This window comes from Reichenbachiella ulvae (genome assembly GCF_025833875.1).
GTDB lineage: Bacteria > Bacteroidota > Bacteroidia > Cytophagales > Cyclobacteriaceae > Reichenbachiella > Reichenbachiella ulvae.
The window spans coordinates 4,094,673-4,325,358 of the sequence record NZ_JAOYOD010000001.1 but is presented as its reverse complement, the minus strand read 5'-3'; the positions used below and the strand labels follow the sequence as shown (position 1 = coordinate 4,325,358).

At 41.4% G+C, this 230,686-nt stretch carries 207 protein-coding genes and 1 pseudogene (2 of these 208 only partly in view); 100 read left to right on the top strand and 108 right to left on the bottom strand.

Going from position 1 to position 230,686, the window contains the following annotated elements; translation table 11 throughout:
• From N7U62_RS17610 to sdaAA, 4 genes are all read left to right on the top strand, one after another.
• A protein-coding gene (locus tag N7U62_RS17610; protein WP_264139375.1) for a type II toxin-antitoxin system Y4mF family antitoxin crosses the window boundary here: on the top strand, nt 1-82 show its final stretch. 128 nt of this gene lie to the left of the window's left edge; 82 of the gene's 210 nt are visible here — the last part of the coding sequence; its start codon lies beyond the left edge, outside the window; it ends in the stop codon at nt 80-82.
• On the top strand, nt 79-426 hold the full coding sequence (locus tag N7U62_RS17605) for a HipA N-terminal domain-containing protein (RefSeq protein ID WP_264139374.1): 348 nt from the start codon (nt 79-81) through the stop codon (nt 424-426). Before N7U62_RS17610 ends, N7U62_RS17605 begins: the two co-directional genes overlap by 4 nt.
• A complete protein-coding gene (locus N7U62_RS17600; RefSeq protein WP_264139373.1) occupies nt 416-1,360 on the top strand; it encodes a HipA domain-containing protein in 945 nt (314 codons plus the stop codon). Before N7U62_RS17605 ends, N7U62_RS17600 begins: the two co-directional genes overlap by 11 nt.
• Nucleotides 1,361-1,491: 131 nt before the next feature.
• Complete coding sequence (sdaAA, locus tag N7U62_RS17595) at nt 1,492-2,400, top strand: L-serine ammonia-lyase, iron-sulfur-dependent, subunit alpha (protein ID WP_264139372.1); 909 nt, start codon at nt 1,492-1,494, stop codon at nt 2,398-2,400.
• Here the strand turns inward: sdaAA and N7U62_RS17590 are convergent.
• Together N7U62_RS17590 and pheS are read right to left on the bottom strand one after the other, a co-directional pair.
• Nucleotides 2,397-2,759: an endonuclease domain-containing protein gene (locus N7U62_RS17590; RefSeq protein ID WP_264139371.1), complete on the bottom strand. Its 363-nt coding sequence runs from the start codon at nt 2,757-2,759 to the stop codon at nt 2,397-2,399. The two genes, sdaAA and N7U62_RS17590, sit on opposite strands and share 4 nt — an antisense overlap.
• A gap of 45 nt (nt 2,760-2,804) precedes the next feature.
• Entirely contained in the window at nt 2,805-3,830 is a 1,026-nt protein-coding gene (pheS, locus tag N7U62_RS17585; RefSeq protein ID WP_264139370.1) for a phenylalanine--tRNA ligase subunit alpha, read from the bottom strand.
• A gap of 181 nt (nt 3,831-4,011) precedes the next feature.
• Here pheS and dinB point away from each other — a divergent pair, with 181 nt between their 5' ends.
• On the top strand, nt 4,012-5,229 hold the full coding sequence (gene dinB / locus N7U62_RS17580) for a DNA polymerase IV (RefSeq protein WP_264139369.1): 1,218 nt from the start codon (nt 4,012-4,014) through the stop codon (nt 5,227-5,229).
• Here dinB and N7U62_RS17575 read toward each other — a convergent pair.
• Both N7U62_RS17575 and N7U62_RS17570 read right to left on the bottom strand, forming a co-directional pair.
• Nucleotides 5,226-5,522, bottom strand: coding sequence for a type II toxin-antitoxin system RelE/ParE family toxin (locus tag N7U62_RS17575; RefSeq protein WP_264139368.1), 297 nt, complete (start codon nt 5,520-5,522; stop codon nt 5,226-5,228). The two genes, dinB and N7U62_RS17575, sit on opposite strands and share 4 nt — an antisense overlap.
• Nucleotides 5,519-5,767, bottom strand: a complete 249-nt coding sequence (locus N7U62_RS17570) for a hypothetical protein (RefSeq protein WP_264139367.1) — start codon at nt 5,765-5,767, stop codon at nt 5,519-5,521. Before N7U62_RS17570 ends, N7U62_RS17575 begins: the two co-directional genes overlap by 4 nt.
• Nucleotides 5,768-5,827: 60 nt before the next feature.
• Here N7U62_RS17570 and N7U62_RS17565 point away from each other — a divergent pair, with 60 nt between their 5' ends.
• On the top strand, nt 5,828-8,842 hold the full coding sequence (locus tag N7U62_RS17565; protein ID WP_264139366.1) for a DNA polymerase III subunit alpha: 3,015 nt from the start codon (nt 5,828-5,830) through the stop codon (nt 8,840-8,842).
• Here the strand turns inward: N7U62_RS17565 and N7U62_RS17560 are convergent.
• The 25 genes from N7U62_RS17560 to N7U62_RS17440 all read right to left on the bottom strand — a co-directional run bounded on the left by N7U62_RS17560 (nt 8,806) and on the right by N7U62_RS17440 (nt 34,837).
• Nucleotides 8,806-10,185: an undecaprenyl-phosphate glucose phosphotransferase gene (locus tag N7U62_RS17560; protein WP_264139365.1), complete on the bottom strand. Its 1,380-nt coding sequence runs from the start codon at nt 10,183-10,185 to the stop codon at nt 8,806-8,808. The genes N7U62_RS17565 and N7U62_RS17560 overlap by 37 nt on opposite strands.
• A 47-nt stretch (nt 10,186-10,232) precedes the next feature.
• On the bottom strand, nt 10,233-11,165 hold the full coding sequence (gene fcl / locus N7U62_RS17555; RefSeq protein WP_264139364.1) for a GDP-L-fucose synthase: 933 nt from the start codon (nt 11,163-11,165) through the stop codon (nt 10,233-10,235).
• Nucleotide 11,166: 1 nt separating this feature from the next.
• Nucleotides 11,167-12,279, bottom strand: a complete 1,113-nt coding sequence (gene gmd / locus N7U62_RS17550; RefSeq protein WP_264139363.1) for a GDP-mannose 4,6-dehydratase — start codon at nt 12,277-12,279, stop codon at nt 11,167-11,169.
• 29 nt (nt 12,280-12,308) lie between these two features.
• The gene (locus N7U62_RS17545; protein WP_264139362.1) at nt 12,309-13,532 is read right to left on the bottom strand and encodes a WcaI family glycosyltransferase; all 1,224 of its coding nucleotides are present in this window, start codon (nt 13,530-13,532) and stop codon (nt 12,309-12,311) included.
• Nucleotides 13,529-14,605, bottom strand: coding sequence for a glycosyltransferase family 4 protein (locus tag N7U62_RS17540; RefSeq protein WP_264139361.1), 1,077 nt, complete (start codon nt 14,603-14,605; stop codon nt 13,529-13,531). The genes N7U62_RS17545 and N7U62_RS17540 overlap by 4 nt, the downstream gene beginning before the upstream one ends.
• A gap of 78 nt (nt 14,606-14,683) precedes the next feature.
• Nucleotides 14,684-15,511, bottom strand: a complete 828-nt coding sequence (locus tag N7U62_RS17535) for a glycosyltransferase family 2 protein (protein WP_264139360.1) — start codon at nt 15,509-15,511, stop codon at nt 14,684-14,686.
• Entirely contained in the window at nt 15,480-16,169 is a 690-nt protein-coding gene (locus tag N7U62_RS17530; protein ID WP_264139359.1) for a hypothetical protein, read from the bottom strand. The genes N7U62_RS17535 and N7U62_RS17530 overlap by 32 nt, the downstream gene beginning before the upstream one ends.
• Nucleotides 16,170-16,208: 39 nt before the next feature.
• Nucleotides 16,209-16,718, bottom strand: coding sequence for a serine acetyltransferase (locus N7U62_RS17525; protein WP_264139357.1), 510 nt, complete (start codon nt 16,716-16,718; stop codon nt 16,209-16,211).
• Between the two features lie 14 nt (nt 16,719-16,732).
• Complete coding sequence (locus N7U62_RS17520; protein ID WP_264139356.1) at nt 16,733-17,959, bottom strand: O-antigen ligase family protein; 1,227 nt, start codon at nt 17,957-17,959, stop codon at nt 16,733-16,735.
• On the bottom strand, nt 17,949-19,007 hold the full coding sequence (locus N7U62_RS17515) for a polysaccharide pyruvyl transferase family protein (protein WP_264139355.1): 1,059 nt from the start codon (nt 19,005-19,007) through the stop codon (nt 17,949-17,951). The genes N7U62_RS17520 and N7U62_RS17515 overlap by 11 nt, the downstream gene beginning before the upstream one ends.
• Nucleotides 19,008-19,011: 4 nt before the next feature.
• Complete coding sequence (locus tag N7U62_RS17510; protein WP_264139354.1) at nt 19,012-20,349, bottom strand: flippase; 1,338 nt, start codon at nt 20,347-20,349, stop codon at nt 19,012-19,014.
• On the bottom strand, nt 20,346-21,545 hold the full coding sequence (locus N7U62_RS17505) for a glycosyltransferase (RefSeq protein WP_264139353.1): 1,200 nt from the start codon (nt 21,543-21,545) through the stop codon (nt 20,346-20,348). The genes N7U62_RS17510 and N7U62_RS17505 overlap by 4 nt, the downstream gene beginning before the upstream one ends.
• A gap of 3 nt (nt 21,546-21,548) precedes the next feature.
• Complete coding sequence (locus N7U62_RS17500) at nt 21,549-22,436, bottom strand: sulfotransferase family protein (protein ID WP_264139352.1); 888 nt, start codon at nt 22,434-22,436, stop codon at nt 21,549-21,551.
• Nucleotides 22,433-23,521, bottom strand: coding sequence for a Wzz/FepE/Etk N-terminal domain-containing protein (locus N7U62_RS17495; protein WP_264139351.1), 1,089 nt, complete (start codon nt 23,519-23,521; stop codon nt 22,433-22,435). The genes N7U62_RS17500 and N7U62_RS17495 overlap by 4 nt, the downstream gene beginning before the upstream one ends.
• Nucleotide 23,522: 1 nt before the next feature.
• Complete coding sequence (locus N7U62_RS17490; RefSeq protein WP_264139349.1) at nt 23,523-26,000, bottom strand: SLBB domain-containing protein; 2,478 nt, start codon at nt 25,998-26,000, stop codon at nt 23,523-23,525.
• A 63-nt stretch (nt 26,001-26,063) separates the two neighbouring features.
• On the bottom strand, nt 26,064-26,834 hold the full coding sequence (gene cysQ / locus N7U62_RS17485) for a 3'(2'),5'-bisphosphate nucleotidase CysQ (RefSeq protein ID WP_264139348.1): 771 nt from the start codon (nt 26,832-26,834) through the stop codon (nt 26,064-26,066).
• 18 nt (nt 26,835-26,852) lie between these two features.
• On the bottom strand, nt 26,853-28,139 hold the full coding sequence (locus N7U62_RS17480; protein WP_264139347.1) for a sulfate adenylyltransferase subunit 1: 1,287 nt from the start codon (nt 28,137-28,139) through the stop codon (nt 26,853-26,855).
• An 18-nt stretch (nt 28,140-28,157) separates the two neighbouring features.
• On the bottom strand, nt 28,158-29,063 hold the full coding sequence (gene cysD, locus N7U62_RS17475) for a sulfate adenylyltransferase subunit CysD (RefSeq protein ID WP_264139346.1): 906 nt from the start codon (nt 29,061-29,063) through the stop codon (nt 28,158-28,160).
• 1 nt (nt 29,064) lies between these two features.
• Nucleotides 29,065-29,658, bottom strand: coding sequence for an adenylyl-sulfate kinase (gene cysC / locus N7U62_RS17470; RefSeq protein ID WP_264139345.1), 594 nt, complete (start codon nt 29,656-29,658; stop codon nt 29,065-29,067).
• Between the two features lie 14 nt (nt 29,659-29,672).
• Nucleotides 29,673-30,095: a DUF2061 domain-containing protein gene (locus N7U62_RS17465; protein ID WP_264139344.1), complete on the bottom strand. Its 423-nt coding sequence runs from the start codon at nt 30,093-30,095 to the stop codon at nt 29,673-29,675.
• A 117-nt stretch (nt 30,096-30,212) separates the two neighbouring features.
• Nucleotides 30,213-31,460, bottom strand: coding sequence for a nucleotide sugar dehydrogenase (locus N7U62_RS17460; RefSeq protein WP_264139343.1), 1,248 nt, complete (start codon nt 31,458-31,460; stop codon nt 30,213-30,215).
• A gap of 1 nt (nt 31,461) precedes the next feature.
• Nucleotides 31,462-32,403 (bottom strand): UDP-glucuronic acid decarboxylase family protein, encoded by a 942-nt coding sequence (locus tag N7U62_RS17455; RefSeq protein WP_264139342.1) that lies wholly within the window; start codon nt 32,401-32,403, stop codon nt 31,462-31,464.
• Nucleotides 32,396-32,959, bottom strand: coding sequence for a dTDP-4-dehydrorhamnose 3,5-epimerase (gene rfbC / locus N7U62_RS17450; protein ID WP_264139341.1), 564 nt, complete (start codon nt 32,957-32,959; stop codon nt 32,396-32,398). The genes N7U62_RS17455 and rfbC overlap by 8 nt, the downstream gene beginning before the upstream one ends.
• A 1-nt stretch (nt 32,960) precedes the next feature.
• Nucleotides 32,961-33,821, bottom strand: coding sequence for a glucose-1-phosphate thymidylyltransferase RfbA (gene rfbA, locus N7U62_RS17445; RefSeq protein WP_264139340.1), 861 nt, complete (start codon nt 33,819-33,821; stop codon nt 32,961-32,963).
• A 5-nt stretch (nt 33,822-33,826) separates the two neighbouring features.
• On the bottom strand, nt 33,827-34,837 hold the full coding sequence (locus tag N7U62_RS17440) for an NAD-dependent epimerase/dehydratase family protein (protein ID WP_264139339.1): 1,011 nt from the start codon (nt 34,835-34,837) through the stop codon (nt 33,827-33,829).
• 110 nt (nt 34,838-34,947) lie between these two features.
• On the opposite strand from N7U62_RS17440, the gene N7U62_RS17435 reads away from it, so the two are divergent.
• From N7U62_RS17435 to ccsA (N7U62_RS17415), 5 genes are read left to right on the top strand one after another with little or no spacing between them, the layout of a single operon-like run.
• On the top strand, nt 34,948-35,613 hold the full coding sequence (locus N7U62_RS17435; RefSeq protein ID WP_264139338.1) for a heme exporter protein CcmB: 666 nt from the start codon (nt 34,948-34,950) through the stop codon (nt 35,611-35,613).
• 10 nt (nt 35,614-35,623) lie between these two features.
• A complete protein-coding gene (ccsA, locus tag N7U62_RS17430; RefSeq protein WP_404818039.1) occupies nt 35,624-36,283 on the top strand; it encodes a cytochrome c biogenesis protein CcsA in 660 nt (219 codons plus the stop codon).
• Nucleotides 36,284-36,547: a CcmD family protein gene (locus tag N7U62_RS17425; RefSeq protein ID WP_264139336.1), complete on the top strand. Its 264-nt coding sequence runs from the start codon at nt 36,284-36,286 to the stop codon at nt 36,545-36,547.
• Complete coding sequence (locus N7U62_RS17420; RefSeq protein ID WP_264139335.1) at nt 36,544-36,957, top strand: cytochrome c maturation protein CcmE domain-containing protein; 414 nt, start codon at nt 36,544-36,546, stop codon at nt 36,955-36,957. The genes N7U62_RS17425 and N7U62_RS17420 overlap by 4 nt, the downstream gene beginning before the upstream one ends.
• Before the next feature lie 12 nt (nt 36,958-36,969).
• Entirely contained in the window at nt 36,970-39,498 is a 2,529-nt protein-coding gene (gene ccsA, locus N7U62_RS17415) for a cytochrome c biogenesis protein CcsA (protein WP_264139334.1), read from the top strand.
• On the opposite strand, the gene N7U62_RS17410 is transcribed toward ccsA (N7U62_RS17415), so the two are convergent.
• Together N7U62_RS17410 and N7U62_RS17405 are read right to left on the bottom strand one after the other, a co-directional pair.
• The gene (locus N7U62_RS17410) at nt 39,493-39,936 is read right to left on the bottom strand and encodes a hypothetical protein (RefSeq protein ID WP_264139332.1); all 444 of its coding nucleotides are present in this window, start codon (nt 39,934-39,936) and stop codon (nt 39,493-39,495) included. The genes ccsA (N7U62_RS17415) and N7U62_RS17410 overlap by 6 nt on opposite strands.
• Before the next feature lie 34 nt (nt 39,937-39,970).
• Nucleotides 39,971-41,080, bottom strand: coding sequence for a glycoside hydrolase family 3 protein (locus N7U62_RS17405; protein WP_264139331.1), 1,110 nt, complete (start codon nt 41,078-41,080; stop codon nt 39,971-39,973).
• Between the two features lie 124 nt (nt 41,081-41,204).
• Here N7U62_RS17405 and dxs point away from each other — a divergent pair, with 124 nt between their 5' ends.
• From dxs to N7U62_RS17385, 4 genes are all read left to right on the top strand, one after another.
• Nucleotides 41,205-43,121: a 1-deoxy-D-xylulose-5-phosphate synthase gene (gene dxs, locus N7U62_RS17400; protein ID WP_264139330.1), complete on the top strand. Its 1,917-nt coding sequence runs from the start codon at nt 41,205-41,207 to the stop codon at nt 43,119-43,121.
• A gap of 3 nt (nt 43,122-43,124) precedes the next feature.
• The gene (locus N7U62_RS17395; RefSeq protein WP_264139329.1) at nt 43,125-43,889 is read left to right on the top strand and encodes an alpha/beta fold hydrolase; all 765 of its coding nucleotides are present in this window, start codon (nt 43,125-43,127) and stop codon (nt 43,887-43,889) included.
• A gap of 46 nt (nt 43,890-43,935) precedes the next feature.
• Nucleotides 43,936-45,414, top strand: a complete 1,479-nt coding sequence (locus N7U62_RS17390; RefSeq protein WP_264139328.1) for an MltF family protein — start codon at nt 43,936-43,938, stop codon at nt 45,412-45,414.
• A 120-nt stretch (nt 45,415-45,534) separates the two neighbouring features.
• Complete coding sequence (locus N7U62_RS17385; RefSeq protein WP_264139327.1) at nt 45,535-45,978, top strand: tellurite resistance TerB family protein; 444 nt, start codon at nt 45,535-45,537, stop codon at nt 45,976-45,978.
• Here the strand turns inward: N7U62_RS17385 and N7U62_RS17380 are convergent.
• Complete coding sequence (locus tag N7U62_RS17380; RefSeq protein WP_264139326.1) at nt 45,975-46,223, bottom strand: hypothetical protein; 249 nt, start codon at nt 46,221-46,223, stop codon at nt 45,975-45,977. The genes N7U62_RS17385 and N7U62_RS17380 overlap by 4 nt on opposite strands.
• Nucleotides 46,224-46,353: 130 nt before the next feature.
• Between N7U62_RS17380 and N7U62_RS17375 the strand changes: the two genes are divergently transcribed.
• On the top strand, nt 46,354-47,271 hold the full coding sequence (locus tag N7U62_RS17375) for an MBL fold metallo-hydrolase (RefSeq protein ID WP_264139325.1): 918 nt from the start codon (nt 46,354-46,356) through the stop codon (nt 47,269-47,271).
• Between the two features lie 2 nt (nt 47,272-47,273).
• Nucleotides 47,274-47,999 carry a 3'-5' exonuclease gene (locus N7U62_RS17370; RefSeq protein ID WP_264139324.1) on the top strand — a complete coding sequence of 242 codons (726 nt, stop codon included), beginning with the start codon at nt 47,274-47,276 and terminating at the stop codon, nt 47,997-47,999.
• On the opposite strand, the gene N7U62_RS17365 is transcribed toward N7U62_RS17370, so the two are convergent.
• A complete protein-coding gene (locus tag N7U62_RS17365) occupies nt 47,996-48,442 on the bottom strand; it encodes a DUF2147 domain-containing protein (RefSeq protein WP_264139323.1) in 447 nt (148 codons plus the stop codon). The genes N7U62_RS17370 and N7U62_RS17365 overlap by 4 nt on opposite strands.
• Nucleotides 48,443-48,535: 93 nt before the next feature.
• On the opposite strand from N7U62_RS17365, the gene rnr reads away from it, so the two are divergent.
• From rnr to N7U62_RS17350, 3 genes are read left to right on the top strand one after another with little or no spacing between them, the layout of a single operon-like run.
• Nucleotides 48,536-50,773: a ribonuclease R gene (gene rnr, locus N7U62_RS17360; protein WP_264139322.1), complete on the top strand. Its 2,238-nt coding sequence runs from the start codon at nt 48,536-48,538 to the stop codon at nt 50,771-50,773.
• Nucleotides 50,774-50,802: 29 nt separating this feature from the next.
• The gene (locus N7U62_RS17355) at nt 50,803-51,780 is read left to right on the top strand and encodes a polyprenyl synthetase family protein (protein WP_264139321.1); all 978 of its coding nucleotides are present in this window, start codon (nt 50,803-50,805) and stop codon (nt 51,778-51,780) included.
• Nucleotides 51,781-51,818: 38 nt separating this feature from the next.
• Nucleotides 51,819-52,442 carry a rhomboid family intramembrane serine protease gene (locus N7U62_RS17350; protein WP_264139320.1) on the top strand — a complete coding sequence of 208 codons (624 nt, stop codon included), beginning with the start codon at nt 51,819-51,821 and terminating at the stop codon, nt 52,440-52,442.
• A gap of 4 nt (nt 52,443-52,446) precedes the next feature.
• Here N7U62_RS17350 and N7U62_RS17345 read toward each other — a convergent pair whose 3' ends face one another.
• From N7U62_RS17345 to N7U62_RS17335, 3 genes are all read right to left on the bottom strand, one after another.
• Complete coding sequence (locus N7U62_RS17345; protein WP_264139319.1) at nt 52,447-53,298, bottom strand: DUF1571 domain-containing protein; 852 nt, start codon at nt 53,296-53,298, stop codon at nt 52,447-52,449.
• 100 nt (nt 53,299-53,398) lie between these two features.
• Nucleotides 53,399-54,772, bottom strand: a complete 1,374-nt coding sequence (locus N7U62_RS17340) for an MFS transporter (protein ID WP_264139318.1) — start codon at nt 54,770-54,772, stop codon at nt 53,399-53,401.
• 46 nt (nt 54,773-54,818) lie between these two features.
• Complete coding sequence (locus N7U62_RS17335; protein WP_264139317.1) at nt 54,819-55,271, bottom strand: MarR family winged helix-turn-helix transcriptional regulator; 453 nt, start codon at nt 55,269-55,271, stop codon at nt 54,819-54,821.
• Between the two features lie 115 nt (nt 55,272-55,386).
• Here N7U62_RS17335 and N7U62_RS17330 point away from each other — a divergent pair, with 115 nt between their 5' ends.
• Nucleotides 55,387-56,073 (top strand): DUF2461 domain-containing protein, encoded by a 687-nt coding sequence (locus N7U62_RS17330; protein WP_264139316.1) that lies wholly within the window; start codon nt 55,387-55,389, stop codon nt 56,071-56,073.
• On the opposite strand, the gene N7U62_RS17325 is transcribed toward N7U62_RS17330, so the two are convergent.
• Together N7U62_RS17325 and N7U62_RS17320 are read right to left on the bottom strand one after the other, a co-directional pair.
• A complete protein-coding gene (locus N7U62_RS17325) occupies nt 56,070-57,185 on the bottom strand; it encodes a DEAD/DEAH box helicase (RefSeq protein WP_264139315.1) in 1,116 nt (371 codons plus the stop codon). The two genes, N7U62_RS17330 and N7U62_RS17325, sit on opposite strands and share 4 nt — an antisense overlap.
• Before the next feature lie 161 nt (nt 57,186-57,346).
• Entirely contained in the window at nt 57,347-57,880 is a 534-nt protein-coding gene (locus tag N7U62_RS17320; protein ID WP_264139314.1) for a TetR/AcrR family transcriptional regulator, read from the bottom strand.
• Nucleotides 57,881-57,992: 112 nt separating this feature from the next.
• Between N7U62_RS17320 and yiaA the strand changes: the two genes are divergently transcribed.
• Nucleotides 57,993-58,376, top strand: a complete 384-nt coding sequence (gene yiaA / locus N7U62_RS17315; RefSeq protein WP_264139313.1) for an inner membrane protein YiaA — start codon at nt 57,993-57,995, stop codon at nt 58,374-58,376.
• A 403-nt stretch (nt 58,377-58,779) separates the two neighbouring features.
• Here yiaA and N7U62_RS17310 read toward each other — a convergent pair whose 3' ends face one another.
• The 3 genes from N7U62_RS17310 to N7U62_RS17300 all read right to left on the bottom strand — a co-directional run bounded on the left by N7U62_RS17310 (nt 58,780) and on the right by N7U62_RS17300 (nt 60,304).
• A complete protein-coding gene (locus N7U62_RS17310) occupies nt 58,780-59,310 on the bottom strand; it encodes a hypothetical protein (protein WP_264139312.1) in 531 nt (176 codons plus the stop codon).
• 68 nt (nt 59,311-59,378) lie between these two features.
• Nucleotides 59,379-59,624, bottom strand: coding sequence for a hypothetical protein (locus N7U62_RS17305; protein ID WP_264139311.1), 246 nt, complete (start codon nt 59,622-59,624; stop codon nt 59,379-59,381).
• Complete coding sequence (locus N7U62_RS17300) at nt 59,624-60,304, bottom strand: hypothetical protein (RefSeq protein ID WP_264139310.1); 681 nt, start codon at nt 60,302-60,304, stop codon at nt 59,624-59,626. The genes N7U62_RS17305 and N7U62_RS17300 overlap by 1 nt, the downstream gene beginning before the upstream one ends.
• A gap of 140 nt (nt 60,305-60,444) precedes the next feature.
• Between N7U62_RS17300 and N7U62_RS17295 the strand changes: the two genes are divergently transcribed.
• From N7U62_RS17295 to N7U62_RS17285, 3 genes are all read left to right on the top strand, one after another.
• Nucleotides 60,445-60,888 (top strand): DUF1801 domain-containing protein, encoded by a 444-nt coding sequence (locus N7U62_RS17295; protein WP_264139309.1) that lies wholly within the window; start codon nt 60,445-60,447, stop codon nt 60,886-60,888.
• Nucleotides 60,889-61,091: 203 nt separating this feature from the next.
• Entirely contained in the window at nt 61,092-63,467 is a 2,376-nt protein-coding gene (locus N7U62_RS17290; protein ID WP_264139308.1) for a TonB-dependent receptor, read from the top strand.
• Between the two features lie 5 nt (nt 63,468-63,472).
• Complete coding sequence (locus N7U62_RS17285; protein WP_264139307.1) at nt 63,473-64,396, top strand: DUF4249 domain-containing protein; 924 nt, start codon at nt 63,473-63,475, stop codon at nt 64,394-64,396.
• A 99-nt stretch (nt 64,397-64,495) separates the two neighbouring features.
• Here N7U62_RS17285 and N7U62_RS17280 read toward each other — a convergent pair whose 3' ends face one another.
• From N7U62_RS17280 to N7U62_RS17265, 4 genes are all read right to left on the bottom strand, one after another.
• Nucleotides 64,496-67,558, bottom strand: a complete 3,063-nt coding sequence (locus N7U62_RS17280) for an AsmA family protein (protein WP_264139306.1) — start codon at nt 67,556-67,558, stop codon at nt 64,496-64,498.
• Between the two features lie 40 nt (nt 67,559-67,598).
• Nucleotides 67,599-69,980, bottom strand: coding sequence for a penicillin-binding protein 1C (pbpC, locus tag N7U62_RS17275; RefSeq protein ID WP_264139305.1), 2,382 nt, complete (start codon nt 69,978-69,980; stop codon nt 67,599-67,601).
• Between the two features lie 208 nt (nt 69,981-70,188).
• Nucleotides 70,189-71,118 carry a YARHG domain-containing protein gene (locus N7U62_RS17270; protein ID WP_264139304.1) on the bottom strand — a complete coding sequence of 310 codons (930 nt, stop codon included), beginning with the start codon at nt 71,116-71,118 and terminating at the stop codon, nt 70,189-70,191.
• A gap of 35 nt (nt 71,119-71,153) precedes the next feature.
• A complete protein-coding gene (locus N7U62_RS17265) occupies nt 71,154-76,673 on the bottom strand; it encodes an alpha-2-macroglobulin family protein (protein ID WP_264139303.1) in 5,520 nt (1,839 codons plus the stop codon).
• A gap of 166 nt (nt 76,674-76,839) precedes the next feature.
• On the opposite strand from N7U62_RS17265, the gene N7U62_RS17260 reads away from it, so the two are divergent.
• From N7U62_RS17260 to eat, 4 genes are all read left to right on the top strand, one after another.
• A complete protein-coding gene (locus N7U62_RS17260) occupies nt 76,840-77,103 on the top strand; it encodes a hypothetical protein (protein WP_264139302.1) in 264 nt (87 codons plus the stop codon).
• A 139-nt stretch (nt 77,104-77,242) separates the two neighbouring features.
• Nucleotides 77,243-78,613: an ethanolamine ammonia-lyase subunit EutB gene (locus tag N7U62_RS17255; RefSeq protein WP_264139301.1), complete on the top strand. Its 1,371-nt coding sequence runs from the start codon at nt 77,243-77,245 to the stop codon at nt 78,611-78,613.
• Nucleotides 78,610-79,404: an ethanolamine ammonia-lyase subunit EutC gene (eutC, locus tag N7U62_RS17250; protein ID WP_264139300.1), complete on the top strand. Its 795-nt coding sequence runs from the start codon at nt 78,610-78,612 to the stop codon at nt 79,402-79,404. The genes N7U62_RS17255 and eutC overlap by 4 nt, the downstream gene beginning before the upstream one ends.
• 139 nt (nt 79,405-79,543) lie before the next feature.
• Nucleotides 79,544-80,863, top strand: coding sequence for an ethanolamine permease (gene eat / locus N7U62_RS17245; RefSeq protein WP_264139299.1), 1,320 nt, complete (start codon nt 79,544-79,546; stop codon nt 80,861-80,863).
• A 268-nt stretch (nt 80,864-81,131) separates the two neighbouring features.
• Here eat and N7U62_RS17240 read toward each other — a convergent pair whose 3' ends face one another.
• Complete coding sequence (locus tag N7U62_RS17240) at nt 81,132-81,683, bottom strand: redoxin domain-containing protein (RefSeq protein ID WP_264139298.1); 552 nt, start codon at nt 81,681-81,683, stop codon at nt 81,132-81,134.
• Nucleotides 81,684-81,788: 105 nt separating this feature from the next.
• On the opposite strand from N7U62_RS17240, the gene N7U62_RS17235 reads away from it, so the two are divergent.
• On the top strand, nt 81,789-82,001 hold the full coding sequence (locus tag N7U62_RS17235; protein ID WP_264139297.1) for a hypothetical protein: 213 nt from the start codon (nt 81,789-81,791) through the stop codon (nt 81,999-82,001).
• On the top strand, nt 81,998-82,189 hold the full coding sequence (locus tag N7U62_RS17230; RefSeq protein ID WP_264139296.1) for a hypothetical protein: 192 nt from the start codon (nt 81,998-82,000) through the stop codon (nt 82,187-82,189). Before N7U62_RS17235 ends, N7U62_RS17230 begins: the two co-directional genes overlap by 4 nt.
• A gap of 429 nt (nt 82,190-82,618) precedes the next feature.
• Here the strand turns inward: N7U62_RS17230 and N7U62_RS17225 are convergent, their stop codons facing one another.
• The 3 genes from N7U62_RS17225 to N7U62_RS17215 all read right to left on the bottom strand — a co-directional run bounded on the left by N7U62_RS17225 (nt 82,619) and on the right by N7U62_RS17215 (nt 84,349).
• Nucleotides 82,619-82,897 (bottom strand): Txe/YoeB family addiction module toxin, encoded by a 279-nt coding sequence (locus N7U62_RS17225; protein WP_264139295.1) that lies wholly within the window; start codon nt 82,895-82,897, stop codon nt 82,619-82,621.
• The gene (locus N7U62_RS17220) at nt 82,894-83,145 is read right to left on the bottom strand and encodes a type II toxin-antitoxin system Phd/YefM family antitoxin (RefSeq protein ID WP_264139294.1); all 252 of its coding nucleotides are present in this window, start codon (nt 83,143-83,145) and stop codon (nt 82,894-82,896) included. Before N7U62_RS17220 ends, N7U62_RS17225 begins: the two co-directional genes overlap by 4 nt.
• A 103-nt stretch (nt 83,146-83,248) precedes the next feature.
• Nucleotides 83,249-84,349 carry a TRAP transporter substrate-binding protein gene (locus N7U62_RS17215; RefSeq protein ID WP_264139293.1) on the bottom strand — a complete coding sequence of 367 codons (1,101 nt, stop codon included), beginning with the start codon at nt 84,347-84,349 and terminating at the stop codon, nt 83,249-83,251.
• Nucleotides 84,350-84,801: 452 nt separating this feature from the next.
• On the opposite strand from N7U62_RS17215, the gene N7U62_RS17210 reads away from it, so the two are divergent.
• On the top strand, nt 84,802-86,202 hold the full coding sequence (locus N7U62_RS17210; protein WP_264139292.1) for a glycoside hydrolase family 30 beta sandwich domain-containing protein: 1,401 nt from the start codon (nt 84,802-84,804) through the stop codon (nt 86,200-86,202).
• 64 nt (nt 86,203-86,266) lie between these two features.
• Here N7U62_RS17210 and N7U62_RS17205 read toward each other — a convergent pair whose 3' ends face one another.
• The 3 genes from N7U62_RS17205 to N7U62_RS17195 form a co-directional block, all read right to left on the bottom strand.
• Nucleotides 86,267-89,404, bottom strand: coding sequence for an MBG domain-containing protein (locus N7U62_RS17205; RefSeq protein ID WP_264139291.1), 3,138 nt, complete (start codon nt 89,402-89,404; stop codon nt 86,267-86,269).
• 29 nt (nt 89,405-89,433) lie between these two features.
• On the bottom strand, nt 89,434-90,624 hold the full coding sequence (locus N7U62_RS17200) for a right-handed parallel beta-helix repeat-containing protein (protein ID WP_264139290.1): 1,191 nt from the start codon (nt 90,622-90,624) through the stop codon (nt 89,434-89,436).
• Nucleotides 90,625-90,727: 103 nt separating this feature from the next.
• On the bottom strand, nt 90,728-92,275 hold the full coding sequence (locus N7U62_RS17195) for a helix-turn-helix transcriptional regulator (RefSeq protein WP_264139289.1): 1,548 nt from the start codon (nt 92,273-92,275) through the stop codon (nt 90,728-90,730).
• A gap of 354 nt (nt 92,276-92,629) precedes the next feature.
• Here N7U62_RS17195 and clpB point away from each other — a divergent pair, with 354 nt between their 5' ends.
• On the top strand, nt 92,630-95,245 hold the full coding sequence (gene clpB / locus N7U62_RS17190; RefSeq protein ID WP_264139288.1) for an ATP-dependent chaperone ClpB: 2,616 nt from the start codon (nt 92,630-92,632) through the stop codon (nt 95,243-95,245).
• Nucleotides 95,246-95,313: 68 nt separating this feature from the next.
• Here clpB and N7U62_RS17185 read toward each other — a convergent pair whose 3' ends face one another.
• Entirely contained in the window at nt 95,314-96,405 is a 1,092-nt protein-coding gene (locus tag N7U62_RS17185; protein WP_264139287.1) for an MFS transporter, read from the bottom strand.
• Between the two features lie 117 nt (nt 96,406-96,522).
• Here N7U62_RS17185 and N7U62_RS17180 point away from each other — a divergent pair, with 117 nt between their 5' ends.
• The 6 genes from N7U62_RS17180 to N7U62_RS17155 all read left to right on the top strand — a co-directional run bounded on the left by N7U62_RS17180 (nt 96,523) and on the right by N7U62_RS17155 (nt 105,129).
• Nucleotides 96,523-97,080, top strand: coding sequence for an RNA polymerase sigma factor (locus N7U62_RS17180; protein WP_264139286.1), 558 nt, complete (start codon nt 96,523-96,525; stop codon nt 97,078-97,080).
• Nucleotides 97,077-97,874, top strand: a complete 798-nt coding sequence (locus N7U62_RS17175; protein ID WP_264139285.1) for an anti-sigma factor — start codon at nt 97,077-97,079, stop codon at nt 97,872-97,874. Before N7U62_RS17180 ends, N7U62_RS17175 begins: the two co-directional genes overlap by 4 nt.
• Nucleotides 97,875-98,139: 265 nt before the next feature.
• Complete coding sequence (gene cmk, locus N7U62_RS17170; RefSeq protein WP_264139284.1) at nt 98,140-98,832, top strand: (d)CMP kinase; 693 nt, start codon at nt 98,140-98,142, stop codon at nt 98,830-98,832.
• Nucleotides 98,833-98,888: 56 nt separating this feature from the next.
• Nucleotides 98,889-99,221, top strand: a complete 333-nt coding sequence (locus N7U62_RS17165) for a 7(1) septoil knot domain-containing protein (RefSeq protein ID WP_264139283.1) — start codon at nt 98,889-98,891, stop codon at nt 99,219-99,221.
• Nucleotides 99,218-100,051: a 50S ribosomal protein L11 methyltransferase gene (gene prmA / locus N7U62_RS17160; protein WP_264139282.1), complete on the top strand. Its 834-nt coding sequence runs from the start codon at nt 99,218-99,220 to the stop codon at nt 100,049-100,051. The genes N7U62_RS17165 and prmA overlap by 4 nt, the downstream gene beginning before the upstream one ends.
• A 62-nt stretch (nt 100,052-100,113) precedes the next feature.
• Nucleotides 100,114-105,129, top strand: a complete 5,016-nt coding sequence (locus N7U62_RS17155) for a hypothetical protein (RefSeq protein WP_264139281.1) — start codon at nt 100,114-100,116, stop codon at nt 105,127-105,129.
• Nucleotides 105,130-105,151: 22 nt separating this feature from the next.
• On the opposite strand, the gene N7U62_RS17150 is transcribed toward N7U62_RS17155, so the two are convergent.
• The 4 genes from N7U62_RS17150 to N7U62_RS17135 form a co-directional block, all read right to left on the bottom strand.
• Nucleotides 105,152-105,370 (bottom strand): YgaP family membrane protein, encoded by a 219-nt coding sequence (locus N7U62_RS17150; RefSeq protein ID WP_264139280.1) that lies wholly within the window; start codon nt 105,368-105,370, stop codon nt 105,152-105,154.
• Between the two features lie 95 nt (nt 105,371-105,465).
• Nucleotides 105,466-106,023: an EF-hand domain-containing protein gene (locus N7U62_RS17145; protein WP_264139279.1), complete on the bottom strand. Its 558-nt coding sequence runs from the start codon at nt 106,021-106,023 to the stop codon at nt 105,466-105,468.
• 10 nt (nt 106,024-106,033) lie between these two features.
• Complete coding sequence (locus N7U62_RS17140; protein ID WP_264139278.1) at nt 106,034-106,627, bottom strand: peroxiredoxin-like family protein; 594 nt, start codon at nt 106,625-106,627, stop codon at nt 106,034-106,036.
• Nucleotides 106,628-106,695: 68 nt separating this feature from the next.
• Nucleotides 106,696-107,835: a hypothetical protein gene (locus tag N7U62_RS17135; RefSeq protein ID WP_264139277.1), complete on the bottom strand. Its 1,140-nt coding sequence runs from the start codon at nt 107,833-107,835 to the stop codon at nt 106,696-106,698.
• Nucleotides 107,836-107,919: 84 nt separating this feature from the next.
• On the opposite strand from N7U62_RS17135, the gene N7U62_RS17130 reads away from it, so the two are divergent.
• The 4 genes from N7U62_RS17130 to N7U62_RS17115 all read left to right on the top strand — a co-directional run bounded on the left by N7U62_RS17130 (nt 107,920) and on the right by N7U62_RS17115 (nt 115,509).
• Nucleotides 107,920-108,492: a DNA-3-methyladenine glycosylase I gene (locus N7U62_RS17130; protein WP_264139276.1), complete on the top strand. Its 573-nt coding sequence runs from the start codon at nt 107,920-107,922 to the stop codon at nt 108,490-108,492.
• A gap of 353 nt (nt 108,493-108,845) precedes the next feature.
• Nucleotides 108,846-110,936 carry a polyphosphate kinase 1 gene (gene ppk1, locus N7U62_RS17125; RefSeq protein WP_264139275.1) on the top strand — a complete coding sequence of 697 codons (2,091 nt, stop codon included), beginning with the start codon at nt 108,846-108,848 and terminating at the stop codon, nt 110,934-110,936.
• A gap of 84 nt (nt 110,937-111,020) precedes the next feature.
• Nucleotides 111,021-111,434, top strand: coding sequence for a hypothetical protein (locus tag N7U62_RS17120; RefSeq protein ID WP_264139274.1), 414 nt, complete (start codon nt 111,021-111,023; stop codon nt 111,432-111,434).
• The gene (locus N7U62_RS17115; RefSeq protein WP_264139273.1) at nt 111,427-115,509 is read left to right on the top strand and encodes a T9SS type A sorting domain-containing protein; all 4,083 of its coding nucleotides are present in this window, start codon (nt 111,427-111,429) and stop codon (nt 115,507-115,509) included. Before N7U62_RS17120 ends, N7U62_RS17115 begins: the two co-directional genes overlap by 8 nt.
• Before the next feature lie 44 nt (nt 115,510-115,553).
• On the opposite strand, the gene N7U62_RS17110 is transcribed toward N7U62_RS17115, so the two are convergent.
• A complete protein-coding gene (locus N7U62_RS17110; protein ID WP_264139271.1) occupies nt 115,554-116,525 on the bottom strand; it encodes a phosphate/phosphite/phosphonate ABC transporter substrate-binding protein in 972 nt (323 codons plus the stop codon).
• 145 nt (nt 116,526-116,670) lie between these two features.
• On the opposite strand from N7U62_RS17110, the gene N7U62_RS17105 reads away from it, so the two are divergent.
• The 3 genes from N7U62_RS17105 (at nt 116,671) to N7U62_RS17095 (ending at nt 120,529) form a co-directional block, all read left to right on the top strand.
• Nucleotides 116,671-118,095: a hypothetical protein gene (locus N7U62_RS17105; RefSeq protein ID WP_264139270.1), complete on the top strand. Its 1,425-nt coding sequence runs from the start codon at nt 116,671-116,673 to the stop codon at nt 118,093-118,095.
• 18 nt (nt 118,096-118,113) lie between these two features.
• The gene (locus N7U62_RS17100) at nt 118,114-118,989 is read left to right on the top strand and encodes a patatin-like phospholipase family protein (protein WP_264139269.1); all 876 of its coding nucleotides are present in this window, start codon (nt 118,114-118,116) and stop codon (nt 118,987-118,989) included.
• A 118-nt stretch (nt 118,990-119,107) separates the two neighbouring features.
• Nucleotides 119,108-120,529, top strand: coding sequence for a M48 family metalloprotease (locus N7U62_RS17095; RefSeq protein ID WP_264139268.1), 1,422 nt, complete (start codon nt 119,108-119,110; stop codon nt 120,527-120,529).
• Here the strand turns inward: N7U62_RS17095 and N7U62_RS17090 are convergent.
• The 3 genes from N7U62_RS17090 to N7U62_RS17080 all read right to left on the bottom strand — a co-directional run bounded on the left by N7U62_RS17090 (nt 120,526) and on the right by N7U62_RS17080 (nt 125,296).
• Complete coding sequence (locus N7U62_RS17090) at nt 120,526-123,060, bottom strand: GDSL-type esterase/lipase family protein (protein ID WP_264139267.1); 2,535 nt, start codon at nt 123,058-123,060, stop codon at nt 120,526-120,528. The two genes, N7U62_RS17095 and N7U62_RS17090, sit on opposite strands and share 4 nt — an antisense overlap.
• Nucleotides 123,061-123,215: 155 nt before the next feature.
• A complete protein-coding gene (locus N7U62_RS17085; RefSeq protein ID WP_264139266.1) occupies nt 123,216-124,064 on the bottom strand; it encodes a hypothetical protein in 849 nt (282 codons plus the stop codon).
• Nucleotides 124,065-124,066: 2 nt separating this feature from the next.
• Nucleotides 124,067-125,296, bottom strand: coding sequence for a BamA/TamA family outer membrane protein (locus N7U62_RS17080; RefSeq protein ID WP_264139265.1), 1,230 nt, complete (start codon nt 125,294-125,296; stop codon nt 124,067-124,069).
• A 179-nt stretch (nt 125,297-125,475) separates the two neighbouring features.
• Between N7U62_RS17080 and N7U62_RS17075 the strand changes: the two genes are divergently transcribed.
• Together N7U62_RS17075 and N7U62_RS17070 are read left to right on the top strand one after the other, a co-directional pair.
• Nucleotides 125,476-126,096: an outer membrane beta-barrel protein gene (locus N7U62_RS17075; protein ID WP_264139264.1), complete on the top strand. Its 621-nt coding sequence runs from the start codon at nt 125,476-125,478 to the stop codon at nt 126,094-126,096.
• A 2-nt stretch (nt 126,097-126,098) separates the two neighbouring features.
• Entirely contained in the window at nt 126,099-128,060 is a 1,962-nt protein-coding gene (locus tag N7U62_RS17070; RefSeq protein ID WP_264139263.1) for a ShlB/FhaC/HecB family protein, read from the top strand.
• Between the two features lie 45 nt (nt 128,061-128,105).
• Here the strand turns inward: N7U62_RS17070 and N7U62_RS17065 are convergent, their stop codons facing one another.
• The 7 genes from N7U62_RS17065 to N7U62_RS17035 all read right to left on the bottom strand — a co-directional run bounded on the left by N7U62_RS17065 (nt 128,106) and on the right by N7U62_RS17035 (nt 135,014).
• Nucleotides 128,106-129,653 carry a TonB family protein gene (locus tag N7U62_RS17065; RefSeq protein WP_264139262.1) on the bottom strand — a complete coding sequence of 516 codons (1,548 nt, stop codon included), beginning with the start codon at nt 129,651-129,653 and terminating at the stop codon, nt 128,106-128,108.
• Entirely contained in the window at nt 129,643-130,017 is a 375-nt protein-coding gene (locus N7U62_RS17060; protein WP_264139261.1) for a BlaI/MecI/CopY family transcriptional regulator, read from the bottom strand. The genes N7U62_RS17065 and N7U62_RS17060 overlap by 11 nt, the downstream gene beginning before the upstream one ends.
• A 330-nt stretch (nt 130,018-130,347) precedes the next feature.
• Nucleotides 130,348-130,959 carry an NADH:ubiquinone reductase (Na(+)-transporting) subunit E gene (gene nqrE / locus N7U62_RS17055; RefSeq protein ID WP_264139260.1) on the bottom strand — a complete coding sequence of 204 codons (612 nt, stop codon included), beginning with the start codon at nt 130,957-130,959 and terminating at the stop codon, nt 130,348-130,350.
• A gap of 5 nt (nt 130,960-130,964) precedes the next feature.
• Entirely contained in the window at nt 130,965-131,642 is a 678-nt protein-coding gene (locus tag N7U62_RS17050; RefSeq protein ID WP_264139259.1) for an NADH:ubiquinone reductase (Na(+)-transporting) subunit D, read from the bottom strand.
• A 42-nt stretch (nt 131,643-131,684) separates the two neighbouring features.
• Entirely contained in the window at nt 131,685-132,473 is a 789-nt protein-coding gene (gene nqrC, locus N7U62_RS17045) for an NADH:ubiquinone reductase (Na(+)-transporting) subunit C (RefSeq protein WP_264139258.1), read from the bottom strand.
• On the bottom strand, nt 132,460-133,650 hold the full coding sequence (locus N7U62_RS17040) for an NADH:ubiquinone reductase (Na(+)-transporting) subunit B (protein WP_264139257.1): 1,191 nt from the start codon (nt 133,648-133,650) through the stop codon (nt 132,460-132,462). The genes nqrC and N7U62_RS17040 overlap by 14 nt, the downstream gene beginning before the upstream one ends.
• Nucleotides 133,651-133,658: 8 nt before the next feature.
• The gene (locus N7U62_RS17035; RefSeq protein WP_264139256.1) at nt 133,659-135,014 is read right to left on the bottom strand and encodes a Na(+)-translocating NADH-quinone reductase subunit A; all 1,356 of its coding nucleotides are present in this window, start codon (nt 135,012-135,014) and stop codon (nt 133,659-133,661) included.
• Nucleotides 135,015-135,179: 165 nt separating this feature from the next.
• Here N7U62_RS17035 and N7U62_RS17030 point away from each other — a divergent pair, with 165 nt between their 5' ends.
• The 4 genes from N7U62_RS17030 to N7U62_RS17015 are packed head-to-tail and all read left to right on the top strand — an operon-like array spanning nt 135,180 to nt 137,818.
• On the top strand, nt 135,180-135,869 hold the full coding sequence (locus tag N7U62_RS17030) for a hypothetical protein (RefSeq protein WP_264139255.1): 690 nt from the start codon (nt 135,180-135,182) through the stop codon (nt 135,867-135,869).
• A gap of 36 nt (nt 135,870-135,905) precedes the next feature.
• Nucleotides 135,906-136,535 carry a hypothetical protein gene (locus N7U62_RS17025; protein WP_264139254.1) on the top strand — a complete coding sequence of 210 codons (630 nt, stop codon included), beginning with the start codon at nt 135,906-135,908 and terminating at the stop codon, nt 136,533-136,535.
• A 1-nt stretch (nt 136,536) separates the two neighbouring features.
• Nucleotides 136,537-137,172 carry a hypothetical protein gene (locus N7U62_RS17020; RefSeq protein WP_264139253.1) on the top strand — a complete coding sequence of 212 codons (636 nt, stop codon included), beginning with the start codon at nt 136,537-136,539 and terminating at the stop codon, nt 137,170-137,172.
• Nucleotides 137,165-137,818, top strand: coding sequence for a hypothetical protein (locus N7U62_RS17015; RefSeq protein WP_264139252.1), 654 nt, complete (start codon nt 137,165-137,167; stop codon nt 137,816-137,818). Before N7U62_RS17020 ends, N7U62_RS17015 begins: the two co-directional genes overlap by 8 nt.
• On the opposite strand, the gene N7U62_RS17010 is transcribed toward N7U62_RS17015, so the two are convergent.
• Nucleotides 137,815-138,708 (bottom strand): 4-hydroxy-3-methylbut-2-enyl diphosphate reductase, encoded by an 894-nt coding sequence (locus N7U62_RS17010; protein ID WP_264139251.1) that lies wholly within the window; start codon nt 138,706-138,708, stop codon nt 137,815-137,817. The genes N7U62_RS17015 and N7U62_RS17010 overlap by 4 nt on opposite strands.
• Nucleotides 138,709-138,856: 148 nt before the next feature.
• On the bottom strand, nt 138,857-139,612 hold the full coding sequence (tpiA, locus tag N7U62_RS17005) for a triose-phosphate isomerase (protein WP_264139250.1): 756 nt from the start codon (nt 139,610-139,612) through the stop codon (nt 138,857-138,859).
• A gap of 180 nt (nt 139,613-139,792) precedes the next feature.
• On the opposite strand from tpiA, the gene N7U62_RS17000 reads away from it, so the two are divergent.
• From N7U62_RS17000 to N7U62_RS16970, 7 genes are all read left to right on the top strand, one after another.
• Nucleotides 139,793-141,583 (top strand): glycoside hydrolase family 15 protein, encoded by a 1,791-nt coding sequence (locus N7U62_RS17000; protein ID WP_264139249.1) that lies wholly within the window; start codon nt 139,793-139,795, stop codon nt 141,581-141,583.
• Nucleotides 141,583-141,960: a RidA family protein gene (locus tag N7U62_RS16995; protein WP_264139247.1), complete on the top strand. Its 378-nt coding sequence runs from the start codon at nt 141,583-141,585 to the stop codon at nt 141,958-141,960. Before N7U62_RS17000 ends, N7U62_RS16995 begins: the two co-directional genes overlap by 1 nt.
• A gap of 75 nt (nt 141,961-142,035) precedes the next feature.
• Complete coding sequence (locus tag N7U62_RS16990) at nt 142,036-142,257, top strand: hypothetical protein (RefSeq protein WP_264139246.1); 222 nt, start codon at nt 142,036-142,038, stop codon at nt 142,255-142,257.
• Nucleotides 142,254-142,679: a PIN domain-containing protein gene (locus N7U62_RS16985; RefSeq protein ID WP_264139245.1), complete on the top strand. Its 426-nt coding sequence runs from the start codon at nt 142,254-142,256 to the stop codon at nt 142,677-142,679. The genes N7U62_RS16990 and N7U62_RS16985 overlap by 4 nt, the downstream gene beginning before the upstream one ends.
• 74 nt (nt 142,680-142,753) lie before the next feature.
• A complete protein-coding gene (locus N7U62_RS16980) occupies nt 142,754-143,815 on the top strand; it encodes a VOC family protein (protein WP_264139244.1) in 1,062 nt (353 codons plus the stop codon).
• Between the two features lie 42 nt (nt 143,816-143,857).
• Nucleotides 143,858-145,741: a DUF4153 domain-containing protein gene (locus tag N7U62_RS16975; RefSeq protein WP_264139243.1), complete on the top strand. Its 1,884-nt coding sequence runs from the start codon at nt 143,858-143,860 to the stop codon at nt 145,739-145,741.
• Nucleotides 145,742-145,814: 73 nt separating this feature from the next.
• Nucleotides 145,815-147,551, top strand: a complete 1,737-nt coding sequence (locus tag N7U62_RS16970; protein WP_264139242.1) for a WG repeat-containing protein — start codon at nt 145,815-145,817, stop codon at nt 147,549-147,551.
• On the opposite strand, the gene N7U62_RS16965 is transcribed toward N7U62_RS16970, so the two are convergent.
• The 4 genes from N7U62_RS16965 to uvrA all read right to left on the bottom strand — a co-directional run bounded on the left by N7U62_RS16965 (nt 147,548) and on the right by uvrA (nt 155,672).
• Nucleotides 147,548-148,885 carry a sensor histidine kinase gene (locus tag N7U62_RS16965; RefSeq protein ID WP_264139240.1) on the bottom strand — a complete coding sequence of 446 codons (1,338 nt, stop codon included), beginning with the start codon at nt 148,883-148,885 and terminating at the stop codon, nt 147,548-147,550. The two genes, N7U62_RS16970 and N7U62_RS16965, sit on opposite strands and share 4 nt — an antisense overlap.
• Nucleotides 148,886-148,999: 114 nt before the next feature.
• Nucleotides 149,000-151,192: a bifunctional alpha,alpha-trehalose-phosphate synthase (UDP-forming)/trehalose-phosphatase gene (locus N7U62_RS16960; protein WP_264139239.1), complete on the bottom strand. Its 2,193-nt coding sequence runs from the start codon at nt 151,190-151,192 to the stop codon at nt 149,000-149,002.
• Between the two features lie 79 nt (nt 151,193-151,271).
• On the bottom strand, nt 151,272-152,447 hold the full coding sequence (locus tag N7U62_RS16955; RefSeq protein WP_264139238.1) for an exo-beta-N-acetylmuramidase NamZ family protein: 1,176 nt from the start codon (nt 152,445-152,447) through the stop codon (nt 151,272-151,274).
• A gap of 432 nt (nt 152,448-152,879) precedes the next feature.
• The gene (gene uvrA / locus N7U62_RS16950) at nt 152,880-155,672 is read right to left on the bottom strand and encodes an excinuclease ABC subunit UvrA (RefSeq protein ID WP_264139237.1); all 2,793 of its coding nucleotides are present in this window, start codon (nt 155,670-155,672) and stop codon (nt 152,880-152,882) included.
• Nucleotides 155,673-155,900: 228 nt separating this feature from the next.
• Here uvrA and N7U62_RS16945 point away from each other — a divergent pair, with 228 nt between their 5' ends.
• From N7U62_RS16945 to N7U62_RS16930, 4 genes are all read left to right on the top strand, one after another.
• Nucleotides 155,901-156,671 (top strand): acyl-CoA desaturase, encoded by a 771-nt coding sequence (locus N7U62_RS16945; RefSeq protein WP_264139236.1) that lies wholly within the window; start codon nt 155,901-155,903, stop codon nt 156,669-156,671.
• Between the two features lie 123 nt (nt 156,672-156,794).
• A complete protein-coding gene (locus tag N7U62_RS16940; protein ID WP_264139235.1) occupies nt 156,795-158,255 on the top strand; it encodes an aminopeptidase P family protein in 1,461 nt (486 codons plus the stop codon).
• A gap of 422 nt (nt 158,256-158,677) precedes the next feature.
• Entirely contained in the window at nt 158,678-158,929 is a 252-nt protein-coding gene (locus N7U62_RS16935; RefSeq protein WP_264139234.1) for a hypothetical protein, read from the top strand.
• A 9-nt stretch (nt 158,930-158,938) separates the two neighbouring features.
• Nucleotides 158,939-159,757 carry a polysaccharide lyase gene (locus N7U62_RS16930; protein ID WP_264139233.1) on the top strand — a complete coding sequence of 273 codons (819 nt, stop codon included), beginning with the start codon at nt 158,939-158,941 and terminating at the stop codon, nt 159,755-159,757.
• 2 nt (nt 159,758-159,759) lie between these two features.
• Here the strand turns inward: N7U62_RS16930 and N7U62_RS16925 are convergent, their stop codons facing one another.
• From N7U62_RS16925 to N7U62_RS16915, 3 genes are read right to left on the bottom strand one after another with little or no spacing between them, the layout of a single operon-like run.
• Nucleotides 159,760-160,080 (bottom strand): Rieske (2Fe-2S) protein, encoded by a 321-nt coding sequence (locus N7U62_RS16925; RefSeq protein WP_264139231.1) that lies wholly within the window; start codon nt 160,078-160,080, stop codon nt 159,760-159,762.
• Nucleotides 160,077-160,751 (bottom strand): ABC transporter ATP-binding protein, encoded by a 675-nt coding sequence (locus N7U62_RS16920; RefSeq protein ID WP_264139230.1) that lies wholly within the window; start codon nt 160,749-160,751, stop codon nt 160,077-160,079. The genes N7U62_RS16925 and N7U62_RS16920 overlap by 4 nt, the downstream gene beginning before the upstream one ends.
• Complete coding sequence (locus tag N7U62_RS16915; RefSeq protein WP_264139229.1) at nt 160,738-161,652, bottom strand: hypothetical protein; 915 nt, start codon at nt 161,650-161,652, stop codon at nt 160,738-160,740. Before N7U62_RS16915 ends, N7U62_RS16920 begins: the two co-directional genes overlap by 14 nt.
• Before the next feature lie 103 nt (nt 161,653-161,755).
• Between N7U62_RS16915 and N7U62_RS16910 the strand changes: the two genes are divergently transcribed.
• Nucleotides 161,756-162,901 carry an aminotransferase class V-fold PLP-dependent enzyme gene (locus tag N7U62_RS16910; protein ID WP_264139228.1) on the top strand — a complete coding sequence of 382 codons (1,146 nt, stop codon included), beginning with the start codon at nt 161,756-161,758 and terminating at the stop codon, nt 162,899-162,901.
• Here N7U62_RS16910 and N7U62_RS16905 read toward each other — a convergent pair.
• Nucleotides 162,898-163,182: a DUF427 domain-containing protein gene (locus tag N7U62_RS16905; protein WP_264139227.1), complete on the bottom strand. Its 285-nt coding sequence runs from the start codon at nt 163,180-163,182 to the stop codon at nt 162,898-162,900. The two genes, N7U62_RS16910 and N7U62_RS16905, sit on opposite strands and share 4 nt — an antisense overlap.
• Nucleotides 163,183-163,430: 248 nt before the next feature.
• Between N7U62_RS16905 and N7U62_RS16900 the strand changes: the two genes are divergently transcribed.
• From N7U62_RS16900 to N7U62_RS16880, 5 genes are all read left to right on the top strand, one after another.
• On the top strand, nt 163,431-164,030 hold the full coding sequence (locus N7U62_RS16900) for an RNA polymerase sigma factor (protein WP_264140444.1): 600 nt from the start codon (nt 163,431-163,433) through the stop codon (nt 164,028-164,030).
• Complete coding sequence (locus tag N7U62_RS16895) at nt 164,005-164,247, top strand: hypothetical protein (RefSeq protein ID WP_264139226.1); 243 nt, start codon at nt 164,005-164,007, stop codon at nt 164,245-164,247. The genes N7U62_RS16900 and N7U62_RS16895 overlap by 26 nt, the downstream gene beginning before the upstream one ends.
• Nucleotides 164,248-164,310: 63 nt before the next feature.
• The gene (gene nth / locus N7U62_RS16890; protein WP_264139225.1) at nt 164,311-164,967 is read left to right on the top strand and encodes an endonuclease III; all 657 of its coding nucleotides are present in this window, start codon (nt 164,311-164,313) and stop codon (nt 164,965-164,967) included.
• A 76-nt stretch (nt 164,968-165,043) separates the two neighbouring features.
• Nucleotides 165,044-165,325 carry a hypothetical protein gene (locus N7U62_RS16885; protein WP_264139223.1) on the top strand — a complete coding sequence of 94 codons (282 nt, stop codon included), beginning with the start codon at nt 165,044-165,046 and terminating at the stop codon, nt 165,323-165,325.
• A gap of 68 nt (nt 165,326-165,393) precedes the next feature.
• Entirely contained in the window at nt 165,394-166,932 is a 1,539-nt protein-coding gene (locus N7U62_RS16880; RefSeq protein ID WP_264139222.1) for a YifB family Mg chelatase-like AAA ATPase, read from the top strand.
• Nucleotides 166,933-166,947: 15 nt separating this feature from the next.
• On the opposite strand, the gene N7U62_RS16875 is transcribed toward N7U62_RS16880, so the two are convergent.
• Nucleotides 166,948-167,976: an isoaspartyl peptidase/L-asparaginase family protein gene (locus N7U62_RS16875; protein ID WP_264139220.1), complete on the bottom strand. Its 1,029-nt coding sequence runs from the start codon at nt 167,974-167,976 to the stop codon at nt 166,948-166,950.
• A 155-nt stretch (nt 167,977-168,131) separates the two neighbouring features.
• Here N7U62_RS16875 and N7U62_RS16870 point away from each other — a divergent pair, with 155 nt between their 5' ends.
• Genes N7U62_RS16870 through N7U62_RS16860 form a run of 3 tightly spaced genes read left to right on the top strand, consistent with a single transcriptional unit; the run spans nt 168,132 to nt 169,904 of the window.
• Nucleotides 168,132-168,518: a TraR/DksA family transcriptional regulator gene (locus N7U62_RS16870; RefSeq protein WP_264139219.1), complete on the top strand. Its 387-nt coding sequence runs from the start codon at nt 168,132-168,134 to the stop codon at nt 168,516-168,518.
• Nucleotides 168,519-169,079: an SMC-Scp complex subunit ScpB gene (gene scpB, locus N7U62_RS16865; protein ID WP_264139218.1), complete on the top strand. Its 561-nt coding sequence runs from the start codon at nt 168,519-168,521 to the stop codon at nt 169,077-169,079.
• A 60-nt stretch (nt 169,080-169,139) separates the two neighbouring features.
• Entirely contained in the window at nt 169,140-169,904 is a 765-nt protein-coding gene (locus N7U62_RS16860) for a pseudouridine synthase (protein WP_264139216.1), read from the top strand.
• On the opposite strand, the gene N7U62_RS16855 is transcribed toward N7U62_RS16860, so the two are convergent.
• The 5 genes from N7U62_RS16855 to N7U62_RS16835 form a co-directional block, all read right to left on the bottom strand.
• Nucleotides 169,905-170,564: a phosphatidylserine decarboxylase family protein gene (locus N7U62_RS16855; RefSeq protein ID WP_264139215.1), complete on the bottom strand. Its 660-nt coding sequence runs from the start codon at nt 170,562-170,564 to the stop codon at nt 169,905-169,907.
• Nucleotides 170,565-170,588: 24 nt separating this feature from the next.
• On the bottom strand, nt 170,589-171,863 hold the full coding sequence (locus N7U62_RS16850; RefSeq protein WP_264139214.1) for a Glu/Leu/Phe/Val family dehydrogenase: 1,275 nt from the start codon (nt 171,861-171,863) through the stop codon (nt 170,589-170,591).
• A gap of 79 nt (nt 171,864-171,942) precedes the next feature.
• A complete protein-coding gene (locus N7U62_RS16845; RefSeq protein WP_264139213.1) occupies nt 171,943-172,785 on the bottom strand; it encodes a phosphatidate cytidylyltransferase in 843 nt (280 codons plus the stop codon).
• A complete protein-coding gene (locus N7U62_RS16840; RefSeq protein WP_264139212.1) occupies nt 172,766-172,972 on the bottom strand; it encodes a putative signal transducing protein in 207 nt (68 codons plus the stop codon). The genes N7U62_RS16845 and N7U62_RS16840 overlap by 20 nt, the downstream gene beginning before the upstream one ends.
• Entirely contained in the window at nt 172,947-173,882 is a 936-nt protein-coding gene (locus N7U62_RS16835; RefSeq protein ID WP_264139211.1) for a CPBP family intramembrane glutamic endopeptidase, read from the bottom strand. The genes N7U62_RS16840 and N7U62_RS16835 overlap by 26 nt, the downstream gene beginning before the upstream one ends.
• 172 nt (nt 173,883-174,054) lie before the next feature.
• On the opposite strand from N7U62_RS16835, the gene dusB reads away from it, so the two are divergent.
• Genes dusB through N7U62_RS16820 form a run of 3 tightly spaced genes read left to right on the top strand, consistent with a single transcriptional unit; the run spans nt 174,055 to nt 176,776 of the window.
• Nucleotides 174,055-175,053: a tRNA dihydrouridine synthase DusB gene (gene dusB, locus N7U62_RS16830; RefSeq protein WP_264139210.1), complete on the top strand. Its 999-nt coding sequence runs from the start codon at nt 174,055-174,057 to the stop codon at nt 175,051-175,053.
• Between the two features lie 14 nt (nt 175,054-175,067).
• The gene (locus N7U62_RS16825) at nt 175,068-175,940 is read left to right on the top strand and encodes a DMT family transporter (RefSeq protein ID WP_264139209.1); all 873 of its coding nucleotides are present in this window, start codon (nt 175,068-175,070) and stop codon (nt 175,938-175,940) included.
• A 2-nt stretch (nt 175,941-175,942) separates the two neighbouring features.
• Nucleotides 175,943-176,776 (top strand): alpha/beta hydrolase, encoded by an 834-nt coding sequence (locus N7U62_RS16820; RefSeq protein WP_264139207.1) that lies wholly within the window; start codon nt 175,943-175,945, stop codon nt 176,774-176,776.
• Here the strand turns inward: N7U62_RS16820 and N7U62_RS16815 are convergent.
• The 6 genes from N7U62_RS16815 to N7U62_RS16790 all read right to left on the bottom strand — a co-directional run bounded on the left by N7U62_RS16815 (nt 176,773) and on the right by N7U62_RS16790 (nt 181,474).
• On the bottom strand, nt 176,773-177,096 hold the full coding sequence (locus N7U62_RS16815; RefSeq protein ID WP_264140443.1) for a nucleotide pyrophosphohydrolase: 324 nt from the start codon (nt 177,094-177,096) through the stop codon (nt 176,773-176,775). The two genes, N7U62_RS16820 and N7U62_RS16815, sit on opposite strands and share 4 nt — an antisense overlap.
• Nucleotides 177,096-177,548, bottom strand: coding sequence for a D-aminoacyl-tRNA deacylase (dtd, locus tag N7U62_RS16810; protein ID WP_264139206.1), 453 nt, complete (start codon nt 177,546-177,548; stop codon nt 177,096-177,098). Before dtd ends, N7U62_RS16815 begins: the two co-directional genes overlap by 1 nt.
• Nucleotides 177,520-178,227 carry an NAD-dependent epimerase/dehydratase family protein gene (locus N7U62_RS16805; RefSeq protein WP_264139205.1) on the bottom strand — a complete coding sequence of 236 codons (708 nt, stop codon included), beginning with the start codon at nt 178,225-178,227 and terminating at the stop codon, nt 177,520-177,522. Before N7U62_RS16805 ends, dtd begins: the two co-directional genes overlap by 29 nt.
• A gap of 156 nt (nt 178,228-178,383) precedes the next feature.
• On the bottom strand, nt 178,384-178,641 hold the full coding sequence (atpC, locus tag N7U62_RS16800) for an ATP synthase F1 subunit epsilon (protein ID WP_264139204.1): 258 nt from the start codon (nt 178,639-178,641) through the stop codon (nt 178,384-178,386).
• Between the two features lie 6 nt (nt 178,642-178,647).
• The gene (gene atpD / locus N7U62_RS16795; protein ID WP_264139203.1) at nt 178,648-180,153 is read right to left on the bottom strand and encodes a F0F1 ATP synthase subunit beta; all 1,506 of its coding nucleotides are present in this window, start codon (nt 180,151-180,153) and stop codon (nt 178,648-178,650) included.
• A gap of 103 nt (nt 180,154-180,256) precedes the next feature.
• Nucleotides 180,257-181,474, bottom strand: coding sequence for a sensor histidine kinase (locus tag N7U62_RS16790; RefSeq protein WP_264139202.1), 1,218 nt, complete (start codon nt 181,472-181,474; stop codon nt 180,257-180,259).
• A 74-nt stretch (nt 181,475-181,548) separates the two neighbouring features.
• On the opposite strand from N7U62_RS16790, the gene N7U62_RS16785 reads away from it, so the two are divergent.
• From N7U62_RS16785 to N7U62_RS16770, 4 genes are all read left to right on the top strand, one after another.
• Nucleotides 181,549-183,816: a patatin-like phospholipase family protein gene (locus tag N7U62_RS16785; protein ID WP_264139201.1), complete on the top strand. Its 2,268-nt coding sequence runs from the start codon at nt 181,549-181,551 to the stop codon at nt 183,814-183,816.
• 62 nt (nt 183,817-183,878) lie between these two features.
• Entirely contained in the window at nt 183,879-184,571 is a 693-nt protein-coding gene (locus tag N7U62_RS16780; RefSeq protein WP_264139199.1) for an OmpA family protein, read from the top strand.
• 96 nt (nt 184,572-184,667) lie between these two features.
• Complete coding sequence (locus N7U62_RS16775; RefSeq protein WP_264139198.1) at nt 184,668-186,773, top strand: OmpA family protein; 2,106 nt, start codon at nt 184,668-184,670, stop codon at nt 186,771-186,773.
• A gap of 57 nt (nt 186,774-186,830) precedes the next feature.
• Nucleotides 186,831-187,766: a hydrogen peroxide-inducible genes activator gene (locus tag N7U62_RS16770; RefSeq protein WP_264139197.1), complete on the top strand. Its 936-nt coding sequence runs from the start codon at nt 186,831-186,833 to the stop codon at nt 187,764-187,766.
• Here N7U62_RS16770 and N7U62_RS16765 read toward each other — a convergent pair.
• Nucleotides 187,763-188,179, bottom strand: coding sequence for a hypothetical protein (locus N7U62_RS16765; RefSeq protein WP_264139196.1), 417 nt, complete (start codon nt 188,177-188,179; stop codon nt 187,763-187,765). The genes N7U62_RS16770 and N7U62_RS16765 overlap by 4 nt on opposite strands.
• Nucleotides 188,180-188,243: 64 nt before the next feature.
• Nucleotides 188,244-188,834 carry a sigma-70 family RNA polymerase sigma factor gene (locus tag N7U62_RS16760; RefSeq protein ID WP_264139195.1) on the bottom strand — a complete coding sequence of 197 codons (591 nt, stop codon included), beginning with the start codon at nt 188,832-188,834 and terminating at the stop codon, nt 188,244-188,246.
• Nucleotides 188,835-189,128: 294 nt separating this feature from the next.
• Between N7U62_RS16760 and gldJ the strand changes: the two genes are divergently transcribed.
• Nucleotides 189,129-190,352, top strand: coding sequence for a gliding motility lipoprotein GldJ (gene gldJ / locus N7U62_RS16755; protein WP_264139194.1), 1,224 nt, complete (start codon nt 189,129-189,131; stop codon nt 190,350-190,352).
• A 53-nt stretch (nt 190,353-190,405) separates the two neighbouring features.
• Here the strand turns inward: gldJ and N7U62_RS16750 are convergent, their stop codons facing one another.
• Nucleotides 190,406-191,101 (bottom strand): ComF family protein, encoded by a 696-nt coding sequence (locus N7U62_RS16750; RefSeq protein WP_264139193.1) that lies wholly within the window; start codon nt 191,099-191,101, stop codon nt 190,406-190,408.
• 79 nt (nt 191,102-191,180) lie between these two features.
• On the opposite strand from N7U62_RS16750, the gene N7U62_RS16745 reads away from it, so the two are divergent.
• The 13 genes from N7U62_RS16745 (at nt 191,181) to N7U62_RS16685 (ending at nt 207,921) form a co-directional block, all read left to right on the top strand.
• Nucleotides 191,181-191,537, top strand: coding sequence for a hypothetical protein (locus N7U62_RS16745; protein WP_264139192.1), 357 nt, complete (start codon nt 191,181-191,183; stop codon nt 191,535-191,537).
• 2 nt (nt 191,538-191,539) lie between these two features.
• A complete protein-coding gene (locus N7U62_RS16740; RefSeq protein WP_264139191.1) occupies nt 191,540-192,451 on the top strand; it encodes a hypothetical protein in 912 nt (303 codons plus the stop codon).
• Nucleotides 192,452-192,678: 227 nt separating this feature from the next.
• Nucleotides 192,679-195,732 (top strand): coiled-coil domain-containing protein, encoded by a 3,054-nt coding sequence (locus N7U62_RS16735; protein ID WP_264139190.1) that lies wholly within the window; start codon nt 192,679-192,681, stop codon nt 195,730-195,732.
• A 30-nt stretch (nt 195,733-195,762) separates the two neighbouring features.
• Nucleotides 195,763-196,164, top strand: coding sequence for an ATP-binding protein (locus tag N7U62_RS16730; RefSeq protein ID WP_264139189.1), 402 nt, complete (start codon nt 195,763-195,765; stop codon nt 196,162-196,164).
• Complete coding sequence (ybeY, locus tag N7U62_RS16725) at nt 196,164-196,592, top strand: rRNA maturation RNase YbeY (protein WP_264139188.1); 429 nt, start codon at nt 196,164-196,166, stop codon at nt 196,590-196,592. The genes N7U62_RS16730 and ybeY overlap by 1 nt, the downstream gene beginning before the upstream one ends.
• Nucleotides 196,593-196,693: 101 nt before the next feature.
• On the top strand, nt 196,694-198,556 hold the full coding sequence (gene mnmG, locus N7U62_RS16720) for a tRNA uridine-5-carboxymethylaminomethyl(34) synthesis enzyme MnmG (protein ID WP_264139187.1): 1,863 nt from the start codon (nt 196,694-196,696) through the stop codon (nt 198,554-198,556).
• Nucleotides 198,557-198,559: 3 nt separating this feature from the next.
• Nucleotides 198,560-199,441, top strand: coding sequence for a class I SAM-dependent methyltransferase (locus tag N7U62_RS16715; RefSeq protein ID WP_264139185.1), 882 nt, complete (start codon nt 198,560-198,562; stop codon nt 199,439-199,441).
• On the top strand, nt 199,438-201,180 hold the full coding sequence (locus N7U62_RS16710) for an Ig-like domain-containing domain (protein ID WP_264139184.1): 1,743 nt from the start codon (nt 199,438-199,440) through the stop codon (nt 201,178-201,180). The genes N7U62_RS16715 and N7U62_RS16710 overlap by 4 nt, the downstream gene beginning before the upstream one ends.
• Before the next feature lie 383 nt (nt 201,181-201,563).
• The gene (locus tag N7U62_RS16705) at nt 201,564-203,375 is read left to right on the top strand and encodes a tetratricopeptide repeat protein (RefSeq protein ID WP_264139183.1); all 1,812 of its coding nucleotides are present in this window, start codon (nt 201,564-201,566) and stop codon (nt 203,373-203,375) included.
• A gap of 79 nt (nt 203,376-203,454) precedes the next feature.
• Nucleotides 203,455-203,919, top strand: a complete 465-nt coding sequence (locus tag N7U62_RS16700) for a MarR family winged helix-turn-helix transcriptional regulator (RefSeq protein WP_264139182.1) — start codon at nt 203,455-203,457, stop codon at nt 203,917-203,919.
• Nucleotides 203,912-206,314: a 3-hydroxyacyl-CoA dehydrogenase/enoyl-CoA hydratase family protein gene (locus N7U62_RS16695; RefSeq protein ID WP_264139181.1), complete on the top strand. Its 2,403-nt coding sequence runs from the start codon at nt 203,912-203,914 to the stop codon at nt 206,312-206,314. Before N7U62_RS16700 ends, N7U62_RS16695 begins: the two co-directional genes overlap by 8 nt.
• 53 nt (nt 206,315-206,367) lie before the next feature.
• Nucleotides 206,368-206,742, top strand: a complete 375-nt coding sequence (locus N7U62_RS16690; protein ID WP_264139180.1) for a four helix bundle protein — start codon at nt 206,368-206,370, stop codon at nt 206,740-206,742.
• Between the two features lie 3 nt (nt 206,743-206,745).
• A complete protein-coding gene (locus tag N7U62_RS16685) occupies nt 206,746-207,921 on the top strand; it encodes an acetyl-CoA C-acyltransferase (protein ID WP_264139179.1) in 1,176 nt (391 codons plus the stop codon).
• Nucleotides 207,922-207,973: 52 nt separating this feature from the next.
• Here N7U62_RS16685 and N7U62_RS16680 read toward each other — a convergent pair whose 3' ends face one another.
• The 4 genes and pseudogenes from N7U62_RS16680 to N7U62_RS16670 form a co-directional block, all read right to left on the bottom strand.
• The gene (locus N7U62_RS16680; protein ID WP_264139178.1) at nt 207,974-209,890 is read right to left on the bottom strand and encodes a DUF3858 domain-containing protein; all 1,917 of its coding nucleotides are present in this window, start codon (nt 209,888-209,890) and stop codon (nt 207,974-207,976) included.
• Between the two features lie 4 nt (nt 209,891-209,894).
• Entirely contained in the window at nt 209,895-211,109 is a 1,215-nt protein-coding gene (locus tag N7U62_RS16675; RefSeq protein ID WP_507173547.1) for a DUF3858 domain-containing protein, read from the bottom strand.
• A 171-nt stretch (nt 211,110-211,280) separates the two neighbouring features.
• Nucleotides 211,281-211,580, bottom strand: a pseudogene (locus N7U62_RS23345) (DUF3857 domain-containing protein); the annotation flags it as partial.
• A 48-nt stretch (nt 211,581-211,628) separates the two neighbouring features.
• Nucleotides 211,629-211,916, bottom strand: coding sequence for a hypothetical protein (locus tag N7U62_RS16670; RefSeq protein ID WP_264139177.1), 288 nt, complete (start codon nt 211,914-211,916; stop codon nt 211,629-211,631).
• A 113-nt stretch (nt 211,917-212,029) separates the two neighbouring features.
• On the opposite strand from N7U62_RS16670, the gene N7U62_RS16665 reads away from it, so the two are divergent.
• Together N7U62_RS16665 and N7U62_RS16660 are read left to right on the top strand one after the other, a co-directional pair.
• The gene (locus N7U62_RS16665) at nt 212,030-212,503 is read left to right on the top strand and encodes a hypothetical protein (protein WP_264139176.1); all 474 of its coding nucleotides are present in this window, start codon (nt 212,030-212,032) and stop codon (nt 212,501-212,503) included.
• A 21-nt stretch (nt 212,504-212,524) separates the two neighbouring features.
• The gene (locus N7U62_RS16660; protein ID WP_264139175.1) at nt 212,525-212,932 is read left to right on the top strand and encodes a MaoC family dehydratase; all 408 of its coding nucleotides are present in this window, start codon (nt 212,525-212,527) and stop codon (nt 212,930-212,932) included.
• 36 nt (nt 212,933-212,968) lie between these two features.
• Here N7U62_RS16660 and N7U62_RS16655 read toward each other — a convergent pair whose 3' ends face one another.
• Together N7U62_RS16655 and mfd are read right to left on the bottom strand one after the other, a co-directional pair.
• Nucleotides 212,969-214,144, bottom strand: a complete 1,176-nt coding sequence (locus tag N7U62_RS16655; RefSeq protein ID WP_264139174.1) for a hypothetical protein — start codon at nt 214,142-214,144, stop codon at nt 212,969-212,971.
• Between the two features lie 39 nt (nt 214,145-214,183).
• Entirely contained in the window at nt 214,184-217,540 is a 3,357-nt protein-coding gene (gene mfd, locus N7U62_RS16650) for a transcription-repair coupling factor (RefSeq protein ID WP_264139173.1), read from the bottom strand.
• 409 nt (nt 217,541-217,949) lie between these two features.
• Between mfd and N7U62_RS16645 the strand changes: the two genes are divergently transcribed.
• Nucleotides 217,950-218,711 carry a S1/P1 nuclease gene (locus tag N7U62_RS16645; RefSeq protein ID WP_264139172.1) on the top strand — a complete coding sequence of 254 codons (762 nt, stop codon included), beginning with the start codon at nt 217,950-217,952 and terminating at the stop codon, nt 218,709-218,711.
• 75 nt (nt 218,712-218,786) lie between these two features.
• On the opposite strand, the gene N7U62_RS16640 is transcribed toward N7U62_RS16645, so the two are convergent.
• The 4 genes from N7U62_RS16640 to N7U62_RS16625 form a co-directional block, all read right to left on the bottom strand.
• On the bottom strand, nt 218,787-220,358 hold the full coding sequence (locus N7U62_RS16640; protein WP_264139171.1) for an amidase: 1,572 nt from the start codon (nt 220,356-220,358) through the stop codon (nt 218,787-218,789).
• Nucleotides 220,359-220,483: 125 nt separating this feature from the next.
• Complete coding sequence (locus N7U62_RS16635; protein WP_264139169.1) at nt 220,484-221,428, bottom strand: pyridoxal-phosphate dependent enzyme; 945 nt, start codon at nt 221,426-221,428, stop codon at nt 220,484-220,486.
• A 29-nt stretch (nt 221,429-221,457) separates the two neighbouring features.
• Entirely contained in the window at nt 221,458-222,372 is a 915-nt protein-coding gene (locus N7U62_RS16630) for a glycerophosphodiester phosphodiesterase (RefSeq protein WP_264139168.1), read from the bottom strand.
• A gap of 106 nt (nt 222,373-222,478) precedes the next feature.
• Complete coding sequence (locus N7U62_RS16625; protein ID WP_264139166.1) at nt 222,479-223,240, bottom strand: exodeoxyribonuclease III; 762 nt, start codon at nt 223,238-223,240, stop codon at nt 222,479-222,481.
• 169 nt (nt 223,241-223,409) lie between these two features.
• On the opposite strand from N7U62_RS16625, the gene N7U62_RS16620 reads away from it, so the two are divergent.
• Nucleotides 223,410-223,985 (top strand): hypothetical protein, encoded by a 576-nt coding sequence (locus N7U62_RS16620; RefSeq protein WP_264139165.1) that lies wholly within the window; start codon nt 223,410-223,412, stop codon nt 223,983-223,985.
• Nucleotides 223,986-224,215: 230 nt separating this feature from the next.
• On the opposite strand, the gene N7U62_RS16615 is transcribed toward N7U62_RS16620, so the two are convergent.
• The 5 genes from N7U62_RS16615 to N7U62_RS16595 are packed head-to-tail and all read right to left on the bottom strand — an operon-like array spanning nt 224,216 to nt 229,270.
• Nucleotides 224,216-224,599 carry a hypothetical protein gene (locus tag N7U62_RS16615; RefSeq protein ID WP_264139163.1) on the bottom strand — a complete coding sequence of 128 codons (384 nt, stop codon included), beginning with the start codon at nt 224,597-224,599 and terminating at the stop codon, nt 224,216-224,218.
• 60 nt (nt 224,600-224,659) lie between these two features.
• Nucleotides 224,660-225,901, bottom strand: coding sequence for a peptidase MATCAP family protein (locus N7U62_RS16610; RefSeq protein WP_264139162.1), 1,242 nt, complete (start codon nt 225,899-225,901; stop codon nt 224,660-224,662).
• 49 nt (nt 225,902-225,950) lie between these two features.
• The gene (locus N7U62_RS16605) at nt 225,951-226,769 is read right to left on the bottom strand and encodes an SDR family oxidoreductase (RefSeq protein ID WP_264139161.1); all 819 of its coding nucleotides are present in this window, start codon (nt 226,767-226,769) and stop codon (nt 225,951-225,953) included.
• 4 nt (nt 226,770-226,773) lie between these two features.
• Nucleotides 226,774-227,664 carry an ROK family protein gene (locus tag N7U62_RS16600; RefSeq protein ID WP_264139160.1) on the bottom strand — a complete coding sequence of 297 codons (891 nt, stop codon included), beginning with the start codon at nt 227,662-227,664 and terminating at the stop codon, nt 226,774-226,776.
• A 1-nt stretch (nt 227,665) separates the two neighbouring features.
• Complete coding sequence (locus N7U62_RS16595) at nt 227,666-229,270, bottom strand: glycerol-3-phosphate dehydrogenase/oxidase (protein WP_264139159.1); 1,605 nt, start codon at nt 229,268-229,270, stop codon at nt 227,666-227,668.
• 184 nt (nt 229,271-229,454) lie between these two features.
• Here N7U62_RS16595 and N7U62_RS16590 point away from each other — a divergent pair, with 184 nt between their 5' ends.
• From N7U62_RS16590 to N7U62_RS16580, 3 genes are all read left to right on the top strand, one after another.
• Nucleotides 229,455-229,871, top strand: coding sequence for an SRPBCC domain-containing protein (locus N7U62_RS16590; protein ID WP_264139157.1), 417 nt, complete (start codon nt 229,455-229,457; stop codon nt 229,869-229,871).
• Between the two features lie 119 nt (nt 229,872-229,990).
• Nucleotides 229,991-230,617, top strand: a complete 627-nt coding sequence (locus N7U62_RS16585) for a hypothetical protein (protein ID WP_264139156.1) — start codon at nt 229,991-229,993, stop codon at nt 230,615-230,617.
• Nucleotides 230,618-230,672: 55 nt separating this feature from the next.
• A protein-coding gene (locus N7U62_RS16580; protein ID WP_264139155.1) for a bifunctional alpha/beta hydrolase/OsmC family protein crosses the window boundary here: on the top strand, nt 230,673-230,686 show its 5' end (the start). 1,192 nt of this gene lie beyond the right edge of the window; 14 of the gene's 1,206 nt are visible here — the first part of the coding sequence; it begins with the start codon at nt 230,673-230,675; its stop codon lies off the right edge, out of view.

Genomic DNA, 230,686 nt, shown 5'->3' with positions numbered 1-230,686 from the left:
GAATATGGACAAGGTCAATCTGGTCCTGAGCATGTTCGGGCATGAGCTGGCTCCTGTGGATAGCAAACAGATAGCTGAATGAGACAGGCCAAGGTTTACTATCAGGAAGCTCTGGCAGGGCTGTTGACAGAGACGGACGAAGGGGAATATGTTTTCCTCTATGAGCCGCAGTATGTGCAGGATCATCCGGATGATTTCATCACTTTTACCATGCCTGTGTCTGAGAAGCCATATACAGAAAAGAGGCTATTCCCATTCTTCGAGGGGCTGATCCCGGAGGGCTGGTTGTTGGATATTGCCTCCGAAAACTGGAGGATCAACAAAAACGATCGCATGGGCTTGTTGCTGGCTTGCTGTCGCAACTGCATCGGTGCGGTGAGTGTCGTGCCTTATCCAGAACATCAAACAGAAGGAGATGGAGCATAGCTGTCTATATTGTTACGAGCCAGTGGAGGAAGGTATGGATTTTCATCCGAGCTGCTCGAAGAAATTTTTCGGTACCAGTAGCCCTCCTAAAATCGAATATTCTTTCAATCAAATCGATGAGCTGGCCAAAAAGGTAGTGGAGCGCAGTGTTGCCGTGCCAGGTGTGCAGCCTAAGCTGTCCATGTCACTGGTTCGTGCCACCAAAGACCAATCGGATGAAAGACTGACCATCGTCGGAGCATTGGGTGGACATTATATCTTCAAGCCTCCCTCGGATCGCTATCCCGAGATGCCGGAAAACGAACACGTGACCCTGCGGATGGCGGAGGCTTTCGGGATACGCACGGTGCCTTCATCACTGATACGGATGGCCTCTGGTGAGAGGGCATTTATCACCCAACGTGTGGATCGTAACGAACTCGGAGAGAAAACCCACATGCTGGATATGTTTCAGATCACGGAGGCATTTGACAAATACAAAAGCTCTATGGAGCGAGTGGGTAAGGCGCTGAGCAGCTACTCCAGCAACACTTTGCTGGACAAGACCTATTATTTTGATCTGGCGCTGTTCTGCTTCCTAACTGGCAACAATGACATGCACCTCAAGAATTTTTCCATGATCAAGGGGCCATCAGGCTGGGTGCTGTCCCCCGCTTACGACTTGCTCAATGTAGCCATCGTACTGCCCGAAGATACCGAGGAGCTGGCCTTGACCCTGGGAGGCAAAAAAAGAAAGCTGGAACGAAAGCACTTTGAGGGATTCGGTCAGGATCTGGGATTGACACCAAAGCAGATAACTGGCGCCTTTCGCCGCATGACGAAAAACCGCGCGAAAGCAGAGGCATGGCTCGATCGATCTTTCCTCTCCGAAGAAATGAAAACAGCCTATCATGAGCTGATGGAGAGAAGGTATCAGCAGTTGGGGTTGGTATAAGCACCGTCAGAAAGGCTAAGCCTTAGTATTATAAGGCCACAAATGCTGAATGACCTAATAGGTCAAATGTGGCATGTCTTGCATTTCCCTCAATCCTATCTAACTTTACCTAACAACAAAACCCAAAAAAGATGTGTTTCCTATTCGATAGTTTCGAAGGATGGAAGACCTATGGCCAAACTCATGATATGAAGCTCCACGAAGTGGTGCTCGACTATGAGATGGACCAAAAAGGGGCTTCTGAATCCGATATATGGTCCGGTCTGGAAAAAGCCTATCAGGTGATGAAAGACGCCGTGAAAACCGGCACGACCGAAGACATGAAGTCTCGTTCAGGCATGATCGACAATGGTGCCAAAAAGGTAGCCCAGTCTGATATCACCGTCCTCTCTCCAGAATTTAAACAGCTTATCTATAGTGCACTTGGTGCCAAAGAAGTCAACTCTTGTATGGGTCGAGTCGTAGCAGCTCCCACAGCAGGTGCTTCCGGCATATTACCGGGCGTATTGACTACTTTGCAATCCATACATCAGATAGAAGACCAAAAAATCTATGAGGCCCTTTTGATTGGGGCCGGTGTGGCATTGATACTGGAGCAAAAAGCTTCATTGGCTGGAGCTGTCGGTGGCTGCCAGGCCGAGACGGGTAGTGCAGCGGCTATGGCCTCTGCCGGTATCGTCCATTGTCTTGGAGGCAGTGTCGATCAGATTTTCAATGCGGTGGGAATCACCCTTCAGTGCATGCTGGGACTCGTGTGCGATCCTGTCGCTGGCCTAGTAGAAGTCCCCTGTGTCGTCCGCAACGCCAGCGCAGCAGCTATCGCCAACTCCTCTGCCCAAATCGCATTGTCACATGTCACCAGTGTGATACCAGTAGACGAATGCGCAGAAGCCATGGGAGAAGTAGGCCAAAGCATGGAGTCTCGCTACAAAGAAACCGCACAAGGAGGACTAGCTGCCACCAAAACAGGACAGGCCCTGGCTAAAAAAATATTGATACAGGATATTGAGATTTTACCCCAAACCCCTGAAGGGGCTTAGGCACAGTCTTCTATTTGAGTCAAAACCACATGAAGCTTGTTTTGTACTAACTCATTTCTAAAGCGAAGAACCCAAAGTCCTAATGATTTTAGGTGTTCTTCCCTTTCAATATCATTCTCTTTAACAGAATCCAAATCATGGATACTTCCATCCAACTCTATGACAAGCTTGATTGAATGACAATAGAAATCCACAATGTAATTAGCAATTGGATGCTGCCTTCTAAATTTGAGTCCTTTGAGCTTCTTTTTCCTCAAATAATCCCAAAGCAATGATTCAGCAGCAGTCATATGTTTTCTGAGTTCCTTTGCCCGTTCAAAAATGATCGGACTGGCACCAAAAAACATAGAATCATCCATAGAGAAGAAATATTTCTCCCCCCCGTGGGGGAGATTAAGAGGGGGCTAGAACGTCCCTTTAAACTGACTCAAGAATCTCACGTCATTTTCTGAGAAAAGGCGCAGGTCATTGATCTGATACTTTAGCATCGTAATCCTTTCGATACCCATTCCGAAAGCAAAACCTGTATATTCTTCAGGATCGATCCCACAATTTTTCAGCACATTAGGATCTACCATCCCGCAACCACCGATCTCTACCCAGTTGGTGTATTTACAGACATTGCAGCCTTTGCCATTACAGATAAAACAGCTGATGTCGATCTCCGCGCTAGGCTCGGTAAATGGGAAGTAAGAAGGACGGAAACGAATTTTGGTCTCCGGACCGAAAAGCTGCTTCACAAAGTGATAAACAGTATCCTTTAGATCTTTGAATCCTACATTCTTATCCACATAGAGTCCCTCTACCTGATGGAAAAAACAGTGGGCACGAGCAGAAATCGCCTCATTACGATAGACTCTACCCGGCATGATCGAACGAAACGGCGGCTTTTGCCCCTCCATCAATCTGATCTGAACATTAGAGGTGTGCGTACGCAGTACCTTGTCTGGATTTTTCTCTATAAAGAAAGTATCCTGCATCTCTCTCGCGGGGTGATTTTCCGGGAAATTCAACGCAGTAAAATTGTAAAAATCTTCTTCTATCTCAGGTCCACTCGCCACATTGAAACCCATGCGCTCGAAGATCTCTATGATCTTGTTCGTAGTGATACTCAATGGATGGATCGAACCCGTCTCGCCCGGCACGTTGGGCAGGGTCATATCTATACCCGCATCGGAGGCACTCGTAGATTGGTCATCCAGCGAATCAGCCAATGCCTGAAATTTCTCCTGCGCCAGGTTCTTCAATTCATTCAATGCCTGACCAAAAGCCTTTTTCTGATCATTCGGTACATTTCTAAATTCATTAAAGAGCTCTGTCACGACACTCTTCTTGCTAATGAATTTCATTCTGAACTGCTCCAAATCATCTGCTGCTTTTGCTTCAGCAGCTTCGATCATGGCTTTGTATTCCTCTACTTTATCAAACATATCTATCGAATTGAATGTGCGAAGTTACCATTGACCTGATAAAAATGGAACTTTTGGAGCATAAATGGAACCAAGGCCACCAACTACACAAATGTCTCCCAATGACAAGAATCAAAATTGATCAAATCAGAAAACTAACTTTATTAGTTTTTACTAATTTATATAGTATTTTTGTCTTCACATGGAATTCAAAAAGTCTATAGTACACATGGATTTGGACACTTTTTTTGTGTCTTGTGAACGGAATCTCGACAGCCGTCTCAACAATAAACCTGTGCTCATAGGTGGCACTTCTTCCAGAGGTGTAGTAGCCTCCTGTAGCTACGAAGCGCGTAGGTTTGGCATCCACTCCGCCATGCCGATGAAGACAGCCATGCAGCTCTGCCCCGAAGCAGTCGTGATCAAAGGCAATGCGATGACCTACAGCAAAAAGTCAAAAGAAGTCACCGAGATCATCAGGCAGAGTGTGCCTCTTTTCGAAAAATCCTCTATCGACGAGTTCTATCTCGACCTGTCAGGCATGGATCAGTTCTTTGGCTGTATGAAAATCGCCAGCGAGCTGCGAGCCAAAATCATGCACGATACCGGCCTGCCCATATCCTTTGGCCTCTCTGAAAATAAAACCGTCTCCAAAGTCGCCACTGGAGAAGCCAAACCCAACAACCAAATACAAATCCCCTATGGTCAGGAAAAGACTTTTTTAGCTCCCTTGTCTATCAAGAAGATTCCCATGATCGGAGACAAAACTTATCACTCTCTTCGTCAGTTGGGTATTCGTTATGTGAAAAATTTGCAAGAGATGCCTCTCGACCTGGTAGAACACGCTTTTGGACAAAACGGCATTAAAATGTGGGAAAAGGCACAGGGAATTGATAAAAGCCCCGTGGTGCCCTATCAGGAAAGAAAATCCATCTCGACCGAACGAACCTTTGGCAAGGACACTACTGATGTGTACAAACTTAAAAGCATCATGCTGGCCATGGCCGAAAACCTGGCCTTTCAGCTTAGAAGAGGGCAAAAGCTGACATCTTGTATCACAGTGAAGCTTCGCTACTCCGACTTCAACACGCATACACTGCAATCCAAGATTCCCTTTAGCTCGGCAGATCATATCCTGATCCCAAAGGTCATGGAGTTATTCGACCGACTGTACAACAAAAGACTGTTGATCCGTCTGGTAGGTGTTCGCTTCAGCCATCTCGTAGAGGGCAACTATCAAATCAACCTTTTCGAAGACACGGAGGAGATGATTCAATTGTATCAGGCACTAGATACGATCCGAAACAAACACGGGGACCGAACGATCATGCGGGCCGCGGGATTCGATGCTAAAACCATCAGCAGATTCAACCCATTCACCGGTGAGCCGCCTCCCTTGCTACCCAACCGCCATCGTTAATTAATACTTGGCTTTCTACTCGTATGATATACCTCTAAAATAACTACTTTATGTGTTTGAATATGATAAACCACTCGATAGCTCCACCTGAAAAACCGCCTGATATTTCCTGAGTTATCGGGATAGTACTCATCTATTTGGTACATATATGGATTGGAAGATAATTGTTTGGTGGCCTTTATTATTTCTTGGCGAACTTTTCTCGCATTTTGAGGAGAATCCTCACTTATCAACGAGCAATAATAATCCAGCGATTTTTTAGCTCTAATTGTCCATTCTACAGTTTTACTCACAGATCCTTTTCAAGCTCTTCAATAGAGAGGGTTTTACCTTCCTTAGATTCAGCAATGGCTTGATCTATATCTTTTTTGTAAGCCTTCTGATCCAAAGCTCGACCATCAGAAGTATATGCCACCACCTTGCCTTCCTGATCTAAAAGTTCAGAGGCATATTCTTTTAGCTTCAACAGTACATTCATATCATCAATTTCAGAGATGTAATGATGCAGTCCAGATTTAAGTTCAGCGATGCTATTCATAGATCTACCTTTTTGTAAAAATAACGATTTAAAACTAATAAGGATTTAATACCTACTGCCATGTTCCTCAACACGCATTCCTTTTTCAGTTTGAGATATGGAGTCATGTCCCCCAAAGCTTTACTCCAGGAAGCCAAAAGCAAAGGAATAATGTCCTTTGCTCTCACCGACATCAATAGTACTTCGGGATGCCTGACCTTCATTCGTCTCGCCCAGGATTTAGGCATTCGTCCTATCATCGGCATGGATGTCCGAAACGGCATTAAGCAGCAATTCGTTCTCCTAGCCAAAAACAACAGCGGCTTCCGTGAAATCAACGACTATGTCTCTCCTTTCTTTCATCAGAAAAAGGAATTTCCATGCATTGCTCCCAAACTAGAAAATGTTTTTGTGATCTACCCCTTTCATACCCAAAGACCCTATAGACTCCAAGACAATGAATACATCGGAATAAAACCCCGTGACTTACTGAAAATTCCTTTTTCTCGATCCAAAGAGTTAACACATCGGATGGTCATGTTACCAGCCGGCAGCTTCAGATACCAGCTCGACTTCAACATCCACCGACTCCTCCGTGCAATCGACAACAACACCCTGCTAAGCAAACTACCCAAAGAGGAGCAAGCCGACCTAAGCGATCAATTGCTAACTCCCGCTGAACTACTAGAGATCTATCAAGACTATCCTGAACTGATAGAAAACACCCGACAGATATTGGAAAACTGCCAGATTCATTTCGATTTTGGTACTGACCAACCACACAAAAATCTACAAAACTATACGAGCTGCGAAGAGGAAGACTACCAGCTGGTGCGTCGTTTATGCCTGGAAGGAATGCCTTATCGCTACAAGAAACCCACCATCAAAATCTACCGCCGGCTCGCACTAGAACTCGACATCATCCAAAAGAAAAGCTTTCTTTCCTACTTTCTGGTCAACTGGGACATTCTCAAGTACGCCCGCAGCAAAGGCTATTTCTATGTCGGACGTGGCAGTGGTGCCAATAGCATCGTTGCATATCTACTGCGCATCACAGACGTAGATCCTATCGAACTAGACCTATACTTCGAGCGTTTCATTAACCTCTACCGAACCAATCCTCCAGATTTTGACATTGATTTTTCGTGGAAGGACCGAGATAACGTGACCCAATATATTTTCGAAAAATTCGGCCAGGACCGTGTATGCCTACTTGCCACCTACAACACCTTCAAGTACAAAGCAGTGATTCGAGAACTGGGCAAAGTATTTGGCTTCCCGCCACGAGAAATGGAAAAAATATCAGGAGAGAATCCAGACATCTCGGACGTCAACGTTCGTTTGATTCTCAAATACGCCTACAAAATGGACGAGATACCAAGCCACCTCAGCGTCCATGCCAGCGGCATCATTATCTCCGAGGCACCCATTCACAACTATACCGCGACCTGCCTGCCTCCAAAAGGCTTCCCTATTACACATTTTGATATGGTAGTAGCTGAAGACATCGGGCTTTACAAATTCGACATCCTAAGTCAACGTGGTTTAGAAAAAATCAAGGATAGCCTTACGATCATTGCCAATAATCATCCAGAACTTCCCCCTATCGATATACACGACATGCCGCAATTTTTTGAAGATGAAAAAATCAAAGAGTTACTCCGAAATGGAAAAACCATTGGCTGCTTCTATGTCGAGTCACCTGCCATGCGCATGCTCTTAACTAAACTGCGCGCTGATAACTATCTAGGACTGGTAGCCGCCAGCTCTGTGATCCGTCCAGGAGTAGCCAAATCAGGTATGATGCGAGAATACATCCTACGCTACCGTATTCCTGAAAAAAGAAAAGAAGCACATCCGGTACTAGCTGACCTCATGAGAGACACTTTTGGAGTCATGGTTTATCAGGAAGACGTAATCAAAGTTGCACATTATTTCGGCGGTCTTAGTCTGGGAGAAGCCGACCTCCTGCGACGTGGCATGTCGGGAAAATTCCGTTCCCGCTCTGAATTTAAGAAAGTAAAAGAGAAATTCTTCGAAAACTGTGACAAGATGGGACGAGCCAAAGAGCTAACCAAAGATGTTTGGCGGCAAATCGAGAGTTTTGCAGGCTATGCCTTTGCCAAAGGACACTCCGCCTCCTACGCCATCGAAAGTTACCAGAGCCTATACCTCAAAGCCCACTACCCACTCGAGTACATGGTCGCCACCATCAACAATGGGGGAGGGTTCTACAGCCGAGAACTATATATTCATGAGGCGCGAATGCGAGGGGCCAAAATCGAAGCTCCATGTATCAATCGATCCCAACGAGAAACCATCATCAAAGGAAACACCATATGGCTTGGTTTTCATGTTATCCATGATCTGGATTATAAATCAATCACTGCAATTCTAAATTGTCGAGAAGAACTAGGAGCTATCCCCAGTCTTGAAGTGCTGATCGATGATGGCATGCTCGGAATCGAACAAGTTAAAATACTCATTCGCATCAACGCATTTCGCAGCATCGAGCCCAACAAAAAGAAACTACTATGGAAATGCTACTTCCTTCTACAAAAACAGAAAAACCGACCCGTTTATATCTATCCTATTTTTCCACCCAGGAACAAAAACTTAGAACTACCCACTCTCTATTATGACACCAGAGAAGACTCCTTCGACGAATTAGAAATTCTGCATTTCCCACTTAGAAGTCCATTTGAACTCATCAAGGAAAGGCCCAGGCACCCCATCATCTATGCCAATGAAATGGAACAACATAAAAATGAAACCGTCACCATGCTCGGTTATTTCACGACCAGAAAAAGAACCAAAACCAGCAAAGACCAAACTATGTATTTCGGAACCTTCATAGACGAAAAGGGGCAGTTCATAGATACCGTTCACTTCCCCCCTGAGGCAAAAGCCTACCCCTTCAGCGGAAAAGCAGTCTACGAACTCACAGGAAAAATCATTGAAGAATTTGACTTTTTAAGTCTGGAAATCACAAAAATGACCAGAAGTCACTATGTGAATATGGAAGATGAGGAAAAGAAGCAGGCAGCACGAATACTCAATCAATATGCATTCTCTCTATCAAAAACAATAGAATAAACTGTCAAGACAATGATCTTGACATCAAACCAAAGACTCCAGTTCTTTACATAAAAGCGATCCAATTTTACCCGACCATACATCTCACTAAAGCGGGCAGTTTCTCCTCTATAACCCTTTGCCTGTGCCAATCCAGTTACTCCTGGCTTTACCGCATGGCGCTGGATAAATCGATCAATCTTCGGTTTAAACTCTTCGTTCAATTTGATAGGGTGGGGTCTTGGACCTACCACAGACATGTTACCCAAAAACACATTGATGAACTGTGGCAATTCATCTAAACTAGTTTTTCTTAAAATTGCTCCAATTTTTGTGATACGGGTATCGTTTTTAGTGGCCTGTTTGGTATCTGATTCTTTGTTCACCACCATAGACCTAAACTTCCAGCAAGGAAAAAACTGATTTCCTCTACCATGTCTATTTTGAATGAAGAAAACTGGCCCTGGAGACTCTAGTTTAATCAGCAGACCTATCAATGGCACCAACCATGAAAGAATAAAAATCATTACCAAGGATGAGAACACAATGTCAAAAGCTCTTTTGAGCACACGATTGTACATTCTATCCAAAGGGATATTACCTACATCTAAAACAGGAATATTACCATAACGCTGAATCTGTAGATTCTTATTAGAAACCTTACTGAAATCAGAAAGCAATTTGATCTTAATCAAATTGTTCTCTGCAAAGTCCACAAGTTTCTTAACATCCTCGTCATATAACTTCGGTAAACAGCAAAAAATAACGTCTATACCATTTGACTTACTATAGGATTCGACATCATCTATTCCCCCAGTTACAGAAGGGTGATCGGTCTTATGATCAAAAAACCCTTTAAATATATACCCCATTTCAGGGTTTTGAAGAAAATGTCTTTTTAAGCTCCTACCAATCGGTCCATAACCCACGATAGCTACATTCCTAACATTGTAGCCCTTGGTTCTATAAAAGCGAAGGATATTGATGAAACCAACCCTCCATCCAACGACAAAGACAGAAAATATCAGGTAAGTATAAAATAAGTGCTCTCGTGAATAAAAGTAGGCTCGGGTAGAGGCCCACATAGCAAAGACAACTGCTAAGTTGATCGTAAGACCAAGAAGGATTTGAGAGATATAATCAACGACACTCTTTTCTCTCTCAACCTTGTCCAATTTGGTCACAAAGAAGATAACCACCCATGCGACATTCAGAAAAGCAAACAAAAAGGGATACCTATCACCCTCAAACCAAAATGTATTGAATCTTATAAAATTGGCTACAATAAAGCCTATATTCAAAAACAAAAGGTCTATGAAAAGGAAAATGGCCGGAAAGAATTTTGAAATCCTCTTCTTTTGCATGGAGTCAATAAGCTAGCTAGAAAGCGAAGATAGGGAAAAAAACTGTCTTATTTCCAATCACTTTTATCAACCTCAGCATATACCTTTTCAATTCCATCTTTCAACGAAATCTTTGCTGACCACCCTAAAGCATTAATTCTTTCACTACTCATCAGTTTTTTCGGTGTTCCATCAGGTTTGTCAGTATTAAAAATTAAGTCTCCCTCATAACCAACAACCTCCTTAACTGTCAGTGCTAAATCCTTTATAGTCAAATCTGAACCAAAACCTATATTGATCGTCTGACCATCAGAATAATTCTCCATCAGAAAGAAACAAGCCTCTGCTAAGTCATCCACATGCAAAAACTCTCTCATCGGAGACCCTGTACCCCATATCTCAACTTGAGCTGTATTATTTACTTTAGCCGTATGAAACTTTCGAATTAAAGCAGGCAGTACATGAGAATTATTTAAATCGTAATTGTCATTTGGACCATACAAATTAGTAGGCATCCCAGAGATAAAATCAACTCCATACTGGTCTCTATAGGTTTCACAAAGCTTAATACCTGCAATCTTGGCAATTGCATAGGGCTCATTTGTTTGCTCTAATGGACCAGTTAACAGACTATCCTCATGTATCGGTTGATCGGCCATTTTTGGATATATGCATGAACTTCCTAAGAATAAAAGTTTCTTAACCATATGCTGATAAGCAGCGTGAATCACGTTGGCTTCAATCATAAGATTATCATAAAGAAACTCTCCTCTATAAATATTGTTTGCATGTATTCCGCCAACCTTTGCTGCAGCTAAGAATACGTATTCAGGATTTTCCTCTGAAAAAAATTCATCGACTGCCGCCTGATTCTTCAAATCAAGCTCTTTAGATGTCCTATAAATCACATTCGTAAACCCCTTTGCTTCAAGGTTTCTAACAATAGCAGAGCCAACCATTCCTCGATGGCCGGCCACATAAATTTTCGATTCCTTATCCATTTTACTCTGCCTGCTTCAAGATCTCGTGACCACCTTCCAGCAAATATTTATCCTTCTCGAAGAGCTTAAGATCTGACTCCATCATTTCAGTTACCAAAGCCTCCAAATCATATTCTGGCTTCCAACCCAATTTAGTGTTTGCTTTGGTGGGATCTCCAATAAGCAAATCTACCTCGGTCGGTCTAAAATACTTTGGATCAATTTTGACAACCTCCTGTCCAATTTTAAATGAGTATTCTGGATTAGCTGATGATTTCACTTTCGCCACTTCATTGACTCCTTCTCCAGTAAACTCTAGTTCAACACCTACATGTGAAAATGCCATTTTAATAAAATCGCGAATTGTTGTGGTCACTCCAGTTGCCAAAACAAAATCTTCAGGCTTATCCTGCTGAAGCATCAACCACATACCACGTACATAGTCTTTTGCATGGCCCCAATCACGCTTAGAATCCAAATTCCCCATATACACGCATTCCTGAAGACCTAACGCCATCTTAGAAACTGCTCGCGTAATTTTACGGGTTACAAAGGTTTCCCCTCTCAAAGGAGACTCATGATTGAATAAAATCCCATTACAAGCATACATATTGTATGCTTCTCTATAATTGACTGTGATCCAATACCCATACATTTTCGCTACAGCATATGGTGACCTTGGATAAAAAGGAGTCGTTTCTTTTTGCGGCACTTCCTGCACCAAACCATACAACTCTGAAGTGGAAGCCTGGTAAATTCTGGTCTTCTCAGTTAACCCTAAAAGCCGTACAGCCTCAAGCAATCTCAAAGTACCAATACCATCAACATTAGCAACATACTCCGGCGTATCAAAGCTAACACGAACGTGAGACATGGCCCCAAGATTATAAATTTCATCCGGTTGAATTTCTTGGATCAATCGAGTCAAATTCATAGAATCCGTCAAATCACCATAATGAAGAAACATTTTCGTTCCATCCTTATGTGGGTCTTGGTATAGATGGTCTATTCTATCTGTATTAAATATAGAAGATCTTCTTTTTATCCCGTGAACCTCATATCCTTTTTCCAACAACAACTCCGCTAAATAAGCGCCGTCCTGACCTGTGATTCCTGTAACTAATGCTTTCTTCATTTTTATTCGTTTTCAAATGGGCCACAAATTTAATTGATTAAATCAATAATAGGCGACAAACATTTATCAATTGCTAAGTTATTCTCTGCCCATATCCTTGCCTCAATTTTCATTTGTTCATACATTTTACAATTTTCCAATAGATACCTAATACCATTTTCCATTTGCTTTGGGTCATCAGGATCCACCAACAATGCAGAATTACTTGCTTTCATTAATGTATAAAGACCCGTTCCTTTTTCTGCCGTAATGATACAAGCGCATCCAGCAGACATTATATTTGTTAACTTGCTTGGCAAAAAAGAATCGGCACCTGCACTCTTTTGAACAACAAGTTGAATATGAGAACTCTGTAGCATGTCATTCAAATTAGCCTTAGGCACAAGGTCTGATATTACAAGGTTACTTAATCCCATTAACTTTGCCTTTTCTTTTAATGTCTCTAAGTAAAGCCCTGCGCCCAAAATAACAAAAACAATATCACTATCCTCTTCCAAAAACTTAGCCGCTTCCAAAACAATATCCAGTCCCTGCTTTTCACCTACATTTCCAGAGTAAACTATTAATTTCTTGAAGTGCTCAACTTGAATATAATCATGCAGCCACTTAGAATTTCCAGGAATGATTTCATCCAGATCTGACCAATTTGGAACCAACAAAACCTCTCTTGATATATTCTTTCGGTCTATCTTTTCCTTCATCCCCACACTTATTGTACTGACATGATCTGCTGACTTCAAAATTGTCCTTTCAATAATTCTCAGAAACCTGCAAAGCCAATTTGGTAGAAGCCCTAATTCTTCTGCTGCATCAACCTGAAGATCCTGCACATGAAAACAAACAGGTACTCTCAAAATTTTTCCCAATACTAAGGGTAGAACGCCAATAAAAAAAGGTGGATTAACAACAAGAAAAAGAGATGATTTTTTGATATTTCTAAGATTCAAAAGTAAGGCTATCGAACTAGAAAACAGAAAACTAATTTCAGAAAAAATCTTCTTAAATGCCCTTGGTGATTCAGGGATATATACTTTACTCCTAACATCAATTAAATCTCCTTTTGTTTTCTTTGAATAAAATGCATTTTCAAAGCCTTCATACTTTTTCCAATATGGATAAAATGGCACGTTTGAAAATGAATTGACTCTTAAATTCTTAGACAAAAAGAAGTCAATCATTTCTCCATTATATTTACCTATTCCGGTTATTTCTTCTGGAGAATAATATGAATATAAAGTTATTTTCTGATTCACGAAGTTTCAAGTGTTTTTAAAACTTTAATGATATCGTCTCCAAATCTAGACACCCTGTATTTTTTTCGTGTCGAAGCATAATTTTTTATACCAACAGTTTTTAATATATCAGGGGTCCTTTCCAGTGTTGATAAAATTTCAACAATTTCATCAGTTGACCTGGCATTAATAATAGATCCGTTTAACTTATCTTCAACTATATCTGGGATTCCGCCTTGTTTGGTTGTAATAATATAATTCCCTGCAACCATACCTTCAATAATACTAATTGGTTGACCTTCTGTTTCGTAAAAAGTTGGTAAAATTGATACATTAGACCATTGGAGTTGTAGAATCTTCTCGAGCCCCGTAACTGAACCCAAATATGAAATATTTGTCTCTTTTATAAGCGTTTCTATTCTATCTTTTGCACTTGACTCAATAGAACCTGCCAATCTGAATTCAATCCTTTTGTCTCTAAGAGCTTCAAAAGATTTAATAACCTCAATGATTCCCTTACCAATCATTAAATTGCTTAAATAAAGAACTCTCGGGCGGTCATATTTTTTCTCATCAATCTCGATTTCATAGACATCATCCGATGCAAAATTAGAAATCTCAAATATATCCGTCTCCTCAATGACCCCACTTAAATTAGCTCTCAAGCTCGATGAAAGCACAATTCCTCGATCCGCCATTCCCAATATGAAAGCTATGAACTTCCTCTTGAAACCTTTCAACCGGCTTCTGGTTTGAATTAAACCGCCACCATGAATATGAACTACTATTTTTTTTTTGAGGATTTTAGCAATTATGATAAAAGGAGCATACTTAACGACTCCGAAAAAAGATTGTCCAGGAGTTATATATACAATTTCATAGAAGTTTATCTTCCAAAATTGAAGCCACCCTTTGAACAATGATGCCAATTGTACAAAATTGAGGGCTCCTTTTTTAGAAGACAAAATGTTATGACTTGTATCTAATTTACAAACATCATGATTTTGGGCAATCAAATAATTATTTAGCACCTGATTGGCCAAGGATTCTCCTGTAACTGGTTCTGGAAATGGGCCAATTAATAGTATTTTCATTGATTTAGTTATACCAGTTTAAATTAGAATAGGAACACAACATTAATAGATTGACACAATAAAAATCATCAAAACAAATTATTCATTAAGAATTTTTCTGAGCGCTTTTGTTCCAGAGTCACCCAAAAATCTGCTTAAAATGTATAAACACTTAGTCCTAAACATATAAAGTCTAAGCTTAAGGTTATTTACATTTTGTTCGTGTTTTTTAAGAATGCTCCTCACCTCTTCCAAACTTTTAATTCTAGATTTATAATCATGACTAATACCTCCCTCCTGAATTATCACTTGGGAATTCACACCAGAAAAAACAATTGACTCTTTTTTTAAGAGTACTCTAAGTATGAATTCATAGTCACTTGATATTTTATAACTTATATCATAAGTTCCATACTCTTTAAATAAACATGCCTTATGTAGCATTCCCGGATGAGGAATCTTCATTATACCCTTAAAAAAATCATCTCTAATAGCATTCCAGCTGTTTGCCTGAACCCAAACTTCACGATCAGATAAATCATGAAAAGCTGTCTTACCATAAATAAAATCTGCATCATTGTTTTCCGAAAGAATGTTCAAATTTTTTATAGAATTCTCATCCATTAAGCGGTCATCAGCCCCCAAAAAAGCAACCCAATCAGTTTCTACATGATCAAGCGCTTTATTCCAAGCATCATAAATACCTCTATCTTCCTCTGATATCCATTTTTCAACAACATCTTCGAATTCTTTAATGATATTAATAGTATTATCATCTGACATCCCATCAATGATAATAAGCCTAAAATTTTTGTCAGTTTGATAGCGAAAGCTTGTCAGACAAGCACGCAAAGTTCTCCCGGCATTATATGTAGCTACAATAAACGTGATCATATTATTTTTTAGTAAATGCTTTATATAAAGCATTGGCTCTTTCTAAAAGAAATTCATACTTTTTTGAATAAATCTCATCAATAACACGCTGTTTTAATTTTTGTCTTCCTTCCGAAGGTCTCGCAACCTCCTTTTCAGACAGCTTACTAAAATTCTTAACGCTAATCTCCTCAATTTGTGTAAAAATTTCTTCGTTATCAACTTCTCTACCAAGGTCCTTTTTAATAATATCTCCTTGAGTTATTATTAGATCATCAACAATTAATCTTGGGTTATTTATCAATTTCTCAAATTCAATAACATGTAGTCTCTCCTTATAATTAATCAAAGTATCGTAAAACCTAATATAGTCCTTTAAACCGTACCTGACACTCACATTATTTCGAATAACATAAGATGAAATAGCATCAACTGGTTTACGTATTAATAAATAGCAACTTATGTTGTTTTTTAAACCACATATGATTTGACAAGGGTTATGCAAATGATGTGCTATATGCACTTTATTTTTTAAAAATTCTTCGACAACAACAACAGAATATGTATTTGCCGATCTAGGAAAACCTTCAATTACTATCCTTGTTAACTTTCCAAACTCAAGACCATTTTCTTTTAAAAAAAGCTTTCTAAATAAAAAATATATCTCAGGCTTATTATAAGTCCATAACTTTAATTCGTATAAAAACTCCATATCTATGCAATTTACATATTGAAACCTGTACCTAATGCCTCAAAAACGAGGATTTATTGGTTTCAATGTGATTGGATTGCCAAACACCTTGAAACCACTAGGGACACTCTTTAAAACTAACGTTCCTGCACCTATTATCGAATTATGACCAATTTCAATTGGACCCAAAATTATAACATGGGCACCAATTTGCACATTATCACCAATCTCAGGAGCCAATGAGCCTTCATTTTCAACCATATCTATTGTGCCTATTGTTGTATGCTGTCTAATCGTCACATTCCTACCTATTTTGGTCTTAGCGTTTATAACCACACCATGACCATGGAAAATCACAAAATCCTTACCAATTATTGTTTTAAGAGGAATGTCAAAACCCATTAACCAATTAAATAATAAAACATGTAGTATTGGAATAACAAAAAAAAAGAGCATTGCGAACCTATTTGCTCTAATCAGACTCGTTAGCCTAAACGAAATCATAAAAATAATCCCCTTCCAATTCTTTGCTTCCCAATTTTTTTTAAAATCCTGAAAAATATATTTCATGCTCAAATTGATTTTTATAACGCAATACAACGTTTTGTGGAATTTGGACCTGCAAACCCGAAATCTCCCGATTTAATCCACCAAGACATATACAATATGAATAAAGGCTGAAAATATAAGGGTTGAGAAAAAAACAATGTTAATACTAGAGGGGTAAACTCAACGAGTTTTTGAAGAGTCCTTTTATTACAAGAAATAACTCCACTCAAATATATAATTACAAGCCCAGACCATAAGGGAATACCAAATTGATAAATTGATGCCAATAAGTTAGTAGGAGGGGTATTCTTAACATCGTTTAAGTACCCAGAGCCTAAAAATGGTCTATCCATGATTATGGACCAGGCATTGTCTTGTGCATCCGCTCTATAATCATAGCTAGCTCCTGAAGATTTATCAATCAAACCAACATGTGGTGCAAATAGAGCTCCCAATAATAACAAAACTGCAAATATGGAAATGTAAATTCCTGTAGAAAACCGTATCTTCCAGTCCTTTTTATCCAAATACAAATGACCAATCATAAATATAGCAGTCGCAAGGCCAGCAGTTGAAAAGGTAATTAGTACACCAAATAATAAGACCCATTTTAAAATCTTTCTTTTTGTATTGAACAAATAGTCTACCTGTAAGAAGCAATAAAAAAACATTATTTGGGCTATTCCCCCCTCACGATAAATTCCTAATAACCTTGGAATAAAAACGCTTCCTGCATTATAAGCTCCCCCATAAAGTATTGTGAATGGGAAATACACCTTAGCATCAATATAGTAATCATAATTTATCCCAAAAAGAAAGTATAACTTTGAGCTGAATGCAAAAATTATTAGTGTCAAAACATAGGAAATTATTAAAATGACGTCCAGCAATATGATCAATTTGAACGCAATTGCGATCCTCTTTGAAGTAAATGGAATTAGCAGAAATAAAAACACAGGAATTAAGAAAGTTAATACAGACTTCATAATCCCAGTTGAAGACTCTGGATTTTTAAAAATAGAAATTATACCTCCGATAATAAAAACTAATAATAAACCTACAATAAAAAAATGCAACTTAGATTCAACTTTGTTCAATTTAAAATTGATCAGAATAGCTGAAAAAATAAAAATTGAAGCCAAAGCAGCATTAAAATACATCTCTGCAATAAATGTACCTCTCAGGAACAATATTCCGACAAAAAGTAAAATGCCCTCAACTATATAAGCTTTTGGAGCCATCATTTTTGCATCAATACTCATCACATATTTTATCAATCAAATCAAAGTTTCTATTTGCTTCAATTTTCAATCTCTCTATTTCTTTCCAGTCAAACGAATTGTGTACCCGCTTAACAAACCATTTTGGAAAAAGAAACAGTTTAACAAACATTATTATCGCACTAGTTTTACTTTTATTCCAATCTGCAAAACCGGTATTAACCATTTCTAATTGAGAAATTGTCTTAGGTTTTGCACCAATTGAAACAAACGGCACATTAAACGTCAACCCAGTTATTCCAAGATGCAATTTATGAGACACTATCAAGTCTAGGGACCTTATACTGTTTAAAAAGAGCCATGGGTTATCGTATTTTATATTTCTAGATTCGTTCTTGGAAAGATATTCTCCTTTAAATTCATCTGATCGATGTAATTTCACAAAGTATAGATCAATATTACCCAAAAACTTAGAAACAAATTTTAGAACATTAATCAGGCTTTTCTTATTGGTATGCAAATTAATTCCTATTCGAACCTTTCCACTTTCCCTATTTGACAATTCTGAGTTAAAAGAAGCTACTTTAGAGGTTGTCCACAAAATATCAGGAACAAATTCCACTGATTTTATTGTGTTTTTGAATATTTTTAGATCATTTTCAAGTCTTATGCTTCCACCCTTAAACACTTCACTACTAAAAAAATCCTGCCTTCCATAACGCATCTTACCCTCATATAATTTATGACCATCACCTCCAATCGAGATACAATACACATCACAACCCTTACTCAAACATTCATTTTTCAATTGAATAATTTCTTCTTCATGCTCAATCTCTATTGGGTTCAAATTTGAGTTTTCTCCAAATGACAAAAAAGCCCCCCCACCTATTAAGCAAACCGATGCTCTACTTATTAGATCTGTGACAGAAAAAGTTGACTCTATTTGTAATTCTTTGGCAAGTTCATAATCCAATCCATAAACTATTGGTTTAAATCCCTTTGATTTAATATAATTTGCAATGACGATCGCCATCAATTCATCACCATAATTTCCATATTTATAAGATCCATAAATTGCGATATTCATAACATTAAATTTTAGAGTCAAAAATAATTTTCCTTACTGTCATCAAAATAGGTTTAACAGCAATGACATTTAAAAAGGCTCGAGACTGAACAATGAAAACTTCTCTTGTTCCTTTTCTCAAACCAGCCAATAACCAATTTGAAATACACAAAGATAGGATTGTTGACCATGCGGCACCAATTACACCCAGCCATGGAATCATATATAAATTCAAAAGAATATTTAACACGGCACCAGCCAAATTAAAAGTCATTTTTATCCTTTGTTGTCCCTTAAGTATCATCCATTTAGTTTGAACCAACCCCATGAAACCAAATAAACACGCCCAAATGTGTAAAATCAAAACTGATCCAGATTTTTGATATTCAAATCCATATAAAAACAAAACAACCTCTTCACCAAAAAAGGTAATAGGGAGGGCCAAACAGAGAGAAATTGCCAAAATTACATCAAATAACTGTTGAAATCTTGTTTGAAATAATTTGACATTTGACCTGCTTTTTATTATTGATGGATAAACTGAAGAAATAATTGCCATAGGTATAAAATACCAAAGCTCAGAAAGCCTAGCAGCAACAGCATAATTTCCTAAGTCGCTTTGCGAAACAAAATATTTCAACATTATTTGATCTATTTTCATATAAATTATTGTAGACAAGCCTGATATTAATAAAGGCCAAGAGTCTAGCACTAAGCTTTTGGCATAATGCAAATTTATTTTCAAATAGATTTTTGGCTTATCATATAAAACTAAGTAAGAAGTAATCAAAACGATAGCTTGTAATAACAAACCAATTATTGTTGTCAAAGCAAAATAGAAAAGACCCATTTTCAATATGACACCAACTAATTTTAAAGCAGATACAGAAACTTGAAAAGTCACTCTTGCCAGTACTGAATATCCTGCAGCAACTTTCGACTTAAAATAGCAATCAAATACTTCGAAAGACTGAAATAGCAATCTAACCGATGTTAAAATAACGAGCCATTTTAAGGTTTTCTCACTACCCAAGAAGTAAAAATTTAAACAAGTCAAAGCAAAAAAAACGCAACCAGAAATAAAAATAGTGGTAAAGGATGTACTTACAACATTTGATATTTGAGGACTGCCTTTTGAAACAAGTTCCTTAACCACAATGTCCATTAATCCTAATCGACTAAGAGGGAGAAGAATAGCGACAATACTATTTGCATATTCTAATAATCCGAACTCTTCTGGACCTAAATACCTAATTACATATACACTTGTGATAAAAGAAACTGAAAAGGAAAAAACTTTTTCAACAAATAGAAATCCTGTATTCCAGAAAATTTTTTTTGAACCAAAACTTTTATCGTTCATTCTTGTTTCGCCAACAATCCATTAAACAATTCTAGATAAGCTTTAGCTTGTTGATTCAAGTCAAACTTTTCAATTGCTTTTCTCCTAGCATTTTCAGAAAAGTCAATTTTCGAAGCGTTCTCAATCATCCATATGACACCTTTTCCCAACGCTATGTAGTCTTTAGGATCAATTAATAATCCGTTGCTACCGTCATCTATAATATCACTAACTCCCCCTACATCGAAAGAAATAGCAGGACACCCACAGGCAAAAGCCTCAACTAAAGTATTCGGAAGATTATCTATCATAGTCGGCAATACTAACAGATTAGATAAAGAAAAAATATCTTTCATTTTTTCTTGGTTTTCAACTTTCCCGAAATATACAACTCTCACATTTTCAATAGAGTCCAGAACTGTGGGACCCGGATGACCTGCTACTGCTACTACAATTTTATTGTCTCTTTCAATGGAAATGCTCCTTAAGGCCTTAACAAAGAAATCAAACCCTTTCCTTTGATCATTTATATTTTCACCAACATAGAGAATTATGTAATCATCTTTACTTAAGCCATATTTAATTCGCAATTCCTTTTTTTCAAAAGGAACAAAGAATTTTGTATCAACACCATTTGCAATGGTCATCACTTGTTGATCTTTTAAAAGAATACTTCCTCCAGCACATGTTGAAAGCCATTTAGATGGAGATACAAAGACCACATTTTTGAGCTTTTTATAGACGTCAAACTTTCTTTTCCAAACCCATTTATCTATTATAAAAGAAGATCTATATTCTGGCGCCTCAGATTCCAATACATAATGTCTTGCGTCTGAAAAAGCCCACATATCATGCATTGTCCAAATTATTGGTTTTTGAATTTCAAGCAATTCTTCGATAGAGAGAAATGCATTATGAAACCAATGAAGATGTACAACATCTGGGTTTTCCTTCCTAATTTCATTGATCACACCATTAGTAAAGAAAGATATGTTCCTATCAGTCATATTTATCATTCGGAGAGGAACATGTTCTAGTTTAGATTTAATCGCAGTGCTTCTATTTCTGCATTCTATTACAGACTTATCATCTGACTTTTTTTCACCAACTAACATTGTAGCCTCAAGTCCAAGATCGGCATATTCCCTATGAAACCTATATGCCGCCAATGCAGCTCCTCCACTAATATCTCTAGTACTAACTGTTAATATTTTCACTTGTCAACTATACCAATTTGAAAGATCCCTATTTATTAGGGACTCTAATTTATGAATATCTTCCTTATACTTTTGACGCAATTTGAAATAGTCCTTATCTTTCAATATATTTCTGGAAAGGTTTCTTTTCAATAGCCTTTTTTTAACGATCCTCCTGAAATTAGACGGAATCACCAATTTAATTACATTTTTTAAACCACTTCTCTTCAACAAAAATTTTTGTAAAAGCATACTTTTTGGCGCTCCGGAAACATTATGCATTTGGGGAGATGAAACTTTGAAAGAAGCGTCAACACCAATAAAATTTAACAATTCTTCAATTATTCGATCAATGTTATTAAAATCTTCGTATAGAAAAATTTTAACATTTCTAAAATTTTCAAGATAGTATTTTACTTGTTCATAGTATAAGCCTACCTTGAAGTAATGATAACCCCATGACCAGTTATCCCTAATCCTCTGCTCCTCTGAATTCAATGCATCAGCAAATGATAAGTTTTCTGTCAAATCACGAACATGATGTGAGTAATTTGAAAAAGCACGCCTTGCCGGGTCCCTAAGGACAATTATTATTTTCGCCTCCTCTCCTATATATTTAAGAATATTATTTACACTGGTTTTATAATAGTATAGATAATCTGTTGAAAGATCGCCGCACTTAACATTTTCAGGCACACCTGCAAATAACTTTCGGTATTCTTCTAAATTTCTAACGCCAGCATTAGTAAATTTTTCCGCACCCATCCCCTTATAATCTCTGCTCATTCCCGAAAAAAATCTGCATTCCTTAATTTCAGGTATAAAAATATCAGGATGGCCTTTTAAATAATTAAACAAGGCAGTAGTTCCCGCCTTTGCACTACCTACAATAATAAAGTCTGGGCGATTCATTTTATTTTAGACAAATAAAGCTTCTTAGCGATGCAAATTGAAACTGATGAAAAAGAACCCAAAACAAAAAATACCACCAGAACAAAAACCCTTTTTGGTTTACTTTTTTCCGCCGGAATTCTAACAGGATCTAAAACTGTAAATACTGGTGTCTCTTCTTTCAATTTTATTTTTGCCTGTTCTACCTGTGACGCCAACCCTTTATATACCTCAAAAGCCAAGTTGTATTCATTTTCAACTCTTTTTAGCTGAATCTGCGCAGTAGCAGAAGAAACATTCATATTTCTATCCATCAGTCTAGCTAATCGAAATTGAACGGATTCGAAATTTTTCTTCGCCTCTTCGAAAGTCTTAACTACAAAAGCCAAATTTTCCTTTGCCTTATCCGTCTTGTATTTGATTACCGACTTGGTTACCTCACGTTCTATTTTCCTAGTGACTTGAGCCGCAGCAAAAGCATCTGGCATTTCTACCATGATATTAATCAACCCCGTCTCATCACTGATGTTTATTGATATTCTTTCCTTAAACCCTTCCACTAGTTTTCTCTGTTTTTTACTCAACCTATAAAACTCTTGATCATAAAATATATGAGAATTACTCTCACTAGTTTTACCCGAATAGATTATTCCTAGAAGGCCAATACTATATTTCTTTGCATAACTCAATAGTGAAGACTTCGCATGCTTTTCAAAATAATCGAATGAGGAAGTGCGTAAATCTTGACTTTCAAAGTAAATAGTATCACTCATCACATCGAGAATAAAGGGCAAGCTATTTACAATTTCTGGATAAATCTGAGGGGATAGTACTGCACCACCAGTTGGCATTCTACCTAAATCGATTCCTGCTAAACCCGCCAAGCTTCCCAAACCACCTAAATTTTGAGATCCATTATCAGCAACTTCTGGCAAAAGTCTAGTCGATGCTTCGTACTCGACAGGACTTGTAAAAGCGATCACCAAACCTAAGACAATAAAAATTCCTGTGACTTTAGCAATGAACAAACGCCCAGACCAAATGGTCTTGACCAATTCTACCAAGTCGATTTCATCCTCCTGTATGATCTTCTTTTCAACAGTCATTTTATCTAGCAATCTGAGTTACAACCAAAGCTAATGTGGCAACACTAGAAGCCAAAGCCACCCAGGCCTGCGCAGACATAGGCTGTTTCTCTGGTTTTTGAGGTATCACAATTTCTGATCCAGGTTCTATTTTTGGATAATTCTTAAACCATAAAAAATGCTTAGTTTGTGCTGCAGACCCATTGGCATAAATAACATAGGATTTAGCCTTTTTGGCTTGCTGGTCAAAGCCACCGGCAGCTGACACATATTTTTTCAAACCACCGTTTTCAAAGTACCTTACATTCGACGGGTACAAAACGCTACCTCTTACTCTAACTGTTTGAAGCTGTCTAGGGATACTGATAATATCTCCCTCTCGCATAATCAAATCTGATTCTGAACCAGGGTTTTTCAAAATTTCTTCTAATTCAATTCCAATTGCTTCTTGCTGTTTAAAAACAGAAGATTCATTAGAAAACAAAGTATCTCGTTTAAAAATTTCGGTTAGACTTTCTTTTCTGATCTTAGCAGCATCATTAGCATACCCCGGATCTTCCAAATTTTTCTTATAATATTCAGACCTTCTTATTAGTGTTGCACCCTTGACGTAAGCATATTTTGTTGCACCGCCAGCACGCTCTAATATATCTGATATTCTCTCCTCTTTTTGATCTAAAACATATTTCCCTGGAAACTGAACTTCCCCTTCGATTTCCACTGTCTCTTGTTCCTGATAAAACGGGCTTTTTCGAATAACTACTAAATCAAATGGGGATAATCTAAATTTTGAATCTCGTTCGGACAAATCTAAACTTTCACTTATTGGAAAATTATACAAGTCCGCAGTGCTAACTGCATCTTTCACACTATCAGGATTAATCCTTCTCGCCACCTCTACTATTGACTTAGCGGCTGATTCCTTAAATCCTCCAGCTAAAAAAATCAAATCCTCGACAGTCATACCTTCGACATAGGCAAAGTCTCCAGGTTTCTGAACTTCGCCCTGTATGACCAAATTATACCTCTCTCTTAAATCGTATATAGACTGAAGCCTAATGACATCATTGCTTTGAAGCACCACGCTTTCCTCGCCATTCAAAACTTTGGTAGGACTAAAAGAGATATTAGAAAGTGAAAAGTCAGAATTTTGTCTAATAATTACTCCTCGATCCATGAAGGTGTCTCCTCGAACGCCATCCGCTAATTTTATCAAATGCAACAACGTCATCCCCTCTTGCAATTGGTACTCACCAGGATTCAAAACCGGCCCTTCTATCGTGACTCTATCAACAAACTCGTTTGTGATTTTACCTACCTCGATTTCATCACCATTCAACATTTCAAAGGCCTGAGCTGAATCTAACTCTATTGTTTTGATGGTCTTGAAGTTTCCATCTATGCGGCGTACGCTTATTGAACCCTGATAAGCCTGATTGGTCAATCCTCCAGAATAAAGTAATAAATCTTCAAAGCTCTCTCCATCCAATAGTTCATAATAAGCAGGCCTCTTCACCTCACCATCAAACTTCACTCTCCCCACATATGGCCTCACTATCACTACATCCTGATCTTGAAGCGTAATATTTTCTCCAGTTCCTCGAATCATAAAAGCATATGAATCCAAAGTCGAAACCAATTCTCGATTTCTAAATATTTCAATCTTTCTTAAAGAACCATCTTCACTTGGTCCTCCAGCGCTATACAAAGCATTGAAGGCAGTACCAAAAGAGGACAAATTATAGGTGCCAGGCTTTTGCACCTCTCCTATCACATGTACTTTAATGGAGCGTGTTTGGCCTAAAGAAATATCAGCATTAGAACTTCTCCCAATGGTAGCATAAATTCTCTTCAACCTCGAAATAATTTTAGTCTCCGCTTTTTCAATTGTAAGTCCACGGACATATATAGGGCCTAAATTAGGTATCCTTATGGCACCTTCAGGGCTCACCATCAATTGATAGGTTTGCTCTGATGCCCCCCAAATGTCTATGATAATTTCATCTCCAGCTCCTATTACATAATTAGTCGGAGTGGGCATATTAATTCCAGTCTCAAAAGACAAATCACTATTTCGAAAAAAGGAATGTCCGAAAATGGGTAGACCGTTTATTTCAGGAGTCTTTTTTTCAGTTCCCAATTCTTTAAAAGGATCAAAGCCAGCTCCACCTTGATTGTCTGCCTCTCTCAATCGGTCTTCAGAAGAAACAACAGCCCCCCCTTTCGAAGTAGATTTCAACTGATTCATTCTAGATTTAAGCTTCTGAATCTGTAACTCACTCATCCCTCGAGATTTCGCCATCAACATCAATTGATCTTCTGAGTAACCACTTGACTCTACCTTATCAACAAACTTCTGAATTTGGGCATCTGATAAATCATCAACATTGATAGAGCTAATGTTTTGGACACTAAGTTCCTGTTGAGCAGAAGCTACTCCAGCCCACAACAGTAAAAATGACAATGCAAGGAATAAACCTTTACACATTTGCTTTCTCATAGAAACATGAAATTTTGCGCAAGATAATTAAAATTAGACAGGCGGAAGTCTTACTCCTGATAATTAAACTACTTTAGAAGAAACCAAAAAATGGGGGTTCAATAAATCCTCTTTATTGTAATTAACAGCCTCAGTTTGATCTTTAATTGTCACTTTTCCACCAGCAGCTTCCACTACTGCTTGAGCCGCTGCAGTGTCCCATTCCATGGTAGGAGCAAACCTTGGGTACAAATCCGCAGTACCCTCAGCAACAGCCAGTAATTTCAAAGAACTCCCCATACTTACGATTTCAGGAGCATTCAGTGAATCCATAAACTTTTGGGTATCATCATTCAAATGAGAACGAGAAGCAACTACTTTCAAGCCCTCTTGCTTCAAATCAATTGTATTAACACGAATTGATTCTGTTTTCCCATTCGCCTCTTTATAAGCACCTTCTCCCTGAACAGCAAAATAAAGCTGTTCTTTCACAGGAACTTGAACAACTCCTAAAATTGACTTGCCTTCATGAATCAAAGCAATATTTACAGTAAACTCCCCATTCCTTTTGATAAATTCTTTTGTTCCATCCAAAGGGTCTATCATCCAAAAATAATCCCAGTCTTTTCTTTCCTCAAAAGGAATTGAGGCCCCCTCTTCACTGAGAATTGGCAAATTGCTTTGCTCCAATTCAGCAACAATAGCATTATGAGACGCCTTATCAGCTAATGTTAAAGGCGAATCATCTGCTTTAGCCTCAATAGAAAAATCACCACTTTCGTAGATTTCTAAAATAGCAACTGCAGCCTTTTTGGCTGCAGTTTTTGCAATATCTAATAATGGATTTAATTCCATGTTTCTTTTAATATTCGATTAAACAATCATTCCCGCAGCAACCGTTTCATTGGTGCCTTCATCTACAAGAATCAAACTTCCTGTAATTCGATTCTTTCTATATGGATCTGTCAACAATGGTTTCGTAGTTCTTATTAAGACTTTACATATATCATTCATTTGAATATCTTTATCCTCCTCATTTCTATGAAGGCTACTGATGTCCAATTTATATCTAATGTCTTTGATCATTGCCTTTGCATCAGATGTCGTATGACGAAGAATATATTTCGCTCTTGGTCTCGGACCCTGATTATTTAACCAACACAACATGGCTTCAATATCTTGCTTTGGTTCAGGCTTGTTGTTAGTTCGAACAATCATATCTCCTCTTCCAATATCAATATCATCTTCCAATTGCATGGAAATAGACATGGGCGCAAAAGCCTCTGCAATCTCACCATCAATTGAGTCAATTGATTTTATTTTAGAACTGAAACCAGAAGGTAGTACTGTCACTTCATCTCCTGGTTTGAAAACACCACTTGCGATTCTTCCTGCATAGCCACGATAATCATGGTATTTATCATTTTTTGGACGAATTACTGTCTGAACAGGAAAACGACAATCGATGTGATTATGATCACTTCCGATATGAAGATTTTCTAATGTGTATAAAAGGGTAGAACCTTCATACCAGTCCATATTTTCACTTCTATTCACCACATTATCACCATTCAAAGCACTAATTGGAATAAATCGAACATCCTTAACATCCAATTTAGAAGCAAAAGCTTCATATTCCTCTTTGATCTCTTCAAACCTTTTTTCACTGTATTCAGCCAAATCCATCTTGTTTACACAAACAATCACATGTGGAATCTGCAACAATGAAGCAATAATAGAGTGTCTTCGGGTCTGCTCAATTACACCGTTTCTAGCGTCAACCAAAATCAATGCACAATTGGCGGTCGAAGCTCCAGTAACCATATTTCTTGTGTATTGAATATGTCCAGGAGTATCAGCAATAATAAATTTTCTCTTTGGAGTGGCAAAATATCTGTAAGCTACATCAATAGTGATTCCCTGCTCTCTTTCATCTTTCAATCCATCCGTTAAAAGAGCTAAGTCCGTATGTTCAAGACCTTTTCTTTCACTCGACTTAGCTACCTGATCCAATTGATCCTGAAAAATGGATTTAGAATCAAATAACAATCGTCCAATCAATGTACTCTTTCCATCATCCACGCTACCTGCAGTTGTGAAACGCAGTAGTTCCATGTCTAGGTAGCCTTTATTATCATGTGGTTTTATTTCATTTGTCATAGTATATCAAATTGGCCGTTAAAAATATCCTTGTTTCTTTCTGTCTTCCATTGAGGTCTCCGATCTCTTATCGTCCTCTCTGTTGCCTCGTTCCGTTTGTCTAGCAGAAGCTACCTCATCAACAATCTTCTCTAATGTATCTGCATCAGACTCATCGCCTCCTGTAATCGTAATATCACCCAGCGTTCTAAAACGAATCTTCTTGGTTACAATTTCCTCTTTTTCATCAATCTGAATGAACTCAGAAACCGGCAGCCAGGTACCATTTCTTCTTACTACTTGTCTCTCGTGGGCAAAGTACAAAGAAGGAAGAGCAATGTTCTCAGATAAAATGTATTGCCATACATCCATCTCAGTCCAATTACTCAATGGGAAAACCCTAAAATGTTCGCCTTGCTGGCATCTACCATTAAAGATATTCCACAATTCTGGTCTCTGGTTTTTAGGGTCCCACTGACCAAATTCATCTCTATGAGAGAAAAAACGTTCCTTGGCTCTTGCTTTTTCTTCATCTCGTCTCGCTCCTCCTATACAAGCATCAAAACCATGTGTCTCGATGGTATCCAAAAGTGTGACTGTCTGGATAGCATTTCTACTTGCATTCTTGCCTTTTTCCTCAGTCGCTGCTCCAGAATCAATTGATTCCTGAACCGATCCAACGATCAATTTTACTCCTAATTCTTCCACATAATTGTTGCGGAACTCCATTGTCTCTGGGAAATTATGCCCAGTATCAACGTGTACAAAAGGAAACGGAACCTTTGCTGGAAAAAAGGCCTTTTTGGCCAAGTGTGCAACACAAATAGAATCTTTACCACCTGAAAATAGTAAAGCAGGGTTTTCGAATTGAGCAAAGACCTCTCTTAGGATATAGATGGCTTCTGCTTCAAGTTCCTTAATGTGCGTTAGATTATAATTGCTCATTTCAAGATTTGATTTTTTCTTTGATTAAATCATATATTTTTTGTACCCCCTCTTCAATACTCATTTGATGGGTAGGGATATTAATATTAGCATTCGTGGGTTCCTCAAATGGAGAATCAATACCTGTAAAATTTTTAATTTCACCTCTTCTCGCCTTTGCATATAGGCCCTTTACATCTCTTTTTTCGCATTCCTCAATCGGACAATTAACGAATACCTCAGTATAATTCTCTTCGCCTATCAGAGCTTTTACTTTTTGCCTTTCTTCTTCAAAAGGAGTAATAAATGCGGTCATTACCACCGTGCCTGCATCTACAAACAATTTAGAAACCTCAGCTATTCGTCGAATGTTTTCTTTTCGACTATCGTCCGAAAAATCCAAATCACTGTTCAACCCAGAACGAATGTTATCGCCATCTAAAATATAGGTATTGATTCCTTCAGTAAACAACTTTTCTTCAAGCGCGCTGGCTAAAGTGGACTTACCAGAACCTGATAAACCCACAAACCAAATTAACTGAGGTTTAAATCCAAGCTTTTTGACTCGATCCTCAAGTTTTATCGCGTGACTATGTGGAATAATATTTTCAGTCATTTTATATCTTCAATTTATTTAGGCCTGTTTTCCAACCCCATATTTATTCTATACCAAGCTTCCTCATGACCATAATAAAAAATCAATTTCAAAATTGATTCAATTAATGCTATCCATGTTGCCTTCTCTAAAGCATTTTCATGACCATCAAATAATAACATGGCCAAAGTGAAAGTCGTCCCTGAGGCTACTAATCTCCAAGTGATGGCCTTGAGAACATGTCTCAGTTTATGATTAAGCCTAGTACTAACCTTGAACCAAAGTCGCTCATGCAAATAGTACAGAAGAATCTTTATTGTCGTTTCCGCAACTGCCAACCATGAGGCTTTCACTAATTCAGCTTTTCCAAAAAAACCTAATGTCAATGAAAAGGTTGTCGCTGAAGCAATTATTCTCCATGTAATACTCTTCGCAATGTGCCGAACCCTGCTATCCATTTAGTCTATAGTATTTTGAAGATTTAAGTCAGAACTAGACTAAAATCATTATCATGCATGGGTTAATTGCGCCGCAAACTTAGCAACATTAATTAAAATCCTAAAACTGAGGACTTATTAAAGTGTGCCTGTTACAAACTCCTTTGGCAGAACACCTTTCACATCGTATATAAGACTTTTTTCTGATTGAGCTTTCCAATCAACGTTATCAAAGTCCCTATGTGCCACGGCAAGAATTTGAGCACTGTAATTATCATTGATGCTATTTACCAAATCTAAGTCATACTCGAACTTCACCTCCTCAGAATCTGCCATTGGATCATAAACATCGACATGAAGGTTGTACTCCTTCAATTCCTTTATGATATCAATTACCCTCGTGTTTCTCACATCTGGGCAATTCTCTTTAAATGTGATTCCATAGACCAGCACCTTCGCTCCTACTAATTCCTTACCATTGGCAGCCATCAATTTGATAACCTCTTGGGCAACAAACTTGCCCATGTTACTATTGATGCGACGGCCAGCCAAAATCACTTCTGGTAAATAACCTACACTTTCTGCTTTATGGGTCAGGTAATATGGGTCCACCCCAATGCAATGCCCTCCAACCAAGCCTGGTTTAAAGGGAAGAAAATTCCACTTGGTAGCCGCAGCTTCCAAAACTTCATGGGTATCAATATTAAGTCTATTGAATATCAAAGACAGCTCGTTAACGAATGCAATATTAATATCACGTTGAGCATTCTCAATTACCTTAGCCGCTTCCGCCACTTTAATTGAAGAAGCTTTATAGGTACCCGCAGTTATGAATGAAGCATAAAAATCATCAATCTTATTTGCCACCTCAGCAGTACTGCCGCTTGTCACTTTGAGTATCTCTTTTACCCCGCGTTCCTTATCACCTGGGTTTATTCGTTCTGGTGAATATCCGATATAAAAGTCATAGTTAAACTCTAATCCAGACTCCTTTTCAAGGATAGGCAAACAAACTTCCTCTGTACAACCTGGGTACACCGTTGACTCATATACTACGATATCCCCACACTTCAAATAGGTGCCAACTAAATGAGAAGCCTTTTCAATCAGAGACAGATCGGGGTTATTATTGCCATCAATGGGAGTAGGAACAGTGACGATGTAAAAGTTAACATCACTGAGATCTTCAGGCGAATCAGTAAAACGCACCGTCGAAGCAATTAGGAACTCAGACCGAACCTCATCCGTTCTGTCATATCCTTGCTTCAATTCTTCAATACGTTTGGTATTGATATCAAAACCTATAACCGAATACTTCTCAGCTGCGGCAATAGCTAAGGGCAACCCTACATAACCTAACCCAATGATGCCAACCTTCAATTCCATTCTACTTTACTTTTTCCTTGAAATATTCAAGAGTTGGCTTCAAACCTTCACTTCTCGAAAATTGGGGCTCCCAACCTAAAATTTCCTTTGCCTTGGTAATATTCGGTTGACGCTGTTTAGGATCATCCTTCGGAAGTGGCTTGTAAATAATTCTCGACTTACTACCTGTCAATTTCAATATCTCTTCAGCAAACTGATTAATTGTGATTTCGCTTGGGTTCCCTATATTTACAGGGTCTGGACAATCACTCAACAATAATCGATAGATACCTTCAACCAAGTCATCTACATAGCAGAAAGAACGAGTCTGAGAACCATCACCGAAAGCCGTCAAATCTTCTCCTCTTAATGCCTGTCCGATGAATGCAGGAAGTACTCTACCATCGTCCAATCGCATTCTTGGACCATAGGTATTGAATATTCTTACGATTCTGGTCTCTACACCATGGAAAGTATGATATGCCATAGTCATTGCCTCCTGAAAACGCTTCGCCTCGTCATAAACACCACGTGGGCCCACGGGGTTCACATTTCCCCAATACTCTTCTGTTTGAGGATGTACTAAAGGATCCCCATAAACCTCAGAAGTTGAAGCAATCAACATTCTTGCGTTTTTTGCTTTGGCTAATCCTAACAAATTATGAGTTCCTAAAGAGCCTACTTTTAAAGTTTGAATTGGCATTTTCAGATAGTCTATGGGACTGGCAGGAGAGGCAAAATGCATAATGTAATCCAACTCTCCAGGAACATGAACAAACTTTGAGACGTCGTGGTTGTAATATTCGAAATCTTCACGATGAAAAAGGTGCTGAATATTATCCAATGAACCAGTAATCAAATTGTCCATTGCGATAACATGACATCCTTCCTTCAAAAATCTGTCACAAAGGTGAGAACCTAAAAATCCCGCTCCTCCGGTTATTAATACTCTTTTTTTAGCCATTGTATTTAAATTGGAAAGTTCTATTAGTCATTTTTTCATATACCTTATCCTTATCGGATAAAATGATTTGATCCGGCTCCATCTGCCAATCTATATTCAAACTGGGATCATTATACATTACGCCATTTTCATGACCTGGAGAATAAAAATCGTCTATGGCATAAAATATTTCTGCTGTTTCTGACAATACTAAGAAACCATGAGCAAAACCCTTCGGTACAAATAGTTGATTTTTTTTCTCCTCCGATATAATTTCTGAATGGTACATTCCATAACTGGGAGAGTCCGGTCGCAAATCTACAATTACATCTTGAATAATCCCTTGTGTTACTGCAACTAGCTTGGTTTGACAGGCTGGATCTTCTTGATAATGCAAGCCTCGCAATACGCCCTTGGTCGATTTTGAACTATTGAATTGGACTGGCTGAAAATGTATTCCCGTTTCTCCTTCAAATTTTTTAGCATTAAACCACTCGAAAAAGTAGCCGCGATTATCATGAAAAAGTTTAGGCTGAATTGCAAATGCTCCTTTTAACTTCGTTTCTATTACCTCCATCCTATTTTAGCAAATTCATTAAATATTCCCCATAGCCACTCTTTACCAAAGGTTTAGCGAGATTCTCAAGAAGTGTTTCATCAATAAAACCCATTTTATAGGCTATTTCTTCAATACATCCAATCTTCAATCCTTGTCTCTCCTCTATCACCTGAACAAAGGATCCTGCTTGCATCAAAGAGGCAAAAGTCCCTGTATCTAGCCAGGCAGTTCCCCGATCGAGTATTTCCACATTGAGCTCTCCCATCTCCAGATAAGCATTGTTGACCGTTGTGATTTCAAGCTCTCCTCTTGCACTCGGTTTAATATTTTCACTGATTTCAACCACACGGTTATCATAAAAATATAATCCTGGCACAGCAAAATGAGATTTCGGTTTTTCAGGTTTCTCAACTATCGAAATGGCCTTTTTATCCTCGTCGAACTCTACTACTCCATACCTTTCAGGATCATTCACATGATAGGCAAAAACAAGTCCTCCCTCAATATCACTTGCCGATTGAAGTTTCTTTGATAGTCCTGAAGCGTAAAAAATATTATCTCCTAAAACTAAAGCCACTTTATCGTTCCCGATGAACTCTTTTCCTATCAAAAATGCTTGTGCCAAGCCTTCCGGTTTTTCCTGAACAGCATATTGAAAATTACAACCCAAATGCTCTCCATCCCCTAATAGCTCCTGAAAAAGAGGTAAATCTCTAGGAGTGGAAATGATAAGAATTTCTCTAATCCCTGCCAACATCAAAGTAGACAGAGGGTAATAAATCATGGGTTTATCATAAACAGGTAAGATCTGTTTACTGACGGCATAAGTCAAAGGGTGTAGTCGGGTTCCTGATCCACCGGCTAAAATGATTCCTTTCATAAAGTTTAGTTTGGTTTGATATTGTAATAATCTATGTACCAATCAATGAATTTTTCGATTCCTTCTCTGATTGGCGTTGTTGGTCTATATTTTATTCTTTTTACTAATTCATCTAAGTCTGGTTTTGACTCGGATATATCCCCCAACTGCATCGGCAAATAATTATATTTACCCTTCTTACCTAACCTCTTTTCAATTAGCTGAATGTATTCTATCAAATCGATAACCTCGTCGTTCCCTACATTGAAAATTTGAAAGGGCGCAAAACTGGCAACTGGCGAATTTATCTCTTGCTCACTTTGCATTTCGGGTACCTCGTCAAGAAGTCTAAATACACTTTCGCAAACATCATCGACATAAGTAAAGGATCGTTTCATCTTGCCATGGTTATAAACATCCATGCTCTCCCCCTCCAATATGGCCTTAGTAAATTTAAATAAGGCCATATCTGGCCTACCAAATGGACCATAAACGGAAAAGAACCTAAGACCCGTCACTGGAATGTCAAACAAGGCAGAATAAGAATGGGCAATCAGTTCATTTGATCGCTTCGTAGCAGCATATAAGGAAATAGGGTGATCAACTGCATCGCCAGTCGAAAAAGGAATTTTTTTATTGGCTCCATACACCGATGCAGAGGAAGCATAAAGAAAATGTTTTACCTTATGTTTTTTACTCAATTCTATCAACCTCACAAATCCTGCAATATTGGAATGCACATAGTCATCTGGATGTTCCAGCGAATGTCTCACTCCCGCTTGCGCCGCTAAGTTAATGACATAGTCAATATTGAATTCCTCGAATAATTCAGACAAAGACTCGTCTACTAAATCCTTCTTAATAAATGTAAAAGAAGGCAGACCTTTTAAAATTTCAATTCTGGCGTTTTTTAAATCAACATCGTAATAGTCATTGACATTGTCCAAACCGATTACCTTAAGCCCTTCTGAACAGAGCTTTTTTGAAAGGTGAAATCCTATAAATCCAGCTGCGCCGGTGACTAAAACTGTTTGCATTTATTTGGCCTGAAATAAATAATCACAATGCTAATCCGATTGTAGCGCAATCCAAAGCTTTCAAAAGGCTAAGTGAAAAATATACCTCTTGATACATTAAATTTGTTACCATGATCCATGAAATTAAAGCCTTGCTATGGAAGGACATCGTGCTCGAGTGGAGGCATAAATATGCCATCAATGGCATCTTGCTCTATACCTTTTCCACCATTTTCATCTGTTATCTATCCTTTGAGGTGCTGCATGCCAGACTGGATCAGTTCAGCTGGAATGCACTTTATTGGATCATCATACTTTTTACCTCGATAAGTGCGATCTCTAAAAGCTTCGTCCAGGAAAAGGAATCCAGGCAGCTCTATTATTTCAATCTGGTTCGGCCCGAGAGCATTATTATTTCCAAAATTATTTACAATGCAGTACTTCTTGTGGCTCTTTCTTTGTTGGCTTTCGCTACATTCTCTTTGGTTTTGGGAAATCCTGTGCAAGACCCTGGATATTTCGTTATAGTCATTTTAACCGGAACGATTGGTTTCTCTACTACTCTGACACTGATGTCGGGGATAGCAGCAAAAGCTGATAATAATGGAATGTTGATGGCTATTCTTTCTTTCCCAGTGATCATCCCTGTACTGCTGATGATTATAAAACTATCTCGAAACGCAATAGACGGAATTGCACGCAGCGAAAGTCTCAGTGAGTTGTTAACTTTGCTGGCAATTGATATTATCGTGGGGACTTTGGCCTATTTGCTGTTTCCCTACCTATGGAGAAGCTAATATGTTTTCGATTCAAAAATCTTGGTGGAAAATTCTCGGAGTGGTACTGACCGCCTATGCCTTAATTGGTGGCTTATTGATGGAAGTGCCTCGCCTTGCCATTCTTAACGAAACCATCAGAAATCTTTACTACCATGTAACCATGTGGTTTGGGATGATGATTTTGTTACTGGGATCATTGATTTATGCCATTCTCTATCTTTCAACTCAAAATGAAAAATATGACATCAGAGCGGAAGCATATGCCAAAGCTGGCTGCCTTTTCGGCGTATTGGGGATAATAACGGGTATGGTTTGGGCCACTTATACCTGGGGAGAACCCTGGTCAGGAGACCCAAAGCAAAACGGATCTGCGATCGCCTTGTTGATCTATTTCGCTTATTTCATCCTTAGAAACTCATTCGAAGACCCGCAGCAAAGAGGTAGAATCTCTTCGGTATACAACATCTTCGCCTTCTCCGCGATGATACCTTTACTCTTCATATTGCCAAGGTTGACCGACTCGATGCATCCCGGAAGTGGCGGTAATCCAGGATTTAACTATTACGATCTAGACAGCAAATTGAGAATGGTATTTTATCCAGCGATCATCGGTTGGACACTATTGGGTGTATGGCTGGCTTCCATCAAAATTAGAATTCAAGAATTAAGACTCCTAAAGGATCTATAAATGAAAAAACTTCTGTTCCTCGTCCTGTTGCTATGCAGCACCAGCCTTTTTGCTCAAGAAGAAAAATATCAACTGAGCGAAGATGATTACCAAAATGAAAGTGTCGAAATGGCAGACACCATGCGACAAAGCGGTAAAATCTACGTGGTAGTTGCAGTGGTTATCACCATCTTTGCAGGACTCGTATTTTATCTCGTCCGCTTGGATAAAAAGGTGAGTCGATTGGAACAAGATATTGAAGCTCAAGGCAAGGAGAAAGCATGAAAAAATCGCATATTTTTGGAATCGTAGTTATCGCTGTGGCCATCATGGTGATCATTTCTACGGCAGGTGATGCCAGTACCTATGTAGGCTTTGCTGAAGCCAAATCCATGGCAGAAGAAGGCGACAACACGAAAATTCATGTAGTAGGGCAATTGAAAAAGAATCCTCAAGGCGAAATCATGGGTATCGAAACAGCTCCGAACCAATTGGCGTTTTCCTTTTTGCTAGTCGATAACAACAACATTGAACAACGTGTCTACTTTAACGAACCAATGCCTACGGATTTCCTCCGCTCTGAGCAAGTAGTAGTAGTAGGCAATTACCAAAATGGAAACTTTCTGGCATCAAAGATTCTGATGAAATGTCCTTCTAAATATCAAGAAGAGACAATTGAAGTTTCTGACGTATAACCCAATATACACATGCATTATTTCATAGGAACACTAGGTCATTTTCTAATAATAACGGCCTTTGTTTCGGCGCTCGCAGCAGCTTACGGATATTTTCAATCGGTAAACAGCCAGGACCTTGAGGACAAAGAATATTGGAAAAAACTGGCTCGATGGAACTTCATAGGTCACGGAGTAGCAGCGATAGGAGTAGTCGCCTGTCTTTACATCATCATCAATCAGGGATATTTCGAATATCACTATGCCTACAGTCATAGTTCGAAAGTTCTGCCATTTTATTATCAGGTTTCTGCCTTTTGGGAGGGGCAAGAAGGTTCATTCTTGCTTTGGATCTTCTGGGATGTACTGTTAGGTTTTGTATTGATCAAAACCAACAAATATTGGGAAGCTCCTGTCATGGCCATTTTTGCCGTGGTTCAAGCTTTCTTACTTTCTATGATATTAGGAGTGGTCCTATTCAATATCAAAATCGGGAGTTCTCCATTCATTCTTTTGAGAGATGCCATGGATGCCCCGATCTTCCAAAGCAACCCTGATTTTGTTCCTGAAGATGGCTCTGGACTGAACCCATTGCTCCAGAATTACTGGATGGTCATTCACCCACCTACTTTATTCCTGGGTTTTGCTACTACGCTGATCCCTTTCGCTTATTGTATCGCCGGACTATGGTTAGGAAGATTCAAAGAATGGATCAGGCCTGCTTTGCCATGGTCTTTGTTTTCTGCAGTGGTATTGGGTGTTGGCATCCTAATGGGCGGATATTGGGCCTATGAAACACTAAACTTTGGTGGATACTGGAATTGGGACCCGGTAGAAAATGCAGTATATGTTCCCTGGCTGGTTTTAATTGCTGCCATACACACCATGATTGCCTTCAAAAAAAGTACTACAGCTTTGAAGTTATCCATTATCCTGGCAACTGCAGCGTTCCTTTTGATTGTCTATTCTACATTTTTGACTCGAAGCGGAATCTTAGGAGACTCTTCTGTGCACTCTTTTACTGATTTAGGGTTATCAGGTCAGTTGTTGATTTATTTACTGGCCTTTTTAGTAGGGACAATCATTTTAATCATCAAGTCCTGGAAACACCTAGCCAGCGACGAAAAAGAGGTGTCGACTTATTCCAGAGAATTCTGGATATTCATGGGAGCTACCGTACTTTGCCTGATGGGATTTCAGGTGATCATACCCACCTCGATCCCTGTCTGGAATGCCATCTTGGAGCTAGTAGGAATAGAATCCAACATGGCTCCCCCTGTAGATCAAGTCGAATACTATACCCAATACCAAATGTGGGGCGGTGTATTGATCGCTTTATTATCCGGAACAGGGCAATTCTTTTGGTGGAACAAAATGGACAAGAGCAAGTTGAAAGATGCTCTGCTGATTCCATTAGTTCTCACGCTTATACTTACTGGTGCTGCTATTATCTGGCTGGAAGTTCAAAATATCACATACATATTGATTCTAACCACTGGAATCTATTCTATTGTCGCCAATGGAAAAATTTTGCTCGATAGATGGAAAACGAATATTAACCTATCTGGAGGAGCCATCGCCCATATTGGAATCGCCATGATGCTGCTTGGAATTCTATTTTCATCCGGCTATTCCAAAATTGTTTCCCTAAACAAAACAGGACTAGTTTGGAGCAAAGAGTTTCCGGATGAGGTGAACCAGAAGAATCTTTTGCTCTTCCAAAATGAAAATCGTCAAATGGGAGAGTATTCTCTGAACTACAAAGGAACCCGAAAACGTGTGGAAGGATATGACGGTTATATCAACATCCATGACTTACGACAGATCAGTGAAACGGAAGCTGTAGCAATTATAGATATCACCAAAGAAAGTAAAACACTCTATCAAAGGGGCGATACGCTAACTCTGGTAACTCCAGAAACGAGCTATTTTGAAATTGCCTATCAGAAAGGAGACCAAAGCTTCAATCTCTATCCAACGGTCCAGATCAATGAAAAAATGAATATGACGGTTTTCTCTCCTGATATTAAGAGGAAGGCCGGGTTTGATCTTTATACTCATGTGAGAACTTTCCCCGATCCTGATCAAGAAACGCAATGGAGCGAAATGGAAGAAATCACCACTCAGCTGAATGCTGATTTTTTTGTCAATGACTTTGTGGCTCGCCTGGAAAATGTGGAGCGCGTATTAGATATCAATGGTGTAAATCTAGGAGAAAATGACGTGGCTGTGAAAGCTACCATACGAATTCAGGGAAGTGATCGAGACTATATAGCTGAGCCTTATTATATCATCCAAAACAATCAGGCAGGCCTTCTTGCAGATGTGGTAGAAGATTTAGGAGTGAAGATGACTCTTATTCAAATAGACCCAAGAAGCAACTCGTTCACTCTTGGTGTAAATGAAACACAAAAAGATTGGGTGATATTAGAGGCGGTAGAAAAACCCATGATCAATGTACTTTGGATTGGCACCCTGATCATGGTTATTGGTTTTATTATTGCGATTAGCAGACGCTATTCAGAGTTTGTGAAAATGAAATCGAAGGGCCAGGAATTATAATTTTTCCATGCCTATCTCTATATCACAGCCCTGCTCGTTAGGGAATTGCTCATTAGTCAGCTCAATGGTCATAGCATCAAAACTCGAATCGATCACAGGAATCGTATAGCAGTCCTGATTTGCAGGACAAAGTTTCAATTTACCAGGATCAATTTCATAGGTTCCTCCTTCAATAAAACTTAAGTTAAGAACCGCCACGCTCAGGCTGTAAAATCCGTCAGTTCTGAGATTTAGGGTCACACATGAAGTAGTAGAACTCGTTCTGGGACAATTGATTACGCCATTATTATCCTCAATCGAGCACTGTGATCTAATCACACCGTCCTCTAAAGCGATATAATTGCCTATTTGTGCCCGACTCGCATCGTCATCATTACCACATGAGTTGAAGAGAGTTATTAAAGCAATAGCGAAAAGTACGTTTTTGATATTTTTCATTTGTTCCGAGTTGGTTAAAAGATGGGTAAAGTTATTATAAATTGGCCTTTAGTCTCATGATCCGATCATAGGATTCTTTGATTCTTTGCGCACTTATTACACCCGTATCGACCAGATTCTTTATAGCCGTATGCACATCGGTCGCCGTTTTCTTTTGGTTGTCTGGCACATTGCCAGCAAACATGATCACATCCACCCCTGCCTGAATGGCTAGTCTGATGGATTCTTCAAACCCAAAGTTCTTTGAAATGGCATGCATTTGCATGTCGTCAGAGAAAACCACGCCATCGTATTTCAAAAATTTTCTGAGTACCTGATCGATCACCACGGGCGACAATGTAGCCGGGAGTCCGTCAGGGTCCAGGTGTTTGTTCACTATGTGCGCACTCATGATCGCATCGACCATTCCAGAATCCATCATCGCACGATAGGGCATCAGTTCACCAAACTCCCAGTAGTTGGTAACATCCGCAACTCCCAGATGCGAATCTGCATGTGAACTCCCATGCCCGGGAAAGTGCTTCAATACTGTCAAAATCTGATACTCTCGATGCGTTTTCACTACTTGAGATGCGTGCTTAGCCACTACCAGGGGATCATCTGAGTAGCTTCTTCCCAACTTGGCAATCACCGGATTTTCTTTGTAAACAGCCACATCTACATCTGGTGCGTAGTTGAGATTAAATCCTAGATCATTTAACGTAGATGCTGTCCTTTCAGCATAAAAAGCCGTTGAATCCAAATTGTCTATCTCTCCCAGATACCCAGCCTTTTTGGTTTCTGGGAAGCCATATTTTGGTTTGAGGCGATTCACTAAGCCCCCTTCTTCATCGATACTTACAAACAAAGGAATTTCAGCTTGTGCCTTTAGCATACTGATTCCTCTTTTTAGCTGATCGGCAGGGCTATTCCGGTTTACATTTTTCTCGAAGTAGATGACACCCCCTACTTTTCCCTCTCTGATCTCTTTCAAGATCAAATCATCCTCACGCATATAACTTTGGTCTCCGATGCCCGTCATAATCATCTGACCAATCATGATATCCAAACTGACCGAATCATTAAGGGTCAAAGAATCTGTCTGTGCAAAAGAATTGAGCGAACAAAATATCGATAAAACAAAAAGTAAATGCTTGTATGTCATGTGTGAAAAGTTGAGAGCGTAAATTAAATAAGTTATTCTGTTTATTTTTGCTGTCCCAAAACCAAAACCCTCAAAAACAAGCCCAATTTTGGAGCTTTAATTAGATAACCTTACATTTATCGTCATGCAAATAGAGCCGGGTAAACTGTTAGCGGGTATTCAATCACCCGATGACATGAAAGAATTAGATGCTGTCCAGTTGGTACAGTTGTCCAAAGAGCTGAGACAGTACATCATTGATATCGTCTCGGTCTATGGCGGGCATTTCGGTGCTAGTTTGGGAGTGGTGGAGTTAACTGTAGCTTTGCATCATGTCTTTAACACACCAGTGGATCAACTGATCTGGGACGTGGGGCATCAGGCTTATGGACACAAAATCCTTACCGGCCGCAGAGAAAACTTTCATACCAACCGAGTGTATGGAGGTATCTCGGGATTCCCAAAAAGAAAAGAAAGTGAATATGATGCATTTGGAGTAGGACACTCGTCTACCTCTATCTCTGCTGCATTGGGGATGGCAGAAGCTTCATACTACAAAAAAGAAGAGGACAAACACCACATCGCGGTAATCGGTGATGGCGCTATGACAGGTGGAATGGCTTTTGAGGCCATGAACCATGCAGGGGTTTCTAATTCCAATCTCCTGATCATCCTCAACGACAATTGCATGTCTATTGATCCAAATGTAGGGGCGTTGAGAGATTATTTGACGGACATTACTACCTCTCATACCTACAACAAGCTAAGAGATGAGGCCTGGAAGGTTTTGGGTAAAATCAGCAAGTTCGGACCTAATGCTCAAGAAATTGCCGCTAATTTCGAAAGCAGTGTCAAGTCCTTCCTGCTGAAACAAAGTAATCTTTTCGAATCACTCAATTTAAGATATTTCGGACCTATCGATGGTCATGACGTCAACCATATGGTTAGCGTATTGAATGACCTGAAAAAAATCAAAGGACCAAAAATCCTTCATGTACTCACGAAAAAAGGAAAGGGCTATTCGCTTGCCGAAAAAGACCAAACCAAATGGCATGCTCCAGGGACATTTGATAAAATGACCGGAGAGATCTTCAAAAAAGTATATGAAACTCCACAGCCTCCAAAATATCAAGAGGTCTTTGGACATACGATCGTGGAGCTGGCGGAGCAGAATGACAAAATCATGGGAGTAACCCCAGCTATGCCATCTGGCTCTTCGCTGAACATCATGATGAAGGCCATGCCAGATAGATCTTTTGATGTTGGGATAGCTGAGCAGCACGCAGTGACTTTCTCTGCAGGACTAGCGACCCAGGGACTAGTGCCATTCTGCAATATCTACTCGACCTTCATGCAGCGTGCATACGACCAGGTAATCCACGATGTAGCTATTCAAAATCTCCATGTGGTTTTCTGTCTGGATCGAGCCGGTTTTGCAGGAGCGGACGGGCCTACGCATCATGGCTGCTACGATATCGCATACTTCCGTTGCATCCCAAATATGGTGGTTTCGGCCCCAATGAACGAAAAGGAACTGCGAGACCTCATGTACACTGCGCAGCTGCCTGAGAATGCCAGACCATTTTCGATTCGCTACCCACGAGGTAATGGTGTGATGCCTGAATGGAAAACTCCTTTCGAAAAAATCGAAATAGGCAAAGGTCGAAAAATCAAAGACGGTGATGATTTGGCCTATTTAACTTTGGGTCATGTGGGCAACTATGCAATTGAGGCATGTGAAAGACTAGCGTCTGAAAACATCTCTGCAGCTCACTATGACATGCGTTTTGTTAAGCCTCTCGACGAGGAGCTGCTACACGAGGTATTCAAAAATCACAAATACGTAATTACGGTTGAAGACGGCTCGCTGCAAGGTGGATTTGGTTCTGCATTATTGGAGTTCATGGCTGATCACGGCTATCACTCCAAGGTGGTTCGCTTAGGTATTCCTGACGAAATCATCGAGCACGGTTCTCAACTGGAATTGCAGAGAGAATGTGGTTTCGACCCAGAAGGGCTATACCAAAGTGCCAAAAAAATCTTAGAACCTGTATCTGTATAACTTATGAATCTCAAAATCTCAGGATCAGGAAAAACAATTGTTTTCCTCCATGGATATTGTGAATCACTTGAAATCTGGACAGAATTTGCTAATGAACTATCTAAAAACCATCAAGTTGTCTTAATTGACCTACCCGGACACGGTCAGTCAGAAATTTTAGCTGGGGACTTTAGCATAGAGGACGTGGCTCGTGCGATTCATGAGCAATTAGATATCGAAGGAATTGAAGAGTACTTCGTTATTGGACACTCACTTGGAGGCTATGTTGCCCTTGCACTGGCCGAATTGTTTCCGGACAGCTTAACTGGTTTTGGGCTGTTTTCATCCAGCATCTATGCGGATGATGAAGAAAAGAAAAAGGTCCGAGACAAAGTAAAAAGCTATGTCGAAGAATATGGAGTAGAAAGTTTCATGGAGACTTTCATAGCTGGCCTTTTTGCTTCAGAAAACAGAAAATGCCTCAAAGAAGAAATAGATGAACTCAAGCAAAGAGCCATAAAAACCCCTGCCGCTGGTGTGACTGGATATGCCATGGCTATGAAAAACAGGCCTGATCGCGAACATGTCCTGAACAACTTTGAAAAGCCGGTTTTCATCATTGCTGGAGAGAAAGACCTAGCCGTCAGATTAGACGTATCGCTGCAGATGATCGAAAAGATCAACAATGGAGATTCCATTGTTTTGAAAGGAGCCGGACACAATGGCTTCATGGAAAATAAAAAGGAAAGCTTAGAATTTATCAAATCATTTATAAATCAGTACCTTTAGAGGCTTGAGCTAAGTATAACTCAATTTTCAACTCTAGTACTGATCTATGAACTGCAGCATTTTCAGACTTCTGTTTTTATTACCCGTATTTTGGTTTAGCTGTCAGAGCCCCTCTAATCAAACCAATGATTTAGAAATTCAATCCGTTGATGAAGATGAAGAAGGAATGGCCTTTGACCTTGACGAGATCAAAAAAAGAGGGTATCTGGTTGCCATCGTAGAAAACAGCCCAAGTGGCATGTTTTTGTATCGCGGCGAACCCATGGGCTATGAATACGAACTCATGTCCCTTTTTGCCAAAGAAATAGGAGTAGAACTTAAAATCAATGTGACACGGGATATTGCAGAGAGCTTCAGCAAACTCCAAAATGGGGAGGGAGATATCATCGCCCGAAACCTGACGATCACCTCTGATAGAAAAAAACAAATCGCTTTCTCTGAACCCCTTCATCTCGTACGTCAGATGCTCGTCCAGCGTAAACCAGAAAACTGGAGACAAATGAAACTCCACGAAATAGAAAGGGAGCTGATTAGGAACCCGGTAGAGCTAAAAGGGAAAACCATTCATGTAAGACCGAATTCTTCCTACATACCTCGACTTAAAAGTCTGTCTAATGAGATAGGTGGAGAAATAAAATTAGAAATTGAAGCTGAAGATGTAGAAACAGAATCGATAATAGAAATGGTGGCCGACGGAAGCATCGAATACACGGTTGCCGACGAAGACATCGCGCAGGTCAACGCCCGCTACCATCCAATATTGGATGTGGAAACGGCCGTCAGTTTTCCACAAGAAATCGGTTGGGGACTTAGAAAAAACTCTCCCAAGCTCCTAGAAGCTGCTAACAATTGGCTTTCTAAAATGAAAAAGACGAATGAATACTATGCACTCTACGACAAGTACTTTCGCAATTATCGCAAGAGCAAAGCCATCATCAGCAGCGCATACTATACCATTGATGGTGAAACACTCTCTCCCTATGACAGCCTGATCAAACACTATGCTGAGAAGCTTAATTGGGATTGGCGATTGTTGGCTGCCCAAATTTCGAAAGAATCACGCTTCGACCCCAAAGCTACCTCATGGATTGGAGCCCGAGGATTGATGCAAGTGATGCCTCGAACAGGTGAAGAATATGGGGCGTCTAATCTATACGACCCACGACAAAACTTAAAGGCAGGAACAGAACATCTCGTGTGGTTAGAGAAAAAATGGGAACACATTCCAGATTCAGTCGAACAAATAAAATTTATACTTGGGTCATATAATGTAGGGGATGGGCACGTGAGAGACGCGGTAAAACTGACGAAAAAATATGGTGGTGACACTTTGGTCTGGGATGATAATGTGGCGAAGTATTTAAAATTAAAGTCTAAGAAGAAATATTTTGAAGATCCGATCGTATCCTTTGGGTATTGCCGTGGGACAGAACCAGTAGAATACGTGCAAGACATTTTTTATCGCTATGATCGATATCTGCAGATGAATGCCCCGGGAGATAGTCTGGCGTATGCTTCAAATTAGGAGGAAAACAACTGCTATGATATTGATTTTGATTAATTTAACATCGACCGACTCATAAACTATTGAATAAATCCACCAACCTCTGAAAGGAAAGGTTCAGACTTACAAGCCATAACCTAAATGGACAAGCAGATCCAGCAACTGTACAAAGAATACACACACTACCGTAGGATTCTGATTCCTGAGGATCAGTTTGTTTATTTGACCAAACTGTATCCTGCCATACTGGTTTGCATGAGTGATGGCGTACTGGACAAAGAGGAGTGGGACGGAATCGTAATGGCAACACGAGGCTTGGCTGCAGAGTTTGTCAAATCACCCAATGATGACCGTGACATGATTGCTTTATCATTCAGAACGGAAATTCGTTATCTGATAGACAACGTGGAAAAATGGAGAAAAAAATTCCTGAATGCACTAGAAAACAGCCTGAAGGATAAACCCATCGATCAAGAGTTTGTTTTAGAAACCATGTACCTTTTTGCCAATATAGCAGGCGGTATATCTGATGAAGAAGAAGAATCCATCAAGTCATTGGCTCATCGACTGGGGATTCCTGCTTAACGCCACTTCGGCAATTTGATCTGATCCAGATAAAACCTCAATCGACTGGAGCCATAATCCAAAGGCACGATCTTGGTGATCTGCACATCCTTGTGGTTGATGAAGACCTCAAAGTAATTGCCATTTAAGAGAAACAAATTAATCTTATATTGATAGTATCGAATGTCAGCCACAAAATTGGCGTTCTCATATAAGTGCTGAATTTTTTCTTCTAAAGAAAGATTCATGAATTTAACTTTAGCCATCTCATATCATTTAGGTTAGGATAATTTACTAAAAAAGACACAAAGCTGTTTTCTGAAAAGTGAAAAAAATGCCTATTTAGATTTAATCAGCTAACTACAATCCTTAAATTGACAACCAGACATGACAAAAATGAACAACATTCAGATCATAGATTTAAAATTCAAAGGACTTGAACATGCCATCGCCTCGTACCTTATCCCCAGTGAAGAAGGCCCTATTTTGATTGAAACTGGCCCACACTCCACCTTCAGAGTACTAAGGGAAGCCATCGAAAACCAGGGCTATAATGCTTCAGAAATAAAGCATGTTCTTTTGACTCATATTCATCTCGATCATGCGGGGGCGGCCTGGGCGTTTGCTGAACAAGGCGCGAATATTTATGTCCATCCCTTTGGAGCTGGACATATAGCGGAACCTGGTAAGTTAATGGCCTCTGCCAAACAAATCTATCAAGACCAAATGGATAGCCTATGGGGTCAGATGAACCCTATTCCAAAGGATCAAATCGTAGAAGTTGGACACGAGGAAGTCTTGACGATTGGTGGGGTAAAAATCAAAAGCCTACATACTCCTGGACACGCCAAACACCACATTGCGTGGCAGTTGCTTTCCGGACAGGCTGGAATAGAAGACAGTATCTTCACGGGTGATGTCGCTGGAGTCAAAATCGGAAATGGTCCTGTTCAGCCTCCCTGTCCACCACCTGACATTAACATTGAAGATTGGCTAGAGTCTATCAAGATACTAAGAGACACAGGTGCCAAACGCTTCTACCTGACACATTATGATAAAGTGGAGGCCATCGATGAACATCTAAACGAACTTGAAAAAATGCTAAAAAGCTGGTCTGACTTTGTCTATGACAATTGGAAGGAAGGATTAAGCAATGAAGCCATTGTTCCATTGTTCCAGACTTTCACCATGAACCAACTAAAAGCTGCAGGTCTCACCAAAATAGAAATTGACCAGTACGAAGCAGCCAATCCCTCATGGATGAGTGTAGCTGGATTGGTACGCTACTGGAAGAAAAAATCACAAAATCAATAAGCATGAAAAAAATAGCCAACCATCAAAACCTCATTTTTCTCGATATCGAAACGGTTTCAGAATCCGATTCTTTTGGCAATCTCGACGATCGATTCCAGGAACTTTGGATCAAAAAAGCTGACATCCTGAACCGAGGGGAAGAATACGACCCTGAAGAATTCTACTTTGATCGAGCGGGTATCTATGCTGAATTCGGAAGGATCATCTGCATCTCGGTAGGCATTCTTTACTATGACGAGGATGAACAACCGAACCTTCGTGTTAAGGCTCTTTATTCTGACAATGAGGAAGAGTTATTGAACTCATTCATCGAGTTGTTTGAGAAAAAAGATGGAAGCAAAATCCAGCTCTGTGCCCACAATGGCAAAGAATTTGACTTTCCTTATCTCTCTAGGAGAATGCTGATAAATGGCATCAAGCTGCCAGATTATCTGGACCTGTCAGGCAAAAAGCCCTGGGAAATCCAACATCTCGATACATTACAAATGTGGCGATTTGGAGATTGGAAAAGTTTCACCTCTCTGGACCTCTTGACCAAGGTTTTTGACATCCCATCACCCAAAAGCGACATCAATGGAAGTGACGTGAACCGTGTCTACTACGAGGAAAATGATCTGGAAAGAATCGCACAATACTGCAATCAAGACGTAGTAGCTACGGTGCAAGTGTATATGAAAATGAAGGGATTAGGATTAATCGAAAAAGAAAATATAACTTTGCTTGACTAAAAATTATAAACCAACCTTATTCCGTGAGCGCCGTTATGGTTCATGTAATAGGCATTGAGGTTATCGAGTCTCTGCAAATACTTCTTCTCCTTCACAGACCCGATAATGGAAAGGGTAGTACCGCCAGCAATCAAGGGTATTCCAACATATAAAACCCCCAGCGTACCCCAAACTGCCTCATCGTCTTCTGTATACCAGGTTCCATTGATGTCTTTCTGCCAATCAGAACCGGCAATTAATGCGACACCTACGGTGGTGGCCAAAATGCCTCCTCCTAGCAAAGTAAATCCCGTCCTCTTTAGTTTGCTGTATTGTGCCACCTTTCGCAAGGTGTGCTCTTTCATGGGATCTTTTGGTTCTCGATAGTTCTCATTGAACTGAGCCAAAAGTGGTTGACTCAAAAGAACTGCAAACAATAATGTGAGAATAAGAGACTTGGTCATAACAGGTCGTTTAACTCAAAAATAGAAACAATCATTTAAACAGACATTCCATTAATTAATTAAACATTCTATAACCAACTGATTAGATTTACAATGAATTTAGATACAACAGCCCATATGGCTAAAAATAAAAAAAGAAAATCTTCCAAATCTGGAAAAACCCCAAGTTTACTTTCCATCAGACAAAGCGTAAAAGAACTCTTCGAAAACAATGAAGGAGTTAGCTTTTCTGTTAAAAAAATATTCGCCCAAACCGGGATTAGAGATAAACACGGAAAAAAAGAGTGCATGTCCTTTTTGTTCGAGCTAGAGCATGAGGGCTACCTCAAGCAGCTCCGCAATGGTCATTTTGTGACTGCTGACTCGACCGAGTCGTCAAACAAAGACGCCTTGATCGGGAAAGTCGATCATGTAAACAAACGCTTTGCCTATGTGATCATAGAGGGCGCAGAGGATGAGCAAGATATTTTTGTCAAAACCGATGACCTGCAAAATGCCATCGATGGAGACAAGGTAGAAGTCAAACTAAAACGCGGAGCTAGACACGGTTCCAAGCCAGAAGGACGAGTCGTTCGCATTGTCGAAAGGGCAAGAAACGAGTTTGTCGGAAAAATCGAGGTGCTACCTAAATATTCTTTCGTAGTACCTGACAATAAGAAAATCCATGTAGACATTTTCGTCTATCCAGAAAAAAAGGGAGAAGCCAAAACCAACGATAAAGTACTGGTTAAAATCAAAGAATGGCACGGTGGCAAAGCCAAAAACCCTGTAGGACAAGTCACAAAAGTCCTCGGACAAGCGGGCGAAAATGAGGCGGAGATTCATTCGATCATGGCCGAATTTGATCTCCCTTTCGAGTTTCCCAAGCATGTGGAAAAAGCAGCAGAAGCCATCCCAACAGAAATCACCAAAGACGAAATCAAGAAACGTCGGGACATGCGTGAGATCACAACCTTCACCATCGACCCGGAGGATGCAAAGGATTTTGATGATGCGATATCGGTTCAGCCACTGAAAAATGGTAACTATGAAATCGGGATTCATATTGCCGATGTTTCGCACTATGTGGAGCCAGATAGCATTCTCGATCAGGAAGCCATCAATCGAGCCACCTCCGTTTATCTGGTGGATCGAACCATCCCTATGCTTCCCGAAAAACTATCCAATGGTGTCTGTTCGCTTAGACCCCATGAAGAAAAACTGACCTTCTCGGCAGTTTTTGAAATGGACGAAAACGCCAATATCAAAAAACAATGGTTTGGTCGTACAGTGACCTATTCGGACCGAAGGTTTACTTATGAAGAGGCGCAAGAAAGAATTGAATCAGGTGAAGGAGATTTTCAGGAAGAAATCAATTTCCTCAATGGCCTGGCGAAAAAACTGAAAAAGCGACGTTTCCAAAATGGCGCGATCAACTTTGAGACTACTGAAGTCAAATTTAAGCTGGACGAAAATGGCAAGCCTCTAGGGATCATTCCAAAAGTGAGAAAAGACGCACATAAGCTGGTGGAAGAGTTCATGCTGCTGGCCAACAAGCATGTCGCAGAATATGTCTTTAAACTGAATGGAGGTAAAGACACCTTTGTCTACAGAACCCACGACAATCCTAACCCTGAGAAACTGGAGAGCTTTACCAAGTTCGCAGTGAAATTCGGTCACAGGGTACTCGGCATCAACTCGGATGTTTCAGGAGCCCTCAACAAGCTAATGGACGAAATCCAGGGCAAACCAGAGCAAAACGTACTGGAATCTCTGGCCATCAGATCCATGTCAAAAGCAGTCTACATCACCGATCCCAAAGGGCATTTCGGATTGGCTTTTGACCATTACACGCATTTTACCTCGCCGATTCGGAGATATCCGGATGTGATGGTACATCGACTGCTCCAACACTATCTGCTCAAGAAAAAATCTCCGAAAGTAGATGAATATACAGAATTGTGTAGACATTCGTCAGAAAGGGAAAAACGAGCGGCTGATGCAGAAAGAGCTTCGATTAAGTTCAAACAAGTAGAATTCATGCAATCCGTGGAGGACAAGGCTTTTGCTGGGGTCATCTCGGGTGTCACCGAGTTTGGCATTTTTGTGGAGATCACAGAGACCAAATGCGAAGGTATGGTTCGTGCCTCATCGATGACGGACGACTTCTACGAGTTCGACGAAAAGAACTATTGCATGATTGGCAAACGCAATAAAAGAGTATTTACTTTGGGGGATCAAGTGACGGTAGTCGTAGTAGACACCGATATAGATCGACGCACCATTGATCTGGAATTCGTAGACGATCAAGCAGAAAAAAGCATGAAACAAGATGCTTTTGACTTTTCCTGATCCGAATCACCATGTAGTAGAATACAGAGATGACTGAAGATATAAAAGCTTTTCAGGCCCGACTGAATGAGGCCATTGGACAAATCAATTTTGATAGGCAGCCCAAAGAATTATATGAGCCATTGGCCTATACCTTAGAACTAGGTGGCAAAAGAATGAGACCCATTTTGGCCATCATGGCTTATCTAATCAAAAAGAAAGATTGGGAAAAAATCATCACTCCAGCTTTGTCCATCGAGCTGTTCCACAACTTTACCCTGATCCATGACGACATCATGGATGAGGCTCCCTTGCGCAGGGGTAAAGAGACAGTCTACAAAAAATGGAACAAGGACATCGCGATCCTATCTGGGGATGCACTGATGATCATGGCTTATGATCTACTGCTAGAGGCAGAGTACGAAGACATCCGCTATATCCTCCGCCTATTCAATCGCTGTGCGATAGAAGTGTGTGAAGGGCAGCAGTTAGACATGAATTTCGAAGACCTGCCTACCGTCAGCGAGGAGGAATACATCAATATGATCAAGCTGAAGACGGCCGTATTGCTCGGCTTTTCACTTGAGTTGGGTGGCTTGCTATCAGGCATGACTCAGAAAGAAGCCAAACACCTTCGCGAATTTGGTGTCAATATCGGGATTGGATTTCAATTGAAAGATGACATTCTGGATGTGTATGGAGATGCGGCAAAATTTGGTAAGCAAGTAGGCGGTGACATCATTGCCAATAAAAAGACTTTCTTGCTCCTAAAGGCTATAGAAAAGGCGGATGGAGCCACTTTTGAAGAACTCAACACATGGTTGGCTAAAGACGATTTTGACCCGAAAGAAAAAGTAGCTGCAGTAAAGGAGATCTATGCCAAACTGGACATTCAAACCATCGCCGAACAAAAAATGAATCACTACTTCGATTTAGGATTCCAACAATTGTACGGGCTGGATCAAAAGGGCTTGAATTTAGCTCCGCTCAAAGCTTTCACACAGGCGTTGATAGAAAGAGATCATTGATTCTTAAAATCCAACATTAAAACAAACAACAACTATACATGTCATTAACTCTGGTATTGATCATCATTACGGTAGTCATTAGTTACGCTGCCTTTCAAAATCCAAACCTAAAATACAAGCTCATGTTCAATCCTGTGCATGTAGCAGATCAGGGGCAGTGGTTCCGGTTGATCAGCTCTGGATTTGTGCATTCCAATTGGGTACACCTGGGTTTCAACATGTTTACTTTCTACTTCTTTGGTGAACTGGTAGAGCGAGTTTTTATTGCGATTAAAGGACCTGTCGGAAGCGTGTACTTCATAGTTTTTTATTTAATGGCAATTGTGATTTCTGAACTACCGTCACTTTTCAAACACCGACACAATGTGCATTACAACTCTTTAGGCGCATCAGGTGGAGTGGCTGCTATGGTTTTCTGTAGTATACTTTTCTTTCCTACCAGCCCCATTTGTCTTTATGGATTTGTATGTATTCCGGGCTTTATTTTGGGGACTGGCTATGTCATATACTCCTATATGAAAGGCAAAGACATGTCTGACAATGTCAATCACAACGCTCACCTGATCGGAGCACTTTTTGGGATTGTATTTACCATCATCATGAGACCTACGGTACTTATGGATTTTGTAAGCCAAATCTCCAATTACAGCATTTTCAACTGATTGATCAGTTGAAGTTATAACCGCTGTAAGTGTCCAAAAATTCCTGATCAGAAAACTCAGGGTTCAGCTTCACCTTCTTGAATTCGTATTTCTCGAAAAGGCCCGCTTCATCATAAATTTCGATTTTCAAAGGAATCCTTCTATCCACATCGATGTACAGGGCCATTCTGGCCGAATAGTCTGTGGGTAGTCTTAAAATGTCTCCACTTTTCAAGTCATCGAGATAAAGCTCCTTGTTCTTTTCTCTGATCATGTATTCGCTCAGGCGATATTTCTTGGCAATACTAGCCACGGTCTCTCCTCCTGATACGGCATAGTTGACATACTTGAACGAAGGATTGTTCATAACGATCAGGTCGCAAGTTCTTCCATCTACCAGAGCCAAACCCTTATAATCCACCAATTCATTGATATTGTTTTTGTACTTATAGAACAGATGCTCTACTACAGAGATCACCCCATCATAGCCTGCATCCAGCAGGGTGTAGTGCTGGTTTCTTCGCATCATCTCTCCCTTAGGGTCCAATTTAAGATTCATATATGGAAAGCCATTGGGATTCACCAAAGCTTTCAGATAATCATCCGGGTGAGGATATAGCACCTCCAGGCCATTGTTTGGCGATAGCTCACGATAGTAGATTTTGATGGGCTTCTTCTGCATTTTGATGAATGCAGTGTTCTCATACATTTTGCCATTGATGCGTTCGTGTCTTACAAACTCGTAGGACATGCTGCGGATTTCCTGGGTGGATTTAAAAACCTCCTTAACCTTTTCTGTGACTGATAGTTTACTACCACCATCAAATGAAGTCAATACGATGCAGGCCAATAGCGCTGCTACAATTTTCGATTTCATTACGTTTTAGGGTCTTGAATGTAAAATGCTACTTTAGGATAGGTCGTTCTGCTAGTGAGACAATCCTGAACGAACTTACCCCCAAAGACTTCACTATCAATTATTCAACTCTCAATTTTTCCTGTGGATTGTTGGCCCAGATAGAAGCGATCGTGAGTCCGGCAAACAACACCAGACAGATCCACTCGGCTCCCTCATAAGAATCGAAATAGGCCAATGACTCACTGAACAATATGGGACCTACTGCACTACCCACCACTACAAAAGTGATCGCTCGACCTGATATTTCTCCTAAATGAGATCGACCAAAAAACCTCGGCCAGGTGACCGACAGAATCACACTATACAAGCCCATCATCACACCATTGCCTAATATGATACTATGAAGTCCGAGCCTCATTTCATATCCAAAAATCACTAGCTGAAACAATCGATCCAGGGGCTCGAGATAAATAAAACCTAACAAGGCCAGACAGGCGCTACCCCCCATGACATAAAGTAGGTTCTTCAGCTTGATATGATCACTCAAACTACTGACAGATAGCGTGACCGCTATAGCTATCATAGAGGACGGCAAAAAGATGGAAACTGCAGTTTCGCGATCATAACCCGAATGCTCAAACAAAGAAACGATGTTAAATGTAACCCCAGTCCAATACAAGGCTTGCATGGCAAGCATCATCGAAAAGACCCAAAAACCTACCGTCTTTTGCGCCTCTGTCAAAGTAAAATCCTTGACCACTGGGAACAGATTCTTTTTGGCTCGTTTTTTACTTTCCACAAATCCACCATCTGGTTTCAATCCACTATTTTCAGGATCATCTCGGAAGAAAAAGATAATGTAAAGAGGAAAACCCAGGCCGGTGATTACCGCCAAAACCAACCAGGCACCATTCCAGTCGAATCGCTGAATCAAGTGCTCAAAAAACACTGGGGCAGAAGCAAAGGTCAGCGATGTGACCACATTGCTAAAACCCATGGCGAACCCACGTCGCTTTTCGAACCACTTCATCATCATATTTCTAGAGACCAAAGTGAGGGCACCCTGACCAGAAAAACGTAAAGCAAAGAAGCCGAAACACATGATGACAAAATTCAGCATTACACTATTGCCATCCGCTCCAAAAAAGGATTGAATATGATTGACTTGACTCAGATATACTAGGACCATTCCCAAACCTACAGTCGCAATCAATGCAACAGGACGAGCGCCATGTATGTCATATTTCTTACCCACCCAGGTGAGCATCGAAGCACTGAGGATCGTACCACACATATAGGCAAAGCTGAGCTGAGAACGAGACATGCTCATGACCTCTATCAAACTATCCGTAAAGGTCGACACACCCATCGTCTGGCCTGGGATACTCATTGAGATCCCTATGGTACCACTGATGATTATCATCCAGCCATAAAAAAATGGCCATTTCTTTGGATGAAATGGCCAATTACCCAATTTCTTGTGATTGATCATTAAGTTGAGATTATATGATAAGCTTTGATGTCAGGCATATGAGTACCTATTCCTGTGAACGAGATTGATCCAAAAGGTTGCTTAAATGCAGAGCATCTTTTTCGCTCAGATGAAAATTCTCCTCAAATACCTTGTCCATTTTACGGCTCATATCTTCAAGGATTTCAGCTCCCTCCTCGGTCAATTTGATGTCCATGCTTCGGCGGTTCATCTCATTGAGACAGCGCTCGATGTAGCCCATTTTGACCAGCTTGTCAATCAAACGAGTCACGTCTGGCCCCTTATCCAGCATCACTTTCTTGATATCGCCAGGACAGCTGGGGTCTGGGGACTTACCTTTGACGATGCGCAGCACATTGTAGTGTTGGGGCAGGAGATTGTACTCCTTGAGAATATCCTTGTTGAGATCTCGAAACCAATTGGCAGTAAACATCAAGTTGACCAGCGCCATGTGGCGGTCATCCTTGAAATTAGTTTTTATTTCTTCACTTATCTTCATAACTAACTTGTTGCAACAAATATACGCATCACAGGAAATTTAGTTTAATTTATATCTTCGTGCCACTAAAAACCGTATTAGTTGTCATATCTATCTTTCATACAATTCTTATTTCATGTCCCAAATTTTACTCGAACCCGCCTTTCATTTTTTAACCCAACTTCGAGACAACAACAACCGCGAATGGTTCAACGAAAATAAATCCACCTATCAATCCGTACAGAAGGGAGTCATCCAGTTCGCAGAATCATTGCATGAAGGCATCAGCCAGCAAGATGAAATAGAAACACTCAACGGTAAAAAAAGCCTGCATCGCATCTATAGAGACGTACGATTCTCAAAAGACAAAACCCCTTACAGCACTCATTTTGGTGGAAGTTTTAGGAGAGCTACTGCCCTAAGGAGAGGTGGCTACTACTACCACCTCGAACCCGGCAATACTTTCGTGATTGGAGGGTTTTGGGGACCCAGTGCGCAGGATCTGCTGCAGATCAGGAAGCAAATCCAGCAATATCCTGATCCCCTGCGGGATATTCTGGATAGTAAAGCATTCAAACAGCACTTTGGTAGTCTTCAAGGTCAGCAACTCAAAACCAAGCCCAAGGGATTCGAAGCGGATGATCCATCGGTCGACCTGCTTCGCTACAAGCAGTTCTTGATCCAGCATTCATTCAGCGACCAGGAGGTAATGGCCGATGACTTTGATCAAAAAGTGGTTGAATACTTCGGGCATATGCGACCCTTCTTTGACTACATGAGCGAAATCCTAACTACTGACCTCAATGGTGAGCCTATTGTTTAATCCTTAATTCGCTGCATTCTAATCTTGAGTTCCTTTTCCAGGAAGCGGATGTTCTTTTGCTCTCTGTCCTCTATCAGGCACAGCGATAAGCCTTGCTTGCCCGCACGGCCTGTTCGGCCTGCTCTGTGAATGAAGTACTCCAGATCTTGCGGAATCTGATAATGGACGACATAGGAAAGATCTCTCACATCTATGCCTCTAGCAGCCACATCAGTTGCCACCAGGATTTGAATGCTCTCGTTCTTAAAGGCTCTTAGCACCTTATCTCTTTCCTTCTGCTTCATGTCGCCCTCTAGCGCATCCGACTTGATGTTTTTTGATAAGAGTTGCTTCGCCAGCGTCTGTGCAGCCTTTTTGGTATTGCAGAATATCAAACCTCTGTTGTCTTTCTGAGAATTGAGAAACGATAGCAGAACCTGAAGCTTTTGCTGGGCATCACAGATCACATATTTGTGTTCGATACTTTCATTGACCAGACTCTTCTTCTTGAATATGACCTTCTGTGCATTGCGAGATAGGTAAGTATGAATGATCTGCTGCACACCACTTGACATAGTCGCCGAAAACAACCAGATCTGCTTTTCCTTAGGCGTCTGATCCAGAATCTCATTCAATTCTTTTTTGAATCCCATGCTCAGCATCTCGTCGGCCTCATCCAGAATCACCGTCTTGACATCCTTTAGGCTCAATGCTTCCTTGTGTAACAAGTCCACCAGGCGACCCGGAGTGGCCACCACGATATGCGTGGGTCTTCTCAGGCGATTGATTTGTTCGTCTATTTGCGCCCCTCCAAAAACTGATTCGATGAAAATCTTGTCTGTGTATTTCGTGAATTTGAACAATTGCTTGGCTATCTGCTGACACAGCTCTCGAGTAGGTGCCAGGATCAACCCCTGGATCTTGTCCAGCTTAGGATCGATATTCGATAATAGAGGCAAGCCAAAAGCCGCCGTTTTGCCTGTCCCTGTCTGGGCCTGTCCGATGAAATCGGTCTCCATCTGCATCAGGATGGGAATGGTCTCCTCCTGTATTTCGGTTGGAGTGTGTATGTCTAATTCTTTGAGACCTTTGATCAGATCTTTGGATATGCCTAGTTGTGAAAATGTCGCCACGTGCTGTGAGTTAAATGTGATTCAGAAAAAGATCAAGAACTGCTGCTGACGCCAAGTCAACCCATTCATTGCTCTACTATTTCCGGAGCAAAGATAGAGCGAACAAACGGGATTCGATGAGGGTATGGACAGATCAATCAACTAAGGGTCACTGTCAAGAGCTATTTCTTATGAGTAAGGTAGCTATGCAGCAGCACCAGTACGTCCTGTGGATCCTGCTCCGACTGGTCAAATTGGATGTAGTAAAAATCCCTAATGGCCTTAAAAAGCGCCCATTCTTCATCCGAATCCTTATCCACCTTCTTGTACTTCGTCCACAGATCGTAGGTTTTGGCCTCTGTATGTACCCTGGCCTCCTCCGAGCATTTCTGATACCTCTCCAGCGATTTGTGAATCAGAAGCTGGCGCTGAAAAGCCAGGACTTCCTTGTGCACCATGATTTCCTCAGAAAAAAGCTGCTTGAAATCCGTATAGTCCTTCATCAATTCTCCAAAGCGGACATAGTTTTCGACATGTTTGGACAGCAAAACTTCTTCGAACTGGTGGAGATCCCCAAAGTAATAGTAGAAGCTGGATCGACTGAGCCCAACCAGATGGGAAAGCTTCTCTACATTAAGCGCATCAGGGCCTATTTGGCTAAAAAGCGCATAACCCTGATCAATCCATTTGCCTTTATTTTCACTGATTTTCTCCATGCTACAGGTCGACGAGACAGGTCTACTGTACAGTACTGTACAAACAAAAGCTAGCCTCGTACTCGTTAAAACTGCCAATCTAAAAAATGATTGTTAATTAAAACTTAGAATCATGAATCAAAAACCTTCAAACGCATTTGTGGCAGCTGCCTGGGTGGCACTGCTGACAGGAATGGTCGGATACCTGGTAGGGCTATTCAGAGCCGAAATGGTACTCAACGAAAAAGGATATTATTTCACCGTGCTGATGTTTGGCCTATTCGCCGTAGTGTCACTCCAAAAGGCGGTAAGAGACAAGCTAGAACAAATACCCGTGACGGATATCTACTATGGCATCTGTTGGTTTGGGACGATCCTCTCCATCTCCCTACTGGTAATCGGACTATGGAATGCTGACATATTACCAAGCGAAAAAGGCTTCTATGCATTCGCCTTTATATTATCCATGTTTGGAGCGGTAACAGTCCAAAAGAATACACGAGATGCAATGAAATAATGTCTAAGAGCCTGCCAGTCATTGGCGGGCTCATCCTATATCCAACCATTCCCTCAACATAAAGTAAAAGCCCCTCAACGTTGAGGGATAGCAAAAACATGTTAAGGACTAAGAAATTTATGTTAAGGGAGTCCTAATGAGTGTTGAGGAGTCACAATTTTTTGTTGAAGGGATCAAAATACAAGAGCGGGGACCTTCCCAGAAAGTTAAGGGCAAAAAAATAGCCGGTAAAAACCAGCTGCTGTGAGGCGTCCTGTTAGTAAAACCTCGTTCGCGACTGTCTGCTCTCTACTTGGCCACAGCCGCTGTGACTTTGACAATGGTCTTGCCATTGCTTTCTGTTACAAATGAACGCAAAAGTCGGCGATAGGTTATCGCCTCTATGTTATGAAATGATTAAGAATTAGCTTCTATCGGTCAGCGCCTTTAGCCAATCGATAAGTGATAAGGTTTCTTTCTCCGGCTCCTCCGCATCAGAGATAAAGGAAAACGCAGTGAGTACCTGCCCATCCTTGAATAGCACATTGATCTCACGTTTATACTCTTCGGTGCTGTCCCGATCAGACGAAGCATAGCCCCCTAGGTGCTCGGATGTACTGACTACCTGCATGACCTGATCAAAGGGATAAGTCTGATCTGTCTTCCCCTTTCGAATTCTGAACCTTCGCTTGGGCACCTCCAGAAACAGTTGCTTCACATCTTTTCGCCTCCGCTCCATCTCAAAGATGTAAACCGCGACAGCCAAAATCGTAATGATCCCCATGGTATATGACTGGGCAAAGACAACGAACAAAGCAGAAATAACCGCTAGCGAGAAAATTATAAAAATGAAAATAGCGTGTACGCAACCGTTGGTTCGGTTGTAGTGGCGGATCATTAAGAAAGAATCTCCCTGGTAGATCCGGTATCCATGCCGATCAAGGAAGTCATTCATCTCCACAAATTATTAATTTTTAGAGATTTAGCCTAAATAATAAGAGAGATTGATCCTTATAAAGGGGATTATCGCAGCTTCGATTCCCAATCTCTGGCGATTCGTTGAGATTTGATCATGGACATGTTGTCTTCTAGCACGTCGTTCATAGGGCCTCTGGAGGTAAAATGGTATTGGCCACAATCATCGCAGAGGTACACATTTTGCGGTCCTGATCCTGGCTGATGATGAAACCGAATCCAGTTTTCGATCAGGGCTTGTTCTGCTTCGTGCTGCGAGTCGAAGCAACGCTTGCCAGTGACACAACCCGCCATTATTTTTTTCCTTTTCGCTTAGTCGGGCCATAGGTCTCTTCCATGGTGAAGAGACTTCTCTTGAAAATATCCCAGAGTAGATTCAGTCGATAGTGATATTCGTACTGATTGCCTTTGATATCATTCTGCAATTCCATTTTGCGAAATTTGCTGAGCAGTTTCAAATAGATCTCCTCACCCAGACGGGTACGCTTGGTGAAACCTAGCGGCATCAGACCCATCATCACACTAGGAGACCCGTTCAGCATTTCGATGTTGTGATCCTCGATCAATCCATGGCTTTCCAGTCGCTCGACCATCTCATCAATGAAAGATCCCAAAAGACTTTGATGCTCCAATACCTGGTTTTTGAATTTGATACGAGAGGTATAAAACAATACTGACTCCAGAGTGGCCAGCATCCCTTCGATACCGAGCGCTCGATTGTTCCATCTCACTTCATTTTTAGTCATCAGGGAATTGAGCGACAGCTCGATGAACACTTTGATGTCTTCGTTGCTAAGGTCCGTGGATCGAATCAGGTGAGACAGTACCGGTATCCAAAAGTAGGTAGGTTTAGAAGTCATCACGACTTCTATTTTGTTATTAAGCTCATCGTCCAGATAGAAGGAATTGGTGAAACATAATATCCCAAATTCTTCCATGGAGAGCATCTCCGCATGTTCGAGTTCCTTAGCCATTCTTAAGATCAAAAGTGTTAAAGCAAGGCAAATGTAATACAGATCCTGTGGTCCACTAGCCAGTTGATGAATCTAAGGCTAATTTCAATTAAAGTCACGGATAATCGGGATAAATTGGCGTTTCATCTAACAATCTACCCATGCAAAGCAAAGCCGAAACCGTAGAAGCCTATCTGGAAGAATTAGCTGAAGATAGAAGAAATCAGATCTCTCAAGTCAGAGAAGTAATTCTGCAACATCTGCCCAAAGGGATGGAAGAAAACATGAACTGGGGCATGATCAGCTACGAAATACCGCTATCGGTCTTTCCCAATACCTACAACAAAAAACCTCTGATGTATGCAGCTTTGGCTTCCCAAAAGAACCATATGGCTGTTTACCTCAGCGGTATATACTGTGACCCACAGCTTCAAAAGGAGTTTGAAGAAGCATACCGAGCCAGTGGAAAGAAAATGGATATAGGCAAAAGCTGTGTGCGATTCAAAAAAGTAGATGACCTGCCCCTCGATGTGATTGGAAAGGCCATATCTGCACTTACGCTAGAGCAGTTCATCTCTTTACAAAAAGAGAAAAGAACAAAATAAGACTCCCAACATCTTATTTGTAAGGGTATTGGTTTATTCGTTTGTCATCTCTGTGAATGAAAAAATAAAAAAGATAAACAGGTATGCATGCAACCTTTTTTACTCAACCTACATATTATAAGAGACTTGTAGCGTGAAAATCTGAAAGTCTAAAGACTCAAAATACCCATTATTAACTTAATAACGATAAACATTCACTTGTAATGAAACACCTTCTATTTGCCCTAATCAGCGTATTATGGGCATATTCGAGTCTCGCTCAAGACCATACGATCAGCGGGTACGTCAAAGATGCCAGCAATGGCGAAACTCTGATCGGCGCTACTGTGGTGATCAAAGACAGCAACAAAGGAGTCATCACCAATGTTTATGGATTTTATTCCATCACTCTACCAGCAGGAAACTACGATGTAGAATACAGATACATTGGTTTTGACAATATGCAGAGATCCATCGACATCAGTTCGGGAGACCAAAGAGTAGATGTAGAGCTCAGTGCCTCAGGTCAAGAATTGGAAGAAGTTGTGATCAGCGCCGAATCCGATGATGCCAACGTCACTGATCTACAAATGAGTAGCAACAAACTCGACATAGAAACCATCACCAAGATTCCATCATTTTTAGGTGAAGCAGATGTACTTCGCAGTTTGCAGCTCGTACCCGGGGTAAGTACCGTGGGTGAAGGTGCTTCTGGATTCAACGTGCGTGGTGGTAGCGTAGGACAAAACATGGTACTACTAGACGAGGCTCCAGTGTATAATTCATCTCACTTGTTGGGGTTCTTCAGTGTTTTCAATCCTGATGCAGTCAAAGATGTCAACCTAATCAAAGGCGGAATCCCTGCCAGATATGGGGGCCGAATCGCTTCTGTATTGGATATCAGAATGAAGGAAGGTAACAACAAGAGTTTTCATGGACAGGGAGGGATCGGAACGATTTTTAGTCGTCTGGCAGTAGAAGGCCCACTGGTCAAGGATAAAGCTTCCTTTATCATCGCGGGCCGTAGATCCTATATCGACGTACTGGCCAAGCCTTTCACAGATGTTTTTGATGGAGGTGCTCAGCTCAACTTCTACGACTTGACGATGAAGGCCAACTACAATATCAACGAAAACAACCGTGTCTATGTCTCGGGCTATCTCGGTAGAGACGTCTTCATGTTCGACAAGGAGCAAGGGTTCGACTGGGGTAACAATACAGCGACCGTTCGTTGGAATCACATTTTTGGGGATAAGCTTTTCTCGAACTTCACTTTCTTCTTTAGCGACTATGATTATGCCCTTTCGTTTGGTGAAGACGCTGACGACAGGTTCCAATGGAGATCTAATATCAGAACCTACGATTTCAAACCAGAGTTCACCTACTTCATCAATCCTAACAATGAATTGGCCTTTGGTGGGGAAGTGGCGCTTCAACAGTTCGAGCCTGCCAATGCTACGGTATCCAGCAGCGGGGATGATTTAGATCTAAGCCTGGATGATAAATACGGCATAGAAACAGCTGTTTACCTTTCCAACAATCAAAAGATAGGCAGTCAGCTCCAGGTAGAATATGGGGTTCGCTATTCCAGTTTTTCTTTGATTGGTCCTGGCAAAGCTTACTACTATGGTGAGGCAGAAGCCGGAGAGAGAAAGCCTCTGGAAGAAACTCGTGAATTTGATCAGGGAGAGATCATCGATACCTACGACAACTTCGAACCACGACTCTCAGCCAATTATGTAATCAACTCACAAAACAGTATCAAGGCCAGTTACAACAAAACGGCCCAATATATCCACCTCATATCCAATACGACTGCCTCTAACCCATTAGACGTTTGGACGCCCAGCAGCAACAATATCAAGCCACAAATCGGTCATCAGGTAGCCGTCGGATGGTTCAGAAACTTTGGCGCCAGCAATGATGTAGAGTTTTCGGTTGAGACCTACTATCGCAAAACTTTCAACCAAATCGACTACATCGATGGTGCAGAGTTGCTGATCAACGAAGAACTGGAAGGAGACCTACTAAGTGGAGATGGCAGGGCCTATGGACTGGAGTTTTTGGTCAAAAAGAATACAGGTAGACTCAGTGGATGGGTCAGTTATACGCTGGCACGCACAGAACTGCAAGTGGACGGAATCAATCAGGGCGAATGGTATCCTACCCGCTACGATCAGGCGCACAACTTCAAGCTGGCCGCCTTTTATGACTTGAATAAAAGAGTTACTCTTTCGGGTAATTTCACCTTCCTGTCAGGTACACCTACCACCTACCCCAATTCGAAATATGTGATTCAGGATACATTTGTGATCCCTCACAACAATGAAAACCAAAGAAACAATGTGCGTATCCCAAACTATCATAGATTGGATCTGTCAGCCACCATCGAACTGGGTGCCCTGACTGAGCAGAAAAAGTTTCATCATGATATCGTAATCTCTGTGTACAATGCCTATGCGAGAAAGAATCCATTCTCCATCTATTTTACTCAAGCCGATGTAGCTGAGGGTGATACCCAAAATGTACAGACCCAGGCGAGACAAGTGTCCATCGTGGGTACTGTGATTCCATCTATTTCTTACAACTTTAGCTTCTAATCGACATGTCAGTTTATATCAAATATTCACTCATCATTTTAAGCGCATTTTTGTTCTCATGCGATGACCTGATCTCAGTAGATGTGGAAGAAAAAGATCCACTCGTTGTGATCGATGCCTTCATAGATAACACCAGCAATGAGCAAAAGATCACTGTGGCAAGAAGCCAGCCTTACTTCGACGAAACACGAATCATTGGCATAGAAGATGCCACAGTCGAGGTACTCTATGGCAGCCCAGCTAACACAGTCGTCTTCAATCACGCAGGGGAGGGTGTTTATACCATCCCCGCAGGTTTTGGCTCGGTTGGGGATAGCTTCGAACTAAGAGTAACAGTGGATGGAGAAACTTACCATTCCTTCTCATCCATGAATCCCGTGCCACCAGTAGATAGTGTCACATTTCGATATGATGAATTCGACCTCTTTGGAGAGAACGAAATTTTTTATGTTGGTGCTTTTTGGGCCAAAGATCTGGAAGGAGAGGGCAACACCTATTGGATCAAATCCTACAAAAACGGTGAGTTTCAAAACAAACTAGATATGATCAATCTTGCCTATGATGCAGGATTCAGCGCAGGTAGCGAGGTAGATGGCCTCAATTTTATCGTACCCATCAGAGAGAATGTGAATGACTATGATGGCGAGGACGATGAGTTCGTCAGTCCTTTCGAAGATGGAGATTCGCTTTATGTCGAGATCCATGCGATTAACCCTGAGGTTTTCGATTTCCTCACTTTAGCGGTCAGCAATACCAACTTGCCTAGTGGCTTTGGTGCTCTATTCGCTTCTCCACTGAGCAATACCTATGGCAACATTAGTCCGGTAGATCCAAACTCTGAAGAGGTCGTCCTGGGTTGTTTCAGTGTCTCGGCTGTTTCTGCTGGAGGAAAACGACTGAATGTCGATGAGGTTCCTAAAGAAGAATAATCCAAGTTGAAAAATTTTTATAGCCATGCAGTCTCTGTTCCTTATCATTAGGGCAGAGACTTTTTTGTTTTTAAGCCACTATTGAATCAGCGGGTGCGATCAATCCAACATCTCCTTATACTTCTCGATATTAAAACCGAGTAGGACATCTACTTGTTTGTATCGGGTTTGAAGAAGCTTTTCCTGCCATTGATAATCCTTCTTTTTCAAGGATTCGATCTTGAGTTTACTCTCCCGTGTCCGGGCACCCAAATAATAGTGGAGCCCTTTGACCTGAGCGTCTTCTTCCTGCATTCTGGCCTTTTTCTTTTTCTCTGATTTCAGCAAATCACTGACACTGACTTTGAGATTGAAACCAAAATCTATTTCCTGATTGTGATAACCCATAAATTCAATATTGGTCAGGTTGGTGGCAAATACAGTGTTGGGCACCAATATTTCGTCGTTGTGAAAGAGCATGTCTATCTGATCATTCACCACGAAAATCGTATCTGTGGCCTCTGCTTTCAGAAACTTCAGCGATTCGGTCACAGGGCGAAACTGGATGAGGCGCCCTTGATCCAAACTCAGCTGAACACGACCAATCATATCATTCTTTCGATACAATAGGTTTTCGTCATAGTGCAGGATCAACATCCCATCGACTTGTACCTTTCCATAGACATTTTCTTTGGTGACGATACTGCCTTCGTGCTGAGGCAAAGCAGCCACTACCTGAGTTGCATCGATATTTCTGGCTTGTAGTTTCGCAGTGCTCACTACATGAATCGTGTCATTTTGCTCTAACAAACCTCTGAGATTGAATTGGCCTCCGAACAAATCAAAATTCAGATAATTCAATCTCATGTTGTTCTCAAACAGTACGAAATCAGATTTTAGATTTTTCGCAATAATATCATGGTGACTCACTCTCGGTGCAGATATCTTGATCTCGATGTCCTTATAATAAAAACTCGACTTTTCATTTTTGAGTTTGGCACTGTCTTTTGGAGGTCTAAAGGTCGTATAATACTCACGCATCTGATTGACCTGAACGGGATCCAGCCTCATGTCCAGCTTTCCATCTATCACCGGTGCATCCAAAATCGATTCTACATCCCAGCTAGACCTAACCTCTCCCAACTCGAAATCAAAATCCAGATGCGTCAATTTCAATTTATCATCTTGGTAGTTGGCCTTTAGGGCTACATTCCTGAATTCATGATTTTTAAAAATAAACTCATCCATACTAACCTGAGCAGTTACACTCATGTTATCCGGAATCGAGCTGGCTCCTTTGCCCTTTTTCGATTCTTTTTTGGAAAACAATTCACTAGTGAGCAAGGTGTCTAGATTGACATGGTGCAGATCAGCAGTTAGGCGAATGTCATTTTTGATTGGTTTTCCATTCTTGAATTTGCTACTCCCTGATACTCTGATATCGCCACGATCAAAGAAAAAATGAAATCTATCGACCAAAATAGAATCGCTGTTGAGCTGAATTCCCATATTCACTTTTTCTATAGCAATACCATCTAAAGCCAGTTTTCTGGAGGTCAGTTTTAAGCCAAAGTCGAGTCGCTTAGGAAAGAAACTAAAATCGATACCCGAATTTTCGGTACCTTCCGAAGACTGAATTTGTGCTCTCTTAAAAAGAAACTTATCTACATTCACATACAGATTAGCTCTGGAGCGACGGATAGAACTCGAGTCCAGCAGTGGCATGAAATTGTACAAGCCTCCGTTCAAAGCAAAAGGGGATTGATTAATCAAGCCCTTAAAGTTTTCCAATAAAATGTTTTCGTCCTGAATAGATATCGACCCATCCAAATGATGGGTTTCCAGACCCAAAGAAGGTATATCTCCCGAAACATCCAAAAACTCAACATTCCCTTTGAATTCGCGATAAGCCTTACTGGTCAAATCGTCTCGGTTGGATAGTTTACCTTCCAGATCCAGATTGACTTTTATTTTTCCGGCCAGTTGTCCAACTTTTGGGAGGTCAAACAAATTGTTTAGTTCCTCCAAACTCAACTCTGACTCTAAGTCCAAATCGATATAAGGATCCTTAAAGTTTGCCATACTTCCACTCAGCCTTACAAAACTTTCTTTTACCCTAGCAAAGCCTTCCTTGATAATAAGAAAACTCGATTCTGGTGTTGCTTCCTTTCCATTAGAATAGATGCCGTTCAGATACACATCCTGGATCTTGTAAGGAATCCCTTCCTTTTCGAAATCGGCATGGGTCAGCATAAAGTCCAAATCAACATTAGGAAAATGGGTCGGGTCAATAAACCCGGTGGACCGCATCCTAAAACTCAGGTGTGCATCGGGGCTGGTTTGTTTGAAAGGAAAATCTTTGAGTTGGGGAATCAAGGCCAGATAGTTATTAAGATCTGCCTCTGCACCTTCCAGATTCATATCCAGGATATTACCATCCCCAGTAGGTTTCAATACGCCATTCACTTTGACATTCGCCTTGTCCAATTTCAAGGTCCCTTCAAACAAATTGCGCTTGTCCAGTTGACCAATACGAAAGGCTGCGTCATCTGTCGAAACTGGTATTCCCCTTGCTACTGGTTTTCCCTTATTGATCATACGCTGCAGCATACCACTAGCGCTCCCTTCAAAGGAGATCAGATCATTGGTTGATATCATTTGAAAATGACCCTCATCAATGGAGATCTCAAGGTCATTCTTTTTATAATCATTCGTCACTCTGATCTCTACATCCCTTAGATCTATCTGCGGGATATGATAGTCGAAAGTTTTGCTGGCCTGATCGGGGTGTTTCTTGCCACGAATCATATACTTCTGAGCCAAAGAATCCACATAGGAATGGAAAAACGCCCGCTCGACCAGCACCTCAGAAAAGATAAAATTGTCGTTGATCAGGTCCCTCGGATTGATGCGGAGAAACATCTCATCTATGGCCAAAACCGTGTGACCATTCTCTATGATCCACAAGGAATCTATAAATACAGTTGAAGAGGGGAAGTTGCGAATACTCGAAACATGAATGTCATTGAAATTGATTTCCGACTCTAAAACATCATTGACAATGGCTTCAATCTCAGCTTTGATTCGTTCATGAAAGAAATAACGGACCGTCAGTTCAAGAGCTACGGCCAACAGAACCAAAGCAAGAAAAATGAATGATATGATTTTTATTGTCTTCTTCACCAGTACCGAAGGTAAAAATATTCTTAGTTATTTGTAGTACCTATTCCCTGATCACCTCAAAATTTAAATTAAGTTCAAAACCATCCTCATCGACAACATGTAACTGATGCTGACCTGCGAAAGTAGAAATACCCAATTGATGAGGAGCAGTTGTCACTTCCAGATACTCGCCATCCAGGTGCCAGTATAGCTTCTCCTTTCTGTCTTCATGGGCGATTTCGAAAACTGCCTTTCCCCGCGTTCCATCTATTTCTCTTGGGATGAAAACACGAGATCGATTCTTAGGATAGATAAAAGACATCTTCTTCCCTGATAGTGCTTCATCGCAGCTTGGTAAGAAAGGAGGTAAAGATTGGTAATCCGAATGATATCGGCGGTAATACCAGGCCTGCACCGGAGGCAAAACAAACCAGGATTCATGCAGCATCTGATTAACTGGGTAGCAAGAGCTATTTACACGAAAACTACGCGTACTATCCAGATGAACCGTACGGTGATAAGTACAAATCTCTGACTGACTCACCGAAACAGGCAAACTCATCAATTGGCTTTCGCCGCAATAGTCACCAGCTCTCTGTCCACTTTGGTGACAGATGCTAAACTCTGCCGTCTCTGAGGTGGGCACTATTAACTCCAGTTTACCATCCAGCACGGAAAACACATCGAACATCAAAGGGGCTGCAGCCTGCACACCGACTAAACCCGGACGGCCTTCTCCATCGGCATTGCCTACCCACACACCCACTGCATACTTACCATTGAGGCCGATGGCCCAGGCATCTCTAAATCCAAAACTGGTTCCTGTCTTCCAGGCGATCTGACTGTGACGCTGCGACCATGGGTAGTCTGTATAATCCTGCGGACGGCTGAGCTGAGTCATAGCCTGCAGCGTAGACCAAATGGCAGAAATACTCAATGGTTCCCCATCTACCGACAGTACTTCAGCAGGCTGGCTAGCCTCATAGGTGATCTGACGATAGTCGCTTCTATCATAGCTTCGGGTCACAGGTCGGTCCAGTCCATTTTGATAAACCGCAAATAAGTTCACATACATATTGGTCAGCTCCCAGAGACTGGATTCCGATCCACCCAGTATCAGCGATAGTCCGTAATGATCCGCCCCCTGCTTCAAACTGTTCATGCCTAAGGATTGAAGTTTGGCATGGAAGGCTTCATATCCATAGTCCATCAGGATATTAACAAAGGGCAGGTTGAGAGATCGTCGCAGTGCTTCATCGGCAGCCACCGCACCTCGATAGGTCTTGTCAAAGTTTTTGGGAGAGAAGCCCTGATGGATCAGGGGATAATCTTTGGTCAACTGCTGAGGGGCAATCACTCCCTGATCGATAGCCGCAGCATAGAGAAATGGCTTGAGCAAGCTACCTGTACTACGCATCGCAGGGATCACATCTACATCTTCCCCATGCAGATCACCTGCATCAGTATTGCCCACATAGGCCTTTACTTTTGCGTTTTCCAGATCTACTACCAATACCGCGGCATTGTGTATGTAATTGGACTTCATCCTCCTGCTATGGGCGTTGGCTTTTTGAACTACGATGCGTTGGAGCCTTTCATCCAGAGCGACTACATTTCGCTCACCAGCATGACCTTCCGCCATCACTCTTGTCAATAAATGGGGAGCCAATCTCGGTAAGTCTCTCGGCTGTCCCGGCAGGTCTTCCTCAAGTGCCAAACGATAGGTCATAGAATCCAAAACCCCTCGATCCAGCAGTTTGCCCAAAAGGAAGGCGCGTTTTTTGGCTAGTAAAGTCTCATTCTTACCCGGTCTTACCAGCGACGGACTATTCGGCAATACCGCCAGGGCTGCTGTTTCTCCCCATGACAGTTCGTGCGGCGACCTGCCAAAGTAACGCCATGCCGCAGCTTCCAGTCCTACCACATTGCCCCCAAAGGGCGCATGCCCGGCATACATATCCAGAATTTCTGATTTGCTGTAGAGTAGTTCCAGTTTCAAGACCAACCAGGTTTCCCAAAGCTTTTCCCATAGGGTACGTGGTGGATTGTTTCTGGACAATCGTATGACCTGCATACTCAGCGTACTGCCTCCTCGCACGATTCTTCCCTCTTCCCAATTAGTCAATAGTGCCTTAAATACCGAAACAGGATTGACACCAAAATGATAAGGAAAATACTCATCTTCAAACATTCGGATTGCCACAGCAAACCTAGCTGGAACGCTGTCCTGTTTGGGAAATCGCCACTGCCCATCCTCAGCAATCATTGCACCCAGTAGGTGCCCGTCCCTGGTTTCCAGCGTAGTAGCATAGGGAGTCTCAAAAACAGGAGAAGGCAAAGGAGCCAATAAAACCGCCCCACAGACCAAAAGCCCTAGCAAAAGAATCTTTTGGTAGGGCTTTCGCGACTTGAGATAATTCCAGGTTTTATTTACTGAAATCATCCCTTCATGTTTTTTGGATCCTGTCTGGAGTCAGATTGGTAAAATAATTTTTATTCATTGCAGGTTATTGATGAAAAGAAATAACTAGTAGCACACAAAGTTCCCCTTGTTTTCCTCTACTTATTCAGAAGAAATAAATTCGCTTATTGGTCCTAAGCTAACTAGATCATACTCAAATACGAATATTGTTAATTGTCCTCAAAACAACTCATGGAGCATAATACAATATGAACTGCTTCTTTGGCTCATACCATTGCATCAATTCATGCCTAATTTCAGGTTCTCCAAAGAGGATCAGTTGACCGTCGAATGAATCAAAATATGAAGTATATTCAACCATTGAAATATTGAGGTTTTTTCTTTCAATGTACCATTCTGCCATTTTGATAGCGGTTTCCCTATCGATACCAGCGTAATCATTTCGACTACTTAATTCTGGCGAACTATAATTTAGCGCGATAGTAAAAGTGACCCATGGATGTCTCCCTTCGTAGGAGAAAATGTCGTCAGAATTTATTCCTAGATATGGGTTTTTTTGAGAATTACTCCAAATTATTTCCCCTTTTCTGCTCCAAGTAGAACTAACAAAAATATCATTGTCAACAGCTTGAATATGAGTTTTGATAGTATCTTGATTACCTATTCCATCTATATTTCCAATTGTAAACATGGTGGTATCTGCTGGTCTTCCCTCGAACTGATCTATAGTCTGAAACATCTTTGCCAGAAATTGCTTAGTCCACCCATCTGCGGATAACTCAGAACTTTCATATTGGCTCAGTACTGCATCGTCAATCTTAATTTCTTTTCGCTCTAATTCTCTTCTTTTTTCTTTTTCCAATTCTACTATGTTTTGGATGTTTTGCTTATCCAAATCAGATAGCAAAGAATCAACATTGTCATACTTGGGTTCATACCAGTCAAAACCCGAAAAATATTTAACAAGGTCGTCCGATTTAAACCTGTACCCCTTTCTGGCAAAAATTTCATTTCTGATTATTCTCAGGTCATCCAATGATTTTTCATTGAGATCTTCAATAGCAATCAATTCAGTTTTTATGGAGTTATTTTCCTTCTTTTCAAAACCACAGGAAATGATCAAAACCAAAACTGCTAGATATATCAGTTTATTTATCATAAATAATTTATTACACAGAAAAAATTGGCATACTGTCATTCCAAAGTCACCCACTTCCCGGCCGTATTCGCATAGATATCGTTATCGTACATGGCTTCTACTACGGCAGCTGGCATGTAGTATTTACCCTTGTAGGCAGCATTCAACTTTACCTCGAAGGTTTTCTTCTCATTGGCTTTTAGATCAAAATAGATCATCACGCGATCATCCCTGATATCCGAATACTCGGGTACATCATAGCTTGTGCTCTGTGATTCGCCTCCGATTCGATCATTCAGGATTTCCCATCCGGATGGGAAAATGTGAGTCAATGCCAACTCTTCGTAATCTCCCTTCAAGCCAGTATTGTGTACCGTCATCAAGACGGAGAAATCCGTGCTTTGCGCTATGTCCGCTGGATCAAGCGTAGAACCATCTCGAGCGACATATTTCACCTTAAAGGATAAGTTTCTGGCTCTGGCTTCTTCATTTCCTTCGATTGGAATCCCTCCGCGTATCAATCGCACATAGATTGGGGCATTTCCTGAGTTGCTTACGGACAACGGAACCTTCTTGTCAACATCCTTTAGCACCACAGTCGTGATGTAATTTCCCGTTTGATAATCGGCATTAGCTCCACCTTCCTTGACCTGAAAGCTCACATTTTTGGTGTCGACCCCTTTTGTATAGGCCTGAATTCCGATCAAACAGAAGGCGGTTGTCTGCGTACTCATCCATTGGTTTTTCTGCCCCATCTTCTCTGCCAATCGCTGCAGCACAGGGAAGGCTTTTTCTTTCTGATCCAAATAAGCCAAGGTCTCCAAAATCATGGCCTCATCTCTGGTTCCAGATCCATAAGTATAGGACAGCTCTCGATAATCCTCTACGGTTGTACTCAGGTCTGCCACCAGTTCGTTGGCCACATCGTCGTATCCAGCCACTGCATAAGTGAGTGCCAGTCGCCATTTGGCAGAGTTGGAAAGCGGAGTAGTTTCCTTCAGTCGGTTCATCGCTCCCATGGCCTTTTCTCCAGCCAGCGCCAGTCCATACAGGCGATAAGCCTGAACCAGATCGCTTCTTGTTCGTCCTCCGCGAGACCATTGGCGCGCTTGATTCTTTTGGTATTTGATCCAGGAACTCAACATGTTTTCCGGAACAGCATAACCTGCCTTTTTGGCCTCAACCAAAAAGTGTCCTGCATAGTTACTGCCCCAATCGCTCTCCATCGCCTGACCTGGCCAGTAGCTAAACCCGCCATTGATGGTCTGGAAAGTTCTAAGTCGATCGATGGCCGCTTTGATATTTCGTTCTATTTCGGATTTGGTGTTTTCGCTTAAACTCGTAATCTCTCCCAGATAGAGCTGAGCAAAAACCGATGAAGTAGTCTGCTCGATACAGCCATGAGGATAACGGATCAGGTACTTCAGTCGCTGCTCCAGGTTGATCGGAGGCAGAGAAGAAATTTCCAATTTGGCCTCATTAGTCCCGATCATCCCCAAAGGATCGTAAGTCAATTGTATGCTCTCATTGGCGGACAGGAATTTGTCCTGCACATCTACCATCATAGGATTAGCCGGACGCAGATTCATTTCTACATCATATTTGGCCTCATGATTGCCAGCCTTCGCTTTTACTTCCACCTTGGCAATCCCAATGTTTCTCCCAGCCTTGGCCTTGAAATAGTGAACCATTTCGCTATTTCCATTCATGCTGATATTTTGTGTCGCACTACCTAGTATACTCAGGCCTGCATCGCTACTCACACTTAGATTGACCGTTTTTACGTTCGGATCATTGACGAATATCGTTACAGGAATGCTGATTTCTTCATCAGGCCCAACTACTCGCGGCAAAGTGGCCAGTACCATTACAGGCTGCTTCACGGCTGTGGTTTCCTCTGCAGAACCAAAAGCTCCTTCGTATCCAGCCACCACCATGGTACGGACACTACCGACATATTGGGGCATCTTGATTTTGTGCTTGGCTGTCTTCCCGCTTTCGAGGAAGAAAGGCCCCAAGTATTTCACCACAGGTTTGAATCGATTGGCCTTTAGTTTTTTCTTGGCCTCTTCGTCCATTTCACCCCCTCCACCGATGGCCAACAGTCTCTCTATCTTGCCACCATAGGCACCGACCACATCGTCATAGACATCCCAGGTTTTCACTCCTAGCGACTCTCTTGCATAGAAACTTCCCCATGGATTCGGAGTCTGGAAGCGGGTAAGGTCCAAAAGCCCTTCTTCTACCATCGCTAATGTATAAGCCATTTTTCTGCCCTCTTGCTCTGATACCTCGACAGTAAATTCCTGTTCAGGGCTAAGCTCTTTTGGCATCTTGATCTCTGGATGCAAAACTGTCGTAGGATCGGTCACCTGAATCGACTGAATGCCATACAAACGAATCGGTAAATCATTGGCCGTTTGCGCATGAGGTTGGATCATCATGATGTTGGCGTATACATTGGGTGCCATGTCGCTAGTCGCCTCGAAGGAAATCGTGGTAGATTCCTCCTCCGATTCTACCCAAAAAGATTGAATGATTTTATCTCCTGTTTCTAGACTCGTTAGAATTCTGGATCCTTTGCTGCTCGGTATGTTGATTTTGATTTCGTCCCCTACCTGGTATTCTTCTTTTTCGAGTTCAAAGCTCAGCATATTCACGCCACCCATGTCGCCACGTTTGCCTTTGCCTGCCCAACCCGGCCAGTCCATATAGATCACCTTACCCACACTGTGCCCTGAAACGGGATCAGTTACGCGAAGAAAATATCGACCCCAGCTTGGGTGATTCACTCTTAGTTTCCAGGTGGCCTTACCACCATTGCTATCCACTCGATCAGTCTGAATCGGACTGCTATAGGATCTACTGACATATCCGGCCTGATTGGCACTTTGATCCCACCACCATCTCCATTCTAGTTTGTAGAGTTCTACTTCCAGGTCACTGCGAGACAATGCCTTTCCATCTGCACTGACGGTTGCAATCTGAATCGTATGATCTTCATCTGTCAACAGCATGCCTCGCTTATCCCCCTCGGGAGCCTGAATACCCACAAATGAAGCATAGGGGTAGAAGGGAATCGAAGTTTTGTCAATACTGAAGTTACCTCCTTCTTCGTACACTTTTCCATCAAAAACTGCTCGCAAAGCACCCGGGGCGTTTTCCTGCGTTTCAATAGGCACGTTGACACTGGCATGACCATTTTGATCGAGTCGACCAGAAAAAATCTGCTCTGTACTGGAATAGAAATCCTTTGAATTATCATCAAAGGTATAATTAGGGTAATCCTCAAAAGTCGTTTTCACCGGATAGAGCGTCATATCATATTCAGCTTTCAGGCCATTGGCGACAGCTCCATGCAGCCATTTGACGTCTAGCGAACCTGATACACTGCCCTGCGCAGCGGTGATTCTGTCTTGCTTGAAATCCAGCTCTATCTTCAAACGATTGGGCTTGACTGTCTCGATTTTAAGTTTCTTGGTGAAAGAAGCTCCACCTGCTTTAACGACCGCTTGCCAGTTGCCAGTGGGCGCATCTGGAGAAGTGTTGAGGGCAAAATGATATAAGCCTTCTACAGATTCTGATTTGACTACCTTTTTTACTCGCTGGCCCATCGGGTTGTTTAGCTCCAGCACCACCGGATAGTTCTCAGGCAGACGATGCTGTGGATCGTCCAGCATGAATGAAAGATAAATATCATCGCCCGGTCTCCATACCCCTCTCTCCCCATAGATATAACCTTTGATCCCTTCTTTGATCTCCTGGCCAGTCGTATTAAAATTGCTGAGGGACAATGATTCACCATCGCTCAATTTCAAATAAGCATATTGCTCCCCCTTCTTAGCCATCAACAAAAAGGGATTCCCTTTTATCTGAATCTTTGCTTCGCCCTTGCTATTGGCAATACCAGAACCAACCACCTGATGTTGATAGTCATATACGGCAAAGTTGACATCCGCCATGGCCTTAGCGTCTACCAGGTTACTGGCAAAGACATGTAAGTCACCTTTGTCTGCACGCTTAGCTATCAACCCAATGTCGGAAGCAAAAACCATTTTTTTGGCCTTGTCACGATACATGTAGTAGCTGATGTGGCAGGGGTTTTCTCTTTCTCTCCAGTCGTAATCCGAATTGTAATAATATTGGTAAGAGTCCCAGTTGCTTTCTTCCTCCTCTTCTTCCCAGTTTTCGTTAAGGCTCAGCTCTTCAATTTCTTCGTCTCCATTAGAGCAAAAGTAGATAGAATGCTGTGGCCTGAAACTCATTTGAACCTCGTACATCGCTCCGGGATCCACTTCTATGATACTGGCCAAATCCAGCGTATAGCGATTCCAAACATTCAGGTCTGTGACGCCTTGCCCTCTCAGATCCACTACTTTTTTGATCACTGGGCGGCCTACTCGGCTTAACTCCGAGTGGCCCTGCAGGTTGTTGACTTGAAGATGTTGAAAAACATTTTCGCTGAAGACCTGCACGACCATCACATCCACAGCCTTAAGACCTACGGCTTCAAAGGGTAAGATCAGTCCTTCGGAATTTGGAATAATCACCCCATCATTCGCTACGATTCTTACATCTGGTTTGGACTGGGATAGCCTGAAAGAAGCTTCATAATCCGCTTTCAAGGTAAAGCCCGCCACATTCTTGATTTTACTAAATACTTTCAAATTGACCTGCCCTTGCAAATTGCTGGTTGGGTACAGTTTCAACTCATTTTTGTCAATTACATAGCGCGGTTCACTTCTATTCAAAGTCACAAAACCGCTCAAATTTTGTTTGGCGAGCAAGGGGTCCGAAAAAATAACTGATATGTATTTGTCTGTGCCACGATTGACCTTGACATTGGTGATCTTGAAGTCATCCAATGCAGGAATAACATAATCCTCGTCATCTTCTTCATCCACTCCTATGGCTTCCCCTTTCCAGCTAATTTGTACTTCAGATTCTTTTTTTCCTCGGCTGATCTGTTCGATACTAAAATTAGAAACCTTCTTTTCCAACTGATGTGTCCAGCTGATATCCAGCGCCTTTCCATTCTGCTGAGCGCTCAAGATTTTTTCTATGCTCTGGGCATCTGCCACATCTGCTGTTTGAATACTTCCCTCCAGCTTTACCCTGGTCAGGTCAGTGATATCATAGGGAGATAGTCCTTTAAACTCAACATCAAAATTTTGAAGTAGAGTCTTGAAGCTGAACTTGAATTCCTTTCTATCAGAGGGAGTTTCTAATATCTCTCCAATTTTAAAAACCGCCTGATAAGACTGGGACTGTGGCAATTTACCTTCAGGCTGAAAAACAACGGTGCGATCATCTTCCCACTTAGCTTCACCTTTGATATTAGGGTCAAACTTGATCAAATCACTAGCAGTATCTCCAGGTTTAATCCCCTCGACACTTTTGGACAACTTGATCACAATAGGGGCTGAAGAACTGATCAGTCCCGAACTGTACTCCGAGATATAATCTACAAAGAGACTCTTCGGACTATCAAACTTATTGGTTTCATTGGAAGCATTCTTGTCTCCACAGGCATAAATGAGCAAAAGGAGAGAAAACAGGCAGGAAATTTTTTTCATCTTATTGTTCTAGTCGGTTAAAAGAATGATGAAGATAATAAAAGATTGAAGGCATTCCGATCAAAGGACGAAATCTGCCAAAGAATTTTTTGAGAATAATAAATTTCAAGAGAGAAACGTTTTGATTTTATTGAAATGATTATTTAACTAAAACTTTATTACGATTATGAAAAAGACTTACGTAACGGCACTAATTGCCCTTTTTGGAACTTTTCTTATCACTTCATGTAACCTGGATGATAAAATAGAAGATGCCATAACCGAATGTACTGATACAACTCTTTGCGATAAGACTTATGAAGCATGTAGCAACGGGGTGGAAACTTGGTACACTTATAATGGACAAAGATATGATTGTGCTGGACCTGCTGATTGTATTGATGCTGCTGCTGATGTGATAGCTGCAGTTGAGGCAGACTGTCCACAATAAAAAGTATTGCGTGTAAAAAAAGGGAGCTCGAATGGAGCTCCCTTTTTTTTGCTTTTTTGACCATGCTGAGTTAATCAATCCATTGCTTTTCAGTGAATTATTGTTCATTTTCATGCTTTCGTCATAAAGCGAGCCCCACATGAAATACCAAAGCAGCGTCGGAAATTTCTCCTACTCCTTTCCTGATCTTAAGACGGTGCTGGCCAAGGCGACCCCTGAAAAGTCTGGTGATGTGATGGCTGGGTTGGCTGCTAAGAATGAAAAGGAAAGGATAGCGGCTAGGTTGGCACTGGCCGATATTCCACTGAAGCAATTTCTGGAAGAGCAGTTGATCCCATACGAGGAGGACGATATCACGAGATTGGCTTTTGATCATCATGATCCAAAAGCTTTTCAGTTAATCAGCCATCATACCGTGGGGAGCTTTCGGGATTGGCTACTGGCCTATGAGACCGATGGCGCTCTGCTCAAGAGAATAAGCCCGGGACTTTTGCCAGAAATGGTCGCAGCTGTGAGTAAAATTATGTCCAATCAGGACCTCATATTGGTCGCCTCCAAGATTCGCAATGTCAGCCGCTTTCGAAATACCCTGGGCCTGGATGGGCATTTTTCTACTCGGCTCCAACCCAACAATCCTACCGATGACCCGAAAGGCATCATGGCCAGCACGATTGACGGACTGATGTACGGGGTAGGTGATGCGGTGATCGGAATCAACCCCGTCTCCGATCATGCACAAAGCACCAGAAATCTGTTGGAAATGCTGGACGAGCTGCGCAAGAGATTTGACATCCCGACCCAAACCTGTGTGCTATCTCATGTCACTACTACGCTGCAGTTGATCAATGAGGGAGCTCCTGTTGACCTCATTTTTCAATCCATAGGCGGCACCCAAAAAACCAATGAGAGCTTCGGCGTTACAAAGGAAATATTAGATGAATCCTATGATGCCGGACTATCGCTGAAAAGAGGAACAGTAGGCAAGAATCTGATGTATTTCGAAACCGGTCAGGGCAGTGCACACTCGGCCAATGCCCATCATGGCGTGGATCAGCAGACTTGTGAGGTTCGCTCTTATGCCCTGGCGCGAATATATGACCCTCTTTTGGTGAATACGGTGGTGGGATTTATCGGTCCGGAATATCTCTACAATGGCAAGCAGATCATTCGTGCTGGACTGGAGGATCATTTCTGCGGCAAGCTGATGGGACTGCCGATGGGCTGTGACATCTGCTACACCAACCACAGCCAGGCCGATCAGGATGATATGGACAATTTGCTCTCGCTGCTGGGATTGGCTGGTTGCAACTTTATCATGGGGGTGCCGGGGGCGGATGATGTGATGCTCCATTACCAAAGCACCTCTTTTCATGACCAGTTGTATATCCGTCAGGTGCTTGGATTGAAATATGCCCCTGAGTTTGAATCCTGGTTGCAAAAAATGAATTTGGTAGATGATCAAGGGCAAATGCTCGAAGGGAAGCATCGACATAAACTTTTGTACCTATGAGCAACGGAGATGCCTGGGAAAAATATCGGAATTTCACCAATGCACGAATCGCATTGGGTCGAACGGGAGGAAGCCTGACGACTTCAGAGATGCTTTCCTTTCGAATGGATCATGCGCTGGCGAGGGATGCGGTTTGGTCTGAAGTCGATTGGGAGTCTATGCAATCAGTTTTGACTCCTCTCAATCAACCCATGCATCTTTTGAAAAGTCAAGCTGGAAATCGTCAGCAATACATCCAGCGACCAGACCTTGGGAGACTTTTGCATCCCGATTCGCAAAGTAGTCTAAAAGAACAATCGATCACGGAAACGGAAGTAGCCATTGTCATTAGTGATGGACTTTCTGCTATGGCGATTGAGTCACATGTTCTCCCTTTTCTTTCTGCTTTGTTGCCTTTACTTTCGTCCTTTCGATTGGCGCCTCTGATGCTCGTGGAGAATGGAAGGGTGGCCATTGGGGATCCTATCGGTGAGCTATGCAAATGTCAGATTACCGTGGTATTGGTAGGTGAAAGACCGGGCTTGAGTTCTCCGGATAGTTTGGGTGCTTATCTGACTTTTGACCCTAAAACGGGTAATACAGACGAAAAAAGAAATTGCATCTCAAATATTCGGGCAGAAGGCTTGTCCTACGACTATGCCGCACAAAAGCTGGCTTTTTTGATCTCCGAAGCATTGAGAAGAAAAATATCTGGCGTGAATCTGAAAGACACATTCGACGACCAATTACTAGACTCTGATTTTGCGAAAGATGTAAAGAGCAATAAAATAAGACATATCCAAAAGCCTTAAGAAGCTGTCAAACTGAGGCCCTCGAAGCTTTGCTGCTAAATGCAGACAGACATTTCGAAGACCTCAATGTGACAATTCTGGGATGTTTTAGGCTTTTGAATTTGTCAATGGAAACCCTATTAACCATTAACTACTCGCAATGAGTGAAAATAAGAATGAACTAAAAAAGACCCTCGGGCCCTTGATGCTTTGGGGGCTGGGTGTGGGCTATGTGATTTCGGGTATGTACTTTGGCTGGAACCTGGGACTGGCCGAAGGAGGAACTTTGGGGCTAGCTGTGGCGACCTTCTTCATCATCGTGATGTATGTAACCTTTACCTTCAGCTATACCGAAATGGCCTGTGCGATTCCAAAAGCGGGAGGGGCTTTTGACTATGCGCGTATGGGATTGGGTAAGCATTGGGGATATTTGGCAGGAATGGCGCAGAGCATCGAGTTCATCTTTGCCCCGCCAGCGATAGCAGCGGCCATTGGTGCCTATCTCAATATGTTTTTGCCGGAGGTTGATGTGATGACCATCGCCATCGTCTCTTATCTGGTTTTTACAGGATTGAATATTTGGGGGGTAAAATCAGCGGCCTACTTCGAGCTCTTCGTTACTGTTCTGGCCGTGGTGGAGTTGCTGATATTTTCAGGGGTTAGTTTTACGGCATTTGAAGTGGAGAACCTCACTCGAAATGCCTTACCCAACGGCTGGGGAGGGGCTTTTGCTGCCATTCCTTTTGCGATCTGGTTTTTTCTGGCGATCGAGGGAGTCGCCAATGTAGCGGAGGAGGCCAAGAATCCGCAGAAGGATATATTGAAGGGTTTTGGTTCGGCTATTTTTACACTAGTGGTGCTTTGTATTCTGACTTTTACTGCGGCTGTAGGTGTAGCGGGATGGGAGGCAGTCGTTTACCCTGAACCTGGAGCGGAGGCTTCTGATTCTCCTTTGCCTCTTGCACTGGCCCAAATCGTAGGAGAAAACAATATACTCTATCATCTGCTGATCACCATTGGGCTGTTTGGTTTGATAGCATCCTTCCATGGTATTATTCTGGCGGCTGGTCGTTCTACGCTGGAGCTGGGAAGAGAGCGCTATATTTCCCCCTGGGTAGGCAAAGTCCATCCCAAAACCCAGACCCCTGTCAATGCCCTCATCGCCAATATGCTGATCGGCATCATCGCCCTCCTCACGGGTAAAACGGGAGAGATCATTACCATCGCCTGCTTTGGTGCGCTGACCCTCTACATTGTGTCTATGGTGGCCTTTTTCGCCTTGAGGAAGAAGCGTGCGGATTTAGAAAGACCCTTCCGCGTACCTATGTTTCCATACTTTCCGGCCATCGCGCTAGTAATCGCTGTTGTGGCCATGATCGCCATGAGCATTTACAATGTGCAGTTGATGTTCATCTATTGGGGGATAGTGGCTGTGGGTTATGTGAGTTTTAGGTGGTATCATAGAAATGCTGCCGATTAAAAAACACGTCACTTCGACGATAGGAGAAGTCTCATTCGGTCTAGTAGGCCGATTGAGATATCTCGCTTTGCTTACCAATGACGTGTTTGTATTACTTGTGTTTCTTGACCTTAGGACCGCCTTAGATCTCTCCTTCCGTCGAGATGACACAACTGTTTTAGCATTTCAATTCCGGCTACCTATACATCCCATCAGTTTTCGTCATTCCCTTTTGTGCGGTTGGATACCAAATGTTAGGTCTCGATATGACGATGTTTTTTAACGGTGTTTAAGCAAGCACCTGATTGGCAAACTTCTCTATTTCCTCTACTTTGATGTGATCTCGAATATGCTGGCCATAGTTGGCAACTACAATTTTTTGATCTTCATCTATGAAAAAGTCTGCGGGGATGAGATTCATACTGGCTTTGGCACTTTTTCCTCCTTCGATTTTTCCTCCTTCTTTCAAAGCGGAAATCGAACCTTGGCGGGTAAAGGTCTTTATCATTTTACCTAAGGATTTTTCCACGCCATAGATTGAGTAAACTTCAAAGCTTTGATCGCCGATCACGGGGAGTCCATCTAATTTGTTGTGAAATGGGCTGGCTTTGATCTCTTCGGCAGTGCTGTCCAGGAAGAAAATCATATGCAGGCCTTTGGCTTCCCATTCCTCTTTGTGCTTCATGAGCTCTCTGATTCGGAGATTGCAAAAGGGGCAGGAAACATCTCGGAAGAAGCTGAGAAGTACTTTCTTTCCGGCGTAGCTTTTTAATTCTACAGGATTGCCATGGATATCAGAGGTGGAGAAAGATGGGGCCTGCTGGCCAGCGCTTAGTTTCATAGGATTCTGTTTTAGTTAAAGCGAATGACTCTTGCTCATTCGGGACAATCAACAGCAGTCAGATGAAAATGGTTCATTGCATCTTGCTTTTTCTTATCTTTGGGTATGGATCTTCAGACCTCAAAAATAGAACTAGCAAAACTCATCCTTAACTTGGATAACCCATCTATTCTTGAAAAGATTAGAAACTTGGTTTTGACAGAACAAGGTAGTTTTACGCTTACCGATGTTGAGAAAGAGGAAATTCAAATCGCCATTAACCAGCTAAATAAGGGGAATAGAGCTTCTTTTGAATCTTTCATTGAAAAAGTAAAATGAAGAAACACAAGGTTTATCTCTCCCCAGTAGTAGAGTTTAAACTTGAGGTGTTGATTAAGTATCTTTCAGACGAATGGGGCGAGCAAACTAAGCAGAATTTTCTTTCAGAACTTCAGTCGTCAGTAGCCAAAATAGAAAGCTTCCCATACTCCTGTCCAGAATCCTCAGCAGATGATCGACGAAATTAGAAAGATGCGATAATTATTTACCGTCGATTTTTGAGGTAGCTAATTAGAAAGGTAGCCACTAATCCTAGTAAAATCCATGCTATTAAGATTGAGTTTACTTGTCCATCTCTGTAGTCGTACAAAAATTCAAAATAATCGGTTTTTATATTTCTGATTAATTCAATAGTTAGGCTAAATCCGGCTAATGAAAGGAAAAAGCAGCAGGCAAGAATAAACAGGATTTGTTTCCATGATTCTCTTTTGAGCAATACAAATATTGCCAATAGCACCAATTGAATAAATGCAAATGGCAGGCCTGCAATTTGGCCGCCATGCGCATAGGCGGTCCAGATATAGCCAAATCTTAGACAGTAGATTATTGATATAAATGTGGCTAATAATAGAATGAAGGATTTCATATTTGATTTTGGTGATGCAGGAGTTAATTGATCATTTATCCCCATAATGTGAATATGCACTAAGTACATGTACAATTACTTTTTTCTCTTCAATAGCATAGACGAGACGATGTTTTTGATTGATTCGCCTTGAATATAGTCCTGCCAGGTTGTGTTTTAATAATTCGGGCTGTCCAGTTCCAGTTCTTGGATGTTCTGTAAGTTCGATTAAGAGTTTTTGGATCTTCTTGAGCGTAGCTTGATCACCTGATTTTTTGTGTTTCTCGATATCTTCTAATGCTGTTTTCGAAAATTCGAGCACATAAATCATAGACCAAGTAATTGATTGATTTCTTCAGGACTGTTGACTTTTTTAGATTTCCCTTGGTTGATTTCAGAAATGCTGTTTCTTATTTTTTCAACCATTTCAGCATTAAAGTACAAATCATCCTTGGTGACAGGAGTGAGAATATAGGCTTTGTCCTTGCCGCGTTGCACGATTACCTGTTCGCCTTGATCCACCTTTTCAAAATACTCTTTCTGATTTTGTCTGAATTCTCTGCTGCTGATCACTAACATAATTGCGTACCATTTTGGTACAAAAATAAACCTAATTATTGATAAGTATCTCTTTTACAGGTTAAAACAAGTCTAGCGTCTAATTACTAAGTACTTAAAACTATTATCTTCCCTCACTCACACGACTCCACAGCTCCGCTTTCTTCCTGAAATCCAAAAAGTGCTCGTAGATCTTTTTGCTTTGGGGATCTGTGTCGGTCAGTTCGGTGATGACCTCCTGACCTATGCGTCGCATGCCGTCCAATACTTCCGCTGGGAAGGTGCGAATGTCCACCCCTTCGTCCAGCATTTTCTGCAGGTAGATGGCATTTTTCGCTTCGAATTCTAGCAGCATCCATTGGTTTAGTTTCAGGCAAGCCGTTTTTAGGATTTCTTGAATGTCCAGAGGTAGTTCCAGGAACTTGTCTTTGTTCATCATCATCTCCAGAACCGTGCCCGGCTCGTGCCAACCGGGGAAATAGTAATGTTTCGCGACTCGATGAAAGCCCATTTTGTAGTCGTGATAGGGGCCGATCCATTCTGTTGCATCGATGACGCCACGTTCTAGATTGGTGAAGAGTTCGCCACCAGCCACGAGCACCGCATTACCACCTGCTTTCTTGATCATCTTTCCGCCCAGGCCAGGCATACGAATTTTCAGACCTTCGTAATCCGACAGGTTGTTGATTTCTTTGTTGTACCAGCCGCCAGCTTGCTGCCCGGTGTTACCGCCAGGGAGAGGAAGGAGATTGAAAGGTGCATAGATTTCTTCCCAGAGCTGCAGACCTCCGGCATTCAGAATCCAGGTGTTCATCTGCTGAGCAGTCACTCCAAAGGGTACGGATGAAAAGAGGGTAGCAGCGGGTAATTTCCCCGCCCAATAGTAGCCGGAACCGCTGGCCATCTCTACGGCACCATGACTAACTGCATCGAAGCACTCGAGTGATGGAATCAGTTCGCCTCCACCATAGACTTCTATCTTGAGTCGACCGCCGCTCATCTCCTTCACCCATTGGGCGAGCAGCTTGCAGCCTTCACCCAATACAGGGAAATTTGGAGGCCAGGTGGTCACCATTTTCCACTGATAGTTCTTGTTGAAATTGATATTGGGAGTATCTACAGCAGATTTTTTGCTTTCTCCACAGGAGGCTAAGGTGCCCGTTACCCCTGCTGCCAGTGCTAAACTTCCTGCCTTGATGAACTTTCTTCTATTCTGATCTGACATAGCATGCTTCGTTAGATCGTCGAAGATAAGTAATTCAGCGAATAACCCCACCCAATCATAAGATGCCCATTTTTTAACTCACGATGGTGATTTTTTGGTTTGAGACACTCGTTTTTTACTGGATGGTGGTCATTTTCCAGCGAATGATGCACATTTTCTGACTGACGGCATACATTTTTTGGTCAGCGATGGTCATTTTCCGCCGGGGGAGGGTCATTTTCTATCTGATGACGTTCATTTTCCAGTTATCGATGTGCATTTTCCAGTCGATGGTGGGCATATTCCATTTTGGGGTAAGCATTTTTTGACTGGGGAGGTGTTGATATGTAAATGGCCATGAATCATTTCCACTAATGAAGTAGGAATGAGTAAAATTGAAGAGGACGTGAAGTAACCCTTTGACTCAAAGGGAAATAAAGACGAGCTACTTTTGATCTCTTGAAACTAAGACTATGAAAGACAAATTACTAAAGAAGGGAAGGGTAACCTTGATGCTTGCATCTTTGCTGTTGCTAGGAGCGTGTGGTGGTGACGATGAAGTCAGCAAACCGGACGACAACACAGGGACACCAATTGAAACACCCGAGGAAACGGTAGAGATTAGTATTGACCCCTCGAATCAACACCAGGAGATGATCGGTTTCGGTGGGGCACTGACCTGGTACTGTGACCGTATTACCAGCAGCAGTAAGAAAAACGAAATCATCGATCTGATGGTCAATGATCTCGGAATGGATATGGTGAGGCTCAAAAACTGGTATTATCCTGTGGACTATCCAAATAACAAAGTACCCGACCAGATGGAGACCAGCTGGTTCATCAATCACTTTACAGCTACGGACGAACTCTACGATTTGGTGAAAGCAGCTAATCCGGATGTGAAGGTGCTACTGAGTTCATGGGGCCCACCCTCTGCACTCAAGAGTAATGGTTCCTTGAATCGTGGGACACTCAAGCAAGAAGCAGGTGAATTTATGTATGATGCCTTTGCTGAATATACGATCGACATGTTGGACAACATTTCATTTATGCCTGACTACCTCAGCATTCAAAATGAACCTACCTGGCTGGCGGATTGGGAGACCTGCGAATGGGCACCATCAGAAACCTCCAGCCTTCCGGGTTATGATGTAGCATTCGAGGAGGTATCCAAACTGCTGGATGCACGAGATTCAAAACCCATCATGCTGGGTCCAGAGTCTGCAAACTTGTCGTCAGGTGCCTTTGACGACTTTGCTGAGGTTCTCTCCAATCATCCGAGCTTAGGCGCCTATGGCTTTCACCCCTACAACTTCAACAATAGCAGTTCGATCAGTGACATGCAATCTACGCTGGCCAGTCTGGGCACGAATTTTAGCGATAAGCCTAAGATCATGACAGAGTATGACGGTCTCGATTGGATCAAAACGGCACAATTCATCAACATCAACGTTAGGGAAGGAAATGTTTCGGCCTACCTCTATTGGACCCTGATGTGGGCAGAAGATTCTGACCTGGCCATGTTTCAGGTTCAGAGTAATGGCAATTATACCTTGACGCCATTTTATCACTTGATGAAGCATTATGCCAAATATGTAGATGGGGGATACAAACGAATCGAAGTGGATATGGACGAAACATTGGATCAGGTTGCCTTCCTGAATCCAGAGGGAACTGCGATTACTTTGGTTGTGGTTAATGCAAATACTAGCGCAGTGAACCGCGATTTGGAGATCACAGGAAATGAAATAGCCACAGCTGAGATGTATTACAGTCTGGAAGACGAACATTTTGTCTCGGTTGATGTGGATCTAACTCAAGAGCTGGAATTCAAAGGTGAATCGATCAGCACATTGGTTTTGACTCTGAAATAAAACAAGGGACTCGGACATAGTCGCGAGTCCCTATTCTAGCTAACTTAAACTGTATTGTTGTAGATTAAGGTTTTACCAATTTGAAAGAGTGAGAGTCATTCTTTGATTGTATTTTGACAAAATAGATTCCCGATTTCAATGATCTGATGTCATACTTTTCCTGAGCTTGATCAAAATAAGCCACTTGTTTTCCCTGAAGGTCAATGATGGATAGCGCTGCCTTCGCTTCTAATCCTCGGATATAAAATTGATCCAAACAAGGGTTAGGGTAAATAGTCAAAGTGGTTTCTGGATTATCTGCACTCAGAATATTGCTTGGTTTGACGGTGAGTGTACCATTCACCAGAGTCAACTCATAGTTATCCCCCGAGCCGCCGGTTAAAAAGATCTCATAGGTTCCTTCGTCCGAATCCAAACTAGCTGTGGTGTGGACCGATGGAGGAATAATTGCAGTTTCATCTTCATCATTTACAAATCCAGCATAGGATAAAGTCAGCTCAGGATTATCAAAGCCTGCCATTTTCGTTTGATCGTCTGCCGTGATGGTCAACTGAGCTTTTCTGACTTCCAATTCAGCATCTTCGGTTACAATTTCGTAGTTGTTGTCTGAACCAGCAATCACCTCTATCACATAGGCTCCAACCGGACTCAGTTCGTTGGCTACAGTTTCTGTTGATGGAGCGGAATCTAGTACCTCTAGTCCCTCCTCGTTCACAAAGCCTTCATAAGTGATCGATAATTCTGGATTTGAGTCCCCATAAGTTTTAGAGAGATCATCTGCAGACACGAGCAGTTCTGTTTTGACCACTTCCAATTCACCATTGATTGCCACAACGTCATAATGATCGTCCGTTCCAACGATCACATTAATTGTATAGGAACCCACTTCACTTAGTTCGTTACAGTTTGTATTAGCTATTGGTGGTACAACAAGGTTGCTGACTGTTTCGCCATCAACAAAACCACTATAGTTAAGGCCTAGTTCAGGATTTGTATCTCCATATTTTTTTGAAATAGGATCTGCAAAAACAAAAAGAACCTTCTTTTGAACTGCAATACTAGAGATCACTTTGGTAGATAGAAACTCGTCGCTGCTGGCCTGATGAGCAGTGATTTGACAAGGTCCCGTACCTACCACACTGGCCACCCCATCTGTGATGCTAATGATGGATTCATCCGAACTGGCGTAGGTGATTAATCCCGTTGAATTACTACTTGCCTGCAAAGCAAAATCTTCATCTCCATAGGTGATGTCTCCCAAATCCATTATCAAAGTGGGCAATGGTTTTTGCAAGACATTTGCGACTACATTGATGACAAAAACGGATTCATCAGCATCCTCATTTTCTATAATTATTGAAGAAGAAAATAGTCCCGCCACCGTACTGATGAAGGAAATGCTGAAACTGTCCATGCCCAATGCAGCCACTTCGGCGGGAACTTCACTCACTGAAAAATGTTGGTCTGAACTGAGGATCGAAGAAATTGCCAATATATCAGTCCCAGAGTTTTCAATGGTAAAACTGCGCGTTACAGTTTCACCCACAAGGATTTCGCCTAAGTCAATTTTTGTTTCCTGATGGTTAGATATTTCTGTTCCTGAATTATCCAAACCATCGAAGACTGAAATTTCAACATCCGGTATCAAAATGATGGATGATTCTTCCAGAACTTCTATTTCTCTAGTATAAGAGGCTTCACACCCCACCCCATCGCTTATGGACAGCGTGGATGTGTATGTTCCGATTGCGCTAAAAGTGTATGTGTTATTACCGACGGTTTGGTCGTCCACATGGCCATCACCGTCGAAATCCCAAACCCAGGAGGCCGATGGATTGGCGTAGAAAGTATCTACTTCATAAGAAGTTGGTTCGCCAAGATATACCGGATCAGCACTGAACACGACAATGGGTTTTTTCTTGATATTGAAAGTAGCCCCTGTGCTGTCCTTACAAATCTGCCCTTGTTTGACGACCAGACTCATGCTGTACTCACCGGAGTTTTCAAAAATCATCGATAAGATAGAACTGCTTTCATCCACTAGTTCAGCCCCATCAAGATACCAGGTGTAGGAAGCATCCTCTTGAAGATTACTACTGATATCAGTGAAGGTCACTTCCTCGCCTTCACAAGCCAAATCGATTTCAAAATTAGCGACGGGGTGAATACAGTCATCTTCGACCTCAAACTCCCGGATTTCGGTAAAGCCCCATTGACCTTCTGCATTTTGCGCTCTCACGCCGAAGGTATTGGTGCCTAGTGGTAGATCCTCCTCAGGGTCTATGATCAAATTTTCTATATTTATTTCTGCCGCTGGATCTAAGGTCAGCGCTATACCATCACCGAGACCTGCGTCTTGGTTAATAAAATACTCCAGGCGTGCTATGTTGCTTGTTGTGCTTGCGATTACTTCTGGTTTCACATAGATGGTCCGGCGTTCATTGAGTCCCCATGTACCGTTGGTATTTTGAGCACGGATATAAATCTGATGGTAACCAGTGGACAAAGATTGGGGAATCAACTCATCTATTTCCAGCGTTTGGCCAGCCGAAATGGTGATTCCCGTTGCTTGACCTACGCCAGGATCTTCATCGAAGAAATATTCCAAAACCGCAATGTCTGCAATGGGATCAGCACCGGCTGCTTCAGCCGTGACATAAAATGCTCGGCTCTCAGGTAAGCCCCATATATCATCTGCATTTTGAGTTCTGATAAAAATCGAATGAAAGCCCGCGGATAAAGCAGAAGCATCAATGATCTCATTGGAAAGTTCGACTGCATCTGCAGAAGAAATAGTGATAGGCGTGGCTGCCCCTACACCAGGATCATGATCTATGTAGTACTCCATGGCCGTGATATCAGATGGCGTAGGTTCGGCGATTGCCACTGATGGCACAAAGAATGTTCGCCTCTCGGCAAAGCCCCAATATCCATTTTCATTTTTTGCGCGAACACTCAGGACATGAAATCCTTGACTTAACCCTTGGGTCAATGATTCGGATAGGTCAATATCGATTGACGAACTTATGGTCATCCCAATAGCGCTACCCACACCCGGATCTTCGTCAAAGAAGTATTCTACTTCCGTGATATTCTGACCAATAGCGTTTTGACATAAGAACAGCACTACTAATAGAAATACGAAAGCTGTTTTTCTGGGAACACAGTTTTGATCTGAGCTCCTTGATCGGAATCTTCTCATCTTTTTCATAAGCTAAAGTTGAGAGGTGATTAGTTGCTTTTGACCTTAATGTGAACGGGTAGATCATCACCCGGATTGATCACTGTAGAAGTGTTCAGGATTTGAATGACGGGTACTTCGGAAGTTTTTAAAAAGAAATTCACGTCAGCAATAGGATACGACCCGCCCGTGATGCCTATGTCCGTACCATCGCTACCTCCATTGAGTACTTCCGCGGCCTGCGGAGTGAAATCGTAATCCTCAGACCAGGTATCAAGTAACTGAGAATTGACAAACTCAGGATCAATACCGGATATGTTACCCGAACCGGAATTTCCGGCTCCCCCCCCAGCAGGTGGCATCACATCGTCTCCTGTGGAGTAGACCAGATTGTTCGTAAAAACATTTCGCTCAAATTCGCCTGAAGTGGAGTTGCCTCCATTGGCTATACTAGGAGTCATTCCATAGAAGATATTGTTTGCGACGATGCAGTCTTGTAGTTCTGTGACAAAGGCCGCATCACCACCCATAGAAGCGATGAAATTATTGTTGATGATGGTTGTATTGCTTCCCTCGGCATTGATGTAGATGCCTTCGTACATGATGTTATTGGCAATGATGTTGCTACCCGGTGTGCCATTAAAGAGACCAATACCCAGATAAATAATGTTGTTTCTAAAGATGGCATTGGTCAGGTGTTCTACAATTCTAATAGAGTAGCCATTCGGAGCTTGGCCGGTAATTTGACAACCAATAATCTCTAGTCCATCGATCGGGGAATAAGTAGCGGTTTGATAACTCTCGATAAAATTGAACTGACAGTTTTCTATCAAAATATCTTCCAACAGATATTCTGCTCCTGTGTTCGACCCGATATAAATGTTGGCGATCCAGAGACCTTTGATGATGGTACCATCCGCATCGCTGGTATTATCTGCATTGTTGGTCAATACGATGTTTCCCATTTTGGACATCAGTGGGATGTCCTTGTCTACATTAAAGCCGATACCCATCAGGGTGATTTGTTTGTTAATGGTAGCTCCACCATAGGTCACAGGGCTGGGTTGTACCTGTATGATGTCTCCATCTTCGGCAGCATCTACAGCTTCCTGTATGTTCGGAAATACAAAGTCGCCTGTAGGGGCGTTGTGGTTATTGTCTGCGATTAGAACGTTCTGCGCTTGCGAACGAATGACTACAATTGATAAAATTAAAAACAGGGAAATTTTCAGTGAATTCATGATTAGTGATTTTTGGTTTTACATCTCAATTTTGAGACTCCAAAAAACTCATGATTCCGTGATATTTTTCTCACCCACCCCGGGTAGTTCTTTCAAAAGGGCCCTAATTAATGTTTGAAAGCACCTCTCTCGCTTCTAGTCTGGTAGATACTCCGAGTTTGTTGTAGATGTTTTTAAGATGGTATTTAACTGTATTGACACTGAGGTGTACCTCCTCTGCTATCTCTGAATTGGTCTTATTGGTGATAGCCACTTGCAGCACCTGAATTTCTCTTTCAGTAAGTGTGTTGGGTAGTTCGCTTTCCAGTTTTTTTGAATCAAGTGTTACCTCCTCCAATTTGATATTGGACATGATATTTCCGATTCTAAGACGCAAGCCATCGATTTCTTCATGAAGGAGTGATTGTTGAAGCTGGTGAGAGGTATGTCTCTGTCGAAGAACGACTACTAAGAAAATGCAGATGATCCCAGCTAGTACCGATATCACCAGGAGTCCTGTGGTTTGCTGAGTCTGCTTGTCGATGATCAGCTTGTTTTCTCTGTTTTCTGCGCCGAGCCTTTCTATTTCCCATTCTCGCTGTTCCTTTCTGAAGAGCTGTTCCATTTCTGTGGTACGCTCCGCTATTTTTTGATCAAGAAACACTTCCTTGTTTTTAAGTAACTGCTGCTGTTCGGCGAAAGCTCTTTTCCATTGACCAGTGGCTTCATAATATTGCGAGCTGATTTCGTAGTACGTAATCGCTAAGTCAACATTCTTGTCGATGGCGGTTCTCAATTCTGTCAGCTTATCAAGGTAAAGTTTGGCATTTGGATAGTCTTTGGTAGATAAATAGTAAGTGGCATTTCCAAAATAAACATAGACATCTAAAGCGGTAGGAGAATTTTTAGTCATGGCAGCTTCCGCTTTTTTATAGTAATAGAAGGAGCTGTCGAGCAGGTCTTTTTCGGCAAAATTCTGACCAAGGACTACAAAAATCTGGGAGGATAAATCTGCATTGTTCAATTCTGCTGCGATTGGCAATGATTTTTTTGCAGTTAAGATCGCACTGTCGAATTCCTCTAATAATTGATAGATCCCGGATAAATTGATCAGGGAGTTGAGTTGCTTACTCCTCATCTCATTGGCCTCATAGATCTCCAATGATTGATGAAGCACCTCCTTGGCCATATCATATCTTTTGGTTCTTCGATAGATGAGAGCCTGATTATTCAAGACCATGGCTAGGTAAACGTGCTGTTCCAATTGCTTATACAGCAGTGTTGCCTGTTCGTATTTATCCAACGCTTCATCCAGATTGCCAATAATCAGGTATACAGATCCCAGATTTAAAAGTGCTCTTGCTCTACCTGTGATATCATTGTTTTCTTGTGCGTATGACTCAGATTTCTTAAAATAATGGATGGCACTGTCAAATTGGTTCTGGAAGTCAAAGGCCAGCCCTATGGCATTCAAACCTCTTGCAATCAATGCGGGATTATTCAATTGCTTTGCTAGTTCATTGCCTTGATCAGCATGGTGCATAGCCGAATCAAAATTGTATTCTGCCCATTGCCGGTTGATTTCGAAATGATAGAGTGCTCTTAGGCTATCATTCTGTTCTGTAGAGAGTTCTAGATGCAGGGAGTCCAAAATCGCTTTGTTTTGGGCCATAGAACTAAAGGTGAGAAAAATAAGGATACAATAAACAGGGAAGCGCATTGAGATTGGATTTTAACCTGATCAAATTTTTGCCAAATAATGATCTGGTAGGTGGTTAAAGCTTGGTTTGAGTTTTTTACAAATTTAAGATATCAAATTCAATCAACTAATGAAAAGGCAAATTGGAGGATTCTTATTCTTAAAAATTACTGTAACTGAAGTATACTGTCACCTTGACTTGCTTTTCTTGTTTCATCGTTCATTATCGGACAATGTGGCTGGATTATTATTATAAAATCAAATGGAATGAGAATTGATCAAGGAGATTTGAATCCCGTATAATCGGGTAACCCAAATAGTTAAGATATGAATTTCAATCAATATACAGTCAAATCACAGGAGGCCATCAACAAGGCCGGAGAGATCGTGATCGGTATGGGTCAGCAGGCCATCGAGCCCGCGCACATCCTGAAGGCGATTGTGGAAACAGACGAAAATGTCATTGGCTTCATTTTGAAGAAATTGGGGCTGGCCAAAGAGCAGCTTACCACGCGCATCGAGGATGCCGTGAATAGCTACGCCAAGGTCTCTGGCCAGCAACCGTACCTGTCCAATGAATCAGCCGCAGCTTTGCAAAAGGCTGAGTCGATTGCCAAAAAGCAAAAGGACGAGTTCATAGCCATCGAACACATCCTGATGGGCATACTCGCCGGAAAGGACAAAGCGGCTGGATTGCTGAAGGAAATAGGCTTTAATCAGAAAGATCTAGAGGCGGCCGTAAAAGAATTGAGAGGAGGAAACAACGTGAATAGTCAAAACGCAGAATCAAATTACCAGTCTTTGGAGCGCTACTCCAAAAATCTGAATCAGCTGGCCAAGGATGGCAAGATTGATCCGGTGATTGGTAGAGACGAGGAGATTCGTCGGGTGCTACAGATCCTGTCTCGTAGGACCAAAAATAACCCGATGCTGATCGGGGAGCCTGGTGTGGGTAAAACTGCCATCGTGGAAGGTATGGCGCAGCGTATTGTCGACGGAGATGTGCCAGAGAATTTGAAGTCAAAGACTTTGATCTCGCTGGACATGGGTATGCTGGTAGCAGGAGCCAAGTACAAAGGTGAATTCGAGGAGCGATTGAAGGCCGTGATCAAAGAGGTGCAAGACAGTGCCGGAGAGATCATTCTTTTCATCGATGAGATTCACACTCTGGTGGGTGCGGGTGCTGGAGAAGGCGCCATGGATGCGGCCAACTTGCTGAAGCCTGCTTTGGCGAGAGGCGAGCTACATGCAATCGGTGCTACGACACTGAAGGAATATCAGAAGTACATCGAGAAGGACAAGGCGCTAGAACGTCGATTCCAGACGGTGATTGTAGATGAGCCGGACGTGCAGGATGCGATTTCCATCCTACGGGGTATCAAGGACAAATATGAGGTGCACCACGGCGTGCGCATCAAAGACGATGCGGTAATCGCTGCGGCGGAGCTGTCCAGCCGATACATTTCGGATCGTCACTTGCCGGATAAGGCGATTGACCTGATGGACGAGGCAGCTGCCAAGCTGAGGATCGAGATTGACTCTATGCCAGAAGAGCTGGATGAGCTCAATCGTAAGATCATGCAGTTGGAGATAGAACGGGCGGCAATCAAAAGAGAGAAAAACAAGGATAGAGAAAAAGCGATCTCTCGTGAGATATCTGACTTGTCTGTGAGACGCGATGACCTGAAAGCCAAATGGCAAAATGAAAAAGCGGTCATTACAGGCATCCAGACAGAGAAGGAAAACATTGAACGCTTCAAAACTGAAGCAGAGCAGGCTGAGCGTGCGGGTGACTTTGGTAAGGTAGCGGAGATCCGATATGGTAAGATTCAGGAGGCAGAGAAAAAGCTGGAAGAGCTGAAAGTGAAGCTGACTGAGATGCAAGCCGAAAGCACACTCTTGAAAGAAGAAGTAGGAGCAGAAGACATTGCGGAGGTAGTAGCCAAATGGACCGGTATTCCCGTCCAGAAGATGCTCCAAAGCGATAGAGAAAAGTTGCTGCATTTAGAAGATGAGTTGAGTAAACGTGTGGCTGGCCAGGAAGAAGCTATTGAGAGCATCTCTGATGCGGTGCGCAGAAGTCGTGCAGGATTGCACGATCCGCAACGTCCGATTGGATCTTTCATCTTTCTGGGTACTACCGGAGTAGGTAAAACGGAGCTGGCGAAAGCTTTGGCCGATTACCTATTCAATGACGAGAATGCCATGGTGCGTATCGATATGTCGGAGTACCAGGAACGTCATGCGGTGAGCCGCTTGATCGGAGCACCTCCCGGATATGTGGGCTATGATGAGGGCGGTCAATTGACCGAGGCAGTGAGGAGAAAGCCCTATTCTGTGGTGCTGCTCGACGAGATCGAGAAGGCGCACCCGGATGCTTTCAACGTACTGCTCCAAGTGCTGGACGATGGGCGATTGACGGATAACAAAGGTCGTGTGGCAAACTTCAAAAACACGATCATCATCATGACAACCAACATCGGTTCGCATTTGATTCAGGAGAATTTTGCGCAGATGGACTTTGACAATGAGGACGAAATCATAGACAAGACCAAGCGTGAAGTATTTGAGTTGATGAAGCAGTCGGTGCGACCTGAGTTCCTCAATCGAGTGGACGAGACGATCATGTTCCGACCACTGGACAAAGCGAACATCAGAAAGATCGTCGATATCCAGTTCAGACAGATCAAGAAACGTCTGGCTGAGAATGGGGTGAAGATTGAAGCTTCTGCACAGGTGCTGGACAAGCTGGGTCAGCTGGGTTACGATCCGCAGTTTGGTGCCAGACCGCTCAAGCGTGTGATCCAAAAGCAGATCCTCAACGAGTTGTCCAAGCAGATTCTTGCAGGCAAGATTGATAACGAGGCGGTCATAGGAGTCACGCTCAATGATCAGAATAATATCGAGTTTATTAACCTCGATGAAGTCGAAATAGAAAAATAAGTCAAGTCGAAATATCCTAAGCCAGTTCGAGAGAGCTGGCTTTTATTTTTGTGTTGCTATACCATAAATCAATGAAGTGCTACTTCAAAAACACCTGTCAATAACTCTGAGGCTCCAATAAAAATCCCAATACCATAGGTGATATGCTTGGCAGATAAGTTGGCAATGGCAAATGGAATCCCTACCAAATTGATCAAACCAAAACCTCCAGCGACTACTACACCCGCAATAAGAGTGAAGTAAAGATTAGAGGTTATAACCATACTCACACTACCTACTGCTAGTAGCAAAAAGCTAATGATAATAACCTTCTTCAGGTTCATGGTTGCCACCTTGCTACTCATACTAAAAGCGAATATGGCTGCAAAGGCCAAAAGACCAAGCGAGAAATACCCTGCAATATTTTCATGATCTGGAAAGGTAAAACCAATGTACTCTGGAAAATACTCCACCAAAACGGCCTTTCCAGCTCCCAAAAATATACCAACACCAATAATGGCTACATAGGTCGAAAAGGTGACGGGTTTGTTAGGGCTAGCCACGGATTCTCTTTTAAAATCTTCAACATTCGATGATGAAATTTTGTGAAACAAATAGCCACTTCCTGAAATCAATAAACCACCGACAACAAAAGTAAGGGTGTCTCCAAAGAATCGAACCAATGAAACCACCACAGGCTCCAGTGCATAAATCAACTCTGTCACCAAAAAAAGGAATCCCACTACAATTGGAAGCTTTTTAGCGGGGGCGAAAGCTTCAATCATAGAGTAAGCTGGGCTGATAAATAAGTTCATGGAGATCAACCAGAGCAATATCATGTAGGGTAAAAATGTCTTGAGCTGACTCGCTGGTCCAGCCCCGATGATGGATGCCACGATCATAAAAATCATAGCCGTAGCACCTATACCAACTGTGAAAATGACAAAAGATTTTCCTTTTGTTCTCAAAAAATAATCTGCAGTCAAACCTGCAATAGGGGGGATAATAACTAAAACAATGGCTTTGGAAATGACCAGAAATGAGGAAAGGTCGGTAAAGCTAAAATTCTCTAGTAATACAGGCTGATATTCGTGGTAGGCAATCCAACTAATGACAAGCGCCACGTTGAGTGCCGCTAAGCTTAAGATTTCAGGCCATTTTACTTTGTTTGAAGTTTCCATAAGTTATTAATTTTTTCTCTCACAACAACTTACGAGATAATGTAGTAACATGGATTTCTAAACTTGTGATTTATTTAAAATTTATATCTTTGACCGCACTTGAATCTATAATTCTAATTGTCCAAGCCAAATAAAGATTTCATCGCAGAAGAGCAGCTCATAGCCTTGCTGAAAAGCAAAGACAGTAAAGGTATCTCCTATCTTTACGACAAATATTCGGCGGCTCTTTATGGTACGGCATACCGAATCGTCCAAAATCAATCTTTTGCCGAGGAGGTCATGCAAGATGCCTTGATGAATATATGGAACAAAATAGATTCATATGACCCAAAAAAAGCACGGTTATTTACCTGGATGTTGAATATCGTCAGAAATAAGGCGATTGATAAAGTACGATCTGCAGAAGTTAGAAGAGAAAATAAATCCGATTCTATCAATGATGTCGTATCTATTCTCGACAAGGCCGGAGAGTACGAGCAGAATACGGACGCCATAGGGCTTCAGGAGATTGTCAACACCCTAAACGAGGACCAAAAATTTGTTTTAGAGATGATCTATTACAAAGGATATACCCATGCTGAATTGTCAAAAGAATTTGAGATTCCGCTAGGTACAGTCAAGACCAGGCTGAGGAGTGCGATTAATTTATTAAGGGATAGAATGAACGTCAATTGAAATCGAAAAGCAACATATCGCAAGGAGATCTAGAGCTATATGCTCTGGGGATGCTTTCTGAGGAAGAAAGGATGGCTATAGAGCAGGCCCTTTCTGATCCAGAGATAAAAGCGGAGCTAGATGCCATCGAAGAGGGTCTGGAAGCATTTGCTTTTGCTAATCAAATGGCGCCTCCCGCCGATTTGAAAGACAAATTTATGTCTCAATTGGAGGAGGAAGAAGAAAAACCGGTGATCCCTCTTCAACCCAAGGTAGAGAAAGCTAATTCCAACAGATATTGGCTGGCTGCCGCGGTTTCATTGGCGGTTATCTCCAGTGCACTTGCGCTTTTGTTTTTCAACAAATGGCAATCCACCGAAAATCAACTGGCCATTGCCATGCAGGAAAATTCTGTATTGGCTGAAAACAGTCAGTTTACCAATCAAAAGCTATCCGCGGCTGAAAACTCTTTGGCACTCATGTCTAATCCAGAGTTCGAAATGATTCAGCTCAAGGGGGTAGAAGGTTCGCCAGAATTACTATCTACGGTTCTCTGGAATCCTGACACAAAAGAAACATTCCTCAACATCGGGAACCTAAAATCCCTGGACGAAAACCTACAGTACCAGCTTTGGAGCATTCAGGATGGACAACCAGTGGATGCGGGTGTTTTTGATCTGGATAGCTCCGACTACCTGATCAAAATGAAAAATAATGAAGTGCCCCAAGCTTTTGCTATCACGATTGAACCAAGAGGAGGCAGCGAAGTGCCAACGCTGGATCAAATGGTCGTCATCGGAACCATCCAATCTTAATCTGACGAACCCTATAATTTTTCGTCGACCAAAAGTTTCAGAATTTCTATATTTGTTCGACGCTTAAACCAAAGAAAATTGAAATATAGCAGACGTATTTTTTCGTTGATCTTATTGCTGGGGCTCATCAGTTTTGGCTCCTGCAAGTCTTTCCAGTACCCCAAGGAAAGGAAGGCGCGCAAAATAAAAAAAGGCAAACCTATTCCTTGTCCAGTCAAAGACTGTTAAATTATAGTTGAATTTATTTCACTAAAAATCCCGACAAATGAAAAAAATTATAATCGCCATTGATGGATATTCAGCCTGTGGCAAAAGTTCCACGGCCAAAGCTGTAGCTTCTAAACTCAATTATCGCTATGTCGACACGGGTGCCATGTATCGTGCTGTGACTCTTTATTTTTTAGAAAACTACGTGGACCAAACCAACCCAAAGGCGGTAGCTAAGGCCCTTTCCAATATTGAAATCACTTTTCATCACAACGAAAAAACAGGTAAAAGTGACACTTACCTGAACGGACTCAATGTAGAGGATAAAATCCGTGAAATGGAGATTTCGCAAAATGTAAGCGAGGTGAGTGCCATCAAAGCGGTAAGAGAAGCCATGGTCGAGCAACAGCAGAAAATGGGCAAGTCCAAGGCATTGGTGATGGATGGAAGAGACATTGGTTCAGTTGTATTTCCAAATGCTGAACTCAAAGTCTTCATGACTGCTGACTTTGATGTGAGGGCAGAAAGAAGACAAAAAGAACTTTTTGATAAGGATCAGTTGGTAGATCTGGAGGAGGTAAAAGAAAACCTCAAGAAAAGAGATAAAATAGATACAACCAGAGAGGAGAGTCCTTTGATCCGACCTGAGGATAGTGAAGAAGTAGATACCACCCATATGTTTTTCGAAGAGCAAGTCGATCAGATCGTGCGACTAGCTGGCACGAAAATGCTAAAAGCAGAGGCGGTCTAAGATTTTTATCCTCTTCTGATCAAGGACAACTATCTTCGCCAAAAGAATCATTAGATATGATCAACATTTTTTGCTTTATTCTATTGCTTTTGCCCTTCGCTGAGGATTCGCAACATGACCCTTGCGATATCTATGGTAAAGTGTACTATGAAACCCGCGATCCTAATCGTGCGCATTTTCGGGTATATATAGAGGATTCCGAATCCTTTGCTGACGTGATTGTGTACGAGGAACAAAATCAGCTCTATGCCGATCGTCCGGGTCACTGGGCTACTGTAGACAAACCAGGGTTTGCCGATGTATTTATCTACATCGAAAAGAATAGAAACATGGCTGATTTCAGCATTTATTATACCGAAACAGAATCCTTTGCGGGATGTAATCGATGACATTTATTCAACTTACCATCAACTGCGCACCTGAGTATCAAGAGATATTTCTAGCAGAACTTGCCGAAATTGGTTTTGACACTTTCGAAGAAAAAGAAGAAGAACTGGAAGCCTATATTGCTAGTGAGCTCTTTCAAGAAACTGCTGTAAGAGAGGTGGTTCAAAGATACAAGGAGCTGACTCAGGCCAAATATTCCTATCAGGAAATAGAAAAGGAAAACTGGAATGAAGAGTGGGAAAAAAATTATCATCCCATAGAGGTGGAAGGTAAATGCCGAGTAAGAGCGACTTTTCATGAGGCTAAACCGGAATTCAAATACGAGATAGTCATCATCCCTAAAATGTCTTTTGGTACAGGTCATCATGCCACAACCTACAATATGCTGTCCCTCGAAATGGAAAACGATTTTCAGGGTAAATCAGTATTGGATGTAGGCACTGGGACCGGTGTATTGGCCATCATGGCACATAAGCTGGGCGCAACACATATTGAAGCAACAGATGTAGATGACTGGTGCATAGAAAACAGTACGGAGAATTTTGGGCTGAATGACATGGTAGATGTGCCTACACATCAAGGTGTCATTGACGAGATCAAACTGAATCAAGGTCAATACAACGTGGTTCTGGCCAATATCAATAAAAATGTCCTGTTAGTTGAAATCCCAAGTTACGCTAAGCTGCTCCCCGCCGGAGGCGAATTGTATTTGAGTGGGTTTTATGAATCCGATATCCATGATATCACCGAAAAGGCAAAAGAGCACAATCTTTCACTAGACAAATCAGTTATTAAGGACAATTGGGCTGCACTAAAATTGACCAAATACTAATATTCGTTTAGAATATCGTAGCACCTTACTTATCTTTAGCAGTTCATACAGAAACGTTTTGAATGTTCAAAAACAGGTGTTTATTTCTCGTTCTGCTATGTACCCTAGGCACGCATCTGGCGGCAGCCCAATACTTTGGCTTTGCCCCACAGCCAGATAGCTTTGCTGTAGATGTGGTACGAAATCTCCGCGCACTCCAAAGTGAACAGACGGACAAAATTGCCTATGATTTTCAGAACATCTGGGACAGCAAAATCACTGATGATCAAAAAACCTCGCTGATTGCCATCTGTACCAAAATGGATGATCGTCGCTTATCAACTAGGCCATACTATACCTTGTTTTTTAGTTTGATTACTCATGCTCACGAGCAAGAAGGTCTGACCAATGATCAGTTTTCTGAAGTACTCAACATCTGCCATCATGCAGTTGACCTTTACGAGAAAAATGAGATCATTACTCTCTACAAAAACATGGCTTACTTTTTCGCAGAGGGCACGCTATATCACTCTCATTACAACAAGCTTAAAAGTAAAGGAGGCACATTTACCATTGCTCTAAAAGAAGAAGCTGCAGCACCCAGCAATCCACTGACCGAAGAGGTCGTGGAAGAAGATGAGCCTGAAGAAGAATTTATTGTCGAAGATGAACCACTCCCAAATGTGGATGAAGCTGCAAATGACAGTTGGGCATCTGATGATTGGGGAAGTGACGACAGCTGGGATACAGCGGACGATTGGGGTGCGGATGATGGCTGGGGAAACGACAGCTGGGGCGGCAATGACGATTCGACCTGGGACAGTGTGGATGACGGTGGGTTTATTGAGGACGAACCAGAACAAAAAGAAACCTATGAAAGAAAGCTTTATGCTTTCGAAAAACCGGATCTAGTGGCGCTGGCTCAATCCAATGACATAGATCCGATTGTTGGAGGGCCAGTCATCGAAGTTACGGGCATGGAATTTAAAATCGCCACTCCCTATGACACACTCACCATCAAAAATGTAAAAGGTAGTTTTTTGATCAAGGATCAAAAATTCGTAGGAACCAGTGGTGAGATCGACTGGCCAGATGATCTTCAAGGTACCGATGGCGCTGTAGTTAAACTCAATGGCTTTTCTTTTGACACAAACAAGCCTGCCATCAAAACAGCAAGAGCTGAAATGACCTATCCTCAGATGTTTGACAATCCTGTGCCAGGTGTTTTTTACTTCAAAAGTGGAAAAAGAAGAAAAACGGATGAGAAAATGTATCCCGTATTTACTTCGAATAAAGCAGATATTGAGTTAAAGCTTCCTGGAGACAACATCAAGTATGTAGGAGGATTTGCCATGAAAGGAGCTCGTAAATATGGAAGATCTATCTCCAAGGATCTGTCCACCCTGACTGTGACTGCCCCGGAAGACCGTAGTTTTACAAGTAGATCCTATGAGTACGAATTTCAAGATTCATTGATCACCGCCAATCGGTCCTCCATTGTGCTATATCACCAATCTGATTCTATTTATCATCCGGCAGTGGGAGTCAATTATGATGCAGCCATTTCGAAATTGACCCTGCTAAAAGATCCAGGAGGATATAAACATACTTACTATTATTCGTCCTTCTTCAAAATGGAATTCCAAACGGACATGATTCAGTGGAACCTGGACTCTTCCTATCTGGACCTAAAGATTCTCAATGCTGCTAACCGTGTACCTGCTCTTTTCGAATCAGAGGATTACTTCAACGAAATACGATACAAAAAAATGACCGGTTTATTTGGTTTCCACCCCATCATGCTGGTCGTCCAATATTCGCGTAAGATCCAGGATTCGAAATTCAATGTTCTGGAGCTGGTAGATGCCTACCAAATCAAATTGGAATTGGCTGATGCAGCTGCAGTGTTTCTAGAGCAAAACCAATATATCACCTATGACAAGGAATCGGGTCAGATCACCGTACTCCGAAAGGCCTATCACTACCAAATGTCATACAATAAGTTGAAAGACTATGACAGCTTCTTGATCAGCTCAGTTTCGCCTTCCAAAGGATCGAATGCCACGCTACATTTTGATGAGGGAGTAATGGACGTAAGAGGCGTTCGCCGAGTCAACATCACTCCAGATACAGAGGTATACATCGAACCGGATAGCAGTCTTTTGTCTTTGACCAAAAACAAAGGGATGAAGTTCAACGGTATGGTCAATGCGGGTACCTATCGTTACCATGGTAAAGAAACCAGCTTTAACTATGATGCCTATCTGGTAGAGATGCCCCACATCGATTCGATCAATATTCAGGTTGATTTTCATGAAAAGAACAACTCGCAAAAAGAAGAGCTAAGTAACCACTTGGAATTGACCTCTGGTACGCTCTATATCAACCATCCAAAAAATAAGGCGGGATTAAGGAAGTACAGTCAATACCCCTACTTTGTATCCGACTCTGAGGCCATCGTATATTTCGACAAAAAGGACATTCTGAATGGGGCATACGACCGATCTATTTATTTCATTGTACCTCCATTCGAAATGGATAGTAGTAATCTAGGTGAAGTAAGCGCCATTGGTTTCGAAGGTGATTTCTATTCAGGAGGGTTCTTTCCGACCTTCAAGGAGACCCTTAGAATCATGCCCGATAAATCTCTGGGGTTTGAACACCAAATCCCCGAAGAAGGATACCAATTGTATCAGGGTGAAGGAAAGCTCTATGGATCCATCACTCTCAATTCGGGAGGTTTAAGAGCATCAGGCCGAATCGATTTTAGAACTACTACTGTCTATTCTGACGAATTCATTTTTTACATGGATTCTGTTTCTGCAGTAGGTCAAGATGGGCTCATTCGAGAAGGTCAGGTAGAAGAAGCCAGCTATCCTGAAGCTAAACTCACAAATTTTAAAATGCTATGGCGACCCAGAAAGGACAGTATGTATGTCGAAAATACGGCCGCTCCATTTGAGTTTTACAATGCCACAGCCACACTCGATGGTAAGGCCAACATTACCCTTAATGGGGTATATGGTTCGGGTGAAATGCTAACCAGAGGGTCGAAGACCGAATCTGAAGAATTTCAGTTTAGTCAATATGAATACTTCGGGCAGCATTCAGATTTCGAGATTTTAACAGATAATCCCGAAAAGCCTGCGATGGCTGGTAGTGATCTCGACGTTCATTTCGATTTGGTAAAAAACATTGCCAACGTGCACCCAGAGGTGCAAGGTGTAGCTGCGATCAGCTTTCCCTACGCGCAGATGAAAACTTCCATACCTGATGCTGTTTGGTATCTGGACTCTGCTAAAGTAGTCATGTCGAAACCTGACTATATCGATATCGATCACTCCTATTTTTACACTACCCGAGAAGAATTGGATTCACTTGCCTTTAGTGCTACAGAAGCTATCTATCATATGGATAGCTATGATCTCAACATCAAAGGGATTCCATTCATTAGAGTAGCAGATGCCGAGATCATTCCGGACAACAACGAAACAACCATCCTGGAAAATGCGGTTTTGCAACCCTTCAACAACGCCAAACTGAAAATCGATACACTCAATGGTTATCACAATCTCTTCGATGGGAACTTAACCGTGATCTCAAGAAATAAATTTACTGGTAGCGCTACTTACGAATTGGTAAACACCGCTAAGGACACCTTTGCCATTGAATTCGCGAGTTTCGACTTGAAGGAGCTGAAACGACCAGATGGAAAAATTAAAACCATGACAGTTTCAGGTGGTACCATTACTGATGGTGAAAACATCCGAATCTCCCCCGGTTTCTATTTCAAAGGTGATGTGACCATGTATGCAGATCAAAAATCTTTGGCCAAAAAGGGTTTTGTGAGTCTGGATATGGAAAGTCAGGGCCGATATGATTATTGGATCAGCTACGAAACGCCCGGAGACACAGCAGATGTCGAGCTGAAAATAGAGGACTCCAGAACAGAGCAAGGTGAAGATGTAACTGCGGGTCTATTAATAGATGAAACTACTTCGGATATCTATATGGCCATCGGAAGGCCCAGAAACAATTTGGAAGACGAATATTTCTTTCCGGCCAAAGGTATTCTGTCCTATGACCTGGATAAGAAAGAATTCAAAATTCAGCAAGCCAATAGAAGAAGCCTGAAAGGTTTTTCAGGTAAATCCTTCGTCTATAACGATCGAACAGGTCAGTTAAATTTTGATGGAAAACTAGATTTGATCAGAAATAGGGACAAATTCAATTTGACCACTTCGATAGTTGGGGAAGGTTTACCGGACTCCAGCACCTATGAAATGAATGCCATGATAGGAATTCATATGGATCTGCACAAGGAGTTGATTGCCACGATGACATCTGATATCCTGGATATGATTGAGCGTCTGGGGCCTCATGCTGCACACAACAACGATGAATCATTGATGATCAAGTTAGCCAATATAGTCGGAGATCAAGCAGCTCTCAATTATGAAGAAAAATTGCTCAACGACTATACACCACTGTATAGTGCCAGTCATAGTCTTTTGAAAACACTGCTGATTTCTGATATTGATCTCAAATGGTCTTCTGACTATCACGCTTGGTACAATACGTCTATGATTGGTTTGTCGAACATTCAAGATGTGGACCTCAATGCAGCGACTGAAGGTTTTATGGAAATCACTAAAGATGAGGAAGGGGAGGACGTAGTACAGCTTTTCTTCCAGTTTTCGCCATCTACCTGGTATTACTTCAGCTACAAAGGGGGTCGACTATTGCTATATTCCGCCAATGAGGAATTCAACAATCTAGTGGCTGAACACTCCACTGTGGCTAAGATAGGATTTGGCGAATACACGACCGTATTGGGAGATGAATTTGAGGTAACAGACTTTATAGATGGTTTCCGAAGAAAATATTATAACATAGACGATCAATACAATTTGTCCTTCCCTGATGGAGCACATCTGGAAGTACAGGAGGAAGAGAGCTATGAAACCATCGAAGACGAAACCGAGGACCTAAATACCTTCGAAGAAGAACACGCCGATACCTTTGATGAAATAATAGAAGAAGACACGCCTCCGAATGAGGAAGAAAAAGACGATGAGGAAGAAGATGACGGATTCTGATAAGAATCCGTTTTCTCCTATCTTATTTTGATAGCTTTTCCCTTTTTGAACAAGTACTGATACCAAATGGTAGATACAAAGGGCAAACACTCACCAGACTAGTCAGAATAAAAATCACTGACAGACCAATCAGAATGGTAGCCCAAATACCTGAGATAACTCCAAAGTAGTACAAGATGCCCAGCACCAATGCCACGACAATTCGAATGACCCTATCCAGGGTTCCCATGTTAGATTTCATTGTTTTGAGATTTAAGTGAACAATGATTCAATCTAGCAGGATTTCGAACCGATAAAAGTGATAATTGTTACACAAAGAAGGCCAGAAAGATGATCTTAATCATCTTCCGGCTCCCATGAACCAAATAGCCAATTTCCCAAAGCTTCTTGCTTGTTGCTTCGGAAGAATTGATCCACTGAGCGAACTAACTCATCATGAGAGATTTTCCCATCTTTGTTATCATCCAAGGCACGAAAAGCCTTCGGTGCAAAACGAACTTCTATTCTAAGACCTATAAAAAGATCTATGTATTCATTTTGAGAAATGTAACCATCATCGTTCAAATCAAAGAGTTTGAACAAGGTAGAGGTGAAATTCAACACATACTTTTTGTATGTTTCTATGTTGCTAGGATCTAACAGGGAAGACATGAATTTGAGCCACTGATCCAGAGTACCATGGTCTCCTTCCACAAAGGGAAGCAAATGACCCCAGATCGATGTGGTCATTCCCATCACCGTATCGTAGGCCTCTGTATCCATATCAAAATCTCTAACGATACAGAGATTTTCACCTATGGCTTCAAAGTCTTCTTTTTCTATAGTACCACTGCGATCAAAGTCTAGAATGTTGAAAAAATGTGTTTGCTTCTCAATTTGTAATGGACTTAACATAATTGCTTGATTAAAGATTTTTAAGAATCTTACTTACTGTAGCACGCTTTTTATAATCGGGATCATAAAAAGCAAATAAAATGCTACCGTCGGAATTAATAATATATGTAGCGGGTACAGGTAGATAAGTACCATTGTCTCCATTAGTCTGGGCTACATCGAGACCGTTTCTTTTGTATTTTTTGACCAAAGCATCTTCCATTTTATAAGCCACCCCAAAAGATTTCATGATTTGTAAATCCTTATCGTGGATGATTTTGAATGAAGCATCGGTTTGATTGACCGTCTCTTCTATATACTCTGGTTGTTCTGGGGTCACTGCTACCACAGCTCCTCCTCTTTCGCTGATAAATTTTAAGGAATCCTGCATTTCAGAGAGTTGCTTGTTGCAATAGGGACACCAATAACCTCTGTAAAACATGAGAACGACAGGCCCTTTTTCTAATTGCTCCGAAAGCATAAAATCATTCCCAAATTGATCTACTCCTGTGAAGTTCGGGACTTGATCTCCAACACTAAATGTCGACTCATCTGCCTGTGCATAAAGCACATACTGACAGAGGTTCAACAGGATAAACAAACCAAATGGAACAATTTTTTTCATTAATAAATAACTGATTGAATACTAAGATACACTGAATCACCAGAATAAACGAACTGAAATCAAATAGTTCATTTTACTCTTAATATATCTTTCATATGAAAGATGAAGTTTTGAAGGGCTTCCTCCCATGTCAAATCCGCATCCCATTTGAGACCCACATACACATCTTTGGTGAAGACATGCTGCACATAATATTTGCTAACTACAGCATCTACAGGAAGGGGATAGGTATATGATCCCCCAAGCCCAGCCTTAAGTGTAACATAGTCCGTCTCTCCCGTATTGGTCTCATACCCTAAGGATTCACGAATCATTTTTCCTGTGCCATCTATTCGCATTAGAGCAAATTGGTGTCCGTCGTTGTAGATGGCCTTTGCAGTCACTTCGTCTGTCAATTTATACTTTAGGGGACTGTAAGTCTCCATGATCTGTTCCAGTTTTCGATTTTTTCGATCCACTTCACGATTGTATTTTGCCACCTCAGATAGGTAAGCCTGGTCTACAGAAGAGCTGTCCTCTACCATCAGCTTTTTGAATCGGGGTACTACTAGGGTCTCCACCTTCAAATCCATGGCATAAGTCGGAATGCGTCTACCACCAATGATATTAGTAGAATTAAAAAACTCTGGAAACTCTGGGATCAAATAGTTAGACATCTCCATCTCTGCCCTGACTACATCTTTGTTCATCTCGATCAGCAAATCCATGAGATTATAGCCTTCTATTTTCCATGCGTTTTGACCTTGCGAAACGAAGCTTGATTCATCATTGAACGAAGTGACCGTAATCCTGTAATAATTGGTGGTACCACTATCCAATTCCACTCTTTTTTGATCCAAGAGAATCAAATATTTGATCTCTCTTTCGGCCATCTCAGTATAAAAGATTTCATTTTGGCGCACATTGGCAAATACATCATCCAGATAGTAATAGGCAATCGCATCAATTTTCATTTGTCGAAAATACTTATGCGCAAACTCAGAAAGTTCCTTCCAATTGGAACGCAACCTTGGATCCTCCTCCGATCTCGGGGTGGAGACCAGCACAGCAGTTTTGGTAGAAAGTAAGTATTTAGGAAGATTGTCGTGATAAACTAGCTCCTTGAACTGCATAGCGTCTGCACCTACCATCTGAGCCTCAACCTGGCCATAGCTGCTTAAGAGCAGACCAAGGGTCATGAATAAAAAGAAGTGAAATTTTTGTTTCATCAGCAGGCCAAAGAGAATGATTTTCTTTCGAAATTGAAACTTAGATCTATTGAAATTAAAGTACCAGAGATAAACACTCTACAAATGTGTAAAAAAAGATGCGGCTGGGCGGAGAACTCTTTTGAGGCTTATGAAAAATACCACGATGAGGAATGGGGAGTCCCTGTACACGATGACAAAACGCACTTCGAATTTCTCATCTTAGAAGGTGCACAGGCGGGTCTCAGCTGGAGTACAATTATTAAGAAAAGGGAAGGGTACCGTCAGGCCTTCGCTGATTTCGATGTAGAAAAGGTAGCTAAATTCTCAGAAGAGAAGATTCAAGAACTCATTCAATACGAAGGAATCGTCAGAAACAAACTGAAAATAAGGAGTGCCGTCACCAATGCACGATGCTTTCTTGAGATACAAAAGGAATTTGGGTCCTTCGACAACTATATATGGGGCTTTGTAAATCATAAGGTAATCGTAGGACATTGGAAATCTATGAGCGAAGTGCCTGCAACTACCGCCGAATCAGATGCTCTGAGCAAAGATCTAAAAAAGCGGGGGTTCAAATTTGTCGGTAGTACGATCATCTATGCCCATATGCAAGCGACTGGTCTGGTCAACGATCATTCGATAGATTGCTTTCGCTATACCGAACTTTTAAAGTGATCTTTTAAAGGATTTGTAGATTCTTCTTTAACTTCGCCTTAGAAATAAAACTAGAGCATTATGTTAAATCCAGCGGTTACAGACGGAGTAAACCTTTTTGTCAACATTTTTATTTGCATTGTTGCCTTCGGTGCAGCAGTTTCTTTCATCGATTTTAAAAAGACGCAAGAAGAAGAATAATCATACCTTGATTAAAAGAACTTGTAACCCCTAGATCATTCTCAGGGGTTTTTTTGATGCATACATCTGGATTTATGTTTTTTGGCCAGATGATGAAATGATAATCACCCTTCTTTCAAATTCAATTGGCTTTTGGATAAATTCACACCTACACTAAAAAAGCCAAAGTCCAATTGGAAAACCAAAGCACCGACACTACCAACAATACAGAAAATATCTATTACGATAGGGACCTGAGTTGGCTCACTTTCAACTATAGGGTGCTCAAAGAAGCCCAAAGCCCGGACGTTCCCCTGTTCGAGCGGCTTAAGTTTTTAGCCATATATTCTTCCAATCAAGATGAGTTTTTTCGTGTGAGAGTAGCCAACCTTCGTAGCTACATCAAACTCGATAAAAAGAAAATCAACAAGGCGCTGGACTATGATCCAAAAGATCTTTTAAAAGATATCCACCTTCGGGTTCAAGAGCACCTGAAAGAGTTTACCGAGACACTTCGCTATAAAGTATTGCTCGAATTAGAAAAAAATGGTGTGTTCATATTGTCACCTGAGCAACTCAATGATGACCAAAAGTCAGCCTGTCTTTATTATTTCAAGACCAAAGTGCTCTCATTTCTTCAGCCTTATATTTTTGGGATTTCAAGCCGAGATGCCTTTCTAAACAATCGGGAGCTTTATTTTGCCCTCCGCATTCAAAACAAATTTTCTGGCAACATTGATTTTGCTTGTTTGAATATCCCCTCAAATAGGCTCTCCAGGTTTTTTCAACTCCCGTCTCCTAACGTCCAATTTCATTATATCTTTTTGGATGACATTATTCGAATGAATCTGGATTTCATTTTTCCTGATTATGATATACTGGAATGCCAAAGCATCAAGATGAACAAAGATGCTGATTTGAATATTGAAGATGAGTTTAGCGGAGATCTGGTCGAAAAAATTCAACGACAAATAGAAAAGAGAAACCTGGGGGTCCCTTCTAGATTTCTCTATGACAGAAACATGTCCAAAGATCTACTGGAATATCTGAAGTCAGCCTTTGATTTGATGGACGAGGATCTGGTATCTGGTGCACATTATCATAGTCTTTTTGACTTCTTTCAGTTACCCAATCCAATAGGAAGAAGCATAGAGTTTGAACCTTTAAAACCTCTTCGCAATCGAAAGATTGACCGTCACCGTTCTATCTTTTCGGCCATCGATGAGGAGGATCATATGCTGCATTTTCCTTACCACAGCTATAACTACATCCTGCAGTTTTTTAATCAAGCTGCCATCGATCCTCACGTGAGTGAAATCAAAGTTACCTTCTACCGTATGGCTTCCGATTCTTTTATTGGAAATGCCCTAATGAGTGCCGCCAGAAATGAGAAGAAGGTGACGGTATTTATGGAACTGAAGGCACGATTTGATGAAGAAAATAACCTACGCTGGGCAGAAAGAATGCAAAAAGCTGGTGTTAAAATCATCTACAGCATCCCAGGATTGAAGGTTCATGCCAAGGTAGCCCTAGTCAAAAAGAAGACTGAAACGGGGATGATCAAAAATTATTGCTTCTTCGGGACAGGCAACTTGAATGAAAAAACAGCCTCTATCTATGCAGATCATGGCCTTTTGACCTGTGATAAGGATATGGGAGAAGAACTTGATGACCTGTTCAAATTTCTGTACAAAAGAAAAGAGCCAGGAAAATTCAATTCTCTGCTTGTCTCCCAATTCAATATTATTGATGGTTTTGTGGCACGAATAGATCGGGAGATCGCTCATGCAAAAAATGGAAACGAGGCTCGAATCATTGTCAAACTCAACAACCTGGAGGAACGTGGCATGATCGATAAGCTGTATGAAGCGAGTCGAGCAGGCGTAAAAATTGATATGATCATCCGGAGTGTTTGCTGTTTAGTCCCAGGAGTGCCTGGTATGAGTGAGAACATTCGAATCCGTAGAATCGTGGGTCGATTCTTGGAGCATAGCCGCATCGTTTGGTTCCAAAATAACGGTGACGATGAATTGTATATGGGCTCAGCTGACTGGATGAAGCGTAACTTAAAAAGTCGTATCGAAGTGAAATTTCCTATTAGAAATGAGGAACTTAAAAACCAGGTGAAAGAACTACTAAAGATTCAGTTGAAGGACAATACCAAAGCCGTCATGCTGGACCAGGATATTAACAACATCCCCATCAAAAAAGTAAAAGGTCAGCGATTGTACAATGCCCAGATTGATGCTTATGAAATCATCAAAAGATGGGAAGAAATGAGCTAGGCACTTTCCGCGACATCCTTTCGTTCTAAAAATGTATTATCATTGAGGTCGGAAGTCAATTCCAAACAACTTTAACACCAAACTATGAAGCAATTCCAATATACCATTTGGTCGATAGTGGTACTATGCCTAATTGTCTCATGCAAAAACCAAAAGCCACCAAGCCAGAAAGAAACTACCTTACAAAGCTCTATTGAAGCAATACTAGGGGTAAGCTATCAGGAATTTTACAATCAGGACAGTACTTTTTTACTCTGTAGTACCACAATAACATCACCTCGTCCAGTCGTTACCAAATTTGTTGTTTGTCAAACCGATAAACAGGAAATTATTTTTCAATCATCTGTAAAGGATGGTTTTGTCAAGTGGTATTCTGATTCGAAGTTGCTGATCAAGGACCAGCCTGGCATAGAAATGAAGGAACCTACCAATCACACCTACCTCATCGATTTAAGCACAAAAAGAAAAACTGCCTACAACCCAAAAAACAATGAATAAACATTTACTACTTATTGGTTTTAGCCTTTTCACTCTGAGCATTGCTGTCTACTTTTTGAATCAGTCCTGTGGAGTAATGCAAGAAAATTCGAATCCATCTCTAACTGGACAGGAGATATGGAACAACGAATATGAGGCCAAGAAGAAAAAACATCAGGACCCAAATTTTAAAAAGGCTGACAAGCCCAATAAATATTTAGCCCTGAAACAAGCCCTGAAAACAAGGGAAGGTGAGAGTGGACCTGGTTACAAAATGAACTACTTGCAAAGTGAGTTAAATAAGACTCAAATGAACAAGCAGGTATTTGCTGCCAGAACAAAAGCCGCCCCCTATGATTTCGATGAGAGAGGGCCCGGAAACGTACCGGGAAGAACACGGGCCTTTGTAATTGACCCTGATGACCCGAATCATTGGATTGCGGGAGCAGTCGGAGGGGGAATATGGATCAGTGAAAATGCTGGTGAATCATGGAGAAGTGCCTCCACTGGAATGACCAATCTAGCCATATCCAGTATGGCTTTTGCAGCTTCCAATCCCAATATAATTTATGCCGGAACAGGTGAAGGATGGGGTGCCTCTGGAGGAATGATCAAAGGCAATGGAATCTATAAATCCATTGATAGAGGGGAAAGTTGGACACAACTTGCTTCAACTGCTTCAAATGAAGACTTTCAAATGGTAAACAGAATAGTGGTGGATCCAAACGATGAAAACACATTGCTGTGTGCCAATAGCAATGATCCGCTTTACGCCTCCTCTTTCAACTCTGGGGTTTTCAAATCTACTGACGGGGGTGCTAATTGGACTAAGGTACTCACTACGGATCGATACGCTCAACAAATTATCGCGGACCCGACCAATTTCGATATTTTATATGTTGCTGTTAGAGGCAGTGGCGTTTGGAAATCTATAGACAAAGGTAATAACTGGACAAACGCAAGTGTAGGTTTGCTTGCTGATGGAAGAATAGAATTGGCAATATCTCCAGTTGACCCCAATAGAATTTTTGCTTCAGTAGAAGGATCTGTCTCTGGTACCGGTGCTGATCTATATATTTCGGATGATGCCGCTGACAACTGGAATGTGATGACAGAAGTCACTTTATCAGATGTAGATTTCCTCGGTGGTCAAGGCTGGTACGACAATACGCTAATGGCTCACCCATTTGACAAAGACAAGGTATATGTAGGAGGCGTCAATCTATTCTTGTTCGATGTGGAAGAGGGAGTTGAGTCTGGTGACCCACAGTTTTTGGGAGCAAACGAAAATAACACATCATCATTCTTCGATTTAACCAGTTTTGATAGCGGAGACGTATATGACGGAAAAATTGCTTTTGGTTCTGTTGGTGGTTCCGATTTGGTTTCTATTGAAGTTCGGTTTGGAAACGGGGCTAGTCAAATGGCTCATCGATTTGAAGTCCCAGTTGGAGAAGGGGCTGGTGTACCTGCGGCTAATTATAGTTATAAAGACTATGTCGAAGTACCCTTCGAAGTATGGGATACAGACAACAACCAACAGTTAATGGTGTCTTTTAGAGATCAGCAACGAGATGGTAAGTTCAATTTGATCGAGCAAAATACTGATGGGGATGCCAGTAGTCATTCCAGAGAATACCTATATGTTCATAAAGTCAATTATAACGCGACTACACCTTCAGCAGAAATCGCAGTAAATGGCGGACATGAAATTCAGGATATGTACTTTTTTTGGCCTTTCCTAGCTGCCGGTGGAACTTGGGACCCAAACAATCTTCCTGAATCTTCATTTGAATTGACGTTTGATAAAATAACGAAAAGGTTTAAATCACGACAGAATTTAACAGATGCCTATCAGCAATACTCTGGTAAAAACCAGTTTAGCCAAACTCAGGGAGCCACAGTTACTGAAGGTGTTCATCCTGATAACCACAACATACAAGCGATCATCACTGACGAGGCAAATCAGGAGTTTCAAATCATCATTGCCAACGATGGAGGCCTTTATAAATCTGGGGTTGGTACCAATCCTGGTTTTATCGATGGCGATTGGGATTTTGCCGGGTCAGGCTATAATACCACGCAATTTTATGCGGTAGACAAGGCGCCAGGTGAAAGTCGGTACATAGGGGGAGCTCAAGATAATGGGACCTGGATGACCAGAAGTGGACAAGAGGGAAGCAGCACAGCTGCATACGCCCGTGCCAATGGAGGTGATGGATTTGGAGTAGTCTGGAACTACGTAGATCCAGAATTACTATTAAGCTCTGTGTATAGCAATTATATTGATCGCTCTACAAACGGCGGGGCAAGTTTCAGTCAATCTACCTCAGGGCTTACGGATATAGAAGATGACGCCCCTTTTATTACCAAACTGGAAAATGTAAAATCTGACCCTTACACCGTATATACAGTGGGTGCCTCAGGAGTTTGGAAGTCCAACAACTTCGGAGCAAGTTGGGCTCTCTCCCCAATTTCAGATCAGTGGTCCTTACGAACCTTTATTGATGTGAAAATTTCAAAAGCCAACAATAACATCGTCTGGGCAGGGTCCGCCATGACCAGTGGTGAAAGCTTACATGTATCTGTGGATGGTGGAGAAACTTTTACTCCTACTTCTATATATGATGAGATGTTGGGTCAAATCTCCGGACTCGCAACCCATCCAACTGAAGATTCGACAGCATTTGTACTTTTTTCATTCGCAGATGATCCGAAAATTCTTAAAACAGAAGATTTGGGACAAAGCTGGATCGATATTTCAGGATTTGGGTTGAATGAAGAGAGTAATTCAGGTTTTCCTGATGTAGCGGTTTATGACTTGCTCGTATTACCTCACGAAACATCTACCCTCTGGGCTGGAACTGAAATCGGCATATTTGAGTCAACGGATGATGGAAGCAGCTGGCATATTTTAGATTCTGATTTTCCACCCGTATCGGTTTGGGAAATTCGAAATATTGATGATCAGATTGTAGTGGGAACGCATGGTCGAGGTATTTGGTCTGTCACCATGGATGACCTGCCTCGACAAGGCTTTAATCCTGTCATCGACCAATTGAGTTTTTCTTTGGATGGTAGCTCTTTCAATATGGATTATACGCTTTCATCTGAGGTAGATTCCATTTTTGTCATGATCGATGGAAATGCACTGGATAAGGAGACTCAGCCTAAAAATCCAGGTGGTTTCGAATGGAGTTTATCAGGTAATTTATCTTTAGATAGCAAGCTTAATCTGGTTAGCTATCTCGATGGCCAACCCTATGTTTCAGATTATTTTGCCATTGAAATCCCGACTTTTGTAACAGCTCTTACTGGTTATTCCAATGACTTTGATGACTTCTCGGATGATTTCTTTGGGAATGGTTTTACGATCTCCGGTGCTGGGCTTAGAGGAAGATCGATGTGGACCTTTGGAGACTATGACAATGATGCTAAGTACAGCTATACACTCAATAGTCCAATCATTGTTAGCTCAGACCCGGTTTTGAATAAAATCGAATTTGATGAAATCGTATTGATCGAACCAATCAACGACTATGCAGTAGTGGAAGCCTCAATCGATGGGGTGGATTGGGTAGAGATAACCGAAAGGTATGATGCTTCTAAAGATGCGGATTGGCAAGCACTATTCGATGCTGGTACGACACCTACCAGTGCTGCCCTGAAACGTCGCAGCATTACGCTCACCGATTTTTTCTCCCCCGGAGATCAAATCATAATTCGATTCAAACTGGTGAGTAATGAAAGTGTAACTGGATGGGGATGGGCCATCGACAACCTAAGAATACAGGAAGAGGAAGTATTATCTGCAACTCCATCGAAACCTAAGGAGAAACTGCTGGTATACCCTAACCCAATGGTCAATGGTCAATTGCATTTGACTCTTGCAAATGCTGCTTCAAGTCCTGTTGATTTGGAAATCAGAAACCATGCAGGACAGCTAGTTTATGAATCGGAAATTAACCCTCGCCAATTCACAAAAAATTCTGTAGAGCTTGACTTAAGCTCAGCCAGTCTATCAAAAGGGATTTACTTCATACATGTTAATCAAAAGGGTATGGGGCTACAATCGACTAAGTTCATTGTGAATTAATCCCTACAAGAACCCAACTGGTTTGAATGAATCAGTTGGGTTTTTTATTGCAACACCTCTCTTAACACGTTGTAGTCACTGTCGCTACACCTTACATAACCTTCGATCGAATAAAGCTCATTCATTGCCTTTTTTCCAACCTCGGTTTCCATAAACTTGATGATGGCAAGAGAAATATCAAAACTCATCTGCTTGCTGATGTGTTTGGCAAAAACCACCGGATCGTTCGGAATAGGATCAGTCACTTGCAGGATTTTAACTTTTGATTCTACATCGGGATACTCCTCGACCAATCGAGATCTGGCATCTCTGATTGTTCCATCAGTCGCAGGTTCAGAATAGTAGGTAGCTCCAGCATCTGCTATTCCTTTATACACCATTTTGATCACTCGATCGTGTGTCCCAGCAAATGCGACATTGCCTAACTCTATTTCATTCTTTTCGATAATATTTTTAGGAAACAAATATCCAGAGGCAGATAAGGTATCGGTATACACCATAGATTTCCCTGCCAGGTCTTTTATGGATGAGATTCCCTTGTCTGCATTGGCAACTATTTGTCCAAAATAACTGGATCGACCGTAGCGGACAGCTCTTAGTTTAGCCTGGGCGCCATAGAGATCATGCGCTTTGATATAACTGGATGAATTCATCAAGGCTACATCCCCTTCATTAGAAGAAAAAGATTCCAGCATCTCCTCGTAGTTTTCGGGTACTTTCAATCGAAAAGTATAAGAGGTTTCTTTCTCAAGAAAATCTATCAACAACCGTCCGGTTTCCTGAACAAGTTCTTCGCTTCTAGAAGGAGTCAAATAAAAATCAAGAACAGCTACTTCTTGCGTTTCATTTGTTTCTATCTTTTCTGTGGGTTTGGAAGAAAGACTAGTTGGCTCCTGAACCGTCTTTTCATTGATTTCAGTATCTGATAAGTTGGAGGCTTGATTGGTCTGGCAGGAATACAAAAATAGGATGACACATAGCCCTCCTATTGATTTTAGGATTAGTTCAATCTTCATGCTTATTGAATTGGTTAAGTTACTAATTGTAAAACTACACCTGTACATGACAAAATGAATACCTAAAGTGAAGAATTTTGTTCAGTTTCTTTATGGCTTATCCGAATGGACTATTTTTATATCCATTAAAAACCATGCCTCAAAAATGAAATACCTGCTCAGCTTATTGACTATTATTTTTCTTTGGCAACCAGTGGCAAAAGCACAAGATGCCCACTACTGGACCGAACAATTTGGGAACAAGTCCATGCTTCTGGGAGGCAATGTCATCGGCAGTGTGGACGATCTAGGTGCTACTTTCTATAACCCTGCCAGATTGGCTTTGCAAGATGACCCTACCTTTTTGATCAGTGCCAAGGCTTACCAATACAGTTCACTTAGAGTTAAAGATGGAGTTGAAAAAGCCGATTTGGATCAATCTGTATTTGGTAATGCTCCAACACTAGCAGCCGGGAGTTTCAAAGTGCCTTTTCTCCCTAATCACAAGTTTGCCTACGCCTTTCTTTCCCGCCAGCAAATGAGTTATAGTCTGGGTATGAAATCTGAACTCCAATATGAGTATACCAATAGTTGGCCCGGGGAAGAGACCTTATATGTGGATTTTGTCACTAGCAAAAGTATCTCAGACGAATGGATGGGTGGCTCCTGGGCCTATGCAATCAACGAAAAATTCAGCGTGGGTTTATCCTCTTTTGCTTCTGTATTCAATCAAAAGAGAGTCTATCAATTGTTTGAAGATGGGATGAGTAATGACAGCAGCGAAGTGGCCAGCTATGAACGTACACGTAAGAAAGACCTCTCTGCCACAAGTTTGGTTTTCAAATTGGGAGCGAGCTACGAACATAAGAATTTAAGTGTCGGTTTGACAGTAACTACACCTTATATCAATCTCATCTCCAGTGGTAAATCAGAATTCGATGAGGTTCTGGCAGGTTTTGATCTAGACGAGGATGGCGACAACACCAATGACAGCCGCTTAATCAAAAACAGTACCTCAGATATTGAAACGAAATATCGTACTCCCTGGTCGATAGGTGTAGGTGCAGCCTATGATCTTGGGGCTGTAACGATACATGCCAGTGCTGAGTGGTTCGATAAAATTGACAAGTATTACATGATGGTTCCAGAACCCTTCGAGGCACAAAAGTCTCCCACCACCAGTCGAACTTTAGTGGTTAGAGATCGCCTATTTGATGAACGCTCCTCTGTCATCAATTGGGGCGTGGGAGTCCAGTTTTCCATTCTGGACAAATTAAAAGGCTACCTAAGTAGCTCCAGCGATCATTCCACACTAGACCAAGTTTCTAATAACAGCCTGGGATTAGTTACAGACAATTTTGAGAACTCCATTTTTAGCTCCAATGTTTATCACTATGGAGGAGGGTTCATGCTCAATCTTGATAAAATAGAGGTCACTATAGGATCTGTATATTCTAGAGGTACCCAGTCGATTGGCAAAGTGGTAAATCTGCCAGGAGATGATACAAATGAGGCAGAGAGAGTGGATGTAATATGGGAGCGCTGGAGATTTCTGGTAGGATTTTCCTTGCCTTTCTATAAGTTTGGCTGATCGAAAAATAAACCATAAATGAGTAAAACTATTTCGCTAGTGCTGGGAAGTGGAGGTGCACGAGGGCTGGCCCATATCGGCATCATACACTGGTTAGAAGAACATGGCTATGAGATCAAATCCATTTCATCTTGTTCGATCGGTGCTGCAGTTGGGGGGGCATATGCAGCCGGTCAACTTCAGGGTTTTGAAACCTGGATTCGAAGCTTTGATCGCAAAGATGTTTTTTCTATGATGGACTTTGTGCTATCCAAGGATGGATTTGTCAAAGGAGATAAAATCATGTCGGCGATCAATGAAATCATTGGTAGTAAAAATATCGAAGAACTAGATATCAAGTTTACAGCTGTGGCGGCTGATATAGCCAAGGAAGAGGAAGTTTGGATCAACTCTGGCCCCATCAATGATGCGATTCGTGCTTCTATATCATTACCCTTGTTTTTTACTCCCTTCGAACATAGCGGTAGGCCATTGATAGATGGAGGGATACTCAATCCCACTCCGACAGAGCCTGTGGCAAATGATGAGACAGATATGATGATCGCTGTTAATCTTGGAGGTAAACCCCTCCCAGAATTAGATGATAAAGAAGAGGATGAAGATGAAGACTCTTTCTTTTTCAAAAAATACAACGAATTCCTCGAGAGGCTGGATTGGGGTAAAAAAGAAACCAAGAAAGAGTGGGACCTTTACTATATTCTAGATCAGTCCTTCAATTCCATGCAAAACACCATCGCAGCACAAAAGATGAAAATCCATCGCCCCGATATTCTGATCGATATCCCTAGAAACAAGTGCGGCACATTAGAATTTGATCGTGCCAACGAAATGATCGACTATGGATATGAAATGGCTGAAAAGGTTCTGGAAGAGAAGCTCTCAAAATTATCTTGATTATCTAAAATCCTAATTGGTTAAGGCAGGTAGAGACAATTTGAAGAAGGATAATGGCCGGATTTTTGATATATTGAGACCAGTACACTTAGTATTTCATCATTCTGAAATTAATGGCATGCCCAGAATTAGTTATTTGATATTTATCGCATGGTTAGGCATACAGGTCACTTATGCCCAGCCTACCAGCTATGATCAGGATTTGGGCAAAAGAGGATCTGCCGAAGTAGAATTGATGCTGGGTGTCTATGAAGATGAAAAACTCAATGCCTATCTAGATGAAATTGGGGAAAGGTTGACTGACCATCTACACAGCAATCCCTTCCAATACCAATTCAAAATATTGGACGATCCCATTCCGAATGCTTTCGCTCTGCCAGGGGGCTATGTGTATGTGACCCGCGGTTTGCTGGCTTTGGTCAACAATGTGGACGAACTCGCTTGCGTGATCAGTCACGAAATTATACACGTCCAAAAAAGACACTCCATTCGACAGATGAAAAGAAAAATGATTCCTGCCCTACTTCAGATTCCGGGAATGGTGATTGGTGCTGTTGCAGGAGAACAAGTCGGTCGAATAATCAATGCACCTATAGCCATTGGCTCTAGCTTTTTTGTCTCTAAGTACAGCAGAAAACACGAATCAGAAGCCGATCAACTAGGAGCTAGACTGGCAGCACGAGCTGGTTTTGATCCCAATGCACTTAGCCCTATTCTGGCACGAATTAGCGAGTGGGAGTCTCTTCGAACTGAGGAGGAAGAAAAGAAAGATTATTTCAGCTCGCATCCTTATACACCCGATCGAGTTCGTGACCTGTCTCACATAGTAGATGCTTTGGATTGGAGCCAAAATGAAATGCATAAACAGCCCATATTGCCTCTTTTGGAGGGGTTGACTTTTGACGAAAATCCAGATAAGGGCCTATTTGTCGATAGCTTATTCTTACATCCTACCATTGATTTTAGCATTGTTTTTCCCGCCAACTACGAGTATCTCAATCAATACAATGCAGTTGGAGCCAAAGATCAGGAAAAAGAATCCTACTTGTTTCTAACAATAGAGGATACCACATCCACACCCGAAGAGTATGGAGTTCGCTACTTAGAACGTGTCAAATCCAACAGTCGAATCTCTGCCGTAAAAGGAGAGGAAATAAAAGTCAATCAACATTCAGCCTTTATGGTATCTACGATCGAAGACTATAAAGGGGAAAGAACCTTTAGTTATTATCTATGGATCGCCATGAATGATCAGGTATATAAAATCATAGGAATTCATCCTGAGGACTTCAAAGAAGAAGTAAAATCAACAGCCCTCTCGCTTCACCAGTTGACAGAAAAAGAGAAAAGTCTAGTAAACAAAAAAGTGATTTCCATATTGGCAGCTAAGGATGAAGAAAACCTAAAGGACCTGGCCAAACGAAGTGGCAACCAGATCGATTTGGAAAAGCTTTATTCCCTAAATGGAGTAGAATCAGAAAAGTCAACTATCAAAGACAAGAGCATCAAAGTAGTGAAATCTGTCGGCTATTTTGATTAGTCCTTCAACTGATCTCTCACTAGCCCTTTCCATATCTTATATCCCTTAGGATTTAGGTGCAGCATATCATCCACGAAAAGATCCGTTCTCGGCCTGCCATCTGCAGTAAGCATATGCGAATAGATTTCTATCCAATGCATGAATTCATTTTCATCCACGTATTCTTTTAGCAGCTCGTTGGTTGCTATGATCTTATTCAGCAGATATTCTCGACTTGGGCTAGGTTTAACGGAGATCACCGTCACACTTGCACCTGGACTATGTTGCTTGATTTTTTCGACTAACAAAGAAAAATTCATCAGCACATCTTCCGGTGACTGACCGTTGCTCAGATCATTGTCTCCACCATATAGCACATAGGACTTTGGATAGAAGTTTTCGAAGAGTCTGTCAAAATAGAAAAGACACCACTGGTATGAAGAGCCACCAAAGCCCAGATTTAGAGCTTTTTTGTCAGCCAGATCTGATTCTAATGTATCCCAAAGCCTAATGGTACTACTACCAAAAAAGGCCACATGTTCATTTTGCTGTTTACTATCCAATCGAGCAATCAATGCATCGATCTCATCTTCGAATAAAAATTGTACGCTTGTTTCGTTCGCTATCTGTTGTGTCAAACTTCTTGTATTACTTTTAAATCGATCTTGATATTCCATTAGGAATTCCTTGATGTCATCCTTGCCATATTCCTTCATCTTTTCACTTAGATAAAATGGCTCCTGAATCTCACAGGCAAACTTGTACGCAGTAATGCGCTTGTCAAAATTGGCCATTACTATAGGAACGATTTTCGGCTCCTTGTCCAATTTCTGGATTACTCTGAAGATTCCTGATTTGAAATGGCTAGGCGAGTGCTCCGTAGGATGAGAGCTACCTTCTGGACTGATAATGATATTTTTACCCGCATCCAGCGTTTGCTTGATTTCCTGATAGAACTTATTGTGACGTATTTTCTTCTGTTCCTTCGTTTCTATCAAAGCATCCGAGTCTGCGGTGTGTACGCTGATGAAACCCAACTTACTATAGTAGTTTTCATGGGCATATTCCTCCGACTTACCTATTCTCACTACCCGCTGGGCATGCTGACCGTAAGTTTCATAGACCAGGGCGCTCAGATAGTGCGAATCCAGTGTGATCTGAAACTGGTTAGGCAAGGTATAATAGGGCTCATTGAGCAAGTGATTGTATATAAAAATACAACCTGGCTCAGTAGGCATATTCTCCAGGCCTCTGATATAAATTGATGGAATAGAGAAAGCCTGTCGGCTCGCTTTGATACAATCCAACTGAATCTCCTCGGTAGGTTTGTCATCCGGGCTCTCTGCCACACTGCTGTAGATATCCTGAAGCGCCCGATAAAAATTCGATTCTTTCTGCGTCTGATGCAAGTTGTCCAAACAAAGGGAAGCCAGATTCTTTTCCGGCCCGATGCCTTTCAATTCCGTTTCGTGCAGGAGCTCTATTGCCTTAGGTATGGTCAGTTTATTTTCTAACAATACCGGTACGGCATGCAACGGAGAGTGCACAGTTAATTTCGTGCTGTTGCTATTGATCAACGTACTGGCTACCAGTAGTTCCTCATTGAACTGCGTAGCGATCAAGCGCGTCCGAACCGCTCGCAATTGGTTATTGATCAACCAAAGAATTCGCTTTTGAAAACTAAGAGCAAACTGCGGGTTCTCTTTACAGTGCTTTTCCAGATTGTCTTCTGGAATATAAAGGATCACCGCTTCTTTAGTGACATGAGAAGTCATGGCACTCTTGATGCCCAGCAAACTAGATGAACTGATCAGATAGCCCGGCGTAGATATTGCTCTAAATGGAACCTTATAAGTCTTATTGGTTTCTAAACTGAAATTCTTACGAGAGTACTGCACTTCGCCAGACTCCAGTAGAAAAATTCCCTTTTTGTCTTCATCCTGCTTGATGACTACTTCTCCCACGAGATATTCTCTACGCTGCATGGACTGTGCGAGTACAGCCAGATCCTTTTCGTCGAACTCTTCGAAAAAGGGAGACTGCAGCAATAGAATCACCTTATCGATTTCATCTCGCTCCATATGAGCCAGATATCCATCAGATGAAGTCTCCGTCTCCAATGACTGCAAGGCAGCCGAGGTATTAGCGAAAAGTTCGGAAGTATCTTCTACAAATTTGTGTGAGTGATTGTTGAGAAAGGTGAAGAAGGCAATTGCCAATTGGATATCTTCATCGAGAGCAGCCTGCAATACAGCCGTTTCCCACTCAATCAATCGAGCTTCATCAGACGCCACTCTTGCAGTAGTTTCATTTCTATAGGGCGCAATGAAAGCATCCATACCGATAGGCGCATAGAGGGATTGACTCATTCCTGCCAGCAATTCTTTGTCATTGCTATGGAGGCTTTGGTCAAAATGTACGGTACCCTCCAGCAGGATGTAGAATTTATCCACTCTGCTGAATTGTTTTTTAAGGATATCGCCTTTTTTACAGATTACTTCTTTTCCCCTCAGGCTAAGCCGATCCAAAGGAAATGGCAAATTATCGGTCATGTTTGCTGCATTTCAGTCCAATTGCAATATACGCAAGCATTTACTGATTCTTTTGCATATTACGCCTGCTATATCGCATATTTTTATCAATTATTCTGAAAATTGGGCCTCTTACTATAAATGCATCAAATCAGTTGAGACATAAAACAGATACTTTACATCTCTGAGTAAAAGAAGGGTCGATCGTTGATATAGTACTTGTGATCTCTGATTTCCAATGTGAAGGTGATTGATGGCAACTTGTCAAAGTCCAGAATCAACTGAGCAGGTTGCTCGGAGGTTTCATTTTTGATGGTGTAGATACCTTTCTTCTTTCCTTTGTATTTGCCTGCCGTCCCTTTAAAAATGCCGGTCCTGTCCGATTTGCTCTTAAAAGAGCAATTATAATCCAGCCATATCTTATCCTCCAGTGTAGAACTTCCCTGCCTTTCGTAAGTGAAGATCATTTTGCCAGTCAGGTTTTTTCTCCAGTCAAAAACTTCCTTTCGCTCAATAGGTTCTCTAAAAGCAAGAGCGTCCAGGAAAGCCATCTGTCTGTTCACAAATGATTTAAAATAAGCAGCTGGCGTAAACATCAGAGCTGTGATGCAATTTCCAAAATTGCCGCACTTAGCCAGCAGGTATCCTCTGGATTTCACCGAACCTGTACTGTGTACTCTTGCGTGCATTCCACTTTCAGTCGTAACGACCGAATCGGATAGTTTTACTTCCAAGCCACTTGCTAGCTCAAAACCCTTGGCCCAATTGCTTTTGATTTGCGATTCGCTCTGCTGATGTACGAAGTATAATACTGAGGCCTCCGTAGTGTCACAATCCAACCTGAATATTCCGGTTCCTCTTGCCAAATAACCATTCCAGTTTTCGGGAATCTTCAATTCCAAACCATGCTCTGGCACTATCACCCATTCGCCCGCTCCATATATTTTTGAAGGTTCCAAGATTTTTTGAGCCACTGAATTCAAACTGACTATTGATAAAAGGGTGATGAAAAATATTTTATACATAATTAAAACACCTCGTTGATTCCAAAATAAAAACCTGTAGCTCCATACTCACCAAAAGCAAAATCAATGTTGAGATTAGACCTTGACGCTTCGCTAATCATAAACCTGAAGCCTACACCATAACCCACATCCAAATAGTCAAACAAGTCAATATTTCCTAGTCGATTACTCGCGGAGGTGGTATTAACGAATGCAACTGCACCAAAACGCTCTTTATCCCTTTGCAAGGGCACACGGTATTCCACCTCGGCATACACAATATCTTCACCCCTAAATCTACCTTGGGTATATGCTCTGCCAGACCTACCGAACTGATCCCAGCCCAGAGCAGGCAAATTCATGTAGGGCACATCGCCCGACGTTACGAACCAGCCATAGGTCCAAACTGCGATCATGTGCCTGGGTCTATTCTTATTCAAACTGAAATAATCTCTATACTCTAACCATAGCAGAGAAGAATTTTTGGCACTGCCTAACCATTCATAATTGGCCCGAATATTAGCAAATGCATAGCGTCCACTGTAAGGATTGATAGCATTGTCTCGACTGTCATAAAGTGCGTTGACCGAAAAACCTGAAAGGCTGTAATTTTCTGTAGAAATACCTTTAACGGAATTATAAGAATAATGACTGGTGTAAAGTGGAGGATTGGCTCCTACATCCAAAAGGTTATCTTCTATCCTATTATGATTATCAAAGTGATACCCTAATCCAGTATAGAAATAAGAATCTTGTATTCTTTTTAGTAGCGTCTCATGAAACCTGAAAAAATTGAACTCCATCATCTGAGCATCGGATATAGGTTTACTAAAAAGCCCATCCTCATATTCTATTCCTGTACCTATGGGTTTTCCTGATTGCGGGCCAGTACCCAGACCATAGGTGGGTTGTGAGGTAATAAAAAATCGCCAATCTCCCAGCAAGTTCCAGGAATCACCATCTAAAAAGACATTACTTTTTGCTGTCAGAATCCATTGATTCTTGGTGGTATATATCAAGGAACCCAGAGCACTAGAAATTCTTGTATTGGATTTTTCTCCCATATACCAGCTGGCACTGGGCGCGAGACCAAATAACAAACCACTAGTCGGGTTGTAAGCGATCGCCGGAAGAGGAACAATGGTCAATTCGCTTTTACTGTCTTTTGACTTAATAGTTGGAATGTTTTGACCCCATGATGGTGCGCTAATTAAACAAGCCAATAAAAGTAGAAGTCTTCCGCACTTATGCATTGTAAAATTAAAAGGTAGATAAATCAAGATCAATTTAATCAATGAAGGTGATTATTAACAATCTTGTCTGAGCATTGTTAAGATTTGCCAAATAGTAACCTTAACAAAAAGAGAAACCTTGTCAGATTAGATTATGATCAAACTTTTTGTAAGTTTATATCAAACAAAATCAATGCAAGATGAAGACCTACCTTATTGCTTTACTATTAGTAATTACTACTACAATAATCCACGGACAAGCACTTGAAAGTTCCGCATATGGGGGATACATGTTTAGCGGAAAAGCTAAATTTTATGATGGAGAAATAGATGTAAAGAATGGACCAGTATGGGGATTGACGTTGGGTTATGACACTGGCTTGGGTACTCAAATCCAATTCTTATATAACAATACATTTACGGTTACTGAAACCATCGAATATGGATCCAATATCAATTATCACAAATTCGATTTGATGATTCAACACTTCCATTTGGGGGTTGAAAAATCTATGGCATACGATCAATTAATTAGACCGTTTGGGTCTTTTGGAATGGGACTTACCAGTTATAACCCACAATCCAATGAGTTCAATAACCAAATGAGGTTCTCAATTGGTCTAGGAGGAGGAATAAAAATCTTTCCAACAGATCGAATAGGGTTTAAAGCACAAGCCAAATTATTCATGCCATTATTATTCAATGGGGCAGGTATTTATTGTGGTACTGGCGGTTGTGGTGGTGGTTCCTCATTCCGGATACCTATCATACATGCGGAACTCAGCGGAGGAGTGGTGTTTAGATTAGAAAAAGATGAATAAACGTGTATAGAAGTGCATTTCTACTTTCCATATTTTTATTCCTCGCTAAGGTAAACCTGTGTCTGGCTCAGAAAATTGAAAAGCAACTAGACCCAGTCAAAGTAGATAGCATTCAGATCAAGGGAGAAAGATTTCTCTTCCTTGGTGATGACGTTTATTACATCCCCAGAGATACAACCATCGCCATCGCCGATACTACGGACTACTACGTCAGAAAGGAAAGCCTGGGCAAATCAGAATCCTTTTACGATTCGCTAGAAATGAAAATGTCCAGAAACAAAATGGCCAGCATGGTTTATGATGCCATCTTTGTGGACCCAAACAAAGAAAATAAAGTAAGAGATGAAGAGGTCAGCGAAATGCGCTTCATGGCTTTCGAAGACCATGTTGCCTCTCCGGTTCACTACAAAAGGCTGGCGGTATTCGGCACCAGTTTCAACGACACCACCAAATATGATGTCGATATTTTTACCGGAACTTTCAATAAACTGCATATAAGTACCCAACGATGGGTAATAAAGAGAAACCTGACCTTTAAGGAGGGGGATTACATCGATCCTCAAGAAATGATTGATTCAGAACGTCTACTTCGTTCACGCAGGTTTATCCGAGATGCCAGAATCATCATAGCACCAGAGCATCAACTGGACTCAGCCAAGGTAATCGTGATAAGCCGTGACGTATTTCCATGGGCCGTATCCATCCGGCCCAACAATGGCAACCGAGCCCTATTTGGCCTCAGCACAGCCAATCTGGCCGGACTAGGTCACGAACTAGAATATAACTATATATCAGGTAATGATGGAGGCAGTGAAATTTTCTACAGAGTCAACAACATATTTGGTTTGTATACAGACTTGAATATAGATCTGGCCAGCTTTTTTAGAAAAACAGGTGCAGGATTGATTATCAACAGAGCCTTTCTAACGCAAGAAACCAAATATGCTGGAGGTCTTGAAATTAGCAGTTATAAATATGGGGAGTACAGTTATGATCCAATTTCGGATATTACCTCTCAGTTTAACTATAACACCGAACGATTCTTATGTTGGTTAGGCCGATCATTTCAGATGGATCTACATCGAAATGTTTTGGGTTTTAAAGGGGAAGCGAACTTCACCGTCACCGCTTCTTTTGACGATATCAATATCATAGACAAGCCAGAAGTCCGAATCGATACCAACTATGCCTATCATGATCGTAGACAGTACCTCACAGAGTTTGGGTTAACATCCAGAAACTACTATAAGGATAAGTTTGTCATCAATTATGGTAGAACGGAAGATATCCCTACCGGATCGGCGATTGGGATGGTGACTGGCTATGAGCAACGAGAATTTGAAAATAGAGCCTATATCGGATTCAATTTTGCCAAAGGGGGATACAATAAACAATTGGGTTATCTCAATGGCATTGTCTCACTGGGCTCGTTTCATGATGGTAGGCGATTCGAGGATGGTGTGTTCAATGTGGGACTGGACTATTTCTCTAACCTCAGGACCATAGGTCGATTTCGGTGGCGACAGTTTATCAACCTTTCCTTTTCTCATCTGCTAAGGCCTACAGAGGATATTTTCATTCGTGGGCAAAATGATATAGGAATCAGGGGGCTGAACAGCTATTATCTCCGCGGTACCTCTTTAACCAATATGAGATTTGAAACCATGTTTTTTACTCCCTTCAATGCCCTCAGTTTTAGGATGGCGGTATTCGGATTTTTTGATGGATCAATTGTGGGCAACAATATGAATTCTCTGATTAAAACCGAAATGTACTCGGGATTCGGATTAGGCCTCCGCTTCAGTAATGATAACCTGGCCGTTTCGACGCTGACTGTACGTCTCACCTACTTTCCCAATACGCCAATCAATGCACAACCTGAACCTATACAGCTCTCCACATCCAATCGACTCAACTTCAGAGATTTTGATATCGAACAACCTGGTATCATCTCTTTCAGGTAGGAGCATCGCACAACTAAACACTTAGTTATACGATGCAAAAAAATATTACTCTGATCCGTAACCAACCACTACCATCTCTTCCATGTTCTCAGAAGAGTGATCCTCTGGTTTATCATCATCTAGTTTACCCAGTTTCTTCTCTGAGTCGCCCAGCTTAAAAGTGATTGGTAGAACCATACGAACTTTAACAGCCTGACCATCCTGCTTTCCAGGTTTCCATGGAGCTGCGCTACGGATGACTCTGACAGCTTCCTGGTCACAACCTGATCCTATACCTTTTACAGGTCTAACATCCGATAAATTTCCTTCCTCGTCTATGATAAACTGAACGTATACACGGCCTTCCACTCCGGCTTCTCTCGCTTGAGTAGGATATGTCATGTTTTGACCTATAAACTCATAGAATGCAGGCATGCCATTTATTGGTTCAGGTCTTTCTTCCACAACATCATAAACACCATCAGCAGACTTTTTGTACTCAACCAATCGTTTGAAGTTTTCATTTGCTACTAGAATGAGACCTATGTAACCTTCATTTTTGTTTACACCCATCCATTGTACTGTTTCTGGATCGATGTCCAAGTCGTTTAATGATAGTTGACTATCCGTTGGCGCAAGAATCTCAAGATAGTTAAATCTTTCATTTGGATACTCCTTCCTCAATTTATCTAGCTCCTTTTGGGCTCCAGGCGGGATATCAGCAACCATCTGTGCAGAATCCACCATCGTGATTACATCCTCGTTGCAGGCCAGTACGGTTGCCATCAGCAGCATACTCCCCAGCGCCACGCCGATTCTGAACCGGTTGGGCCTTTTTAGTTTTTCATTCATCATATTTATTCGTTTTAAAGTTTGACTTTTTGCGAAATAGCTGCCTGTCCGATAATAAGGACTCAGTGTCATCTTGGCCAAAAGGGCCTGATAGGCAGACTTGTCCTCCTGCTGAATCATCTGCTGATCCACCAGATATTCGTGCGTTTCTTGCTGGGCGGTTTTGAAAAACCAGGCCACAGGATTGAACCAGAACAGGGCTCTGGACAGATAGAGCAAAACCATATCTGCACTGTGCCACTGCGCCACATGGATTCGCTCATGGGCTATGATTTTGTCTCGCTCCTCAGGATGAGAAAGCGTGTCTTCATTAACAAAGATGTATCCGAAAAAGGAAAAGGACGGAATAGAACCATCTACTTGATATATCGCAGAGCTATCCGAATTTTGACCTGATCGGGTCAATTTCCAGATCATCAAAAGCTGATACAAAAAAGCACCTAAGGCTATAGAACTAATAGACACATAGGCATAAAAAGCCCATTGCCACCAATCGATAGAGGCAGCCTCGGATGGCAAATCGCCCGTGCCTATAGTAAATGTGGGTAAGTAGATCACCGGAGAGCCTTCCTGTACTCCAGAGCTACTGCTAAGCGTAAAATCCATCAAGGGAATCAACAAGGCCGCAACTGTACTGAACAAAACAAAGAACCTCCTCAACTGAAAATGATGTTCTCTTTGGAGCAAAAGGAAATAAACGAGCCCCGCCAGCAGCAACACTACATTAGCCTCTACCAGATAGTTGATCATCTCACTTCTCATCTTCTTTCATGTTTTTTTTGACATAGTTCATCAGCTCATCCAGGTCCTGAGCATCCATATTTTCCTCTTTGGCAAAGAAGGACACCAGATTCTTGAAAGACCCACCAAAATAACCTCCCAGAAAATTGTTCAGAAACTGCTTGCTGTATTCTTCTTTAGCTACCAGGGGATGATATTCGTGCGTCTTTCCATGGGCCGTGTAGCCCACAAACTCTTTTTTCACCAGGATACGAACGATGGTCGATACGGTATTGTAGGCGGGTTTAGGGTTGGGCATCTTCTCAATGATATCGTGTACAAAACCCTTCTCTATGTCCCAGAGGATCTGCATCACTTGCTGCTCTGCTTTGGTCAATTCTTTCATAACTAATTATTTAGTTAACGGATAGAAAAATAATGCCGAAGTACTCATTCGACTTAGCTAATGTAAAACTAAATAATTAGTTAAACAACTTTTCTCCTGATAAACAAGAAGTTGGACATGGTTAGATCATTGACTATGGTTCTTCAGAATATCCCTTTAGGATCAAAACAAATAATTCCAATTAGATAGTGACTTAAAATCAGGGCACTTGCTTCTGCAGCGCTCCTACACATGCTATCATAAGAGCTCAAACACAATTCTTCTTTAGTAACGGCACAAAAAAACCCCAGCCATTCGACTGAGGTTCTGTAATCATGCTTAGGTTATTGTTTATAGTACAATACCGATAAATGACTTAAATGCTATGCCCATCAGACCAGTCAAGATCATGGTGATACCTAGACCTTTTAGTCCGTTAGGAACATGGCTATATTTTAGTTTTTCGCGTATGGCAGCAAGTGCTATGATGGCCAAGAACCATCCAAACCCAGAACCTGAACCATATGCAGTTGCTTCAATGATTGTATAATCTCTCTGAACCATGAAAAGAGAAGCTCCCAAAATCGCACAGTTTACAGCGATCAAAGGCAAGAAAATACCTAGTGATCCGTAAAGTGCAGGAGATACTTTTTCGATGATCATCTCTACCAACTGTACCATCGCCGCGATAATCGCGATGAACATGATAAAGGTCAAAAAGCTAAGGTCAATGCTAGCGAAATCCTCACCTAACCAAACCAAAGCACCTTCTTTCAACACGTACTCTTGAAGTAGCCAGTTGATAGGCACAGTCATCGTCAATACGAAGATAACGGCAGCTCCTAAACCCAATGCAGTAGAAACTTTCTTTGACACAGCAAGGAACGAACACATACCCAGGAAGTATGCGAAGACCATGTTGTCAATAAATGCGCTTTTTATGAATATATTAAATGCTTCCATTTCTCTTAGTGTTCTACGTACCCGTTTTTAGTTCTCTGTACCCAAATAATGATACCCAATACCATAAATGCTCCGATTGAATCTACCATCAAACCATTGGTTTGAATCGCTATACCTGTCAGATTCTCGATGGTTCCATACACAGGAAAGTCAAATACTGATCCTGAACCGAAGAGCTCTCTGAAGAAAGCCACTGTCAAGATAATCCAGGCATATCCGAATCCACTTCCCAAACCGTCCAGTACCGAATCGTAAGCTTTGTTCGCCATAGCGAAAGCCTCCAAACGACCCATCACGATACAGTTGGTAATGATCAGACCTACGAAAGCACCCAATACCTTGTACATATCGAAAAGGTAGGCTTTCAAAAATTCACTTACCAGCGTTACCAAAGTAGCGATTACTGCAAGTTGAACGATAATCCTTACACGACTCGGGATCAAATTTCTCATTAGAGAAATGATCAAGTTCGAAAACACAATCACAAATACTACGGCAATTGACATTACCAGAGTAGGTTGCATTTTGACCGTTACCGCCAGCGCAGAACAGATACCCAATACTTGAATCGTAATCGGGTTATCGTCATTCAATGGATCGGTAATGAATTTCTTTCTTCTTTTGGAGAGTAATGGTTCCGATGGCGCTTTAACTACCGGTTGTTCCAAAGTTTCTGTACTCATTTCTTATCTATTTTAAGAAGCCAAGGCTCCATTCAATATCGATTAAATATTTTGCTCTTCTGCAGCAGGCTGCTCTACAGTTGCGGTGTTTTTGCTACCAGACTTTACTTTCTCTATATAGTTAGAGTAGTAGCCTAAATATTGCTTCAACATCGCATTCACACCTTTACCAGTCAAAGTCGCCCCTGACATACCATCGATGTGGTGAGGATCCAAAGGTTCACCTTTTTCACCCTTGACCATAGATACAGATACCAACTTTCCCTCTTCGTTGAAGATTTGCTTGCCCTTGTATCTGTCCTGTACCACGTCAGTAGTAATTCTAGCACCCAAACCAGGTGTTTCAGATTTGTGGTCAAAAGCAACCCCTCTTACGGTGTTCAAGTTAGAATCCAATGCTACAAAACCTGAGATCCAATCCCAAAGACCTGCGCCAAACATTGGCAAAATGTAAGCATCTACCGTATCAGACCCCTCTCCTGTAAACATAAATACTGGGTAAGGTCTTGTTTGTGGGTCTCTCTTATGGTTTTTCTGAAAATCAATTTTCTCTGCTACGATAGGATTTCCCTTCTCGTCAGTAGTCATTGGATCTCCATTGATATCCACTACAGTAGACTTTACTCTTTCAGAATAAAGCTTAAGGATTTCGTTTGGATCTTTGATATCGGAGATGTCCATCACAGCACCCAAGATCTTCTTTTTGGTATCTAGCTCCACCTGCTTTTGCTGCAGTGGTTTTAGAATAACCGATGTTCCTGATAGCAATCCTCCCAGTATGATTGTCAATACTGCTGAGAATACGACGATGTATAAATTAGACCGTTGCACGTTTCAACCTCCTTTTCTTGTTTGCTGCTACCACGTAAAAATCGATAAGTGGAGCGAATACGTTCATTAATAATATTGCAAGCATGATCCCTTCAGGATATGCAGGATTAAATACTCTGATGATAATGGTAAGGATACCGATCAAGAAACCGTAGATCCATTTACCTGTTTCAGTCTGAGCGGCGGTTACAGGATCAGAAGCCATGAAAACAGCTCCGAAAGCCAATCCACCGATCACCAAATGATAGTGTGCTGGCAGCAACATGTATTCGTTAGCCCCGATCAGGTTACACAGAGTCGCCATACCGAATGCTCCGGCAAATACACTGAAAATAATTTTCCAGCTACCGACTCCTGTGAAGATCAATATAGCAGCACCTATCAAACACATCAAAGTAGATGTCTCTCCAATAGATCCCGGCATGATTCCAATGAACATGTTCCAGAAACTAAAGAGGCCTTCCGACCAGCTGTTGTTGAGCATCTCCACCATCGGTGTAGTACCCTCTACTGCTGAAGCACCCACTGCTAGAGGAGTAGCTCCAGAAAATCCAGCTACTGCCTGACCGTCTCCTATGTAAGACCAAACATCACCAGATATCTGTGATGGATAAGCAAAGTACAAGAACGCTCTGGCAGTCAATGCCACGTTCAGGATATTCATCCCTGTACCACCGAATACTTCTTTACCAATGATCACTGCAAATGCGGTCGCAAGACCTACCTGCCACAATGGAATAGAAGCTGGCATCACCAAAGGAATCAACATACCCGTTACCAGGAATCCTTCGTTTACTTCATGCCTGTTGATCGTAGCGAAGGTAAATTCGATACCCAAACCAACTGCATAAGAAACAATGATAATTGGCACAACCAAAATAGCTCCTGTCAACAATTTGTCAACCAAAGTAGCTACTTCGCCTACTGCCAAATAGTGCTGATGACCTGCATTCCAGATACCAAAAAGTAAACAAGGTACCATGGCGATGATCACAGTCATCATCATTCTCTTCATATCTACTGCATCACGAACCTGAACTCCAGTAGGACCTGTGGTACTATTAGGAGCTAAGAAAAGTGTTTCGTGCGCTTCATATACATAGTAAAACTTCTCCCACTTACCTCCTTTTTCGAAGTTAGGGCGAACTTTTGCAAAAATGTCTTCTATAAACTTCATCTATGCGCTTAACTATTTTTTACTAAATCAATTCCTTCTCTCAGTATCGCCTGGATGTCATTCTTCGATACATCGATGAATTCGCAAAGAGCCAAATCCTCCTCGATCACTTCGAAGATTCCCAGTCCTTCCATATCATCAAAATCCTCCGCAAGAATCGCTTTGATCAGGTGCGTAGGTAGCACATCCATAGGAACTACTTTCTCAAAAGCCCCAGTCTGAACAAATGCTCTGTGCTGACCTCTGGTATTAGTATCCAAAACATACTCCTTTTTACTTCCTCCCAAGAAAGAAAGCAGTCCGAATGCTCTGTGGAAACTCAACTTTTTAGTAGTAGGAGTAATCCAACCAAAGAACTCGTAGTAGTCACCTTCAGGGATCACAGTCATTTGATTGTGATAATATCCAAGGTATCCTGTAGAGTTGATTTGTGTTCCTGTCAGTACGTTTCCAGAAATAAATCTAACATGACCATTTTCTTTGATGGTTCCTTCTGTCAGTTTGTTGACACATGCACCGATGAAGGTCTTATAATATTGTGGAGTCTTTACTTCAGATCCTGTCAATGCTATCACTTTAGAAGCATCGTATTTTCCTTCAAGGAATAATTTACCGATCTGAGCCACACCGTATGGGTGAACCGTCCAAGTCACTTCTCCTTTGTTGATCGCATCGATGTGGTGAATCTGCACACCTACGTTACCCGCAGGGTGAGGGCCACTCACTGTGTTGATCTGAGCTTTGCTGCTCTTGAAGAAATCAGCCGAATCGCTGTTCACATTGATATGAACTTTGCCTTCTGTCAATTTTGACAAGATTTCTACTCCTGCCTCAAAATATTTGGCGTCAGCCTCCAAAATGAAGTTCATATCTGGAGCCAATGGATGCGTATCGAAAGCAGAGATGAAAATCGCCTTAGGCGTATCCTCTGTGCTAGCTACTACTCCATATGGTCTCTGGATGATGTTTGGCCAAACACCGCCTTTTTTCATTTGGTCGATGGCCGCTTCTCTAGAGATGCCGCTGACATCCGCGTGCTTTTCGAAAGTCTCATACTCAACCTCCTTGTCAGCAAGGATTCTGATCTCTAAGATTTTCCTTTTCGCTCCTCTTACAACTTCTGCTATTTCGCCACTCACAGGGGCAGAGTACATCACATCCTCCACCTGCTTGTCAATCATGATTGGGGTTCCTGCCTTTACAGACTCACCTTCCTTGACCAAAAGTTTTGGTCTGCTCATACCAACAAAATCTGTGGGCTTGATCGCAAAAGTCTCTGGCTGAGAGAGCTCCGCAATTTTCTTTTCAGCTTTTCCAGCAAGGTTGATGTCAAAACCTTTCTTAAGCTTGATATTCTGAGACATATTTTATTACAATAAATCTTGTTTTTGAAAACTTTGCAAAAGTAACAAAAAATCGATCAAAAGCAGTTTTACCCAGAATTATCATCGAACTATCGTGGCGATGTGTCAGCCAGGCATCTGAGGGCGCTATCTAAGTAGTTTTTTGTTGATAAATTGTGCCGAATTATGACAAAAAAATTATTACAAATCAGTCTACTGGCATTTGCACTGCTAGCAATCAAACCAGATGTTTTTGCTCAAGGCGTATCCATGTCCTTTATTATTCCAAAGAACGGTTACTTTTCTGCACCAGTTAGTCCACTATCAGTTCGTGGCTTGGGATACAAATGGGGAGCGGTTGGATTTGCTACGGGGGGCTCGCTCTACAACATGCCGGGCTTACCCCTATCCGATTTGCCCTTCGAATCTGACAAACCTCTGGTCGGGCCCTTTTGGTCTGTGCTGGTACCGCTACAGTTGACTCTTGGGATCGAAGGAGATTTCATGTCCTTTCAGGTTTTGGGTGGAGGATTCGGGATGTGGCACTTGAGTCCAAGGCTCAACTACGGCAACATGGACCGAGCCATTGCCAACTACGAAGGCTGGGATGTCGCCAATGCTGATCTGGATTTCAAAAACAAATTGGGCTATGGGTGGATGGCCGGAGTGGAGATGCGTTTCCATGTCAACCGCCAATATTCGCTCACCATGGAGGTAGAATACCTTTCGGGCTCATCTGCCTTACCTATTAGAGGAGAGTATACTGGGGGTAGCACCGGGGGAACATTGGAAACCAAAAATGTAGACTACCAGAATTCTGGTATTTTACTTGAGGGCCTTGAGATTTCTTTAGGAGTGGTTTTTCATGGAAGGTAATTTGTACTAGAATTGTGCATGTTTCAACCAGCAATCATGACAAGGGGTAACCTTTGTGCCTTTGTATTTCTATTTTCCATTTTATTAAGTTTTAAGGTTTCGGCTCAAGACTCGTTTGGAATCTCGGTAGAGATCGGTACAGTAGTCGGTATTCAATCCTCAAAAGACAACACTCCTGAACCGGGCTTGTTAATGTCTGCGGGCCCAAGGTTGGGGATCTTTGATAATAAGTTCTACCTGAAGCCAACAGGAACTATAAGGTTGATTAATAGCAAAGTTGAAAACACATATCCCACACACGAGAGAATTTTAGATTTAGGAATCGGCACTGAACTATTAGCTCGTTTTGGGGAATTCAACGAATTACAAGTTTACCCTCTCATTGGATTTAAAACAGGGTACAATTTTTTTCTTCTTGCTGGAGAATTACAAGACGATTCTGATGAAGGAGTAATGAAATCAACAGGATGGTCTTTTGATTACATTATTGGAGCATACCTTGAGTACCAAAGCTTTTACTTCAAACCCGGGGTTTCATTCTTAACTACAAAGCAAACCCCTACCAAAGTTTTCAAAGATTCTGAATATTTCATTCCAAATGAAAATGTTGATTATAACGTAATATCCCTAATTCTTCAAGTTGGTTATACACTAGGCAGAAAATAATATGAGACTCCTTTCATTAATGTTCATTTGTACAAGTTTCAGTTCCTGGGCTCAGGATAGTTTTAATAAATCTGAAGTTTTTGAGGCAAAGGAAATTTATTTCTATGGGTGTAATTTCGACTTTGTAGAATTAGCTGAACCAAGAAAATTTGAGGAGCCACATCGAGCTGCTGTTTATGGCTGGGAGAACTTTTTTATGATGAAAAAATCACCCTATATATTGGCTGATCGCATGAGTAAAAAGAAGTTTCATTTTAGAACCACCAATAGTGCAGCTAGAATAAGCAATATTGATCCGGATTCGGTAATTACATTTTTCAAAGAAGTAACTCCGAATGAAACGTTGTTAAAGGAAGTTAAAGGATTAAATATTGATGAAACTGACGGATTAGGTTTAATTCTGTTCGTGGATTATTTCGAAACAAGAAAAGAAGAGAGTCTCGTACACTATGTATTCTTCGATATTCGGAGTAGGGAAGTATTATGGTTAGAAAGCTTAATTACTCATGCCATGGGAGGAGGCAGAATTGTTTCAGAATGGGGTTATGCCTTAGACCATAATTTCAATTATTTCATTGATAAATTATACTATCCTCAGAATAAAAAACACACAAGAAAAACTCGTAAAAATGGCTAAAATCATCCCTATTGGTATAATTGCAACTCTATTTTTCATTGTTTCAGAAAAGGCTTTTGCTCAATTTATTGTTCCTTCTGATCAACAAATATTCGAAACAAAGGAAATTACCTTTTATGGTTTTGATTTTACTCAATTCGAACTAGTGGACCAAAAAAGAGAAGGACAGGACATAAAACGTTTTATGTATGTTTGGCAAGATTTCTTGCTAAAACATATTGATGAAAAAAGGCTCTCTAAAGTTCTAGAAAAAGAACAAGTAATTTTCGATTTCACACCAACTTTAATTGCAAATCGAAAGCTGTTATCAATTGACCTAATCTCTATAGAGGAACTCTGTCCTGAAGTCGACTCATTACAAATTCAAAAAAGCATAGGATCCTATAAACTCGAAAAGGATGATGGAATTGGATTTGTCATGCACCCTGTATGTTTTCACAAGGCCAACAAAACAGTAACAATATTTTTCACCTTCTTTGATATTTCAACCAAGGAGGTAATCTGGTCGGAGCGCATCGAATCATTCAACGGTAATCAATACAATAGAGTAGTTGATTGGGGTATAGCAACCCATGTCGCTTTTATGGAGAGGTATATTGAGATATATAAAAGTAAAATGAAGAACTATGAACAAATACCCAACTAAACTGTAACTGGGTCGAACTTTTCAAGAATAAAATCTCTCACTCGCTCCATCAGCCACATAGGGGTAGAGGTCGCACCGCAGATACCAACACTGTCTTCGGGTTGGATCCAATCCAGATCCAGTTCCTCTTCACTACCGATAAAGTAGCTGCGCTCGTTAAAATTTTTGCAAACTCCATATAGCGCTCTACCATTAGAGCTTTTCTTACCACTGACGAAAATGATCACATCGTGCTTTTGAGAAAATTTCTCCATGCTTGGCTCACGATTGGAGACCTGACGACAAATACTATCGTTGGCCTTGAAGTCTGTGACTTCTAGTGACCCTTTCTCCTTTTCTATTCGCTCTTCGATCATAGCCTTCAAGCGATAGAAACCTTTTGTACTTTTAGTAGTCTGGCTGTATAAGGTAACCGGTCGGGAAAAGTCAATTTGTTCCAAATCTTCATCCTCCATCACTATGATGGCTTTTTCCTTAGTTTGGCCAGTCAGCCCAATGACCTCCGCATGACCGGGCTTTCCATATATTACGATTTGGCCCTCGCGCTCTTCCATTTGATCGAAGGAGCCCTTCACTCGGTTTTGAAGCTTGAGCACAACCGGACATGAGGCATCTATCAATTCAATATTGTTCTCGATAGCCAATTTGTAAGTTTCTGGCGGTTCGCCGTGGGCACGGATCAGAACCTTACAATCATGAAGGTCTTTCATGTCCTCACGATCGATGATTTTGAGACCCAGAGCAGCCAGTCGCTCCACTTCCATGTGGTTGTGCACGATGTCTCCCAGGCAGTATAGGCTACCGCTGTCTTTTAGTTCATCTTCGGCCATTTCGATGGCATATTCCACACCGAAACAATATCCTGAATTGCTATCAATTTCTATTTCCATGAGTAGATGGCTCTTTGCTGCAAAATTATAGTAAATATTGTCAAGACGCTGCTTGATTACGGACTTGAAGATAGATCATGACAGGATAGGACACAAAAAAACCGTCAGAGAATCTCGTGACGGTTTTTTTTGATTATTTCCTTAATTCTTAGAAGGCATTGACAATCGCAAGAAAATCATCAGCGTTAAGAGAAGCTCCTCCGATCAATCCCCCATCTACATCTGCTTGTGAAAATAGTTCCTTAGCATTTCCAGGCTTACAGCTACCACCATAAAGAATAGGGCAAGCATCGGCTGCCTCCTGACCAAACTTAGAAGCTAAGTGATCTCTCAATTCTTTGTGCATTTCTTGTGCCTGCTCTGAAGAAGCCGTTTTACCTGTACCGATCGCCCAGATAGGCTCGTATGCGATGGTAATTTTAGCAAAGTCCTCAGCTGACAAATGGAACAAGCTTTCTGTCAATTGCTCCTTTACAAACTCGTACATAGTTCCAGCCTCACGGATTTCTAATGGCTCACCACAGCAGAAGATAGGAGTCAACCCATTTTCCAAAGCGATATCGACCTTAGCAGCCAATAGCTCATTGCTTTCGCTGAAGTATTCTCTTCTTTCACTGTGTCCCAAAATCACATAATTCGCTCCGGTAGATTTTACCATCGACGCAGAAATTTCTCCTGTATATGCACCAGAAGCTTTATCGCTACAGTTTTGTGCAGCTATTTCGATTCCATTTTTTCCAGCTACATCCGCAGCTACAGCTGTCAGGTGAATGTATGGCGTACCTAATACAATCTGAGCTTTCTCAGATCCAGTAGATTTTTCTAATACCTCCAAAGCCAGTTTTTTACCCGCTTCCAGGTCATTGTTCATTTTCCAGTTACCCGCTACGATTTTTTGTCTCATTATTATGTGTTTTTTAAGGAATCGAAATTTTGATTGCACAAAGTTGTAAAAACTATGGCAAAAGTTGATGAATTTTCATCATTTTAGCAATAAGATTGAATGGCTCACACTCCCCCTAATTGTCAGTTTAATCACATGATTTTGAAAGCGTTTTTCTCACATTCATAAATACAATTAATTATGAGTAGGCACACCTATGATTTTGGAGTAATAGGCAATTGCGCATTTAGCGCGCACATCAAGACGGATACTAATATCGCCTGGATGTGTTGGCCGAGGTTTGATAGTTCGTTCATTTTTGGTAAAATGGTGGACGAAGAGAAGGGAGGAGAGTATTCCGTACTGCCTGCTGAGGGAGAGTTCAACACCAAACAATACTATGTAGAAAACACCAACGTACTTTGTACAGAGATAGAATGCTCTGATGGAGCAAAATACAAAGTCACTGATTTTGCTCCTCGTTTCGAGCAATACGAAAGACATTATAAACCGCTGATGCTCATCAGAAAGATCGAGCCTATCAACGGACATGCTACGATCAAAGTCAACTGCAACCCAGTAGGCGACTATGGCAAAAACATTCCTGAAAAAAGCATAGGGAGTAACCACATCCGATACATCGGTTTGGATGCTCAGGTTCGGTTGACCACTAACATCTCGATGAACTACATCATCAACGACCAGGAGTTTGTTCTCAACGAAACCAAATATTGCGTACTTACTTATGGACAGCCCATGGAGGCGGAGCTTAAAGAAACCTGTGAGACTTTCTTGAGCAGAACCGTAAGGTATTGGAGAAATTGGGTCAAAACCGCCAGTATCAACCATTTCCAGCAAAAAGCAGCCATTCGCTCAGCTTTGATCCTAAAGATCCATCAGTATGAAGATACAGGCGCCATCGTAGCAGCACTGACGACAAGTTTGCCAGAAGCACCAAAATCTACCCGAAACTGGGACTATCGCTTCTGCTGGATGCGCGATACCTATTATACACTCAACGCCTTCAATAACATCGGTCACTTCGAAGAATTGGAGCAGTACTTCCATTACATCATGAATATCACCAGCGCGGAAACCGAAAGGTATCAACCGCTAGTGGGAATCGGTGGAGAGAAGAAGTTGATCGAAATAGAATCAGACCTGAGCGGATATCAGGGCGAGAATCGACCCGTCCGTATCGGAAACCAGGCCTACGAACACATCCAAAATGATGTCTATGGTCAAGTACTCGTTTCACTGCTACCTTTGTATTATGATCAGCGTATCATCTTTACAGAAAAATTTGACAGTGGTGATTTGATTTTCAAGACACTGGGACTGATCGAAAAAACCATGGAGCAGAAAGATGCCGGACTGTGGGAATTCAGAAACCTACAGCAATATCACTGCTATACTTACCTGTTCCACTGGGCGGGATGTTTGGCTGCCAAAAAAATCGCAGCAGTGATCAAGGACGAAGAAATGGACAAGCTGGCGACCAGGCTCGGAAAAATCGCTCAGGAGAAAATCGAAAAGTGCTATAGCCCAGAGAAAAAAGGCTACAGTCAGGCAATTGGTACGGACCGAATGGATGCCAGCTGTCTGCAGCTGATCAACATGGGCTACCTCGATCCAAAAAGCGATCGAGCGAAAGAGCATTTGATCGCTATGGAAAGAGACCTGAAGGCAAGCAATGGTTTGTTCTACAGATACAAACATCAGGACGACTTTGGTGAACCAGAAACAACCTTTATGATCTGCGCCTTCTGGTATGTCGAAGCATTAGCTTGTGTAGGACGTGTAGACGAAGCGATTCAATATTTCGAACATCTGGTGAGTCAGTCCAACCATGTCGGATTGTTGAGCGAGGATGTCAATGAGCACGATGGTAGCATGTGGGGCAATTTCCCTCAGGCATATAGCCACGTAGGACTGCTCAACGCAGCTGAAAGAATAGCTCGTAAATTGGACATTGCAGATTTCAACTATTAATGATACAAAAGCGCATCTCCAGCGGCTCTACTTTCGAAGAGCTCATCGGCTATTCCAGAGCCGTTGTAGATGAGCACTATGTACATGTATCTGGTACTACGGGCTATGACTACAGCCAGATGACCATCTCAGACGATGTGGTCGAGCAGTGTCGCCAATGCATGGTCAATATCCAAAATGCCTTAAAAGAAGCGGACAGCTCGCTCGAAAAAGTGGTTCGCGTACAGTACATCCTTCCAGTTAGAGAAGATTTTGAACCGTGCTGGCCAGTATTGCGAGAGTTTTTTGGCGAAATACGTCCAGCAGCTACTATGATAGCAGCCGGCTTGGCCGACCCAGCCATGAAAATAGAAATAGAGGTGACAGCTGGACGTTGATAATCTGTTCCTCACTCAGAGAAGAATAGAAAACCCAAACAAATGTAATGAAGAGCCTAACCTGATTTAAATTGTATGCCGTATATTTATGGTATGCAAGTTGAAAGGTCAGATAAAGAGATAGTAGTTAGAATAACAGAAAACCTGGACTCCAAGAGACTTCAAGGGATTCTTGACTTAATTCGCTATGGTGAATTGACCGCAAAAAGTGAAGCTACTCAAGCAGAAGCCGACGAACTTGCCTCTTCTATCAACAAATCCTGGTGGGCTAAAAATAAGTCTAGATTTACTCAATGAAGGTCATCGTCGACACCAATATTGTGTTCAGCGCGATCTTAAATACAAATGGTAAAATAGCTCAAATACTATCCGAGCCAAATGTAACATTCCTTTCACCCTCCTACCTTTTAACAGAATTGGTTGAGCACCAAAATAAACTAATTAAACTACTCAAATCAGACCAGACAAAACTCACCGAGCTCAAGCAACTTGTGATTCGAAATATTCACTTTCTTCCAGAAGAGCAGATTTCTCCTCAACACTGGATCAGAGCAGAAGAATTAACTCTTGATGTGGATCATGACGACATTGCTTTTGTCGCATTGGCGTTAGAGCAAGACTGCCCTATCTGGACGGGCGACAAAAAACTCAGAAAAGGAATAAAACAAGTAGTAATGCTAGACACGAATGAAATAGTTGAATTGATCACAAATCAATGATTGTTTGGTGCAAATTGCACAACCCATGCGCTTCGACTACTTTTGGTTACTCAATTCGACTTTGATCTAAGAAAATGGAAGAAAAACTAATATATGGCATCCAACAAATGGGAGTGGGTGTCGACGATGCAGAAAAGGGGTTTCAATGGTATGCGACTAGGCTAGGTGCTGATGCCTGTATCTTCGATGACAACAATGAGGCAACCTACATGGCTCCCTATATGGGGGGTGAACCAAGAAAAAAAAGAGCCATACTTGCCATGAACCTACAGGGAGGAAGTGGCTATGAAATCTGGCAACACACGGGCCGCACTCCACTCAAAATGGAAAGCCCGCTTGATTTCGGTGATTTGGGAATCAATATGGCGAAGATCAAGTCCGTTGACATTCAAAGAAGCTTTGATCGACTCAAACATTTGGGTGTGGAGTTTTTGACCGAAATGGTCACAGACCCAGACGGATGTAAAAGTTTTTATATCCAGGATCCATGGGACAACATACTACAAATCAAAGAATCCGACTCCTGGTACGACGTAAAGAGCCATGACCTGGGAGGAGTGTTCGGCGCTACACTAGGTGTGTCGAACATAGACGAAACCATGAAGCTGTTCGCTGGTGTGCTAGGTTACGACCAAGTGGTATATGACAAAACTGAGGTCTTTGAAGACCTGGCCAGCTTAAATAAAGGAAAAGAAAAATTCCGCCGAGTTCTCCTCACTCACAAAAAGGACAGAATTGGAGGATTCACAGCGCTCTTCGGTGACAGCCAGATCGAATTGGTAGAGCGCCTGGATTCTACTCCTAAGAAATTGTTCGAAGGGCGATTCTGGGGTGATATTGGATTCATTCACTTGTGCTTCGATATCAAAAACATGAAGAAGATGGTGGAAGATTGCAAAGCTGCAGGCTTCCCATTTACTGTCTTGAGCAACGAGGATTTTGACATGGGAGATGCCAACGGTCACTGGGGATATCTGGAAGATCCCGACGGTACCTTGATCGAATTTGTAGAAACACACAAGGTTCCAGTTTTGAAGGCATTGGGCCTCAATATCAATTTGAAAAATAGGGATCCAAAAAAACCGCTTCCCAACTGGCTCATCAAAGCCATGAGAATCAAACGTAAGAAGTTCTAAGATTTTAACTAGTTTAGGCAATCACATCAGACCAGTGTCCACATGAGATTGCCTTCACTACACTACCTCAGCCAAAAAGCACTTGAGGGATTTCGTCTCTTTCCTCTTTCTATTTTATCTGGAATAGCTGCCTCTAGTGTAGCCATATATCTCGTAGAATATGAAAAAGACATTGAGAATTTCTTTCCCTATGTCAACTTTCTTCTTACTGCCGCACTCGGGATACCTCTCTATTTTTGTGTGTCTATTCTCATCAGACACTATTCTTTCAATAGATCAACCGCTTCTATTGCCTGGGTAGCTTCTACTGTTTTTCTGTTGTTGATCTATTTTTCACTTCCAGATGAAGAGTCTACGCATAACACGACCATTCCCTATGTCAGGTATGCCATTTTCAATGTAATCATACACCTGTTGGTCGCAATTATTCCCTATATAAAAGGCCATCATCTCAACGGGTTTTGGAACTATAACAAACTACTGTTCCTGCGCATATTAACCTCCCTGTTGTATTCAGGGTTCTTGTATGTGGGACTTTGTCTTGCCATTTTGTCTCTGGATCTTCTTTTCGATGTAGAAATAGAAGGGAAAATTTATTTCGAATTGTATATCTGGGTGCAAGGAGTTTTCAACACATGGTTTTTTGTGGCAGGAATTCCTAAAGATCTGAAACCTCAAGATGCAATCTATGAATACCCCAGAGGTCTAAAAATCTTCACTCAGTACATCCTGATGCCACTGCTGATTTTGTATCTGATCATACTCTATGCCTATGGATTAAAGATTGTAGGACTTTGGGATTGGCCCAGAGGTATTGTTGCCTATTTGATCACCTGTGTTTCTGTCCTGGGAATTCTTTGCCTTCTCCTGATGTATCCCTACAGTCAATCCGACAAAGGCAATGAATGGATGCAGCGCTTTTCCAAATTCTATTATTACGCGCTCATCCCTTTGATCGCTTTACTCTTTCTAGCCATACATATTAGGATAGCTGATTATGGCCTAACCATCAATCGCTACCTGCTGGTATTGATGGGGATATGGTTGAGTATCGTTTCGATATATTTTATGATCGGGCGTAGCAACATCAAATTCATTCCCATCTCACTGGCCGCCATATTATTGCTATGCTCCTTTGGTCCCTGGGGGGTGTTTTCGTGGAGCGAAAGAAGTCAGGTTAATCGACTTAAATACTATTGGGAAACCTATGGTGTACTCAAAGACGAACAGATCCAAAACGAAGTGATGTGGAACCTGGACAGCCTGCCCGACTTTTATACTTCTAAAGAACTCACCAACAATCACCTAATGCCTGACTCTATCCACAATGAGGTATTGTCAATCATGGAATATCTGGACGAAAACCATGGGATGAAGGCCATTCGGTCCTGGTATACCCAAAACCTAGATTCGATGGCATGGGTCCATGAAAAAGAAAACAAGTATGGCAAAAATGAAGCGGATCTGTATCTGGAATCGGCCGGAATCGAACCCTATCATAGATATAAAAGTGACTACATTTATTATGACTTTGATTGTTCCGAAAAGGAAATAATAAACATCGAGGGCTATGATCACATGCTATTCTTTCAAGACAATTTTTACAACAAAACTGGCAAAACCCATAGTTATCAAGTGGCAGATACGCTAATAAATGTATCGATCGATCAATCCGTGGGTGAAGGGGTCGTCATTCAATTCAATGATCGAAAGGACAGCATTTCACTCAGTAAAAAAACGAATGAACTGCGAAATAACTATGGCGAAAACTATGCAAAGGTTCCCCTTAAAGAAATGACCATCGATTATGAAAACGAAGGAATGCGTTATCGTCTGATAATTAATCAACTGCGCATGAATGGTGAAGGGGAAGAGGTAGAAATTTCCTATCTTGACTTTTCCTTGATGTGGCGAAATACCAACTAGCTACACATATGATTCGTTAGCAAAAATTTTAAAGGTAAATTCGCCATTCAAAAACCTCAATAATCTTAATTTTTTGAAGCTTTACACTCACATACATGACGGCCTGATGCACTTTGGATTAGTGGTCGCTACACTGCTCTTTGCTCAAGGTAGGTTGTATGCACAAAGTGAGTATGATAGCAGAGGTGGTATATCAGAGGGCCTAATTAGCGTCAGATCAGAGACTACCCATCTTTGGGGTTTTGTAGATAGCGATGATCAGCTGGTCATCCCCTGCAAATACGACATAGTGGAACCATTCGAAAATGACCGGGCGATAGTTCAATTCAGAGGGTTTTTTGGAGTAATCAATCGGCAAGATAGTTTGATCGTCGAACCTATGTACGACGATATACGATCCAAAGGTAATCTGGCATTTACTGTGCAATTGAGAGGTAAAGAAGGGCTGGTCGACCGATTTGGCAATGTTCTGTTACCTATCGAATATGAAAAAGTAATCGCCTTAAGTAGTGATTTAATTATCATCAAAAAAGAGGAAAACTGGGCTGTATCCAACAATCAAGGAGATATTCTTTCCGATTTTATCTATCGACAGATCTATCCGATGCGAGAAGGTATGATCAAAGTCAAAGTTGGAAGAAAATACGGTTATCTAAATCGTAAAGGAGAAATGACGATCCTACCGGAGTTTGATGACCTCAAGTACTTTTCTCAGGGCCTATCACCTGCCGAAAAAAACGACCGATGGGGAGCCATTGACATAAAAGGTCAGACCATTATTGACTATCGGTATGATAATATGGAACCCTTTCATTTTGAATTGGCTCAAGTAAGGCTCAAAAGTAAGTATGGTCTCATAGACAAAACTGGAAATCCTGTAATCGACATCAACTATAGAAGTGTCGAGGTGCTAGATCAAAATTTGTTTTATGCAGAAGACCTCATCGGCATATTGCTATTCGATATCAAAGGAAATCTACTCTCAGACAAGCACTATGACAAACCAGAATCCGCAGGTTTTAGGTATCAGGTCAGCGATGAAAAAATACTGGTTTCTCGTCAAGGGCTATTGGGCTATCTGGACAGTGATGGGGGCGAATTTGTCGCATGTCAATACGATGAAGCTGAGCCTTTTTCTAATGGGACTGCACGAGTGAAAGCCAATGGAAAATGGGGGCTTCTCAACAAACAGGGAATCCTCATCCTAGATACTGAATATGATGAAATCTCCAGATTCAACAATGATCTGGCCATCGTACATCAAGACGGCATGAAAGGGATTGTAAATCGATCAGGCAGACCGATTACCAGAGTGGTTTATTCTAACATCGAAAGTACTCACGACGATCAATTCATCGTTCGTCAAAATGGAAAATATGGAATGCTCAATCATTTTGGGACTCCTTTTGTGGATATTAAATATGACAGCCTGATCAAAAATCTTCATAGCCCTGGATACTACATGAAACTCAATGGTAAATGGGGCTACATGGATGAAAGCGGAAAAATGCTGCTACTATGTGAGTATGACGACCTGGATGTTCATGACAATGGCGAAACAGTCGTGGCGCTAAAAAAGGGAAAAGCTGCTATTATGAATCTGGACATGATCTACAAAATCCCTTTTGTATATGACAAAATCACCCTGACTACAGATGGATATGCCATCATAGAAAAAAAAGGGAAGGTAGGGCTTGCCACAGTTTCTGGTCAGATATTAATCAAACCTAACTACGAAGACATTCGAAACATTTCATTCAATTCGGCTGAAGTAGCCAAGAGGGGGCATTGGAGCATCAAAGAATATTAGGCTCGGTTGAGCAAAAAGCTCATGGTAGTTCCTTCATTGGGCTGGCTGATTACTTCCAGATTCGACTTGTGTGCCTGTATCAAAGCCCGGCAGATTTTTAACCCAAGTCCCATTCCCTTCTCTTTTCTGGTTCCTAGTTTGGTATTAAAGGTATTTTTAAGCTTCGCCAATTCATCAGCAGTCATCCCCATACCATGATCGCGAACCGATATTCTCACCTTGCTCCCTTCGGGCCTGGATTCTAATACTATCGCAGTTCCCTTATCCGAAAACTTGATGGCGTTGCTAATAAAGTTTCTTAGAATCGTCTTGATCATATCGGGTTGACCATATACATTATCAATCGTCAAACTCACCTTAAACTCAATCTGCTTTTCTTCAAATGCATCTAAAAACAAGAATTTCAAATCCTCTATAATACTTGACAAGTTCACCGGTCCTTTTTCAAAATCTGCTTCATCACTCTGACTCTTAATCCAAATCAAAATGTCATTGACCAAAAAATTGACCGTAGATACCTGCTGCTCTACTTTTTCCAAATATTCACGGCTTTCCTCTGGGCTCAAGCTTCCACTTTTCGTCAAAGACAAAACACCCTGCAAACTCGCCAACGGGGATCTCACATCATGAGCCAATATGGCGATCAAATCCCTCCTCATTTCACTAAGAGCATTGATTCGCAGATAGCTTTCCTTGATGTCCTTTTCGTCAGACATCAATGAGGCAGCTCGATTATAACTCAACCTCCGCTGTCTTTCGATCTGGTATTTGGTAAGAAGCGATGCGCATATGGCCATAGTATAAATCAGCGATACATTGATGATACGAACCAATGGCAGCTCAAAAAGAAACACCAGAAATATGATCAAGACCACAAGAACGAATGGCACGATACCTAGCATCTGACGATAGAGTATGCCTGAAAAAATAAAGGAGCCGAATATGGCAATCAATACGATGCTATCGAGTCCCTTACCATTGTCCCCATTGAGGTATAACATGCATAGTTGGGAAACGATGGTAAATACACACAAAAAAACTGCAAAGGAGTAGAAAGAAAAATTCTGAAATAGATGCTTGAAGCGGTTGGTATATACACTCATTGCCACATATACTGGCAGAATGAAAAACACCTGAAACTGTAATGATATCAGGTCACGCTGTTCCGTAAAATAAAAGTCTTTCGCAGCATATATTGCGTTGAAACCGATCAGCATCAGTAGAAATATCTTTACCAATCTAGATTCAAACTGAATATTATCCAACCTGAAACTTTCTTCAATCTCTTCATCATGAAAATGAAGACTCCACGTATTTATAAAAGACTTAGACATTCACTATTAACCCGCTTCTCCCAGTAATATAATGAGTTAGTCATTGACTTAAAAAGAAAATGCAAGCATTCAGAGTGCTTGCATTTTCTATTAAGACTGTTTTCGAATCTTCGTTTATTGTTTCGGCAATTCCCTTAGCAAATCCCTGACCATATCCGGACCTAAAATACTATACTTGGCAGCAGACTGATTACCACCTACTTTGATGGTGTGCGCTGTTTTCGGCATAGCCTTGAAGGTATCCTCATCTGTCCAGTCGTCACCGATAGCCATCACAAAGTCTGCATTATATCTCTTGATCCAATTCGCTGCGGCACGGCCTTTATTCACTTCCGTACTCTTAATCTCAATCACCATATCCCCTTCTAAAACCTGAAGGTTTTGGTTAGAGGCCAAATATTTTAAGTGGCTCATGAGCTCTCGGGTTCTGAGTTCTCCCAGACCTGTCTCTACCTTTCTGTAGTGCCATACCAGCGAATAGTCTTTTTCTTCGATGAAAGAACCTGGTGTTCTATTCACATAGCTCTCCAGTACATCCTTGATATCGGCTTTCCAAGAGTCAGTCAGATCCGTGATCGTTTCCCAGGTAGCACCAGACTTTCTCAACCAAACGCCATGTTCAGCTATTAAGTCCATTTTACGATTTCCAAACCATTTCTCAAGCGTATTTTTTCCTCTACCACTGATGATCACAATATGTGTGTTTTCTTCCAGAAGGAGGTTGTTCAGAATCGTGTATAGGTCATCGTTAGGCAATGCCATCAACGGATCTGGATGGAAGCCTGTCAACGTACCATCATAATCCAGGAAGAGTAGCTTTTCTTTCGCAGATTTGAAATCCTTCTTGATCTTCTTGATGGTCTTTTCATCTATATTCTTAGTCTTCTGAGCCAGCTGCTGATTTTTTACATGATCCAGACGATTCATGAATAGGTCTACCCAATGATAGATATTATATCTTTTCAGGGTTTCCTGCATCACAGACAAACGAGCGATTTGCTCTTCTTCTTCCATTTCCAGGGCCTCCTTAATCGCCTCTACCATCTGCTTTTGATTGTTTGGATTGACCAAAATCGCTTCTGATAGCTCTTTAGATGCACCAGCCATTTCACTCAGAATCAGCACACCTTTTTTCTCCAGCTTACTGGCGATGAATTCTTTAGCCACCAGATTCATACCATCTCTCAATGGACTCACAAAACCGACATGGGCTATTCTATAAAATGCCGATAAAGAATGAAGCGGATAAGACCTAAAGAAATAGTGAACAGGTGTCCAGCTCAATCGTCCAAAGCAACCATTGATCCTACCTACCAACAAATCAATTTCTTCTTTCAGCTCTTTATATTTTCCAACTTGATATCTGGAAGGAACCACGATCATAACCAGGGAAACCTTCTGCTGATATTCAGGATATTGCTCCAGGAACTTTTCAAAGGCCTTCACTCGTTGAGGTATACCTTTAGAATAGTCCAATCGGTCAATGGACAGCATCACTTTTGGACTACCGATGGCCGTACGATATTCTACCTCCTTTTGCAGTGTCTCTGGCAATGAAGCTGTACTATGATATTTGTCATAGTCGATCCCCATTGGCAATGAGTCTGCCATGATCTGACGATTGTTGTAGTTGATGATACCATGGTTGTTTCCTATACCTGCCAATCTGTTGACAGAAGAAAGGAAGTGACGTGTATCATCGTAGGTATGGAAACCTAAGAAATCCGCTCCCAGCATACCTAATAGAATCTCTCTTCGGAAAGGAAGGATTCTAAAGGATTCGTACGAAGGGAAAGGAATATGTAGAAAGAAACCTATTTTCAAATCTGGCTTTTTCTGTCTCAAAAGTGCTGGCACCAATAGCAATTGGTAATCGTGCACCCATATCGTATCGTTCTTATTTGCCTGAGACAAAATCGCATCGGCAAATTTTTGATTCACTTGTTTGTAAGACTCCCAGGTATCCTCATTGAAAATCGAATACTGGTTGAAATAGTGAAAGTTGGGCCAAAGGGTCTCATTAGAAAAACCTTCGTAGTAAAGCTCCAAATCCTCGTCAGTGAGGAATACAGGATACATACTCTGTGAGGTTAATATCTCTAAGGTGGTTTTTTCCTCAGCCTTAGATTCTAAAGTCGCCCCGGGCCAACCGATCCAAACATTGTTTCCGCTTTTGTAGATGGAGCCCAGGCCTGTGGCGAGCCCTCCTTCTGTAGGTTGAAAATCCAGTCCTTCCTCATTGCGGACAACTTTTACAGGAAGACGGTTTGAAACTATAATGGTTTTGGGGTCGGGTTTACTTGACATTTGCAATATTTTCGTGATCTATAAGCTTAAAATAGCTGGCTCAAAATTAGTGATTATCGGGTAGACGCTGTGGTGCTGCTCAATACAATAACATGTCTTTTCGCATGTTATGAAATGATTCCAATCCCTGATTCTCTATTTCTTCCAGCTTTTGAAAATCCCCATTCGACTCTACCCAATGACGAATCTGATCCGTTCCATTGAGGATATCGATGGGTAGCAATTTCTCTTCATATTCATATGGCGGCTGTTTCCAGACAAAGTTTTCACCCAAGTGGTGATAGAAACTTTGGCACAACAACTGACCTACTCGCCAGGGCTTGAACAAGGCAAAATCTGTAACATGGATCTGATATCCGTGACAAGGCACACCGGCATGTTTCTGAAAGGTAGGCAAAAAACTAACAGGCCGCAGGATAAAACCCCGAAGATTTGCCTTTTCAAAGCCTATTTGTAAGCTTTCCAACAAATCATAGTTTTTGATTTTTGGATGACCGACAGTCTCCAGGCTCTTAGTGGTCCCTCTTCCTTCCGACACATTCGTTCCTTCAAAAAGCACCGTTCCCACGAAAGGAAAGGCCGATTCCGGATTGGGCAAATTGGGAGAAGGAAGCACCCACGGCAGTCCTGTTTCCAGAAATGTCATCGATCTTTCCCAGCCATCCATCTTGATGATCCTTAATTCACAATTCAGGTCCCATTGACTTTTGGCCATGACCGCCACCTCTCCGATAGTGAGCCCGTGTCTCATGGGTAATGGATAGCGACCTACGAAAGATCTAAAGCTCATATCCAACACATTGCCTTCCACAGCCACTCCTCCGATAGGGTTGGGTCTATCGAGTACGATTACCTCCACACCGTTTTCGGCACAGGCCTCCATCATATAGGTCAGGGTATATATATAGGTATATACTCTCGTACCCACATCCTGAAGATCGACAATCACATGGTCGATACCTTCCAGCATCTCTGCGCTTGGCTTTCTGGTTTCTGAATAGAGACTGTAAACAGGCAGTTGAAAATGGGAATGAAAAAAATGGTCGCTCTCGACCATATTGTCCTGCACATCGGCGAACAAACCGTGCTGCGGCGAAAAGAGTTTTTTTAAACGATCGCCAAAAAGTGACTTGATTTTATAAATTCCATGACGATAGTTTTCATCGACAGATGCCGCATGACAGAGATAGGCGACATTGCCTTTGATCTCCTGCACATGGCTATCGAGCTTCATCAGCCCCGTTTTTACTTTCATGAATCAAATATAGAAAGCAATCGTCATGCTGAAAGGCTAAGCCTTAGTTTTATAAGGCCACAAATGCTGAATGACCTAATAGTAAATGATGCTAAAACATTGGCTTTTACAAATACGTCATTGGTAGAGGTACTAGAGGCACGAAAATAATCAAAGTGGTATTGTAGAAATAAAACCTCGAATATGCACTAGAGTTCTTAACGACACTTTTACATCGAAATACTCCGAATGGTTGACGCAACTTTAGTTTGAAAAATCGCCGATTCAACCCATTAGGTAGTTTCTAATGCGTAGCATTGGATGCTAGTGAATTTCTACCTGAAGTAATAATTAGCAATCTGGCTAAACTAGGTTCATTCGATTTTTAAACAAATCCAACTCCTATTAACCTAATAACCATTAACTCCGGCTTTTGCTCATGCATAAAGCAGGTTATAGTTTCTCCCGGAGATACTCAGCTGTATAATTATCCTTCAGCTTCACCATTTCTTCCGGAGTCCCTTCAAAGCAGATCTGTCCCCCTTGATCACCTCCGTCAGGTCCCAGATCGATAATCCAATCCGAAGATTTGATGATTTCCATATTGTGCTCGATGATGATGGCAGTATTGCCCTGGTCTACCAGGGCATTGATGGATGCCAGCAATTTCTCTATATCCTTGAAGTGAAGGCCAGTCGTCGGCTCGTCAAAAATGAAAAGAATCTTTTCCTTTTGTGCTGCCTGACCTCTGCCTAAGAATGAAGCTAGCTTCACACGCTGAGCCTCACCACCACTGAGTGAATTAGAGCTTTGGCCTAGCTTGACATAACCGAGCCCAACATCGAATAGCGGTTGCAACTTGGATACGATGGCCTTCTGATCTTCGAAAAATTCCAAACTCTCCTCGATACTTAGGTCCAAAATATCCGCAATGTTCTTATTCTTATATTCTATGGCCAGCACTTCCTCTTTGAATCGCTTGCCTTTGCATTCGTCGCAAGTCAGGTGTAGATCGGCCATGAACTGCATTTCGATTTTCACCTCGCCTTCTCCCTGGCAGGTTTCACATCGACCTCCCTCTACGTTGAAGGAGAAATGTGCTGGTTTCAAACCTCGCTGTTTGGCCAATGGCTGATCTGAATAAAGCGAACGAATCGCATCATAGGCTTTGACATAGGTGACTGGGTTCGACCTTGAGCTTCTACCCAAAGGATTCTGATCGATCATCTCCAGCTTTTGGATCATTTTGTAATCACCATCCAGGCCAGAAAATCTACCTGTTTCTTCTCCTGTCACCCCAAAGATCTTACCCAATGCCGGGTACAATATTTTACGAATCAACGTCGACTTGCCCGAACCACTGACGCCCGTTACCACTGTCAAAACTTCCAAAGGAATTTTGACATCCAGCTCCTTCAAGTTGTTTTCTCTGGCACCATATAGATCGATGCTATATTTCCAGGGTCTTCTCCTCGTAGGAACTGGAATGGTTTCGGTCCCATTCAGGAATCTGGCGGTGATAGAATTCTGCTCTTTTTGAATGTCATCCCATCCCCCCTGAAAAACCAACTCTCCACCATGGATACCAGCCGCAGGCCCAATATCGATGATCTGATCTGCGCGGCGCATCACCTCTTCCTCGTGCTCTACGACTACTACCGTATTGCCCAAATTCCGTAGTGTACTCAACACATTGCCCAATCGAGCGGTATCTCTAGGATGCAGACCGATACTCGGCTCATCCAAAATGTACATCGAACCCACCAGAGCACTTCCCAGAGAGGTAGCCAGTTTAATTCTTTGGTACTCCCCACCTGAGAGGGTAGAAGTCAGTCGGTTCAAGGTCAAATATCCAAGGCCAACCTCCTGCATGTAGGCCAATCGGTTTTGTATCTCTTTCAGTATGCGTTTAGCCACCTTGGCCTGGTACTCATTCAGTTCCAGTTCTTCAAAAAATTGGTATGCTTCACCGAGCGGCATCAAAACCAGTTCAGAAATCGATTTGCCACCAATTTTCACATAGTTGGCGTCTTTTCTCAGACGTGTCCCTTTACAATCCGGACAGGTAGTTTTTCCTCTGTATCGAGAGAGCAACACACGATACTGAATCTTGTGCAGTTGCGATTCTATGAATTTGAAAAAGGCATTGATGCCCTCAAATTTTCCTTTTCCTTCCCAGAGCAATTCGATCTGCTCTTCGGTCAATTCTTTGACCGGCCTATGAATAGGAAAATCAATTTTATGTGCCATGTCTAGCAAAGGCTTCAACCATTTCTTCATGGTTTCACTTCTCCAGGGCACGATGGCATTTTCGTAAACCGATAGATTCTTGTCTGCAATCACCAAATCTGGGTCGATGCCTAATACTTTACCAAAACCCTCGCATTTGCGACATGCCCCATAGGGGTTATTAAAGCTGAATAGGTTGACACTTGGCTCTTCGAATTCCATTCCGTCTAGTTCGAAGCGATCCGAATATCGAACGACATCCTCTTCACGAAAATGCACGTGACAAGAACCATGGCTCTCAAAGAAAGCCGTCTGTACCGAGTCGGCCAATCTGAAATTGGCATCTTCATCTTCTCGATTGACACTCAGTCGATCAATTAATATTTCCACCTCAGAAGGGTCCAGCTTTTGCGCATCCAGCTCCTCGATGTATTGCATGTCACCTTTTACCAATACTCGGGTAAAGCCCTTGCTCAGTAGGATGTTGAGTTCTTCTTCGAGCGTTCGCTCCTCATGCAAGGCCAAAGGAGCAGCAATCATAAATTTCGACCCTTCCTCTTTGGCATTGATTGCATTTACTACTGTGGCGACCGTATCTCTTTTGACTACCTCACCGCTGATAGGCGAAATCGTTTCCCCTATTCGAGCAAAAAGCAATTTGATGTAATCATAAATTTCCGTGGTGGTTCCGACGGTTGATCGTGGGTTTCGATTATTTACTTTTTGCTCGATGGCTACAGCCGGCGATATGCCTTTGATGTAATCCACCTCAGGTTTTTCCATCCGGCCGAGAAACTGACGCGCATAGGAGCTCAGACTTTCCACATATTTTCTTTGACCCTCCGCAAAGAGCGTATCAAAGGCCAGCGAAGATTTTCCCGATCCAGACAGACCTGTGACTACTACCAATTTGTTTCTGGGAATAGCCACGCTCAAGTTTTTGAGATTATTGACTCGAGCTCCTTTGATTAGAATAAAATGTTTAGGATCTAATTCGTCAATATTAGCTTCTGCCATTGTACTTTGTTTTTTGGCCATTTTGGGATGTGGAAATTTATAATCTGCCTGCCTATTGGCAAACGCGCTTGTCTGTTCAACAGGCAGGCCTGTCTGCCGACAGGCAGGCAAAAATAGACATACGAAGATGATTTACCGCTGATTAAAAAAAATTGAAAAGTTTTTTCTGCTTTTTGTCACAAACCCGAATTGACATTGTCTTATAGGAAACCGAAACAACGGAGAATTATGGAAATTTTAATATTTATGTTGGTGATGTGGTACGGAGGATTGTTCTTCCAGACCTTCTTCTTGCACAGGTATTCTGCACACCAGTCCTTCACCATGTCCAAATTTGGTGAAAAATTGACTTTTATTTTAACATGGGTCTTTCAGGGTTCAAACTACCTGAGCGCCTATGGCTATGGTGTAATGCACCGTATGCACCATGCCTATGCTGATACCGAAAAGGATCCGCATTCGCCAAAATACGACGACAACATGTTCTCGATGATGTGGAGAACAAAAAACACTTACTCAGCTATCACTGCTAAACAAGTAGAGGTTGAGCCAAGATTTACTGAAAACGTACCTGAGTGGCCATTGTTTGACAAATTCGCCAGATCTTGGGTATCTAGATTGATGTGGGGTGCATTGTACACCTTGTTTTTCTATCAATTTGCAACTGCATGGTGGCAGTGGGCATTCCTTCCAGTAGCATTTTTGATGGCGCCTATCCACGGTGCAATTATCAACTGGTTTGCTCATATCTATGGTTATGTCAATTTCAAAGTTGGCGATACTTCTAAGAACCTGTTGCCAGTAGACATCCTAATGATGGGAGAAGGCTATCACAACAATCACCACAAGCATGGCAACAGAGCCAACTTCGGTGGAGTGAGATGGCACGAAGTAGATCCTACCTATGTGATCATGTGGGTAATGGACAAACTCGGAATGATTCACATCAAGAGACTGGAAGTTTCTGTGAAACGAGAAAATCTTAAAAAAGCAGCCTAAGCACTGCATTATGAAAAATTAAAACCCTGATCATTTACGATCAGGGTTTTTTTATGTCTGAGTTTTTGACCACTCATCATTTTTTGATTTGACTTCTCCTCATTCTCCAGCTATCTTGTCTATATGAAATCATTAGCCCTTACATTGACCCTTTGCTTGAGTTTATTTTCTCTTTTACTCCAGGCACAACCCGATGATTATTTACCGATGGACTTTCATGCCGAAAGAAGGCAGGCCCTAAGAGACAAAATGCCCGACAACTCAGTCGCAGTTTTTTTCTCTAATCCCATCCGCAACCGTGCCAATGATGTAGACTACATCTATCATCAAGACCCTAACTTCATGTATTTGACAGGGCATAGAGAGCCACATTCCGTTTTGCTCATTTTCAAAGAAGAGCAAAAAGTAGAAGGAAAGAGGTTCGACGAAATTCTCTTCGTTAGATCAAAAAATGCACTGGCCGAATTGTACGATGGCTATCGCTTAGGAAAAGATGGGGCCAAAGACAAATTGAAAATGGAGGTGGTTTTCGAAACACCCAGATTCGAATCCTTCAATCTGGATTTTTCCAAATTCGACAAAGTACTGTTCTATGATTTCATGAACGATGTAAGGCAGACCGAAGAAGAAGGTGATCTTTATGATCTAATTGCGCAGTTCAAAGACAAGGTCAACTACAACCAGAACGATCTCAACATCGAACCACAATCCAACAATCTGGATGTTGTATTGCTCGACCTATATATGACCGAACTCCGTGAGATCAAAACAGAAGCAGAGCTAGACCTACTCCGCAAAGCAGTAAGTATATCTGCCATTGGCCAGGTAGAAGTAATGAAAGCCATGAAACCTGGTATGTCCGAAACCGAAGTGCAGGGCATGCACGAATTCATTTTCAAAAAATACCAGGCCGAATACGAAGGTTATCCCAGTATAGTAGGAGCAGGTCACAATGGATGTGTCCTTCACTACATCGACAACTACAAGCCAGCCATAGAAGATGGCGAACTGATACTCATGGATTTAGGAGCAGAGTATCACGGATATACTGCGGACGTTACTCGTACGATTCCCGTCAATGGAAAATTTACTGAGGAACAAAAACTCATTTACGACCTGGTCTATGAGGCACAGCAGGCAGCCGCAGATTCTTGCCAGATTGGGTTGCCCTTCTCGACACTCTACGATATCACCGCCAAAATCGTAAACGAAGGTCTGGTGGAATTGGGAATCTATAAAAGCACAAAGGAGATAGACATCATCAACCCCGACACAGGTCGCAACCGCTACTACCCTCATGGCTGCTGTCACCATATAGGGCTAGATGTACACGACAAGGGGATTTACGATCGATTGGAAAAAAATATGGTGATCACCATCGAACCAGGCATTTATATTCCGGAAGGAAGCCCAGCCGCCAAAAAATGGTGGAATATCCCAGTGCGCATCGAGGATGATTACCTTGTGACAGAAGATGGGTGTGAAAACTTATCGATTAGAGCCCCAAGACAATCAGAAGAAATAGAAAAAATGATGGCAGAGCCTAGTATGTTTACTGACTACACACTTCCAGATTTGGATTAAAAATCTGCATCAATTCTATAACAAGAAGGTTTTTGGGCTTTTATCCAAAGGGAGGTAAATTGAAATATGAAAACCTTCCAATTAGTTTTAATAGTTCTATTCTTCTCAGCTTGCCAAAATGAATCACATGAAGAAATAGTCAGGCAGCAAAAATTGCGTGTGCTCAAATTTGAAGTACAGGCACTTATCCACCAAAATCAAGAATTGAGTCGAATTCTTTATAAAATGAATTCGAACCATCATTCCTTAAGGCCCTATGTTGACCAACAAATCGACAGATTAGAAACTGTAAAAACTAAGATTCTCGATATCTCAATCGATTCTTTGCAACCCAATCCAACATCAGCCAAACATCATTGGTCAATAAAAAACACCTATTACCCTCATACCTTCAAATTTAGAAATCGAAATGTCACTAAAAATTGACCCAATTGGTACATGATTGTTTAGAAACCTATGACCAACATCTCCTTACGGATAGTCATCTCGTAGAAGATTTCTTCAACCAGAATATTCCAGACAACACAGACAAAAAACACCTCTTTGATAATCTAAACAATGTTGAATCCATCCAACTACTCGAAATGGCTCAAATATCTATTCTTTTGGAAGAAAACAGGTATTTGCTTTCCCATTTTGATCATGCCATCAACCGGATGTATTTAAAGATGTAGATTAGAAACATGAAAAAGATTTTTCTACTTAGCATGCTCATGGGATCTATGATCTCATCACAGACCCAAATAATTTACAACCAATCATTCGAAAATTGGAACCACGGGGACAGCTATACTTCGGCTCACTTAAAAAAAGACGGCTTTTCATTTGATTGGACAGCTGGGTTTGACGAATCAAGAGTGATAGTTGACAGCACCCAGGCGCACACGGGTAAATTTTCCATTCGAGTCAAATATCCGAAAGATGCAGTCGGACCGAGTCAGGGTGGTGCACAGGTTCCACTGAATTTTGAGGGTAAAAAAGAAGTCTACATTTCCTATTGGCTTTATTTCAGTGACAATTTCGATTGGGGTGGCAAACACGAAGGAGGGAAGCTCCCCGGTCTGGCTACTGGGGATAATTGCAGCGGTGGACAAACTTGCGACGGAACCAACGGCTTCACTGCAAGGCTGATGTGGCGAAAGGGCGGAGAGGCAGTACTCTATCTCTATCACATGGACAAGCCAGGAAAGTATGGGGAGGACATTCCTCTAATGAATGGCGAACAGCAAGTGGTATTCGAAAAAGGCCAATGGTATCAGGTCACCGAACGAGTCAAAATCAATTCTGACAATAACAAGGATGGTGAAGTCGAAATTTGGATCAATAGAAATCCAGCACTACTAAAAACAGGAATCCAATTTGTCAATGATGGCAGCCTGATTGATAACTTTTACATCTCTACCTTTCATGGTGGAGCAGATATCGAGTGGGCTCCAGGGGAAGATTGTTATATATGGATGGATGACTGGATCGTCTCTACTGATAAAGCAGATGTTCTCTAAAACTATATCATTACAAAGAGTTGGTCCGCCTCCCACAATAGTTCATATCGTTTCAAATCCCTACAGCGACTGTCAGCCTCCTCGCCACTTGCCATATTGAATCGATAGTCGTGCCAGGGGCAGACCACTTCGCCCAGTGGATTGATACGGCCTTTGCCCAAGTCCTCGCTCATATGCGGGCATTTTTCTTCAAAGGCATAAAATTCACCTCCTCTCCGAGCCAGACAGATACGCTGGTCATCGATCTGTAGCTTTACAATTTTATTCGCCGCTACCGTCTTTTCTGCTTTTTCTTTGCTATCGAAAATGAGTACTTTATTCATAGGAGTTCATTTAGAAGATCATTATTCCTAGATTTAATGTTTTCGGCTATAGCAGTCTCCAATTCATCGAATTGATCATTTCCAACACTATTTTTTATCCTCCCCTTTTCCAAATGATGAATCCAATCGCAAACACGAGTGAGACTTTGGATGATATGGGAGGTTACAATGACGGTCTTTTTCTTTTTGAGCCTTTCGAGTATCATTTGTAAAATTTGGGCTGATTCCATGTCTAGGCCATTGTACGGCTCGTCCAGCATAATTACCTCTTTGTCTTGGCCGATGATTGCTAGCAGTGACAGCTTCTTTTTCATACCAGTAGAATATGTTTCCACTCTCTCATCCAGAGGTAAATGAAACAATTCTTTCCATTTGTCCAATTCAAAATGAGCCGTTTTGAACAAGCTTAAATACTCTCGGCCCGTGATATAAGAATAGTAGAAGTTTTCTGTGGGAAGAAACGAGCAAGACTCTTTTGTCATAGGTTGTCCATTGAACAAAACAGAACCAGAACCTGATTTTGTCAGTCCAAACAAGGTGTTCAGTAAGGTTGTTTTTCCCGAGCCATTGACTCCCACTAAGCCATGCACACAGCCAGCTTCAAGATCAAGCGACAGGTCATCCAGCACGGGTTGGTCATATTTCACTTTCAGGTTTTTAATCGAAATCATCTATATAAATGGATAAGTTGGACAGGGATTTTCTGCAAAAGTAAATGCTCAAAATCCATATCAATAGAAGTAATGGTGGCAAGAAAAAACTACCTAAACCCAACGCTGCAAAAAGTGGAGGTACTTTATCCGAAGGATTGCTTTTGTAAAATGCATATTTCAGCAACACAGTATAATTGAAGACAAATAAAAAAATCAACCATTCGATAACTACAATGTACCAAAGCGAGCTATGCATCCAAACAAAGGCCAAAACCAAAGGCGCAATGAGTACTGAAAACTGCAAAACAACCTGTGTTACTTTTAACCAAAGAAAGGCACTTGGCCTTCTTTCAAAAACGATTAGTAAAGCATAGTGTTCCGATTTTTCGTAGAAGCCATAAACAATCAAACCGATCAGAAAGATAGCCAGTGGAACACTAAACAAGAAAAAAGAAGCCCCTAAACCTATTAATACCAGCAATAGTAGTAAATAGCCGAACTTTCTTACGCCAGCTTTCCATTCAAAACTGGTACCCAATACTGCTTGAGGCAAGGGGTTGCGAATCTTCGAAAGGGGATTTGATTCTGAAGGAACCAGAGAGATAACGAGAGCAAAAGAGATCAGTACTAGCATGGACAGCCACCAACCATAAACTGCAAGCATGATCAATAGAGGGAGCAGCAACACAATATATTCCAGCAAAAGAATGACAAAAGTTCGAGCTGAAATCAAGTGAAGAAAAACTATATCCGACCTTTTGTAATGAAGACCGGATAGCAAGGTCATGGTGATCCCGAGTACATAGTACACATTCGGCTTTTGACTAAGACTGATGAAGGCAAAAACTGAAACGCAGGCAACAATCATTACCAACAAAATTGTCCTCCATAAGCCCGCTTCTGTCAAAAGCCGAATCATTTGCTTAAACCTTATTTTTATGAGATGTAGTACCAGCAAAGCTTACTAAGTTTACAAATGTCAATTTGAATAGAGCCAAGATACAATATAATCCTTGCCCAAAATGAAATGCCAAAAAAGCAAATTCCTGCTTAACAAGAAATACGCTTATCTCAACTGCGCCTACATGGCTCCCTTGCTGAAAAAAGCCGAAAAGGCCGGCAGAAAGGGAATCGCCAAAAAGCGTCAACCTAACTTGATCTCACCAGATGATTTCTTCCACGATCTGGACACGATCAAGCTGCTTTATTCACAATTGATTAATGCAGAAAAGGAAAGAATCACGATGATTCCCTCTGTATCCTATGGTATGGCACAGGTGGTGCACAATCTCGATCTGTTAAAAGATGAAAACATTGTTGTATGCGGAGACCAATTCCCCAGCAATGTCTATCCCTGGATGACGGCTTGCAAAAACGCCGATGCAGAGCTGAAAATCATCGAAGTACCCGATACTACCGAAAACAGGGGCAAGCAATGGAATGAAAAAATATTAGAAGCAATCGATCAGAAAACCAAAGTGATAGCACTCGGCCATACCCACTGGGCAGACGGTACCTTGTTCGATCTGATGGCGATCCGCAAACGCTGCGATGAGGTCGATGCACTGTTGATCATTGACGGTACCCAGTCCATCGGTGCGCTGCCTTTCGATGTGCAGGAGATCAAGCCGGATGCACTCGTGGTTGCGGCCTACAAGTGGTTGCTTGGGCCATACAGCATTGGCATAGCCTACTATGGAGAGAAATTCGATCAGGCCGAACCCATAGAGCAAAACTGGATCAATCGTCGCGACAGTGAGGATTTTACCGGATTGGTCAACTACAAAGACGACTACCAGCCAGGAGCCGATCGATTTGGCGTAGGAGAGAAAAGCAATTTCATCCTCAACCCCATACTAATAGAATCCCTCAAGCAAGTGATTCGCTGGCAACCAGCAGAAATTCAAACCTATTGCAGTGAGTTGATGGCTCCTGCCATAGAAGAAATCCAGTCAATGGGCTACTATATAGAAAAGGATGAAGATCGATCGGCACACCTTTTCGGTATTTTGATACCAAAAGAAAAGCAGGCCGCTATAGCCACGGCACTCAAAGTAAACAAAGTGAGCGTATCCATGCGTGGCTCATTCATGCGTGTGTCTCCTCATGTGTACAACGACGAGCGAGATGTCAATAAGTTATTGCGAGCGTTTCGGTCTGTGTGTTAAAACTCCGAAACCTCCACACCCTTCCAAAAGGCAATATATCCTTCGATCGGTTTGGCCATGTCCTTAGTTTGAGGATAATACCACGCCGCATCCGGATTGGTTTCCCCTTTTATCTCTAAAGTATAGTAATTGGCTTGACCTTTCCAAGGGCAGGTACTGTGCGTTGTACTCTCTTTGAAATACTCACGTTTGATCGATGCTGGAGGGAAATAATGGTTCCCTTCTATCACTTTTGTATCATCACTTTCTGCGATAACTGTTTCATTCCAAATGGCTTTCATAGGATTTTTCGGTTTTATTATTGAACTCCTTTGGGGGTAGAATAGTTCCATTATTGTCTATTAATCGAACGAACATAATCACTGATCGAAAGTTTTAGCGAGTGGCCTGAGTGAATTTTACTTTCACTAAACGAAACCAGGAAACTCACGCTATGAATACATTCGGAAAGAAAAACACCTATAATCCCAAGATTCAAGACAAAACCAAGCAATATGAACTGAATAGTTACGTTAAAAGCTCAGGTAAAATGAACAAAGAGGGTGTTAGTGATAGCCAATTGGTATCACGTTACAAAAATGGAAATGAAGCGGCATTTGAGGAATTAGTCTTAAGACACAAATCCAGAGTGTTTACCACAATCTACTTGATCGTCAAAGACAAGTACATTGCAGAAGATTTACTGCAAGACACTTTTATTAAAGTGGTCAAAACAGTGAAATCAGGTAAATACAACGAAGAAGGAAAATTTCTTCCCTGGGTTTTACGCATAGCACACAACCTTGCTATAGACTTTTTCCGTAAAGAGAAGAGGTATCCAAAAATTGTAATGGAAGATGGCACTGGAGTATTCAATACTCTGGACTTTGCCGAAGATTCTGTAGAGTCGCTACAGATCAAAGACGATACCAATGCACTTTTGAAGAATCTGGTTCAGGAATTGCCAGAAACACAGAAGGAAGTGCTAATCATGAGACACTATATGCAAATGAGTTTTCAGGACATAGCTGATACGACTAATGTCAGTATCAACACAGCACTCGGCAGAATGCGCTATGCTTTGATTAATTTGCGTAAAAAGATGCAAAAACGTAACATTGAGTATGATCAAACCATATACCGAGACTGACCTGATCCGCTACATTTATGGCGAAACCTCATCCACCGAAGATGATGAGATAGAAAAAGAAGTCCTCAACAATCCGGAGCTCAAGGAAAAGCTCTCGAGTTTTATGGGGGATACGACAGTCTTGGATCGGTTGCTATTGACCCCTTCCGAAAACAGTTTGGGTCGCATATTCGAATATTCCCTTCAATATCGCGACGATCAAAAATCCTCTCAATAAGTCTTTAATACCACGGTTTAATTAATTTCGAAACGTGAAATTAGTTTTGAAAAAACGAATCCCATGACCAAAAAGGAGAGGTATCAATTCTTTGTTGAGTATTTCAGCCAAAACAGCCCAGAAGCCGAAACAGAACTTCACTACGAAAACCCATATCAACTGATCGTAGCAGTTGCCCTCAGTGCGCAGTGCACAGACAAACGCGTAAACATGGTAACGCCAGCCATTTTCGAAACTTTCCCAACAGTCGAAGATCTGGCCAATTCTAATTTCGACGAATTATTTCCTTACATTAGATCCATTTCCTACCCCAACAACAAAACCAAGCATCTCTTAGGAATGGCCAAGATGCTAGTAGAAGACTTCAATTCAGAAGTGCCTTCGGATACCAAAGATTTGGTCAAATTGCCCGGTGTTGGAAGAAAAACTGCCAATGTTATCACTTCAGTGGTTTTCAATCAGCCTTCTATGGCAGTAGACACGCATGTTTTCCGAGTTTCGAAACGCCTGGGACTTGTAACTCAAAATGCCAAAATTCCACTGGAAGTGGAAAAACAGTTGGTAAAACATATACCCGAAGAGCATATCGCCAAAGCGCACCATTGGCTCATTCTTCACGGAAGATATACTTGCCTGGCACGGAAACCGAATTGCAAAGATTGCAAAATTACGCTCATGTGTAGGTATTTTGAAAAGCAACAAAAAGAAGTTCAAGGATAATTCACTATCTTGAATCCGTAGACTGTAAAAGCATCGTATATATCCTCAATCAGCCATTCGAGAAAGACATCCGCAAATGAAAAAGCTCAAACCATACCTATATGGAATTTATATCCTCTACTTCTTATTCTGTCTTTTTATAGCTGTCACCTACGAAAACCTCGTGCTGCATTGGACTTGGGATCCCATAGATACATGGGTGAGCCTTATGCGCCTCGTTTTAAAATTGGCCGGGATTGGTATCATATTATTTGGTTCAGTATTGATTATTGAAAACATTCATATCAAAAAACTGAAGAAGAGAATTACCAAACTCAATAAAAAAATTGCCGACTTGGAGTCTGGCAGCCATGAATAAGTAGCACGAATCTGCTATACTTGTATGAGCAGCGTATTGAGAATTTCTTAATCCCAGAAGAAAAGCGAATGCTAGCAAAAACCTACGGAAGTGCAGTATATGGTGTGGATGCCCATATCATCACCATTGAAGTCAACGTCAGCACAGGAACTAAATTTTTTATGGTCGGTCTACCCGACTCGGCGGTCAAAGAAAGTGAACATCGCGTGGAGTCTGCCCTCAAGCAAAACGGGTTCAGCATGCCACGCCAAAAAGTGATCGTCAACCTAGCCCCTGCTGATATCAAAAAAGAAGGTTCGTCCTATGACCTGCCTATAGCTATCGGCATCTTGGCTGCCTCCGCTCAAATAGACGTTCCTAATCTGGAAGAATATCTAATCATGGGGGAGCTAGCACTGGACGGAAGCATCCGGCCGATCAAAGGTGCGCTTCCGATTGCCATTGAGGCAAGAAAAAAAGGCTTCAAAGGCTTGATACTGCCAAAAGAAAATGCCTCCGAAGCAGCCATCGTAGACAACTTACAAGTTCTGGGAGCAGACAATCTATTACAGGCCGTTCGACACCTCACTGGGTTTGAATTGATAGAACCACTGGAATATGACACTCGTGATATGTTCCAAACTCACATCAACGAATATGAAGCAGACTTTGCTAATGTTCAGGGACAGGAAAACATCAAGCGATCACTCGAGATAGCTGCAGCCGGCGGGCACAACGTAATCATGATCGGACCTCCAGGCGCGGGCAAAACGATGCTGGCAAAAAGACTGCCGTCCATTCTCCCTCCGCTGAGTCTGCAAGAATCTCTGGAAACCACAAAAATCCATTCGGTAGCAGGCCATCTCAAAGAGCACGCCTCGTTAATTGCCTCTCGACCATTCCGTGCGCCACATCATACGATCAGTGACGTTGCTTTAGTCGGAGGTGGGGGTATCCCACAGCCCGGTGAAATTTCTCTGGCCAACAATGGGGTTCTTTTTCTGGATGAATTACCGGAATTTAAGCGAGCAGTTCTAGAGGTGATGCGACAGCCTTTGGAAGAAAGAAAAGTCACCATTTCCAGAGCTAAAATCTCGATTGATTTCCCCGCCAACTTTATGCTGATCGCCAGTATGAACCCTTGCCCCTGTGGCTACTACAATCACCCCGAAAAAGAATGTGTCTGTGCTCCGGGAGTAGTACAAAAATACCTAAACAAAGTCAGCGGCCCCTTGCTGGACAGAATTGATCTTCATGTAGAAGTCACTCCCGTATCTTTCGATCAACTAAGTGCTGACCGAAAAACTGAAAGCAGCGAAGAAATTCGAAAGCGAGTCATTGAAGCCCGATTGATACAGGAAGAAAGATTCAAAGACCAACCCGAGATCTACAACAATGCGATGATGAATTCGCAAATGGTCAAATCCATGTGTCAGATCAATCAAGCAGGCAAGGCGCTACTCAAAACTGCCATGGAAAAACTCGGCCTATCAGCCAGAGCCTACGATCGCATCCTTAAAGTATCCAGAACCATCGCAGACCTAGCCGGAAAGGAGGACATCCAAATCGAACATCTCGCAGAGGCCATCCAATACAGAAGCCTCGACCGTGATGGATGGGCGAGTTGATAAGGCTGGATTCCATTAATCCTCCAACCCATAAATCATAGAAACTGGTTTTCCTTTTTTGTTCATGTAGCCGCGAAACATACCGGGTGTGTTGAATGTCATCGTAATGTTTCCCTCCTGGTCTAAGCCTATGATTCCACCTGCTCCTTCGATTTTCTTCAGTTTTTGTATGACTACCTCATTTGCAGCCTGAAACAAACTAATATTCTGATATTTCATTTTCGCGGCAATATCATAGGCCACCACATTGCGCATGAAGAACTCTCCATGACCTGTAGCAGAAATTCCGCAAGATTCATTTTCAGCAAAGGTGCCAGCCCCTATGATCGGAGAATCACCGATTCTCCCGAATTTTTTCATCATCATACCTCCTGTAGAAGTACCTGCCGCGATGTTTCCATTTCTATCAAGTGCTACGGCTCCTACCGTTCCCATTTTGGTGTCTTCCCAGTTTTTGATAGAGCCTTCTGCTTTTTCCAATTGTTCTTTCTTCATTCTTTCCCATTGGGCTATGCGCTTGTCGGTGACGAAATAATCCGGATCCACCATTTCCAATCCTTGAGTCTCGGCAAATTTTTCGGCACCCTCCCGAGCCATCATCACGTGTGGTGATTGATCTTTAACAGCCATGGCTCCCAATATCGGGCTTTTGATTCGGCTGACACCTGCCACTGCACCGGCTGATCCATCTGCACCATTCATAATAGAGGCATCCAGTTCTGCTTTTCCTTCTTCCGTCAACACTGCACCTACACCAGAGTTGAATAACGGAGAAGCTTCCAGAATTTGAATTGCAGCAACTACTGCCTCTTCGGCAGATGCTCCCTGATCCAGTTTTTCATATCCTGCTTTTAGGGCCTCTTCCAATTTGGCTCGATAGTCTTTTTCTTGTTCAGGACTGAGATTTGGACGTTGTATATATCCCGCCCCACCATGAATCACGATGGCTATGTCTCCTTTTCCAGGTATATTCTGAGCAAATGCTGGAAAAATACTGAAGCAAGAGGCAACAAATAAGATGATAATCAAGTAATACTTTTTCATATTGGGTTTCGTTTAATATTTTAAAGATAAAAGTTAAGTAGTCAGAAGCAAGAGAATAACTTGTGGATAATAATTGAAAAGCCAGCTATTTATCACTTTACTTTTTAGATGTGTTGAACTAGATTAGCGCAACCAATCTGTTAAAAACCATTATTATGAGCGAAAGAGAGAAAACACGTTATTCTGCCGATGAGCTGAAGGAGTTTGAAGAACTAATCAACAACAAGTTGGAGAAGGCGTGGAACGAACTAAACTACATCAAGGAGTCGATTACCAGAAGTAAAGACTCAGGGACTGATAGCTCGTATGGGAATGTGAAAACACTGGAAGACGGTGCAGATACAGCTGAAAAAGAAAGCTTGAATCAATTGGCAGCCAGACAACAGAAATTCATTACCAATCTGGAAAATGCTTTGATCCGAATCAAAAATGGTACCTATGGTATCTGCAAGGAGAGCGGAAAACTGATAAGCAAAGAAAGATTAAGAGCGGTACCTCATACGACGCTTTCGATAGATTCTAAACTGAAGCAGAATAGCTAATTGGACTTTTTGTCCAACCATATCGAGGCGTTGATATTTTGTTCGCCTAAACCCATTACGGACAAGGAGATTAGAAACTGCTTGTCCGAAATGTTTGAAGCGGACGTCCCTATGAAAGATATAGAGGAAGCCATAGTTTCTATAGAGGAAAAATACGCCTCGGAAGAGTTCTCTTTCGAGCCGGTCAAAAGTGGGGGCGGTTATCAATTTTTGACTAAACCTGCCTACCAGACCAGCATCAGCATCCTGCTGAAACAGCAATCCAAAAAAAGACTTTCGAATTCCGCTCTGGAAACCCTGGCGATCATTGCCTACAAGCAGCCCGTTACCAAAGGGGACATGGAGCAAATCCGAGGTGTCAACTGTGACTACTCGGTTCAAAAGTTGCTGGAAAAGGAGTTGATCGAGATCAAAGGCAAATCAGAAGCGGTTGGGAGACCCCTCCTCTATGGCACCAGTCAAAACTTCATTGATTATTTCGGAATCAACAATCTCAATGAACTTCCGACGCTCAAAGATTTCGAGCAAAAGGACAACGAAATCGGGGAATCTCAAGATTAGCAGTCGCTTCTGCTGTTTCAATTTGCTTATTGCCTAGCTTTGCAGGATTAAGATTAAGCCATGCAAAGAAGAAACAAGCCCCAAAAGTCCAAAACCACTCCATATAAATCGATTTCCTACCCTATCCGAATCAATAAATATATTGCCAACTCTGGTATTTGTTCCAGACGAGACGCAGACAAATTGATTCAGGAAGGAAGAATCAAAGTCAATGATCAAGTGGTCACCGAAATGGGGATGCAAATCGAACGCAAGGATGAGGTGAAATACAACAACAAAGTCATAAGCCCTCAAAACTTTGTCTATGTGCTACTGAATAAACCCAAGGACTACATCAGTACGATGGAGGATCCAGAAAACCGCAGAACTGTAATGGATCTGGTCAAAAATGCATGTGACGAAAGAATCTATCCAGTTGGGCGACTGGACCGTAATACAACTGGCTTACTATTGCTAACCAACGATGGAGAGTTGTCTCAGAAAATGACTCATCCGTCATACAAGATCAAAAAGATATATCAAGTCGAATTGGATAAGCCAATTACAACTCACCACTTCGAGGACATAGCGAATGGCTTTGAACTAGAAGATGGACCTGTTCAGATCAATGATTTGGCTGTATTGGATAGCAGTAAAAAAACGATCGGCGTTCAAATCCATATCGGTAGAAACCGAATTGTTAGAAGGATCTTCGAACACTTCGGGTATGAGGTGGTCAAACTGGACCGCACCATGTATGGCCCATTGACCAAGAAAGACCTACCAAGAGGAAACTGGAGAATGCTAACAGATAAGGAAGTAATTCTATTGAAAAACCTGAGCTGATTATTTCAGCTCAGCAATAACAGTTCTTCCACCTTTGGTCTTTTGCTCCAAATCCACTTTGATTTCAGCATCCAAAGGCAAGAAAATATCCAAACGAGAGCCAAACTTGATAAAGCCATATTCCTGGCCTTGCAACAATCTGTCGCTCTCTTTGGTATACCATTTAATTCTCCTGGCGACTGCTCCGGCTATTTGACGAACGAGAACTTCCACTCCATTAGGATTTTCTACCACCATCGTGGTTCTCTCATTTTCCGTACTTGATTTGGGATGCCAGGCTACCAGGTATTTCCCAGCGTGGTATTTAAAATATTTGACCAATCCACCTACTGGTGTGCGGCAAACATGAACATTCAAAGGAGACATAAAGATGGAAATTTGTTTTCTTTCCTCTTTGAAATACTCTCCCTCCATAGTGTTTTCAATCACCACTACTTTTCCATCTGCTGGAGCCAGTACTACCCTATCATCAATCTGTATCTTAATACTGGGGTTTCTAAAAAACTGCAGGACCAAAACATAAACAACTAAACTCGCCACTAAGGTCAACTGTTGAACAATCTCTGGCTCTGGAAAATAACGTTTGACCAAATAGTTGATGGCAAATAAAACGACGAGTAGAATAAATAGAATTTTTCGTCCTTCCTTATGTAATGTCATGGCAGTAGGGTAAAAAAGGGTTCCTTAGAACCCTCCTCTGTATTTATAAGTGTTAGATACTTTATCAATTGCTACAATATATGCTGCAATCCTCAAAGATACGTTGTATTCTTCAGATACATCATATACGTGATTAAAGGATGATTTCATAATACGATCCGATCTACGGTTGACACGCTCACGTGTCCATTTGTATCCCAATCGATTTTGAACCCATTCGAAGTAGGACACCGTTACTCCACCCGCATTGGCCAGAATATCCGGAACTGCCCACACATCATTTTCTTTCAAGATGGCATCTGCCTTAGCGGATGTCGGTCCGTTGGCGCCTTCTACGATCAGTTTAGCTTTGATTTTGGCAGCATTATCTTTTGTAATTACGTCTTCCATTGCTGCAGGAATCAACACATCTACGTCGAGGTAGAGTAGTTCATCCCCTTCAATTCTTTCAGCTCCATCAAAACCTTCTAAACTTCTGTTGTTGGCATCACGGTATTCGATCGCCTTAGCGATGTTGATTCCATTGTCGTTAAAGTAAGCACCAGAGATATCGCTAATCGCTACGACTTTCACTCCACGCTCTTCTAACAGCTTAGCTGCCCAGGATCCCACATTACCAAACCCCTGAATCGCGCACTTGGCGTTGAAAGGATTGATTTGTCGTTTTTCCATAGCAGACAAAGCAGAGATCATTACTCCACGACCAGTCGCTTCGGTTCTACCCAGCGATCCGCCCAATACCAATGGCTTTCCAGTTACGACAGCATTGACGGTCATACCCTGAGATTTAGAATATTCATCCATCATCCAGGCCATCTCGCGAGGACCGGTTCCCATATCAGGAGCAGGGATATCCCTGTCCGGGCCGAATATTTCATTCAACGTCTGGGTGTATGCTCGTGTGAGTCTCTCGATTTCACCAGCAGACATTTCCCTTGGATTACATTTGATGCCCCCTTTTGCACCACCATAGGGAATATCCACCACCGCACATTTCCAGGTCATCCAGGCAGCCAGGGCTTTGACTTCATCCAGGTTTACACCCAAATCAAATCTGACACCACCTTTGGATGGACCCAAAATATTGGAATGGATCACACGATAGCCTTCGAACACTCTGATCGAACCATCATCCATGGTGACAGGAAGTGATACAATGGCTTGTTTGTAGGGAGATTTTAAAACATTATAGATTTCATCGTCCAGGCCAAGGGCTTGAGCAGCCACATTAAACCTCGACATCATAGACTCGAAAGGATTCTCTTTATCCTTAATTGGAGCAGGTTCTATGTATCCCATTTCTGTGTTTGTTGTTTGTTTGGAACAAATGTAATCATATACCCAATTATTCGCGGGTTTTCCAATCTAATAAAAATGCCTAGTACTTCATGCAGAATTTTAAGAAGATCACAATGAATGGTACGGATAACAACAAACCATCAAAACGATCTAAAAATCCTCCATGACCTGGCAGCTTCTTGCCTGAGTCCTTGATTTGCATACTTCGTTTAAACAAAGATTCGATTAGGTCTCCATAAGTTCCACAGACTACCGTGATAATAGATATCACGATCCATTGCCATCTCGCCAAATCATGAAAATAATGGGAAACACCTAAAGCGAAAAGAAGTGAAAGGATCGCTCCACCTACGCTTCCTTCCCATGATTTCTTAGGCGAAACTCTTTCGAACAATTTTCTCTTTCCAAATTGAATCCCTGCAAAATAGGCACCTGTGTCGCTAGCCCATAAAATTAAAAACAAGCCTATGATGATTTCATAACTGTAATGCCCATGAGTAAATGCTGCCACGCTCAATAGGGAGATTGGCAAAGCCACATAAAAGATCCCAAGAAAGGTAAATGCTATATTGGTAAATGGCTTTTTTTCGTCCTTCTTATAAAGCTTGATAAAATATACACCAGAGGTAAGCGGAAGAATCACATAGAACCAATCCAGGTCTGGTAAGATTCCTGATGAAGCCAGAAAAAACAAAGTGTAAATCAAAATACCCATCAGCGTGCCATAGGTACGGAGTGGTATGATGCCATTGGCTTTGATCAACTTGTAAAACTCCCACTGGGTAAGCACACTGGTAATCAAAAAAACAGCGAAGAAGCCCCACATATCATAAGCAATGGCGAAGATGACACAAAATGCGCCGATAATACCTGTGACCAAACGTTTCGCCAGATCGGCGTACTTAGTTGAAGTTGATGTCATCTTTTATAATCTTAATCGCTCTGATCACATGATCAGCCGCTACATGTACTTCGAAATGCCCCAACTGGTAGGCCGCATCTTTTTTATTGACCAGCACCGGCTGAATTCCAAAGTCCTCTAATACAGAAACGACGATATTGGCGCGATATTCGTTCTTGTCGCTATACACCTTTTGCCAGTCCGTCATGCAACCGTTTATCTTTAAATTGTTTTGTATAAAGTACAAAAAGTCCAATCCCTAAGATGGCAAATATGCCCACGCTTTCCAAGGGAATCGATTCGGTATTTTCAATATCGTAGTTGACGATTTCCTCCTGATAAAGATACATCATCAAAACGGTCAAACCATTGTTGATCAAATGACCCAGAATGGCATAAAGCAAGTTGCCAGAGAAATAAAATAAGTAACCAAACAAGGCCCCTAATAACATCCTCGGAACAAAGCCAAAAAACTGAAAATGAAAAGCGCTGAAAAGAATCGCGGTAATCCAGATCGCCACATGAGGATTTTTGAAAGCAACTGTAAAATATTTTTGAACCAGTCCACGAAACAACAATTCCTCACCTACTGCCGGCAATATGGCAACCGTAACGAATACCGCAATGAAATAGGGTAGGCTATCAATGGAGGTCAAAAATTTGGTTAACTCTGCTGCCTGCTCCTCACTTCCCTTGGCCCAAGACTGGAAAGGTTCAGGAAATTCCAAGTTCATATTCCATTCTATAATCACACTGTCCGCTACGATAAAGCAAAGTGTAACTCCAATGGCGAGCAAAAATGCAGGCGCGGTAAGCTGCTTTGAGTGAAAATCCAGAAACAAACCACGCTTTTCTTGCTGATAGATAAATGCAAAGGGTGCCAGAACAAAGCCTCCCAATGAGCTCATGAATTGAATAAATAGCAGGTGAGGTTTTAGCTCTGGATAACTGGTAATGCTAGACATAGCGCCAGTAAACTCAACCAAACCCATATCAGTAAATGGAATGATGAGAACAAAGGCAAAAAACTGAAAGACAAACAGACCAATCAAGGCATAACCAACGAGTATGATTAAACTTAAAAATGGGTTCTTCCCTTGGGGTAGTAATTCTGTCATCTTACCTAGTTGAGTTCAGTAGTTAAGCTATCTGACAATTGGCGAAAGCCAATTCTTATGATTCAAACAATATTGCAGAATACACTTAACTTTGCAGCAAAAATGTTCTGATAATTCGAATAATCAAAAAAGTATTGTTCGATTGGTCAGACAATAAAATAGTTAAGCCCAAATGGTCAAAATCGAAGACATAGAAATAGGTGAGTTTCCCTTGTTGCTTGCACCGATGGAAGATGTAAGTGACCCTCCATTCAGAGCGGTATGCAAAGAAAATGGCGCGGATCTGATGTACACAGAATTCATCTCTTCCGAAGGACTAATTCGTGATGCAGCCAAGAGCCTGCAAAAGCTGGACATCTATGACTATGAACGCCCGATTGGGATTCAGATTTTTGGTGACAAAATCGAATCAATGCGAGAAGCAGCCGCCAAAGCGGAAGAGGCTGATCCCGAAATCATTGATATCAATTATGGCTGTCCCGTCAAAAAGGTCGCATGCAAGGGAGCCGGGGCTGGTATTCTACTCGACATTCCCAAGATGGTCGAAATGACTGCCGAAATCGTGAAAAGAGTCAACAAACCAGTTACAGTTAAAACACGACTCGGATGGGATCACGATACGATCAAAATAGTTGAAGTAGCTAAAAGATTACAAGACGTAGGAATCAAAGCCCTGACCATCCATGGTCGTACACGTCAGCAGATGTACAAAGGCGAAGCAGACTGGTCTTATATCAAACAAGTGAAAGAACAACCTGATATTCACATTCCAATTTTTGGTAATGGAGATATCGACTCACCAGAAAAAGCCAAAGAATACCGGGATGTTTATGGTGTAGACGGAATTATGATTGGTAGAGCGGCCATCGGCTACCCTTGGATTTTCAACGAGATCAAGCACTATTTCAAGACAGGTGAAAAACTGCCTCCTCCGACACTGGAACAAAGAATTGATGTAGTTAAATCACACCTGAAGTTTTCAGTAGAGTGGAAGGGAGACAAAAAAGGTATTTTCGAAATGCGCCGACACTATACCAATTACTTTAGAGGAATAGCTGGAGTCAAACCATTTCGTGCTCGTTTGGTGGAGACTCCTACTTATGAAGAAACGCTACTCGTACTTGATGAACTAGGAAATGAACTGGCAGGAGCTGAATTGATGACTTCTTAACTCGGCCCCACCGCATGCAAAATAAAGATTCGCTGGCCTGGGTACTACTCGGGCTTATTTCCCTAATCTGGGGCAGTTCCTTCATTCTCATCAAAAAAGGACTGCTGGTTATGAATGCCAGCGAGGTAGGAACGCTTCGGATTTTCATGGCTTCTTTGGCATTGGCTCCATTTGGATTTCGTTCCATCAGGAAAATCCCTGTGCGAAAATTGCCCTACGTTTTTATAGTGGGATTTTTTGGCAGCTACATTCCCGCCATGCTTTTTGCGATAGCGCAAACGCAAGTTGATAGTGCCGTTACCGGAATCATCAATTCGTTCACTCCTATATTCGTCTCTCTCATTGGGGCCACATTTTTTCAGATGAGAATGACCCGGGCAGCTTCAATCGGAATCATCATTGGTTTTCTCGGTTGTGTGTTTATCATGCTTGGAGGGGCCAATTTTCAATTGGGCAAAATCAACTATTCTGGCTTTTTCATATTGGCAGCCACGGTTATGTATGGTGTCAATGCCAACGTGATCAAAACATATTTGGCAGAAGTCAAAGCGCTGCATATTACTGCCGTCTCATTCTTGCTCGTGTTGCCCATCAGTGGACTCTATTTATTTCTTGGCACGAATATTTTGGATAAAATCGGTACACAGGGTTTTGCTCTAGGGTTTACCTACATCTCCATCTTAGGAGTAATCGGTACAGCGCTTGCGATGTTCATTTTTAATAATCTGGTCAAAATCGCCACTCCAGTATTTGCTTCCTCCTGTACCTACATCATTCCGATCATTGCCATTGCCTGGGGGCTGCTGGATGGAGAGAGTTTGAACATTTACCAAAGCCTCGGCGTTGTGATTGTTTTGGTAGGTGTCTATCTTGCCAACCGTAAGTAAAGATGATAGAGAAAGAAGAATTTTCGATAGTTAGCAGAGACGGTACCCAACTCGAAGGGCATGAATATTTGGTCCCGAATCCAAAGGGATTGGTTTGCCTCATTCATGGATTGGGAGAACATGCCGGCAGGTATGAGCATGTCGCTCAGTTTTTCTGCGAGCATCAATTCAGCTTTTTTATCATTGACCTACGAGGGCATGGCTTATCTGAAGGAAAAAAAGGGCATAGCCCCAGCTACGAAGCATTGCTAGACGATGTGGAAGAACTTCTAATGTATACGCGAGCAGAATACAACGACCTGCCCATGTTCCTCTATGGTCACAGCCTCGGTGGCAATTTGGTGACCAACTACTGCTTACTTCGCAATACCAATGAGTTGAAGGGTGCAATTGTTTCCTCCCCTTGGCTTACTCTCAAAGAAGAGCCTCCAAAATGGAAAATCGGACTGGCCAGAAAAGTGGCTAAAATATGGCCTTCATTCTCCCAATCGAACGAACTGGAGATGGATCAGCTTACGAATGATCCAGCTGTGAATCAAGCTTACAGAGAAGATAATTTTGTTCATGATCGAATATCAGTTCAGATGTTCAGCGAAAGTTACCTTCAGGGCAAATGGGCTTTGGATAATACCGATAGATTAAAACTGCCTCTTTTTGTGTTCCATGGAGAAAATGACGCAATCACCAACCCCGAGGGATCGAAACTCCTTTCAGAGCTGAGAAAAGATTTAATTGATTTCAAATTGTATCCTGAGACCAAACATGAAGGACACAATGATCAAAAAAAGGAAGCAATCCTAAGCGATATCAAAAACTGGATCGATCAAAAACTTTAAAGCTTATCGTTTGCCTTGTGCCGTTCTGAATCGCGCTGGGTTTTCTTTTCGAGATTTTTTTGAAATGCCTCTGTCAGGTTGATCCCAGTTTGGTTGGCCAAACATATCAAGACACAAAGCACATCAGCCATTTCATCGCCTAGATCTTTGCCCATGTCAGATTTCTTGAATGACTGATCGCCATAAGTCCTGGCCATGATGCGAGCTAGCTCTCCAACTTCTTCCGTTAAGATCGTCATATTGGTCAATTCACTAAAATACCGGACGCCATATTCCTTGATCCAATCGTCGACCTGCTTTTGCGCTTCTTCTATGGTCATCATTGTCTGTTTTTAGAATCTACGATTATCGTGACTGGGCCATCATTGATGAGGGATACTTTCATATCTGCGCCGAATTCTCCCGTAGCGATTGGTTTACCTAAATCACCTTCCAATTGAGCTATCATTTTTTCATAAAGGGGAATGGCCACATCGGGTTTGGCTGCTTTGATGTAGGAGGGTCGATTGCCCTTTTTGGTGCTAGCATGAAGTGTAAATTGGCTGATCAAGAGAATCTCACCATCGACGTCCAATAGACTTTTATTCATCACGCCTTCTTCATCCTCGAATAGACGCATGTTTACAATCTTTCGACTCAACCATTCGATATCTTCCTGGCCGTCTTCATTTTCTATTCCAACCAATATCATCAAGCCATTTCCTATCTGGCCTTTGATATTTCCCTCAATCTGTACAGACGCCTCAAGTGACTTCTGAATGACTACTATCAAATTTGTATTCCTTTTGGTGTGCGATTTTTTGCATTTCGAGTGGCTTGTGGACATGAGTCCCTTCTTGATCACTCGTGGCAATATAATACATAGCCTCTGCTACTTGCGATCCTCTGATGGCCCAAAACCTTAATCTTGAACCAATGATAAAAAAGGATAAAATAGAGGAGGCCAATTTTGCCATTTCCTCCCACAATCTAAAGTGCGGGCGGTAGCCCAAAAGTAAGGAAGGTTGAAAAATATGAAGGGTTTTCAGATCTAAATCTTTAAGGGCTTCTTCTACCTGACCTTTAACTGAATTGTAAAATAGGGCAGATTCTGAATTGGCACCATAGGAAGAAACGATACAGAATGTTTCGAACTGCGAATCGTTCTTAGCCAATTTTCCCAATTCGACTGGATACGTGAAATCTACTCTAAAAAAAGCTTCTTTGGATTTGGCTTGACCCATGGTGGTACCCAGGCAACAGTAGTAGTCATGGGCGCTGATTTGATCCTGATAGTTGGCTAACTCATCAAAATTGATGATGATCTCTTCGATTCGATTGTCTTTGATCTCAATGGATCTTCTACCAAGAATCAAGATTTTGGAATAGTAATCCTTGCTAAGCAAGGTGTTTAGTAATTCTCTACCTACTAAACCGGTAGCACCCGCGATCAATGCTGTTTTGCCTGCCATCTATGATTCTAGTTAGAATTGGACTAAAAAATTATACACTTAGCGGACAACAAACAAATTATTGCGGAAGTAATTGATAAATAAGAAGATGTATGAGTTAAAACAAAAAACCCACAAGTCAGACTTGTGGGTTTTGAAAGTATATTTTTTGAAGAATTACTTCTCAATGTGCTCGGCCAAAACCAGCACTTTGTTATTGAGAATCTCCACTACACCACCGTCGATGGCCATGTGAATTTCTTCTGTTTTCTTATTGTGCGTACTCACGATTTTGAGATCTCCTGTACCAAGAGAACTAACCATAGCTGCGTGATCATTCAAAACCTGAAATGATCCTTCGCTTCCTGGAAATGTCGCATGGTCCACTTCTCCTGCGAATACGTTTTCGTCTGGTGTTATGATCTCTAAAAACATAGTTGCTTATTTAGCTTCTGCCAATAGTTTCTCACCTTTCGCTACAGCATCTTCGATTCCACCTACAAGGTTGAAGGCTGCTTCTGGCAAGTGGTCATACTTACCATCCATGATCTCATTGAAACCTTTGATCGTTTCCTTGATATCAACCAAAACTCCTTTCAATCCTGTAAACTGCTCTGCTACGTGGAATGGCTGAGACAAAAATCTCTGTACCCTTCTCGCTCTGTGCACGACCTGCTTATCTTCATCAGAAAGCTCGTCCATACCAAGAATCGCGATGATATCCTGAAGTTCTTTGTATCTCTGAAGAATCTCGATTACTCTCTGAGCACAATCGTAGTGATCATCTCCAACGATCTCTCTAGACAAAATTCTAGAAGTAGAATCCAATGGATCTACCGCTGGATAAATACCTAACTCAGAAATTTTTCTTGAAAGTACCGTAGTTGCATCCAAGTGAGCAAAAGTTGTCGCTGGAGCAGGGTCAGTCAAGTCATCCGCTGGTACATATACTGCCTGAACTGAAGTAATGGATCCGTTCTTAGTAGAAGTAATACGTTCCTGCATCGCACCCATCTCTGTAGCTAACGTTGGTTGGTAACCTACCGCTGATGGCATACGACCAAGTAATGCCGATACCTCAGAACCAGCCTGCGTAAATCTAAAGATGTTGTCAACGAAGAAAAGAATGTCTTTACCTTCACCGTCACCTTCTCCATCACGGAAATATTCAGCAACTGTCAACCCAGAAAGTGCCACTCTAGCTCTTGCCCCTGGAGGTTCGTTCATCTGACCGAACACGAAGGTTGCTTTAGACTCTAATAATTTTTTCTTATCTACTTTAGAAAGATCCCATCCACCTTCTTCCATAGATTTGGTAAATTCCTCTCCATAGGTCACAATTCCAGATTCGATCATCTCTCTTAGAAGGTCATTACCCTCACGAGTTCTCTCACCTACACCAGCAAACACAGACAAACCACCGTGTCCTTTTGCGATGTTGTTGATCAATTCCTGAATCAATACAGTTTTACCCACACCGGCACCACCGAACAAACCAATTTTACCCCCTTTAGCGTAAGGCTCAATCAAGTCGATTACTTTGATACCTGTAAATAAGATTTCTGTAGATGTAGACAGGTCTTCGAATGCAGGTGCTTCTCTGTGAATAGGTAGAGATTTTTCTCCTTTTGGCTGCTCGATACCATCGATAGCTTCACCTACTACGTTGAAAAGACGACCTTTAATATCCTCACCGATTGGCATAGTGATAGGAGATCCAGTATCGACCACTTCCATTCCTCTGGTCATACCTTCGGTACCTTCCATTGCGATGGTTCTTACTCTGTCTTCTCCCAAATGCTGTTGACATTCGAGGATTACTTTTGAGCCATCTTCTTTAGTTACGTAGAGTGCGTCCAAAATATTTGGAATTTTAGACCCTTCAGCTTCGAAGCTTACATCTACTACTGGGCCAATAACTTGTGTGATTTTACCACTATTTGCCATTTCTAGATATTTTATTCTATGAAAATTGTGTCCTATTTTTTCAAAGTGCGAAGTTAAGCTAAGTTTGACTAATCCCCAACATTCGTTTTTGTTTTTGGGCTGATCAGGATTTCAGTGATATTCTGAAGGTTGTGCCTTTGTTGATATCTGATTGCTTAACGTATATTTTTCCTTTGTGATATATTTCGATAATACGTTTGACCAATGTAAGGCCCAACCCCCAACCACGCTTTTTAGTAGAGTAGCCTGGTTGGAAGATTTTTTGAATCATAGATTTAGGAATGCCTTTTCCCGTGTCCGAAATGTCTATCACCACATGCCCTTCGTTGGCCTTGAGAATTTTAATATTTATTTCTCCCTCACCACCCATGGCGTCTACAGCATTTTTGCAAAGATTCTCGATGACCCACTCGAATAAGGAAATATTGATATTGGCCTCTAGTTCCTTTCCTGGAAAACAAGAGATCGAAAACTTCACTTTTGTGGACAGCCTCTTTTTGAGATAAGTGATTGTCTCATTCACCACTTCAAAAATATTTGTGCTTTCTAATAATGGCTCAGAACCAATATTGGAAAAACGGGAGGTAATCATATTGAGTCGTTCGACATCTTTTTCCAATTCGACGATGATTTCCTGATCGGCCATTTTCTCATCCGACTTTAGGTATTCAACCCAGGCCATCAGGGACGAAATCGGTGTACCCAACTGGTGTGCAGTTTCTTTAGCCATCCCAACCCAGACCCGGTTTTGCTCTGCAGCCTTCGAATAATTGAAGATTAAAAAAGCTATCATTCCGAATATACCCACAATCAAAAGTTGAACTACGGGATAATACTTGAGTTGCGCAAGCAAATCAGAGTTTCGATAATAAATGAACTGATATCCGGTAATGCTGCCATCTCCACTTCTGAGTGTAACTAGCAAAGGTTCATGTTGCGCCTCCATGATTTCGAGTTCCTCTCTTAGCACTTTATCTCTTTCCTTTTTGGTTTCTGCTCGATCCGCTTTGGGGATATTTCTAGAATCCAGCGGCTTGCCGATTTCATCCGTTACTATCACAGGAATAGATTTGTTGGAAACAATGATCTCTTCGAATATGAAGTTCATATCAGTATCACTCTCCTGATTGGCAAAATGCTCGAGTGTATTGGCATAAAGGCTGATCAACTTTTCTTCTCGTGCCCTAAGCTGCCCTACTAAAATGTTGGTGTAATAAATCGAGACCAAACTGATCACTATAGAAACCACCAAAACCACCCATTTGAATTTGGATCGATTTCGGTACAATTCCAGAGAAGTATTGGATTTAGATATTGCCATGGCGACAAATATAAAGGCAGATTGTTTTGTATGTTTCTCCTAAGGTTATAGTTTTAAATGATTCACCTTTATAAATGATGATTTACCGCCTGATACTTTCTATGCTTTTGGTCATTCATAGCCTTCAGTCTTATGGACAATCAGTTGCCCTTGTACTTAGCGGAGGAGGCGCGAAAGGAATCGCACATGCAGGAGTAATACAGGCGTTAGAAGAAAACAATATTCCAATCGATTTTGTAGTGGGCACTTCGATGGGCAGTGTAGTTGGCGGACATTATGCTGCTGGATATAGCGCCCAAGAGATTAGTGATCTAGCCCTTTCGCAAGATATGCAGGACTGGGTCAATGGAACCATAGAAGAAAAATATAGCGTAAGCTATCAGATGAAATACCCCGATCCTTCTTGGTTCTCGATCAAACTTAAATTAGACTCTATCCTTAACCCTACCTTAGACATCAACCTTGATTCGGACTATAATTTGAACATTCAACTATCTGAACAATTTGCCGCTGCAACGAAAAAATCAAAAGGAGATTTTGACCTGCTTTTTGTTCCTTTTAGATCAGTAGGAGCAAATATTTTTCAAGAACGCGTAGAAGTTTTAGATAGTGGGTCTCTGTTTGAGGCAGTACGGGCATCCATGTCTGTACCGTTTATTTACAGGCCAGTCAGAATTGATGGTAAACTTATTTTCGATGGAGGCATATTCGATAATTTCCCAGTTGATATTGCTCAAAAGGAATTTAAGCCAGACGTGATCATTGGAGTAAATGTTGGAGATAAAGTCAGTGAACGCTATCCATATGGTCAAGATGAAAAACTAATGACAGAATCAGTTATTTTCATGCTTTTGGATAAATCTGATCCTTCTCTATTATCAAATAATGATGTTTTTATCGATGTTGATCTTACCCGATATAGTGCAACAGCATTTGATATGGCAGACTCCATTTATCAAATTGGTTATCAATCGACCCTCAATCAAATGGAGGAAATAAAATCCAAGATCAAAAGAAGAAGCACACCTGAAAACCTAATTAAAAGCAGGAATGAATTTAGATATGAAAAAGAAAATATTCGATTTGATGCTATAACGGTCTCCGGTTTTAACTCCAAGCAGTCCAATTATATCAAGAAGAGTTTCAATAGTAAGAAGACTCTTGATTATCATCAAATCAAAAAAGGATATTTCAGTTTAATATCCGATGATTTTTTCGTAAATCTTTTTCCTAGTTACGAATTTCAAGACAGAAACATTTTCAAACTAAGTGGTAGCCAAAATTCCAAACTAAAATCAAAAATCGGTGGAAGTATTACCTCTAGGCATATTTCATATTTTTTCTTGGAGATGAACCTCAAAAGACTAACAGGGATTTTACAAGAATATGCTGTTCAGGCATATCTTGGAAGGTTCTATAGTTCTTTTGGTGCACGTGCCAACTTTAATATAAATTCTCAATCGACCTGGTCTATTCAACCAAGTGTTCTTTTTAATAAGTGGGACTATTTGAGTGCCTCAGATTATCTCTTGCTGACAGAACAAGTTTCTCCTCTTAGAAGGAAGGATTTTAACACTTCGCTAAATATGAATCGGAAATTGAATAGGTCATATAGTGCCGGTTTGATATACTCTTATTTTAGAAATGAAGATGAACTTCACAGCTCCTTGAACCCTTTGAGTACAAGTTTTGAGACATTTCAATTAAACGGGCATAAAGGAGAAGTTTATCTTTTTCACAATAGCCTAAATGATGTTGAATTTCCGACTCAGGGTAGTCGATTACATGCAAGAGCAGGTTATTATATGGGGGGATCCAAACTCAATTTCAAATCTGATACGATCTCCGATATAAAGAATAAACCAAATTGGTGGAAATTACATCTGCGATACGACAAATACTGGAGCTTATCAAAAAACCTCCAATCAGGCACCACAGTTGAATCTTGTTTTACTAGTATTCCATTTATTGCTAGTACGATGGCAACCGAAATTAACTTACCAGCCTATTATCCAATTCAGGACAGTCGTACCCTATTTCTCAAGGACTGGAGAGCTAGAAGCTTTGTTGCATTAGGAGGAGTTTTATCTTATTCATTTTCCAAAAATCTAAAGGTGAGAATGGAGGGACATGCTTTTCAAGCTATTCAAATATTGAATGAGACAGAAGGATTTAATCTCAACAGGTTTTCACCTAAATATGCCTTGAGCACTGGATTGATTCTAGACACAATCATAGGTCCAGCCAGTGCCCATCTCAATTATTATGAAGACCCATTATATCATTGGGGGGTACTAATCAAAATTGGACATTTGCAATTCAATCATCATTCTCTGGATTAAAATCTATAGTTTGAATTAAATTATTCATCTTTGAGGTTGAGTTAGTTAGTCCCAAATTTACCATGAGTTTAAAATCTACCTTAACTATTGTTTCTCTTCTCATCGCAATTACTTCATTCGCTCAGAGTGGGGATAAGTTAATAAGAGTGACAGGAACAGTCACTGACCCGGAGTCTAATCAACCCATCTCCGCCAAAGTCTTTTATGAAAAGCTGCCTTACTATGATGATATGGGAGTTGCAAATACTGATCCCGGCAATGGTGTTTATGAACTGAACATGATTGAAAATCAAAAGTACATCATTAGTGTAAAAGCAGATGGGTACAAGCCCATAAGTCAGGAGATTGAAATTTTGGATAAAGGTCTTGGCTTAATCGAAAAAAATTTCAAAATGGAACCTGACGCCATGCATGAAAAAATCACATTGGACAATTTGATTTTTGCTCGTGGCAAGGCTATTATAACAGAGGAGTCTCACGAAGAGTTAGATGAATTTGCTAAATGGCTCGAACAAAGGCCAAATGCCGTTGTACAGTTAGAAGGTCATACCGACTTTCAGGGTAATGCTGATGCTAACATGAAACTATCCGAAGACAGAGTTGAAGCAGTTAAGGAGTATTTAGTTGGCAAGGGAATCAAGAAATCAAGAATTAAAACCAAAGCATTTGGAGGTACACAACCGTTGACCAGAGAACGTACTCCAGAGGCCCGCACCAAAAACCGAAGGGTAGAGGTCAGGATAATTCAACAATAAAATATATCTTTGGTTCCGCCAGTCTATGATTCATTTTTACATCTTAGGATACTAACCTGAATGAAGAACTTTAGAATTCTCGTCATTATTATATTAATGAGTTCAAATTCATGGGCTCAAGAAACAGTTCAATGGGCTTCTGAAGTCATGTTTGTCACATCAGAATTGACAGCACTTCAGTATGCTGCAAGCCAGGCCTTGCATTCACCCAACGTCTATCCATCTGGAGGAGAAAGCCCAAATGCGTGGAGACCGGCCAAAACCAACGAAAATGAATACATAGTAGTCAAATTTGACGAACCAATCCGGGCTCAACAAATTGCCATTGCCGAAACTGAAAACCCAGGTGCTGTCAGTAAGGTATTTGCCTATGACTCACTAGACAACGAATATCTGCTATTCGATCTGAATGCAAGACCCATCCCGTTAGAAAGCAGACTTTTGAATTTATTCTTCGAAAAGACACCATATCGCATCGCCTACATCAGAGTGGATTTGAATTGTGAGGCCGTTCCAGGCTACAATGCCGTAGATGCAATCGGACTTTCAAGTTCCAATATTCCAATTAGCGTGTTGATAGAGTTGGCAGCCAATGTCAATAATAACCTGAGCACTGAGAGACTTAGCTCCAACGTTAATAGTGAGTATTCAGAATTAGGACCATTACTTTCACCCGATGGCAAGAGATTATATTTCAGTAGAAGAAGCCATCCAGACAATGTGGGTGGTATGGATGATTATTCTGACATCTGGTATTCTGAACTAGATGAGGAAACCCAAGAATGGTTGCCTGCCAAAAATATTGGATCTCCACTCAATAATGAAGGACCCAACTATATCTGCTCTATCACTCAAATTGGTGATGAAACTATCTTGTTGCTAGGTAATAGATATGAAAAAAGAGGAAGAATGGGAGAAGGTATTTCAATGTCTAGAAGTACGGATGGAGAAAAATGGAGCAGACCGGAAAACATTGACGTTGAAAATCCTTACAACTATTCTGATCAAGCGGACTTCTATATGAGCCAGGATTTAGAGGCGATCATTTTGTCTTTGGAAAGAGACGATACAAATGGTGATCGTGACCTCTATGTGAGTTTTAAGAAAAATGGTGATGTGACACGTTGGAGTGAGCCATTGAATTTAGGATCTACTGTTAATTCCGCTGATGAGGAGTACGCACCATTTTTGGACAAGGACAACGAAACCCTATACTTTACTTCTAGAGGATTTAGAGGATATGGTGGAGCAGATATATATGTCTCCAAAAGACTGGATGACACTTGGACCAATTGGTCAAAACCAGAAAACATGGGCCGTGGTGTAAATGGACCACAAGACGACACCTATTTCAATATTCCTTCTTCTGGCAGCCATGCCTATTTTACTCGTGGATCTACGGATGAAAACACAGATGTTTTTCAATTTCGTGTAGATGAGCTTTTTGTTGAGCCAGGAGCAGAAGAGCCACAGAGTATAGAGGAAATTATAGCAGCAAAAGAAGCAGAAGAGGATTCTGTTATTGCAGAGCCAGCAACAGAACCAGTCGTAGCTGCGGCACCTGTGGTCAAACCTGTTGAGGAAACTTTTATTACCCTAAAAGGTCAGGTTTTCAATGGAGAAAATAATAATTCCATGCCTGCAAAAGTGATTGTAGAAAGACTTCCTGATGGAGTAAAAGTGGGAGAAACCTATACAGACGCAAATGGAATCTTCGAATTCAAAGTCCGACCAGGGGCACGCTATGGTTTCATGGCAGAGAAGGATGGCTTCTTGTCCAAGAATGAAAATATTGATCTGAATGATATCACGGAATCAGAAACCATTGTTCAAGACTTGCTGTTAAATCCAATTCATACTGGAGCAGCTGTTGTCGTAAACAATATCTTCTTTGATTTTGATCAAGATGAATTGAAAACAGGATCTTATTCGGAGCTTAAAAGAATCAAAGGTTTGTTGGAAAGCGGTAAGATTGGTAAGATTGAAATTTCGGGACATACCGACTCTATTGGTGATCCGACCTACAATCAGCAGCTATCTAAAAGACGTGCGAATGCGGTTTATAATTATTTTATATCGCAAGGGATAGAAAGCAGTCGCATGACTACAATCGGTTACGGCGAAACAAAACCTGTAGCTACTAACGAAACAGTAGAAGGTCGCAAGAAGAATAGAAGGGTAGAGTTCAAGATTCTCGAATAAAAGTATTAGAATTGAACGCTCAATTAGAGCAAACCATTTCATTCTAAAATTTCTGTCTTGACGCTCGTTCAGCTCGAATATATTGTTGCCTTAGACAACTTCCGCCATTTTGCCGTAGCGGCAGAAAAGTGCTTCGTTACCCAACCAACCCTGAGTATGCAAATCCAAAAACTGGAGGACTCCCTGGGTGTATTAATTTTTGATAGATCCAAGCATCCGGTTCAGCCAACTGAGATTGGCAAAAAAATACTGGAACAGGCCAGAATCATTCTAGGAGAATCAAGCAAAATCAATGAAATCATAGATGAAGAAAAACATGATATTAAAGGTGATGTAAGAATAGGAGTCATCCCAACTCTTGCACCCTATTTGGTTCCTCTGTTTATTTCCAGTTTCGTCGAAAAATTCCCTTTCATCAATCTTCAGATTTCTGAACACATGACCGATTCTTTGGTCGAAAAGTTGAAAAAGGATGAGATAGATATTGCGCTGTTGGTGACACCACTTGCCAATGAATCATTTCATGAAATCCCTTTATTCTATGAGGAGTTTTTCATTTATGTTTCTCATCACCATGCGCTATATCAAAATGAGAAAGTAGATCCTGAAGCACTCAAACCAGAAGGTCTTTGGATAATCAATGAAGGTCACTGTTTCAGAAATCAAACTTTGACAATCTGTAACTCTAGTAAAACTGAAAGATACAACGATCGGGTTTGGTACGAGAGTGGCTCACTGGAAGCATTGAAGAAATTGGTAGATAAGAGAGGTGGGTATACGCTGGTTCCAGAACTATTTACTTTCGACCTAAGCAAAGATGAGAAAAGCAAAATCAGAAAATTTAGTGAACCCATTCCTACCCGAGAAGTCGGCTTGGTAGTAAAAAAGAGTTTTGTCAAGCACAAGTTGATAAATGCTCTTAAGGAAGAGATCATTCAAATGCTACCGCCTACTTTGCTATCTAAGAAAAACATGAAGGTCGTCAAATTCTAAAAAATCCATCTTGAAATAAGATGTGAAACTCCTGAGATCAATGCTTGGTCAAAAGTATTGGATCCATGAGGATTGAAACTATCCCTTTGCGGTTGACCAGGCATATTCATGACATTGACAGGTTTGGTTTGCATGATTGAATGGGTACTCGTATTACCATCCTCATCTATAAAGTAAACATCATCAAATGATGCATCGGTTCTTGCTATATGAATGACCCGATATTCTTTATACTCCTGAGGCAAATAGCTAAATGATGAATAAGTTTGATTGTCCCTCCGAATAACCGGTGAAACACCATTCGACGTACTATTCTGGATCTGCAGATAATACTGAACATTAATTGACGAGACTTGACAATAGGATAAGTGAACTACCAAAGTCAAAATAAAAGTTAAGAAGAGCGCTTTCATAGTTTATCAGTTAGCTATTTGTATAAATATACTAATAATCAAATGATAAAAACATGAAATTGGTTTACTTGATGTCTGATTTTAGATTTTCGATCAAACCCGAAAATTCCCCCAATGTGGCATTTTTGAAATCAACAACCGTCTTTTTCAATTTATCAACATCAATATGAAAGCGATCTTTTTCTTCTGAAAGTCTTAATTGCGCTCTGCTGAAAATTTGTCGGCAGTTGTCTGCTTTCTTATCAAGTATTGAAGTCAAATCAGAATAATCAAAATTGAACAACTCTTTCAAAACAAATACCGCGCGTTCTGTAGGAGCAAGCTTTTTGAACACTTCAGACAAAGCATGGGTTACTTCACATTTCAAATCCAAATTGGAAAAATCCGGATTAATGCTGAGTGAAGAAAAACTAGGTTGAACATTCTCTATCCAATCTTCTTTCTTTTGTTTCAAAGACTTAAGATAATTGAGACATTTATTGGTGACAGTCCGCGTTAGATAGGACTTTACATCTTGAATTTTGCTGGTATCTACTTTCAACCAACTAAAAAAAGTTTCTTGCACCATGTCTTCTGCTGTGGATCTACACCCCACCAGATTGGTAGCTACTGCTATAAGAAACGGGCGATATGATAAAACTTCAGTCTGTGACATCTTTGAACTTACAAAATTAATGATTTTTAGTAGAAACAAATTGTTCTAGAAGATGTATCACTGCATTTGTCCGAAGAAAATCTTTAGGTTTTAGGTAATTAATTGTTCTATTAGACAATAATTTGAATACTTTTGGATTTTAATAATAATACGTATTAATCTACAAATACTACAGCATTATTTGCTTTGTCTTATCTCAGGAAATATTTAAAAAGCTTTTCTCGATGAAGGAGTAATTTGTTTTGTTGTTTTTTGTAGCTATTTTAGGAGTTCGAATAAAATTTGATAAATGTTATGAAGAAATTTATTCCTTTCTTGAACGCCTCTGCGTTCGCATTGGGATTAGGTTTTGCATTAAGCTCTTGTGGTGGAGGTGGCGGACATGCGACTAGTCAGAGTCCCGGTGCATATAGTTCTGCTACAGGACTAGAATACAACGAAGAGGGTGCTTTTGAAGTAAATGATTTTAGAGGACAGCCGGAAGGCCCGAACCTAAGATTCATTGAAGGTGGTCGTGTGATTCTTGGTTCCTTTGAAGAGGATATCATGCACACGAATAATAACCTTGAAAGAACAGTAACTGTTGCTTCGTTCTATATGGACGAAACAGAAGTTGCCAACATTCACTGGTTAGAGTATTTGCACTACATTAGATTAGACTCATCAGTTGCATTTTATAAATCTGCACTTCCTGATACTACAGTTTGGTCTAGAGAGTTGGCTTATAATGATCCTTATGTAGATCATTATTTGAGATATCCTGGCTTCAGATTTTTCCCAGTAGTAGGTGTTAGTTGGAAACAAGCTCAGGATTACTGTACATGGAGATCAATCGTTGTAAATCAAAAATTAGCTGAAGAAGCAGGATATTACGAAGACAACGGAGCTGAAGCTGAAGCGCCAGTAAGTCCTAACCAGAGAATTCCATTGGAAACTGGTTTTGTACTACCTAACTACAGACTCCCAACAGAGGCTGAGTGGGAATATGCCGCTCAAGCATTGATCGGTACACAATGGCTGGATGAGAACCATACTCACAGAAGACTTTACCCATGGGATGGTCACGCATTGAGAAATCCATACGGAAAGAAAATCGGTACCTTCCTCGCTAACTTCAAAAGAGGTCGTGGTGACTATGCGGGTATCGCTGGTAAACTGAACGATGGAGCGATGATCACAACTTACATTTATGATTATCCTCCAAATGACTTTGGTCTATACAACATGGCTGGTAACGTGAACGAGTGGGTTCAGGATGTTTACCGTCCATTGTCTTACCAAGATTTCAGTGACCTAAACCCAGTAAGAAACGACGGGTTCTTAGATGAGGAAGATGGTTATGACTTTGCTAACTACAACTCACTAATTAGTGATAGAGTTAGAGTTTACAAAGGAGGATCTTGGGCTGATGTAGCGTACTGGATGTCTCCAGGTATGAGAAGGTTCCTTGAAGAAGATTCAGCGACATCTACTATTGGATTTAGATGTGCTATGATCAGAGCAGGTACTAACTACTAAGAAATTTAACTTCTAAAATATTGAAAAGGTCAACTGAACACAGTTGGCCTTTTTTATTTGCCTGTTGCTAAACAAGCTACTGACAGATTAGAAACACCAGCATCCAATAGTATCTGTCCAATTGTAGAAATGGTAGCACCGGTAGTTATCACATCATCTAAAAGTAACACCGATTTATCCTTAAGTAATTCAGGGTTAACCAATAGATACTCTTTGTGCTTATTGGATAACCTATCGATTCTACCCTTCTTGGCTTGACTCCCTTTCATAGATATCCGTTTGATTACATCATCTTTGATGGGAATGCCGAGAACTTCAGACATCCCTTTTGCAATTTCTAATGACTGATTATATCCACGCTTCAATTTTCTAGCGAAATGCAAAGGAACAGGCACGATGAAATCTATTGATTTCTCTTCCACGTGAAACTTTATATCTCTAGCCATCCATCTACCTAAGGTGAACCCGACTTCTTTATTACCTCCATATTTGAGTTGATGAATCAATTTTTGGGCAATTCCGTTTTTGTCATATTTCAGAAAGGCAAATGCTTGCTCTATTTCTAGAGATCCAGAAAGAAAACTATACAAGGGGTTGAGCTCCAATTGATGGTAGTTGGTTTTAGGTAAATCCAGGTGACAATGCAGACATAATAGTTCCTCACCATCCACCATAGGTCTAGAGCATTTCAGACATGTCTGAGGAAAGACAAGTGAGACAAAACCATTCCAATAGTGCTTTATTTTCATAATCAAATTGGGCTTTCTTTAAGATAAATATAGATTACTGAATAGGTGTCAATTATATTTGAAAATAGAACAGAAATATATGAAGAGGGACCTGGATCAGGATAGGAGATGGCTGAAGCTGCGTGAAAAGCTAAAAATTGTTATTGGTAAAAAGCCGGCAGATTTGAATGGTGTTCTATTCTTAATTGGCGTCCAGGAATTAGGCAAAGGTCAAATCAATTTTTCCAAGGAAGAAAAACAAGATCTAATTCACCTAGGAATCTGTAAAGTACTTAGTCTTTCTGGCTATTACGAATTAGACGGACTCGATAAAGAAGGCTGGCCGCACTGGAAGGTCACTAAAAAGATACCCAACCTGAATCTGATGGAACAGGAAAAGTTGCTAAAAATGCACGTAATAGAATACTTCGAAAAAGAAATTGAGCTGGAATTTTGAATATGAACAAAACTATACTCCTTTTTATTCCAATTATTCTATTTTCCTGCGGTTCTAAGAAACCTCAAACACAGCATATAGCTACACGTGAAACAATCAATCTCAACTTCACTACGAATATATTGAGCCTGGATAGTGGAGCAGCTGACAGTGAAGCCGAGCGCTTTGTCAAAGCACTAACTGAGGGCAATGATGCAACCTATCAAATTACAAATCTGGATGATGATATCCTTTGTGAACTACAAGCCCTCGACTCTTCGAAAATCAAAAATATCAACCTCCGATTTTTAAAAAATGAAGAGGCTATCTTAAATCAATTTTTGGAAGGCAAACTTGATTTAATTACTGTACGATATGATGAAAAACTAAATGCCAACTATGATTTTCTAATCAAACAAATCCAAAATGATGCTTATAGTAACTATCAGATTAATAAAGGAAATAACGCAAAACTTAAAGTAGTTCAAATTTCCAATTTCAAACACATCAAGGAAATCACAGAAATAAAGAATTTGCTTGGAATCGAAGCTCATCAAATTTATCTCGATTCAAGCACAGTTAGTTTAGACTCCTTGCCTCTAAGTGAGTTTTCCATCAACACTATGGATAGTGCGTTTTTATCGTATCAAGACAGTCTAATCACGTGGAACATTACGAATCAGCATCAACCCACTGATCGAACAATTAGCATTAAAGAAATTAAAATTGATTCCTTGGATGAAAACATTCATCAGCTAACTCAATCAATACATGACAAAGATAGAGTTATGAATTCTCAACTGAATGCGACAATTATCATAAAAATATTTCCTGAGTATTACATAACTTCTAAGTCTCTAAAAGGGTTAAAGGATTATAAGAAACTATCAGATTTAGTTCCAGAATTATTTTTCGACACAATCAGAAGCTATTGAACCAGGCCAATAAAAATTCAAGTAACAGCCTGATAAAAAATATTCAGGCATTCAAGAAAAAAGTGTTTTTGAACCAATTGATTAGAAACACTCTTGTTTTTGTGGCTATATCATTGTCTATATATCTGATTATCAATAGTATAGAGTTTTCTTTTCGCCTTAATTCCCCCTTCAGAACAGGTCTATTTTTCGTCTTTCTTATAGGCCTTATTTTGGGCATATTCTGGATGATAGGTCTGCCGCTAGTCAAATACGCGCTGTATGAGCGTTTCATGAGTGACGAAGAAGCAGCCAGACAAATTGGGGAAAAATTCAGTGATATTGGTGATAAAGTTCTGAATACCATACAGTTAAATAAAGGATCGAAAGAAAACGCACTAATAAATGCGAGTTTAGAGCAGCGAATATCAGAACTATCTATTTTCGAATTCTCCAGCGGCATTAATTTCAAGACAAACCTAAAATATCTGAAATACCTGCTCTTTCCGAGTATGATCTTACTGACTCTTCTATTAGTTATTCCTCAGTTCATCACTGAGAGTACCAGTAGAATAATAAATTATAATACGGAGTACAGTGAATCTCTATTTGATCTGAAAATGATCACGGATCTCAAAGCTTTTAGAAATGAACCCCTCAAAATCGAATTGCAGTTGACAGGTTCTGCCATTCCGGATAAATTCTACCTTGCTTCGAACGGAAACTCAACAGCCACTCAACTAATAGGAAATAAGCTTGTTTATACCTTTCCTAAGGTAAAAGAAGACTTTGATTTCTATCTATATTCTGGTTCTTTCAGATCGGAAGATTATCAAGTTACCGTTTACAATAGACCAGAAGTAAAGAATTTAAAGATTAGGCTTGATTATCCTAATTACACCAGATTAAAGTCAAAACAAATTGAAAATAATGGTAATCTCACACTACCTGAAGGAACCAAAGCTACATGGGAATTGGTTTCAACAAGTTCAGATCAAATCAACCTCATTTTTACCAAAGATACTCTTCAACTAGATTCTAAGAATGACCTATTCTATGGAAGCAAAGTTCTGAGTCAAATCACAGATTACGAAATCCAATTGGCCAATGAACATAGTTTGAACAAAGAGCCGATCCTGTATCATGTAGATATAGTCAAAGACAAATATCCAGAAATCGATGTTAATGTATTGCGTGATACCACATTGTATCAATTTCTTTTGTTTGAAGGAAATATTGCAGATGACTATGGATTTCAAAGATTAGAACTCCATTACGAGCTTAATTCCAAACGATTTAAACAGAATGTTTCGATAAATAGATCCAATCCAAGTCAGCCGTTTTTTTGTCAATTAAACCTGGATTCTCTCGATTTGAACCAGGGAGATGTACTTAACTATTATCTCAGTATTAGAGATAATGATGAAATCAACGGATATAAAGAAACAAGAACCCCAAAATATAGTTTCAGGATTCCTGATAAAAGTGAAATCAATGATGATATAAAGAAAAGTGCGGAACATGCGAAATCAGAAATGAGTGACGCATTAAAAAAGTCAGAAGAGGTAAGAAAACAAATAGACGACATTCAACAAGATCTTAAAAAACAAAACAATAACAACTGGCAGGAGAAAAAGAAAGTCAATCAGCTGATTGAAAACAAAGAAGAGCTAGAAAAAGAAATAAACAAACTGCTGAAAGAACATAAAGAGCTGACTGAAAAACAGAACAAATTCCATAAACCGAACAAAGAACTTCAAGAAAAAGCCCAGCAATTACAGAAATTGATGGATGAGATGCTCGATGAAGAAACTAAAAAACTCTACGAAGAACTAAAAAAACTATTGGAAGAGCAGAATCCAGAGCAGAATTTGGATCAATTAATGGATGATCTTTCTCAAAAAGAAAAGAATCTGCAGGATGAATTAGAGAGAGCCTTAGAGATGTTTAAACGCATGCAGTTTGAATATAAAATGGATGAAATAGTTCAGGAACTCGAGAAAACCCAGAAAAAACAAGAATCCCTTTCAAATCAGACTAAAGACAAAAACTCAGATTTAGATCAGATCAAAAAAGATCAAGAGGAGATCAATGAAGAATTTGATCAGATAAAAGAAGAAATGAACCAGATGGAGGAAATGAATCAGGATCTAAAACAACCTGAGAATTTAGAAGACATGTCTTCTGAGAAAGAATCCATTGATCAGACGCAAGAAGAAATATCCGAACAACTAGAACAAAACAAGCGTAAGAAATCCTCCGAAAAACAACAGGATGCTGCAGATCAAATGAAACAACTTCAGCAAAAGATGCAAAACATGCAGGCTGGGATGGAAATGGAAATGATGCAAGAAAATTTGGATAACCTCCGAAACATTCTTGACAACCTATTGACGCTATCATTTGACCAGGAACAACTAATGAAAAGCTTTGAGGAGGTCAATCAAAGTGATCCACGATTTGTTTCACTGTCTCAGAAACAATTGAAACTAAGAGATGATGCAGTCATCATTGATGATAGTTTGAAATCATTGGCGAGTAGGGTGTTTCAAATTCAAAGCTTCGTGACCCGTGAGCTCAACGAAATGAATAAAAACATAGAGGCCAGTCTTCAAAGCCTTAAGGACAGAAAGAAATCTGAAGCCATATCCAACCAACAGTACACTATGACTGCCATCAACAACCTTTCACTATTGTTGAACGATGTTCTCAAACAAATGCAAGAACAGATGGCTATGGCTATGGGAATGCCTAAAAAAGGAGAGAAAGGTAAGAATCAGCCCAAACCCAATCTTTCTCAACTTCAACAAGAGCTCAACAATAAGATAGAGCAACTCAAGAAAAGTGGTAAATCAGGAAGGCCATTATCTAAAGAACTAGCCGAAATGGCAGCTCAACAAGAAATGATCCGCAAGCAACTAGAAGAAATTCAGAATAATCTAAATGATGCCAATGGGGGTAAGGAAGGTCTTTCTAAGAATCTACAGGAGATCATTAAAAAGATGGAAGAAAGCGAAACCGATCTTGTAAACAAAAATATCAAACAAGAAACCATCAAAAGACAACAAGACATCCTGACTAGAATGCTCGAGTCAGAGGATGCATTAAGAGAAAGAGAGCTAGACCAGAAAAGAGAAGCTGAAACAGCTAAAGACCGAGCTAAACAATCTCGTAAAGAATTTGAAGAATATATCAAAGCCAAAGAATCAGAACTAGAACTATTACAAACCTTACCGCCTAAAATGAATCCGTATTATAAAGAAGAAGTAAACAAATATTTCGAAAGGTTAAATGAACAATAATATATTTGTGAACCCTAAAAAAGACAGATGATGGACGCCATAAAAATTCAGATACCTTCTCTATCAGAAAACATTCGAATCATTGAAAGTTTCATTGATAACGCCAAAGAGAAATTTCAATTCGACGATGACATCTATGGTAACATAATGATCGCCGTTACAGAATCTGTAAACAACGCTATCATACATGGCAACAAGTCTGACAAATCTAAGAACGTAGATTTATCTCTCAATTTTGAAGAAAGCATGATCAGATGCATCATTCAAGATGAAGGGGATGGATTCAACTACGATGATTTACCTGATCCTACAGCTCCAGAAAACATAGAGAAACCTGGAGGCCGTGGTATTTTCCTCATGAAGAACCTTTGCGACGAAGTGAAGTTTGAGGACAATGGTAAGAGAGTCGAACTTAGCTTTTATCTAGCCTAATGGATAATATTCAATTCTTTTATGAGGACACAAGTTTCGAACTTAAAGACCATGAAAGAATTTCTCAATGGATCACTCATACAGTAGAGCAAGAAGGATTCAATATAGAATCTATCAATTATATCTTTTGTTCTGACGAATACTTACATCAAGTCAACGTTGATTATCTCAACCACGATTACTATACCGACATCATCACCTTCGACAATTCGGAGAATGAAGAACATATCGAATCAGATATATTTATCAGCATCGATAGGGTAGAAGACAATGCTGAGCAACAAGGTATTTCTTTTAGCGAAGAACTAAGGAGAGTGATTATACATGGCATACTTCACTTGGTCGGATACAACGACAAAACAGAAGAGGAGAAATCACTCATGAGAGAAAAAGAGAATGCTTACTTATCTTTGCCGCAATTTCAATAAGATAGAATTAAAGAACTAAGTGTTCCACGTGGAACGTTTCACAGTCTTGATCGATTATCAGATTAGAACTGTTCCACGTGGAACACCAACCAGACAATATTATGTTTCCACAATACGACGTAATTGTAGTAGGAGCCGGGCATGCAGGATGTGAAGCAGCAGCTGCAGCTGCAAACATGGGATCAAAAGTTATGCTCATCACGATGAACATGAATACGATCGCTCAAATGTCTTGTAACCCTGCCATGGGAGGAGTAGCGAAAGGACAGATCGTAAGAGAGATTGATGCACTCGGAGGATACTCAGGAATCATCTCTGATAAATCCATGATCCAATTCAGGATGCTAAATAAATCTAAAGGTCCTGCTATGTGGAGCCCAAGAACCCAGAACGATAGAATGCGTTTTGCTGAAGAATGGAGATTGGCTCTAGAAAGAACACCTAATGTAGACTTTTGGCAAGAAATGGTCACTGGACTACTGGTTAAAGATGGTAGAGTGGAAGGAGTGAAAACATCAATGGGACTGGAGATTAAAGGAAAAACTGTAGTTCTAACCAATGGTACTTTCCTTAATGGGCTCATCCATATAGGTGAAAAAAGATTCGGAGGGGGTAGAACTGGAGAGAAAGCTGCCACTGGTATCACAGAACAACTCGTTCAACTAGGCTTTGAGTCAGGAAGAATGAAAACCGGTACACCTCCTAGGGTAGACGGTCGATCACTTAATTGGGATGTGATGGAAACACAACCAGGAGATGATACTCCAGGTAAGTTTTCTTTTAGTGATACTGAGCCCTTAAAAGAACAAAGACCCTGTCATATAACTTATACCAATCCTGAAGTACACGAAATACTGAAGACAGGTTTCGAACAATCTCCTATGTTCACAGGTCGTATCAAAGGATTGGGACCAAGATATTGTCCTTCAATAGAAGATAAAATCAATCGCTTTGCAGAAAGAGATAGACATCAAATCTTCGTTGAACCTGAAGGGTGGGATACCATTGAAATATATGTCAATGGTTTTTCTACTAGTCTTCCAGAAGATGTTCAATACAAAGCCATTACTAAAATACCAGGTTTCGAAAAAGTAAAGATGTTTAGACCTGGATATGCCATTGAATATGATTTCTTTCCTCCCACACAACTTGATCCAACATTAGAAACCAAACTGGTTAAGGGACTATACTTTGCAGGACAAATCAATGGTACCACAGGATATGAAGAAGCAGCCAGTCAAGGATTAATGGCTGGAATCAACGCACACAATCAAGTCCATGAGAAAGATCCATTCGTGCTAAGTAGATCAGATGCTTATATAGGTGTATTGATAGATGACCTCATCAATAAGGGAACCAACGAACCTTATAGGATGTTTACCTCACGTGCCGAGTTTAGAATCCTACTAAGACAGGACAATGCTGATATTCGTTTAACTCCTTTAGGTCATTCATTGGGATTGGCATCAGATGAAAGGCTCAATAAAGTCAATGAAAAGATCAAACAAACAGAGCAACTACTAGAAGATCTCAAAACTATAAAGGTAAAACCAGAGGAAATCAATGGACTACTAGACGAAAAGAACTCTGCTAGAATCAAAGAAAAAGCTCCATTGTTGAATTTCATTAGAAGACCAGAACTTGAAATCGAGGACTTAATCAATCACAATGAAGAGCTGAAAAAGATCACTTCTTCGCTAGATAATGAAGTCGTTCAGCAAGCTTCAATTCTAACCAAGTATGAGACTTACATTGAAAAAGAAAAAAGCCTGGCAGAAAAAATGGGTGATCTAGATACCAAACAGATTCCAGCAGGATTCAACTACAAAGAGATCCCAGCTCTATCAGCAGAAGCCAAAGAAAAACTATCTAATATCAAACCAACAAACTTAGGACAAGCATCAAGAATCAGTGGTGTCAACCCAGCTGATATCTCTGTCTTGATGGTTTACATGGCGAGATAATATATGTACGAGAAAATAGAAATCTGTCCCAGCTGCAATTCGAAAGACTTTAGCAATCACCTTATATGTGACGATCATTCTCTGACTAAGGAAAGCTTTGCAATCATGAAATGTCAAAACTGTGGACTACTAGTAACCAGTCCCAGACCAGACAAAGATTCAATTGGCAAGTACTATCAATTTGATGATTACATATCGCACACAGACAAAGCCAATAACTTAACCAATTGGCTGTATAAAATAGTTCGCCAATATACCATCAAGCAAAAAACCAAAATGCTTTCCGCTCTCGTGGAAAAGAAAAACATTCTTGATTATGGTTGTGGTACAGGCCAACTCTTAGAACATCTAAAAGAGGATGAATGGACTGTGACAGGAATAGAACCAGATCCCAGGGCAAGGGAACTAGCGATTCAAAAAACAAAAGCTGACATCCATTCCTCACTAGCTGAACTAGGCAAGAAGAAGTTCGATATCATAACCCTATGGCATGTACTAGAACATGTCCATGATCTAAATGATACCATCGATCAACTAGCCATGCATCTACCTAAGAAAAGCCATATGGTAATTGCTTTGCCTAACTATGAATCCTACGATCAGAGATTTTATAAAGAGTACTGGGCAGGCTATGATGTACCTAGACATCTATATCATTTTAATCAGCAGACTATAAAAGAACTGATGAAATATCATTCTTTTAAATTGGTTAAAACAAAACCTATGAAATTCGATTCATTCTATGTTAGTCTCCTTAGTGAGAAATATAAGAATGGAAAAGCAAAATTATTAAAAGCCTTCTTGATTGGATTGCTATCGAACCGATGGGCAAGAAAACATCAAGGCAATTATTCCAGCATCATCTACATCTTCAAAAAAGTATGAGAAAGTTATTTCCTTTCCTTATCATAATCCTAGCCATCTATGTCTACTCTTGCGCCAATCCAGGATCACCAACCGGCGGACCCAAGGATACCATTCCACCTAGTCTAGTGAAGAGTATTCCTGAAAATCAAACTACCAACTACAGAGGAAAAGAATTTCGATTCGAATTTGATGAACGTATAGACGCATCCAAATTGAAACGTCAATTGATTATCACCCCAATCATTGAAAACAACTTCAAGATGAGAGTGAAAAAGAATCAACTATTCATGGAGTTCGAAAAAGATTTTGAGGATAGTACTACTTATACTTTCAATTTTGCTGATGGCGTGGTTGATGTGACAGAAAAAAATCCTGTACCTAATTTCAGCATTGCCTTTTCAACAGGACCACATCTAGACTCCATCAGTATCTCTGGACAAATCAAAGAACTGTATACAGACAAGAAAAGCAAGAAAGCAACTGTAGCTCTCTACAACGTCAATGATACTTTAGATATTCTAACAGGCAAGCCAAGATACTTTGCTCAGACAGATACCTCTGGATTCTACCAAATCAATAACATTAAAAATGGATACTATCGAATCTATGCCTTTGAAGATGCGAACAACAATTTGACTTGTCAACCAGATGAAGAAGCACATGGTTTTCTAAAAGACTCAATAGATCTTACCCATAATCAGGAGGCAGTTGACATTCGAATTCAATTACTCAACATTAAAGAATTAGAACTAGTAAGATCAAAGAAGACAGGTCAATATTTCGATGTTCTCTATTCAAAGGAGATTATATCATATGACATACAGAAACTCAATCCTGAGCACAAACTTCCTATTCCTCCTAACAATCTGATCAAAGGAAAATCAACCTTGAGATTTTATTATGACCAGAGATTCAGATATGATTTGGACAGTATTCCTTTACTCATCCAAACAACCGACAGTGTTTACAATTCAATCGAAGATACAGTTTATGTACAATTCTCCGAAAGTAAACGCAAACCAGAAACCCTCAACACTTCGTTGAATCCAAAAGACAAAACACAAATAGAAGAGCAATTCCAAATGAAGATGAGTTTTACCAAACCCATTACTCAATATTATTTGGACAGCATGACCTATCAGTTCGATACATTATATAAATATACCATAGTAGATAGTGTAATAACCTGGAACGATAACCTAACAGAATTTACCATCAATAATGAATTGGATAAAAACTGGTTTCAAATTCAAATTGACAGCATCATGAACACACTCGTAGACACAAGTCTATTGAGTCAAGACAGTCTTGAAATAGATTCAGTCACCGCTGTTAAAATCAAATACCTGGAAAACATAAAGACTGATCAGACCTATTTCAATTTTAGAGCTGGTTCATTTATATCAATCGATCAAGATACAGTAGAACAAATAACCAGAATCTATACTTTCAAAAATCCAGAAAACTATGGTACCATTTCAGGTACGGTAAATACTTCACGTGAAAACTATACTCTGGAGTTAATCGACAATCAATTCAAAGTACACGATCAAATCAAGAATGCCACCAAATACCAATTCAGAAATGTTAGACCAGGTAAGTATAGCTTTAGAATTAAAATAGATTCAAATAACGACGGCCGTTGGACACATGGTAATATGACCTTGGGAATTGAACCTGAGGAGATCTATTTCTACTCAGAAACCTTCGATGTTAGAGCCAATTGGACTTTAGAAAATATTGACATAAGCTTCTAAAAGCTGTGGATAAGTGGTGGGCTGTGGACAAACAAGATGTGTAGAAATATCTTCACTTGTGCACAGCCCCTTCTTTTTGGATCAAAATGTAGAAAGCTCTAAAAGTTAACATTTGCAATCCACACAAAATCAAATTTCATCCACAAGAGAATAAGTTCATCCACAAAAAAATAAAAGCTGTGGATAACAACATTAAGGATTAAATACCAGTAAGTTATGATGTAGATAACTTGTAACTTTCTGAAAAGAAATCAACCATAGATAAACAAGAACAGACAAAACTTTCGTTTATCCACATATCCACGGAGGTAATAAATAATAATAGTTTATTTATATTCTATTTTAATATTGTAGGAACGCAGAAAGATGTGGAAAAGCAGGACATGAAGAAATTCCTTATTTATTTAATAGCCATATTCCCCCTCACACTGGTGGCCCAGGATGATCAAGCTATTCAGCTAGCCAATGAGTATTATATCAATGGGGAATTTCAAAAGGCAAAAGATATCTACGACGATCTGGCAAAGGATAGCCGGAATATTCCCAGTATCCACAATAACTATTTCAATGTCCTATTATCGCTCAACGAATACAAGGATGCCGAAAAGTATCTGAACCGCGCTCTCAAATCATATCCATCGAATGTCTACTACAGAATCGATGAAGGAATATTGATGACCGCTACCAATCGCAATTCACAGGCCGATCGATACTATCAACAGATCATCGCTGATATCAAAGACAATGGATTTTTGGTGCGGACTGCTGCGCAGTATTTTATCAGCAAACAATTGACTAACTATGCACTTCAGACTTATCTCGAAGGAAGGAAGGAAAGTAGAAATGATCAGGACTATGCACTGGAGTTAGCTAACACATACAGGATATTAGGAGAGAAGAAAAAAATGATAAATGAGTATCTCGTCTTCGCTTCGCTCAGACCACAGAATTTGAGATATGTTAAAAATATCCTTCAAAACTTACTGCAGACTGAAGAGGATATGAACAATTTTCAAATGACACTCCTCGACAATATTCAAAGGCATCCCAACGAGAACATGTATTCGGATTTGTTGATATGGGCTTTTTTGCAGCAAAAAGATTTTCATGGTGCATTTGTACAAGCTAAGGCAGTGAATAAACGATTGAATGAAAATGGTTATCGACTTTTCAACATTGGTACCATTGCCATGAAAAATGAAAGCTATGATGAGGCCGAGGAGATTTTTCAATATATCGTAGATAAACTCGAGGATAGTCCCTACTATTTGCGATCTCAAAGAGAACTGATTACCGCCCGACAGGAAAAAGTCAAATCTACCTATCCGATTGACATCACTGCGATTCGTCTGCTGACCATGGATTATCAGGAATTGATTCGACATGCAGGACTGAATCCACAGACGATAGAGGCCTACAGACAAAAGGCACTTCTACATGCTTTCTATTTGGATGAGAAAGATTCGGCCATTTCAATTTTGAATCAGATCATTGAACTTCCTCGAATCAATCCAAAGATCAAGGCTTTGAGCAAATTGGATTTGGGAGATATTTATCTGCTGATAGATGAACCATGGGAAGCGACACTTCTCTACTCTCAAGTAGAGAAGGCAAATAAATCCAGCACGGTGGGATATGAGGCTAAATTCAAAAATGCCAAATTGAATTATTACTTAGGGAATTTCGAATTGGCAAAGGGACACCTTGATGTTTTGAAAACTGCTACGACCAAGGAGATCGCCAATGATGCCATGGCCTTGAGTCTTTTGATTCAGAACAATACGGCATTAGATACTTCGGATTTTGTATTGAAGAAATATGCCGAAATTGATTTGTTGCTCTTTCAAAATAAAATAGATCAAGCCAAAAATTCCTATCAACAAATGCTAGTGGATTATCCACATCATTCGCTGGCAGATGAAATTCATTGGCAAATGGCAAATATCTATTTGGAAATCGGTGAGTTCGAAAATGCCGTGCTACAGTTGGAGGTGATCCAGTCGGATTTCGAAAAAGATATTTTTGGAGATGATGCGATGTTTATGAAAGCAAAAATTCAAGAAGAATATTTGATGAACAAAGAAATGGCCATGGATCTATATCGTCAATTTTTGATTGATTATCCGGGTAGCATTTATGTCTCAGAAGCTCGTAAAAGATTTCGCTCCCTCAGAGGGGATGAGATCTATCAGTAACACCCACAACAACTTATCTGCAGTTAGTATGCATGCATAACATAATTTATATATCTTTGATAGGGAAGATGTGTAAGATATGAAAAAAGAAGAGACAGTAGACTACCACATCAAAGTAGTCTGGCATGCGATTTCGAGAATGTACAATCAGGGAGGATCAGAGAAAGGAATCACGGCTTCATCTGGATTTGTGCTACTCAATATTGATATGGAAAAGGGAACTCCGGCGACAAAGATCGCCCCCTTGTTGGGAATGGAAGCTCGCAGTTTGACTCGCATGCTCAAGAGTATGGAACAAACGGGATTGATCTATCGCGAAAAAGATCCATCGGATAAACGCTCCGTTCGTATCATGCTCACCGAAGAAGGAATGAAAAAAAGAGCCTTTGCACGAAAGGCAGTCATATATTTTAATGAAAGCGTTCGAAAGAAAGTCACCGACGAAAAACTACAGGCATTCTTTGAAGTCATGGGCGCAATAGATCAAGTCATAGAAGAAAACAGAAACATAGAACAACAATTAATTTTGATCGAAAATGAATAGAGCCATCAAAAAAGTTGCTGTGCTTGGATCTGGGATCATGGGTTCCAGAATAGCATGTCACTTTGCCAACATTGGAGTTGAAGTACTCCTGTTGGACATTGTACCGAAAGACGTAAATGAAACTGAAAAAGCAAAAGGACTAACACTAGACAATCCTCAGGTTCGAAACCGTATTGTCAATGATGCATTTCAATCCACACTGAAATCCAAACCGGCCGCTTTGTACGAGAGTGCAAAAGCTTCGCTGGTTACACTTGGTAATTTTGACGATGACATGTCCAAGATTGCGGAGTATGATTGGGTGATCGAAGTGGTAGTCGAAAATCTAGATATCAAGAAGAAGGTTTTCGAAAATGTGGAAAAGTACCGCAAACCCGGAACGCTTATCACCTCCAATACATCAGGAATTCCAATTCATCTGATGACGGATGGGAGAAGCGACGATTTCAAAAAACATTTCTGCGGAACACACTTTTTCAATCCACCGAGATATCTCCGCTTGCTAGAGATCATCCCGACTAAAGATACTGATCCAGAGATTGTGGATTTCTTGATGAAATACGGAGACCTCTTCCTCGGAAAGGAAACGGTGCTTTGCAAAGACACCCCAGCCTTCATCGCCAATCGAATTGGAATCTATGCAATCATGTCGGGTATGCATACCATTGAAAAAATGGGACTGACCGTAGGCGAAGTGGATCGTATGACTGGCCCGATCATCGGTCGAGCCAAATCGGCCACATTTCGAACCATGGATGTAGTAGGGCTGGACACCACAGTCAATGTAGCGAATAATCTATACGCCGGATTGCCAGACGACGAATCTCGTGACGCTTTTAAACTTCCCGGAATCGTGAAATCCCTCTATGACAAAAAATGGTGGGGAGACAAAACCCAACAGGGATATTTCAAGAAAACCAAAGATGAAAATGGCAAAACCGTCATTTTAGAGTTGGACTTCAAAACCATGGAATATGGTGAGCGAACCAAAGCACACTATGAGAGCCTCTCTAAGGTAAAAGACATCGAAAATGTAAAAGAAAGGCTCCCAATCCTGGTTAATGCCGAGGACAAGGCAGGAGAGTTTTACAGAGCGACATTCTATGACATGTTCAAGTACTGTTCCCTCCGAATCCCTGAGATCGCCGATGAGCTATATAGGATCGACCAGGCGGTCGCCGCAGGCTTCGCATGGGAGATCGGTCCATTCGAGACCTGGGATGTCTTAGGCGTCAAGCAAACGGCTGAAAAAATGGAGGCCGCCGGAATGGCTCCTGCAGACTGGGTCAATGAGATGATCGATGCGGGTCACGAGAGCTTCTACAAATTCGAAAATGGTAAGAAGCTTTACTACGATATTCCTTCGAAATCGTACAAAGTGATACCGGGTACAGAAGGCTTCATTATCCTAGAGGCCTTCAAGGAGAACAAGGTGGTCTACCAAAATCCAGGAGCAACTGTTTACGATGTGGGTGATGGAATTTTGAATGTAGAATTTCATACTAAAATGAATGCTATAGGAGGTGAGGTGATCGAAGGGATCAATACAGCAATTTCTATGGCGGAAGAAAATTTCCGTGGCGTAGTGATCGGAAACGAGGGACAGAATTTTTCTGCCGGAGCTAACCTCGCGATGCTTTTCATGTTTGCCTCTGATCAGGAATATGACGAAATCGATCTGATGATTCGCCAATTCCAGCTGACGATGACCCGAGCACGATTTTCGGATATTCCGGTCGTATCGGCTCCATCTGGGATGGCGCTGGGTGGCGGTTGCGAATTGTCATTGCACTGCGACGCGATTCAGGCACATGCTGAATCTTATATCGGTCTGGTAGAAGTCGGTGTGGGTTTGATTCCTGGCGGTGGCGGCACCAAGGAGATGACTCTTCGCTCTTCTGACGAATATGGCGAGGGAGATCCAGAACTAAATACGCTACAAAAGTATTTTATGAATATAGCGACAGCCAAAGTGGCCACTTCAGCTGCTGAAGCTGCGGAGATGAATATTCTCAGACCATCGGATCGAGTGACATTGAATCGATCGAGACTTTTGGCGGATGCCAAAGCCAGAGCGATCGAAATGGCAGAGGCAGGATACACCCGACCTACGGAACGAACAGATATCAAAGTGCATGGACGTAGTTCGATGGCGATGTTCGAGGCGGGCATCACAGGCATGCTTTACGGAAATTATATTTCCGAGCACGATGCGAAAATTGCCAAAAAATTGGCCTACGTGATGAGTGGTGGTGATTTGACCTCATCGACCTTGGTTTCCGAGCAGTATCTATTGGATCTGGAAAGAGAAGCTTTCCTCAGTCTAACAGCTGAACCCAAAACGCTGGAACGAATCCACAGCATTTTGTTTAAAGGCAAGCCGTTGAGGAACTAGTATTTAGATACTAGACAATAGAAGCTAGATCTTAGATTCTAGAAACTAGACAAATGCATGATTTTAAGAAACTGAATATTTGGAAGCGTGGGGTAGATTTGGTTACTGAAATTTATCAAATCACTTCACAATATCCAGAATCTGAAAAATTTGGTTTGATCAATCAAATTCGAAGATGTTCAGTATCTGTTCCATCCAATATTGCGGAAGGATCAGGTAGAAAATCAGACAAGGAGTTCAGACAATTCTTGAGTATAGCAATGGGTTCACTATGTGAACTAGAAACGCAATTGGTAATAAGTAAAAATTTGAATTTTATCAATTCGGAACAAAAGGAGGTGATTACCTCTGAAATACATGAAATTCAAAAAATGATAAGGGTTTTTGGCGAAAGTCTAGAATCCAAAAGTCTAAATACTAATATCTAAAAAATGGAAGCATACATAGTAAAAGGATATAGAACAGCAGTAGGAAAGGCCAAAAAAGGAGGCTTTAGATTTACCCGTCCGGACGATCTGGCTGCTGACGTGATTAAGCATTTGGTAAAAGAAGTACCGGAGCTGGATCCAAAAAGAATAGATGACCTGATCGTGGGCAATGCCATCCCCGAGGCAGAACAAGGCATGCAAATGGGTCGAATGATTTCCCTACTTTCATTGCCGATGGAAGTACCTGGTGTTACAGTCAACAGATACTGTGGATCAGGACTGGAAACCATCGCCATGGCTACTGCCAAAATTAAAGCGGGCATGGCGGATTGTATCATTGCGGGTGGAACAGAATCCATGTCACTCGTACCGATGATGGGATATAAAACTGCTCTGAATTGGAAAATAGCGGAGAATAATCCGGAGTACTATCTGTCGATGGGTGTTACAGCCGAAGAAATCGCTAAGGATTACGGAATTAGCCGTGAGCAGGCGGATCAGTTTGCAGTTGATTCTCACAACAAGGCACTGGCCGCTATCAAAGACGGAAAGTTCAAAGATGAGATTCTGCCAATCAATGTGCACGAAACTTATGTGAACGAAGAAGGCAAAAAAGTTGATCGTGATTTTGTAGTGGATACTGACGAAGGCCCAAGGCCAGGTACCTCTATGGATGGTTTGGCGAAATTGAGGCCTGCATTTAAAATGGGAGGGATGGTTACCGCTGGTAATTCATCTCAAACTTCTGATGGAGCGGCTTTCGTGATGGTAATGTCTGAGAAAATGGTGAAAGAATTAAATCTAGAGCCAATAGCGAGAATGGTGACATATACCGCAGCAGGTGTCAGTCCAAGAATCATGGGTATTGGTCCGGTTGAGGCCATTCCGAAGGCATTGAAGCAAGCTGGATTGAAATTGAATGACATTGAGCAAATCGAATTGAACGAGGCATTTGCTACTCAGGCTTTAGCAGTTATCCAAGAAGCAAAACTGAATCCGGAAATTGTAAACGTAAATGGAGGAGCTGTTGCATTGGGTCACCCGCTGGGATGTACCGGAGCAAAACTATCTATTCAGTTGCTCAACGAAATGCGTCGTAGGAAACAGAAATATGGAATAGTCACTGCCTGCGTAGGTGGTGGACAAGGTGTCGCTGGTGTCTATGAGTTTTTGAAATAATTAAAGATTCCAACAAATGAAAAAGGCTTCCGAATTTTGGAAGCCTTTTTTGTTATGTCTTGTCGATAAATACGACCTTTTTGTGATCTGCCTCTTTTACGTTCTCTGTAAACTCTCGGTACTTTTGGTAAGATTCTTTTGGAAACCGGCCTTTGTTTTTGGCTAACCTTCTGGTATAGATGAGTTGATGATTGTCGAATGAAAAATGAGCCTCATATTTTCCAAATTCAGTTTCTATCAAAATATCTTCAGGTATAAATTCTACATGATATTTTTCGGGTACCTCATAGATGATGCTGTCGCTATCGATATAGCAACTTGTCAATTCGACTTCCGTTTTTCTATCACTCATTCGTTTGGGGACATATTCCCAGCGATTCATCAAGTTTGGTGTGATAAACATTCTTTTGCCTTTGCCTGATGCTAAACTATGAATGCTGATATCTGCCTCTTCTATGATGGAAGGTATTTTATCTTTTTTCAATTCGAAGGAAAAATCATTGATCTTGAAATCGGAAACTTGAGTGTTGTTATAAATCCACTTTTTCAGTTCATCTTCACCATCATTTATTTTCCAATTGAGGTTATTATTTTCGTATTGCAGACCCGTATAGATTCTTTTGAAAGATGCCTTAGCATCTCCGCCTTCTAGAATTGAAACATTGGCCTTGGTGAATTGTAGGTTATCCTCTTTTTCGTATATGGTGGTGTGAGCCAATTTTCCTCCTTCAGGAGTAACCAGTAAGACATCTCTGTCTCCAGTAAAATTTCCCTGATATCCAAAAGGATTGGTTTGGCTGGTACACTCTAACCATAAGGTATCACCTTGATTGGGAACACAAAGTATAATATGGTTGAATACGTCCATTGTAAAATCCTTATCAAGTTTTCTAAACGGGGGATTCTCTCCACCATAAACAATAGTATAATATGATTCGACATCAATGGCTTTTAAGAGAGCTTGAGTATAATTCGAAAGAGCCTTGCAATCTCCATATCCATACTCATCTACCGTGCTCGCAGGAAATGGCTGAAGTCCACCTATTCCGAGTTGGATACTAACGTATCGTGTTTTGTTCTGGAGGTAATCGTATACGATCCGAGCTTTCTCTTCATCCGAATTTGCATTTTTCGTGAGTTGTTCTATTTCTTCTATTGTGGATAATGAGATATCATCTTTGCCTTCATTTAGTTGCAACATCCATTTTCCATATTCTTGCCACGAATACATCGTACCAGCATAGCCATCGTAGCTAAACTGAGAAGGGCTGCTGAATATAACTGGAGTAAATTCTGAAACTGAAGGCCCATAGGGTTCCTTTTCTACTGCTTTCATATTCGAATAAGAAATTGACAGTGTGGTTTTGCCTCCCCTTTTTATTTCATAGAATTTTTGATCTGTATTTTCCAATTTAAAATTGGGCATCAAATGATCCGGACTAGTTACGGAAAAATGCGATTTCATCACTGATACATTAGAGCCTGGCATGACATACCAGTTGGGAGTAGAATAGGTCATTAGATATTCTCGCTCAATCCAAAACTCTACAATGTATGGGTATTCATTTTGAGTCAAATCCAGATATTGTAGTCGGCCATCTGAATAGATCGTAGAGCCAGAAACTGCACTCCGGTCATATATATCGGATTTTCTGGTTTTATCAATTAATTCTCCATTTGCATCATAGACTTTGCCTTCGAAACGGTTTATTTTTCGAAAACCATCATAATATACTGTCTGATCAGCGAGATTTTTGGCCTTTTTGTTCAGGATCGCTATTACTACGTGAGATTTTTGAATAGCCGATTCACTATTTATGATTTCATGCACCATCTCGTCTACGAAATAAACAGCATTGGCATTTTCTAGTAAGCTATCCGGTATTTGGTCGATGCTGTAATTCTGTGCGAAAAGTGGACTTGCTACAAAAAATAGCAAGCCACTTAGAATTTTCTTCCAGTTAATCATCTAGTTAGGATTTTTTCAAAACAATCTGTTCGTTCATTTTATCAACCACCTGAGCATAAAATGCCTTGAGGTATGGATATTCTTCTTGCACAAACATTGTTTTGTTGATTTTGAATTGGCAAAGCACAGCAAATTTGTCTGTACCCATTGGAATGATTCTATACACAAATTGAGCCGAACGATTTGGCATCATCATATTGGTGTCTTCGGGCTTTTCATCTATAACATATCCTTCTGGGATTTCAAAAGTGACATAGTAATCCTTTGAGATCATACTTGGATAACTTACCGGATATACCCTTTCTTCCAGTTTGTATGGGTTTTCGTTGATTTGATTCATCAACACAGGGTTGAGATAAATCAAACTGCCCATAGCTTCAGCATTTTTGGCATTTGAAAAAGTAAGACTTTGCTCGAAGGACTCACTGATATTAGAAGCGTTTTTAAATGCTAAGCTATCTATGTTCCATTCAGCATAATCCATCAAGTCTTCTTTGAAGCTTTCTTCTCCTTTGGTGAAATAAGATTTTCTCAATTTTAGCGCTGAATATCCATCATAGGCAGAATTAATGTTTCCGTTTAACTCACCATTATCATTAATACTGATTAAACAAGACACTTTTGCTTGTCTTTTAACATTCGAACTTAATTCTACCCATGAAGGCCCATTATCTGAAATAACGAGACCCTTACCGTTCAGGCATCTTTCAGGAAGCACACCAGGTCCGAGATATTTTTCCGTTGCATCTAATAAGACATATTTATCACCAAAACTTGCTTTACATATAACGTAATTGAACTGGCTCGTTACAGCTTTAAATTCTTTGACCATCCCATGATTTCTAGTACTGATCAAAACCGGTTCTGCCTTTACGTCAGCTTTATTCAAAATGCTGACTAGCATTAGATTGATATCTGCACTGCTTCCTTTTCCTTCGTCGTATGCCTGTTTCAAATTGTATCTGGCATATTTTGAATTGCTTCCATCCCAATTCATATGTTGGGAGATAGCGATAAAGAGTTTTTCAATCTTCTCCTGATCAGAATCGCTTTCAGAAATGGTTTCGTCTACTACACTATTCAAAAACAGGTTTCCTTTAGTACGACCTCCGAAATAGGTGTTATCTTTCATTTCTTTATTTACAGATTCCCAATTTCCTCTAACTCTTTTGATGGGTTTACCAGGCCAATCGATATATTCAAGCTCATAATTTACCATAGAAATGTAGTCTCTTACCGTTGTAAGATTGGGCTCTTCTATAAACGCAGGAATGTCCTGTAGAACTAGACGTTCTTCACTCGATTGTGCCGTGTAGGTATCTATTGATCCTGATTGACGTCCGTTCATGGTTATTTCAGCAGAAGTATGAACGGTAAAAGATTGACTCCCTCTAGTCGTTTCATTGATTGTAGGTGCGAGATACCCCTGAAAGTCTCTGTTGTAATGATAGTATTCGATAAACTTGGCTCTATATTCACTCCATACCACAGGAATGTCATATTGAAATTGCCAACCCTGGTAGTTGAATAAAAAATCTGAGGTGATTTCGTAAGTGTATTCGATTATACTACCTACCTGCACATTTGGCATGGTGAACTTAATTTTTTCATGGTTATCGTCCACCTCTTCTTCGAAAATTGAAGATTTATCCAGTTTTGTTTTCTCTAGTTTTCCATCAACAAAATTATACGTGTAGCCTTTTAGGCCATTATAAGTTTCTTCTGAACTACCATCCCTTTACAGGGTAAAAGAATGATCCGCATATTTATATCCGTCTTTGTTCAGGATTTTGATACGTGTTATTCTCTCATGTTTGACTTGAAACTGTTCAGATCCATAATCAATCCATGATCGACCATAGTCGCAAAGAATAACGGCACTAGCAGACGAGTCTTTTTCGTAGTGTGTCATTTCTAAATCCTTTCGCATGATGTCTTTGGAAAATTTGACAGGTTCTTTTTGGGCGTGGGCCATCATCGCCTGCATGCAGATAAGCAAAGCGATAGTTGGTTTCAATAAGTTCATAATCGTAGTATTATTTGCGTAATAAGATGTCTCAAATTAATTATTTATACGTTTGTATCCATGTCAATTCGAGAAAATCTATTTTTCTATAGCTTAAGCCATATCTTTAATTCATGAAAAGATTAATTCCAATGGCTTTATTTTGTCTGATGTTGGGCGCATGTACCAATGAAAAAAAAGAACAGAATCAAGCACAAACCAACCTGAAAGAAAACCCTCTGATTGGTACGTGGGCTAATGTAACCTTGTTGGTAACCATGAAGCGGATGAAAAAGAATGACTCCTTGCTTCAAGCAAATGAAGGTGAATGGGAAGAAGTATTAAAAATAAAACCCATCGAAACGACCTTTAATTCAGACAGCACTTTTGCATCTCAGTATTTCACGCTGGATGGACAAAATTTCAATACTACGCTTGGAAAATGGTGGATTGAAAATGACTCACTGGTGATGGAGTCAGAAAACGGTATTACAAAATACGACTATCGTATTCAAGGTAATCGAGTGAGGTTTCGAGCTACCCTCGATTGGGATGGTGATGGAGAAGTAGATGATAGCTATGATGGCGTTCAGGTACGAATCGATTAATATTGCCAAAAATTTGAAAGCATGTTAAAAGTAGGAGATCAATACCAAACGGAGTTCAGTATTACGCAAGAGCAAATAAATTTATTCGCAGAAATCTCGGGAGACAAAAACCCGCTTCATCTAGATGCCGATTATGCTGCAACGACTCCCTTCAAACAACCAATAGCGCATGGAATATTTTCCGCAGCTTTTATTTCAAAGGTGTTGGGGATGGATTTCCCAGGTCAAGGAACGTTGTATTTGTCTCAAAACCTTTCATTCAAAAGACCTGTATTTCCAGATCAAGCATATGAGGTGAGGATGGAGATAACTGAAACGATGGAGGGAAAACATATTGCTACTATCAAAACACAGATATTCGATAAAGAAAAGAATAAGATCGTAGTAGATGGTGAGGCTCAAGTCAGACATATGGAACAATTGCCATAAGTGAATAAGCCTGGATAAAATGCAAAATATTTAGTATTAAGTACCCTTACCCTTTATTTTCCTTTTCTGAAATAAGTAAATTCCGAAGAGTATCAAGGTCGAAAAAACGAAATAGGCGAACCATTTCCAGACGTAGGCTAAAGGTGCAAAATCTGTGGCCCATGCTGTAACTATGTAGAATGGATAGAGGCGGAGTGAAACTAAGCTCAAAACAATAGCTGGTATCGAAATGGATCTGGGACATCGCTGCAATTCGAGCAAAGAGATTGACATGATAAAAGGGAAGCCGAGAAAAAGTATTCGGATTTGATCTTCTCCAGCCAATATTCCAAAAAAACAATACATCAAACTCAATGTCACCAAAGTTTGATACCTAAAGTCAAATAGCCTTTTCAATCGGAAAAGAAAAAGTGCTATAAAAGGCAAAACCCCATAGGCCAAACCAAAAGCGGCGAACCAACGAGCAAAGCGAGTGGGATCTTCCAGCGCCCAGCGTCCATGATAGAGCAAGGCACCTATGGACGAACGCTGGTCTTCATATTCGGGCAAGAGAGATAGGATACCCTTTTGGATAACGATTGCGAAAACCAAGGAGAGAAGCAAGTGCTTTCCTCCTTTCCATGCTTCTGTTTTTCTTTTATCAAAAAAATGAAGGCCAATCAAAACCACATGCATGGCCAAAAAAGACTCTTTCTGCAAAAGAGCCAATGGTGTGATCAGATAGAGCCACTTCAATTTATTTTGAAAAAATGCTAGTAGCGCAAAGGCCTGAAAGAAATATACAGGTACATCTACGGTGATATTGTCGTGGAGATTGTAGCGAATGATTCCCGTCCAGTGAATACAAAGCCATGCAAATCCCAAAACTTGAAACAAAAAATTGATTTTCAACTCTAACCATAGCTGCCGGATTGCTACGATGCTAATGAGAAAAAACCCAAAGTTGATAATATCAAAATGCGTCCTGATAGCTGTGTCAGGAATCAAACTTGCTAGCCAGGGCACCAGGGGTCTATTGTAATAGGGGAATTTGATTTGACTGAAAAAACCTTCTTCGAAAAAACGATAAACCAAAGTGTACTGATGGGCATCGCAAAGAGGACAGCTTCCATAGTCCATAGGTATTCTACTTATGTAGTAGAACGCATAGGCCAATAGCGCACCTGAGTACAAATACAAATTTTGCTGATGTACAGTTTTCTGATCAAGCATGGTTTAAAGTGCTTCTAGCGCCTTTTTTCCAAATCTAAATCAAAAAGAAGACTTGATCCGATCTAATTGTTCGATCGATACTGCGATATCATCTACTCCTTTGATGATCAGCATCAACTTGCCTTTCATTTCCTTGATTTGATAATCCTTTGGGTGCTGTTGGATGTAGCCCATCACCTTACCGAAAACTGGAGAGGTGTAATATCTGTCATGATCTTGAGGAGGGAAGTAGCATCTCATACGTCCATTCTTGATCACGATTTTTTCGAACCCCAGGTCGATGGCTAACCAACGCAATTTCACCGTTTCGAAAAGGTCTAATACCGATTGTGGAATTTTGCCGAATCGATCTTCGACCGACTGAGCAAATACGGCTAATTCGCTATTGGTTTTGATATTGTCTAGCTGGGTATAAAGGCTCAGTCGTTCAGTAATGTTTTTCACATACTCTTCCGGAATCAGGATTTCTAAATCCGTTTCGATCACGCAGTCTTGAATCAGCGCCTTTTCCAGGTCAACTTTCTGATCTGCGAAGAGTTCTTTGAACTCGTTTTCTTTCAGGTCCTGTACCGCTTCATCCAAAATCGTGTGATACATGTCGAAACCAATATCCGTGATAAATCCACTCTGCTCTCCTCCCAAAAGATTGCCAGCCCCGCGAATATCAAGATCTCGCATGGCTACTTTAAATCCATCGCCTAAGTCTGTAAATTCTTCCAGGGCGCTAAGTCTTTTTCTGGCATCTGAAGAAAGTTTACTCGTAGGTGGGGTAAACATGTAGCAGAAAGCTTTTTTATTGGATCGGCCCACGCGCCCACGCATTTGGTGCAAATCGGATAATCCGAAATTTTGAGCGGAGTTGATGATGATTGTGTTGGCATTGGGAATATCTAAACCTGATTCGATGATATTGGTAGACACCAATACGTCATATTCTCCCTCGATGAACTTTAGCATCACCTTCTCCAACTTGGGCCCTTCCATCTGGCCATGAGCTACCCCAACTCTGGCATCAGGTACGAGTCGATGAATCAGGTTGGCGATGCTTTCGATATCGCTCACTTTATTGTGAACGAAAAACACCTGACCCCCCCGACGCAATTCATAACTGATGGAATCTCGCGTGACTTCTTCACTGAAGACATGTAGTTCCGTAGTTACTGGTTGGCGATTAGGCGGAGGAGTCGCGATGATGCTAAGGTCTCTCGCCCCCATCAATGAAAAATGCAGAGTCCTTGGAATCGGCGTGGCGCTCAAGGTAAGCGTATCCACATTGACTTTCATTTCTTTTAGCTTGTCCTTTATTTTTACGCCGAACTTTTGCTCTTCGTCTATGATCAATAGACCCAGATCCTGAAACTTCACGTCTTTGTTGACGATGCGGTGGGTTCCGATCAGGATATTGACTTTTCCCTCTGCTGTTCGCTTTAGGATTTCCTTGATTTCTTTGGTGGTTCTGAAGCGATTGATGAATTCCACTTCTACAGCAAAGTTCTCCAAACGATTTTTGAATGTGTGGTAATGCTGCATGGCCAGAATCGTAGTTGGAACCAAAACTGCCACTTGTTTGCCTTCGATGGCTGCTTTGAAGGCCGCACGTATCGCCACCTCGGTTTTGCCAAACCCCACATCTCCGCAGACCAGCCGATCCATAGGGTGGGCTTTTTGCATATCTGCTTTTACATCATCGGATGCTTTGCCCTGATCAGGTGTATCTTCATAGAGGAAGGAAGTTTCCAATTCGGTCTGATGATAAGTATCCTCGGAAAAAGCGAAACCTGGAGCGGCTTTCCTTTTGGCATAGAGTGCAATTAGCTCCTTGGCAATGTCCTTTACTTTTCCTCTTACCTTTTTCTTTTTGGTTTCCCACTCGGGTGACCCCAATTTGTTGACTTGAGGGGGTGCACTTTCCTTGCCGCTATACTTCGATATTTTGTGGAGGGAATGAATACTGAGATAAAGCAAATCATCATCTCGGTAAACAATTCTTACAGATTCCTGTTTGTTGCCATTGACCTCTACCGTATCCAGGCCAGCAAATCGACCAATCCCATGATCGACATGTACGATATAGTCGCCAGGGTTGAGGGTACGAAGCTCTTTTAGTGTGAGCGCTTTGGATTTAGAATGCTTTTTGCGGACGGCGAATCGATGATATCGCTCGAACAGTTGGTGGTCGGTGAATAAAGCCAGGCGCGCATTTTTATCCACAAAACCTTCTCTCAAACTGAGGATCAGGCTATCGAACTTGATGAAGGGATTGATTTCATCAAAAATCGAGTTGAGCTGAGAAATCGGCTTTTCAGACTCAGAAGCGATTATGGTGGCAAAATCTTTTTGCTGGAAGTCCTCGAAACTTTCAGCCATCAGCTCAAAGTTCTTTTGGAATGAGGGTTGTCCCGATGCTTCGAAACTGAAGCTGTCGGCGTTTTTAAAATAGTACCGGTTGCCGAATTCGATCTTCGCATATTTTTCTATCGCTGACTCGAAGCTGCTACTTGTTTCGAACAACTGATCCGGTTTCATCACGATGCTTGATTGGTCACTGGCCTCCATGATCGAAGTGAAGCTATCCGTAGCTTTTTCGAAATACTTGTCTATTACATCCAGTGTTTGCTGCAGATCCTTTACCCAGATTTTAGTATTGTTGGGCACATAATCCATGAAGGATTGGCGCTGCTCTTCCAATAGTTTCGTTTGGATATTGGGGATGATGTTGACTTGCTTTTGATTGTCTTTCGAAAGTTGGGTTTCGGGATCAAAAGTCCTGATACTCTCTATTTCATCTCCGAATAGTTCGATACGAAAAGGCAACTCGCCTGCATAGGAATAAACATCGATGATTCCCCCTCGAATGGCAAACTGACCGGGTTCGTATACAAAGTCATCCTTCTCAAATCCATAGGTGATCAAAAGTTCACTTAGAAAATCGGTATCTACAGCTTCACCCACTTTGGCAGTCCAGGTGTTCTCGACGAGGGATTTCTTGTTGATTACTTTTTCGGTGAGCGCCTCAGGGTAAGTGACTATTAGCTCTCCAGCACTTGACTTGTTGTTGATGCGATTGAGGATTTCGGCTCGCATCAGGATGTTGGCATTTTCGGTCTCTTCGAATTGATAGGGACGTTTGTACGAAGAGGGAAAAAGCAGCACTTCTTTGTCTCCCAACAAATTCTGAAGGTCGTTATGAAAGTAGGCCGCTTCTTCTTTTTCGTGAAGAACGAAGATGTGGTTTTGGTGATTTTTTTGAAATACCGCTGCTGCGACGATAGCATCCATGCTACCCACCAATCCTTTTATTTTAACCTGAATATTTTCGTTGGCTTTGATTCGGTCGGCCAGACCAGCCACCTGACTATCCGCTTTGTATATCGATAGTAGCTCTTTGCTTTTCAATACTAATGGGTTTGACCAAAAATGATTTTGGCTGTGATAAAACTCGTCGATTCCGACAAAGGTATGTCCATTTAACGACTCTTGATATTCTTAATCAGACCCTTTGGTAATTATTTTTTGATCAAATGAAACCTTTAGCCGCCATTTTACATTTAGTCTATAGTAATAAGTTCTAGTTAGTATTATTGATGTTTCGGGTTTTTCGAAACCCGGATGTTAAGGTTAGGTTGGTATTTCAGCACGTCGCTCGACGTGCTGATTTCATTTTAGGCCTACTGTATTTCTGAATTCATTTTGCTCATATAGGCATTTATAGATCGTCCCTTTATCTAACAATAAAATAATTGGAGCGATTTGTGCTTTCTCTCAAAAAAGAGAAACTTTAGGGCAAATTAAATAGCAACATCATATGAGAAGTTTTCTGAGTATCGTTCTGGTATTTTCTTCACTTACTGTATTGGGATGGGGAAAAACAGGACACAGAGTAGTTGGCGATATCGCCTATTGGCATCTGGACAGAAAGGCCAAAAATGAAATTCATAAAATCCTGAAACACGAGCACTTAAACATGGTGGGTAACTACATGGATTTTATTCGATCGAATGATGACTATGATTACATGACGCCATGGCACTACTGTACTATTCCTGATGGTAAAACTTATGAAGAAGTAGGTACACCAGAGCAAGGAGATGTAGTCGCTACCATCGAAAGGTTGGTTAAGGAATTGAAATCAAAACAATTTACCCACGGTACCGAATTGGAGAATTTGAAATATCTTGTTCACGTAGTGGCGGATGTTCATCAACCTCTGCATGTGGGCAATGGAGAAGACAAAGGAGGAAATGATGTCAAAGTGGAGTTCATGTGGGAAAAGTCGAACTTGCACCGCGTTTGGGATAGTGGATTGATCGATTATCAGCAGTTGAGTTTTACTGAATATACTAAATGGATCAATCATGTGACCACCGAAGAAAGAGATCAATGGCAATCTGATGGCATTGACGTCTGGATTCAGGAAGCGATGGGTTATCGTGAGGCCATCTATGATATTCCAGAAAACGGTAGGTTGTCCTATGAGTACAACTACAAACACATCGGAACAGTAAACGAGCGATTGCTCAAAGCTGGTGTTCGATTGGCAGGAATCTTAAATGAAATTTATGGTTGATTGAAAATCAACTGAAAAAGAAAGGACAGCTATTTGGCTGTCCTTTTTTGTTTTATACCCAATACAAATAGGGGTTTAGTCTTTGAACTCTGGTGTCAAACGATGCTGTGTACTTTGTTCGTAGGCATAGGCAATTTCGATCAGTTTGGCTTCTGTCCATGCTTGTCCAAAAAATGAAATACCTACTGGCATGCCATCTACATTACCCATGGGTACAGAGATGCTAGGGTAGCCAGCGATCGCTGCTGGCGAAGAACTATAGATGGAATAGTTGTCTCCATTCAATTCATCAGTCTGCCATGCAGGTGAACCGGTAGGTCCGATGATCGCATCCAGATCCAGTTCGTTCATCACCTTATCGATACCTTCTTCGCGTGAGGCTTTCAGCATACTGGTCAGAGCGGTTTGATATTCATCTTCATCCAGTCCACCTTTTTTCTCAGCATCGATCAAAATCTGGTGATCAAAATATTTCATCTCCACAGAATCAGCAAGGGTCTTTTCTACTAATTCACTTAGGCTTTTCACTGGAGCATCTTCTCCCAGATTCTCGAAGTACTCATTCAGTCCTGCTTTGAATTCGTACAACAATACCTGATATGAATCTCCTTCAGCTTCTGATGGCAATAGGTTTTCGATTTCTACTACCTCAGCTCCCTGCGCTTCCATGTCGTCAATGGCTTGTTCCATGATAGAAGTTAAGATTTTATGTCCTTTGAGTGCTTCTTTGTAGAATCCAATTTTCTTTCCTTTCAATCCATCCTTTTTCAAATAGGGTGTGTAGTCTTTAAGTGCCACACGATCTGGATTTAAAGTTTTGCTGTCATTTTCATCTTCGCTAGTGAGCGTTCCTAGAGCAATAACCGCATCGGTCATATTTCGGGCCATAGGCCCGCCTGTGTCTTGTGTAAAAGAAATCGGAATGATGCCCGTTCGGCTGATGAGCCCGACAGTCGGCTTGATACCCACGACACCATTGGCATTGGATGGGCATACGATGGATCCGTTTGTTTCTGTACCGATGGCAATCACGCAGAGATTGGCAGAAACAGCCGCACCAGATCCTGCACTCGACCCACATGGATTTCGACTCAGGTCATAGGGGTTTTTGGTTTGTCCTCCCAGTGCACTCCAGCCACTAGAAGAATAACTAGAATGAAAATTGGCCCACTCGCTCAGGTTGGCTTTGCCTAAAATAATTGCCCCGGCGATTCGAAGCTGTGCAGCAAGCGGACTATCTGCATCTGGATAAGATTCTTTCATGATGACCGAACCTGCTGTGCATGGCATTTTGTCTCGCGTGTCAATGTTGTCTTTGAGTAAAATGGGTATACCGTGAAGGGGTCCGCGGATTTGACCATTGCGCATTTCCAGATCCAGTTGCTCGGCGATTTTCATGGCGTCAGGGTTGACTGTCAATACCGCGTTCAGTTTTGGGCCACTTTGGTCGATGGCCTGAATTCGGTCCAGATAGAATTGGGTGACTTCAGATATGCTAAAGGAAGAATCTGCGTATCCCTGTTTTAGATCTGCAATGGTCACTTCTGGTGAAAGGCTGAAGGCAGCTTCTACTGGAGAGGTAGATTCTTTGGGCTCACAGGCCAATAGGAGTAAAAAAAGAGACAGGTAGTAAATGTTATTTTTCATGAAAGCTAAATTTTCCATGAATATAGCTGAGAATCGGGAGGACTCATAACCGTTCGTGTAAACCGCATGGAAACAAAAAAGGCCTGCTCAATAAGCAGGCCTTTAATTTCTTTCAAAAGATTGAATCAGAAAGGTAGGTCGTTAACCTGAACATTTCCGCCCGTAATGATGATTCCGGTTTTTTTGCCAGCGAATTTTTCTTTGTGTTTCAACAAGGCAGCTACTGCTACGGCACTTGAGGGTTCGATGACCAATTTCATTCTTTCCCAAACCAAGCGCATGGCTTGAATGATCTCTTCTTCCGAAACACAGTAGATGTCATGGACATATTCTTTGATGATTTCGAAGTTGAGCTGACCTACAGATACTAGCAATCCATCGGCTACTGACTTAGGGTCTTTTACTCCTTGCAATTTTCCAGACTTGAAGGATAGGTAAGTATCGTTGACTGCTTCTGGTTCTGCCAAAATCATTTTGGTCGTTGGGCTCACGTGACCTAGTGTCAATGCAGATCCTGCTGCCAAACCACCACCACCTACTGGCGTGATCATAAAATCCAGTTCTGGTTGTTCTTCGATAAATTCCTTTGCAGCGGTAGCCTGACCCGCGATGATTCGTGCGTCATTGTAGGGGTGTACCTGAATTGCGCCGGTTCTTTCGATTACCTCTCTACAGGTCTTTGCTCTGTCCTCTTCCGTTGGTTCACAAAATGTGATTTCAGCCCCATATCCCTTTACCGCATCGATTTTTACCGGAGGCGCATTGTGAGGCATCACGATGTAGGCTTTTACACCTGCTTCTGCTGCTGCTTTGGCTACTGCCTGGGCATGATTCCCTGACGAGTGTGTCGCAAAACCAGCACTTCTTTCCTCTGGTCGGTAGGACATGATCACATTAGCCGCACCTCTCATTTTGAAGGCGCCAATCTTTTGAAAGTTTTCACACTTGAAGAATACCTGTCCACCTACCATTTCGTCTATGGTACTGGAAGTCATAATCTGTGTGTTGTAGATATAAGGAGCGATGCGTGTATGCGCTCTCTTAATGTCACTTAAACTTGGAAAATCCATATTTCTTCTCTCTTTTTCTCGCGTGCAATTTACTTCTCAAAAAGTTTTAAAACTCTATCGGGGTAATCAGAAATAATCCCGTCTACTCCCCAATTGAGTACTTTTTTTATGTCTTCTTCTTCATTGACTGTCCAGGGTATCACCTTCATATTTTTAGCTTTCAGATACTCAACCTTTTGACTATCTAGTAAGGGGTGATAACAACTATATATCTCTGGAATAAACCCGAGGTCTGTCAAATTTTCATCAATAGACAGGCTGTTTTCGATCAGCATGGCCAACTCAATTTCGGGATAGTTTTCGTGGTAATACTGAAGAATCCTGAAATCGAAGGACTGCACATTGACATTTTTAGGATCCATGTGCGACTGAACAAAATCATAAACCAATTGGCAAAACTCTGCCGGTGCTGGGTGATAGATGCTGTCTCCTAAAGGTAGACTTTTAATTTCTATGTTATAACGTATTTCGCCCAGTTGATGTTCTTCTCGATACTGATTGACAGCATCGACGACTTCTCTGAGCAAAGGCTTGTGAACCTTCAACTTTTCTTGTTCGGGAAAACGCTTCACGAATTTCGAACCCACATCGTAGCGCTTAATCTCATCATAGGTCATCTGATAGATGTTATGATTGACTTCTTCTTCCTTGGGTATTGGATTTCCGCTGGAGTCTAATGCGATCAAGTGATTCATGTAGGGTTCATGAGACACGAGTAGCTCTTTGTCTTTGTTTACCGCCAGGTCCAGCTCTAAGGTTGTCACTCCCAGTTCCAGCGCTTTGATAAAAGCCGGAATGGTATTTTCGGGCATCAGGCCTCTGGCACCACGATGACCTTGAACATCAACTCTGGGAAATTTTTTCTCCTCTTGCTGAGGCGTACAAGCCACTGTAGTCATAAGCAATGTCCAACTTAATAGTGGGAGGTAAAGCGTTTTCATCATATTCAACCCTAACGAATTGCCCGCTGCATTCAGGGGCAAAGTGCAAAAATAGTCTTTGCTTGTTAAGCCTGGATTAAAGATGCGTAAAATTTACACTTAACACAAATTAGCCCAGCGTGATGCTGACAGGGCAGTGATCGCTCTCCTCGTATTCTTTATGTATTTCTGCTTTTTTGAGGCGTGGGGCCATAGATTCGCTCACCAAAAAATAATCAATCCTCCAGCCCACATTTCTTTCACGAGCACCGGCTCGGTAGCTCCACCAGGTGTATTTGTCCGTAGCATCTGGATGCAGGTGTCGAAACGAATCGATCAAACCCGCCCCGACGAAATTGTCCATGCCGTCGATTTCTACCTGGGTGAAACCCGCTGACTTGTCATAGTTGGCTTTGGGTCGGGCCAGATCCACATCTTTGTGCGCAACGTTAAAGTCTCCACAGACGATTACAGGTTTCTTTTTTTCCAACTCTTTCAGGTAATCTTTGAAATCCGCATCCCAGCCTTTGCGATAATCCAATCGGCTCAGATCATTTTTGGAATTAGGGACATAAACATTGGTCAGGAAAAACTCTTCAAACTCTGCGGTGATCACGCGACCTTCCTGATCATGGTCTTCGATTCCCATATCAGTGCTCACACTGATGGGTTCTTTTTTAGAAAGTATCGCTGTACCGCTGTATCCTTTTTTAACTGCGCTGTTGCTGAATATGTGGTACGGGACGTCTCCGAGCGCTTCTTTGACCTGATCATCCTGGGCTTTGGTTTCCTGAAAGCAAACGATATCTGCTTCCATTTTTTCTAAAGATTCGATCAAGCCCTTTTTGATGGCGGCACGGATTCCGTTCACGTTGTAGGATACTAGTTTCATGTCCAATTTTTTGATGGGGGTCAAAGATAGAAAAGCTTTGGGTTTCTATCCATCTCGTAAAATCAAGTCATGGGTTTTTGTGGGGATGGGATTGTGTTATTTTTGGGAATGATGCATTGCTCATAAAGTGCATTCTTTTACTAAATTGTTACCAGCAATAAATTATAGCATGAAGAAACCATCTGAGCTACTTCTTTTATTAATCATCATTTTTTGTATTGGCTGTAGCACTCAGGAACCAAGTTTATCACAAGAAGACCGTGACAAACTAGAGTCTCTTGTGAAACAATACTCTAACAGTAGCGGGTTAACAACTAATAGGGAGTTTATTCTGACTATTGATGATAAAATTGTTAATCAATTAGTTGCAGGCAGAACTTTGGCAGAACTCGATATTAATGACGTTCTAGAATTTTCAGTGCTTTCAAATGATTCAACAATCCAAAATGGTTCAAAAACTATAAAATATGATTTAATCACGATCATCACGAAAGCTTCCGAACAAACCTCCAAAAGCGGTGACTCTGCCTATCAGTATATTCTTGAAGAAAAGTCTGATTGGTTGCAATTAAACCCTAACCCTATCATTGTCATAAATGGAAGACCTTTTAGACATGAACACGAATACCGGACTTTTTTAGAAGCTCTTAAAAAATCAGACATCAAAGCAATTAATGTTCTGAAGGAGCCAAGTTCTCTGGCAATTTACAATTACAAATCAACACTGCTAGTTAGTACGTATTGAAGAATGCTGGTAACATGGCGTATAGATGCATGTGCGAACTGAGCATTTAGCCAGCCTTGGCGGAACGAACCCGTGCATCTGCTGCGGGAAATGACTTTATTGCTTATAGTGAGGTCAGTTCGCCGCACCGAAAGATCGGCGGAACGTAGCTCTTACCGATTCGCTAGTCGGTTCGGCAGATTTTCACTACTTTGGCTCTATTATCAAACGACACGCACCATACACAGGCCTTACCAGAAAGGTGATATCAAAGAAATTTCCAACTCTTCAGTCTCTTGTAGTAGATAACCAGCTGTGAGACGAACAACCCAAGAAATCAACAAAAAAACGACTAAAGAGTTGACACAGTTCACTGAATAGACCCGATTTTTCCGGTAGGCTTTACCAATTAAACCCCAAACATCCATGCGGCGGCAATCCCCAGTTTGTGGAAAGCAGAAAAATGCGTTCGGCAGCCTTCCCCAACTTGGAGAAGGTCCAAAAATTGGTTTTTCTCCATTCCCCAAAAGTGCGGAAGCCCCAAAAATGCGTTTTTCTTCATTCTGCAACTTCGCGGAAGGCCCAAAAATTGATTTTTCTTCATTCTCCAGTCTGCGGAAGCGAGAAAAATGCATTTTTCTACTTTATTGACCCTTGACGGTTCCCTCTCGCAGGTTTTCCAAACTATTCATTTCCTAAACCAACAATTCCCTATAGTGCTCATGAAGTACCGTGGATTCTTTGCTACTGAGGAAAGAAATAAAGGTCAGATGAGTCAGCAAATACCTTTTGTCCTGAATCCAGGGGGGCAGATATTTCGGTGGTCGGATTAGTCCCATTTCGTTGAGTTGCTTTAGGGCTGGGATATCCGCCAGATCCAATTTGCCACAGAAAAGGAGATTCAGGTATTCGAACTTGCCTGTCGCGATGGCCACCGAAAGAAAACTCTGTACTCTGACTAGCCCTTCTAGATACACGATATCCTTCGTGAAGGGTGCTCGACCCTTCACATCACCACCTCTGAAAACTCTTTTAGCCCCATCGTAGGACTTGTTCAGGTCGTCGGTTTTCTCCAAAAAGTATTGGTAGACGTCAATGAAATCCGCGCCATCGATGGCCATTTGCGTGGCAATCACGCGATCCGACAATCTCCGGGTGCGCTCCAGATCGATGCAGCCCATGATAAACTCCGAAAATACAGCCAATCCTTCCTGCGTCTCGGTAGTTCCCGAGTGTCCTGCACCGAGGATTTTGAGTTGATCTTGTGCCTGTCCATTCATAGAGGTAGCCACATGGATATGGATTTCATGTTCGATCAGCTGTTTGATGTCCTTGTCACTAAATACCGCATTGGGATTGATGGCTACCCTGCGTCGACCTGCGATGGCTTTGGAGGAGATGGTGTCATCCAATTGGACCTTAGGTCCCTTATCCCCAAACATTTTGTCAATGGCCTTTTCCATTTTTTTGGCCAATTCCTGTGGAGAAACCACTTCTTTGACCGGCGTACCCAGATCGAAATTTTTGATGTTTTCGAACAGGGAGCCAAAATGATGAGCCAAATCCAGTGCAGTACTTTCTCCATCTGGAAGAATATCCTTGGGACTGCCATACATCGCTGTAGAATGTTCGAAAAACTCGCGGGTACCTCGGCTCTGCAGTAGTCGGGCGCTGCTTTCCAGACGATCAGCAATTCTTCCTGCCCATTCGTCGAGGACAGGGTCTATCCCTAGCCGTTTTCGTACCTGACCTACCAGTTCCAATACAGGGGTCGGGTCATATTTAGAATATTCCACCACGGGTAACTTTTGCATTTTGTTTTTGAAAAATGCTACTTGTACCTGATTGGGCCAGGCGATATTTCTAAGGATGTTGATGTGCTCAGTGGCGGCATCCAAGAGATCGGATACTGCGACGATTCTTTCCTTTACGGTCATGTTGAATCGAATTTATTCACAAAATATCAATACTCATTCTGCGACTGGCTTATATTTTTTTTGCTTTGTTCAGTTGATAATGACCCATGATCAACCATTCGAAAAGTCGTTGAGGTAAAATTTTTTTTAGGACTGCTGCAGATAGATCCAGTGGTTTGCCTATTCGGTAGCGCAGTTTGGGTCGTTTAGATTGGATGATTTTTTGACAGAGCTTGGCGACTTTGATGGCCTTGTCTCCTTTTCGCTCCCCTTTGACAATGATTTCCATAGCAGCGGCCAAGCCTTTTTTGTAATCCTTATCTTCTCTTTCATTCGAGAGAATCCTGTTTTGCGAGATTTCTGTTTTGAAATCCCCTGGCTCGATCAGTGAGACGTGGATGTTCATGGCTTTTAGTTCCATACGGAGTGCCTCGCTGTATCCTTCAAGGGCATGTTTGCTGGCGGTATAGAATCCTTGAAAAGGAATGGCGAACAAACCAGCGAGCGAACTGACATTGATGATTTTTCCAGTTTGCTTTTTGCGCATATGTGGCAATACGGCATGGGTCACCTGCACAGCTCCCCAAAAATTGGTTTCCATCTGCAGGCGAGCATTTTCTTCGCTGGTGAGTTCTGCTGCACCGACTACAGATATCCCGGCATTGTTGATCAGCACATCGATTCGTCCTTCTTTGTTGATCAGGTGCCGAATGGCCGCATCGATGGACTTTTTGTTGTTCACATCCATTTTTAGCAGATAGGGATTTTGGTCCCCGGGTTTGCGGCTGGTTCCATAGACCTTGTAGCCTTTAGAAAATAGATAGTCGAAACAAGCTTTGCCAATGCCTGAGGAGGCACCGGTGATCAGAAGGACAGGTTGTTCGTTCATAGGATTATAAATAGGCGGCTCCAAATACGCCCGCAGAGTCGCCCAATTTAGGTTTTAGAATTTTGGTTTGGCAGCTGGTATTAAACACATGTTTTTTCACCGACTCCAACCCTTCGGTATAGAGTTCGTCGATGTTGCCCACTCCGCCCCCGATTACAATGACGTCAGGATCGATCATATTGATGATCGTCGAGATCCCCTTTCCATAAAAATGTATCAATCGATCGTAGGTGGCTTGGGCTATGGGGTCGGTTGCTCTGTCTGCCATGATTTGCCTCAGGCCTTTTTTGTGACCAGACCGCTCGTCATAGAATCTTTCCAGATGGGGTCCAGCGATCACTGTTTCTGTACAGCCAGTTTTGCCACAGTAGCAGGGGCCGCCACTTTCATCTAAGAAATTGTGACCCCATTCCCCGCCGATTCCATGGGCACCGTTGATGATCTGTCCATTGACCACCAGTCCACCGCCGACTCCAGAGCCCATGATTACCCCGAAGACCACTTTCGCATCGGGTGCCAGATCCTGGACTATACCCATATGGGTTTCGGCCAGCGCAAAGCAGTTGGCATCATTGGCCAGGGTAAATGGAATTTGGAGACGATCTTCGAGATCTTTTTTTAATGGCTTCCCATTGAGGTGAACGGCATTGCAGTTTTTGAGTAGGCCTGTTTCTGGATCAGTAGATCCGGGAGTTCCCATGCCTATTTTTTCGGGTATCAGTCCTGATTTTGATTTTAGAATTTCGATCAGATTGGCGACCTGATTCAGCACATGGTCATATCCCTGATCGCCTTCGGTGGCTACTCTTTCTCGGAACAAAACTTCTTTGGTATCAGACGCTAAGATCACCCCTTCAATTTTCGTTCCGCCCAAGTCTATCCCCCAAAGTATCATGTCAAGTAAATATAGTCGCGTCTTTTATTTTCTCATTCAAATCTACAACTTCCTGCTGTCTTTGGCTATCGGTCCAGCCCAGCTTTTGTTGCATGGTGGAGGCGACCGCTTCCAGACTGCTGCGAACCCCTTCGATATCAAAGAACAATCGCCCGTTTCGTTGAATGTAAAAATCGGAAAGATGCTGCACCCATTCCTTTTCGATGCAAAAGCTGATTTCGCTTTCCATCAGACTAGTGCCCGAGGTAGTGGCCTTTAGAATTTCTTCGCTTTGATTGCCATAGAGATCTACCATGTAGGCAATTTCCCGCACAGCGATATCAGGATATTTTTGGCTTAGCTCTTCTTTGTAAGTTTCTACTTCCTTTTGTGATTTGAAACTGTTGCCAGGTAGTTTGTATTTTTTGGTTTTGCACTTGGGAATGCTCTTTCCTGTTTTGTCCGCTCGGATTTCGAGCAGGGTTTCCATGGCTCGCTTGGCCATCTTGCGATAGCCAGTCAGTTTGCCTCCAGCGATGGTGATCAAGCCTTGATCGGAGATGAAAATTTCATCCTTTCGAGAGATTTCCGATGCTGATTTTCCTTCCTCTTCGATCAGGGGTCTTACACCTACCCAGGAGGAAACCACGTCTTCAGGCTTCAAGGTCAAGTTTGGGAAATAATGATTGACTGCATCTATCAGGTAATGAACATCGTCCAGGTTGGTTTTGATGTCTTTCAGGTTTTGCTTGTAGGTCGTATCGGTAGTTCCGATATAGGTCACGTTGTTTCGAGGGATGGCAAACATCATGCGACCATCCGGCACATCAAAGTAGATAGATTGTTTGATGGGCATCTTCTCAAAGGGGACAACCAAATGAACCCCTTTCGTCAGATGGAGTTTTTTACCAGATACTTCTTCCTGAAATTTGCGTACCAGATCGGACCAGGGCCCAGCTGCATTGATTACATAGTCTGAGTAGATCGAAAATTCTTTCGATTCGATTTCATCCATGACCGTAAGGCCGGCGATTTTACCCCCTTTTTTCAGGAAGCCGGTGCAGCTGGCATAGTTCAGGATTGTGGCGCCTTCTTTTTCGGCAGCCTTGAGTAGTTCGATGACCAGACGAAAATCGTCGGTTTGATATTCGGAATAGATACCGCCTCCCTCTATTTTGTCCGCGGTGAGCAAGGGCTCCAAATCCAAAGTTTCTTCAGGAGTCAGCATGCGTCGCTGATCTGCTTTTTCTACATCTGCCAGCACATCGTAGACCATCAATCCTACGGAGGCAATGATTTTTCCATAGTTTCCATCCTTGGTCAGTGGTAGCAGCATTTTTTCCGGGCGAACGAGATGGGTAGCCAATTTGTGGAGAATGGCTCTTTCCTTTCCAACCTCCCGAACCAGCCCAAATTCGAACTGCTTGAGATACCGGAGTCCACCGTGTATCAGCTTAGTGGATTTGCTACTTGTGCCCGAAGCAAAATCGCTTTGTTCCACCAGTCCAACCTTCAATCCTCTCAACACCGCGTCCAGAGCGATACCAGCTCCAGTAATTCCCCCTCCGATGATGATCAAATCAAAATAATTGTTTTCCAGTGCATGGATGGTTTCAGTTCGGCTCATTGGCATAGTAGTAAAATATGTTTGGCTCAAATTAATCAATTCTGAGAAGTGATAACATGCCATTCATCATTCTTAATATTTAGGTAATGATGTGACTTATGCTAAAAGCCAATTATTCTCGTTAGCTGTATGTTTTAGTCAATATTTTATTTTTCTTGTCTTTTGAATCAAACTAATCTCACCTATGAAACTGAGTATCAGCTCCGATATCCTGATTAATGCGCCTGCCGAGAAGGTATGGTCGATCTTGATGGATTTTGAAAAATACCCCGATTGGAACCCCCTGGTCAAAGAAATAAAGGGAAATCCGGAGGTAGGAAATACTATCAGCGTGTCACTCCCGGGCATGAATTTTAAACCAGAAGTCCTTGCCTTAAAGGAGAACAGTGAGTTTCGATGGAAAGGCAAATTGCTTTTCAAAGGTCTATTTGATGGAGAGCATTACTTCATTCTCGAAGAAAGGGACGGTGGAGTAGAGTTGTTTCATGGCGAATATTTTAGTGGTTTGCTGGTGGGTATGCTCAGGAAAAAGCTGGAAGGAGAAACGCTAGATGGATTCAAGGCCATGAACGAAAGCCTGAAAAAGTTGGCAGAAGCTTGATGGTTCAAATGCATTATTCTGTTTGGGTACGGGATGCCAGATTTGGTGGCTTCTATCTGGACATTATCGATGCTTTTCGATATTTTGAGAACTAAAGATTAGTTACTACCTATATTCCTATGCAATTCATTCAAACTTTTTCTGATTTTCATTCGGCCATTGAGACCCTGGATAATGGGGGTCGCTTTTATAATTTCATGACGGATGCCAATGATGGAGAGATCACTGCCGCAGAGTTGGCCAAGGCTGCCGGAGTTTTCTCAGATCAGCAAAAGATGAAGATTTTCCTTGAGATGTCTATGCTCAATTTTTCTTCTCAAGAAAAGCAAAGAATCTATGACATGATGCCTACCAAATTGCAAAAGAAGATGGCTGAACAACCATTGGATCGATACAATGTGCACGAAGCTGTGGAGTATGGATATACGGGTCAAAGTGTAGTAATCACGGGTATTCCTAAATGGAGCTTAAATAAAACTGATTTTATGGGCTTTATAATGATTCCGATTATGGCTGGGTCGGTGACTACTTTTACGATGATTCCCATTATCGACAACTATGATGTCTATGAATTGAGAGATGAGGAATCAGACCAAACTTTCATCGTGGCTCACGCCAAAGGAAAGGGTAAGTTGCCCAACAAGGTGATCCAATGCGGAGGAATTCTAAAGGAGTTAAAATCTGACAAGGATAAAGAGGTGGCTGACAAGCTGTTTTTGGAGATCGTCTATTGTATCGATCAATAGCCTTTAACCGAACGCATTGCAATTTTCTTTCGTTAATGGAAGAAAGAAAACAACCATGACGCAAAAACG

What these genes read in the sequence shown, in the direction of transcription:
- N7U62_RS17605 (WP_264139374.1), top strand. Translation starts at nt 79, where the DNA reads ATGAGACAGGCCAAGGTTTACTATCAGGAAGCTCTGGCAGGGCTGTTG.
- N7U62_RS17600 (WP_264139373.1), top strand. Translation starts at nt 416, where the DNA reads ATGGAGCATAGCTGTCTATATTGTTACGAGCCAGTGGAGGAAGGTATG.
- sdaAA (WP_264139372.1), top strand. Translation starts at nt 1,492, where the DNA reads ATGTGTTTCCTATTCGATAGTTTCGAAGGATGGAAGACCTATGGCCAA.
- N7U62_RS17590 (WP_264139371.1), bottom strand. Translation starts at nt 2,759, where the DNA reads ATGGATGATTCTATGTTTTTTGGTGCCAGTCCGATCATTTTTGAACGG.
- pheS (WP_264139370.1), bottom strand. Translation starts at nt 3,830, where the DNA reads ATGTTTGATAAAGTAGAGGAATACAAAGCCATGATCGAAGCTGCTGAA.
- dinB (WP_264139369.1), top strand. Translation starts at nt 4,012, where the DNA reads ATGGAATTCAAAAAGTCTATAGTACACATGGATTTGGACACTTTTTTT.
- N7U62_RS17570 (WP_264139367.1), bottom strand. Translation starts at nt 5,767, where the DNA reads ATGAATAGCATCGCTGAACTTAAATCTGGACTGCATCATTACATCTCT.
- N7U62_RS17565 (WP_264139366.1), top strand. Translation starts at nt 5,828, where the DNA reads ATGTTCCTCAACACGCATTCCTTTTTCAGTTTGAGATATGGAGTCATG.
- N7U62_RS17560 (WP_264139365.1), bottom strand. Translation starts at nt 10,185, where the DNA reads ATGCAAAAGAAGAGGATTTCAAAATTCTTTCCGGCCATTTTCCTTTTC.
- fcl (WP_264139364.1), bottom strand. Translation starts at nt 11,165, where the DNA reads ATGGATAAGGAATCGAAAATTTATGTGGCCGGCCATCGAGGAATGGTT.
- gmd (WP_264139363.1), bottom strand. Translation starts at nt 12,279, where the DNA reads ATGAAGAAAGCATTAGTTACAGGAATCACAGGTCAGGACGGCGCTTAT.
- N7U62_RS17540 (WP_264139361.1), bottom strand. Translation starts at nt 14,605, where the DNA reads ATGAAAATACTATTAATTGGCCCATTTCCAGAACCAGTTACAGGAGAA.
- N7U62_RS17535 (WP_264139360.1), bottom strand. Translation starts at nt 15,511, where the DNA reads ATGCTTTATATAAAGCATTTACTAAAAAATAATATGATCACGTTTATT.
- N7U62_RS17530 (WP_264139359.1), bottom strand. Translation starts at nt 16,169, where the DNA reads ATGGAGTTTTTATACGAATTAAAGTTATGGACTTATAATAAGCCTGAG.
- N7U62_RS17525 (WP_264139357.1), bottom strand. Translation starts at nt 16,718, where the DNA reads ATGAAATATATTTTTCAGGATTTTAAAAAAAATTGGGAAGCAAAGAAT.
- N7U62_RS17520 (WP_264139356.1), bottom strand. Translation starts at nt 17,959, where the DNA reads ATGAGTATTGATGCAAAAATGATGGCTCCAAAAGCTTATATAGTTGAG.
- N7U62_RS17515 (WP_264139355.1), bottom strand. Translation starts at nt 19,007, where the DNA reads ATGAATATCGCAATTTATGGATCTTATAAATATGGAAATTATGGTGAT.
- N7U62_RS17510 (WP_264139354.1), bottom strand. Translation starts at nt 20,349, where the DNA reads ATGAACGATAAAAGTTTTGGTTCAAAAAAAATTTTCTGGAATACAGGA.
- N7U62_RS17500 (WP_264139352.1), bottom strand. Translation starts at nt 22,436, where the DNA reads ATGAATCGCCCAGACTTTATTATTGTAGGTAGTGCAAAGGCGGGAACT.
- N7U62_RS17495 (WP_264139351.1), bottom strand. Translation starts at nt 23,521, where the DNA reads ATGACTGTTGAAAAGAAGATCATACAGGAGGATGAAATCGACTTGGTA.
- N7U62_RS17490 (WP_264139349.1), bottom strand. Translation starts at nt 26,000, where the DNA reads ATGAGAAAGCAAATGTGTAAAGGTTTATTCCTTGCATTGTCATTTTTA.
- cysQ (WP_264139348.1), bottom strand. Translation starts at nt 26,834, where the DNA reads ATGGAATTAAATCCATTATTAGATATTGCAAAAACTGCAGCCAAAAAG.
- N7U62_RS17480 (WP_264139347.1), bottom strand. Translation starts at nt 28,139, where the DNA reads ATGACAAATGAAATAAAACCACATGATAATAAAGGCTACCTAGACATG.
- cysD (WP_264139346.1), bottom strand. Translation starts at nt 29,063, where the DNA reads ATGAGCAATTATAATCTAACGCACATTAAGGAACTTGAAGCAGAAGCC.
- cysC (WP_264139345.1), bottom strand. Translation starts at nt 29,658, where the DNA reads ATGACTGAAAATATTATTCCACATAGTCACGCGATAAAACTTGAGGAT.
- N7U62_RS17465 (WP_264139344.1), bottom strand. Translation starts at nt 30,095, where the DNA reads ATGGATAGCAGGGTTCGGCACATTGCGAAGAGTATTACATGGAGAATA.
- N7U62_RS17460 (WP_264139343.1), bottom strand. Translation starts at nt 31,460, where the DNA reads ATGGAATTGAAGGTTGGCATCATTGGGTTAGGTTATGTAGGGTTGCCC.
- N7U62_RS17455 (WP_264139342.1), bottom strand. Translation starts at nt 32,403, where the DNA reads ATGGCTAAAAAAAGAGTATTAATAACCGGAGGAGCGGGATTTTTAGGT.
- rfbC (WP_264139341.1), bottom strand. Translation starts at nt 32,959, where the DNA reads ATGGAGGTAATAGAAACGAAGTTAAAAGGAGCATTTGCAATTCAGCCT.
- rfbA (WP_264139340.1), bottom strand. Translation starts at nt 33,821, where the DNA reads ATGAAAGGAATCATTTTAGCCGGTGGATCAGGAACCCGACTACACCCT.
- N7U62_RS17440 (WP_264139339.1), bottom strand. Translation starts at nt 34,837, where the DNA reads ATGCAAACAGTTTTAGTCACCGGCGCAGCTGGATTTATAGGATTTCAC.
- N7U62_RS17435 (WP_264139338.1), top strand. Translation starts at nt 34,948, where the DNA reads ATGATCCATGAAATTAAAGCCTTGCTATGGAAGGACATCGTGCTCGAG.
- N7U62_RS17425 (WP_264139336.1), top strand. Translation starts at nt 36,284, where the DNA reads ATGAAAAAACTTCTGTTCCTCGTCCTGTTGCTATGCAGCACCAGCCTT.
- N7U62_RS17420 (WP_264139335.1), top strand. Translation starts at nt 36,544, where the DNA reads ATGAAAAAATCGCATATTTTTGGAATCGTAGTTATCGCTGTGGCCATC.
- ccsA (WP_264139334.1), top strand. Translation starts at nt 36,970, where the DNA reads ATGCATTATTTCATAGGAACACTAGGTCATTTTCTAATAATAACGGCC.
- N7U62_RS17410 (WP_264139332.1), bottom strand. Translation starts at nt 39,936, where the DNA reads ATGAAAAATATCAAAAACGTACTTTTCGCTATTGCTTTAATAACTCTC.
- N7U62_RS17405 (WP_264139331.1), bottom strand. Translation starts at nt 41,080, where the DNA reads ATGACATACAAGCATTTACTTTTTGTTTTATCGATATTTTGTTCGCTC.
- dxs (WP_264139330.1), top strand. Translation starts at nt 41,205, where the DNA reads ATGCAAATAGAGCCGGGTAAACTGTTAGCGGGTATTCAATCACCCGAT.
- N7U62_RS17395 (WP_264139329.1), top strand. Translation starts at nt 43,125, where the DNA reads ATGAATCTCAAAATCTCAGGATCAGGAAAAACAATTGTTTTCCTCCAT.
- N7U62_RS17390 (WP_264139328.1), top strand. Translation starts at nt 43,936, where the DNA reads ATGAACTGCAGCATTTTCAGACTTCTGTTTTTATTACCCGTATTTTGG.
- N7U62_RS17385 (WP_264139327.1), top strand. Translation starts at nt 45,535, where the DNA reads ATGGACAAGCAGATCCAGCAACTGTACAAAGAATACACACACTACCGT.
- N7U62_RS17380 (WP_264139326.1), bottom strand. Translation starts at nt 46,223, where the DNA reads ATGGCTAAAGTTAAATTCATGAATCTTTCTTTAGAAGAAAAAATTCAG.
- N7U62_RS17375 (WP_264139325.1), top strand. Translation starts at nt 46,354, where the DNA reads ATGAACAACATTCAGATCATAGATTTAAAATTCAAAGGACTTGAACAT.
- N7U62_RS17370 (WP_264139324.1), top strand. Translation starts at nt 47,274, where the DNA reads ATGAAAAAAATAGCCAACCATCAAAACCTCATTTTTCTCGATATCGAA.
- N7U62_RS17365 (WP_264139323.1), bottom strand. Translation starts at nt 48,442, where the DNA reads ATGACCAAGTCTCTTATTCTCACATTATTGTTTGCAGTTCTTTTGAGT.
- rnr (WP_264139322.1), top strand. Translation starts at nt 48,536, where the DNA reads ATGAATTTAGATACAACAGCCCATATGGCTAAAAATAAAAAAAGAAAA.
- N7U62_RS17355 (WP_264139321.1), top strand. Translation starts at nt 50,803, where the DNA reads ATGACTGAAGATATAAAAGCTTTTCAGGCCCGACTGAATGAGGCCATT.
- N7U62_RS17350 (WP_264139320.1), top strand. Translation starts at nt 51,819, where the DNA reads ATGTCATTAACTCTGGTATTGATCATCATTACGGTAGTCATTAGTTAC.
- N7U62_RS17345 (WP_264139319.1), bottom strand. Translation starts at nt 53,298, where the DNA reads ATGAAATCGAAAATTGTAGCAGCGCTATTGGCCTGCATCGTATTGACT.
- N7U62_RS17340 (WP_264139318.1), bottom strand. Translation starts at nt 54,772, where the DNA reads ATGATCAATCACAAGAAATTGGGTAATTGGCCATTTCATCCAAAGAAA.
- N7U62_RS17335 (WP_264139317.1), bottom strand. Translation starts at nt 55,271, where the DNA reads ATGAAGATAAGTGAAGAAATAAAAACTAATTTCAAGGATGACCGCCAC.
- N7U62_RS17330 (WP_264139316.1), top strand. Translation starts at nt 55,387, where the DNA reads ATGTCCCAAATTTTACTCGAACCCGCCTTTCATTTTTTAACCCAACTT.
- N7U62_RS17320 (WP_264139314.1), bottom strand. Translation starts at nt 57,880, where the DNA reads ATGGAGAAAATCAGTGAAAATAAAGGCAAATGGATTGATCAGGGTTAT.
- yiaA (WP_264139313.1), top strand. Translation starts at nt 57,993, where the DNA reads ATGAATCAAAAACCTTCAAACGCATTTGTGGCAGCTGCCTGGGTGGCA.
- N7U62_RS17310 (WP_264139312.1), bottom strand. Translation starts at nt 59,310, where the DNA reads ATGAATGACTTCCTTGATCGGCATGGATACCGGATCTACCAGGGAGAT.
- N7U62_RS17305 (WP_264139311.1), bottom strand. Translation starts at nt 59,624, where the DNA reads ATGGCGGGTTGTGTCACTGGCAAGCGTTGCTTCGACTCGCAGCACGAA.
- N7U62_RS17300 (WP_264139310.1), bottom strand. Translation starts at nt 60,304, where the DNA reads ATGGCTAAGGAACTCGAACATGCGGAGATGCTCTCCATGGAAGAATTT.
- N7U62_RS17295 (WP_264139309.1), top strand. Translation starts at nt 60,445, where the DNA reads ATGCAAAGCAAAGCCGAAACCGTAGAAGCCTATCTGGAAGAATTAGCT.
- N7U62_RS17290 (WP_264139308.1), top strand. Translation starts at nt 61,092, where the DNA reads ATGAAACACCTTCTATTTGCCCTAATCAGCGTATTATGGGCATATTCG.
- N7U62_RS17285 (WP_264139307.1), top strand. Translation starts at nt 63,473, where the DNA reads ATGTCAGTTTATATCAAATATTCACTCATCATTTTAAGCGCATTTTTG.
- pbpC (WP_264139305.1), bottom strand. Translation starts at nt 69,980, where the DNA reads ATGATTTCAGTAAATAAAACCTGGAATTATCTCAAGTCGCGAAAGCCC.
- N7U62_RS17270 (WP_264139304.1), bottom strand. Translation starts at nt 71,118, where the DNA reads ATGATAAATAAACTGATATATCTAGCAGTTTTGGTTTTGATCATTTCC.
- N7U62_RS17265 (WP_264139303.1), bottom strand. Translation starts at nt 76,673, where the DNA reads ATGAAAAAAATTTCCTGCCTGTTTTCTCTCCTTTTGCTCATTTATGCC.
- N7U62_RS17260 (WP_264139302.1), top strand. Translation starts at nt 76,840, where the DNA reads ATGAAAAAGACTTACGTAACGGCACTAATTGCCCTTTTTGGAACTTTT.
- N7U62_RS17255 (WP_264139301.1), top strand. Translation starts at nt 77,243, where the DNA reads ATGAAATACCAAAGCAGCGTCGGAAATTTCTCCTACTCCTTTCCTGAT.
- eutC (WP_264139300.1), top strand. Translation starts at nt 78,610, where the DNA reads ATGAGCAACGGAGATGCCTGGGAAAAATATCGGAATTTCACCAATGCA.
- eat (WP_264139299.1), top strand. Translation starts at nt 79,544, where the DNA reads ATGAGTGAAAATAAGAATGAACTAAAAAAGACCCTCGGGCCCTTGATG.
- N7U62_RS17240 (WP_264139298.1), bottom strand. Translation starts at nt 81,683, where the DNA reads ATGAAACTAAGCGCTGGCCAGCAGGCCCCATCTTTCTCCACCTCTGAT.
- N7U62_RS17235 (WP_264139297.1), top strand. Translation starts at nt 81,789, where the DNA reads ATGGATCTTCAGACCTCAAAAATAGAACTAGCAAAACTCATCCTTAAC.
- N7U62_RS17230 (WP_264139296.1), top strand. Translation starts at nt 81,998, where the DNA reads ATGAAGAAACACAAGGTTTATCTCTCCCCAGTAGTAGAGTTTAAACTT.
- N7U62_RS17225 (WP_264139295.1), bottom strand. Translation starts at nt 82,897, where the DNA reads ATGATTTATGTGCTCGAATTTTCGAAAACAGCATTAGAAGATATCGAG.
- N7U62_RS17220 (WP_264139294.1), bottom strand. Translation starts at nt 83,145, where the DNA reads ATGTTAGTGATCAGCAGCAGAGAATTCAGACAAAATCAGAAAGAGTAT.
- N7U62_RS17215 (WP_264139293.1), bottom strand. Translation starts at nt 84,349, where the DNA reads ATGTCAGATCAGAATAGAAGAAAGTTCATCAAGGCAGGAAGTTTAGCA.
- N7U62_RS17210 (WP_264139292.1), top strand. Translation starts at nt 84,802, where the DNA reads ATGAAAGACAAATTACTAAAGAAGGGAAGGGTAACCTTGATGCTTGCA.
- N7U62_RS17205 (WP_264139291.1), bottom strand. Translation starts at nt 89,404, where the DNA reads ATGAGAAGATTCCGATCAAGGAGCTCAGATCAAAACTGTGTTCCCAGA.
- N7U62_RS17200 (WP_264139290.1), bottom strand. Translation starts at nt 90,624, where the DNA reads ATGAATTCACTGAAAATTTCCCTGTTTTTAATTTTATCAATTGTAGTC.
- N7U62_RS17195 (WP_264139289.1), bottom strand. Translation starts at nt 92,275, where the DNA reads ATGGCCCAAAACAAAGCGATTTTGGACTCCCTGCATCTAGAACTCTCT.
- clpB (WP_264139288.1), top strand. Translation starts at nt 92,630, where the DNA reads ATGAATTTCAATCAATATACAGTCAAATCACAGGAGGCCATCAACAAG.
- N7U62_RS17185 (WP_264139287.1), bottom strand. Translation starts at nt 96,405, where the DNA reads ATGGAAACTTCAAACAAAGTAAAATGGCCTGAAATCTTAAGCTTAGCG.
- cmk (WP_264139284.1), top strand. Translation starts at nt 98,140, where the DNA reads ATGAAAAAAATTATAATCGCCATTGATGGATATTCAGCCTGTGGCAAA.
- N7U62_RS17165 (WP_264139283.1), top strand. Translation starts at nt 98,889, where the DNA reads ATGATCAACATTTTTTGCTTTATTCTATTGCTTTTGCCCTTCGCTGAG.
- prmA (WP_264139282.1), top strand. Translation starts at nt 99,218, where the DNA reads ATGACATTTATTCAACTTACCATCAACTGCGCACCTGAGTATCAAGAG.
- N7U62_RS17155 (WP_264139281.1), top strand. Translation starts at nt 100,114, where the DNA reads ATGTTCAAAAACAGGTGTTTATTTCTCGTTCTGCTATGTACCCTAGGC.
- N7U62_RS17150 (WP_264139280.1), bottom strand. Translation starts at nt 105,370, where the DNA reads ATGAAATCTAACATGGGAACCCTGGATAGGGTCATTCGAATTGTCGTG.
- N7U62_RS17145 (WP_264139279.1), bottom strand. Translation starts at nt 106,023, where the DNA reads ATGTTAAGTCCATTACAAATTGAGAAGCAAACACATTTTTTCAACATT.
- N7U62_RS17140 (WP_264139278.1), bottom strand. Translation starts at nt 106,627, where the DNA reads ATGAAAAAAATTGTTCCATTTGGTTTGTTTATCCTGTTGAACCTCTGT.
- N7U62_RS17135 (WP_264139277.1), bottom strand. Translation starts at nt 107,835, where the DNA reads ATGAAACAAAAATTTCACTTCTTTTTATTCATGACCCTTGGTCTGCTC.
- N7U62_RS17130 (WP_264139276.1), top strand. Translation starts at nt 107,920, where the DNA reads ATGTGTAAAAAAAGATGCGGCTGGGCGGAGAACTCTTTTGAGGCTTAT.
- N7U62_RS17120 (WP_264139274.1), top strand. Translation starts at nt 111,021, where the DNA reads ATGAAGCAATTCCAATATACCATTTGGTCGATAGTGGTACTATGCCTA.
- N7U62_RS17115 (WP_264139273.1), top strand. Translation starts at nt 111,427, where the DNA reads ATGAATAAACATTTACTACTTATTGGTTTTAGCCTTTTCACTCTGAGC.
- N7U62_RS17110 (WP_264139271.1), bottom strand. Translation starts at nt 116,525, where the DNA reads ATGAAGATTGAACTAATCCTAAAATCAATAGGAGGGCTATGTGTCATC.
- N7U62_RS17105 (WP_264139270.1), top strand. Translation starts at nt 116,671, where the DNA reads ATGAAATACCTGCTCAGCTTATTGACTATTATTTTTCTTTGGCAACCA.
- N7U62_RS17100 (WP_264139269.1), top strand. Translation starts at nt 118,114, where the DNA reads ATGAGTAAAACTATTTCGCTAGTGCTGGGAAGTGGAGGTGCACGAGGG.
- N7U62_RS17095 (WP_264139268.1), top strand. Translation starts at nt 119,108, where the DNA reads ATGCCCAGAATTAGTTATTTGATATTTATCGCATGGTTAGGCATACAG.
- N7U62_RS17090 (WP_264139267.1), bottom strand. Translation starts at nt 123,060, where the DNA reads ATGACCGATAATTTGCCATTTCCTTTGGATCGGCTTAGCCTGAGGGGA.
- N7U62_RS17085 (WP_264139266.1), bottom strand. Translation starts at nt 124,064, where the DNA reads ATGTATAAAATATTTTTCATCACCCTTTTATCAATAGTCAGTTTGAAT.
- N7U62_RS17080 (WP_264139265.1), bottom strand. Translation starts at nt 125,296, where the DNA reads ATGCATAAGTGCGGAAGACTTCTACTTTTATTGGCTTGTTTAATTAGC.
- N7U62_RS17075 (WP_264139264.1), top strand. Translation starts at nt 125,476, where the DNA reads ATGAAGACCTACCTTATTGCTTTACTATTAGTAATTACTACTACAATA.
- N7U62_RS17065 (WP_264139262.1), bottom strand. Translation starts at nt 129,653, where the DNA reads ATGAGAAGTGAGATGATCAACTATCTGGTAGAGGCTAATGTAGTGTTG.
- N7U62_RS17060 (WP_264139261.1), bottom strand. Translation starts at nt 130,017, where the DNA reads ATGAAAGAATTGACCAAAGCAGAGCAGCAAGTGATGCAGATCCTCTGG.
- nqrE (WP_264139260.1), bottom strand. Translation starts at nt 130,959, where the DNA reads ATGGAAGCATTTAATATATTCATAAAAAGCGCATTTATTGACAACATG.
- N7U62_RS17050 (WP_264139259.1), bottom strand. Translation starts at nt 131,642, where the DNA reads ATGAGTACAGAAACTTTGGAACAACCGGTAGTTAAAGCGCCATCGGAA.
- N7U62_RS17040 (WP_264139257.1), bottom strand. Translation starts at nt 133,650, where the DNA reads ATGAAGTTTATAGAAGACATTTTTGCAAAAGTTCGCCCTAACTTCGAA.
- N7U62_RS17035 (WP_264139256.1), bottom strand. Translation starts at nt 135,014, where the DNA reads ATGTCTCAGAATATCAAGCTTAAGAAAGGTTTTGACATCAACCTTGCT.
- N7U62_RS17030 (WP_264139255.1), top strand. Translation starts at nt 135,180, where the DNA reads ATGACAAAAAAATTATTACAAATCAGTCTACTGGCATTTGCACTGCTA.
- N7U62_RS17025 (WP_264139254.1), top strand. Translation starts at nt 135,906, where the DNA reads ATGACAAGGGGTAACCTTTGTGCCTTTGTATTTCTATTTTCCATTTTA.
- N7U62_RS17020 (WP_264139253.1), top strand. Translation starts at nt 136,537, where the DNA reads ATGAGACTCCTTTCATTAATGTTCATTTGTACAAGTTTCAGTTCCTGG.
- N7U62_RS17015 (WP_264139252.1), top strand. Translation starts at nt 137,165, where the DNA reads ATGGCTAAAATCATCCCTATTGGTATAATTGCAACTCTATTTTTCATT.
- N7U62_RS17010 (WP_264139251.1), bottom strand. Translation starts at nt 138,708, where the DNA reads ATGGAAATAGAAATTGATAGCAATTCAGGATATTGTTTCGGTGTGGAA.
- tpiA (WP_264139250.1), bottom strand. Translation starts at nt 139,612, where the DNA reads ATGAGACAAAAAATCGTAGCGGGTAACTGGAAAATGAACAATGACCTG.
- N7U62_RS17000 (WP_264139249.1), top strand. Translation starts at nt 139,793, where the DNA reads ATGAGTAGGCACACCTATGATTTTGGAGTAATAGGCAATTGCGCATTT.
- N7U62_RS16995 (WP_264139247.1), top strand. Translation starts at nt 141,583, where the DNA reads ATGATACAAAAGCGCATCTCCAGCGGCTCTACTTTCGAAGAGCTCATC.
- N7U62_RS16990 (WP_264139246.1), top strand. Translation starts at nt 142,036, where the DNA reads ATGCCGTATATTTATGGTATGCAAGTTGAAAGGTCAGATAAAGAGATA.
- N7U62_RS16985 (WP_264139245.1), top strand. Translation starts at nt 142,254, where the DNA reads ATGAAGGTCATCGTCGACACCAATATTGTGTTCAGCGCGATCTTAAAT.
- N7U62_RS16980 (WP_264139244.1), top strand. Translation starts at nt 142,754, where the DNA reads ATGGAAGAAAAACTAATATATGGCATCCAACAAATGGGAGTGGGTGTC.
- N7U62_RS16975 (WP_264139243.1), top strand. Translation starts at nt 143,858, where the DNA reads ATGAGATTGCCTTCACTACACTACCTCAGCCAAAAAGCACTTGAGGGA.
- N7U62_RS16965 (WP_264139240.1), bottom strand. Translation starts at nt 148,885, where the DNA reads ATGTCTAAGTCTTTTATAAATACGTGGAGTCTTCATTTTCATGATGAA.
- N7U62_RS16960 (WP_264139239.1), bottom strand. Translation starts at nt 151,192, where the DNA reads ATGTCAAGTAAACCCGACCCCAAAACCATTATAGTTTCAAACCGTCTT.
- N7U62_RS16955 (WP_264139238.1), bottom strand. Translation starts at nt 152,447, where the DNA reads ATGAAAGTAAAAACGGGGCTGATGAAGCTCGATAGCCATGTGCAGGAG.
- uvrA (WP_264139237.1), bottom strand. Translation starts at nt 155,672, where the DNA reads ATGGCAGAAGCTAATATTGACGAATTAGATCCTAAACATTTTATTCTA.
- N7U62_RS16945 (WP_264139236.1), top strand. Translation starts at nt 155,901, where the DNA reads ATGGAAATTTTAATATTTATGTTGGTGATGTGGTACGGAGGATTGTTC.
- N7U62_RS16940 (WP_264139235.1), top strand. Translation starts at nt 156,795, where the DNA reads ATGAAATCATTAGCCCTTACATTGACCCTTTGCTTGAGTTTATTTTCT.
- N7U62_RS16930 (WP_264139233.1), top strand. Translation starts at nt 158,939, where the DNA reads ATGAAAAAGATTTTTCTACTTAGCATGCTCATGGGATCTATGATCTCA.
- N7U62_RS16925 (WP_264139231.1), bottom strand. Translation starts at nt 160,080, where the DNA reads ATGAATAAAGTACTCATTTTCGATAGCAAAGAAAAAGCAGAAAAGACG.
- N7U62_RS16920 (WP_264139230.1), bottom strand. Translation starts at nt 160,751, where the DNA reads ATGATTTCGATTAAAAACCTGAAAGTGAAATATGACCAACCCGTGCTG.
- N7U62_RS16915 (WP_264139229.1), bottom strand. Translation starts at nt 161,652, where the DNA reads ATGATTCGGCTTTTGACAGAAGCGGGCTTATGGAGGACAATTTTGTTG.
- N7U62_RS16910 (WP_264139228.1), top strand. Translation starts at nt 161,756, where the DNA reads ATGAAATGCCAAAAAAGCAAATTCCTGCTTAACAAGAAATACGCTTAT.
- N7U62_RS16905 (WP_264139227.1), bottom strand. Translation starts at nt 163,182, where the DNA reads ATGAAAGCCATTTGGAATGAAACAGTTATCGCAGAAAGTGATGATACA.
- N7U62_RS16900 (WP_264140444.1), top strand. Translation starts at nt 163,431, where the DNA reads ATGAACAAAGAGGGTGTTAGTGATAGCCAATTGGTATCACGTTACAAA.
- N7U62_RS16895 (WP_264139226.1), top strand. Translation starts at nt 164,005, where the DNA reads ATGATCAAACCATATACCGAGACTGACCTGATCCGCTACATTTATGGC.
- nth (WP_264139225.1), top strand. Translation starts at nt 164,311, where the DNA reads ATGACCAAAAAGGAGAGGTATCAATTCTTTGTTGAGTATTTCAGCCAA.
- N7U62_RS16885 (WP_264139223.1), top strand. Translation starts at nt 165,044, where the DNA reads ATGAAAAAGCTCAAACCATACCTATATGGAATTTATATCCTCTACTTC.
- N7U62_RS16880 (WP_264139222.1), top strand. Translation starts at nt 165,394, where the DNA reads ATGCTAGCAAAAACCTACGGAAGTGCAGTATATGGTGTGGATGCCCAT.
- N7U62_RS16875 (WP_264139220.1), bottom strand. Translation starts at nt 167,976, where the DNA reads ATGAAAAAGTATTACTTGATTATCATCTTATTTGTTGCCTCTTGCTTC.
- N7U62_RS16870 (WP_264139219.1), top strand. Translation starts at nt 168,132, where the DNA reads ATGAGCGAAAGAGAGAAAACACGTTATTCTGCCGATGAGCTGAAGGAG.
- N7U62_RS16860 (WP_264139216.1), top strand. Translation starts at nt 169,140, where the DNA reads ATGCAAAGAAGAAACAAGCCCCAAAAGTCCAAAACCACTCCATATAAA.
- N7U62_RS16855 (WP_264139215.1), bottom strand. Translation starts at nt 170,564, where the DNA reads ATGACATTACATAAGGAAGGACGAAAAATTCTATTTATTCTACTCGTC.
- N7U62_RS16850 (WP_264139214.1), bottom strand. Translation starts at nt 171,863, where the DNA reads ATGGGATACATAGAACCTGCTCCAATTAAGGATAAAGAGAATCCTTTC.
- N7U62_RS16845 (WP_264139213.1), bottom strand. Translation starts at nt 172,785, where the DNA reads ATGACATCAACTTCAACTAAGTACGCCGATCTGGCGAAACGTTTGGTC.
- N7U62_RS16840 (WP_264139212.1), bottom strand. Translation starts at nt 172,972, where the DNA reads ATGACGGACTGGCAAAAGGTGTATAGCGACAAGAACGAATATCGCGCC.
- N7U62_RS16835 (WP_264139211.1), bottom strand. Translation starts at nt 173,882, where the DNA reads ATGACAGAATTACTACCCCAAGGGAAGAACCCATTTTTAAGTTTAATC.
- dusB (WP_264139210.1), top strand. Translation starts at nt 174,055, where the DNA reads ATGGTCAAAATCGAAGACATAGAAATAGGTGAGTTTCCCTTGTTGCTT.
- N7U62_RS16825 (WP_264139209.1), top strand. Translation starts at nt 175,068, where the DNA reads ATGCAAAATAAAGATTCGCTGGCCTGGGTACTACTCGGGCTTATTTCC.
- N7U62_RS16820 (WP_264139207.1), top strand. Translation starts at nt 175,943, where the DNA reads ATGATAGAGAAAGAAGAATTTTCGATAGTTAGCAGAGACGGTACCCAA.
- N7U62_RS16815 (WP_264140443.1), bottom strand. Translation starts at nt 177,096, where the DNA reads ATGACCATAGAAGAAGCGCAAAAGCAGGTCGACGATTGGATCAAGGAA.
- N7U62_RS16805 (WP_264139205.1), bottom strand. Translation starts at nt 178,227, where the DNA reads ATGGCAGGCAAAACAGCATTGATCGCGGGTGCTACCGGTTTAGTAGGT.
- atpC (WP_264139204.1), bottom strand. Translation starts at nt 178,641, where the DNA reads ATGTTTTTAGAGATCATAACACCAGACGAAAACGTATTCGCAGGAGAA.
- atpD (WP_264139203.1), bottom strand. Translation starts at nt 180,153, where the DNA reads ATGGCAAATAGTGGTAAAATCACACAAGTTATTGGCCCAGTAGTAGAT.
- N7U62_RS16790 (WP_264139202.1), bottom strand. Translation starts at nt 181,474, where the DNA reads ATGGCAATATCTAAATCCAATACTTCTCTGGAATTGTACCGAAATCGA.
- N7U62_RS16785 (WP_264139201.1), top strand. Translation starts at nt 181,549, where the DNA reads ATGATGATTTACCGCCTGATACTTTCTATGCTTTTGGTCATTCATAGC.
- N7U62_RS16780 (WP_264139199.1), top strand. Translation starts at nt 183,879, where the DNA reads ATGAGTTTAAAATCTACCTTAACTATTGTTTCTCTTCTCATCGCAATT.
- N7U62_RS16775 (WP_264139198.1), top strand. Translation starts at nt 184,668, where the DNA reads ATGAGTTCAAATTCATGGGCTCAAGAAACAGTTCAATGGGCTTCTGAA.
- N7U62_RS16765 (WP_264139196.1), bottom strand. Translation starts at nt 188,179, where the DNA reads ATGAAAGCGCTCTTCTTAACTTTTATTTTGACTTTGGTAGTTCACTTA.
- N7U62_RS16760 (WP_264139195.1), bottom strand. Translation starts at nt 188,834, where the DNA reads ATGTCACAGACTGAAGTTTTATCATATCGCCCGTTTCTTATAGCAGTA.
- gldJ (WP_264139194.1), top strand. Translation starts at nt 189,129, where the DNA reads ATGAAGAAATTTATTCCTTTCTTGAACGCCTCTGCGTTCGCATTGGGA.
- N7U62_RS16750 (WP_264139193.1), bottom strand. Translation starts at nt 191,101, where the DNA reads ATGAAAATAAAGCACTATTGGAATGGTTTTGTCTCACTTGTCTTTCCT.
- N7U62_RS16745 (WP_264139192.1), top strand. Translation starts at nt 191,181, where the DNA reads ATGAAGAGGGACCTGGATCAGGATAGGAGATGGCTGAAGCTGCGTGAA.
- N7U62_RS16740 (WP_264139191.1), top strand. Translation starts at nt 191,540, where the DNA reads ATGAACAAAACTATACTCCTTTTTATTCCAATTATTCTATTTTCCTGC.
- N7U62_RS16735 (WP_264139190.1), top strand. Translation starts at nt 192,679, where the DNA reads ATGATAGGTCTGCCGCTAGTCAAATACGCGCTGTATGAGCGTTTCATG.
- N7U62_RS16730 (WP_264139189.1), top strand. Translation starts at nt 195,763, where the DNA reads ATGGACGCCATAAAAATTCAGATACCTTCTCTATCAGAAAACATTCGA.
- ybeY (WP_264139188.1), top strand. Translation starts at nt 196,164, where the DNA reads ATGGATAATATTCAATTCTTTTATGAGGACACAAGTTTCGAACTTAAA.
- mnmG (WP_264139187.1), top strand. Translation starts at nt 196,694, where the DNA reads ATGTTTCCACAATACGACGTAATTGTAGTAGGAGCCGGGCATGCAGGA.
- N7U62_RS16715 (WP_264139185.1), top strand. Translation starts at nt 198,560, where the DNA reads ATGTACGAGAAAATAGAAATCTGTCCCAGCTGCAATTCGAAAGACTTT.
- N7U62_RS16710 (WP_264139184.1), top strand. Translation starts at nt 199,438, where the DNA reads ATGAGAAAGTTATTTCCTTTCCTTATCATAATCCTAGCCATCTATGTC.
- N7U62_RS16705 (WP_264139183.1), top strand. Translation starts at nt 201,564, where the DNA reads ATGAAGAAATTCCTTATTTATTTAATAGCCATATTCCCCCTCACACTG.
- N7U62_RS16700 (WP_264139182.1), top strand. Translation starts at nt 203,455, where the DNA reads ATGAAAAAAGAAGAGACAGTAGACTACCACATCAAAGTAGTCTGGCAT.
- N7U62_RS16695 (WP_264139181.1), top strand. Translation starts at nt 203,912, where the DNA reads ATGAATAGAGCCATCAAAAAAGTTGCTGTGCTTGGATCTGGGATCATG.
- N7U62_RS16690 (WP_264139180.1), top strand. Translation starts at nt 206,368, where the DNA reads ATGCATGATTTTAAGAAACTGAATATTTGGAAGCGTGGGGTAGATTTG.
- N7U62_RS16685 (WP_264139179.1), top strand. Translation starts at nt 206,746, where the DNA reads ATGGAAGCATACATAGTAAAAGGATATAGAACAGCAGTAGGAAAGGCC.
- N7U62_RS16680 (WP_264139178.1), bottom strand. Translation starts at nt 209,890, where the DNA reads ATGATTAACTGGAAGAAAATTCTAAGTGGCTTGCTATTTTTTGTAGCA.
- N7U62_RS16675 (WP_507173547.1), bottom strand. Translation starts at nt 211,109, where the DNA reads ATGGTAAATTATGAGCTTGAATATATCGATTGGCCTGGTAAACCCATC.
- N7U62_RS16670 (WP_264139177.1), bottom strand. Translation starts at nt 211,916, where the DNA reads ATGAACTTATTGAAACCAACTATCGCTTTGCTTATCTGCATGCAGGCG.
- N7U62_RS16665 (WP_264139176.1), top strand. Translation starts at nt 212,030, where the DNA reads ATGAAAAGATTAATTCCAATGGCTTTATTTTGTCTGATGTTGGGCGCA.
- N7U62_RS16660 (WP_264139175.1), top strand. Translation starts at nt 212,525, where the DNA reads ATGTTAAAAGTAGGAGATCAATACCAAACGGAGTTCAGTATTACGCAA.
- N7U62_RS16655 (WP_264139174.1), bottom strand. Translation starts at nt 214,144, where the DNA reads ATGCTTGATCAGAAAACTGTACATCAGCAAAATTTGTATTTGTACTCA.
- N7U62_RS16645 (WP_264139172.1), top strand. Translation starts at nt 217,950, where the DNA reads ATGAGAAGTTTTCTGAGTATCGTTCTGGTATTTTCTTCACTTACTGTA.
- N7U62_RS16640 (WP_264139171.1), bottom strand. Translation starts at nt 220,358, where the DNA reads ATGAAAAATAACATTTACTACCTGTCTCTTTTTTTACTCCTATTGGCC.
- N7U62_RS16635 (WP_264139169.1), bottom strand. Translation starts at nt 221,428, where the DNA reads ATGGATTTTCCAAGTTTAAGTGACATTAAGAGAGCGCATACACGCATC.
- N7U62_RS16630 (WP_264139168.1), bottom strand. Translation starts at nt 222,372, where the DNA reads ATGATGAAAACGCTTTACCTCCCACTATTAAGTTGGACATTGCTTATG.
- N7U62_RS16625 (WP_264139166.1), bottom strand. Translation starts at nt 223,240, where the DNA reads ATGAAACTAGTATCCTACAACGTGAACGGAATCCGTGCCGCCATCAAA.
- N7U62_RS16620 (WP_264139165.1), top strand. Translation starts at nt 223,410, where the DNA reads ATGAAGAAACCATCTGAGCTACTTCTTTTATTAATCATCATTTTTTGT.
- N7U62_RS16615 (WP_264139163.1), bottom strand. Translation starts at nt 224,599, where the DNA reads ATGCATTTTTCTCGCTTCCGCAGACTGGAGAATGAAGAAAAATCAATT.
- N7U62_RS16610 (WP_264139162.1), bottom strand. Translation starts at nt 225,901, where the DNA reads ATGACCGTAAAGGAAAGAATCGTCGCAGTATCCGATCTCTTGGATGCC.
- N7U62_RS16605 (WP_264139161.1), bottom strand. Translation starts at nt 226,769, where the DNA reads ATGAACGAACAACCTGTCCTTCTGATCACCGGTGCCTCCTCAGGCATT.
- N7U62_RS16600 (WP_264139160.1), bottom strand. Translation starts at nt 227,664, where the DNA reads ATGATACTTTGGGGGATAGACTTGGGCGGAACGAAAATTGAAGGGGTG.
- N7U62_RS16595 (WP_264139159.1), bottom strand. Translation starts at nt 229,270, where the DNA reads ATGAGCCGAACTGAAACCATCCATGCACTGGAAAACAATTATTTTGAT.
- N7U62_RS16590 (WP_264139157.1), top strand. Translation starts at nt 229,455, where the DNA reads ATGAAACTGAGTATCAGCTCCGATATCCTGATTAATGCGCCTGCCGAG.
- N7U62_RS16585 (WP_264139156.1), top strand. Translation starts at nt 229,991, where the DNA reads ATGCAATTCATTCAAACTTTTTCTGATTTTCATTCGGCCATTGAGACC.